At 63.8% G+C, this 230,686-nt stretch carries 208 protein-coding genes, 2 tRNA genes and 2 pseudogenes (1 of these 212 cut by a window edge); 127 read left to right on the plus strand and 85 right to left on the minus strand.

Features of this window, described 5'->3' with window-relative positions:
- From D9M09_RS19925 to D9M09_RS19945, 5 genes are all read right to left on the minus strand, one after another.
- Positions 1–1,247 carry the 5' portion of a TonB-dependent receptor domain-containing protein gene (locus tag D9M09_RS19925; RefSeq protein WP_121670212.1) on the minus strand. It extends 1,009 nt beyond the left edge of the window, so 1,247 of the gene's 2,256 nt are visible here — the first part of the coding sequence; the start codon lies at positions 1,245–1,247; the stop codon falls past the left edge of the window.
- Between the two features lie 50 nt (positions 1,248–1,297).
- The gene (locus D9M09_RS19930) at positions 1,298–2,071 is read right to left on the minus strand and encodes an energy transducer TonB family protein (RefSeq protein WP_162995755.1); all 774 of its coding nucleotides are present in this window, start codon (positions 2,069–2,071) and stop codon (positions 1,298–1,300) included.
- Positions 2,068–2,493, minus strand: a complete 426-nt coding sequence (exbD, locus tag D9M09_RS19935; protein ID WP_070291781.1) for a TonB system transport protein ExbD — start codon at positions 2,491–2,493, stop codon at positions 2,068–2,070. Before exbD ends, D9M09_RS19930 begins: the two co-directional genes overlap by 4 nt.
- A 3-nt stretch (positions 2,494–2,496) precedes the next feature.
- Complete coding sequence (gene exbB, locus D9M09_RS19940; RefSeq protein WP_121670214.1) at positions 2,497–3,252, minus strand: tonB-system energizer ExbB; 756 nt, start codon at positions 3,250–3,252, stop codon at positions 2,497–2,499.
- Positions 3,253–3,393: 141 nt separating this feature from the next.
- Positions 3,394–4,302, minus strand: coding sequence for a ChaN family lipoprotein (locus D9M09_RS19945; protein ID WP_121670215.1), 909 nt, complete (start codon positions 4,300–4,302; stop codon positions 3,394–3,396).
- Between the two features lie 188 nt (positions 4,303–4,490).
- On the opposite strand from D9M09_RS19945, the gene D9M09_RS19950 reads away from it, so the two are divergent.
- On the plus strand, positions 4,491–5,900 hold the full coding sequence (locus tag D9M09_RS19950) for an FAD-binding oxidoreductase (RefSeq protein WP_240453428.1): 1,410 nt from the start codon (positions 4,491–4,493) through the stop codon (positions 5,898–5,900).
- Positions 5,901–5,970: 70 nt separating this feature from the next.
- On the opposite strand, the gene D9M09_RS19955 is transcribed toward D9M09_RS19950, so the two are convergent.
- From D9M09_RS19955 to D9M09_RS19970, 4 genes are all read right to left on the minus strand, one after another.
- A complete protein-coding gene (locus D9M09_RS19955) occupies positions 5,971–6,444 on the minus strand; it encodes a GNAT family N-acetyltransferase (RefSeq protein ID WP_071650199.1) in 474 nt (157 codons plus the stop codon).
- A gap of 39 nt (positions 6,445–6,483) precedes the next feature.
- Complete coding sequence (locus D9M09_RS19960; RefSeq protein WP_121670216.1) at positions 6,484–9,639, minus strand: error-prone DNA polymerase; 3,156 nt, start codon at positions 9,637–9,639, stop codon at positions 6,484–6,486.
- 165 nt (positions 9,640–9,804) lie between these two features.
- Complete coding sequence (locus D9M09_RS19965; protein ID WP_070291776.1) at positions 9,805–10,155, minus strand: transcriptional regulator; 351 nt, start codon at positions 10,153–10,155, stop codon at positions 9,805–9,807.
- A complete protein-coding gene (locus D9M09_RS19970) occupies positions 10,152–10,517 on the minus strand; it encodes a toxin-antitoxin system TumE family protein (RefSeq protein ID WP_121670217.1) in 366 nt (121 codons plus the stop codon). The genes D9M09_RS19965 and D9M09_RS19970 overlap by 4 nt, the downstream gene beginning before the upstream one ends.
- 142 nt (positions 10,518–10,659) lie before the next feature.
- On the opposite strand from D9M09_RS19970, the gene D9M09_RS19975 reads away from it, so the two are divergent.
- Together D9M09_RS19975 and D9M09_RS19980 are read left to right on the plus strand one after the other, a co-directional pair.
- On the plus strand, positions 10,660–11,445 hold the full coding sequence (locus tag D9M09_RS19975; RefSeq protein ID WP_121670218.1) for a PhzF family phenazine biosynthesis protein: 786 nt from the start codon (positions 10,660–10,662) through the stop codon (positions 11,443–11,445).
- Between the two features lie 177 nt (positions 11,446–11,622).
- On the plus strand, positions 11,623–14,025 hold the full coding sequence (locus D9M09_RS19980) for a TonB-dependent receptor plug domain-containing protein (protein WP_121670219.1): 2,403 nt from the start codon (positions 11,623–11,625) through the stop codon (positions 14,023–14,025).
- Between the two features lie 118 nt (positions 14,026–14,143).
- Here D9M09_RS19980 and D9M09_RS19985 read toward each other — a convergent pair whose 3' ends face one another.
- Positions 14,144–14,539, minus strand: a complete 396-nt coding sequence (locus D9M09_RS19985; RefSeq protein ID WP_121670220.1) for a VOC family protein — start codon at positions 14,537–14,539, stop codon at positions 14,144–14,146.
- Between the two features lie 257 nt (positions 14,540–14,796).
- On the opposite strand from D9M09_RS19985, the gene D9M09_RS19990 reads away from it, so the two are divergent.
- Both D9M09_RS19990 and D9M09_RS19995 read left to right on the plus strand, forming a co-directional pair.
- Entirely contained in the window at positions 14,797–16,995 is a 2,199-nt protein-coding gene (locus D9M09_RS19990) for an OsmC domain/YcaO domain-containing protein (RefSeq protein ID WP_121671165.1), read from the plus strand.
- Positions 16,996–17,010: 15 nt separating this feature from the next.
- Positions 17,011–17,610, plus strand: a complete 600-nt coding sequence (locus D9M09_RS19995; RefSeq protein WP_121670221.1) for a 2-hydroxychromene-2-carboxylate isomerase — start codon at positions 17,011–17,013, stop codon at positions 17,608–17,610.
- Between the two features lie 2 nt (positions 17,611–17,612).
- Here the strand turns inward: D9M09_RS19995 and coaD are convergent, their stop codons facing one another.
- The 5 genes from coaD to D9M09_RS20020 form a co-directional block, all read right to left on the minus strand.
- On the minus strand, positions 17,613–18,761 hold the full coding sequence (gene coaD / locus D9M09_RS20000; RefSeq protein WP_121670222.1) for a pantetheine-phosphate adenylyltransferase: 1,149 nt from the start codon (positions 18,759–18,761) through the stop codon (positions 17,613–17,615).
- A gap of 96 nt (positions 18,762–18,857) precedes the next feature.
- Positions 18,858–20,189, minus strand: coding sequence for an ATP-binding protein (locus tag D9M09_RS20005; RefSeq protein WP_121670223.1), 1,332 nt, complete (start codon positions 20,187–20,189; stop codon positions 18,858–18,860).
- 2 nt (positions 20,190–20,191) lie between these two features.
- A complete protein-coding gene (locus D9M09_RS20010) occupies positions 20,192–20,851 on the minus strand; it encodes a response regulator (protein ID WP_034750756.1) in 660 nt (219 codons plus the stop codon).
- Between the two features lie 73 nt (positions 20,852–20,924).
- The gene (locus tag D9M09_RS20015) at positions 20,925–22,442 is read right to left on the minus strand and encodes a Do family serine endopeptidase (protein ID WP_070221472.1); all 1,518 of its coding nucleotides are present in this window, start codon (positions 22,440–22,442) and stop codon (positions 20,925–20,927) included.
- A gap of 247 nt (positions 22,443–22,689) precedes the next feature.
- Positions 22,690–23,154, minus strand: a complete 465-nt coding sequence (locus D9M09_RS20020) for an Hsp20 family protein (RefSeq protein ID WP_121670224.1) — start codon at positions 23,152–23,154, stop codon at positions 22,690–22,692.
- A 208-nt stretch (positions 23,155–23,362) separates the two neighbouring features.
- On the opposite strand from D9M09_RS20020, the gene D9M09_RS20025 reads away from it, so the two are divergent.
- From D9M09_RS20025 to D9M09_RS20035, 3 genes are all read left to right on the plus strand, one after another.
- A complete protein-coding gene (locus D9M09_RS20025) occupies positions 23,363–25,246 on the plus strand; it encodes a M61 family metallopeptidase (protein ID WP_121670225.1) in 1,884 nt (627 codons plus the stop codon).
- A 70-nt stretch (positions 25,247–25,316) separates the two neighbouring features.
- Positions 25,317–25,667: a hypothetical protein gene (locus D9M09_RS20030; RefSeq protein ID WP_121671166.1), complete on the plus strand. Its 351-nt coding sequence runs from the start codon at positions 25,317–25,319 to the stop codon at positions 25,665–25,667.
- 83 nt (positions 25,668–25,750) lie between these two features.
- Positions 25,751–26,545 carry a hypothetical protein gene (locus D9M09_RS20035; protein ID WP_121670226.1) on the plus strand — a complete coding sequence of 265 codons (795 nt, stop codon included), beginning with the start codon at positions 25,751–25,753 and terminating at the stop codon, positions 26,543–26,545.
- On the opposite strand, the gene D9M09_RS20040 is transcribed toward D9M09_RS20035, so the two are convergent.
- The 4 genes from D9M09_RS20040 to imuA form a co-directional block, all read right to left on the minus strand.
- Positions 26,535–27,308: an alpha/beta hydrolase family protein gene (locus D9M09_RS20040; protein ID WP_121670227.1), complete on the minus strand. Its 774-nt coding sequence runs from the start codon at positions 27,306–27,308 to the stop codon at positions 26,535–26,537. The two genes, D9M09_RS20035 and D9M09_RS20040, sit on opposite strands and share 11 nt — an antisense overlap.
- 70 nt (positions 27,309–27,378) lie before the next feature.
- Positions 27,379–28,083 carry a glutathione S-transferase N-terminal domain-containing protein gene (locus D9M09_RS20045; RefSeq protein ID WP_121670228.1) on the minus strand — a complete coding sequence of 235 codons (705 nt, stop codon included), beginning with the start codon at positions 28,081–28,083 and terminating at the stop codon, positions 27,379–27,381.
- 81 nt (positions 28,084–28,164) lie between these two features.
- Positions 28,165–29,652 (minus strand): Y-family DNA polymerase, encoded by a 1,488-nt coding sequence (locus D9M09_RS20050; protein WP_121670229.1) that lies wholly within the window; start codon positions 29,650–29,652, stop codon positions 28,165–28,167.
- Positions 29,582–30,292, minus strand: coding sequence for a translesion DNA synthesis-associated protein ImuA (gene imuA / locus D9M09_RS20055; protein WP_070221460.1), 711 nt, complete (start codon positions 30,290–30,292; stop codon positions 29,582–29,584). Before imuA ends, D9M09_RS20050 begins: the two co-directional genes overlap by 71 nt.
- A gap of 206 nt (positions 30,293–30,498) precedes the next feature.
- Between imuA and D9M09_RS20060 the strand changes: the two genes are divergently transcribed.
- Positions 30,499–31,764, plus strand: coding sequence for a putative Na+/H+ antiporter (locus tag D9M09_RS20060; protein WP_070221461.1), 1,266 nt, complete (start codon positions 30,499–30,501; stop codon positions 31,762–31,764).
- Positions 31,765–31,815: 51 nt separating this feature from the next.
- Here the strand turns inward: D9M09_RS20060 and D9M09_RS20065 are convergent, their stop codons facing one another.
- The 3 genes from D9M09_RS20065 to D9M09_RS20075 form a co-directional block, all read right to left on the minus strand.
- Complete coding sequence (locus D9M09_RS20065; protein ID WP_121670230.1) at positions 31,816–33,849, minus strand: GNAT family N-acetyltransferase; 2,034 nt, start codon at positions 33,847–33,849, stop codon at positions 31,816–31,818.
- Positions 33,850–33,927: 78 nt separating this feature from the next.
- On the minus strand, positions 33,928–35,142 hold the full coding sequence (locus tag D9M09_RS20070) for an MFS transporter (protein WP_121670231.1): 1,215 nt from the start codon (positions 35,140–35,142) through the stop codon (positions 33,928–33,930).
- Between the two features lie 288 nt (positions 35,143–35,430).
- Positions 35,431–36,618, minus strand: coding sequence for an extracellular catalytic domain type 1 short-chain-length polyhydroxyalkanoate depolymerase (locus D9M09_RS20075; RefSeq protein WP_121670232.1), 1,188 nt, complete (start codon positions 36,616–36,618; stop codon positions 35,431–35,433).
- 412 nt (positions 36,619–37,030) lie between these two features.
- Here D9M09_RS20075 and D9M09_RS20080 point away from each other — a divergent pair, with 412 nt between their 5' ends.
- Positions 37,031–37,615, plus strand: coding sequence for a PRC-barrel domain-containing protein (locus tag D9M09_RS20080; protein WP_070221465.1), 585 nt, complete (start codon positions 37,031–37,033; stop codon positions 37,613–37,615).
- A 241-nt stretch (positions 37,616–37,856) separates the two neighbouring features.
- Here the strand turns inward: D9M09_RS20080 and D9M09_RS30105 are convergent.
- Together D9M09_RS30105 and hrpA are read right to left on the minus strand one after the other, a co-directional pair.
- Positions 37,857–37,937 (minus strand): annotated as a pseudogene (locus tag D9M09_RS30105) (DUF3418 domain-containing protein); the annotation flags it as partial.
- 174 nt (positions 37,938–38,111) lie between these two features.
- The gene (hrpA, locus tag D9M09_RS20090) at positions 38,112–42,317 is read right to left on the minus strand and encodes an ATP-dependent RNA helicase HrpA (protein WP_205602272.1); all 4,206 of its coding nucleotides are present in this window, start codon (positions 42,315–42,317) and stop codon (positions 38,112–38,114) included.
- Between the two features lie 56 nt (positions 42,318–42,373).
- Between hrpA and argA the strand changes: the two genes are divergently transcribed.
- Positions 42,374–43,684 (plus strand): amino-acid N-acetyltransferase, encoded by a 1,311-nt coding sequence (gene argA, locus D9M09_RS20095; protein WP_046685875.1) that lies wholly within the window; start codon positions 42,374–42,376, stop codon positions 43,682–43,684.
- 44 nt (positions 43,685–43,728) lie between these two features.
- Here the strand turns inward: argA and kdsA are convergent, their stop codons facing one another.
- The gene (gene kdsA, locus D9M09_RS20100; RefSeq protein WP_034750794.1) at positions 43,729–44,574 is read right to left on the minus strand and encodes a 3-deoxy-8-phosphooctulonate synthase; all 846 of its coding nucleotides are present in this window, start codon (positions 44,572–44,574) and stop codon (positions 43,729–43,731) included.
- Positions 44,575–44,793: 219 nt separating this feature from the next.
- Here kdsA and D9M09_RS20105 point away from each other — a divergent pair, with 219 nt between their 5' ends.
- Together D9M09_RS20105 and D9M09_RS20110 are read left to right on the plus strand one after the other, a co-directional pair.
- Positions 44,794–45,066, plus strand: a complete 273-nt coding sequence (locus D9M09_RS20105; RefSeq protein ID WP_034750797.1) for an oxidative damage protection protein — start codon at positions 44,794–44,796, stop codon at positions 45,064–45,066.
- 171 nt (positions 45,067–45,237) lie between these two features.
- Positions 45,238–45,801 (plus strand): DUF6622 family protein, encoded by a 564-nt coding sequence (locus D9M09_RS20110; RefSeq protein ID WP_240453429.1) that lies wholly within the window; start codon positions 45,238–45,240, stop codon positions 45,799–45,801.
- Between the two features lie 20 nt (positions 45,802–45,821).
- Here the strand turns inward: D9M09_RS20110 and rpiA are convergent, their stop codons facing one another.
- Positions 45,822–46,499, minus strand: a complete 678-nt coding sequence (rpiA, locus tag D9M09_RS20115) for a ribose-5-phosphate isomerase RpiA (protein WP_070289159.1) — start codon at positions 46,497–46,499, stop codon at positions 45,822–45,824.
- A 208-nt stretch (positions 46,500–46,707) separates the two neighbouring features.
- Here rpiA and D9M09_RS20120 point away from each other — a divergent pair, with 208 nt between their 5' ends.
- From D9M09_RS20120 to D9M09_RS20225, 23 genes and pseudogenes are all read left to right on the plus strand, one after another.
- Positions 46,708–47,076, plus strand: coding sequence for a response regulator (locus D9M09_RS20120; protein ID WP_070222443.1), 369 nt, complete (start codon positions 46,708–46,710; stop codon positions 47,074–47,076).
- 2 nt (positions 47,077–47,078) lie between these two features.
- Positions 47,079–47,705: a chemotaxis protein CheC gene (locus D9M09_RS20125; protein ID WP_070222465.1), complete on the plus strand. Its 627-nt coding sequence runs from the start codon at positions 47,079–47,081 to the stop codon at positions 47,703–47,705.
- Positions 47,706–47,710: 5 nt separating this feature from the next.
- The gene (locus tag D9M09_RS20130) at positions 47,711–48,670 is read left to right on the plus strand and encodes a GGDEF domain-containing protein (protein ID WP_070289169.1); all 960 of its coding nucleotides are present in this window, start codon (positions 47,711–47,713) and stop codon (positions 48,668–48,670) included.
- 149 nt (positions 48,671–48,819) lie between these two features.
- Positions 48,820–50,487 carry a sensor histidine kinase gene (locus tag D9M09_RS20135; protein ID WP_139142972.1) on the plus strand — a complete coding sequence of 556 codons (1,668 nt, stop codon included), beginning with the start codon at positions 48,820–48,822 and terminating at the stop codon, positions 50,485–50,487.
- Complete coding sequence (locus D9M09_RS20140) at positions 50,484–51,185, plus strand: response regulator (protein WP_070222441.1); 702 nt, start codon at positions 50,484–50,486, stop codon at positions 51,183–51,185. The genes D9M09_RS20135 and D9M09_RS20140 overlap by 4 nt, the downstream gene beginning before the upstream one ends.
- Before the next feature lie 252 nt (positions 51,186–51,437).
- Positions 51,438–51,584: a hypothetical protein gene (locus D9M09_RS29170; protein ID WP_157814672.1), complete on the plus strand. Its 147-nt coding sequence runs from the start codon at positions 51,438–51,440 to the stop codon at positions 51,582–51,584.
- 75 nt (positions 51,585–51,659) lie between these two features.
- Positions 51,660–51,833 (plus strand): Flp family type IVb pilin, encoded by a 174-nt coding sequence (locus tag D9M09_RS20145; RefSeq protein WP_070222439.1) that lies wholly within the window; start codon positions 51,660–51,662, stop codon positions 51,831–51,833.
- 94 nt (positions 51,834–51,927) lie between these two features.
- On the plus strand, positions 51,928–52,101 hold the full coding sequence (locus tag D9M09_RS20150; RefSeq protein WP_071654391.1) for a Flp family type IVb pilin: 174 nt from the start codon (positions 51,928–51,930) through the stop codon (positions 52,099–52,101).
- Positions 52,098–53,168, plus strand: coding sequence for a phosphatase PAP2 family protein (locus D9M09_RS20155; RefSeq protein ID WP_121670234.1), 1,071 nt, complete (start codon positions 52,098–52,100; stop codon positions 53,166–53,168). The genes D9M09_RS20150 and D9M09_RS20155 overlap by 4 nt, the downstream gene beginning before the upstream one ends.
- Positions 53,165–53,752 (plus strand): A24 family peptidase, encoded by a 588-nt coding sequence (locus D9M09_RS20160; RefSeq protein ID WP_205602273.1) that lies wholly within the window; start codon positions 53,165–53,167, stop codon positions 53,750–53,752. The genes D9M09_RS20155 and D9M09_RS20160 overlap by 4 nt, the downstream gene beginning before the upstream one ends.
- 40 nt (positions 53,753–53,792) lie before the next feature.
- Positions 53,793–54,413 (plus strand): methyltransferase family protein, encoded by a 621-nt coding sequence (locus tag D9M09_RS20165; RefSeq protein ID WP_070222435.1) that lies wholly within the window; start codon positions 53,793–53,795, stop codon positions 54,411–54,413.
- A 33-nt stretch (positions 54,414–54,446) separates the two neighbouring features.
- The gene (locus D9M09_RS20170) at positions 54,447–55,793 is read left to right on the plus strand and encodes an ATP-binding protein (RefSeq protein ID WP_205602274.1); all 1,347 of its coding nucleotides are present in this window, start codon (positions 54,447–54,449) and stop codon (positions 55,791–55,793) included.
- Positions 55,790–56,638: a Flp pilus assembly protein CpaB gene (cpaB, locus tag D9M09_RS20175; RefSeq protein WP_058049598.1), complete on the plus strand. Its 849-nt coding sequence runs from the start codon at positions 55,790–55,792 to the stop codon at positions 56,636–56,638. Before D9M09_RS20170 ends, cpaB begins: the two co-directional genes overlap by 4 nt.
- A 280-nt stretch (positions 56,639–56,918) precedes the next feature.
- Positions 56,919–58,261 (plus strand): annotated as a pseudogene (locus D9M09_RS20180) (type II and III secretion system protein family protein).
- Positions 58,262–58,270: 9 nt separating this feature from the next.
- Positions 58,271–58,555, plus strand: coding sequence for a hypothetical protein (locus D9M09_RS20185; protein ID WP_070222427.1), 285 nt, complete (start codon positions 58,271–58,273; stop codon positions 58,553–58,555).
- Between the two features lie 46 nt (positions 58,556–58,601).
- Positions 58,602–60,152 carry a TadE/TadG family type IV pilus assembly protein gene (locus D9M09_RS20190; RefSeq protein WP_121670235.1) on the plus strand — a complete coding sequence of 517 codons (1,551 nt, stop codon included), beginning with the start codon at positions 58,602–58,604 and terminating at the stop codon, positions 60,150–60,152.
- Between the two features lie 7 nt (positions 60,153–60,159).
- Positions 60,160–60,627, plus strand: coding sequence for a TadE/TadG family type IV pilus assembly protein (locus D9M09_RS20195; RefSeq protein ID WP_070289154.1), 468 nt, complete (start codon positions 60,160–60,162; stop codon positions 60,625–60,627).
- 10 nt (positions 60,628–60,637) lie between these two features.
- Entirely contained in the window at positions 60,638–61,156 is a 519-nt protein-coding gene (locus tag D9M09_RS20200) for a TadE/TadG family type IV pilus assembly protein (RefSeq protein WP_121670236.1), read from the plus strand.
- Positions 61,157–61,192: 36 nt separating this feature from the next.
- A complete protein-coding gene (locus tag D9M09_RS20205) occupies positions 61,193–62,344 on the plus strand; it encodes an AAA family ATPase (protein ID WP_070222419.1) in 1,152 nt (383 codons plus the stop codon).
- 53 nt (positions 62,345–62,397) lie between these two features.
- The gene (locus D9M09_RS20210) at positions 62,398–63,765 is read left to right on the plus strand and encodes a CpaF family protein (protein ID WP_070222417.1); all 1,368 of its coding nucleotides are present in this window, start codon (positions 62,398–62,400) and stop codon (positions 63,763–63,765) included.
- A 10-nt stretch (positions 63,766–63,775) separates the two neighbouring features.
- Positions 63,776–64,750: a type II secretion system F family protein gene (locus tag D9M09_RS20215; RefSeq protein WP_070222415.1), complete on the plus strand. Its 975-nt coding sequence runs from the start codon at positions 63,776–63,778 to the stop codon at positions 64,748–64,750.
- Positions 64,751–64,769: 19 nt separating this feature from the next.
- Entirely contained in the window at positions 64,770–65,717 is a 948-nt protein-coding gene (locus D9M09_RS20220) for a type II secretion system F family protein (RefSeq protein ID WP_099408935.1), read from the plus strand.
- 13 nt (positions 65,718–65,730) lie between these two features.
- The gene (locus D9M09_RS20225) at positions 65,731–66,765 is read left to right on the plus strand and encodes a LytR C-terminal domain-containing protein (protein ID WP_121670237.1); all 1,035 of its coding nucleotides are present in this window, start codon (positions 65,731–65,733) and stop codon (positions 66,763–66,765) included.
- 8 nt (positions 66,766–66,773) lie between these two features.
- On the opposite strand, the gene D9M09_RS20230 is transcribed toward D9M09_RS20225, so the two are convergent.
- The 3 genes from D9M09_RS20230 to edd all read right to left on the minus strand — a co-directional run bounded on the left by D9M09_RS20230 (position 66,774) and on the right by edd (position 69,895).
- A complete protein-coding gene (locus D9M09_RS20230; protein WP_121670238.1) occupies positions 66,774–67,286 on the minus strand; it encodes a type IV secretion protein Rhs in 513 nt (170 codons plus the stop codon).
- Between the two features lie 62 nt (positions 67,287–67,348).
- Positions 67,349–67,978, minus strand: coding sequence for a bifunctional 4-hydroxy-2-oxoglutarate aldolase/2-dehydro-3-deoxy-phosphogluconate aldolase (gene eda, locus D9M09_RS20235; protein ID WP_099379039.1), 630 nt, complete (start codon positions 67,976–67,978; stop codon positions 67,349–67,351).
- Positions 67,979–67,981: 3 nt separating this feature from the next.
- Positions 67,982–69,895 (minus strand): phosphogluconate dehydratase, encoded by a 1,914-nt coding sequence (gene edd, locus D9M09_RS20240; protein WP_121670239.1) that lies wholly within the window; start codon positions 69,893–69,895, stop codon positions 67,982–67,984.
- Between the two features lie 337 nt (positions 69,896–70,232).
- Between edd and pgi the strand changes: the two genes are divergently transcribed.
- Positions 70,233–71,897, plus strand: a complete 1,665-nt coding sequence (pgi, locus tag D9M09_RS20245) for a glucose-6-phosphate isomerase (protein WP_070222459.1) — start codon at positions 70,233–70,235, stop codon at positions 71,895–71,897.
- 14 nt (positions 71,898–71,911) lie between these two features.
- Positions 71,912–72,808, plus strand: a complete 897-nt coding sequence (locus tag D9M09_RS20250) for an SMP-30/gluconolactonase/LRE family protein (protein ID WP_070289148.1) — start codon at positions 71,912–71,914, stop codon at positions 72,806–72,808.
- A gap of 128 nt (positions 72,809–72,936) precedes the next feature.
- On the opposite strand, the gene D9M09_RS20255 is transcribed toward D9M09_RS20250, so the two are convergent.
- Positions 72,937–73,890 carry a chemotaxis protein gene (locus D9M09_RS20255; RefSeq protein WP_070222400.1) on the minus strand — a complete coding sequence of 318 codons (954 nt, stop codon included), beginning with the start codon at positions 73,888–73,890 and terminating at the stop codon, positions 72,937–72,939.
- Positions 73,891–74,062: 172 nt separating this feature from the next.
- Between D9M09_RS20255 and D9M09_RS29175 the strand changes: the two genes are divergently transcribed.
- The 4 genes from D9M09_RS29175 (at position 74,063) to tal (ending at position 77,976) form a co-directional block, all read left to right on the plus strand.
- Positions 74,063–74,356 (plus strand): hypothetical protein, encoded by a 294-nt coding sequence (locus D9M09_RS29175; protein WP_162995756.1) that lies wholly within the window; start codon positions 74,063–74,065, stop codon positions 74,354–74,356.
- Positions 74,357–74,452: 96 nt separating this feature from the next.
- On the plus strand, positions 74,453–75,925 hold the full coding sequence (gene zwf / locus D9M09_RS20260) for a glucose-6-phosphate dehydrogenase (protein WP_046685898.1): 1,473 nt from the start codon (positions 74,453–74,455) through the stop codon (positions 75,923–75,925).
- Between the two features lie 130 nt (positions 75,926–76,055).
- Positions 76,056–76,910, plus strand: coding sequence for an SIS domain-containing protein (locus D9M09_RS20265; protein WP_034750862.1), 855 nt, complete (start codon positions 76,056–76,058; stop codon positions 76,908–76,910).
- 130 nt (positions 76,911–77,040) lie between these two features.
- Positions 77,041–77,976 (plus strand): transaldolase, encoded by a 936-nt coding sequence (gene tal, locus D9M09_RS20270; RefSeq protein ID WP_070312027.1) that lies wholly within the window; start codon positions 77,041–77,043, stop codon positions 77,974–77,976.
- 154 nt (positions 77,977–78,130) lie between these two features.
- Here the strand turns inward: tal and D9M09_RS20275 are convergent, their stop codons facing one another.
- The gene (locus D9M09_RS20275; RefSeq protein ID WP_121670240.1) at positions 78,131–78,982 is read right to left on the minus strand and encodes a hypothetical protein; all 852 of its coding nucleotides are present in this window, start codon (positions 78,980–78,982) and stop codon (positions 78,131–78,133) included.
- A 205-nt stretch (positions 78,983–79,187) separates the two neighbouring features.
- On the opposite strand from D9M09_RS20275, the gene D9M09_RS20280 reads away from it, so the two are divergent.
- The 3 genes from D9M09_RS20280 (at position 79,188) to D9M09_RS20290 (ending at position 83,458) form a co-directional block, all read left to right on the plus strand.
- Positions 79,188–80,261 (plus strand): patatin-like phospholipase family protein, encoded by a 1,074-nt coding sequence (locus tag D9M09_RS20280; RefSeq protein ID WP_121670241.1) that lies wholly within the window; start codon positions 79,188–79,190, stop codon positions 80,259–80,261.
- Between the two features lie 122 nt (positions 80,262–80,383).
- Positions 80,384–82,117 carry a methyl-accepting chemotaxis protein gene (locus D9M09_RS20285; RefSeq protein ID WP_121670242.1) on the plus strand — a complete coding sequence of 578 codons (1,734 nt, stop codon included), beginning with the start codon at positions 80,384–80,386 and terminating at the stop codon, positions 82,115–82,117.
- 192 nt (positions 82,118–82,309) lie between these two features.
- The gene (locus D9M09_RS20290; RefSeq protein WP_162995757.1) at positions 82,310–83,458 is read left to right on the plus strand and encodes a tetratricopeptide repeat protein; all 1,149 of its coding nucleotides are present in this window, start codon (positions 82,310–82,312) and stop codon (positions 83,456–83,458) included.
- On the opposite strand, the gene hemW is transcribed toward D9M09_RS20290, so the two are convergent.
- The 3 genes from hemW to rph all read right to left on the minus strand — a co-directional run bounded on the left by hemW (position 83,455) and on the right by rph (position 86,177).
- Positions 83,455–84,729, minus strand: a complete 1,275-nt coding sequence (gene hemW / locus D9M09_RS20295) for a radical SAM family heme chaperone HemW (RefSeq protein WP_121670244.1) — start codon at positions 84,727–84,729, stop codon at positions 83,455–83,457. The genes D9M09_RS20290 and hemW overlap by 4 nt on opposite strands.
- On the minus strand, positions 84,726–85,310 hold the full coding sequence (gene rdgB, locus D9M09_RS20300) for an RdgB/HAM1 family non-canonical purine NTP pyrophosphatase (protein ID WP_070222390.1): 585 nt from the start codon (positions 85,308–85,310) through the stop codon (positions 84,726–84,728). Before rdgB ends, hemW begins: the two co-directional genes overlap by 4 nt.
- 138 nt (positions 85,311–85,448) lie before the next feature.
- The gene (gene rph, locus D9M09_RS20305; protein ID WP_046685905.1) at positions 85,449–86,177 is read right to left on the minus strand and encodes a ribonuclease PH; all 729 of its coding nucleotides are present in this window, start codon (positions 86,175–86,177) and stop codon (positions 85,449–85,451) included.
- A gap of 302 nt (positions 86,178–86,479) precedes the next feature.
- Between rph and D9M09_RS20310 the strand changes: the two genes are divergently transcribed.
- On the plus strand, positions 86,480–87,370 hold the full coding sequence (locus tag D9M09_RS20310; RefSeq protein ID WP_070222388.1) for a YicC/YloC family endoribonuclease: 891 nt from the start codon (positions 86,480–86,482) through the stop codon (positions 87,368–87,370).
- Positions 87,371–87,373: 3 nt separating this feature from the next.
- Complete coding sequence (locus D9M09_RS20315) at positions 87,374–87,700, plus strand: hypothetical protein (protein ID WP_070222386.1); 327 nt, start codon at positions 87,374–87,376, stop codon at positions 87,698–87,700.
- Positions 87,701–87,715: 15 nt separating this feature from the next.
- On the opposite strand, the gene D9M09_RS20320 is transcribed toward D9M09_RS20315, so the two are convergent.
- Positions 87,716–88,126, minus strand: coding sequence for a DoxX family protein (locus D9M09_RS20320; RefSeq protein WP_071650226.1), 411 nt, complete (start codon positions 88,124–88,126; stop codon positions 87,716–87,718).
- Positions 88,127–88,325: 199 nt separating this feature from the next.
- Between D9M09_RS20320 and gmk the strand changes: the two genes are divergently transcribed.
- The 3 genes from gmk to D9M09_RS20335 all read left to right on the plus strand — a co-directional run bounded on the left by gmk (position 88,326) and on the right by D9M09_RS20335 (position 91,591).
- On the plus strand, positions 88,326–88,964 hold the full coding sequence (gene gmk / locus D9M09_RS20325) for a guanylate kinase (RefSeq protein ID WP_099408925.1): 639 nt from the start codon (positions 88,326–88,328) through the stop codon (positions 88,962–88,964).
- A 58-nt stretch (positions 88,965–89,022) separates the two neighbouring features.
- On the plus strand, positions 89,023–89,226 hold the full coding sequence (gene rpoZ, locus D9M09_RS20330; RefSeq protein ID WP_010400723.1) for a DNA-directed RNA polymerase subunit omega: 204 nt from the start codon (positions 89,023–89,025) through the stop codon (positions 89,224–89,226).
- Between the two features lie 82 nt (positions 89,227–89,308).
- Complete coding sequence (locus D9M09_RS20335) at positions 89,309–91,591, plus strand: RelA/SpoT family protein (RefSeq protein ID WP_121670245.1); 2,283 nt, start codon at positions 89,309–89,311, stop codon at positions 91,589–91,591.
- A gap of 61 nt (positions 91,592–91,652) precedes the next feature.
- Here the strand turns inward: D9M09_RS20335 and D9M09_RS20340 are convergent, their stop codons facing one another.
- Together D9M09_RS20340 and greB are read right to left on the minus strand one after the other, a co-directional pair.
- Positions 91,653–92,297: a transposase gene (locus D9M09_RS20340; protein ID WP_071653818.1), complete on the minus strand. Its 645-nt coding sequence runs from the start codon at positions 92,295–92,297 to the stop codon at positions 91,653–91,655.
- A 71-nt stretch (positions 92,298–92,368) separates the two neighbouring features.
- Positions 92,369–92,935: a transcription elongation factor GreB gene (gene greB, locus D9M09_RS20345; protein ID WP_070222382.1), complete on the minus strand. Its 567-nt coding sequence runs from the start codon at positions 92,933–92,935 to the stop codon at positions 92,369–92,371.
- A gap of 115 nt (positions 92,936–93,050) precedes the next feature.
- Here greB and D9M09_RS20350 point away from each other — a divergent pair, with 115 nt between their 5' ends.
- From D9M09_RS20350 to D9M09_RS20405, 12 genes are all read left to right on the plus strand, one after another.
- Positions 93,051–93,638 carry a hypothetical protein gene (locus tag D9M09_RS20350; protein ID WP_070222380.1) on the plus strand — a complete coding sequence of 196 codons (588 nt, stop codon included), beginning with the start codon at positions 93,051–93,053 and terminating at the stop codon, positions 93,636–93,638.
- 17 nt (positions 93,639–93,655) lie between these two features.
- Positions 93,656–95,158: a sensor histidine kinase gene (locus D9M09_RS20355; protein ID WP_240453430.1), complete on the plus strand. Its 1,503-nt coding sequence runs from the start codon at positions 93,656–93,658 to the stop codon at positions 95,156–95,158.
- 30 nt (positions 95,159–95,188) lie between these two features.
- Positions 95,189–95,836 (plus strand): response regulator, encoded by a 648-nt coding sequence (locus tag D9M09_RS20360; RefSeq protein WP_034753998.1) that lies wholly within the window; start codon positions 95,189–95,191, stop codon positions 95,834–95,836.
- Positions 95,837–96,037: 201 nt separating this feature from the next.
- Positions 96,038–97,609, plus strand: coding sequence for a diguanylate cyclase (locus D9M09_RS20365; protein ID WP_070222378.1), 1,572 nt, complete (start codon positions 96,038–96,040; stop codon positions 97,607–97,609).
- 342 nt (positions 97,610–97,951) lie between these two features.
- Positions 97,952–99,463: a flagellin gene (locus tag D9M09_RS20370; protein ID WP_070312021.1), complete on the plus strand. Its 1,512-nt coding sequence runs from the start codon at positions 97,952–97,954 to the stop codon at positions 99,461–99,463.
- Positions 99,464–99,547: 84 nt separating this feature from the next.
- On the plus strand, positions 99,548–99,919 hold the full coding sequence (locus tag D9M09_RS20375) for a flagellar protein FlaG (protein ID WP_121670246.1): 372 nt from the start codon (positions 99,548–99,550) through the stop codon (positions 99,917–99,919).
- Between the two features lie 231 nt (positions 99,920–100,150).
- The gene (gene fliD, locus D9M09_RS20380) at positions 100,151–102,832 is read left to right on the plus strand and encodes a flagellar filament capping protein FliD (protein WP_240453431.1); all 2,682 of its coding nucleotides are present in this window, start codon (positions 100,151–100,153) and stop codon (positions 102,830–102,832) included.
- 22 nt (positions 102,833–102,854) lie between these two features.
- Positions 102,855–103,301 (plus strand): flagellar export chaperone FliS, encoded by a 447-nt coding sequence (fliS, locus tag D9M09_RS20385; protein ID WP_070222372.1) that lies wholly within the window; start codon positions 102,855–102,857, stop codon positions 103,299–103,301.
- A 3-nt stretch (positions 103,302–103,304) separates the two neighbouring features.
- The gene (locus D9M09_RS20390) at positions 103,305–103,631 is read left to right on the plus strand and encodes a flagellar protein FliT (protein WP_121670247.1); all 327 of its coding nucleotides are present in this window, start codon (positions 103,305–103,307) and stop codon (positions 103,629–103,631) included.
- Between the two features lie 26 nt (positions 103,632–103,657).
- A complete protein-coding gene (locus tag D9M09_RS20395) occupies positions 103,658–104,836 on the plus strand; it encodes a flagellar hook-length control protein FliK (RefSeq protein ID WP_121670248.1) in 1,179 nt (392 codons plus the stop codon).
- Complete coding sequence (locus D9M09_RS20400) at positions 104,829–105,155, plus strand: EscU/YscU/HrcU family type III secretion system export apparatus switch protein (protein WP_035821344.1); 327 nt, start codon at positions 104,829–104,831, stop codon at positions 105,153–105,155. Before D9M09_RS20395 ends, D9M09_RS20400 begins: the two co-directional genes overlap by 8 nt.
- A gap of 25 nt (positions 105,156–105,180) precedes the next feature.
- Positions 105,181–105,927 carry a flagellar brake protein gene (locus tag D9M09_RS20405; RefSeq protein WP_121670249.1) on the plus strand — a complete coding sequence of 249 codons (747 nt, stop codon included), beginning with the start codon at positions 105,181–105,183 and terminating at the stop codon, positions 105,925–105,927.
- A gap of 145 nt (positions 105,928–106,072) precedes the next feature.
- Here D9M09_RS20405 and fliE read toward each other — a convergent pair whose 3' ends face one another.
- Positions 106,073–106,375: a flagellar hook-basal body complex protein FliE gene (fliE, locus tag D9M09_RS20410; protein ID WP_230502628.1), complete on the minus strand. Its 303-nt coding sequence runs from the start codon at positions 106,373–106,375 to the stop codon at positions 106,073–106,075.
- 328 nt (positions 106,376–106,703) lie between these two features.
- On the opposite strand from fliE, the gene fliF reads away from it, so the two are divergent.
- From fliF to fliR, 13 genes are all read left to right on the plus strand, one after another.
- The gene (gene fliF / locus D9M09_RS20415) at positions 106,704–108,419 is read left to right on the plus strand and encodes a flagellar basal-body MS-ring/collar protein FliF (RefSeq protein ID WP_070289137.1); all 1,716 of its coding nucleotides are present in this window, start codon (positions 106,704–106,706) and stop codon (positions 108,417–108,419) included.
- Positions 108,412–109,410 carry a flagellar motor switch protein FliG gene (gene fliG / locus D9M09_RS20420; RefSeq protein ID WP_034754023.1) on the plus strand — a complete coding sequence of 333 codons (999 nt, stop codon included), beginning with the start codon at positions 108,412–108,414 and terminating at the stop codon, positions 109,408–109,410. Before fliF ends, fliG begins: the two co-directional genes overlap by 8 nt.
- Before the next feature lie 43 nt (positions 109,411–109,453).
- Positions 109,454–110,155, plus strand: a complete 702-nt coding sequence (locus D9M09_RS20425; protein WP_121671169.1) for a flagellar assembly protein FliH — start codon at positions 109,454–109,456, stop codon at positions 110,153–110,155.
- 89 nt (positions 110,156–110,244) lie between these two features.
- Entirely contained in the window at positions 110,245–111,561 is a 1,317-nt protein-coding gene (gene fliI / locus D9M09_RS20430) for a flagellar protein export ATPase FliI (protein ID WP_227742184.1), read from the plus strand.
- Between the two features lie 32 nt (positions 111,562–111,593).
- Positions 111,594–112,034, plus strand: coding sequence for a flagellar export protein FliJ (gene fliJ / locus D9M09_RS20435; protein WP_070220122.1), 441 nt, complete (start codon positions 111,594–111,596; stop codon positions 112,032–112,034).
- A 19-nt stretch (positions 112,035–112,053) separates the two neighbouring features.
- Entirely contained in the window at positions 112,054–113,346 is a 1,293-nt protein-coding gene (locus D9M09_RS20440) for a flagellar hook-length control protein FliK (RefSeq protein ID WP_240453432.1), read from the plus strand.
- Between the two features lie 186 nt (positions 113,347–113,532).
- Entirely contained in the window at positions 113,533–114,045 is a 513-nt protein-coding gene (fliL, locus tag D9M09_RS20445; protein WP_070220126.1) for a flagellar basal body-associated protein FliL, read from the plus strand.
- A gap of 6 nt (positions 114,046–114,051) precedes the next feature.
- Entirely contained in the window at positions 114,052–115,038 is a 987-nt protein-coding gene (gene fliM / locus D9M09_RS20450; protein ID WP_070220128.1) for a flagellar motor switch protein FliM, read from the plus strand.
- 50 nt (positions 115,039–115,088) lie between these two features.
- Entirely contained in the window at positions 115,089–115,523 is a 435-nt protein-coding gene (fliN, locus tag D9M09_RS20455) for a flagellar motor switch protein FliN (protein ID WP_070220130.1), read from the plus strand.
- Complete coding sequence (fliO, locus tag D9M09_RS20460; RefSeq protein ID WP_121670250.1) at positions 115,520–116,098, plus strand: flagellar biosynthetic protein FliO; 579 nt, start codon at positions 115,520–115,522, stop codon at positions 116,096–116,098. The genes fliN and fliO overlap by 4 nt, the downstream gene beginning before the upstream one ends.
- Before the next feature lie 7 nt (positions 116,099–116,105).
- Positions 116,106–116,864, plus strand: coding sequence for a flagellar type III secretion system pore protein FliP (gene fliP, locus D9M09_RS20465; protein WP_373631560.1), 759 nt, complete (start codon positions 116,106–116,108; stop codon positions 116,862–116,864).
- 10 nt (positions 116,865–116,874) lie between these two features.
- Positions 116,875–117,144 carry a flagellar biosynthesis protein FliQ gene (gene fliQ / locus D9M09_RS20470; protein ID WP_034754044.1) on the plus strand — a complete coding sequence of 90 codons (270 nt, stop codon included), beginning with the start codon at positions 116,875–116,877 and terminating at the stop codon, positions 117,142–117,144.
- Between the two features lie 16 nt (positions 117,145–117,160).
- The gene (fliR, locus tag D9M09_RS20475; RefSeq protein WP_070289132.1) at positions 117,161–118,021 is read left to right on the plus strand and encodes a flagellar biosynthetic protein FliR; all 861 of its coding nucleotides are present in this window, start codon (positions 117,161–117,163) and stop codon (positions 118,019–118,021) included.
- On the opposite strand, the gene D9M09_RS20480 is transcribed toward fliR, so the two are convergent.
- Entirely contained in the window at positions 118,022–118,675 is a 654-nt protein-coding gene (locus tag D9M09_RS20480) for a LysE/ArgO family amino acid transporter (protein WP_070289131.1), read from the minus strand.
- Positions 118,676–118,748: 73 nt separating this feature from the next.
- On the opposite strand from D9M09_RS20480, the gene D9M09_RS20485 reads away from it, so the two are divergent.
- Positions 118,749–119,651, plus strand: coding sequence for a LysR family transcriptional regulator ArgP (locus D9M09_RS20485; protein WP_121670251.1), 903 nt, complete (start codon positions 118,749–118,751; stop codon positions 119,649–119,651).
- 9 nt (positions 119,652–119,660) lie between these two features.
- Here D9M09_RS20485 and D9M09_RS20490 read toward each other — a convergent pair whose 3' ends face one another.
- The 13 genes from D9M09_RS20490 to flgB all read right to left on the minus strand — a co-directional run bounded on the left by D9M09_RS20490 (position 119,661) and on the right by flgB (position 132,692).
- A complete protein-coding gene (locus D9M09_RS20490; protein WP_121670252.1) occupies positions 119,661–120,920 on the minus strand; it encodes an MFS transporter in 1,260 nt (419 codons plus the stop codon).
- A 48-nt stretch (positions 120,921–120,968) separates the two neighbouring features.
- Complete coding sequence (locus tag D9M09_RS20495; protein WP_121670253.1) at positions 120,969–121,412, minus strand: MarR family winged helix-turn-helix transcriptional regulator; 444 nt, start codon at positions 121,410–121,412, stop codon at positions 120,969–120,971.
- A gap of 168 nt (positions 121,413–121,580) precedes the next feature.
- Positions 121,581–122,822 carry a flagellar hook-associated protein FlgL gene (gene flgL / locus D9M09_RS20500; protein WP_070220145.1) on the minus strand — a complete coding sequence of 414 codons (1,242 nt, stop codon included), beginning with the start codon at positions 122,820–122,822 and terminating at the stop codon, positions 121,581–121,583.
- A gap of 51 nt (positions 122,823–122,873) precedes the next feature.
- The gene (gene flgK, locus D9M09_RS20505) at positions 122,874–124,841 is read right to left on the minus strand and encodes a flagellar hook-associated protein FlgK (protein WP_070220147.1); all 1,968 of its coding nucleotides are present in this window, start codon (positions 124,839–124,841) and stop codon (positions 122,874–122,876) included.
- Between the two features lie 88 nt (positions 124,842–124,929).
- Complete coding sequence (gene flgJ / locus D9M09_RS20510) at positions 124,930–125,856, minus strand: flagellar assembly peptidoglycan hydrolase FlgJ (protein WP_070220149.1); 927 nt, start codon at positions 125,854–125,856, stop codon at positions 124,930–124,932.
- Between the two features lie 10 nt (positions 125,857–125,866).
- Complete coding sequence (locus D9M09_RS20515; RefSeq protein WP_070220151.1) at positions 125,867–126,982, minus strand: flagellar basal body P-ring protein FlgI; 1,116 nt, start codon at positions 126,980–126,982, stop codon at positions 125,867–125,869.
- Positions 126,983–126,984: 2 nt separating this feature from the next.
- A complete protein-coding gene (locus D9M09_RS20520) occupies positions 126,985–127,635 on the minus strand; it encodes a flagellar basal body L-ring protein FlgH (RefSeq protein WP_070220153.1) in 651 nt (216 codons plus the stop codon).
- Between the two features lie 50 nt (positions 127,636–127,685).
- Complete coding sequence (gene flgG, locus D9M09_RS20525; RefSeq protein WP_070220155.1) at positions 127,686–128,468, minus strand: flagellar basal-body rod protein FlgG; 783 nt, start codon at positions 128,466–128,468, stop codon at positions 127,686–127,688.
- Between the two features lie 232 nt (positions 128,469–128,700).
- Entirely contained in the window at positions 128,701–129,444 is a 744-nt protein-coding gene (locus tag D9M09_RS20530; protein WP_034787153.1) for a flagellar basal body rod protein FlgF, read from the minus strand.
- 75 nt (positions 129,445–129,519) lie between these two features.
- Positions 129,520–131,067, minus strand: coding sequence for a flagellar hook protein FlgE (locus D9M09_RS20535; RefSeq protein ID WP_070220157.1), 1,548 nt, complete (start codon positions 131,065–131,067; stop codon positions 129,520–129,522).
- 54 nt (positions 131,068–131,121) lie between these two features.
- Positions 131,122–131,820: a flagellar hook assembly protein FlgD gene (locus D9M09_RS20540; protein WP_070220159.1), complete on the minus strand. Its 699-nt coding sequence runs from the start codon at positions 131,818–131,820 to the stop codon at positions 131,122–131,124.
- A gap of 15 nt (positions 131,821–131,835) precedes the next feature.
- The gene (flgC, locus tag D9M09_RS20545) at positions 131,836–132,237 is read right to left on the minus strand and encodes a flagellar basal body rod protein FlgC (protein ID WP_034754081.1); all 402 of its coding nucleotides are present in this window, start codon (positions 132,235–132,237) and stop codon (positions 131,836–131,838) included.
- Positions 132,238–132,239: 2 nt separating this feature from the next.
- Positions 132,240–132,692, minus strand: coding sequence for a flagellar basal body rod protein FlgB (flgB, locus tag D9M09_RS20550; protein ID WP_070220161.1), 453 nt, complete (start codon positions 132,690–132,692; stop codon positions 132,240–132,242).
- 190 nt (positions 132,693–132,882) lie between these two features.
- Here flgB and flgA point away from each other — a divergent pair, with 190 nt between their 5' ends.
- The 4 genes from flgA to D9M09_RS29385 all read left to right on the plus strand — a co-directional run bounded on the left by flgA (position 132,883) and on the right by D9M09_RS29385 (position 135,465).
- Positions 132,883–133,578, plus strand: a complete 696-nt coding sequence (gene flgA / locus D9M09_RS20555) for a flagellar basal body P-ring formation chaperone FlgA (protein ID WP_121670254.1) — start codon at positions 132,883–132,885, stop codon at positions 133,576–133,578.
- Positions 133,579–133,689: 111 nt separating this feature from the next.
- Positions 133,690–133,998 (plus strand): flagellar biosynthesis anti-sigma factor FlgM, encoded by a 309-nt coding sequence (gene flgM / locus D9M09_RS20560; protein WP_034754089.1) that lies wholly within the window; start codon positions 133,690–133,692, stop codon positions 133,996–133,998.
- Positions 133,999–134,006: 8 nt separating this feature from the next.
- Entirely contained in the window at positions 134,007–134,474 is a 468-nt protein-coding gene (locus D9M09_RS20565) for a flagella synthesis protein FlgN (RefSeq protein WP_070220165.1), read from the plus strand.
- A gap of 427 nt (positions 134,475–134,901) precedes the next feature.
- Positions 134,902–135,465 (plus strand): FxDxF family PEP-CTERM protein, encoded by a 564-nt coding sequence (locus D9M09_RS29385; RefSeq protein WP_070220166.1) that lies wholly within the window; start codon positions 134,902–134,904, stop codon positions 135,463–135,465.
- Between the two features lie 149 nt (positions 135,466–135,614).
- On the opposite strand, the gene D9M09_RS20575 is transcribed toward D9M09_RS29385, so the two are convergent.
- From D9M09_RS20575 to D9M09_RS20625, 11 genes are all read right to left on the minus strand, one after another.
- On the minus strand, positions 135,615–136,472 hold the full coding sequence (locus tag D9M09_RS20575; protein ID WP_121670255.1) for a hypothetical protein: 858 nt from the start codon (positions 136,470–136,472) through the stop codon (positions 135,615–135,617).
- A 71-nt stretch (positions 136,473–136,543) separates the two neighbouring features.
- Positions 136,544–136,906, minus strand: coding sequence for a translation initiation factor Sui1 (locus tag D9M09_RS20580; RefSeq protein WP_070220168.1), 363 nt, complete (start codon positions 136,904–136,906; stop codon positions 136,544–136,546).
- A gap of 62 nt (positions 136,907–136,968) precedes the next feature.
- Positions 136,969–137,757 carry a flagellar motor protein MotD gene (gene motD / locus D9M09_RS20585; protein ID WP_070220198.1) on the minus strand — a complete coding sequence of 263 codons (789 nt, stop codon included), beginning with the start codon at positions 137,755–137,757 and terminating at the stop codon, positions 136,969–136,971.
- A 16-nt stretch (positions 137,758–137,773) separates the two neighbouring features.
- The gene (locus tag D9M09_RS20590; RefSeq protein ID WP_046685945.1) at positions 137,774–138,520 is read right to left on the minus strand and encodes a flagellar motor protein; all 747 of its coding nucleotides are present in this window, start codon (positions 138,518–138,520) and stop codon (positions 137,774–137,776) included.
- Positions 138,502–139,233, minus strand: coding sequence for an RNA polymerase sigma factor FliA (locus tag D9M09_RS20595; RefSeq protein ID WP_010400804.1), 732 nt, complete (start codon positions 139,231–139,233; stop codon positions 138,502–138,504). Before D9M09_RS20595 ends, D9M09_RS20590 begins: the two co-directional genes overlap by 19 nt.
- 45 nt (positions 139,234–139,278) lie before the next feature.
- The gene (locus tag D9M09_RS20600; RefSeq protein ID WP_070220170.1) at positions 139,279–140,142 is read right to left on the minus strand and encodes a MinD/ParA family ATP-binding protein; all 864 of its coding nucleotides are present in this window, start codon (positions 140,140–140,142) and stop codon (positions 139,279–139,281) included.
- Positions 140,135–141,463 (minus strand): flagellar biosynthesis protein FlhF, encoded by a 1,329-nt coding sequence (gene flhF / locus D9M09_RS20605; protein WP_070220172.1) that lies wholly within the window; start codon positions 141,461–141,463, stop codon positions 140,135–140,137. The genes D9M09_RS20600 and flhF overlap by 8 nt, the downstream gene beginning before the upstream one ends.
- Positions 141,464–141,775: 312 nt before the next feature.
- Entirely contained in the window at positions 141,776–143,872 is a 2,097-nt protein-coding gene (gene flhA / locus D9M09_RS20610; RefSeq protein WP_070312135.1) for a flagellar biosynthesis protein FlhA, read from the minus strand.
- A complete protein-coding gene (flhB, locus tag D9M09_RS20615) occupies positions 143,869–145,062 on the minus strand; it encodes a flagellar biosynthesis protein FlhB (RefSeq protein WP_070312136.1) in 1,194 nt (397 codons plus the stop codon). Before flhB ends, flhA begins: the two co-directional genes overlap by 4 nt.
- 139 nt (positions 145,063–145,201) lie before the next feature.
- The gene (locus D9M09_RS20620) at positions 145,202–146,200 is read right to left on the minus strand and encodes a fumarylacetoacetate hydrolase family protein (protein WP_070312137.1); all 999 of its coding nucleotides are present in this window, start codon (positions 146,198–146,200) and stop codon (positions 145,202–145,204) included.
- An 88-nt stretch (positions 146,201–146,288) separates the two neighbouring features.
- Complete coding sequence (locus D9M09_RS20625) at positions 146,289–146,999, minus strand: pseudouridine synthase (protein WP_070312176.1); 711 nt, start codon at positions 146,997–146,999, stop codon at positions 146,289–146,291.
- Positions 147,000–147,244: 245 nt separating this feature from the next.
- On the opposite strand from D9M09_RS20625, the gene D9M09_RS20630 reads away from it, so the two are divergent.
- Entirely contained in the window at positions 147,245–147,619 is a 375-nt protein-coding gene (locus D9M09_RS20630; protein WP_121670256.1) for a hypothetical protein, read from the plus strand.
- Between the two features lie 377 nt (positions 147,620–147,996).
- On the opposite strand, the gene D9M09_RS20635 is transcribed toward D9M09_RS20630, so the two are convergent.
- The 4 genes from D9M09_RS20635 to D9M09_RS20650 form a co-directional block, all read right to left on the minus strand.
- Positions 147,997–148,998 (minus strand): S49 family peptidase, encoded by a 1,002-nt coding sequence (locus D9M09_RS20635; protein ID WP_070220183.1) that lies wholly within the window; start codon positions 148,996–148,998, stop codon positions 147,997–147,999.
- A 41-nt stretch (positions 148,999–149,039) separates the two neighbouring features.
- The gene (locus tag D9M09_RS20640; protein ID WP_205602276.1) at positions 149,040–149,417 is read right to left on the minus strand and encodes a Rieske (2Fe-2S) protein; all 378 of its coding nucleotides are present in this window, start codon (positions 149,415–149,417) and stop codon (positions 149,040–149,042) included.
- Entirely contained in the window at positions 149,414–150,073 is a 660-nt protein-coding gene (locus tag D9M09_RS20645) for an HAD-IA family hydrolase (RefSeq protein ID WP_070289164.1), read from the minus strand. The genes D9M09_RS20640 and D9M09_RS20645 overlap by 4 nt, the downstream gene beginning before the upstream one ends.
- Before the next feature lie 105 nt (positions 150,074–150,178).
- Complete coding sequence (locus D9M09_RS20650) at positions 150,179–151,174, minus strand: RluA family pseudouridine synthase (RefSeq protein ID WP_070220186.1); 996 nt, start codon at positions 151,172–151,174, stop codon at positions 150,179–150,181.
- 691 nt (positions 151,175–151,865) lie between these two features.
- Here D9M09_RS20650 and D9M09_RS20655 point away from each other — a divergent pair.
- The 13 genes from D9M09_RS20655 (at position 151,866) to D9M09_RS20720 (ending at position 175,790) form a co-directional block, all read left to right on the plus strand.
- On the plus strand, positions 151,866–155,024 hold the full coding sequence (locus D9M09_RS20655) for an Rne/Rng family ribonuclease (protein WP_121670257.1): 3,159 nt from the start codon (positions 151,866–151,868) through the stop codon (positions 155,022–155,024).
- A gap of 88 nt (positions 155,025–155,112) precedes the next feature.
- Positions 155,113–156,453: a chromate efflux transporter gene (gene chrA / locus D9M09_RS20660; protein ID WP_121670258.1), complete on the plus strand. Its 1,341-nt coding sequence runs from the start codon at positions 155,113–155,115 to the stop codon at positions 156,451–156,453.
- A gap of 499 nt (positions 156,454–156,952) precedes the next feature.
- On the plus strand, positions 156,953–158,452 hold the full coding sequence (locus D9M09_RS20665) for a TolC family protein (RefSeq protein ID WP_070220192.1): 1,500 nt from the start codon (positions 156,953–156,955) through the stop codon (positions 158,450–158,452).
- Positions 158,449–159,231, plus strand: coding sequence for an efflux RND transporter periplasmic adaptor subunit (locus D9M09_RS20670; protein WP_227742020.1), 783 nt, complete (start codon positions 158,449–158,451; stop codon positions 159,229–159,231). The genes D9M09_RS20665 and D9M09_RS20670 overlap by 4 nt, the downstream gene beginning before the upstream one ends.
- Before the next feature lie 34 nt (positions 159,232–159,265).
- Positions 159,266–160,114: a phage tail protein gene (locus D9M09_RS20675; RefSeq protein WP_070220194.1), complete on the plus strand. Its 849-nt coding sequence runs from the start codon at positions 159,266–159,268 to the stop codon at positions 160,112–160,114.
- A 65-nt stretch (positions 160,115–160,179) separates the two neighbouring features.
- The gene (locus D9M09_RS20680; protein WP_121670259.1) at positions 160,180–161,193 is read left to right on the plus strand and encodes a tetratricopeptide repeat protein; all 1,014 of its coding nucleotides are present in this window, start codon (positions 160,180–160,182) and stop codon (positions 161,191–161,193) included.
- Between the two features lies 1 nt (position 161,194).
- Positions 161,195–167,164 (plus strand): Ig-like domain-containing protein, encoded by a 5,970-nt coding sequence (locus D9M09_RS29995; protein WP_121670260.1) that lies wholly within the window; start codon positions 161,195–161,197, stop codon positions 167,162–167,164.
- Positions 167,161–168,528 carry an efflux RND transporter periplasmic adaptor subunit gene (locus D9M09_RS20690; RefSeq protein WP_070289116.1) on the plus strand — a complete coding sequence of 456 codons (1,368 nt, stop codon included), beginning with the start codon at positions 167,161–167,163 and terminating at the stop codon, positions 168,526–168,528. The genes D9M09_RS29995 and D9M09_RS20690 overlap by 4 nt, the downstream gene beginning before the upstream one ends.
- Positions 168,529–168,539: 11 nt before the next feature.
- Positions 168,540–170,639: an HlyD family efflux transporter periplasmic adaptor subunit gene (locus tag D9M09_RS20695; protein WP_205602277.1), complete on the plus strand. Its 2,100-nt coding sequence runs from the start codon at positions 168,540–168,542 to the stop codon at positions 170,637–170,639.
- Between the two features lie 99 nt (positions 170,640–170,738).
- Positions 170,739–171,860 carry a GTP 3',8-cyclase MoaA gene (gene moaA, locus D9M09_RS20700; RefSeq protein WP_121670261.1) on the plus strand — a complete coding sequence of 374 codons (1,122 nt, stop codon included), beginning with the start codon at positions 170,739–170,741 and terminating at the stop codon, positions 171,858–171,860.
- Positions 171,861–171,922: 62 nt separating this feature from the next.
- Positions 171,923–173,770, plus strand: a complete 1,848-nt coding sequence (moeA, locus tag D9M09_RS20705) for a molybdopterin molybdotransferase MoeA (RefSeq protein ID WP_240453433.1) — start codon at positions 171,923–171,925, stop codon at positions 173,768–173,770.
- A gap of 262 nt (positions 173,771–174,032) precedes the next feature.
- Positions 174,033–174,947: an MHFG family PEP-CTERM protein gene (locus tag D9M09_RS29180; protein ID WP_162995758.1), complete on the plus strand. Its 915-nt coding sequence runs from the start codon at positions 174,033–174,035 to the stop codon at positions 174,945–174,947.
- Positions 174,948–175,004: 57 nt separating this feature from the next.
- Entirely contained in the window at positions 175,005–175,790 is a 786-nt protein-coding gene (locus D9M09_RS20720; RefSeq protein WP_121670265.1) for a hypothetical protein, read from the plus strand.
- Between the two features lie 27 nt (positions 175,791–175,817).
- On the opposite strand, the gene rmuC is transcribed toward D9M09_RS20720, so the two are convergent.
- The gene (rmuC, locus tag D9M09_RS20725) at positions 175,818–177,179 is read right to left on the minus strand and encodes a DNA recombination protein RmuC (protein ID WP_070224552.1); all 1,362 of its coding nucleotides are present in this window, start codon (positions 177,177–177,179) and stop codon (positions 175,818–175,820) included.
- 4 nt (positions 177,180–177,183) lie between these two features.
- Positions 177,184–177,579, minus strand: coding sequence for a group II truncated hemoglobin (locus D9M09_RS20730; protein WP_070224562.1), 396 nt, complete (start codon positions 177,577–177,579; stop codon positions 177,184–177,186).
- Between the two features lie 132 nt (positions 177,580–177,711).
- Between D9M09_RS20730 and D9M09_RS20735 the strand changes: the two genes are divergently transcribed.
- From D9M09_RS20735 to D9M09_RS20745, 3 genes are read left to right on the plus strand one after another with little or no spacing between them, the layout of a single operon-like run.
- Positions 177,712–178,980, plus strand: coding sequence for an MFS transporter (locus tag D9M09_RS20735; RefSeq protein ID WP_121670266.1), 1,269 nt, complete (start codon positions 177,712–177,714; stop codon positions 178,978–178,980).
- 12 nt (positions 178,981–178,992) lie between these two features.
- Positions 178,993–179,340 (plus strand): GIY-YIG nuclease family protein, encoded by a 348-nt coding sequence (locus D9M09_RS20740; protein ID WP_070224550.1) that lies wholly within the window; start codon positions 178,993–178,995, stop codon positions 179,338–179,340.
- A 57-nt stretch (positions 179,341–179,397) separates the two neighbouring features.
- Positions 179,398–179,865, plus strand: coding sequence for a MarR family winged helix-turn-helix transcriptional regulator (locus tag D9M09_RS20745; RefSeq protein ID WP_205602278.1), 468 nt, complete (start codon positions 179,398–179,400; stop codon positions 179,863–179,865).
- 6 nt (positions 179,866–179,871) lie between these two features.
- On the opposite strand, the gene cqsA is transcribed toward D9M09_RS20745, so the two are convergent.
- On the minus strand, positions 179,872–181,116 hold the full coding sequence (gene cqsA / locus D9M09_RS20750) for an alpha-hydroxyketone-type quorum-sensing autoinducer synthase (protein ID WP_070224548.1): 1,245 nt from the start codon (positions 181,114–181,116) through the stop codon (positions 179,872–179,874).
- Positions 181,117–181,281: 165 nt separating this feature from the next.
- Here cqsA and D9M09_RS20755 point away from each other — a divergent pair, with 165 nt between their 5' ends.
- A complete protein-coding gene (locus D9M09_RS20755) occupies positions 181,282–182,601 on the plus strand; it encodes a sensor histidine kinase (protein WP_070224547.1) in 1,320 nt (439 codons plus the stop codon).
- 3 nt (positions 182,602–182,604) lie between these two features.
- Positions 182,605–183,612, plus strand: coding sequence for a response regulator (locus D9M09_RS20760; RefSeq protein WP_121670267.1), 1,008 nt, complete (start codon positions 182,605–182,607; stop codon positions 183,610–183,612).
- Here the strand turns inward: D9M09_RS20760 and D9M09_RS20765 are convergent.
- On the minus strand, positions 183,609–186,140 hold the full coding sequence (locus D9M09_RS20765; RefSeq protein WP_121670268.1) for an ABC transporter permease: 2,532 nt from the start codon (positions 186,138–186,140) through the stop codon (positions 183,609–183,611). The genes D9M09_RS20760 and D9M09_RS20765 overlap by 4 nt on opposite strands.
- 36 nt (positions 186,141–186,176) lie before the next feature.
- Positions 186,177–187,208 (minus strand): adenosine deaminase, encoded by a 1,032-nt coding sequence (locus D9M09_RS20770; protein ID WP_070224544.1) that lies wholly within the window; start codon positions 187,206–187,208, stop codon positions 186,177–186,179.
- 570 nt (positions 187,209–187,778) lie between these two features.
- On the opposite strand from D9M09_RS20770, the gene D9M09_RS20775 reads away from it, so the two are divergent.
- The 14 genes from D9M09_RS20775 to D9M09_RS20845 all read left to right on the plus strand — a co-directional run bounded on the left by D9M09_RS20775 (position 187,779) and on the right by D9M09_RS20845 (position 204,782).
- Positions 187,779–189,701, plus strand: coding sequence for a PrkA family serine protein kinase (locus D9M09_RS20775; RefSeq protein WP_034754154.1), 1,923 nt, complete (start codon positions 187,779–187,781; stop codon positions 189,699–189,701).
- Positions 189,702–189,773: 72 nt separating this feature from the next.
- A complete protein-coding gene (locus D9M09_RS20780) occupies positions 189,774–191,042 on the plus strand; it encodes a YeaH/YhbH family protein (protein WP_070224543.1) in 1,269 nt (422 codons plus the stop codon).
- Entirely contained in the window at positions 191,042–192,643 is a 1,602-nt protein-coding gene (locus tag D9M09_RS20785; protein WP_121671175.1) for a SpoVR family protein, read from the plus strand. The genes D9M09_RS20780 and D9M09_RS20785 overlap by 1 nt, the downstream gene beginning before the upstream one ends.
- Before the next feature lie 539 nt (positions 192,644–193,182).
- Positions 193,183–193,839, plus strand: coding sequence for an energy transducer TonB (locus D9M09_RS20790; RefSeq protein WP_034754161.1), 657 nt, complete (start codon positions 193,183–193,185; stop codon positions 193,837–193,839).
- A gap of 86 nt (positions 193,840–193,925) precedes the next feature.
- Complete coding sequence (locus D9M09_RS20800; RefSeq protein WP_166448878.1) at positions 193,926–194,858, plus strand: MotA/TolQ/ExbB proton channel family protein; 933 nt, start codon at positions 193,926–193,928, stop codon at positions 194,856–194,858.
- Positions 194,859–194,863: 5 nt separating this feature from the next.
- Complete coding sequence (locus D9M09_RS20805; protein WP_034754165.1) at positions 194,864–195,292, plus strand: ExbD/TolR family protein; 429 nt, start codon at positions 194,864–194,866, stop codon at positions 195,290–195,292.
- 105 nt (positions 195,293–195,397) lie between these two features.
- Positions 195,398–195,829 (plus strand): ExbD/TolR family protein, encoded by a 432-nt coding sequence (locus D9M09_RS20810; protein ID WP_176741207.1) that lies wholly within the window; start codon positions 195,398–195,400, stop codon positions 195,827–195,829.
- 78 nt (positions 195,830–195,907) lie between these two features.
- Positions 195,908–197,119 (plus strand): hypothetical protein, encoded by a 1,212-nt coding sequence (locus D9M09_RS20815; protein ID WP_121670270.1) that lies wholly within the window; start codon positions 195,908–195,910, stop codon positions 197,117–197,119.
- Between the two features lie 189 nt (positions 197,120–197,308).
- On the plus strand, positions 197,309–198,280 hold the full coding sequence (locus D9M09_RS20820) for a bifunctional riboflavin kinase/FAD synthetase (RefSeq protein WP_121670271.1): 972 nt from the start codon (positions 197,309–197,311) through the stop codon (positions 198,278–198,280).
- A gap of 67 nt (positions 198,281–198,347) precedes the next feature.
- The gene (ileS, locus tag D9M09_RS20825) at positions 198,348–201,248 is read left to right on the plus strand and encodes an isoleucine--tRNA ligase (RefSeq protein ID WP_121670272.1); all 2,901 of its coding nucleotides are present in this window, start codon (positions 198,348–198,350) and stop codon (positions 201,246–201,248) included.
- 195 nt (positions 201,249–201,443) lie between these two features.
- Positions 201,444–201,953 (plus strand): signal peptidase II, encoded by a 510-nt coding sequence (gene lspA, locus D9M09_RS20830; protein ID WP_070224538.1) that lies wholly within the window; start codon positions 201,444–201,446, stop codon positions 201,951–201,953.
- Between the two features lie 17 nt (positions 201,954–201,970).
- Positions 201,971–203,191 (plus strand): bifunctional phosphopantothenoylcysteine decarboxylase/phosphopantothenate--cysteine ligase CoaBC, encoded by a 1,221-nt coding sequence (gene coaBC, locus D9M09_RS20835; protein WP_121670273.1) that lies wholly within the window; start codon positions 201,971–201,973, stop codon positions 203,189–203,191.
- 25 nt (positions 203,192–203,216) lie between these two features.
- Positions 203,217–203,666, plus strand: a complete 450-nt coding sequence (gene dut, locus D9M09_RS20840; protein WP_121670274.1) for a dUTP diphosphatase — start codon at positions 203,217–203,219, stop codon at positions 203,664–203,666.
- 12 nt (positions 203,667–203,678) lie between these two features.
- Positions 203,679–204,782 carry a M48 family metallopeptidase gene (locus D9M09_RS20845; protein WP_070312172.1) on the plus strand — a complete coding sequence of 368 codons (1,104 nt, stop codon included), beginning with the start codon at positions 203,679–203,681 and terminating at the stop codon, positions 204,780–204,782.
- Positions 204,783–204,813: 31 nt separating this feature from the next.
- Here D9M09_RS20845 and D9M09_RS29185 read toward each other — a convergent pair whose 3' ends face one another.
- Positions 204,814–204,954, minus strand: a complete 141-nt coding sequence (locus D9M09_RS29185; protein WP_162995759.1) for a hypothetical protein — start codon at positions 204,952–204,954, stop codon at positions 204,814–204,816.
- 98 nt (positions 204,955–205,052) lie between these two features.
- Here D9M09_RS29185 and D9M09_RS20850 point away from each other — a divergent pair, with 98 nt between their 5' ends.
- The 5 genes from D9M09_RS20850 (at position 205,053) to D9M09_RS20870 (ending at position 208,811) form a co-directional block, all read left to right on the plus strand.
- Positions 205,053–206,060 carry an XdhC family protein gene (locus D9M09_RS20850; RefSeq protein ID WP_121670275.1) on the plus strand — a complete coding sequence of 336 codons (1,008 nt, stop codon included), beginning with the start codon at positions 205,053–205,055 and terminating at the stop codon, positions 206,058–206,060.
- Positions 206,061–206,126: 66 nt separating this feature from the next.
- The gene (locus D9M09_RS20855) at positions 206,127–207,044 is read left to right on the plus strand and encodes a DNA-3-methyladenine glycosylase 2 (RefSeq protein WP_121670276.1); all 918 of its coding nucleotides are present in this window, start codon (positions 206,127–206,129) and stop codon (positions 207,042–207,044) included.
- Positions 207,045–207,102: 58 nt separating this feature from the next.
- Positions 207,103–207,474 (plus strand): COG4315 family predicted lipoprotein, encoded by a 372-nt coding sequence (locus D9M09_RS20860; protein WP_121670277.1) that lies wholly within the window; start codon positions 207,103–207,105, stop codon positions 207,472–207,474.
- Between the two features lie 21 nt (positions 207,475–207,495).
- Positions 207,496–208,017 carry an RNA polymerase sigma factor gene (locus tag D9M09_RS20865; RefSeq protein WP_121670278.1) on the plus strand — a complete coding sequence of 174 codons (522 nt, stop codon included), beginning with the start codon at positions 207,496–207,498 and terminating at the stop codon, positions 208,015–208,017.
- On the plus strand, positions 208,014–208,811 hold the full coding sequence (locus D9M09_RS20870) for an anti-sigma factor family protein (protein WP_121670279.1): 798 nt from the start codon (positions 208,014–208,016) through the stop codon (positions 208,809–208,811). Before D9M09_RS20865 ends, D9M09_RS20870 begins: the two co-directional genes overlap by 4 nt.
- On the opposite strand, the gene D9M09_RS20875 is transcribed toward D9M09_RS20870, so the two are convergent.
- On the minus strand, positions 208,808–210,034 hold the full coding sequence (locus D9M09_RS20875) for an MFS transporter (RefSeq protein WP_121670280.1): 1,227 nt from the start codon (positions 210,032–210,034) through the stop codon (positions 208,808–208,810). The genes D9M09_RS20870 and D9M09_RS20875 overlap by 4 nt on opposite strands.
- Positions 210,035–210,144: 110 nt before the next feature.
- Here D9M09_RS20875 and D9M09_RS20880 point away from each other — a divergent pair, with 110 nt between their 5' ends.
- Positions 210,145–210,945, plus strand: coding sequence for a helix-turn-helix transcriptional regulator (locus tag D9M09_RS20880; protein WP_121670281.1), 801 nt, complete (start codon positions 210,145–210,147; stop codon positions 210,943–210,945).
- 47 nt (positions 210,946–210,992) lie between these two features.
- Here the strand turns inward: D9M09_RS20880 and D9M09_RS20885 are convergent.
- Both D9M09_RS20885 and D9M09_RS20890 read right to left on the minus strand, forming a co-directional pair.
- Positions 210,993–211,069, minus strand: a tRNA-Met gene (locus D9M09_RS20885).
- 143 nt (positions 211,070–211,212) lie between these two features.
- Positions 211,213–211,289 (minus strand) — tRNA-Met (locus D9M09_RS20890).
- Positions 211,290–211,498: 209 nt separating this feature from the next.
- Between D9M09_RS20890 and D9M09_RS20895 the strand changes: the two genes are divergently transcribed.
- The 3 genes from D9M09_RS20895 (at position 211,499) to D9M09_RS20905 (ending at position 213,619) form a co-directional block, all read left to right on the plus strand.
- On the plus strand, positions 211,499–212,077 hold the full coding sequence (locus D9M09_RS20895; RefSeq protein WP_034747557.1) for an NUDIX hydrolase: 579 nt from the start codon (positions 211,499–211,501) through the stop codon (positions 212,075–212,077).
- A 30-nt stretch (positions 212,078–212,107) separates the two neighbouring features.
- Positions 212,108–212,824 (plus strand): leucyl/phenylalanyl-tRNA--protein transferase, encoded by a 717-nt coding sequence (gene aat / locus D9M09_RS20900; RefSeq protein WP_121670282.1) that lies wholly within the window; start codon positions 212,108–212,110, stop codon positions 212,822–212,824.
- Positions 212,825–212,896: 72 nt separating this feature from the next.
- Positions 212,897–213,619: an arginyltransferase gene (locus D9M09_RS20905; RefSeq protein WP_070224525.1), complete on the plus strand. Its 723-nt coding sequence runs from the start codon at positions 212,897–212,899 to the stop codon at positions 213,617–213,619.
- A gap of 351 nt (positions 213,620–213,970) precedes the next feature.
- Here the strand turns inward: D9M09_RS20905 and D9M09_RS20910 are convergent, their stop codons facing one another.
- Complete coding sequence (locus D9M09_RS20910) at positions 213,971–217,294, minus strand: S41 family peptidase (RefSeq protein WP_121670283.1); 3,324 nt, start codon at positions 217,292–217,294, stop codon at positions 213,971–213,973.
- A 203-nt stretch (positions 217,295–217,497) separates the two neighbouring features.
- Here D9M09_RS20910 and D9M09_RS20915 point away from each other — a divergent pair, with 203 nt between their 5' ends.
- The 3 genes from D9M09_RS20915 (at position 217,498) to D9M09_RS20925 (ending at position 222,311) form a co-directional block, all read left to right on the plus strand.
- Entirely contained in the window at positions 217,498–218,547 is a 1,050-nt protein-coding gene (locus D9M09_RS20915) for a quinone-dependent dihydroorotate dehydrogenase (RefSeq protein WP_121670284.1), read from the plus strand.
- On the plus strand, positions 218,547–219,593 hold the full coding sequence (locus tag D9M09_RS20920) for an aldo/keto reductase (protein WP_121671176.1): 1,047 nt from the start codon (positions 218,547–218,549) through the stop codon (positions 219,591–219,593). Before D9M09_RS20915 ends, D9M09_RS20920 begins: the two co-directional genes overlap by 1 nt.
- A 294-nt stretch (positions 219,594–219,887) precedes the next feature.
- On the plus strand, positions 219,888–222,311 hold the full coding sequence (locus D9M09_RS20925; RefSeq protein ID WP_121671177.1) for a TonB-dependent receptor plug domain-containing protein: 2,424 nt from the start codon (positions 219,888–219,890) through the stop codon (positions 222,309–222,311).
- A gap of 84 nt (positions 222,312–222,395) precedes the next feature.
- Here D9M09_RS20925 and D9M09_RS29785 read toward each other — a convergent pair whose 3' ends face one another.
- The gene (locus D9M09_RS29785) at positions 222,396–222,953 is read right to left on the minus strand and encodes a PEP-CTERM sorting domain-containing protein (protein WP_240453434.1); all 558 of its coding nucleotides are present in this window, start codon (positions 222,951–222,953) and stop codon (positions 222,396–222,398) included.
- Between the two features lie 338 nt (positions 222,954–223,291).
- On the opposite strand from D9M09_RS29785, the gene D9M09_RS29790 reads away from it, so the two are divergent.
- Entirely contained in the window at positions 223,292–223,903 is a 612-nt protein-coding gene (locus D9M09_RS29790; RefSeq protein ID WP_121670285.1) for an immunity protein Imm33 domain-containing protein, read from the plus strand.
- Positions 223,900–224,253, plus strand: coding sequence for an MmcQ/YjbR family DNA-binding protein (locus tag D9M09_RS20940; protein ID WP_121670286.1), 354 nt, complete (start codon positions 223,900–223,902; stop codon positions 224,251–224,253). Before D9M09_RS29790 ends, D9M09_RS20940 begins: the two co-directional genes overlap by 4 nt.
- On the opposite strand, the gene D9M09_RS20945 is transcribed toward D9M09_RS20940, so the two are convergent.
- From D9M09_RS20945 to D9M09_RS20975, 7 genes are all read right to left on the minus strand, one after another.
- The gene (locus D9M09_RS20945) at positions 224,250–225,182 is read right to left on the minus strand and encodes a CysB family HTH-type transcriptional regulator (RefSeq protein WP_070224514.1); all 933 of its coding nucleotides are present in this window, start codon (positions 225,180–225,182) and stop codon (positions 224,250–224,252) included. The genes D9M09_RS20940 and D9M09_RS20945 overlap by 4 nt on opposite strands.
- Positions 225,183–225,195: 13 nt before the next feature.
- A complete protein-coding gene (locus tag D9M09_RS20950; protein ID WP_034747519.1) occupies positions 225,196–226,266 on the minus strand; it encodes a sulfate/molybdate ABC transporter ATP-binding protein in 1,071 nt (356 codons plus the stop codon).
- A gap of 1 nt (position 226,267) precedes the next feature.
- A complete protein-coding gene (gene cysW / locus D9M09_RS20955; protein ID WP_070312828.1) occupies positions 226,268–227,194 on the minus strand; it encodes a sulfate ABC transporter permease subunit CysW in 927 nt (308 codons plus the stop codon).
- Complete coding sequence (gene cysT / locus D9M09_RS20960) at positions 227,191–228,000, minus strand: sulfate ABC transporter permease subunit CysT (protein ID WP_070224513.1); 810 nt, start codon at positions 227,998–228,000, stop codon at positions 227,191–227,193. The genes cysW and cysT overlap by 4 nt, the downstream gene beginning before the upstream one ends.
- Before the next feature lie 324 nt (positions 228,001–228,324).
- On the minus strand, positions 228,325–228,963 hold the full coding sequence (locus D9M09_RS20965) for a peroxiredoxin (protein WP_070224512.1): 639 nt from the start codon (positions 228,961–228,963) through the stop codon (positions 228,325–228,327).
- 43 nt (positions 228,964–229,006) lie between these two features.
- Entirely contained in the window at positions 229,007–229,573 is a 567-nt protein-coding gene (locus tag D9M09_RS20970) for an RBBP9/YdeN family alpha/beta hydrolase (protein ID WP_121670287.1), read from the minus strand.
- 44 nt (positions 229,574–229,617) lie between these two features.
- Positions 229,618–230,622, minus strand: coding sequence for a sulfate ABC transporter substrate-binding protein (locus D9M09_RS20975; protein ID WP_121670288.1), 1,005 nt, complete (start codon positions 230,620–230,622; stop codon positions 229,618–229,620).
- Positions 230,623–230,686 lie beyond the last annotated feature (64 nt).

Here is a 230,686-nt window from a genome sequence, read left to right on the forward strand (position 1 = left end):
TTGACCTGAACCATGCCACGGTTGTATTGCAGGCCCGCGTACAGACTGCTGATCTTTTGCACGCCCTCGGGGCCGAAGGTATTGTTTTCAATCGATTGCTGGTTCGCATCCGGGTTGTCCGGATCGTCGACGAGGCTTTCCACGTGCTTGCTGTACTTGTTGCGCATCAGCTTGCCGCCCACCGTCACCAGCGCATCGCCGCCGGCCAGCTTGAAGCTGCTGGTGTTGTTGATGTCGATGGCATCGGCGCGGTTGGCCGCATTCGTGTTGATGAAATTGGTCAACGCTTCAGGCATATATTTCTGGTTACCACGGCTGCTGCTGGCCACCACATTGAGGTCGATCAATTCCGAAAACGGCGTGTAGTGATATTTGACGTAGTAGTCATTGCTGCGGATATCGCGGCGCGTAAACGTGCTGCGGTAGTCGCGCGCCGACAGCTCCAGGGCGTGGAAGTCGCTCAATGTGAGATCCAGCTTGAGCAGCTGCGACTTGGGCTTTTGCTTGTAATAGCGGTTGTAGCCGAAACCGAATTCCTCGCTGTTGACGCCTTTCGCATTCTTGTAATTGTTGCCGATAACACTCGCGCTGGTGGCCGCCATGAAGCCTACGCTGCCGCCATCGAAGGCAGGGTTTTTCATGGCCACGGCCAGCATGGCGCTGCGTCCGACACCGTTGTTCCCTGTCGACATCTTCGTGCGCGCGCCCACCTTTTCGCCGGCGAAGACCACGTCATCGACGCCGATGGTGCGGAAGTTGGCGCTGCCGGCCAGTGCATTGACGCCATCGCCGCCGACCACATTGCCGCGTGACACGTCCACGCCGATGATGAAGTTCGGGTCGATCAGGGCGCCGAACTGGCTGCTGGGCACGCCGCCGTGCGACACGGACGACGGTGCGCTGCCATAGTAATTCTGGCTCACGCCATCGACCATCATGTTGACGCGGCCCAGGCCCGACAAGCCGCGGATGTTGACGCTGACGGCGCCCTGCGCCGGATCGATCTGGGTAAACGTGCCCGGCATGCTGCGCACGATCTGGTCCACGGGTTGCAAGCGCGTGTCCGCGCCGCGTGCGCTGACGGCGCCCGGTTTTTCCAGCGCCTGCTGTTCCGCCGGAACCGTTTCACCCGATACATTCAGCGGCGAAAACACCACCTTGCCGTCGCTACTTTCTTGCGCCCATGTCTGCTGCGCCAGCAACGCCATGCAGACGCCCACGGCTCGTGTCATTGTCTTGATATGCATACACCCTCGATTTGTTATGGTTGGATTTTTAATGAATACAATCGGCATCCTCATGCCTTGTCCTGCCCTGGCTCCAGCTTGAACGAGACGGGCAAGGTGACGGTCACCGTGCCCTGGTGTAAGACCTTGTCGGGCGGCGCCGGCAGCGGCTGCGCGCGCTGCAGCACTTGCAGCGCTTCGCGGTCGAGCAGCACCGTGCCCGATGAAGTGACCAGTTCGCTGGCCAGCAGCTTGCCGTCGCGGTCCACCTGGAAGCGTACCCAGGCGGCGCCGGCCCGCTTGCGCTGGCGCGCGTCGCCCGGATAGCGTTTGAAATGGGCCAGGTGGCTGAGCACCCGGCTTTGCCAGCTGGCGGGCGCAGCGCTGGCGGGCGGCGTGTCGCTGTCGAACGGCGCCGCCTGCGGACCGCGCACCGAACTTGGCGCCGGCGTGGCGCTGCTGCTGGCCTGGGCTTGCATGGACGCTTCCCTGGCGGCATCCTTGCCGGGATCTGGCGACGGACTGGCTTCTGCCTTCGCTTTTTTTTCGGCCGCGACGATTTGCGGCGCGGCGGCGCGCGCCAGCACGGGCAGCGCTTGCTGCCTGGTCGTACTCTTTTTCGGTTGGGCTGCGCTGGACGCGGCCGACTGGCGCGCCCCTGCCGCTGCCGCCTGTTGCGTCTCCGGCGACATCGCTTGCGCGGCAAATACGACCATCACGCTGGCGGGCGGCTGCGCGGGCGCGACAGCGACGGGCTGCCAGGCCATCCACAGCAGCAGCGACAGTGCGGTAGCTGCCACCAGCGACGTGGCGATGCCCCAGCTCAATACCGGACGGGGATTCACCCGCCCTCCCGGCCCACCAGGCCCACTTTCAGATAGCCGGCCTGGCGCAGGGCATCCATCACGCCCAGCACGTCTTCATACGCGGCTTGCTTGTCAGCCTGGAAGAACAGCGTGCGCTGGCGGTCGCCGCCCGTCTGTGCATCGAGCAGGCTGCCCAGCTGCCCGCGCGCCACGGGCGACTCGCCCAGGTACAGGCTGTGGTCGGCTTTCAGGGAAACGAACACCGGTTTTTCGGGACGCGGCTCGGGCTTGGCCGTGGCGGCCGGCAAGTCGATCTTCAGGTCGACGGTGGCCAGCGGCGAGACCACCATGAAGATGATCAAGAGCACCAGCATCACGTCGATGAAGGGCGTGACATTGATCTCACTCAATTCCGGCATGTCGGCCGTGTCGTCGTCCTGCGATGGGAAAAGGCTGGCCATGGCTCAGGCCTGCTGGCGCAGGTCGAGGTCGCGGCTCAGCATCAGCAGCACTTGCGCGGAAGCGGCCCGCAGCTGCGCCTTGTACTGATTGATGCCACGGCTCAAGACGTTGTAGATGACGACGGCGGGTATCGCCGCCACCAGGCCCAGCGCTGTCGCCAGCAAGGCTTCCGCGATACCGGGCGCGACGGTCGCCAGGTTCGTGCTCTGGCTGACGGCGATGCCGATAAAACTGTTCATGATGCCCCACACGGTGCCGAACAGGCCGACGAACGGTGCCACGGCGCCTATGCTCGCCAGTAAACCGATGCCTTGCGTCATGCTGCGTACCTTGTGTGCGATCAATTGCTCCTGGCGAAACCCGGCACGCTCCTTCAGGGCCGCCGCCGGCGCGCTGGCATGCGACAGACTCAGTTCCTGCTGCACCTCGGCCAGCAGCTGCTGCGCCAGCGAATTGCTGCCTGCGCCCTCCACTTTGGCGGCCGCGTCCGGCAAGGACGTTGCCGTCTTCAGCATGGCGACGGCTTGCGCCGCCGCGCGCCGCGCTTGCAGCAAGCTGGCGCCCTTCACCAGCAAGACCACCCAGGTGGCCAGCGCGGCGAGCAGCAAGCCGATGAGCACGCTTTTGACGATCTGGTCGGCGGCGAAGAACATGCCCAGCGGCGACATATCGTGCGGCAAGGCGGACGCTTGCGCCGTGGCATGGAACAGGGAAAGAAACACGCCGCCGGCGGCGGCTTTGATACAGAGGATACGCATGGGAGCTTCAACAGGTAACAGGCATGGCTGCGCCAACGGCGCGCACGCGCATGCAAAAAAATCGGAAAAACTACCTGGCTGCTGCGAAGAAGCTTGCTGGGGAGGAGTGCCGGGCTGAACGCCCGGCGGAGTTACAACGAATTACTTGGCGCTGGCGACGGCGGGTGCCGCCACCGGCGTGTACCACACAAAATCCGCCTGCGGCGCCAGCACCGTGGCGCCCTGCTGGGCGAGCACCAGCACCAGCGGCGCGGGGCCGCCCGTCAAGTCCTGTACATGCAGCGGCACGCCCAGGTCCTTGTGCGCATGGTAGGCGCCGGCGATCAGCACGGCGGGCGCGGGCGCGGCCAGCAGGCGCTCGGCCATGCGGCGGTCGCGCTGCTGCTGCACCGACAGCATGGCGGCCAGGCGCGGCGCATCGATCTGGTTGTCGTGCATGACGCGGATGATGTCTTTGAGTTTGTCATGCACCTTGCCATCATTGGCCAGATTCGAATGCTTGCCCTGCACGGCCGGCTGGTCGACAAACAGTTGCTTGATCTCGCTGCGGTCCAGGTTGGCCGACCAGACGGGATACGGCGCGCGCATCACGGTCATGACCAGGTCGCCATATTGCGCCCACTTCCAGCCCGGCTGCCAGGCCAGCAGCTCGGCCACGTGTTCGGGGCGCACGACGGGGTCCGTCTGCAGCCACGGCTTGACCTTGTCCACCTTCGCTTGCTGGTCCGGGTTCAGCATTTCCAGCAGCACGCTGCCTTGCGGACGCTGGCCCTGCAATTGCTGCAGCAGCCACTGCTCGATCTTGTGGTGGCTGAGCTGGTCATGCTGCTCGCCCACGATGACCCTCGGGGCGGCGGCCAGCTGGGCCAGCAATTGCTCGGCAGTCAAGCGCTGGCCGCTGCGCAGGTCGACGATCTCGCCCAGCTGGCGCACGTCTTGCACAGTAGCGGATGCCGCAGTCGTGGTACTCAGCGGAGCGACGCTGCTGCAGGCGCTCAGCGCCAGCACGCAGACGGGCAGGATGGCGGCGAGGGACAGGGGGAATTTCATGGCATGGCCTTTCGGGTGGAAGCATGCATTGCAAAATAACTACTGGCGGGCATTTTAATAGAAATGATTCTCATTTACAACCAATGCACGGCACGCCATGCGGATTTTTTTACAAGCGGCAAAAAATTAACTGGCGCTTCAGTGAAATCCCCGGGCGCGGAGTAGAATAAAAAAAACGGAGGACTTGCGTGAATCAAACTGACCAGTTGGCGGTACTGAAAAAACCGCTGCCCGAATCCCTTGCTGCCGTACTTTCCCTGATCTTTGCCGACCGCTTTTCCATGACGCAAGCCATGCGCGCACACCATGGCCGCGACGAGTCGAGCTATCCCCCCATGCTGCCCGATGCCGTCATCTTCGCCCATTCCACCGAGGAAGTGGCGGCCGCCGTCAAGCTGTGCAGCGCGCACGACGTGCCCGTCATCGCCTACGGCAGCGGCACCTCGCTCGAAGGCCATGTGCTGGCCCTGCATGGCGGCGTGACGATTGATCTGTCGCAAATGAATCACATGGTCGCCGTGCACAATGAAGACTTGACGGCCACCGTGCAGGCGGGCGTGACACGCAAGCAGCTGAACGAGGACATCCGCGACACGGGCCTGTTCTTCCCCATCGACCCGGGCGCGAATGCGTCGCTGGGCGGCATGGCGGCCACGCGCGCCTCGGGCACGAACGCCGTGCGCTACGGCACCATGCGCGAAAACGTGCTGGCCCTGACGGTGGTCACGGCCGACGGGCGCATCATCAAGACGGGGACCAGGGCGAAAAAATCGTCGGCCGGCTACGACCTGACGCGTTTATTTGTCGGCAGCGAAGGGACCCTGGGCATCATCACGGAAGTGACGGTAAAACTGTATCCGCTGCCCGAAGCGATCTCGGCCGCAGTGTGCTCGTTCCCCGGTACGGGCGAGGCCGTCAGCGCCGTGATCCAGACCATCCAGATGGGTATTCCTGTGGCACGGGTCGAGTTTCTCGATGAAAATGGCGTCAAGGCCATCAACGCCTACGACAAGATGGCCTTGCCGGAAAAGCCGCTGCTGCTGTTTGAATTCCACGGCACGCCGGCCAGTGTGGCCGAGCAGGCGCAGCTGGTGCAAGCCATCACGGCGGAACATGGCGCCAGCGATTTCGAGTGGGCCAGCCGACCCGAAGAGCGCTCGCGCCTGTGGGCCGCTCGCCACAACGCGTACTTCGCCCTGCTGCAGATGCGGCCGGGCAGCCGCGCCATTTCCACCGACTGCTGCGTGCCGATTTCGCGCCTGGCCGAATGCATCCTCGCCACCAAGGCCGATTGCGAGGCGCAGGGCCTCGTCTATGCCATCATCGGCCACGTGGGCGACGGCAATTTCCACGTGCAGATGCTGGTCGACCCCGACGACCCGGCCGACATCGCGCGCGCCGAAAAGGTCAACAGCGACATGGTCACGCGCGCCATCGGCATGGACGGCACGTGCACGGGCGAGCATGGCGTGGGCATGCACAAGATGGCTTTCCTCGTGGAAGAACATGGCGAGGGCGCCATCGACACCATGCGCGCCCTCAAGCACGCGCTCGATCCGAAGAACATCATGAATCCAGGCAAGATCGTGCGCTGGTAAAGAAGCGCCATAAGCCTGCAAGCAAAAAATGGGGTCAGACCCGCCGGGTCTGACCCCAGCCTTGGCCATTTTACAACTCCATGCGCATCGGCACGAAAGCGATGCCGCCCGTTTCCACCTTCGGCCCCGTGGCGACAAAGCCCAGGCTTTGATACAGGGGCAAGGCGTAGGCCGAGGAATTGACGGTAAAGGCCGTCACATCGCCCTTGGCCAGCGACGCGTCGCGGGCTGCCTGCCACAGGCGGCGCGCCATGCCGCGCCGGTGCAGGGCGCGCGGCACGAACATGTGGAACAGATGCGTGTTGTCGCGCATGGCCACCACGCCGGCCAGTACGCCGTCGATATGCGCGAGCTGGTAGGCGTAATTGGGCAGCGACAGATAGCCTTCGATGGCGGGCTGGCGGCAGTTCTCGATGAACTTTTCCGCCCCCGCGCCGTCCGGGTGCAGGGTCAAAAAGGGCATCAAGTCGTCGATCAGGGCGACGATGGCGGGCGCGTCGGCGACCAGGGCGGGACGCAGTGTCGGTTCGGGGAGTGTCGTCATATTCAAATAATGCCATGCCCTCCTCCCCGCCGGCAACTCTCAGCAAAAATCGCGGCTGCTGGTCCGCAAGCGCCCCAGCAAGTGCGACATATCGACCAGGTGCTTGGCCACCAGGTTGCGCACGATGCCTTCCCTTTGCCAAACACCGTACACGCCCAGCAGCGGCGCGCTCAGCACTTCACGCCGCTGGCTTGCCACCAGGTCGGGCCAGACGATGACGTTGACCGTGCCCGTCTCGTCTTCCAGGGTCATGAAGATGACGCCCTTGGCCGTGCCCGGACGCTGGCGCACGGTGACGATGCCGCAGGCGCGCGCCACTTGCCCGCTCGTGTACGTCATCAGCGTGGACGCCGGCATGAAGCGCTGTTCCAGCAATTGTTTGCGCAGCAGCGCCAGCGGGTGGCGGCCCAGGGTCAGGCCTTGCGCGCGGTAGTCGCTGACGATGCTCTCGCCTTCCGTCGGCGCGGCCAGCACGGGCAAATCTTCCTCTTGCGTGGTATCGCGCAGCAAGTCCCTGTCGGGCACGGCGCCGGCCGCCTGCCACAGCGCTTCGCGCCGGTGCCCGGCCAGCGCATGCAGCGCGTTGCCGGCAGCGAGCACCTGCAAGTCATGGCGATCCAGGCCGCCACGCCGGGCCAGGTCGGCCACATCGGCGAAGACGGCGATGGCGCGCGCATCCTCGATGCGTTGGGCAGCCTGCGCGCGCATGCCGAACAGGCTGTTCAAGCCCAGGCGCACGGCCGGTGCATCACGTTGCGCGCCCTGCCCTGCCGGCGCTTCCAGCGCCGCCTCCCAGCCGCTGACAGCCACATCGACGGGCAGCACCTGTACGCCATGGCGGTGCGCATCCTGCACCAGTTGCGAAGGGCTGTAAAAACCCATGGGCTGGCTGTTGAGCAAGGCGCACAGGAAGACGGCCGGTTCGTGGCATTTCAGCCAGGAACTGGCGTAGGTCAGCAGCGCGAAACTGGCCGCGTGCGACTCCGGAAAACCGTATTCGCCAAAGCCCTCGATCTGGCTGAAGATGGCTTCCGCAAACTTGCGTTCATAATCATTTTTGACCATCGTTTCGACGATGCGTTCCTTGTAATTGTTCATGCCGCCCTTGCGTTTCCAGGCCGCCATGGCGCGCCGTAGCTGGTCCGCTTCGCCGGGCGTGAAATCGGCCGCGATGATGGCCACCTGCATCACCTGTTCCTGGAAAATCGGGATGCCCAGGGTGCGTCCCAGCGCCTTGTCCAGGCCCTTCGGATACTCGACCGGCTCTTTCTGCTGGCGCCGCTGCAGATAAGGATGCACCATGCCGCCCTGGATGGGCCCGGGGCGCACGAGCGCCACCTCGATGACGAGGTCGTAGAATTCTCGGGGACGCAGCCGGGGCAGCATGCTCATCTGCGCGCGCGACTCGATCTGGAATACGCCGATGGTGTCCGCCTGGCACATCATGTCGTAGGTGGCGGGGTCTTCGGCGGGAATATCCTGCAGGCGGAATTCCTCGCCGCGCCGCCCGCTCACCAGTTCCAGGGCGCGGCGCAGGGCCGACAGCATGCCCAGCGCCAGCACGTCGACCTTCATCAAGCCCAGCTCTTCCAGGTCGTTCTTGTCCCACTCGATGACGCTGCGCTCGGCCATGCTGGCGTTTTCGATCGGCACCAGGCGCGACAATTTTCCTTGCGCGATGACAAAGCCGCCCGGATGCTGCGACAAATGGCGGGGAAAGCCCAGCAGCTGCTGCGCCAGGCCCGCCCATTGCTGCGACAATTCTGCCTCCGGGTCCAGCCCGCATTCGGCCAGGCGCTCCAGCAGATCGCGCTTGCCGTCGAACCAGCGATGCGCCTTGGCCACCTTTTCCACGATGGCCAGATCGATCCCCAGCGCCCGCCCGCTGTCGCGCAAGGCGCTCTTCGGCCGGTAGCTGATCACCACGGCCGCCAGCGCGGCCCGTTCGCGCCCATATTTGCCGTAGATATATTGGATGACCTCTTCGCGCCGCTGGTGCTCGAAATCGACGTCGATATCGGGCGGCTCGTTGCGCTCGCGCGACATGAAGCGCCCGACCAGGCAATTGCCGCGCGCGGGGTCCACTTCCGTAATGTGCAGGCAATAGCAGACGGCCGAATTGGCGGCCGAACCCCGGCCCTGGCACAGGATGTTTTGCGAGCGCGCAAAGCGCACGATGTCGTAGACGGTCAAAAAATACGCTTCGTAGGAAAGATCCCGGATCAGCTCCAGCTCCTGTTCGATCTGCTCCTGCACGTTGGCTGGAATACCGAGAGGAAAGCGCAGCAGCGCGCCCGCATACGTTTCTTCGCGCAGATACGTCGCCGGCGTGTGGCCGTGCGGCACCAGCTCGACGGGATAGTCATAGCGCAGGCTGTCGAGCGAAAACGTGCACTGACCCGCAATGTGCACGGTTTCCGCCAGTACTTGCGGCGGATACACATTGGCCAGGCGCAAGCGCGCGCGCAGATGCTGTTCCGCATTTTGCGCCAACGCATAGCCGCACTCGCCCACGGGTTTGCCCACGCGGATCGCGCACAGGGTGTCGAGCAAGGGCTTGCGCGACCGCACGTGCATGCACACATGGCCGACGGCTGCCACGGACAAGCCCAGCGCCTGCGCCACCTCCTGCACGGCGCTGCGGTGCGCGTCATCCTGCGCCCGCTGCAGCAGGTTCAGGCCGATCCAGCTGCGCTCGCGGCCAAAGGTGGACGCCATCCACTCACCCTGCGCGCGCATGGTTTCCGCCTCGGCCGCATAGCCGGGCAGCAAGATCATCAAACAGCCGGGCAAGCCCCGCAAATGGGCAAACTCCGCCGATGGCGCGGTGAAATCATCGGGCGTCAGCAGATAGCGCCCCTTGGCCACCCGCGTGCGCGCCATGGTGATCAATTCCGACAAGTTGCCGTAACCATCGATATCGCGCACCAGGGCCAGCAGGGACGGCCCCGGACTGCCGTCGGCCTGCGTCAAATGGAAATGCGCGCCGATAATCAGGTGAAAACCGGCCCGCTTGGCCACCGCATGGGCGCGCACGACGCCGGCCAGCGAACACTCGTCAGTAATGGCCAGCGCCTTGTAACCGAGCTGCACGGAGCGCGCCACCAGCTCTTCCGCATGCGAGGCCCCATGCAGGAAGCTGAAATTGCTCAGGCAGTACAACTCAGCATACTCGGGTAAGACGGCGCCCCACATGATCTACCTCAATACTGTATATAAACACAGTATATTATACTCATCTGGAATCAAGTAGCCGGCTCCAGTCGGATAGTGTTCATTTTGATAGGCACACGGAGCGTCTGCCGGCCGGCACTTGGCTTTGGCCTGTCGCATGACGGACCAAATTGATAGTCCGGCAAATCAGTTAGCAACTATGCGAAACTCCGTCGCTGTGGCTACGGGACGAACTTGATTTCGCTCCCGTTTCAATTCCACGATGCCGTAATTGGACATTGTTTTCAATGTGCGCGACAGGTTGCTCGGTTTACGGCCCGTTGTTTCAGCCAATGCAGAGATGGATTCCGGTTGTGTTTCCAGAATCACGTGCAACAACGCCCGGTTTTCGTCGCTCAAGACTTCCGCCAGCGATTTGATCGAAGTGAACCAGACCTTGGGCTCATCCGCCTTCGGTTTATATATGCCGCGAGCGATGGCGAGCACGCGTTCGCGGATTTTCTCTTGCGGCATGATGCCAATAAAAATCGGTTTCATTGCTTTTTTACCTCCAGCAAAACGCGGTCCACGTCAGCAAAGAAATCACTGATCAGATGCTGCGCATCCTTGAATTCGTATGGCACTCCCTGATCTGACGGATGCCGGTGTTTATGGTCAAAAGCCACGATACGTCCCGCATATTTGAATTTCTTTGGCGGCTTTACCATGTGCGCATTGTCGTAACCGAGGATGCGTTTGCCATACGGTTCGTGCAGCGTCAGCGAGTAGCGTATGCCGTGAGGAATCTCATCCGACACTTCCGTCCGCCTGGCTTCTATCTTGATCCAATAACCGCCATCCTGGTCGAGGATGGAGCCATCCAGGTCCAGCAATGTATCAATGGCAGGATCGGTCCGCATGCGGAAAGTATATCATCTGTTGATATGTCACTTCCACGAAAGCCTCAATAACTGCAGCCTTTGACTCCATCCGGCCAAGACATCGAGAAGCTTTGCACTTATTTTCGTTTATGCTGATGTTTTATCTTGCCCATCGTCCGCCATGATCGTTCACTTATTAAAATGTTTCGGTGCCGCCCCCGGTGGCGGCAATGCGGCGCTGGTCGTGGAAAACGACGGCAGCAGCGAAACGGCGCGCCAGACCTTCGCCCGCGAACGGCAAGTGAGCGCCTGCGTCTTCATCGACCGGCAGGCCGATGGCGCCGTCGTGCTCGACTATTTTTATCCGCACACGCGCAGCCCCCTGTGCCTGCACGCCACCCTGGCGGCCGCGCATGTGCTGCTGACGGCGCCCGGCGCGCCGGCGGCGCTGACGGTGAGCACGGCCATGCGCGGGCAAGCCTTGCAGCTGGTGCGCCGCGCGGAAGGGATATTCATCGGCTTGACATCGCAGCCGGCACCGGCCGTCATGCTGGAAAAATATGTGCCGTCCGAACTCATGGGCCAGCACATGCACTTGCTGTCGCCGCCCGTGATCGCCTCCGCCGGCAGCCCGAAACTGCTGCTGGAAGTGGCCGACCGCACCACCCTGCGCGCACTGCGGCCTAACCTGGAACTGATCGCCGACTGGAGCGCCTTACATCAGGTCAGCGGCTGCTATGCGTATTGCCGCACGGGCGAGCATGAATATGAAGGGCGCAACTTCAACCACCGCGATCCGGCGCTGGAAGACAGCGCCACGGGCGTGGCGGCGGGCGCGCTGTCAGCGCACCGACAACAGTCGCTGCGCCTGCATCAGGGCTACGTGACGCAGCAGCCGTGTCTGATCGAGGTGCAATACAGCACGCAGGCAATCTGGGTGGGTGGCATGGTGCAGCGCAGCACCTGAACGGGGCATCACGCACCAGTACAAGGCAAGCCGGGTAGCGGCCAAAAGAGAATCAACCAGGAAACAACAGTTACAGCAAATTTGTAATAACAAAACAAAGTATCGCTGGTGAATGCTGAAATGATGGCACTAGAATCAAGTCACGAATCTTGCTCATCAGCCACTTGGAGACACTGCGTGCCGACCCTCACCACCTTGCGTAAAGCCATCCTCATCAGCCTGTACGGCAGCGCCGCCCTGGCCGCCTTCAGTCCCGCCGCCATGGCCCAGTCCACGGAAGCGGCCGCCACGGACGGTCCCGTGCAAACGGTCAGTGTGGTCGGCTCGCGCCGGGTCGCCAGCTCCGCCACCGATACCATGGTGCCGGTCGATATCATTCCGATTTCCAAGGTGGCCGAGCAAGGCGGCCAGTTTGACCTGGCGCAATCGCTGCAATACATCTCGCCCTCGTTCAACTCCACGCGCCAGACGGGCGCCGACGGGGCCGACCTGATCGATTCGGCCGCCCTGCGCGGCCTCGGTTCCGACCAGACCCTGGTGCTGGTAAATGGCAAGCGGCGCCACACGACGGCCCTGGTCAACCTGTTTGGCGCGCGCAACCGCGGCAACACGGGCACGGACATGAATGCGATTCCTTTGCTGGCGATCAAGAACGTGCAAGTGCTGCGCGACGGTGCCGCCGCCCAGTACGGCTCGGACGCCATTGCCGGCGTAATCGACATCGAACTGAAGAAAAGCCTGGGCTGCGAAGCGGTGGCCGGCTACAGCCAGTATTCCGCAGGCGACGGCAAGAATTACATGACGTCCGCCTACTGCGGCATCGCGCTGGGCGACAAGGGCACGCTGGCCATCACGGGCGAATACCTGGACCGGGGCCGCTCGAACCGGGCCGACGCGGACAGCATGCGCATCATCGGCGACACCAAGTCCAAGAACAAGACCCTGTACGTCAATGGCGACTACGCCACCAGCGGCACGGGCAAGCTGTACTTCACGGCCGGCGCGCAGACGCGCGACGCGTCCAGCGCCGCGTTCGGCCGGGGCGGCATCGGCAGTGACGACATCCCTGCGCGCAATTCGGCCGCCATGTACCCGGACGGTTTCGTACCGTTCATTAACGGCAAGATCGACGACCAGTACGCCACCATCGGCCACCGCAGCCAGATCGGCGAATGGCATGCGGACTTTTCGCAAACCTATGGCTACAACAAGATGCGCTACGACATCAGCCATACCCTGAACGCCTCGATCGCCAACCTCGACCTGATGAACGGCGGCAAGGGCGTCAGCGCCAGCAACTTTGACGCGGGCGGCTTCTCGTTCCAGCAGCTGACCAGCAACGCCGATTTCAGCCGCTACTACGATACGGTGATGAGCGGCATGAACGTGGCCTTCGGCGCCGAGTACCGCAGCGAGGAATACAAGATCATGGCCGGCGAACCGGGCTCCTACATCGACGCCGACGGCGTGGGCGTGGGCGGCAACGGCCGTAGCCAGGGCTTTCCCGGCTTCCAGCCCGGCGATGCCACCAAGGCCAGACGCCACAGCATCGCCGCGTATGGCGACGTGGAACTGGACTGGACGGAACGTCTGAAAACCCAGGCCGCCCTGCGCTACGAAAAATTCAGCGATTTCGGTTCCACCGTGACGGGCAAGCTGGCCGCCAGCTACAAAGTGGCGCCCAACGTGCTGCTGCGCGGCTCGGCCAGCACGGGCTTCCGCGCGCCATCGCTGCAGCAAGTGTATTTCTCGTCCACCTTTACCGACTTCGTCAGCGGCGTCGCCACCGACGTGGTGCTGGCGCCCAATGGCGGCGCCGTCGCCAACGCGGCCGGCATTCCCAAGCTGAAAGAGGAAAAATCCACCAGCTTTACGTTTGGCGCTACCTGGACGCCGACGCAGGCCATTTCCGTGACGGCCGACTTGTACAATATCAAGATCAAGGACCGCATCGTGCTGTCGGGCCGCTTCAATGCCGGTAACTATCCTGACCTGGCCGCGCGCCTGGCCCTGCTGGGCGTGATGGAAGCGCAATTTTTCGTCAATTCCGTCGACACGCGCACGCGCGGGCTGGACCTGACGGCCTCGCACAAGGGAGAATTCGCCGGCAACCGCCTGAACACCTTCCTGGCCTTGAATTTGAGCAAAACGGAAGTGACGAAAGTCAAGACGCCCGCCTCGCTGACGGGCTTTGAAGACGTGCTGCTGTCCGAGCGCGAACGCCTGTTCATCGAACAGGGCGGCCCCCGTTCGAAAGCCACCCTGGGCTTCGACTACATCACGGGCAAGCTGGAGTCGGACCTGCGCATCATTTATTTTGGCCCGCAAACCCTGGGCACCTTCAGCGGCACGGCCGAGGGCGTACCGAACGCCCGCTACGCGGCCAAGACCTCGGCCGACCTGAGCTTCACCTACAGCATCAACAAAAATACCAAGCTGACCTTTGGCGGCAACAACATCTTCAACGTCAAGCCCACCACGCAAAACGCAGACGAGACGGACAACGGCTTCAAATACGACAGCGTGCAGTTCGGCCTGAACGGCGCCTCGTATTTCGGCCGGCTGTGGGTGAAGTTCTAATCACCGTGTCCACCTGAAGAAACAGCGGCTGCGCCGGCATGGGCAGCCGCTGTTTTTTTGCATCAACTCCCGGTCGGCAGTCGCTGGACGAGGGATGGCTCCCTCTCGTCTAGGCAATTCAGACCGGACAGTTCAACATCCACTGCACCCCGAACCGGTCGGTCAATTTACCGAAATAATCGCCCCAAATCTGTACGGCGAGCGGTGTCGTGACCACACCTTGATCCGCCAACTTGTCAAACAACTGTTTTGTTAACTGCCTGTCCTTCATCTGCAAAATATGCGCAGACCCTCGCATTGGCTCCGCATCATCATTATCCGAAGCAAAGAACAACACGCCTGGTCCCTCAAACCGTGCATGCATGATTTTCCCGCGCATGGCTTCATGCGGGACCGGCATGCCATCGACGCCAAATCGCAAGACATCGGTAATCGTGCCCAGCCCGCATTGCGTGTAGAACCCCAGTGCTTCTTCGCACATCGTGGTAAAGAATAGATAGTTAGATAATTGCATCAGCTCATCCTTGAAATAGTGCAGGCAAAGCGAAAGTAAAAAGGCGGTGAACCGCAGGGGATTCAGTGGCGGTCAACACCCCCGGTACTGCTCCCATGGAGGATAGCCACTTATCGAACCGAAAAACTCATGTATTGTCACGACAACAGGGGGGGGAACCGCTCCCGGCCAGCGCTGCCGCGGTGAACAATCTTTGTCCCGCGGCGGAAAGCAAGGATAATAGCGCCTAACTCATAAGCACAGTATTGGATTACCTCATGGAAATTAAAGTCAACTTTCTCGACAAGCTGCGTCTCGAAGCCAAGTTCGACGATTTTACGGTCATCGCCGACCAGCCCATCCGCTACAAGGGCGATGGCTCGGCGCCTGGCCCGTTCGATTACTTTTTGGCATCGTCGGCACTGTGCGCCGCGTACTTCGTAAAGTTGTATTGCGATACGCGCAATATTTCCACGGAAAATATCCGTCTGTCGCAAAACAATATCGTCGATCCGGAAAACCGTTACCAGCAGATTTTCAAGATCCAGGTCGAGCTGCCGGCCGATATCTCGGCCAAGGACCGCCAGGGCATCCTGCGCTCGATCGACCGTTGCACGGTGAAAAAAGTGGTGCAGACGGGTCCCGAGTTCGTCATTGAAGAAGTCGAGAACCTGGATGCCGATGCCCAGGCCTTGCTGGCCCTGAATCCCGCCCCGGGCGCGAGTACCTATATCGTCGGCAAGGATTTGCCGCTGGAACAGACCATCGCCAATATGTCGGGCCTGCTGGCGGGCCTGGGCATCAAGATCGAAATCGCCTCGTGGCGCAACATCATTCCGAACGTGTGGTCGCTGCATATCCGCGATGCGCATTCGCCCATGTGCTTTACCAACGGCAAGGGCGCGACCAAGGAAAGCGCGCTGGCGTCGGCCCTGGGCGAGTATATCGAGCGCCTCAGCAACAACCATTTCTACGCGGGGTCGTTCTGGGGCAACGACATCGCCAACGCGGATTTTGTCCATTACCCGAACGAGCGCTGGTTCAAGCCGGGCCGCAAGGATGCGCTGCCGAAGGAAATCCTCGATGCGTACACCCTGGGCATCTACGACCCCGATGGCGAACTGCGCGGCTCGCACCTGATCGACACCAATTCCGGCAATGCCGAGCGCGGCATCTGCTCGCTGCCATACGTGCGCCATTCCGACGGCGAGGTCGTGTATTTCCCGTCGAACCTGATCGAAAATCTATATGTCAGCAATGGCATGAGCGCCGGCAATACTTTGGTCGAAGCCCAGGTGCAATGTCTGTCGGAAATTTTCGAACGGGCCGTCAAGCGCGAAATCATCGAAGGTGAGATCGCCCTGCCCGACGTGCCGCAGGAAGTGCTGGCGAAATATCCGGGCATCCTGGCCGGTATCCAGGGGCTGGAAGAACAGGGTTTCCCCGTGCTGGTGAAAGATGCGTCGCTGGGCGGCGTGTACCCGGTGATGTGCGTCACTCTGATGAACCCGCGCACGGGCGGCGTGTTTGCCTCGTTCGGCGCGCACCCGAGCCTGGAAGTGGCGCTCGAGCGCAGCCTGACGGAATTGCTGCAGGGCCGCAGTTTCGAAGGCTTGAACGACTTGCCGCAGCCGACGTTTGCCAGCGAAGCCGTCACCGAGCCGAACAACTTCGTCGAACACTTCATCGATTCGAGCGGCATCGTCTCGTGGCGCTTTTTCAGCGCCAAGGCCGATTACGATTTTGTCGAGTGGGATTTTTCCGGCCACGGCGAAAACTCGAATGCCGAGGAAGCGGCGACCCTGTTCGCCATCCTCGCCGACATGGGCAAGGAAGTGTACACGGCCGTGTATGACCAGCTGGGCGCCACCGCCTGCCGCATCCTCGTGCCCGGTTATTCCGAGGTGTATCCGGTCGAAGATTTGATCTGGGACAACACCAACAAGGCGCTGCTGTTCCGCGCCGACATCCTGAACCTGCATCAGCTGGACGATGCCAGCCTGGAAGACTTGCTCGACCGGCTGGAAAACAGCGAACTCGACGAGTACGGCGACATCGCCACCCTGATCGGCATCGAGTTTGACGAAAACACGGTGTGGGGCCAGCTGACGACCCTGGAATTGAAGCTGCTGATTCATCTCGCCTTGCAGCAATTCGAGGAAGCAAAAGAGCTGGTGGAAACCTTCCTGCAGTACAACGACAACACGCTCGAACGCAAACTGTTCTATCAAGCCTTGAACGTGGTGCTGGAAGTGGAACTCGATGACGAACTGGAGCTGGACGATTACGTGGTCAATTTCCGCCGCATGTTTGGCAAGGAACGCATGGATGCGGTGCTGGGCTCGGTGGACGGCAGCGTGCGCTTCTTCGGCCTGACCCCGACCAGCATGCAGCTGGAAGGCCTCGACAGGCACCAGCGCCTGATCGACAGCTTCAAGAAACTGCACACGGCGCGCGCCAGGGCGGCTGCCGCCTGACCCAGGAGCGATACCATGGCCGCACTGGAATTCTGGTTCGATTTCGGCAGCAACTACAGCTACCTGAGCGCCATGCGCATCGACGCGCTGGCGCGTGAAAAGCAGGTCCATGTGATCTGGAAACCCTTCCTGCTGGGCGTCGTCTTCAAGGCGCTGGGCTGGGAGACGTCGCCCTTCGTCCTGCAAAAAATCAAGGGCGACTACACGTGGCGCGACATGGCGCGCCAGTGCGAAAAGTACGGCTTGCCATGGCAGCAGCCGGGCGTCTTCCCCCGCACGGCCCTGCTGCCCATGCGCGTGGCGCTGATCGGCGCGGACCAGGGGTGGATTGCGCCCTTTGCGCGCCGCATGATGACGATGAATTTTGCCGCGGACCGCGATATCGACAACATCGCGGCCGTCAGCGAGGCCCTGGAGGAACTGGGCCTCGATGCACGCGCCATCCTGGCGCTGGCTTTGACACAGGACAACAAGCTGCGGCTGCGCCGCCAGACTGAGCAGGCACAAGCGCTGAAGCTGTTCGGCGCCCCCAGTTTCCTCAGCGGCGGCGAACTCTTCTGGGGCAACGACCGGCTCGACGATGCGCTGGCGCATGCGGCAGCCAGCCGCCGTTAAACTCAGCCGCCCGCCAGCGCTGCGATCTCTTTCTGCATGTTGTCAATCGCCCGCTCGTTGTACTGGTCAGCGAAATACGCATCGCCAAACAGCTGGCCCGCCTGCGCCTTGCCGCACAGATGCTGCAGCGCCAGGCTCCGCTGCTCGTTGAAACGCGCGGGGTCCACGTGCGCGTATTCGCGGCCGATGGCTTGCGTGTAGGCCTGGTACACCTCGTCATCCTGCCCCAGGATGGCCAGGTCGGCGCTGAGCATGGCGTCTTTCAACGCGTGGCTGATGCCGGGGCCCTGGAAATGGTCGGTGGCGCGTATCAATTGCGCTACATCCTGATTATCGCCCGCATCGAGGCCGCTGGCCAGCCACAGCTGGGCACTCGCCTCTTCGCTCGAATACAGGGTATCGTCGTCGTGGCTGTAGACGGCATCGTGGAACCAGAACGCCTTCTTGACCAGCGCGCTGTCGCGCTTGGGCGCATAGGTGTTGTCGGCCCACACGCGGATTTCGGACAGGCCGTGCACCAGATGGTCGAGGTTGTGATAGTGGCGGTCCGCGCCGCCATACGCCTGCGGTCCCGTCAGGTGCGCGAACCAGTGGTCCGCCAGCGCGATGTCGGCCTGCGAGGCGGTCGCGTAGTGCCACAGCGCTTCCCACTCCTTGCGCAGGCAGTCGAGTATCCACGCCTGGTAGGCCGGACCGGGAACGAATTTCTTCATAGTCCAGTTCCAGCCGACAGGCCCTTCCAGCGCCTTGACGAAGCTGGAACTGACGGAACCGAGGTCGCGCGGCGGCATGACGAAGATGGTCTTGGCGCCCTGCAGCACATCCACGTTCGTTTGCTGGATCAGGTTTTCATAGTCGAAATCGGCCGTCGTGCGGATGCCGCGGATCAGGTAGTCGCAGCCGTGCTTTTTCGCCGCGCGCGCCGTGTAGTCGCCCTTGACGATGACCACCTGCACATTGTCCCAGCCGCACTCGCGCGCGCTCTGCTCGATGATGCGCTTGCGGTCTTCGGCGGGAAATTGGGGACGCTTGGCGGGGTTTTGCGACAGGAACACGATCACCTCGTCGGCGAGCGAACGCGCTTCACCGATCACCCACATGTGGCCGTTGGTGATGGGGTCGAGGGTTCCTGAAAATCCGATTCTCTGCATGCTGCGCTCCGTGGTCTGGTTCTGCTTGTTTCGCAGACAATATAGGGCCACGGCGCGCGCGTCAATGCAACATGCCAAAGATGACGATTAAAACGCTCATTTCACGGCTTGCGGGAATTCCACGCGCACGCACAGGCCGCCCAGGCGCTCGGATTTGTCGAGCACCAGACGCGCGCCATGGCGCTCGGCGATGGCCTTGATGATGGCCAGGCCCAGGCCGCTGCCGTTGGCGTCCGTGCCGGGCACGCGGTAGAAGCGGCTGAAGACGCGCTCGCGCTCGTCGGGCGGGATGCCGGGGCCGCTGTCTTCCACCGATAACGTCACGCCGACGGGGCTGGCGCGCAGGTCGATGTCGACGGTGCCGCCCTGCGGCGTGTACTTGATGGCGTTGTCGACCAGGTTGCGCAGCATGATGTTGAGCGCATCGGCCTGGCCGGCCACCTTGGCCGGGTCCATGTGGTGCAGGCCCAGGTCGATCTTGCGCGCCTGCGCGATGCCGGCCATGTCGCCCAGCGCGCGCTTGACGACGTCGTTCAAGTCCACCGCCTGCAGCTGGTCGCCGCTGGCGGCGCTCGCTTCCTGGCGCGCCAGTACCAGCAGCTGCTCGACCAGGCGCGTGGCCCGCTCGATGCCGGCGCTCACGCGGCTGATCGCCAGGCTGCGCTTTTCCTGCGATTCGGCCCGCTCCAGGCTCAATACCTGCAGTTTCAATGCCGCCAGCGGCGTGCGCAATTCATGCGCGGCGTCGGCGACGAAATGCTGCTGCGCGTCGAACGCCGTTTTGACGCGGCCGAACAAAAGATTGAGCTCATGCACCAGGGGCCGTACTTCGTCGGGCAAGCCCGCTTCCGAAACGGGTGACAGATCGTCCGCCTGGCGCGCCGCCACCTGCTTGCGCACGCGCGAGACGGGCGCCAGCGAACCGCTGACGACCCACCAGACGACGAGCATCAGGATAGGCGCCATCAGGGCAATCGGCCCCACCGTGCGCAGCGCAAGGCTGCCGGCCATGCGCTTGCGCACGGCCATGTCCTGGGCGATCTGCACGGTCTGGGAACTGGTTTGCACGGAAAAGATGCGGTAGGTGGTGCCGTTGGCTTTCACGTTCGAAAAGCCCAGCACGGCGCGCTGCGGCAGTTCCGCGCGCGTGATCGAACGGAACACCTGCACGCCGTCCGGCGTCCATACCTGCACCACCATATCGTTGTTGACGGGGTCGGCCGGCAAGGCTTGCGCGTGGTTGGCCAGCGGCGCGCCGGAGCGCAGCGACAGGGCCATCTGCTGCATGTGGTAATCGAAAATCTGGTCGGCATCGTACAGGGCGCTGCGGTAGGCGATCGAGGCCTGCGCCAGGGCCGCCATGATGATGGCCGCCAGCAAAAACCACAGCAGGCGGCCGCGCAGCGAGTGCGTCACCGTGACCTTCATCCTCATGCCTTGGGCACCATGTAGCCGAGGCCGCGCACGTTCTGGATCAAGTCGCTGCCCAGCTTCTTGCGCAAGCCGTGGATATACACTTCCACGGCATTGCTGTTGACTTCATCTTTCCAGCTGTACAGCTTTTCTTCCAGCTGCGCGCGCGACAGCACGATGCCGGGACGCGCGATCAACGCTTCCAGCACGGCCCATTCGCGCGCCGACAGGTTGACGGGATGGCCCTCGGCGATCACTTCGCGCGTCAGCGGATTGATGGAGACGCCCTGGTGCTCGAAGACCGGTTCCGGCCGCCCCGAGGCGCGCCGCAGCAGGGCGCGGATGCGCGCCAGCAGTTCGTCGAGGTCGTACGGTTTTAATACGTAATCGTCGGCGCCCGCGTCGAGGCCGGCGATGCGCTGCTCGATGGCATCGCGCGCCGTGGCGACCAGCACCGGCGTGTCGAGCTTGCGCAAGCGCATCGAGCGCAGCACGTCGAGACCGTCCTTGCGGGGCAAGCCCAGGTCCAGCAGCACCAGGTCATAGGTCTGCGTCTGCAGGGCCGTATCGGCCATGTCGCCATCCTTGACCCAGTCCACCGCGTAATGCTCGGCGCGCAGCAAGTCGAGCACCACCTCGCCGATCATCGTGTCGTCTTCTACCAGCAATAGCCGCATGGCCGCTCCTTTTTTATTTATTTGCCCCATAGCGGAAGGCTGGGGTCAGACCCGGCGGGTCTGACCCCGGTATTTACCCCAGCCGCACGGGAATGAAGATCTTATCGGGGCCGCGCTGTATCAGCAAGGCCACCGACTTGGCGGATTTTTCCACCACGTCGCGCACCTGCTCGACCGTGTTGACGGGACGGCCATTGACCGACAATAGCACGTCGCCCGGCTGCACTCCGGCATTCGCGGCGGCACCGCCCGCGTCTTCCACCAGCAGGCCGGCGCTGATGCCCGCCTCGCGTTTTTCATCCGATTGTAACGGACGCAGGGCCAGGCCCAGCTTTACCTTGCCGGCGGCGCTGTCGCTCTTGGCCACTTCGGCCACCTTGTCGGCCGCATTGCCCAGGGTTGCCGTCAGGCTGACGATCTTGCCGTCACGCCAGACATCCATGGTGATCTTGTCGCCTGGCAAGGACGTGCCCACCAGCGCCGGCAAGTCGGCCGAGCCGATGATGCGCTGGCCATTCACCTTGCGCACGACGTCGCCCGATTTCAGGCCCGCCTTGTCGGCCGGGCTGCCCCGCTCGACGTTGGCCACCAGCGCGCCTTCCGGCGTGGCCAGCTTGAACGAGTCGGCAAAGCCCTGGTTGACTTCCTGCACCGTCACGCCCAGCTTGGCATGGCTGGCCTTGCCCGTGGCGACGATCTGGTCCTTGATGCGGCCGGCCAGGTCGATCGGGATGGCGAACGACAAGCCCTGGAAGCCGCCCGTCTGGCTGTAGATCTGCGAATTGATGCCGACCACTTCGCCGCGCGTATTGAACAGCGGACCGCCCGAGTTGCCGGGGTTGACCGCCACGTCCGTCTGGATGAACGGCACATTGCTGTCGTCGGGCAGGGAACGGCCCTTGGCGCTGACGACGCCGGCCGTCACCGTGCTGTCGAAACCGTATGGCGAACCGATGGCCAGTACCCACTCGCCCACTTTCAGGTCGCTCGAATGGCCGAGCGGCACGACGGGCAGGTTATTGGCATCGATCTTCAGCACGGCGATATCCGTCTTCGGGTCCGTGCCCAGCACCTTGGCGCGGAATTCGCGGCGGTCGTTGAGCTTGACGGTCACTTCGCGCGCATCGCGCACCACGTGGGCATTCGTCATGATGACGCCGTCGGGGCTGACGATGAAACCGGAACCGAGGCCATGCGTGGGCACGTCGCGCCCGCCCCGCTGCCCGCCTTGCGGACCCTGGAATCGGCGGAAAAATTCGAAGAAGGGGTCGTTGCCGAAATCGTCGTTGCCGGCCTGGGCCGATGGGTCGTAGGCCACCTTGGTGCTGCCCGTGACGCTGATATTGACGACGGCCGGGCTGTTGCGCGCGGCGATCTGGCTAAAGTCGGGCAAGGCCACCAGCGGCGCGCTGGCGGCGGGCGCCACGGCCGCAGCCACGGGGGCGGCGGGGGCGCCAGCGGCGGCCGCATTCGCGCCGGCATTGTTCTGATGCACTACCATGGCGCCGCCGGCGCCCAGCACACCGATCGCGGCCAGCGCGGCTACGGTGCGTTTGATTTTCAGGGATGCGGTATTCGTTTGCTGTTCCATGAATTGCTCCTCATTCAATGAGATTTTGATGTATGCAATAGTGGGCCACGAGTCTTAGGCGGTGCTTAACATTTTTCTATTTGGAAACAGGCATTTGCGCCTTTAAGCAGGGTTTAATCTTGCGTGCCGCGTGACAATCAATGGAAGCCCGAATGGGCTCCGGACGTGACACTGGCCGGATCAACCGGCCAGTATTTTACTGCATGGGAGAAGCTAGCCCGGGCGCCCTAGGGGCGCCGCGATCAGATCAGGCTGCCTGGCGCTGTTCCAGCACACTGACGGTATCGCTGCCGGTGCCGCTGCCGATCTCGATCTTGCGCGGTTTCAGCGCTTCCGGCACTTCGCGCACGAGGTCGATGGTCAGCATGCCGTTTTCAAACGTGGCGCCCGTGACCTTCACGTGGTTGGCCAGCTGGAAACGCTGTTCGAAATCGCGGGCAGCGATGCCGCGGTGCAAGAACGTGCGCTCGACGCCATCTTTCTGCTTGCGGCCCGTGACGTGCAGCGAGTCGCGTTCGGTGATGATGTCGATCTCTTCGCGCGAGAAGCCGGCCAATGCCATCACGATACGGTATTTATCTTCCGACACCAGTTCGATGTTGTAGGGCGGATAGCTCGGTTGCGCATCGGCGCGCTGTTCGTTGAGCAGCTGTGCCAGGCGGTCAAAGCCGATGGCGGAACGGTACAGGGGAGCAAGGTCAAAAGTACGCATGATAAATATCCTTTTCAAATGAAGCGATAAGAGGGGCGGACCTCACCATGAGCATCCGCCTGTTACCGATATACGGCCTCTCCAGTCCCTTTCAAGGCCTTGAAATTGGCGTAAAACGCCCCAGACGGCCTCAAATTTGTAAGAAATTTTTACAGAATGCTAGACTCGCCCTTTGTCCTCCCCGCCGCCCCGTCCCATGCCCCGCTCCATGCCCTATTCCCGTGCCGTCCTGTCCCTGTCCTTCTCGCTTCTCGTTTCCACTGCGGCCCAGGCCGCCTCGCCCACTGCTCCCCCCATCGTGCTGCAGGTGGACGCCAGCAATGTGGCGCAGCAACTGTTCAGCATCCGCGCAAGCATTCCCGCCGCGCCCGGCAAGCTGACCTTGCTGTATCCGCAATGGGTACCGGGCAACCACGGCCCCAGCGGCCCGCTGAACCAGCTGGCCGGCCTGCGCCTGTCCGCCAACGGCGCGCCCCTGGAGTGGCGGCGCGACCCCGTCAATATGTTCGCTTTTCACCTCGACGTGCCGGCCGGCGCCACGGCCGTGGAAGCGCAATACCAGCTACTCTCGCCCGTCGACACGAGCCAGGGCCGCATCACCATGACAAGCGCCATGCTGGGCGTGCAATGGCATGCGATGACCCTGTATCCGGCGGGCCGCGCCGCGCGCGACATTCTCGTGCAACCGAGCCTGACCCTGCCGGCCGGCTGGGAATTTGCCAGCGCCCTGGAAGTGCGCGCGCGGGCGGCCACGCCGGCCAGCCAGCAAGTCGATTTCGAGCCGCTGGACCTTGACACCCTGGTCGACTCGCCCGTCTTTGCCGGCCGCCATGTCGAGCGCATCGACCTCGACCCGGGTGCCAAGGTGCCCGTGCTGCTGAATGTGATGGCCGACAGCGCCGACAGCCTGGAAGCGTCGCCGCAGCAAGTCGAGCAACACCGGGCCATGCTGCAGCAAGCCTACAAATTGTTCGGCGCGCGCCACTACCGCCACTATGATTTCCTGCTGGCCTTGAGCGACGAGTTCGGCGGCATCGGCCGCGAACACCTGCAGTCGAGCGAAAACGGCGTCAAGCCCGGCTATTTCAGCGAGTGGGACAAGAACGAGGCGGGCCGCGTTCTGCTGCCGCACGAGCTGGTGCACTCGTGGAACGGCAAGTTCCGCCGTCCCGCCGGTCAGGACACGCCGGATTTCAACACGCCGCTGCAAAACAGCCTGCTGTGGGTCTACGAAGGCCAGACGCAATATTGGGGCAATGTGCTGGCGGCCCGTTCCGGCCTGGTGGCGCCAGCCAACATGCGCGACCTGTTCGCCGCCACGGCAGCCCATTACGACGTGATGCCCGGGCGCAGCTGGCGCACCATGCAGGATACGACGAACGATCCCATCATCAATGGCCGGCGTCCCATAGCCTGGAGCAGCTGGCAGCGCGACGAGGATTACTATATGGAAGGCGCGCTGATCTGGCTCGACGTCGACACCACCATCCGCGCACTGTCCCACGAGCGCCGCTCGCTGGACGACTTCGCCCGCAGTTTCTTTGGCATGCAGGATGGCAGCACCACGCCCCTGCCCTACACCTTCGAGGATGTGGTGGCGGCCCTGAACGCCGTGCAGCCGCACGACTGGGCCGCCTTCCTGCGCACGCGCCTGGAGAGCCACGGCCCCGGCGCACCGCTCGATGGCCTGGCCCGCGCCGGCTGGAAACTCGTCTACCGCGACACGCCGACGCCCTTCCTGAAAGCGAATGAAGAGCGCAGCAAGAGCACGGACCTGAGCTATTCGCTGGGTTTGACGATCGACAAGGATGGCAAGCTGGGCAAGCTGCTGTGGGACGGCCCCGCCTTCCAGGCAGGTTTGTCCGGCAACACGACCTTGCTCGCCGTGAATGGCACGGCTTACACGCCCAAGCTGCTGAAGGCGGCCATCCAGGCGGCCAAGGCCAGCCCGCAGCCGATCAACTTGCTGGTCAAAAAGGGCAAGCAATTCCAGACGGTAGCGCTCGACTACCACGGCGGCTTGCGCTACCCGCAACTGGAACGCATCGCCGGCACGCGCGACCGCCTGTCGGCCATCCTGCAGGCGCGCTGAGGCGGAGATTGCCCGGCGATTTTGCGCCGCGCCCCCTATGCGGGGCCGGCTTTTGGTGTATGCTGGCGGCATGAACAATGACACCGACATCCAGCTCAGCGGCCCCTTCAAGGCCACCGACGGCTCCGGCCGTGCCCATGACATCAAGGCCATCCGCATCTTCGACGAAGGCTACGGCATCATCGACGTCTACGTCGATTTCGCTGCCCCGCTCGAAGCGGGCGCCTACAAGGACAAGACCCTGGTCGGCCACATCCTGACCCGCCTGCGCAGCCTCGGCTACGTAGGCCCCGACTTCGGCCACGGCGACCTGGGCTTGCAAGACAAGAAACTGATCGTCCTGGAAGCGCCGGAAGAGTTTTCCGCCTTTGCGGCAAGCAAGGGCTGGAAGGACTTATCAGCAGAGTTTGACGAAGACTGATTTTTTAACATATAAACAACCTCTACGCCGCGCCAGCTTCTGCTGCTGCGGCGTTTTTCATCGTCCCCTTGCTTCCTCCACCCATGCTCCTGCTCTTTCTGCGCACCTGCGCCCTGCCCTTCCTGCTCTGCATGCTGGCCGGATGCCAGCAATCCGATCTGATCAAGGACTTTGAACAAAAAGTCCCTTTGCAGGACCAGCAGCTGGCGCGGCATTACAGCGATCTGCTGCGTGAAAAACAGCTGGACTATGTGCGCATGGCAACCGAGCCGGGTAACAACGGCGATCAGATCCGCCAGGCGCTGCCCGCCTTGAGCGCCGCCTTCCCGGCAGGCGAGCCCCAGTACGTCAAGGTGGTGGGCTACCAGCGCATTGAACAGCGCGATATGCCGCAATTGCTGCGTATCAGCTTCGAATATGCCTATCCGGAAAAATGGATCGTCAGCACCATCGTGCTGAGAAAATATGGCACTGACGCCACCATCATGGGCTTGAGCGTGGTGCCGCAGACGGCATCGCTGGAACAGCAGGCGACCTTCACGCTGCGCGGCAAATCGCTGCGCCACTACGTGGTGCTCGGCGCTGCCATCCTCTCCCCCATGCTGATTTTGTCTGCCCTCGTGTTATGCCTGCGCAGCAAGCTGACCGTGAGAAAATGGCCCTGGTTGCTGTTCATCAGCATCGGCTTCGGCCAGCTGTCGCTCAACTGGGCGACGGGACAGTATTTATTCCTGCCCATCGCCATCCAGCTGTTTGGCGTTGCCGCCGGCACCAGCGCCTACCAGCCCTGGACATTCATCGTCTCCTTGCCGCTGGGCGCCATCGTGTTTCTGCTTGTCAGAAAAAAACTGGCCGCGCCTGCAAGCCTCATGGCGTAGGCGCAGCCTGCAGATAGCGCACGCTCCACGCGGCGATGACATTGGCGACATAGGCCGCATCATTGCGTCCCGTCAATAAGTGGTCGGCGTCGTCGAGCGAGACGAAGCTTTTCGGGTGCTTCGCGGCCGTGAAAATATCCATCGCATTTGACAGGCTTACCGTCGTGTCGTTCGGCGCGTGCATCACCAGCAGGGCGCGGCGCAGGCCGGCGATGTGCTCCTTTAAACTGTGGCTGCCAGCATCGTCGACGAATTGCTGGCGGATGCGGAAAGGCCGCCCTTCCAGCTGCACCAGCGCTTCGCCTTCGGCGGCGATTCGCTCCAGATGCTCGCTGAACATGCGCGTCACGTAGGCGGGCGTGCTCGGCGCGGCCAGGGTGGCAATGGCCGTCGCTTCCGGCACGTGCGCGGCAGCGGCCAGCACGGCGGCGCCGCCCAGGCTGTGGCCGATCAGCAATTGCGGCGCAGCATGTTTTGCCCGCAGGAAATCGGCGGCCGCGACCAGGTCGTCCACGTTCGACGAGAAATTCGTGGCGGCAAACTCGCCTTCGCTGGCGCCCAGTCCCGTGAAGTCGAAGCGCAGCACGGCGATGCCGTGTTCCGTCAAGCCTTGCGCGATGCGCCGCGCGGCCAGCACGTCCTTGCCGCAGGTAAAACAGTGGGCGAACAGCGCGTACGCGCGGATGGCGCCGTCGGGCGCGTCGAGGCGCGCCGCCAGCACATGGCCGTGCGCGCCGGGAAAATCTTGCCGGGTGGATTTCATTGTCTCAGATCAAAGCTGCCGCGCAGGGCGGCCGATGGCGCATTGTAGCGCCGCCCGGCCGCCGCCTGTTTTAACCACGCTTGGGAATATCCACGCCCCTGGCAACGGCTGGCCTGGCCAGGAACGCATCCAGCGCACGCCGCACGTTCGGGAAATTATCAAAACCGACCAGGTCGCCCGCGCCATAGAAACCCACCAGGCAGCGCACCCACGGGAAGATGGCAATGTCGGCAATCGTGTACTGACTGCCCATGATCCAGTCGCGGCCCTGCAGGCGCTGCTCGAGCACGCCCAGCAAACGCTTCGCTTCGCCCAGGTAGCGTTCGAGCGGACGCTTGTCTTCGTATTCCTTGCCGGCGAATTTGTGGAAGAAGCCCACCTGGCCGAACATGGGGCCGATACCGCCCATCTGGAACATCAGCCATTGGATGGTTTCATAGCGCAGGCCCGCGTCCTGCGGCAGGAACTTGCCCGTCTTTTCCGCCAGGTACAGCAGGATGGCGCCCGACTCGAACAGGGCCAGCGGCTTGCCGTCGGGACCGTCCGGGTCGAGGATGGCGGGAATCTTGTTGTTCGGATTGAGGGACAGGAAGGCGGGCGACAGCTGGTCGTTTTGCTCGAAGCTGACCAGGTGCGGCTCGTACGCCAGGCCCAGCTCTTCCAGCAGGATCGAGACCTTGATGCCGTTCGGCGTGGGCAGCGAGTACAGCTGCAGGCGCTCGGGATGCCGGGCAGGCCATTTTTGGGTGATGGGGAAGTCGGAAAGCGGTGTCATGGATATCCTTCATTTCAATTAAAGACGCGACGCAAGAAAGCAAGTATAGCCAAGCATGGCCGTTTCAGCAGGACAGCCCTTTCATCCAAACAAGCCATGCAAAAACCAGCGCGGCGCGGCGTCTTCTCCGCTGCCGGCGATGCGTTCGCGGTAGACCCAGTAGTGGGCGTGGTCGAGGCCTTCCGCAATGAAATAATCGCGCGCCTGCGACTGGCCCCACCAGCCCGCTTCGATGCGCTCGGCAACGGACACCATTTTCAAGGGCGAGCCATAGAAGGGCCGGTGCTCGCGCATCAACAGGGCAATGGGCTGGGCCAGCAGCCAGCCGGGACGGGGCATGCCGGACAAGCCGGGCGGCAAGTCGGGTGGCGCGTTCTTGCCACTGCCCCTGGCCGGCAGCGGCAGCCACTGGTTGGCCGCCTCGGGGCGGTAATCGGCGCGCGGTGCGGCCTGCAAGACATTGTCTGTACCCAGGCGCGCCACCAGCAATTCCAGCAGGCGCTGACGCTCCTGCGGCGTACCGCCCGGCTCGGGGAACAGGGTCTCGCTGGGCGGCGCCATCGCTTGCACCTGCAGCGCTTCCAGGCTCAGGCCGATCACGGGCGCCTCCAGCACCAGTTGCGCCAGGCGTTCCTTGAGCAAACGCACCAGATGCTCGTCGCGCCAGACGGCTTCGCCCAGCGCCAGGTCAATGACGGTGGGCGGGCGCGCCACCCTGCCCCGCTCGTGCGCCAGCAGCAGCTGTATGCGCTCGACGGCAAATTGCCGCGCGCACAGCCAGCCCGTCATTTGCTGCAGCAGGCGGCGCGCGCCGAACAGCAGCGCGTCGGCGTGCTCCACGCGGTCGAACAGTTCCAGGCTGGCGCGGAACGTGGGCGGCGCTTCGAGCCAGACGAACAGTTCCGTGCTGTGGCCATGCGCGTCGTCGAGCATGTCCAGCAAGGCCCCGCCGCAGCGGCGCTGCAAGCCGGGCCGGGGCAAGTGGCGCAACTGCCCCAGGGTGCGGCAGCCGATGCCCTCGAACCAGTCGAGCCAGGGGCGCGCGGGCGGCAGCAAGGCGCACGGCAAGCCATCGAGCCGGCGCACCAGGCTGGCCATGCTCAAGGTCCGGCCCCGGCGCGTACTGGCGCGCGCCAGCAGCCAGGCACCGCGTGCCGTGGGAGCGCACGACAGCTGGGCCGTGTAGCCGAGCGCGCGCAAGCTGGCCGCAATGTGCCGGCACAGGGCGCGCACGCCGCCGAACAGGCGCAGGCTGGCGCCCGCGTCGACGAGCAGGGTCGCTTCCTCGCCCTGCGCCACCAGCGGCGAATATTGCAGCAGCGCCAGCGCCACCGCCTGCAGGGCCTGCACTTCCAGCTCGGGCGAGCGCTCGTGCAAACGCGCCTGCGGTGCCAGCATCAGCGCGCCCGCCCGGCGCATGCCGGGCCGGATGCCGGCCGCCAAGGCCAGCGGCGACAGGGCCATCACTTGCTCCTGCTCCAGCACCACGCCGAGGTGGTCAGCCGACCAGCGCGGGCAAAATACTTCGAGCGGGAGCCGGGGCAGGCACAGGCCGATCCAGAGTCGCATGGCGCAGCAATAATGAAGGAGGTTGCAGGGGCAGGAACAACGGCGCGTCGCGCTGCGGTCCCCGGCGCTTGATGAAGCCGATCTCGATGCCGCCGGCGGCCGGGCGCACGGACAGGCGCAGCGGCGCGGGCGACGCATCCTGCGCGCCGTGCAGGGGGCGCAGCATGCAGAACAGGGTGTTGCCCGACTGCGCCGCCAGGTGCAGCCGGCGCAGGCTGTCGGCGCGCACGTGCGATTGCCAGAACAGCAGGGCGCCGCACGTGCCGCTGCGCAAGATGTTCTCGGCCGCCCACAGGGCATCCTTGCTGCCGGCGCTTTTGAGCCACAGCAATTGCGACGGCGCCAGCCCCTGCGCGGCCAGGGCCAGCGCCTGCGGCGGATGGGGCGGCTGCAGCAGCACGATGGGCAAGCCCGGCAGCTGCGCCAGCGCGGGCGCCAGCAGCCGCAATTCGCCGCTGCCCGGCTGCTGCACCAGCAGATCGATAAGGCTGCCGCTGGGCCAGCCGCCGCCGGGCAGCTGCGCCGACAGGGCGGCAAAGCCCGTATCCAGGCAGCGCGCGGCGCCCTGGCCCAGCTGCGACGCACGCCACAGGGACGGGTGCAAGGCTTCCGGCGACGCCATCAATTGGGAATGTTGCATAATTGAATATCAAGATGAATACTGTATGCATATACAGTACTATCCGGACCCGCTTTTGGCAAGGCTTATCTGCGCAGCGCCTGCCCGCAGGCCGCTCCGCCATGTCCGAAAAACCCCGTTTCTGGCATCGATTGCTGTACCATAAGCACTCTCCTTACCGCTCGGCAATGCACCGGGCGGCTTCCTCCGTCCATAAGGAAACGCATTTGACCACCATCCAACTCATCAGCGCCATCGTCTTCGGCCTTGCGCTCATCCACACCTTCGCCGCCAAATCGTTTGAAACATTATCGCGGCGCCACCCCCGCCATGCGGGCTTGCTGCATCTGCTGGGCGAAGTGGAAGTCGTGTTCGGCTTCTGGGCCTTCATCCTGATCATCATCATGGCCTTTGTCTCGGGCAGCGATGCGGCCATCGAGTACGCCGAGTCGCGCCATTACACGGAACCGCTGTTCGTCTTCGTCGTCATGGTCGTGGCCGCCTCGCGCCCCGTGCTCGACGCCGTGCAGCGCTTGTTGAAAGGCGTGGCGCGCGTGATGCCGCTGCGCACGGAACTGGCCCTCGTCTGGCTGGGCCTGGCGCTCGTGCCCCTGACGGGCTCCCTGATCACGGAACCGGCCGCCATGACCCTGGCCGCGCTGATGCTGGCGCCGCAAATCTTCCGCCCGGGCATCCCTGAATGGCTGAAATACGGCGCATTGGGCGTGCTGTTCGTCAACGTTTCCATCGGCGGCACCCTCACCTCGTATGCGGCACCACCCGTGCTGATGGTGGCCACCACATGGAACTGGGACAGCGCCTTCATGGCCACCCATTTCGGCTGGAAAGCCGCCATCGCCGTGCTGGTCAACGCCACGGGCGTGAGCATTTTGCTGCGCAAATATCTGCACAGCAATACCTCCGACATCAAGCCGAAAGCCGGTGAAGTCGAAGCGCCGAAAGTGCCGCTGGCCGTCAGCCTCGTGCACATGATCGTGCTGGCCGGCGTCGTGACCCTGGCGCATCATCCCGTGCTGTTCATCGGCCTGTTCCTGTTCTTCCTCGGCTTCGTGCAGGCGTATGAGCGCTATCAAAGCCCGCTGATCCTGAAAGAGGGTTTATTGGTCGGCTTCTTCCTCGGCGGCCTGGTGGTACTGGGCGGCATGCAGCAATGGTGGCTGCAACCGATCGTCTCGAGTCTGAAGCCGCTGGCCCTGTTCTTCGGCGCCCTGGGCTTGACGGCAATTACCGACAATGCAGCCCTCACCTACCTCGGTTCGCTGATCGTCGGCATGACGGACGAAGCGAAATACATGCTGATGGCCGGCGCCGTGGCCGGCGGCGGCCTGACCGTCATCGCCAATGCGCCGAACCCGGCCGGCGTGGCCCTGCTGCGCCGCGGCTTCAAGGATGAATCGATCGGCGCCGTCGGCCTGCTGGCCGGCGCCCTGCTGCCGACGGCCGTGGCGGGCCTGGCCTTCCTGGCCTTGTAGGCACCCTCGCGGGGCGGCTGCCGGCCGCCCCTGCTCTCCCTCAGTTTCCCCTCAGTTTCCTTCATACACGAGGAAATGCAGCCGGTCATAGAACAGGCTGTAGGCATAGTCGAACGTGCCCACGCTGCGAAAACCCTTGTGCAGATACACTTGCAGCGCTTCGCTCTTTTCCCACACCGTCAGGGTGATGCGCGCGCAGCCCTTGCGGCTGGCCAGGTCGCGGATCTCATGGAACATCTGCCTGAATAAACCCTGGCCCCGGTATTTCTCGTCGATGGCCAGGCTGCTGACGAAACAGTCGTCGGCGCGCGCATGCGCGAGCACGAAGGCGTCATACGCATCGTCGAGCGCCTTCATGTCATCGCGGTAATATGACACGGCGCCGCAGGCCTGGAACTCGTCCATCGTCGCGGCCGTGAAAAAGCCGATGAAGCGCTCGTCCTCGTCATGCAGGCCGTGGATGTGCGCCAGATACGGATCGATGTTCTGCCGCCGCTGCAATTCGACGAACTGCAGATTGAGTTTATTGCCGAACGAGCAGTATTCCAGATAGCTGGTGGCAAACAGCAGTTTGGCCATGCGGTTCTTCGCCTCGTCGCCCAGCAGTTCACCTGCCACCAGCTTGAGCGGCGCATGCGACAGCAAGCCCGCCTGCGCCTCGTCACCTGGCGGGGCGGCCTCGCTGACGGCCGGCATGCGGCTGCCGTGGCGGCCGACGGTGGGGCGCCAGAAATTGCCGGCGGCAATATGCTGAGAACGGTGGGCCAGCAGGTAGCGGCAAAAAACGTCATTTACGCGATCGAGCTGCGGATCGCTTGAGAGCACCGAGTAATAGTGGAAGTGATCGATGTCCGCCCGCAGCTGGGCCGCATACGCCATGCGCGGCACTTCCTCGATGTCGAACACGTCGACGATGTCGGGCAGGCGCAAAGGATCATCGAGTTGCCAGTCGATCTCGTCGAGCCGCGCCACGCAGCGCGCATACGCGCGCCGCTCTTCGTCGCTCAAGGGGATGTGCATGCCGGTAATGATATCGTCCAGCAAGCGCATGCCGCGGATGCCGCCCGCCACCGCTTCGCGCACGCCGTCATACAGCACGCAATAGCGCTGGTAGAACTCGGCATGGCTGAGCAGGGTCACGCCCAGATTTTTCTTCCATTCCGCATAGAACTGGCCGAACAGCTGCGCCTCGAATTGCGGACAGGAACGGGGAACCTGCGCATCGATGCCCGCATAGGCGAGGTTCACATTACGCTGGATCACGCGCAACGCGGCGTCGTTTTTCTTGGCGATCAGCATGCCCGTTTCATCGAGAAACAGATTCATCCAGCTGACATGCCGGCGCTCTTCGCTGTCATCACTCTTGCGTTGGAAATAGTCGGGCACTTCCGGCTTCATCAGGAAAATCGTCGCCGGATTGTGCGGGATCGTATCGACGTCCATGTACATGCCGCCGTATTCGCACATGATGAGGATGCGGAAATAATCGGACAGGGTGGCGAAGTAGCGCTGCGTATGCAGGGTGTCGAGGATGTCGAAGCGGGCCGGTGCGAAATCGAGCGCCAGCGCGCGCAGCGAGTTGATGTGCAGGGTCGTGCCGCCGATGGCGTAGCGGCCTATCGTGTAACGCCCGGCGCCGCCCGTGGGGCTGAAGCGTTCGTCATTGCGCAGCTGCTGCGCATCCCACACCCACAGGATGGAGACATACGGCGCGCCGCCGTTGTGCCGTACTTCTTCCAGCGCCGCGCCCCACTGCCCGATCGCGTCAAATGCGATGGCCGGCAACGGCCCGCCCATCCAGATGCGGTGCAGGTAGCGCTCGTCGTCACCGAGGGCGCGCGTGGGGATGCAGCTGAGCGAAGAACAGCTTGCCGCATTGAAATGGTTGAAGTTCAGACCGACGAAGCTGCGCAGGGCGGCGATGCCCGCCTGGTGTTCCGCGGCCAGTTGTTCCAGATCATTGCCAGGGGGCCGCACATCGGCCAGAGTGATGTAATCGAGCTTCAGCCGGTTGATGCGGAACTCGTATTCCAGGTTGAAAATCTTTGCTTGATCGTGTTTTGAGGCCAGGTCATCTATTTTCATGGGCGCACCATTTTCCGCAGGAGAGTGTCAATAAACTTCGCAGGGGGTAAAACAAGGTCGAGAACATGCGCTGCGCCATCAGTGCCGGGCCAGCCGCACCTCGCTTTCCCGGCGCTCCGCCATGCCCCGCGTAAACAACAGCAGGCAGGCGGCGATGACCACGATGACGGGAATATTCAGCAGCGCATACGTCTCGAGCGCATAGCCGAAGCGCTGGCACAGCACGTTGTACAGCTGCAGCCAGGCGGACAGATAAATGCAGTACAGCAAGCTCATGGCGGCCGTCGTCAATGTCATCGACTCCTTGCTGGCCGTGATCGCGCTGCGGAGCAAGGCGCCGTTGAACAGGCCAAAGCCGATGGAATAGACAAACATGCAGGCCGCAAACACATCGACGTGATGGCGGCCCGCGCCGGCGCCCAGCATGCCGGCCGCCGCGATCAGCCCTCCCATGCGCAGCAGATGGACGAGCGGAAAATCCTGGCGCAGGCGCTGGATGGCGATGCTGCTGAGGACGAAGCCCGACAGAATCACGCATTGCAGCGCGATATAGGTGGCGTAGGAGGCGCCCATTTCCTGCAGCACGAAGATGGGCGAGAAACCGATCCAGGCCGTCAGGGGCACGGTGGCCAGGCCGGCCGTGAACATGCCGAACATGAAGCGCCCGTTGCTGAAAATGGCGGCATAGCTTCGCACGATGACGGCAAGGTCCAGGCGCGTGACCGTGGGCGCCGTGCGCGGCATGGTCTTGAACAGGCCCAGCAGGGACAACAGCGCCAGCAGGCCCGAGAGGAAAAACACGTAGCGCCAGTCCAGCCGGCTGATGATGGCGCTGCCGAGGATGGGACCGGCCAGGGGCGCAAGGATGGTGGTACTCGACAGAATACTGCTGAGCTTGACGGCGGCCATGTCGTCGAACAGCTCGTGGATCATGGCATAGCCGACGAAGATGAAACAGCAGCCCATGCCCTGGATGAAGCGCACGGCGAGAAATTGCTCGATCGAGGCGGTCAATGGCACGGCCAAGGTGGCCAGCAGGAACAAGGCATTGCCGGTCAACACCAGCTTGCGCTTGCCGATGCAGTCGGCCAATGGCCCCAGGAAAATCTGCAGGGAACTGCCGCCCAGCAGATACAGGCTCAGGGACAGGGGGACAAACTTTTTCTCCGCCTGGAACTCGTCGACGATGCCCAGCATCGCCGGCATGATCATGTCGTTCGACAGATAGATATTCAGTTCAAAGACGAGAAAAAACGCAAAAAACCACAGCAACTGCTTGGACTTGATGGACATGGCGCGTTCCGTAACGTGGGTGGCTGCCGTCAGTGCATGCCAGCCGTCAGGGCATGGGACGGCGGACACATCTCACACTGAAAACGTGTACCAATTGTATACCAATTAGTATTTTTAACGCTTATTTTTGTGATTTTTAAATACCGCAGCAATACCACTTACGATAATTCCATGGCATTGCGGGAGTGGCGCCTGCCCTGAAAAGGGCGCGCCAGCATGCCGGCGCGTTGGCGCGGGCATGCCGGGAAGGGAAAAACGATGCGTACCAGTGGGCGCGCGGGGGGCCGCTTACCGGCGGCGGTGGCCGGCGAAGAAATCGAGCAGCATCTTGCTGGCGTCGGGCTTGGCCTTGTCGTTGAACGGCAGGCTGGCGTCGCCGCCGCTCCACGCGTGCTCGAGGTGCTCGATCTGCGCCACGCGCAGCAGCACCTGCTTGCCCACCTGATAGTCGTGCAGCGCATAGGCATGGGCCGGATTGCGCCCGCCCGCAGCGCCGCCGGGCAGGCGCTGCGCCGTTACCAGCGTGTCGGCGGGCATGCGGTTCACGCGCACGCTCTGGCGTACCAGCTGCGTCTGGTTAATGGGACGCACCACCTTGTCGGACAGCCCTTGCAGCAGGATGGTGGGCAGGCGGGGGAACGCGGGCTGGCGCGCCAGCACTTCATCGATGGCCGCATCGGCGCGGGCACTGGCGCCATGCTGCATCACGCCCAGCGCGCCGATCAGGTTATGGCCGGCGCCAAACACAGGGCCCGAATGCAGGCCCAGCGCGGCGAACAGATGCGGGTGATTCAGGGCCACGATATGCGCCATGCCGGCGCCGGCGGAAATGCCGCAGATATAAATGCGCGCGCGGTCGATCGCATAGCGGGCCGCCACCTGCTCGATGGCACCGACGATCAGGCGCACGTCGCCGCCGCCCTCCTGCGTCAGCTTGTCGTACCACTTCCAGCAGCGGCGCGCATGCGCGCGCAGCGATTGCTGCGGATACAGCACGGCATAGCCCTTGCGCTCGGCCAGGCGGTTCATGCGCGTGCCGTCGGCAAACTGCGTGGCGCTCTGCTCGCAGCCGTGCAGCATCACCAGCAGCGGCCGGCCACGGCTGCGCATGGCGGCGCTCGGCGCTTTTTCGGGCAGGTACAGGAAATATGGCAGGCGCCGTCCGGGCAACTGCCCCAGTTCCGCCAACGGCGCGTAGTGGGCGGCCAGCCACTTGCCCGGCGGGGGCGCCGTTCGCTTGCGCACGCGCGGTGGCGACAGGGGCGTGGCAAACGGCGCCAGCGAGGGCACGGCGTCGCTGGCGGGCCTGGCGCGCGGCGTCGGCCTGGTCTTGGCCACAGGCTTGCTGCGGGGCTTGGCCCTGGGCTTGGCAGGCACGGGCCCGAACAGCACCTTGGCCAGCTTGGTTGCCGTGCGCTGCTGTGCCTTACCGGCGCGCAATAGCCCGCGCAGCCATTTGGTGGCGGGCTTTACCATGGCGCTCGGCGCGCGTGTCTTGGTGGAGCGTACCGCAAGTTCATCCCTCTGCATCGTTGCATCGTCAGCATGTGCGGCCTCCTCCGTAGAACGCATAGAGTACCGCAATTGGCCGACCACACCGTACGTTTGCACACGGATAAAAGTGCCGCTAAGTAATCCTCAGGAAATTATTGTGAATTTATGACGAACAGAACCGGATGCTATGCAAGGCGCCCACTGCAACGCAGTGCGAGCACTGCTAGCAGTGGGCAAGCCTCGTCGGCCACCTTGCAGAGCGCCGGTTATGGAAGTCAGAAATCATAATAATTTATTGGGCGTTACTTAACACCATTGAGGCAGATCAAACGCGAACAGGTGCGTAAGCTTAATCTGCATGTTCGATCAGCATTTCACCAGAGGAGAGAACACCATGAGCTATCTGGACCGCGACATCCTGGGCATGTACCGCAACCACGACGGCCCGGGGCCAGCCCTGATGGGGGCCGACACCCTGATCGGGGACGAAGTCTACAATCACAACGACGAGGAGCTGGGTGACATCAAGGAAATCATGCTCGACATGCGCACCGGCCAGATCGCCTATGCCGTGCTGTCGTTCGGCGGTATCCTGGGCATGGGCGACAAATTGTTTGCCGTGCCCTGGGAACGCCTGACCCTGGACACCGTCAACAAGCGCTTCCTGCTCAACGTGGATAAAGACCTGCTGAAAAATGCTCCCGGCTTCGACAAGAACAACTGGCCCGACATGGGCAGCGATGCCTGGAACCAGCAGATGGAAGCGTTCTATGGCAGCGGCACGCGCTACAGCAGCGGCGCCATGGCCGGCAGCCGCATGCCATCGGGCAGCGACCTGCGCGGTGGCGCCAGCCTGCAATCGGGCAGCGAAGGCAGCCTGTCCGGCAGCTCCATGAGCGGCAGCCGCGCCGGCACCAGCAGCCAGAGCGGCTCGCGCTCATCGCTCAGCGACGATGATCTCAATAAAGATAGAACGTAGATCGGGCAGGTCGCACAGGTCGCACTGGTCGGGTAGGTCGGGTAGGTCGGGTAGGTCGGATTAGCGGCGCAGCCGCGTAATCCGACACCACCAGCGACACCGTTAACACCCATCGAAACCCATCAACACCCGTCGACACCATTGACACCATCGACACCCGTTGACACCATTGACACCACCCCATCGCCCAGGCCAACGATGACGTCGGATTACGCGCGCCCTGCGGACGCGCTAATCCGACCTACCGCTGCATCGATTCCCATACCTTCTGCAAACGCTTGGCAGACACGGGCATCGGCGTGCGCAATTCCCGTGCGAACAGTCGGGCAGGTCAGGTAGGTCGGATTAGCGGCGCAGCCGCGTAATCCGACACCACCAGCGACACCGTTAACACCCATCGACACCCATTGACACCATTGACACCATCAACACCACTCCATCGCCCGGGCCAACGATGAGTCAGATTACGCGCGCCCTGCGGACGCGCTAATCCGACCTACCGCTGCATCGATTCCCACACCTTCTGCAAACGCTTGGCAGACACGGGCATCGGCGTGCGCAATTCCTGCGCAAACAGCGACACGCGCAGCTCTTCCAGCATCCAGCGGAACTCGACCAGTTTCGGATCCGTGTTCTTGCCGGCCTGGCGGTCCTTGGCCTGGCGCAAGTACGGCGCGGCGGCCGATTGCCATTCGGCCATCAACTTGGTGTCGCGTGCGGGGTCGGCGCGCAGTTTTTCCAGGCGTACATTGATCGCTTTTAAGTAGCGGGGGAAATGCGCGAGCTGCGTGTATTCGTTTTCCGTCAGGAAACGTTTATGCACGAGTCCCTGCAGCTGCGCCTGGATATCGGTGGCCGCCGCTGCGGGAATATTTTGCAGCCGCTTCGGCAAGCCGTGGAATTCCGTCAGCACTTGCGACAGCAAACGGGCGATTTCATTGACCAGCAAGACCAGGCGCGACTTGCCTTCCGCCTGTCGCTTGGCAAACGAGGCGGCGTCCAGCGGCAGCGGATCTTGCAAGCAAGCAATGTCGAGCGCCTTGTTGATGATTTGCTCGCGCAACTCTTCCTGCGAACCCAGGGCCATGAATTGCATGCCCATCTGCTGCAAGCCGGGGATGCTTTTCTCGACGTACTTGATCTGCTCCTTCATTTGCAGCGCAAATAAACGGCGCAAACCGACCTTGTGCGTACGCGCGGCCACGGTCGGGTCGTCAAACACTTCCAGGTCGCAATGCATGCCCTTGTCGACGAGGGCAGGGAAACCGATCAAAGTCAGCTTGCCCTGCACGATTTCGAGCAGCTCCGGCAATTCGCCGAAGGTCCAGGCCGTCAAACCCATGTGCTGCGAGACGGTGGCGTTCGGAGGCGCCGGCGCGGCGGCGGATGCGCCCTTGCCTGCTGCGACTGTAGCGCCCTGTGCCTGCAGCCGCGACGCCACTTGCGCGCCGGCCACCTTGGCACCGGGCGTGCCCGTGCCGGAGACGCCCGACACTTCTGCCAGCTTCTGGAAACTCTGGCGCGCCTGGCCGCCGAATTCCGCCTGCAGGGTGGCCAGGTTGCGGCCCATGTCCAGCTGGCGGCCATGCTCGTCGATCACCTTGAAATTCATGAAGTGATGGGCCGGCAGGGTTTCCGGCTTGAAGTCCGTCGTCAGCACATTGATCGTGATCTGCGTGCGGATGTCGAGGATGATGGCATCGATCAAATCACCGCGGCCAAACACGCCCGCCTCATGCACGCGCTCGCAGAATTTCGCCGCGTAATCGGGCAGCGGCACGCAGTGGCGGCGCAGCTTTTGCGGCAAGGATTTTAATAGCAGATGCACTTTTTCCTTCAGCATGCCCGGCACCAGCCATTCGCAGCGCTCGCGCGGCAACTGGTTCAGCGCATACAGGGGCACGCTCAAGGTCACGCCATCGCGCACGCTGCCCGGCTCGAAGTGGTACGTGAGGCCCATTTCCAGTCCCGTCACGGACATGGTTTTCGGGAACAGGTCCGTCGTCACGCCGGCCGCTTCGTGGCGCATCAGCTCTTCGCGGTTCAGGTACAGCAGCTTCTGGTTCTCGCGCGTGGCTTCCTTGTGCCACTTCTCGAAACCGGCGCCATTGCACACGTCCGCCGGCAGCAGCTTGTCGTAGAAGGCGGCGATCAGTTCATCGTCGACCAGCACGTCCAGCCGGCGCGATTTGTGCTCGAGGTTTTCGATATCCTTGATCAGCTTGTGGTTGTGCGCAAAGAATGGCGCGCGCGTGTCGAAGTCGCCGCCAACGAGGGCGTCGCGGATGAAAATCTCGCGCGCTTCCGGCAAGTTGAAGTTGCCGTAGTTGATGCGCCGCTGGCTGTACACCACCAGCCCATATAAAGTCGCCCGTTCGGACGCCGTCACTTGCGCCGAACGTTTTTCCCAGCGCGGCTCGCCCCACGATTTCTTCAGCAGGTGCTCGCCCACTTTTTCCAGCCACTCGGGCTGGATCTGCGCCACGCAGCGCGCGTACAGCCGCGTCGTGTCGACCAGTTCGGCCGCCATGATCCACTTGCCCGGCTTTTTCAGCAGCGAAGAACCGGGCCAGATATGGAACTTGATGCCGCGCGCGCCCATATACCCGGCGCCCGGCTCGTCCTCGCCTTTGAAACCGATATTGCCCAGCAAACCGGTCAGCAAGGCCATGTGCAGATTGTCGTAGGTGGCGGGCGCTTCGTTCAGGCGCCAGCCCTGCTCCTTGACGATGGTCAGCAGCTGCGAGTGCACGTCGCGCCATTCGCGCAAGCGCATCTGCGACAGGAAATTCGTGCGGCAATTGTCCTGCAGCTGGCGGTTGGTTTTCTTGTGCTCGATGGCGGACTCGAACCAGCGCCAGATCTTCAGGTAGCTGAGGAACTCCGACTTTTCATCGGCGAATTTCTTGTGCGCTTCGTCGGCCGCCTGCTGGTGTTCCATCGGGCGGTCGCGCGGGTCCTGCACCGACAACGCGGAGGCGACGATCAGCACTTCCGTCAAACACGCGTTATCGAGCGCGGCCAAAATCATGCGTCCCACGCGCGGGTCCAGCGGCAGCTTGGCCAGCTTGTTGCCCAGCGCCGTCAGTTTATTGACTTCATCGACAGCACCGAGTTCCTGCAGCAGCTGGTAACCGTCGGCGATGGCGCGCGCCAGCGGCGGCTCGATGAAGGGGAAGGTTTCCACGTCCGTCAGGTGCAGCGACTTCATGCGCAGGATGACGGCGGCCAGCGAGGAGCGCAGGATTTCCGGCTCCGTGAATTTCGGCCGCAGCAGATAATCCTGCTCTTCGTACAAACGGATGCACACGCCGTCGGCCACGCGGCCGCAACGGCCGGCGCGCTGGTTGGCGGCCGACTGGGCGATCGGTTCGACCTGCAGCTGTTCGACCTTGTTGCGGTAGCTGTAGCGTTTCACGCGCGCCAGGCCCGCGTCGACCACGTAGCGGATGCCGGGCACCGTCAGCGAGGTTTCCGCCACGTTGGTGGCCAGCACGATGCGGCGCGCATTGCTGGTCTTGAAGACGCGTTCCTGCTCCTCGGCCGACAGGCGGGCGAACAGCGGCAAAATCTCCACATGCGGCGGATGGTGCTTGCGCAGCGCTTCGGCGCAGTCGCGGATTTCGCGCTCGCCGGGCAGGAACACCAGCACGTCGCCCGAGCCGATGCGGCACAGCTCTTCCACGCCATCGACGACGGCATCCATCAAGTCGCGCTTTTCGCGCGCAGCGGCGGTGCGCTGGCCCGGCTTGTCGGCATTGCTGCCTGCGCCAGGCATGGCCACCTGCTCGCGTTCCACGGGACGGTAGCGCACTTCCACCTGGTACAGACGGCCCGACACTTCGATCACGGGTGCCGGTTTTTCCGGCGTGCCGAAATGGCGCGAGAAGCGCTCGGCATCGATGGTGGCCGAGGTGATGATGATCTTCAGGTCGGGCCGGCGCGGCAGCAGCTGCTTTAAATAACCAAGCAGGAAGTCGATGTTCAGGCTGCGTTCGTGCGCTTCATCGATGATGATGGTGTCGTAGTTTTTCAACAAGGGGTCGGTCTGCGTCTCGGCCAGCAGAATGCCGTCCGTCATCAGCTTGACGGACGCGCCACGGCTCAGGGTGTCGTTAAAGCGCACCTTGAAACCCACGGTTTCGCCCAAGGGCGTGCCCAGTTCCTGCGCGATGCGCTTGGCCGTCGACGAGGCGGCGATCCGGCGCGGCTGCGTGTGGCCGATCATGCCCTTCTGTCCGCGTCCCAGTTCCAGGCAAATCTTCGGCAACTGCGTCGTCTTGCCGGAACCCGTCTCGCCCGAGACGATGATGACCTGGTTTTCCGTCAAGGCCTTGGCGATTTCTTCGCGCCGGCCCGAGACGGGCAAGTCTTCCGGATACGTAATCGGTGGCAGCGGGTTGCGGAAGGCCTTTTCCGCCTCGCGCGCGGCGCGGGCCGCGTCACGGCTCTCGCGGCTGGCCTGGTCATCGCGCGGCGCCTGCCCCTCGCGCGGCGGACGCGACGCGCGCTGCTGCTGTTGCTGTCGCTGTTGCTGTTGCTCTTTCTGCTGTTCCGCGCGTGGCGGCTGCTGCCTTTGCTGGCTCACGGGCGGGCGTGATCGGCCTTGCGCAGGCGTGGCGGCAGGCGTGGCAACACCCCCGCTGGCGGGCACATTTGCAACGTTGGAAGGAGGGGAAGACTTATTGCTGGCTGAAGACATTGTTTTTTACAGGTATTTTAAGCGCGCACATCGCGCAGCGAATTATAATGCGCTTAATGGAAAACCCTACCCAATTCGTCCAATGGCTGCGCTCCGTCGCGCCCTACATCCACGCCTTTCGCGGCAAGACCTTCGTGGTCGCCTTCCCCGGTGAACTCGTCAGCGCCGGGGCGCTGCAGGTGCTGGCCCATGATTTGTCCCTGCTGCATGCGCTGGACATCAATGTCACCGTCGTCTACGGCTCGCGGCCGCAGGTGGCCGAACAACTGGCCTTGCGTAACGTCGAAGGCCGCTTCCACAACGGCGTGCGCATCACGGATATCGCCGCGCTGGAATGCGCAAAGGAAGCGGCCGGCGAGCTGCGCCTCGATATCGAGGCCGCGTTCAGCCAGGGCTTGCCGAACACGCCCATGTCGCATGCGGCCATCCGTATCATTTCCGGCAACTTCATCACGGCGCGCCCGCTGGGCGTGATCGATGGCGTGGACCTGGAACTGACGGGCATCACGCGCAAGGTCGATGCAGAAACCATCCATTCCATCCTTGGTTCGGACGGCCTGGTGCTGCTCTCGCCCCTGGGCTTCTCGCCCACGGGCGAAGCGTTTAATCTCACCATGGAAGACGTGGCGTGCAGCGCCGCCATCGCCCTGCACGCGGACAAGCTGATCTTTATTACCGAAACGCCGATGATGGAAGACGCCACGGGCGTGGAAATCCGCGAACTGTCGTCGCACCAGGCCGAAGCCGTGCTGATGGCCGGCTTCCTGCCCGACGCCACGGCGTTCTACCTGAAGCATTGCGTCAAGGCTTGCCACAACGGCGTCGAGCGTTCGCATATCGTGCCGTTCTCGATGGACGGTTCCGCCCTGCTGGAATTGTTTACCCATGATGGCGTGGGCACGATGATCAGCCATGAAAACCTGGAAAGCCTGCGCCAGGCCACCATCGAAGACGTGGGCGGCATCATCAAACTGATCGAACCGCTGGAAGCGGACGGCACTTTGGTGAAGCGGGGCCGCGAGCTGATCGAGCGCGAAATCGATTATTTCTCCGTCATCGAGCATGACGGCGTGATCTTCGGCTGCGCCGCCCTGTACCCGTTCCCCGCGCAAAAGATGGCGGAAATGGCATGTTTGACGGTCAACCCGGAAGTGCAAGCCCAGGGCGACGGCGAGCGCATCCTGAAACACATGGAAAACCGCGCGCGCGCCGCCGGCCTGAACAAACTGTTCGTGCTGACCACGCGCACCTCGCACTGGTTCAAGAAGCGGGGCTTCGTGCCGGCCACCGTCGACGATTTGCCGAAGGACCGCCAGCATATGTATAACTGGCAGCGCAAGTCGCAGGTGTTGATCAAGACACTGTAAAACTGAAAAAGCCCGGCATGCCGGGCTTTTTCACATTGGGATCGTTATTTGATATTCAGCGGCGCAAACGACTTGACCAGATCGTCGAGCGCCTTCAACTGCGCCAGGAACGGCTCCAGCTGGTCCAGCGGCAAGGCGCTGGGGCCGTCGCAGCGGGCATTGTCCGGGTCCGGATGGGCTTCCAGGAACAGGCCGGCGATGCCGACGGCCAGGCCGGCGCGGGCCAGGTCGGCCACCTGCTGGCGGCGGCCGCCCGAAGCGGCGCCGCCGGGATCGCGCTGCTGCAGGGCGTGCGTGACGTCGAAGATGATGGGCAGGTCGTCGCAGGTCTTTTTCATGACGCCAAAACCCAGCATGTCGACCACCAGATTGTCGTAGCCGAGGCAAGTGCCGCGGTCGCACAGGATCAACTGATCGTTGCCCGCTTCCTTGAATTTCTCGACGATATTGGCCATCTGGCCTGGGCTGAGGAATTGCGGCTTCTTGATGTTGATCACTTTACCCGTTTTCGCCAGCGCCACGACGAGGTCCGTCTGACGCGCCAGGAAGGCGGGCAGTTGCAGCACGTCGACCACTTCGGCCACCTGCTGCGCCTGCCATGGCTCATGCACGTCGGTAATCACGGGTACGCCGAACGCCGCCTTGACGTCCTGGAAGATGCGCATGCCTTCTTCCAGGCCCGGTCCCCGGTAGGAATGGATCGAGGAACGGTTGGCCTTGTCGAAGCTGGCCTTGAACACATAGGGAATGCCCAGTTTTTGCGTGACGCGCACATATTCTTCGCAGGCGCGCATGGCAAGATCACGCGATTCGAGCACGTTGATGCCGCCAAACAGCGCGAAGCTGCCGGTATTGCTGACATCGATGCCATGGACTTTCACTGAGGTCATAGGGATTCCATATTGGTTAATTGTTACTACTTGCTTGGAAGAGGCGCAGCCAGCGGCTGGCGCGATAAGGCATCTTACTAGCTAGGGCGGCGCAGATCAAATTTGATCCAGCGCAAGGGCGCGGCAAACGGCGTGTCGCCAGGCCGCGACGGCCCCGCGAGGGCAGGCGCAAAGTGCCTTATAATCACGCTTTATCTCTACACTGATTCAGGAGCACAGATGGCCCGCACGATCCACTGCATCAAACTCAACAAGGAAGCCGAAGGACTGGATTTCCCGCCGTACCCGGGCGAACTGGGCAAGAAGATTTACGAATCCGTGTCGAAGGAAGCATGGGCCGCCTGGCTCAAGCACCAGACTATGCTGGTCAATGAAAACCGTTTGAACCTGGCCGACGCGCGCGCCCGCAAATACCTGGCCACGCAGATGGAAAAGCATTTCTTCGGCGATGGCGCCGATGCCGCCATGGGCTACGTGCCGCCAACGGAATAAGTTTTATCGCTTGCCCGTGGCCGCCGCGTCACGGGCAGTTTCACCTGCGTTTCACGCCCTCCTCCGCCGTTTCACGGCACCGCCTCCCCGTTTCGTCGCACACCGCTCGCCGCCCATGCCGCCCGCTGGCACAGTACATCCATCGACAACCTCACTCCAAAGGCGGACACCATGTTGCAGCACATCTTCAGCCACACTCCCCTCTACGTCTGGGCCATCCTGGGCTTCCTCGTCTACCGGGGCGTGCTGGCCAGCCGCGCACGCGAAGTGACCTTGCGCAAGCTGTGCATCATTCCCCTGGTCATGCTGGCCCTGTCGCTGAGCGGCGTGCAGGGCAGTTTCGGCCTGGCCGGCGTGGCGCCGTTCGCCTGGGCCGCCGGCGCCCTGGCCGGCGCGGCGCTGGCATGGACGCTGAGCGATGCGCGCAAGATCGTCGCCATACCCGAGCGGGCCAGCGTGCAGCGTCCCGGCAGCTGGGTGCCGTTGATGCTGATGATGAGTATCTTTTGCATGAAGTATGCGGTGGCCGTGACCCTGGCCATCGCGCCGGCCTACGCCCATGCGACCGGCTTCATCGTGCCCGTCTGCCTCGCCTACGGCTGCTTCAGCGGCATCTTCCTCGGCGGCTTGCTGCGCACCGTGGCCGTGTACCGGGCGGTGCAAACGGAAGGCTGGGGTCAGACCCGGCGGGGGAATACGCCCCAGTGGGGCGCATTCCGATCACGTAGTGACTGACCCCGGATTTCTGCTGCATATCAGTACGCCAAGGTACGCACGCCTTCCGGCATGCCCAGCAGGCAGACATTCGCGCCGCGCACAGCGAACAGGCCGACGGCGATGACGCCGACGATCTGGTTGATCTGCTGTTCCAGCGCCACCGGGTCGGCGATCTGCAAGCCCAGCACGTCGATGATCTCGCCGCCGTTGTCGGTGATGAAGGCTTCCGTGCTGCCAGGCTTCAGGCGCAAGCGGGGCGTGCCGCCCAGCGCGGCCAGCTGGCGCGAGACGGCGGCGCGCGCCATCGGCACCACTTCCACCGGCAGCGGGAAGGCACCGAGGGTCTCGACGAGCTTGGAGCCGTCGGCGATGCAGACGAACTGTTTCGCGACGGACGCGACGATCTTTTCGCGCGTCAATGCCGCGCCGCCGCCCTTGATCATGGCGCCGCTGGCCGTGATTTCATCGGCGCCATCGATGTAGACGGCGATCGACTCGACGTCGTTCAGGTCGAAGACGGGAATGCCATGACCGGCCAGGCGCGCGGCCGTCGCTTCGGACGACGCGACCGTCCCCTTGATGCGGTCCTTGATCTTGGCCAGTTCATCGATGAAAAAGTTGGCGGTGGAACCGGTGCCGACACCGATGATTTCACCGTCCACCACATAGTTAATGGCGGCGCGGGCTACGGCTTGCTTCAATTCGTCTTGGGTCATGGCAAAAAAAGGCTAAAGTGAGGAATGCCGCTATTTTAACGGATTGCCGGCCCGGCCAGCCGGCCATGATGACGGACCTGGCGACGGGATACAACAGGCAAGTGGAAAAGACTTGCCCCAAGGCAATTGCCCAGCCAATTACTCTCTATGCCCTCTAAAATATGCGAAAATGGAACGATTGACCGATATGACGTTTCAGGAATAGCACATGAATCACAGTAAGCAGGTACTTGTTGTCGATGACAGCCGGGTTTCACGTCTGATGTCGCATCAGTTCATCCTCAGCAAACATGCCGACTGGCAAGTGATTGAGGCGGCGACGGGTGAGGAAGCCCTGGAAAAAGTCAAGACTGTCAGCCCTGTTCTGATATTACTGGATGTCAACATGCCCGGCATGGGCGGTGTGGCGGCGGCGGAACAATTGCGCGCGCTGTGCCCCCAAACGCACATCGTTCTCGTCACGGCGAACGTGCAAAACGCCATCCGCAACCGCGCCATCGAACTTCGTGTCGGCTTCATGGAAAAACCGATCACGGAAACCCGCATCCACCAGCTGATCGAGTCACTGGGACTGTGAGCATGGTCAATCTCTCCGAACTGGAAAACGATGCCCTCGTGGAGATATTCAACATCGGGGTGGGCCATGCGGCCGCCGCGATGAGCGAGATCGTCAATGAAGAGGTCACCATGTCGGTGCCGTCGATCACTTTCCTGAACCGTGCCGATGCGGCTGCCCTGCTGGGCAGCAAGAAGGATGGCGAACGCATCTGCGGCGTCAGCCAGCATTACGATGGCGCCTTCGCCACCGAAGCCATCCTGATGTTCCCGGAAGATAAAAGCCTGGAAATCGTGCGCCTGATGGTGGGCGACGCCATGCCGCTGCAGGAACTGACGGAGATGGAACAGGAAGCGATGAGCGAAATCGGCAACATCATCCTCAATTCCTGCGTAGGGACTTTGGCCAACCTGTTCGACAGCGAACTGCATGGCTCGCTGCCCCTGTACCACGTGGGCACCAGCGCGGAAATCCTGTCTTCGTTCGGCGGCCACGATGACGAGGCCGTCGTACTGATGCTGCATATCGACTTCGTGCTGTCCAAGCACCAGATCCACGGTTATGTGGCATTCGTGCTCGACCTGTCCGCCCTGCACGACCTGAAGCAGCAGGTCAGCCACTATCTGGCCAAGGTCCTGGGACAGGCGTGACGATCATGCCCGATGCCTTACACCGACTCGCCCTGCTCGAGAGCATACTCGGCGCCGTCAACCTGGGCGCCATCGTGCTCGACGAGCAGCACCGCATCGTGCTGTGGAACCACTGGATGGCGCGCCACTCGGCATGCCAGGCCGACGCCGTGCTGGGCCAGGATTTCTTCACCGTCTATCCGGAACTGCGCCACAAGCGCATCGATTCGGCCATCACCCAGGCCCTGCGCGACAATTTCCAGTCGCTGCTGTCGCAAACCCTGCACAAGGCGCCGTTTCCCCTGTACACGCATGGCGCGGCCGAAGGCCGGGAGCGCATGCAGCAGGCGATCGCCGTCACGCCGATCAATTTGCCCGATTCGCCGCGCCACTGCCTGATCCAGATCAATGATGTCACCATCGCCGTGGGCCGCGAAAAGCTGCTGCGCGAACAGACCATGGTCTTGCGTTCGCAAACCTTTGCCGATGGCTTGACGGGCATCGCCAACCGCCGCCACTTCGACGTGGCGATCGAGAAGGAAATGCGGCGCGCCATGCGCACGGGCAGCCCCCTGTCGCTGCTGATGATCGATATCGATCACTTCAAGGACTACAACGACCATTACGGCCACCAGCAAGGTGATGATTGCCTGATCCGCGTCGCGGCCGAACTGGCCGCCATCCTGCAGCGCCCCACAGACTTGCTGGCGCGCTATGGCGGCGAGGAATTTGCCGCCATCCTGCCCGACACGGACGCGGCGCAGGCGCTGCGCATGGCCGAGGTAATCCGCCAGCACGCGGCCGGACTGCGCATTCCGCATGCCAAGACGGGCAATGAGGTCAAGCACATCACGGTCAGCATCGGCATCGCCACCCAGCACCCGCAGCAGCAGCCGACCATCTCCGCCCTGATCGGCGCCGCCGACCGCGCCCTGTACCTGGCCAAGGGCGCCGGGCGCAACCGCGTGATGGTGCAGCCGCTGTAAAAAAAGCAACGCAGGGCAAAGGATTCCAGTAGACATCTTTATGGCGTGTGCGTAGACTCGTCATTGATTGCAGCAACAATAACAAGAATTTATCTGTGGTATCTATCCCTGCGCATGGCTCACCATGCGGGACACGGCCAGGAGCGCTTGTGAATCTCGATCCTCCCCTCAGATCCGGCTTGCCGGGTGCCGGCATGGATACGACCATGGTCAACGGCATGCGCCTGCTGCTGTCGAGCGCCACCTTGCTGACCCTGTTCATCGACCCCGAAAGCGCCGGCAAGCTGAGCAAGATTACCTGGCTGATCTTTTCCGCCTACACCATGCACAGCCTGCTGCTCTATGTGCTGGCCGTGCTGGGCTTCAGCCTGCCCCAGGACATCTTGCTGTACTGGCTCGACGTGGCCTGGTATGCGCTGATCGTGTTTTCCACCAGCAGCCACAACAATTTATTCTTCCTGTTTTTTTTCTTTGCCATCCTGACCTCGTCGTTCCAGCGGGGCTTCGAGGAAGGCGCGCGCGTGACCCTGGCCTCGGCCGGCCTGTTCGCCGCCACGGCCCTGTTCGGCGAATCGGATGCGGAGCTGTCGCGCCTGCTGCTGCGTACCACCTTCCTGCTGGCGCTCGGCTACATGATCGCCTACTGGGGCGGTTCGGCCATCACGCAGCGCAGCCACCTGGCGCTGCTGCGCGATGTCAGCCAGCTGTCCAATCCGCGCTTTGGCGTCGACCAGACCATTACCTCCGTGCTGGAAAAAACCCGCAGTTATTTCAACGGCCGCAGCTGCCTGCTGATCATGCAGGACAAGGGCACGCGGGTCTGGTCGCTGCGCAGCGTGCTGCAAACGGCAACGGGCGTCGTGCACACCAGCTCGCTCCTCAGCGATGACGCCGCCAGTCCCCTGCTCGCTTTCCCGCACGATAAAATCGCCTTGTACAACCAGCCCGCCGGCCGCTGGCTGCCGTGGACAGGCGGCGCGCGCATGCTCGATCCCGACAGCGGACGCTGGCTGCGGCACGACGACGCGGCAGGCGACCGCCTGGCCGAGCTGCTCGAAGCGCACGCCTTCATCAGCGCACCGCTGCCCCTGCGCAATGGCAAGGGCCGCATCTTCATCGTCTCCGCCACCAGCATGAGCAAGACGGACGCCCTGTTTCTCAGTCATATCGGCGCGCAGGCGTTTCCCGTCATTGAAAACATCGACCTGCTCGACCGCCTGGCGTCGCAGGCGGCCTCGCGCGAGCGCGAAAAGATCGCCCGCGACCTGCATGACACGGCCGTGCAGCCGTATATCGGCCTGCGCCACGGCCTGGCCGCCCTGCGCAACGAAGCCACGCCCGGCAACCCGCTGCTGCCCGAACTGGAAAAACTGATCATCATGTCGGGCCAGGTGATCGCCGACCTGCGCAGCTACGCGCGCACGTTCAAGAACGGCCAGGTGCAAAGCGAGCCGGAACTGCTGGTCGCGCTGCGCCGCCAGGCCACGCAGATCCGCGAATTCTATGGCATCGACATCGCCCTGCAAATCGAAGGCGACCTGCACATCAACGACCGCCTGGCGGCCGAGGTGTTCCAGATCGTCAACGAAGGCATGAGCAATATCCGCAAGCATACGTCGGCGCGCCACGGCGCCGTCAAGCTGACCTGCGTGCAGGGCGCGCTGCACATCAGCATCGACAACGAATGCGCGGCCGCGCACGTCCCCGATTTTCTGCCCGACTCGCTGGCCGAACGGGCAGCCGCCCTGGGTGGCACGGCCCGCGTCACGCATGGCATGCTGGGCAACACCTCCGTGCAGATCGAGATCCCCATATGAACGACTTACGCTACACGCCCCCGGCCAGCCATGTCATCAGCGTCATGCTGGTGGACGATCACAAGACCATGCTGTGGGGCCTGGAGCGGCTGATCGGCGGCGAGCACTCGGGCATGCGCGTGGTCGCCACGGCGTCCGACAGCGCCGAGGCGCTGGAGCAGGCGAAGGCGCTGCAACCGGATGTGATCGTGCTGGACCTGGACCTGGGCGGCATCAGCTCGCTGGCCATCCTGCCCGCGCTGGCGCAGTGCGGCAGCACGCGCGTGCTGGTGCTGACGGCCAGCCACGACCAGGCCGTCCTGGACCAGACGGTGCTGAAAGGCGCGCGCGGCATCGTCAGCAAGGATGCGCCGGCGGAGATGGTGCTGAAGGCCATCGAAAAGGTATACCAGGGCGAGCTGTGGCTGGAACACGCGATGCTGGGACGCATGCTGACGCAGCTGACCCAGCCCGGCGGCGGCTCGGCGCAAGCCATCGCCATCGCCAGCCTGACCCTCAAGGAAAGAAAGATCATCGCCGCGCTGGTGCACGGCAGCGGCACGCCGGCCAAGCTGCTGGCGGACCAGCTGTTCATCTCCGAACACACCCTGCGCAACCACCTGACGTCGATCTACCGCAAGCTGGGCGTATACAACCGCCTGGAACTGTACGCCTACGCCACCAAGCACCAGCTGGGCCAATTGCCGCCCGGCGCCTGACGCCGCTGTCCCCCGGCACGGCCACTGCCCGGCCGCGCACTCCCTCCGCCGCCCCCTTCGCCAGCCACCGGCGCTGCCTGCGCCCGCGCGCCCGCGCGCCAGACTCGACCATGACAATTGTCACGAAAAAAACAAGCAATTCCTCCTTGCAATAAAAGGATGTTCTTCTGATGTAGATCAAGGTGCCAACTTCTATAGTGGATTTACCGGAGTGCAAATCACCGCGCGGCCCACCACGACACGGAGCACAGCATGCGCCTTGACAAGTTTCTTCCGACAGCCCTGATCACCTATTTGCAGGGCAAGGAAAAGGCTGCGTTCTACCGCTATGCCCTGGTGGCGGCCCTCATGGCGGTGGTGTGCATCATCGGACTGCTCGCACTGGGCGAAAGCCCATGAGAGCGTAGCAACAGGAAGCAACACCGCCATGCCGTTTTACCCACCGTCGTAGCTTAACCACCACCAGGAGTTGTCATGAACCTCATCAAAAACTTTATCCGCGAAGAAGATGGCGTCACCGCAATCGAATATGGCCTGATCGCCGCCCTGATCGCCGTGGTGATCATCGCCGCCATCACCATCGTCGGCACGCAGCTGAAAAAAACCTTCAGCACCATCGGCACCAAGCTGACCACCGCCAATGCCTGACGCGGTGCCGTCCGGGCCGGCCCAGCGCCAGCCCGGACTACGCTTCCCCATATTTCCGGCACGCCCACCTTGATACCGCCTAGCGAGGCCCATCGTGAAATCTCTCTTCAGCCGTTTATCCGACGAGTCCGCCGTTACAGCGATCGAATACGCGTTGCTGGCGGGCCTGATCGCGGCAGTGCTGGTGGTCACGATCACCGTGCTGGGCGACCAGGTCAAGCTGCTGTTTGTCTACGTCAAGGACCAAGTGGTCCTGGCCCTGTCATGAACACCCTGCGCGCCTCGCTGCGCACCCACCGCGCCCTGCTGCTGATCGTGCTGCTGTACGCCGCCGCCGCGACCTTGCTGGCCGGCGGCCTGCCCAGCGCATCGGAGATCCTCAACGTGCTGGCCGGCTTCTTCGTGGCCATCCTCACGGGTCCCGTCTTCATCCTGTGCGGTTACACCATCCACGTCATGGTGATGAAACGCCCGCACCGCCTGTGCCACTATCTGTACCACGATCTGCGCCGCTACCTGAGCAACGAACGACTGCTGCACGCGCTGCCAGCCATGCTGCTGATTCCCGTCTTCGCCTCCAGCTTCACCGTCTTCAAGGGCGCCATTCCGCGCCTGCATCCCTACACCTGGGATGCCACCCTGTCCGCCTGGGACATGGCGCTGCATGGCGGCATGGCCCCATGGGAAAGGCTGCAGCCGCTGCTGGGCCACCCGCTCGTCACGGGCTTGCTCAACTTCAGCTACCACTTCTGGTTCTTCCTGTTCTACGCCATCCTGTACTGGCTGATCCTCGACACGCGCCGCCCGCTGCTGCGCATGCAGTTCCTGCTCAGCTTTGCGCTGACCTGGATCGCCCTGGGCAGCATCCTGGCCGTGCTGTTTGCCTCGGTCGGTCCCTGCTACTACGGCCACCTGCACGCCAGCGATCCGTATGCGCCGCTGATGGCCTACCTGCATGACGCCAACCAGCACGTTCCCGTCTGGGCCCTGCAGGTGCAGGAGATGCTGTGGCAAGGCTATCAAAGCAAGGGCGCGAACGGCGAACTGGGGATCTCCGCCATGCCCAGCATGCATGTGGCCACCGCCGTGCTGATGGCCATCATGGGCTGGAAGGTCAGCCGCGCCGCAGGGATCGCCCTGTCCGCCTTCGCCGTGCTGATCCTGCTCGGCTCCATCCACCTGGGCTGGCACTATGCGCTCGACGGCTATGTGGGTGCGGCCGGCGCGGCGCTGGTGTGGCGCCTGGTGGGACGGCTGCTGGGCAGCCAGGCCGCGGCACCGGCCATGCACATGGCCACGGCGCCCTGCATGAGCAAGGAAGGACTGACGTCATGAACGCCCACCTGCCCATGCTGCTGTGCCTGGCCGTGCTGGCCACCCTGCTCGCCAGCGCCCTGTGGCACGACCTGCGCACGCGCCGCATCCCGAACCGGCTGGTGTTGTGGGGCACGCTGGCGGGCTTGATCCTGAACAGCTTCGTGCCGCCAGGTAGCGGCCTGTTCGACGCCTCCTTCGGCGGCCTGGGACTGCTGCAGGCGCTGGCCGGCGCCGCCGCCGGACTGGCCCTGCTGCTGCCCATGTATCTGCTGCGCGCCCTGGGCGCCGGCGACGTCAAGCTGATGGCCATGTGCGGCGCCTTCCTCGGTCCCGACGCCGTGCTCGAAGCGGCCCTGCTGACCTTCCTGTGCGGCGGCGTGCTGGCCCTGGCCGCCGCGCTGGCCGGCCAGCGCCTGCGCCAGGTGCTGAAAAACACCTATCACATGATGCTGGGCGCGCTGCTGCACAGCCTGGCCGGCGGTGCCGCCACGATCGCCGAGCCGCCGCCGGCCACCGGCAAGCTGGCCTACGCCTTCGCCATTGCCAGCGGCACCGGCTTGCAGGTCTTCCTGCAATACACCCACCTGTGGAGCCTGCGCTGAAACGCGCCGCTCCGACGACCAGCCACCATAGGACCCGACCATGGACACCCTCGCCACCCTCTGCCACTCCCGCCACGCCAGCCTGTTCACCAGCATCGCCATGGCTTGCCTGTGGACGTTCTTTGCCAGCGCCCACGTGGTGGGATTCCTGCACAGCGGCGACTGGAGCTATCTGCTGTTCTGCGCCGCCGAAACCCTGGCCGCCCTGTTCTTCATCGTGCGTTCGGCCCCCGTCAGCGTCTCCACCGATGCGGGCGACTGGCTGCTGGCCATCGGCGCCACCTTCGCGCCCTTCCTTCTGTCCCCCGCCGACATGGCCATCTGGCCCGGCGCGCGCTACCTGCTGGCCGTCGGCAGCCTGCTGCAAATCGCCGGCCTGCTGTCGCTGAACCGCAGCTTCGGCCTGGTGGCGGCGCAGCGCGAGATCAAGACGGGCGGTGTCTACCGCGTGATACGACATCCGCTGTATGCCAGCTACCTGATTTCCCTGAGCGGCTACCTGCTGGCCAACACTTCGCCCGCCAACACCGTCATCTATGTCGCGACGATGGGCATGATGGTGATGCGCCTGCTGCGCGAAGAGCGTTTCCTGTCCGCCGACGTGCGCTACCGCGTCTACATGCGCCAGGTGAAGTACCGCCTGCTGCCCTTCATCTTCTGATATCCGGCCATCCGAACAAGAGGAGTATCCATCATGCCTGACACCTATCCAGAACGCAGCGACGGCGGCGGCGTCGAACCGGCGGCCAAGCGCGCGCCACGCACGGTCGAGGAAACGGGATTGCCCTTCCTGTTCCTGGTCGAACTGCTGGTCAAGATACTCTTCCTGCGCGGCCAGATCGGCCTGCCCGCCCTGTCGACGCACGTGAAACTGGGCGCCGGCGTGCTCGAACCGCTGCTCACCTTCATGCGCGCCGAAAAGCTGTGCGAAGCGCGCCGCAACGGCGGCAGCGGCACCGACGCCGACCTGTATTACCTGCTGGGCGACCAGGGCCGCCTGCGCGCCGCCGAATACATGCGCCGCAACGCCTACAGCGGTCCCGCCCCCGTCACCCTGGCCGATTACAGCAACCAGGTGCTGGCGCAAAGCGTGGCCGACATGCATGTCACGCGCGACGACGTGCAGCGCGAATTTCGCGACGTGGTGGCCAGTTCGGCCGTGCTCGACCAGCTGGGCGCAGCGATGAATTCCGGACGCGCCCTGTTCTTTCACGGCCCCGCCGGCAGCGGCAAGAGCTACCTGGCCGAGCGCCTGAACGGCTTGCTCAGCGGCGCCATCGCCCTGCCCCATGCCGTGATGGTCGACGGCGAAGTGCTGCCCTTCCTCGACCCCATGCTGCACACCCTGTCAAGCAAAGGCCGCGTGCCATCCGACCCGCGCTGGGTGCGCGCCGAACGCCCCGCCGTGCTGACGGGCGGCGAGCTGACGCTCGACATGCTGGACCTGCAATTCGACCAGGGCACCCGCCTGTACCAGGCGCCGCCGCACCTGAAGGCCAACAACGGCATCTTCATCATCGACGACCTGGGCCGCCAGCGCTGCTCGCCCGTGGAACTGATGAACCGCTGGATCGTGCCGATGGCGCGCCACATCGATTACCTGTCGCTGCACACGGGCTACAAATTCCCCGTGCCCTTCGACGTCATCGTCGTGTTCTCGTCGAACCTGGCGCCGCAGCAGCTGGCCGACGATTCCTTCCTGCGCCGCATCGGCTACAAGATCCATGTGGGTCCCCTGAGCGCCTACCACTACCTGGCCGTGTTCCGCAGCACCTGCGCCCAGCTGGGCATCAATTTCGACGAAGCCTCCTACACCTACCTGCTGCACCTGCATAGCCTCTACAAGCGGCCCTTGCTCGCCTGCTATCCGCGCGACATCCTCGCGCAGGTCTGCGACCAGGCGCGTTATGAAGACCACCCGGCGCAACTGTCTCCGGAAGTCCTGTTCTGGGCATGGCAAAACTATTTCGGCAGCGATAACGACCTCGCAAGCACACACACCGGACCGGCAGCGGTCCAGCACAAAGGGGAAGCAAAATGAGAAACGCACGCGCTCTGACGATGATGGCCATTGCGGTCATCCTGGCGTTCGCCGCGGTCATCGTGGCCGCGCGCTGGATCAATGCCCAAGCCTCGGGCAACATCAACAAGGTGGCCGTGGCCCAGGTCGACATCAGCCTGGGGGCGCGTCTCACGCCCGACATGGTGCGCATGGTCGACTGGCCATCGAACGCGCTGCCGCCCGGTGCCATCAACGATCCGAAACTGCTGGAAACGCGCGTCACGCGCACCAGCATCCAGCACGGCGAACCGATCATGGAAGGCAAGCTGGCGCCTCCCGGCACGCAAGGGGGCCTGTCGGCCGTCGTCGCCGAGGGCAAGCGCGCCATGACCGTGCGCGTCAACGACGTGGTGGGCGTGGCCGGCTTCGCCCTGCCCGGCAACTTCGTCGACATCCTCGTCAACACCCAGGGCGAAGGGGCCCGCAAGACGCCGGACCGCGATCCGAACATTTCCAAGATCGTGCTCGAACGCATCCTCGTGCTGGCCATCGCCCAGGAATCGAGCCGCGACGACACCAAGCCCAAGGTGGTCAACGCCGTGACCCTGGAGCTGACGCCGGACCAGGCTGAAAAACTCGACCTGGCGCGCAGCGTGGGCACCCTGTCGCTGGTGCTGCGCAACCAGATCGAGGACAAGCCCGTCAACACGGAAGGCGCCACCAAGTCCAGCTTGCTCGATGAAAAGGTCGCCATGGCCGCCCCCGCCGCCATGGTGCAAGCCAAGCCGCTGCCACGCCGCCGTCCCGCCGCCGCACCCGCGCCTCAGGCCGGTCCACGCGTCGATGTCATCAAGGGGCTGGAACGCAGCTCCCAACAATTCTAACCTGCACCAGAGGAGTCACGCCATGAGCACATATTGCACAGCAAGCGGAAGCCGGGTACTGAGCCTGGCGCTTGCCCTCGCCATGATCGGCGCCCTGGCGCCCCAGGCACGCGGCGAACCCGTCGCCGCTGCCGCCACCGCCGCCGGCACCGACACGGGCGCCGCCAGGAGCAGCCGGGCCGCCGCCCGGCCCAGGGCCACGCCGCCGCAAAGCGAATCGCGCGCCGGCCGCACCGAGATGGCGCCGCAAATGAGCCTGGCCGAAGGCAAGTCGACCCTGATGCGCCTGCCGTTCGCCGCCAGCCGCATGTCCGTCGGCGACCCGCGCATCGCCGACGTCATCCTGCTCAATCCCAACGAGGTGTACCTGCTGGGGCGTTCCGTCGGCACCACCAACCTGATCCTGTGGAACAAGAGCAATGACGCCACCATCATCGACCTGGCCGTCGGCATCGACAGCAGCAGCCTGCAGGCACGCATGGCCGAACTGCTGCCGAACGAAAAAATCCACGTCACGGTGGCGGGCGACACCCTGATCCTGTCGGGCATGGTCAGCGACGTCGTCAAGGCCGACCAGGCCCTGTCGCTGGCCAACGCCTATGTACAGCGCAGCGCCCGCAGCGGCGCGGCCAGCTCCGGCGCCGCGCCAGCCGCAGGCGCGGGCGCCGCCGCTGCCGCTCCCGCCGCCACGCCCGATGCGGCCGCACCGCGCGTGATCAACCTGCTGTCGATCGCCGCGCCGCAGCAGGTGATGCTGGAAGTGAAGGTGGCCGAAGTGTCGAAGGTGCTGGTCGACCAGCTGGGCGCCAGTCTGGGCATCAACAAGACCATCGGCAGCTGGTCGTATTCGCTGCTGTCCAGCCTTCTCAGCAACAATCCCAGCGGCTTGAGCGGCGCCAGCAAGAACAACTTCTTCAACCTCGACGCGCAAAAACGCGATGGTCTGATCAAGGTGCTGGCCGAACCGAACATCATGGCCATCAGCGGCCAGGAGGCCAGCTTCCTGGCCGGCGGCAAAATCTTCATCCCCGTCAGCCAGAGCAACAATAACGGCGTGCCCACCATCACCCTGGAAGAGAAGGAATTCGGCGTGGCCGTGAAATTCACGCCCACCGTGCTCGATGGGGGCGCATCAACCTGAAGGTGGCGCCGGAAGTGTCGGACCTGAACAAGGACGGCATCGGCATCACCGCCACCGGCATCTCGGCCACGGCCATCCTGCCCTCGTTCACGACGCGGCGCGCCACCACCACGGTGCAGCTGTTCGACGGCCAGAGCTTCGCCATCGGCGGCCTGATCAAGAACAACGTGACCAGCAATATCAAGGCCCTGCCAGGCCTGGGCGAAGTGCCCGTGCTGGGCGCCCTGTTCCGCAGCACGGACTTCCAGACGGACCGTTCGGAACTGGTCTTCATCATCACGCCGCACCTGGTCAAGCCGCTGCCAGCCGACTACAAGCTGCCCACCGACGGCTACATCCAGCCGACGCGCGGCGACATGTTCATGCAGGGAAAAATGGAAGGCAGCGCGCCCACTCCTGCTGCCGCCCCCGCAGCGCCGGCAGCGCCCATGCAGCCGCAAGCGGCCGCGCCCCAGTCCGCCGCCGGCTTCGACCTCAAATAGGAGAACACCATGAAAACCGCACATTGCCTGCCTTGCGCCACCCTGCTGTCGCTATTGCTGTTAGCCGGCTGCGCCGCCACCACCACGCCCGTGCTCGATTCGCACTTCGGCGAATCGGTGGCCCTGCTCAAGGCGCAGCAGATCATGTATCCGGACGCCTACCGCAACATGGACCCCGTCAGCGGCATCGACGGCAAGGCCGGCGCGAGCGCCTACCAGCGCTACCAGAAATCGTTCGCCGCGCCGGAACCGCAGCCGAATGTCTTCACCATCGGCGTGGGCGGACGCCAGTAGGCGCCAGTTTCGCGACGCACTCCCCCCAGGCCACCAGGAGACAGCCATGAAGACCGCATTTCGCAGGCACGACAAGCAGCAGGGCGCGATCGCCATCGTGCTGGGGCTGACCCTGGTGGTGCTGTTCGCCATGGGCGGCCTGGTGCTGGACCTGGGCCACCTGTACATCGCCAAGACGGAACTGCAGAACGGCGCCGACAGCGCCGCCCTGGCGGGCGCCGTGGAACTCAATCAAAGCGCCGCCGGCATCGACAACGCGCAGACGAAGGCCATCGCCATCGCGCAAAAGAACCGCTACGATTTTTCCACCGCGCTGACCATCACGGCCGCCAACATCAGCTTCGGCCCCAGCCCGGACGGTCCCTGGTCGTCCGGCGCCAGCGCCCGCACCAGCCCGCAGGGCCAGACCTTCATCCGCGTCGACACGGGCAGCAAGACCTTCGCCACCTACCTGATGGGCATCGCCGGCATCGCCAGCACCAGCACCTCGGGCGTGGCCGTGGCGGGGCGCTTCGTCAACGACGTCACGCCGATCGGCGTGTGCGCCGTCGATCCGGCCAACAAGACGGCGCAATACACGTATCCGGCCGCGCCGGCCGGCACGGGCCTGACGGAGCTGGTGGAATTCGGCTTTCGCCGCGGCGTCACCTACAACCTGTTCGGCCTCAATCCGCTGGGCGGGCCGTCCGATCCCTACCTGATCAACCCCGTCGACGCGCCGCCCGGCAGCTGCAGCGCCTCGCACGCGAGCGCCGCCTCCACCGCGCCATTCATGTGCACGGGCAGCAGCGCCGTCATCACCAGCGGCACGGGCCAGGTCTACACGAACACGGGGCTGACGGCTTCGCTGGCCGCCTCGCTCAATTCGCGCTTCGACGACTACGGCGGGCCATCCGTGTGCGACCCCGCGACGGCGCCGCCCGACACCAACATCAAGGAATATCCGTGCGTGGGCGCCGCGTCGCCCTGCGCCGCCGCTGCCGCCAACTCGCCGCCCACCGGCTGGATGCAGCCGGGCGCCAGCACCTTGCCCAGCCAGCAGCCGGTCAGCCTGGCCGGCAACAAACCGAATTACCAGCTGCCGTCAGCCGGTCCCGTCCCGGCACCGTCGGCCACGTTCGCGCAGTTCGCCGGCTACGGCGTGCTGTGGTCCTACGGCCCCGCCTACCAAAGCAATGGCGCCACCCCGGCCAAGGCCGGCACGGCCTACAGCGTCGCGGACGGCAACGCCAACCCCATGTACAGCACGGCCAAGGCGAATTACTTCGACACGGCCAGCTACCCCGTCAGCGCCGGCGCCGGCTTTCCTGCCAGTACGCCGCCTGCGCCATACAACCAGACCAGCGGCCCCACGTTCCAGGCGCCATCGGTGGCCCATCCGGGCCAGCGCAACCGCCGCATCCTCAACGTGGTGCTGGTCGACTGCCGCACGGCGCCCGTCGGGCCGGCTTCGTGCGGCACCATGAACGCGGTCGGTATCGGCAAATTCTTCATGACGATGAAAGCCGATTTCAGCGGCGGCACCAAGCGCCTCGACGTCGAGTTCGCGGGCCTGATCGAGCCCGTGCCGAATTCCGAAATCAAACTCTACAAGTGAGGCGGCCATGCGCATCCACCTTTCCCCTCTCAGCCAGCGCGGCGGCGCCGCCGTCGAATTCGGCATCGTGCTGGCACTGCTGATCACCCTGCTGGCCGGCATCTTCGGCTTCGGCCGCGCTTTCTGGTACTACGACGCGCTGAACAAGGCCACGCGCGACGCGGCGCGCAACATGTCCGTCAAGGCCAAGGCCGGCATCGCCTCGCAGGGCGTGCCGGCGGCCAGACAGACGGTGGCCGATGCGGCCGTCAGCGCCGGCATCAGCGACTTCACCACGGCCAACGTGACGGTCACCTGCCTGGACGCGGCATTCAACGACAGCAGTTGCACCGACGGCACGGCGCCGGGCGGCATCCGCGTCGAAGTCGTCAACTACACGCTGTCGGTGGGCCAGTACCTGCCCTTCGTGATCGGCGCAGCCAGCACCTATGCCACGCCGCTCGCACCGCGCACCACCATGCGCTACATGCTGTAAGGAGAACGCCATGCGCCACCGCCTTTCATCGTCTCCTCCAGCCGGGCTCCAGCGCGGCGCCGCCGCCGTCGAATTCGCCCTGGTGTCGCTGCTGTTTTTCACCCTGCTGTTCGGCATCCTGGAATTCGGCCGCATGCTGTACCTGTACAACACGGTGCAGGAAGTGAGCCGCCGCGCCGCGCGCGAAGCGGTGGTGCGCTGGATCGACCAGACCGACGCCGTCAAGACCCTGGCCCTGTTCGGCGGCACGGCCCTGCCGGCCGCGCCCGAACTGACGGCTGCCAACATCACCATCCGCTACCTGAACAAGAGCGGCGCCGAAGTGACCTTGCCGCCGACTGACCCGGGCGACAACCTGTCGGCCTGCGGCGACATCACGCGCACGGCCAGCTGCATCGACAGCGTGCGCGTATCGATCGACAACGTCAGCTACACGCCGATGGTCAGCCTGTTCGGCTTTCTGAATATCGCCGTGCCAGCCTCGGTGGTGGTCATGCACGCCGAAAGCCTGGGCTTCCAGATCAACTGAACGCCTTTACCGAATGCCTTTACCGGGGAGTACCAAGTGAATATCGTCATCGTCTCGAAGAATGAAGCCCAGCTCAAGCGGCTGACCCGTTTGCTGCGCGAACGCAGCGCGGCCGACCGCGTCTCGCTGCTGGCGAGCATACCGGATGTGTTCGACAACGGCGTCACGCCGGACTTGCTGCTGCTGGAGCAGGAGCAGACGGGCGAGGCGGAGCTGGAACGGCTCGAACTGCTGGGCGGGCGCCATCCGAACCTGGCCATCATCGTGCAATGTCCGCAGCAAAGTCCGCAATTCCTGCTGCGCTCGATGCGCGCCGGCGTGCGCGAAGTGCTGCAGCCCGACGACGACGCGGCCCTGTGCGCCGCCTTGCGCCGCATCGAGGACAAGCTGCAGAAACAGGTCACGCGCAAGGGCCAGGTGCTGGCCTTCGTCTCGTGCAAGGGCGGCAGCGGCGCCACCTTCATCGCCGCCAACCTCGGCTACGCGCTGGCCGCCGGCGAACAGCGCAAGGTGGCGCTGTTCGACCTGAACCTGCAGTTCGGCGACGCCGCCCTGTTCGTCTCGGACCACAAGCCGGCCACCACCCTGTCGCAGCTGTCGCAGCAGATCGTGCGCCTCGATGCGTCGCTGCTCAGCGCCAGCATGATCCAGATCACGCCCGCCTACAGCGTGCTGGCCGCCGCCGACGACCCGGCCCATGCGGCCGACGTCGAGGCCGATCATATCGACCGGCTGCTGACCCTGGCGCGCAGCCAGTACGACTACATCCTGCTCGACGTGGGACGCGGACTCGACCCCGTCAGCGTGCGCGCGCTGGACCGGGCCGACCTGATCTTCCCCGTGCTGCAGGCAACCTTGCCGTATGTGCGCGACGGCAAGCGCCTGCTCGACGTGTTCCGCGGCCTCGGCTACCGCGAAGACAAGGTCCGCCTGATCCTGAACCGCTATGCCAGCAGCGACAGCATCCGCGTGGCCGACCTGGAAGCGGCGTATGGCAAGCACGTCTACAAATCCATCCCCAACCACTATGAAGCGGTGGCGGCCTCCGTCAGCCAGGGCGTGCCCATCCTCAAGCTGACGCCGCACAACGCCGTCTCGCGCGCCCTGCAGGAACTGGCCGCCAGCCTGGCAGGCGAAACCCCGCCCGCCGCGCAAAGCTGGGTTTCGCGGCTGCTCGCGCGCGCCTGAGGCTCCAGCCTGATCCTCGAGCCTGATACCGCCCCACTCACCGGAGACCGACCATGACTGCCGAAAAACTCACCCTGCGGGACCGCCTGGGCTATGCCCAGGATGACGCCAGCCTGAATGACGATGCCGCGCACCAGGGCGCAGCGAGCCACAGCTACCAGCAGCTCAAGCACCGCACCCACCAGGCGCTGCTCGACCGCGTCGACCTGGAGGGCATGCAGCGCCTGTCGCGCGAGCAGATCCGCGAAGAGCTGAAAATCCTCGTCAGCGACGTGCTCACGGAAGACAATGTGGTGATCAACGAGCTGGAACGGCGCTCGCTGATCCGCGACATCCAGGACGAGGTGCTCGGCTTCGGCCCGCTCGAACCGCTGCTGGCCGATCCCGGCGTGTCCGACATCCTCGTCAACACCTATCGGCAGGTGTATGTCGAGCGCCATGGCCGCCTGGAGCTGAGCGACGTCTGCTTCACCGACGACGCCCACCTGATGAAGATCATCGACAAGATCGTCTCGCGCGTGGGCCGGCGCATCGATGAATCGAGCCCCATGGTCGATGCGCGCCTGCCCGACGGTTCGCGCGTGAACGCCATCATCCCGCCGCTGGCCATCGACGGCCCCGTGATGTCGATCCGGCGCTTCTCGGCCCAGCCGTTGCGCCTGGCCGACCTGCTGCTCAAGCACAGCCTGACGGAGGAAATGAGCACCACCCTGCAGGCGCTGGGCAAGGCCAAGGTCAACATCCTGATCTCGGGCGGCACGGGCAGCGGCAAGACCACCATGCTCAATGCGATTTCCGGTTTCATCAGCACGGCCGAACGCATCGTCACCATCGAGGACGCGGCCGAACTGCAGATGCAGCAGCCGCACGTGGTACGCCTGGAAACGCGGCCCGCGAACATCGAGGGCAAGGGCGAGGTAACGCAAAGGGCGCTGGTGCGCAACGCACTGCGCATGCGCCCCGACCGCATCATCCTGGGCGAGGTGCGCGGCGCCGAGGCGCTCGACATGCTGGGCGCCATGAACACGGGCCATGAAGGCTCGATGGCCACCATCCACGCGAACACCCCGCGCGACGCGCTGACGCGGCTGGAAAACATGATCAGCATGGCTTCCGCGGCCCTGCCCGTGAAAGCCATGCGCCAGCAGATCAGTTCGGCCATCAGCGTGGTGGTGCAGGTGTCGCGCCTGACGGACGGCAAGCGCAAGGTCACGTCGATCCAGGAAATCACAGGCATGGAGGGCGAGATGATCACCATGCAGGAAATCTTCACCTTCCGCCAGACGGGCATCGGCGAGGACGGCACGGTGCAGGGGCATTTCCATGCCAGCGGCGTGCGGCCGCGCTTCCTGGAACGCCTGCGCGCCTTCGGCATCAGCCTGCCGGAAACCCTGTTCGATCCCGCCCGCCAGTACCATTAAGGGGAGCATCATGGACTATCTCTATTACGTATTCGCCATCCTCACCTTCATCGCCGTGGTACTGCTGATCGAGGGCGTGTACCTGGCATGGAACACCTCGCGCGGCCCGGAAGCGGAAAGGGTCGCGCGCCGCCTGCGCATCATGTCGGCCGGCGCGCATGGCGACACGGGCAGTTCGATGATCAAGAAGCGCCTGCTGAGCGACACCCCGGCCCTGCAGCGCGTGCTGCTCAGCGTGCCCCGCGTGCATGCGCTCGACCGCCTGCTGGAGCAGTCGGGCCTGAGCTGGAGCGTGGCAAGCTTCGCCGGCGTGATGCTGGCCTCGGCCGGCGCCGCATTTTTGCTGCTCATCTACCTCAGTGTGCCGTGGCTGCTGCTCCTGCCGCTGGTGGCGGGCGCGGCCCTGCTGCCGCTGCTGGTGGTCTTGCGCGCCAAGGCCAAGCGCCTGCAGCGCATCGAGCAGCAACTGCCCGATGCGCTGGATCTGATGGCGCGCGCCCTGCGCGCCGGCCATGCCTTCCCCACGGCCCTGAAAATGGTCGGCGATGAAATGAACGCGCCGCTGGCCGTGGAATTTCGCGCCACCTTCGACGAAGTCAATTTCGGCATCGCCATGCAGGACGCCCTGATGAACCTGGCCACGCGCGTGCCCAGCACGGACTTGCGCTACTTCGTCATCGCCGTGCTGATCCAGCGCGAAACGGGCGGCAACCTGGCCGAACTGCTCGACAGCATCAGCCGCATCATCCGCGAGCGCATCAAGCTGCTGGGACAGGTGCGCGTGCTGTCGGCCGAAGGCAAGCTGTCGGCCTGGATCCTGTCGCTGCTGCCCTTCGGTGCGGCGGCCATGATCCACCTGACCAATCCGCAGTTCCTGGAAATGCTGTTCGTCGACCCGGGCGGACGCAAGATGCTCGCCGGCGCCCTGGTGATGATGGTGTGCGGCATCCTGGTCATGCGCAATATCATCCGCATCCGCGTCTGAGCCCGCAAGGAGAACCCTCATGAATCCCGTGCATATCGCCTTTCTCGCCCTGCTCTTCATTGCCGTCTTCGGCACCGTGCTGGTGGCCATGCGCAGCTTTGCGCCCGATCCCTTGCGCCAGCGCATGGACAACGCCACCGGCAAGAGCGCGGCGGCGCCCGGCGCATCGGCGCCCAGCCCCTGGCTGGCGCGCATGGTGCGCCTGAGCGGCCCCCTGGCCAAACTGTCGCTGCCCGACCAGGGCTGGGAAGGCTCGGTGATGCGCCGGCGCTTCATGAATGCCGGCCTGCGCCAGGCGTCGGCGCCCATCCTGTTCTTTTCCGCCAAGACCATGCTGGCCATCGGCCTGCCCCTGCTGCTGTTCCTGGGACTGAGCGCCTCGGGCAGCCAGGTGGCGGGCAAGGCGCTGCTGTTCTGGCTGCTCATCGTGGCCGCCATCGGCTACTACCTGCCCAATATCGTGCTGGCACAAATGATCAAGCGGCGCCAGCGCGATATCTTCGAAAGCTTTCCCGATGCGCTGGACCTGATGACGGTGTGCGTGGAAGCAGGCCTGGCCATGGATGCGGCGCTGGCCCGGGTGGCGGCCGAGATCGCCCTGAAAAGCGCCGTGCTGGCCGAGGAATTGCATCTGGTGATGCTGGAACTGCGCGCCGGCAACACCAAGGAGCGGGCGCTGCGCAACCTGGCCCTGCGCACGGGCGTCGAGGATGTCGACGCGCTGGTGGCCATGCTGATCCAGGCCGAGCGCTTCGGCACCAGCATCGCCGCGTCGCTGCGCGTGCAGTCGGACCAGCTGCGCACCAAGCGCCGCCAGATGGCCGAGGAAGAAGCGGCGAAGATCGCCCTCAAGCTGCTGTTCCCGCTGATCTTTTTCATCTTCCCTTCGCTGCTGGTCGTCCTGATGGGGCCAGCCTTCCTGCAAATTTACCGCGTGCTCCTGCCCAGCATGGGCAGCGGCAGCTGACCGGAGAACCGCCATGTCACAGCACACCACCCTGATGCTCATGCTCGCCTGCGCCGGCCTGCTGCCCGCCTGCGGCCACCTGCCCGGTCCCGCCAGCCAGCACAGCCAGGCCAATCACGCCGCCCCGCCCCAGGCGCGCAGCATTGACAGCCCCGCCGCCCGCAGCGCCGCGTTCTGCAAGCTGGGCAAGCGCATGCAGGAACTGGGCGATCCGCGCGCGGCGATGGCCGCCTACCGCGAAGCGCTGCTGCTTGAGCCCGACTCGGCCGATGCACGCAATGGCGCCGCCGTGCTGCACGCGCAGCTGGGCCAGCTGGACACGGCGCGCACCATGCTGCAGGCGCTGGCGCAAGAAGCGCCGACGGCCCGGACCTACAACAACCTCGGCTACGTGCTGTACCTGCAGGGCGATTACGCCCAGGCGGCCAGCGTGCTGCGCCAGTCGCTGCAGCTCGACAATGGCCAGCAGCCGGCGCGCGCCAACCTGGATCTCACCATCGCGGCGCTGGCGCGCAGCATAGCGACGGTCGATGCGGCCGATGCCACCGCGGACGCCGTCGCGCCCGATCTGGCGCCGGCGCCCAAGCCGGCGGCACCGGCCAGCCGCCTGCAGCTGACGCAGTCGCAGCCGAATATCTTCACGCTGAGCTGGCGCGACACGCCCGTGGCGCCACGCGCCGCGCCGGCCGACGTGCCCGCCCTGGCGAAGCAGGCGGCGCCGCTGCCACGGCTGGAAGTCATCAACGGCAATGGAGAAACGGGGATGGCGGCGCGCATGCGCGGCATGCTGGGCGGCATGGGCATCAGCGTGCTGCGGCTGGGCAACCAGCGGCCTTACGGCATCCAGGCCAGCAGCATCGTCTACCGTCCCGGGCACGCCGAGGCAGCGGCCGCCCTGGCCCTGGCCTTGGGCGGCATGCCGCAGCTGCAAGCGGCCGGCGACAGCGGCATCGGCGCGGGCGCCGACCTGCGTTTATTGCTGGGCAAGGATGCGGCGGCCAGCCTGCGCGCGCCGGACGTGCGCCTGGCATCGAACGCGACACCGTGACGCAGGCATCAGCGCGGCAGCAGGCGGCGGTCGGCGGGGTTGATCAGGAAGCCCTGCAGGATATCCTGCAGCTGCGGCAGTTTCGCCACGTAGGCGGGAATGCCCAGCTGGCGCGCGCCGAAGTAGTGGGCGATGATGTCGCCCTGCTGCTCCATGTTGAAGTCGGACAGGACGCCGCCCGCCTGCGCATCGTAGCGGTAGGCCCGTTGCCCGATGTAGCCGCCGCGCAGCGCCAGCAGCACGCCATGCAGCAGCACGCCGTAGCCGAGCTGGTACTGCCACACGTGCACCATCTCGTGGATGAAGAACAGCTTGCCGCTGTTGCCTTCGCGGGAAAAATCGTCGCGGTACTGGGCCGGCATGAAGTGCAGGCTGCCGCGCGGCGTCATCGCCGTGTTCTGGTCCTGCAGGCCGAACGGTAGAAAGGAGCCGCGCACGACGCGCACGCGCGCGTAGTCGACGGCGCCCTGGAAGACGCTGCGGGCCATGGCGGTTTCGCCGATGGTGAGGGGGCGGCGCAAGACTCGCATAAGAAGAAGAGAAGAAAGCGCGGCAAGCGTAAAGCCTGCCGCGCCGGTACCGCTTAAACCGAACGAAGGCCGCTGGCCGCCTTGGCGATTTCCGTGATGCGGTCCCAGTTGCCGGCCGCGATCGCGTCTTTCGGCGTCAGCCACGAGCCGCCCACGCAGGCGACGTTCTTGCACGCCAGGAACTGCGACGCCGTCTCTTGCGAGATGCCGCCCGTCGGGCAGAACGTGATGTCCGGCAGCGGGCCGTAAATCGCGTTGAGCATGCCGATGCCGCCCGCCGGCACGGCCGGGAACAGTTTCAGCTGCTGGAAACCGTTTTCACGCGCCGCCATCACTTCGCCTGGCGTCATCACGCCTGGCAGCAATGGCAAGCCGCTGCTTTTCGCCGCCGCCACCAGGGCCGACGTCAGGCCCGGCGACACGCCGAAGACGGCACCCGCATCACGTGCCTGCACGAATTCCTCGGGACGGGTCAGGGTGCCCACGCCGACGATGGCGCCCGGCACGGCCGACATGGCACGGATCGCTTCCAGGCCGTGCTTGGTGCGCAGGGTCACTTCCAGCACGCGGATGCCGCCCGCCACCAGCGCGCGCGCCAGCGGTACGGCGTGTTCAGGATCGTCGATCGCAATCACGGGGATCACGCTCGAGGTGCGCATAATTTCCAGTAGTGTCATGGTCATCTCTTATTTCCTAGCCAAAAAGTCTTCATCGGAACCCGGTACGGTATCGCCGACATTGTCGGCGTCGTGCAAGGCGACGGTGGTGGGAATCGGCGACGGCAGGCCGAAGGTGGTGGCACCCTCTTCCGCCGCGCTGACGGTGGAACGGAACATGGAAAACAGCTCGCGGCCCATGCCGACGTGGTTCGGCGACAGGTCGGCCGTGACCAGCGCACGCGCGTGCCAGACGTCGGCCGGCACCAGCGCCTCCAGTACGCCCGTAAAGGCGTCGAGGCGGATGATGTCGCCGTCGCGCACGAGGCCCAGGGGGCCGCCGGCGAGGATTTCAGGCGAGACGTGGATGGCGGCCGGCACCTTGCCCGACGCGCCCGACATGCGGCCATCGGTGACCAGCGCCACGTGGCGGCCCGCATCCTGCAGGTTGGCCAGCGCCGGGGTCAGCGCATGCAGTTCCGGCATGCCGTTGGCGCGCGGCCCCTGGAAGCGCAGCACGGCGACGAAATCGCGGTCCAGCGTGCCGGCCTTGTAGGCGGCCATGAAGTCTTCCTGCGAATTGAATACCAGGGCAGGCGCTTCGACCGTGCGGTGCTGCGGCTTGACGGCCGACACCTTCATCACGGCGCGGCCCAGGTTGCCCGCCACCAGGACCATGCCGCCGTCCGGCGCGAAAGGATTGCTGGCCGGGCGCAGCACGTTTTCGTCGGCGCTGGCGGCCGGCGCATCTTTCCAGAAGACCTTGCCGTCTTCGCCGAGGAACGGCTCCATGCAGTGCGCGCGCAAGCCGTGGCCCAGGATGGTGTTGACGTCTTCGTGCAGCAAGCCCGCGTCCAGCAATTCGCGGATCAGATAACCGGTACCGCCGGCAGCGTGAAAATGGTTCACGTCGGCGTCGCCGTTCGGGTAGATGCGCGTGAGCATCGGCACGATGGCCGACAGTTCATTGAAATCGTTCCAGTCGATGACGATGCCGGCCGCCTTGGCGATCGCCACCAGGTGCAGGGTGTGATTGGTCGAGCCGCCCGTGGCCAGCAAGCCCACGACGGCGTTGACGATACATTTCTCGTCGACGATATGGCCGACTGGCAAGTAGCTGCCGCTTTGCGCCGTGATGACGGCCGCGCGCTGGGCGGCGGCCTTGGTCAGCGCATCGCGCAGCGGCGTGTTCGGCGTGATGAAGGCGGCGCCCGGCAAATGCAGGCCCATCACTTCCATCAGCATCTGGTTGCTGTTCGCCGTGCCGTAGAAGGTACAGGTGCCGGCGCCATGGTAGGCTTTCGACTCGCCTTCAAGCAAGTCTTCGCGCGTGGCCTTGCCTTGCGCATACAGCTGGCGCACCTTGGCTTTTTCCTGGTTCGACAGGCCCGACGTCATCGGACCGGCCGGCACGAAGACGGCCGGCAAGTGGCCGAAGTGCAGCGCGCCGATCAAGAGGCCCGGCACGATCTTGTCGCACACGCCCAGGTACAGGGCCGCGTCGAACATATTGTGCGACAGCGCCACGGCCGTCGACATGGCGATGGTGTCGCGCGAAAACAGCGACAGTTCCATGCCCGGCTGGCCTTGCGTCACGCCATCGCACATGGCGGGCACGCCGCCGGCGAACTGGGCGACGGCGCCCACTTCGCGCACGGCTTGCTTGATGATCTGCGGGAAGCCTTCGAAGGGCTGGTGCGCCGACAGCATGTCGTTGTACGAGGACACGATGGCCACGGACGGCTTCTTGTACTCCTTCAGCGACAGCTTGTCGTTGGCGGGAAAGGCGGCAAAGCCGTGCGCCAGGTTGGTGCACGACAGGGCGCCGCGCTGCACGCCCTGGATGCGGGCCGCATCCAGATGCGCCAGATAGGCGCCGCGCGATGGCCGGCTGCGCGCGATGATGCGCGCTGTTACGGATTCGACTACTGGATGCAGCGCCATATGGATTTCCTTAAAAATGAGTATTTCGTGAAATTTTACTACAAAACGGTGAAGAAGAAGCACTCTTGCATGGGCCGACCACACAAATAAGCCACGGATTGCGGCGTATCAAGGCAAGCCCGGCAAATATCGCGTATCGGCAGCTGTCAACATAGCTCTTATATGGCACGGGTGCAATCGCTAAAAAAAGCACAACAAAAATCGGCTTCACGTCACAAACTGTAGTGAAATTACGTTTTTCTGATGTATTATTCTCATACCAATGCCGGACCCGCTGTTCGCCACCACGAACGCGCCGCGCTCCTTTCAACCGAGACAAGCACCCAAGCCGACCGCCATGCGCCAGCCAGCACCTACTCCTGCCATCACCGCCACCGCCAGTTTCCAGTCCCTGCAAGCGCATAGCGCCAGCCTGCGCGAAGTGCATCTGCGCCAGCTGTTCGCCGCCGACCCCGCACGTTTCTCGACGATGACGGTCGATGCGGCCGGCCTGCTGCTCGATTACTCGAAGAACCGGGTCGACGCCACCGCCATGGCGCTGCTGATGGACCTGGCCCGCGAGCGCGGCGTGGAAGCGCAGCGCGAAGCCATGTTCACCGGCGAGAAAATCAATCTTACCGAACATCGGGCCGTTCTGCATACCGCCTTGCGCGCGCCGCGCGGCACCAGGCTGATGGTCGATGGACAGGATATCGATGCTGACGTGCAAGATGTACTGCAGCGCGTCAAGGCATTTACGGACAAGGTCCGCAATGGCAGCTGGCTCGGCTACACAGGCAAACCGATTTGCGACATCGTTAATATCGGCATCGGCGGCTCGGACCTGGGCCCGAAAATGGCGTGCCTGGCGCTGCGCTCGTATGCCAACCCGGGGCTGGAAATGCACTTTGTTTCCAACGTCGACGGTCACGACATGGAAGCGACCCTGTCGAAAGTCGATCCGGAAACCACCCTGTTCATTGTTGCCTCGAAAACCTTTGTTACCGCTGAAACCATGCTCAACGCCAACACGGCGCGCGCCTGGTTCCTGCTCGAAGGCGAAGAAAAGGATCTGGCGCAACACTTCGTGGCTGTCTCGACCAACACGCAAGCCATCGTCGACTTCGGCATTTCGCCGGACAATATGTTCCCGTTCTGGGACTGGGTCGGCGGCCGTTATTCCGTCTGGTCCTCGATCGGCCTGGCCGTGGCCCTGTCCGTCGGTTTTGAATATTTCAGCGATTTCCTCGCCGGTGCGCATGCGATGGATCAGCATTTCCGCCAGGCGCCCCTCGAAGACAACATGCCCGTCGTGCTGGCCATGGTCGGCTTCTGGAACCGTCAGTTCCTCGATTGCGGCTCCGTTTCCATCGCACCGTATCACCAGGACCTGAGCCGCTTCGCCGCCTACCTGCAACAGCTGGACATGGAAAGCAACGGCAAGCGCGTCACCAAGGATGGCGTACCCGTCGATGTGCCGACCGGCCCCGTCATCTGGGGCGATTGCGGCACGAATGCCCAGCACGCGTATTTTCAGCTGCTGCACCAGGGCACGGACATCACCCCCATCGACTTCATCGCCGCCCTGCGCGCCACGCACGATTTGCCGGGCCACCACGATGCCCTGCTGGCGAACTGCTTCGCCCAGTCGGAAGCCTTCATGACAGGCAAGACGGCCGAGGAAGTGCGCCTTGACCTGCAGGCGCAGGGCTTGCCGGAAAGCGAAATCGAAGCGCTGGTGCCGCACAAGACTTTCCCCGGCAACCGCCCCAGCAACACCATTTTGATGGACCAACTGACCCCGACCACCCTGGGCGCCCTGATCGCCTTGTACGAACACAAGACCTTCGTGCAGGGCGTCTTGTGGAACGTCAACAGTTTCGACCAGTGGGGGGTGGAACTGGGCAAGGTGCTGGCCAAGAAAATCCAGGCCGAACTGACGGGCGAAGCCCGTCCCGACCACCACGACAGCTCGACCAATGGCTTGATTGCCCTGGCGAAAGCCGCCAAGGCGGCGTATTAACTTAATTGAGGTTTATGAATATTTACGAAATCAAAGTAGTCAGCGACAAGGCCATGCAAGTGGGCGAATGCCCGCTCTGGCATGGCAAGGAAGCGGCCCTGTACTGGGTCGACATCGATGGCCGCGCCGTGCACCGGCTGCACCCGGCCAGTGGCAAGCATGCGCAGTGGACCATGCCGACAGAACCGTCGGCGCTGGCCATCAACGCCGGCGGCGGCCTGATCGTCGCCCTGCGCAGCGGCTTTGCCCACCTCGACACGAAGACGGGCAGCCTGGCGCACATCGCGCCGGCGCCGTTCGACATGACCACCACGCGCTTCAACGACGGCAAGGTTGACCCGGCCGGCCGTTTCTGGGTCGGCACGATTTTCGAGCCGCGCAACACTGACGCAGCGGAAATGTTCGTGCTGGAAAAGGGACAAGTACGCAAGGTCTGGTCGGGCGGCATGACCGTGTCGAACGGCCTGGGCTTCAGTCCCGACGGGCGCACCATGTATCACTCGGATACCACCACGCACCGCATCGACCGTTTCGACTTCGATGCGGCCACGGGAGCCATTTCCGCGCCACAACCGTTCCAGCGCTTTTCCATGGACAAGAAAGCGTTCGATTACGGCGGGCGTCCCGATGGCGCGGCCGTCGACAGCGAAGGCAATTACTGGTCGGCCATGTTTGAAGGCGGCAAGATCTTGCGCTTCGCCCCCGATGGCCATTTGCTGGGCGAAATTACCGTGCCCGTGCGCTGCCCCACCATGGTGACGTTCGGCGGCCCCGACCTGCGCACCCTGTACATCACCAGCGCCAGCCACAACCGCTCGGCAGCAGAAATCGCCGACTACCCGTTGACGGGTCACGTGCTGTCCGTGCGCGTGGACGTGGCGGGCCAGCCGGAAACGCCTTACCAGGCGTAACACGGTCAGGTATGAAAAAGCGCCGGCACCCGCGAGGGTCCGGCGCTTTTTTAACGCTCACGTAGGTCGGATTAGCGGGGCAAGGCCCCGCGTAATCCGACAACAGTGTTGGCCATGGTGCCGTCGGATTACCGCGACAGCACCTTGCGGATCGTCTCGGCCAATTCAGCCGCGACGAACTTGGCCACATAACCGTCGGCGCCCACGCCCTTGACGTGGTCTTCGTTGGTCGAGCCCGTCAGCGACGAGTGGATCACCACGGGAATGTTGGAGAAGCGGCCATCGTTCTTGATGTTGCGCGTCAGGGTAAAGCCGTCCATTTCCGGCATTTCCAGGTCGGTCAGCACCAGCGCGACCTTGTCTTTCGCCGTCTTGCCTTCCGTGGCCGCCTGGGCCGAGATCGCTTGCAGGCGCTCCCACGCTTCCTTGCCCGTCTTGGTCATGATGAAAGGCACGCCCATCGCTTCGAGGCCCTTTTCGATCAACGAGCGGGCCAGCGAGGAATCGTCGGCCGCGAGAATCACGGCGCCGGCCGGCAAGCGCACTTGCGGGCCGATGCTGTTTTCGTCCACGTCCGGGTCGCCCGACGGCAGCACGTTGCGCAGGATTTGCTCCACGTCCAGCACTTGCGCCAGGCGGGTCTTGTCCGTGTCGCCATCGAGGCGGGCGATGCTGGTGACGAGGCCGCCGCCGACGCTCGATTCGGCCGACAAGACCTGATTCCACTCGAGGCGCACGATTTCATCGACCTCTTCCACGGCAAACGCCTGTGTCGAGCGGGCAAATTCCGTCACCATCAGGATCTTCAAGCCGCTGCTCTTGCAACCGACCGCCATCGGCAAGTCGATCACGGGAACGATCTGACCACGGATATTGACCACGCCCAGCATGTGCGGGTGCGAACCAGCCACCGCCGTGATGGCCGGCATTTCCATGATTTCACGGACTTTGAACACATTGATGCCGAACAGTTCGCGGCTGGCCGAGTGATCACTGGTCCCCAGCTTGAACAGGAACAGTTCGAATTTGTTATTGCCTGTCAGGCTGGTGCGTTCATCGACATCTTGCTGCATTGAATTCATTGTGTCCCCTTGAGCCGTCTTGTAAAGTTAAGTCGCCCGCCCCTGATGCTGCGGACAGTGCGGACTGCACGTCGCATGGACGCCGGACGGCGGGTTTGGGGCATGGCCGGCGCTAACGGTGCAGTGTATATCGTACAACTTCATACAACCAATAGTTGCTATCGATTCGAGCTTGAATTATACGTTTTTTTACTTTCTTCAAAGCTACTTTACGCTGCCAACGGCGATCCTGACAGCATTTCTTGATTTCCTTGTTGCTACAGCGCAAATGATGACGGAGAGAATCGAAAATTTCCCTGGCAACCATGGTTGCTTTGCAAAGCCGATAACCAGCATGACGCTGCGCCGGCGCCGGCGAACGGCATATAATGGCCATGCCGGCATCGCAGGCAGGCATACCGGGCAAAATGGCGACGGCAGCGGATGGAATGTAGTAAAATTTCTTGCAATTGCCTGTTCTACGTAGTAAATTTACACCATCGATTATAGTAGCGACAGACTGGCACTTCCGGTCGGCTTTCTCCCCGCTCCGGCCCTTTTACTTTTGCGACGACACTCACTTATGGCACTTACCGATTTTGACCTGGTCCTGTTTGGCGGCAGCGGCGATTTAGCAATGCGCAAGTTGTTGCCTGCAATGTATGCGCGCGACGTCGCGAACGATTTGCCGCCGACGGCGCGCATCATCTGTGTGGGCCGCCAGGACAGCGGCCAGGATGCCTTCCTGAAAATGGTGGAGACCAATTCGCGTCCCCACATCAAGGCCAGCACCCTGAACGCCGCCACCTGGAGCAAGTTCTGCGCACGCATCGTGTACGTGTCGCTCAACGCCAGCGATGCGGCCACGTACGCGCCGCTGGTCGAAGCGCTGCGCGGCGACGCCGACCTGACGCGCGTGTACTACCTGGCGACGCCGCCGCATCTGTTTGCCTTGATCTGCGACAACCTGGAAGACAACGGTCTGGTCACGCCGAATTCGCGCGTGGTGCTGGAAAAGCCGCTGGGCCGCGACCTGGCCAGCGCCAAGCAGATCAATGCCGAAGTGGGCAAGGTCTTCCAGGAATCGCAGATCTACCGTATCGACCATTACCTGGGCAAGGAAACCGTGCAGAACTTGCTGGCCCTGCGCTTCGGCAACATCCTGTTCGAACCGCTGTGGCGCCGCGAATGGATTTCCGACGTGCAGATCACCATCGCCGAAAAGCTGGGCGTGGGCAACCGCATGGGTTACTACGACACCTCGGGCGCGCTGCGCGACATGCTGCAAAACCACTTGCTGCAACTGCTGTGCATCGTCGCCATGGAACCGCCGACCTCGATCGCGCCGGACGCCGTGCGCGATGAAAAGCTACAAGTGCTGCGCTCGCTGAAAAAATTCACACCGACCACCCTGGCGCAAAACATCGTGCGCGGCCAGTACCGCGCCGGCCACGTCGACGGCGCCACCGTGCCGAGCTACCGCGACGAGCCCGATGCGCCGGAACATTCGCGCACCGAAACCTTCGTCGCGCTGAAGGCGGAAATCGACACCTGGCGCTGGGCCGGCGTGCCGTTCTACCTGCGCACGGGCAAGCGCATGGCCGACAGCCTGGCCGAGATCGTCGTGCGCTTCAAGCAAATTCCGCATTCGATCTTCAACCAGCCGACGTCGAGCTTCCAGCCGAACTGCCTGGTGATCCGTTTGCAGCCGGACGAAGGCTTGCGCATGAACCTGATGGCGAAAACCCCGGGCGACGGCATGCGCTTGAAACCGGCGGAACTGGAACTCGATTTCCGCGAATCGTTCAAGACCCCACGCATGGACGCCTACGAGCGTTTGCTGCTCGACGTCCTGCGCGGCCAGCTGACCCTGTTCATGCGCGGCGACGAACTGGAAGCGGCCTGGGAATGGGTCGAGCCGATTCTCGACAGCTGGGAACAGAACGACAGCGCGCCGATTCCGTACACGGCCGGCACCTGGGGCCCCGCGGCCGCCAGCGCCCTGATCGGCCGCGACGGCTTGCAGTGGCGTGAAGAGGCCTTGCCAGAGGACTGAAGCCGTTAAGATTTGGCTTAACCCTGAACGGCGAAATACTGGGGTCGGACCCTGAGGGTCCGACCCCGGAACTTTGCTTTTGGGGTGAAAAGGACGCAAACTTACGGCATTACTGCCAGAAGATCAATCAATGCTACTCGATTCCATCCGCACCCAGCTCGATTCGCTCTCCAAGTCGGAGAAAAAGGTCGCGCTGGCCGTGCTAGACCAGCCCAACCAGACGGTCAGCCAGAACATCACGGCGCTGGCGAAAAGCGCGCAGGTGTCGGAACCGACCGTGGTGCGCTTTTGCCGCACCCTGGGCTATGACGGCTGGCATGAATTCAAGCTGAAACTGGCGCAGGGCCTGGCGCTGGCCATGCCGGGCGCGAACGAGCAGCCGGCGCAGGACGATCTGGCCGCCGACCTGGTGAATAAAATCTGCAGCCGCTCGATCAATACCCTGCTCGACCTGCGCAACAACCTGAATCCGGAAGCGATCCAGCGCGCGCTCGACATCCTGTCGCGCGCCAGCAAGATCGAATTCTATGGCCAGGGCACGTCGGGCATCGTGGCGGCCGACGCGCAGCACAAGTTCTTCCGCTCGGGCGTACCGACGGTGGCCTACAGCGACCCGAACATCCACAGCATCGCGGCGGCCCTGCTGCGCGGCGGCGACTGCCTGGTGGCCATCTCGCAGCGCGGCAACAGCCCCGCCCTGGTGCGCTCCGTGAAACTGGCGCGCCGCGGCGGCGCCGACGTCGTCGTGCTGGCCCCATCGGGCACGCCGCTGGCCGACCTGGCCACCGTGCTGATCCCGATCGACCTGGTCTTCAACACCGACCCCTACACGCCCATTTCGGCGCGCCTGGCCTACCTGGTCGTGATCGACGTGCTGGCCGTGGGCCTGGCCCTGCAACGGGGACCGGAATTCCGCAAGAAGATGCAGAATGCGCAAAAGGCGCTGCAGGAATTCGACATGCAGTTTGATTCGTTTATCGGCTAAAAAGCGGCAATCCGGGGCCAGACCCGCCGGGTCCGACCCCGGCACTTTAGCCCTTGGGTTAAAAGCGCCGCCACCGTCCCGCATTCGGTACAATACCCTGGCAAGCCCATTCACTCTTTCCTGTGCAGCCATGAACCAACTCGAACAACTGAAGCAATTTACTACCGTGGTGGCCGACACCGGCGACTTCCAATCGATCCAGGCCTACACGCCGCGCGATGCGACGACGAATCCGTCGTTGATCCTGAAGGCCGTGCAGAAGGATGAATACAAGCCGCTGCTGGAAAAGGCCGTGCGCGACCATCCGAACGCCTCGACCACCGAGATCATCGACCGCCTGCTGATCGCCTTTGGCGTGGAAATCCTGCAAACCATCCCCGGCCGCGTCTCCACCGAGGTCGATGCGCGCCTGTCGTTTGACACGCAGGGCACGGTGGCCAAGGGCCGCGACCTGATCGCCCTGTATTCGAACGCGGGCATTGCCCGCGAGCGCGTGCTGATCAAGATCGCCTCCACCTGGGAAGGCATCCGCGCCGCCGCCATCCTGGAAAAGGAAGGCATCCGCTGCAACATGACCCTGCTGTTCTCGCTGGCCCAGGCGATTGCCTGCGCCGAAGCGGGCGCCCAGCTCATTTCCCCGTTCGTCGGCCGCATCTACGACTGGTACAAGAAATCGACGGGCATCGACTACATGGGCGCGGAAGACCCGGGCGTGCAATCGGTGCGCCGCATCTACAATTACTACCGCAAGTTCGGCTACAAGACCGAGGTGATGGGCGCGAGCTTCCGCAACACCTCGCAAATCCTCGAACTGGCCGGCTGCGACCTGCTCACCATCAGCCCCGACCTGCTGCAAAAGCTGGCCGACAGCGATGCGCCGGTGGAACGCAAGCTGAGCGCCGAAGCGGCGCCATCGACCAACATCGTGCAAATGTCGCTGAACGAAGAAGCCTTCCGCTTCATGATGAATGAAGACGCGATGGCGACGGAAAAACTGGCCGAAGGCATCCGCGCCTTCTGCGTCGATTCCGGCAAGCTGAAACAGATGATCGCGGCGCTGCGGTAATCGCATCATTACGACGGGCGAAAAAAAGCGGCGCCGTGCATTGCACGGACGCCGCTTTTTTTATTCTAGTCGTCCTCGTTGGCCTCAGGGCGACTGACGGCACCATTGCGAGCGGCCGCAAATCACGACGCGCAGCAGGTGCCGTCAGGCGTCATCAAGAGCAACGGAAGGTGGCCACGCCCTGGTAGTTGGCGCCATTCGCCAGCTGCGCCTTGTAGGCGGCGATCAGCAGATAGCGGCCAGCGCCGCCGTCGCCCAGCATCAGCTGCGCGCCCGTGCCATTCGACAGGTAGCCACCGGTGATGCTGCTCGACGCGGCCGACGCCATGGTCGTCGAAGCCGATACCTTGCCCGTGCTGCCGCCGGCGCTGGCGTCGATGGCCAGCACGACCTTGGCGCCCGAGGCATCGAAGGACATGCTGGCAGTGCCGCTGGCCGTGCCGAAGTTGGCGGTCGACGAGACGCTGCTGCCGCCCGTATAGCTAGGCGCCGTGAACGTGCCCGCATCGCAGGTGAAGGTGCCGGTCGCTGGCAGCGCGGCGAGCACGTTATAGGCGACGTAATGCCCACTGGCATTGTTGCCGCTCAACGTAGTGGCGCCCGTACTATTGCTGAACGCGCCCTTGAACCAGCGTCCCTGCGCAAAGGCCGCGTCGCCGCTGATTTCGCGCGTCACGGCCGGGTTGCCGGTGAAGACGATGCCGCTGATCGTGCTCAGGGCGCCGGAGGCATCCTGTACCAGCGGGCTGGCCTTGCCACTGCTCTGCAAGCCGATCGACGTAAAGATGTAGCGGCTGTTGTCGCCATTGGCGAAACGGGCGCTGACGGCACCCGTGTTTTCGCCGGTGGCCGTTGGCACGACGGGAACGACGGGCGCCACCGGATCGGCAGGCTTGGCCGTATTCACGACAGCCGTCGTGTCGGATGGGGAAGACGAACCGCCGCCACCGCAAGCGGCGAGCGAAGCGGCGATCAGGGTCAGAACAAAAGCGTGATTCAGTTGCATATGATTCCAATAAAAAAAAGCAAGGCATAAGGAATCCTTGGCACATGCCAAAAATTCAACGTCCAATATTATGCAACATTTCTCAATAGAATAGTTGCCTTAAAGAAATTTATTAATACTAACAATGTGACTATACCGAGCGCGTCTGTGCCGTGTCGCCGCGCTGGCGGTAAAATACCTGGCTACAGGCCGCCAGCGACTACTCATGCAATCACCGATCACCATCCGCCTGGGCCGCCGCGCCCGGGCGCGCATCGCCGAAAACGGGGTGCGCGCCAGCGACATCGCCATCATTCCCGCCGCTGCGGGCGGGCCGAAAGGCTTGATCCTGCACCAGCTCGATTGCTGGCTGTTCGGCGACTTCCTGCCGCAGGCACCGCGCCCGCGCCAGTTCGTCGGCGCCTCGATCGGCGCCTGGCGCATGGCCGCCGCCGTGTTCCCCGACCCGGTGGCCGCGCAGCGGCGCCTGGTGCGCGAATACGTGGGCCAGCGCTATCCCGACAAACCCGATGCGGCGCACGTGAGCCGCACGTGCCGCGCCCTGCTCGACGCCGTCCTCGACGGCCAGGATGCGCAACTGCTGCGGCATGAGCGCCATAGCCTGTCGGTGCTGGCCGTGCGCGGCATCGGCGCGCTGGCGCAGCCTGGCAAATGGCGCGACCGGCGCGGCTTCCTGCTGGCGGCCGCCGGCAACGCCGTGGCGCGCGCGCGTCTGGCCGCCTCGCTGGAACGCACCGTGTTCCATGCCGGACCGGACGGCGCCAGCTGGCTGCGCTCGCGCTTCGACGCCTTTCATTCGCATTTCGTGCCGCTGGCGCAGGACAACCTGCGCGACGCGCTGCTCGCTTCCGGCTCCATCCCGCTGGTGCTCGACGCGGTCACGGACATCGCCGGCGCGCCGCCAGGGCGCTACTGGGACGGCGGCCTGGTCGACTATCATTTGCACCTGCCCTACCAGCGCGAACCGGACCTGGTGCTGTACCCGCATTTTGCCGACCATATCGTGCCGGGCTGGCTGGACAAGACCATGCCCTGGCGCCGCGCGCGCCGCGGCGATGGCGCACTCGACAACATGATCCTCGTCTCGCCCTCGCCCGCCTTCGTGGCCAGCCTGCCCAACGGCAAATTGCCGGACCGGCGCGACTTCCCCCATTACGGCCAGGACCACGCGGCGCGCATGCGCGACTGGCGCCGCGCCATCGCGGAAAGCGAGCGCATGGCGGCCGCCTTCGCCCGCTGGGCCGAGCAGCCGGACTTGCGCCAGGCGGGCGATCTGTAGCACGGGCGTGGCTGCAACAGGCGCAAAGACAAGCGCGCTTTTCCCTCGCCTCTTGGTCACTTATCAGTGCATACTATGTCGCACAGGCAACCTTTAATCTCTCTGCGACAGGAGTTCCAACCATGCACGCCCTCTCCCACCTTCGTATCGGCACGCGCCTGGCTGCAGGCTTCGCGCTGGTGCTGCTGCTGTCCGTGATCTCCACCTCGTACGCGCTGTACAGCGCCAGCGTGAATGCCGAAGCGACGCGGCAAATGATGGAAAAGCCGCTGGCCAAGGAACGCCTCGTATCGGACTGGTACGTACTGATTTACTCGGCCATCGCGCGCACTTCGATGATCGCCAGGAGCACGGATGAAACCCTGTCGAACGTGTTTGCCGACACCATCGCCGACAGCACCAAGCAGGGCGGCGAGCTGCTGAAGCAAATCGAAACCCTGCTCGTCAGCGACGAGGAAAAGGCCATTTTCAAGGCGTCCATTGCCGAACGCGTCAAGTACCAGGACGCCAAGACCCTGGTGATGAATGCGCGCAAGGGCGGCAATGCGGCGCAGGCGGAAAGCGTCTACCGCGACAGCTTCGCGCCGGCCGCCGCCAAGTACCAGAACAACGTCAAGGCCCTGCTGTCGCAGCAGCGCCAGGCCATCGACGCCACGGCGCACGCGATCGAGGCGGCCAACGGGCGCAGCTTCACCCTGCTGCTGACCTTGTGCGCGCTGGTGGTGGCGCTGGGCAGCGTCTGCGCCTGGCTGATCACGCGCTCGATCACGCAGCCGTTGAAGGCCGCCGTGAAGGTGGCCGAAACGGTGGCCGACGGCGACTTGCGCACGCATTTCGGCACGCCTGCCAGCGATGAAATCGGCGACCTGATGCGCGCGCTGCACGGCATGAACGAGGCGCTGCGCAAGGTGGTGTCGGAAGTGCAGACGGGCACCAATGCGATCGCCACGGCGTCGGGCGAAATCGCCGCCGGCAACCAGGATCTGTCGGCGCGCACGGAACAGCAGGCCAGTTCGCTGGAAGAGACGGCGTCATCGATGGAAGAATTGACCAGCACCGTCAAGCAGAATGCGGACAACGCGCGCCAGGCCAACCAGATGGCGGTGGCCGCCTCCAGCGTGGCCGAACGGGGCGGCGGCATCGTCAGCCAGGTGGTCGACACCATGGGAGCCATCGATACGGCCTCGACGAAAATCGTCGACATCATCGGCGTCATCGACGGCATCGCCTTCCAGACGAATATCCTGGCCCTGAACGCGGCCGTCGAAGCGGCGCGCGCCGGCGAGCAGGGGCGCGGCTTTGCCGTCGTCGCCACGGAAGTGCGCAGCCTGGCGCAGCGCTCGGCCGCCGCGGCGCGCGAAATCAAGACCCTGATCGGCGACTCGGTGGAACAGGTCAACAACGGCACGCGGCTGGTGCAGCAGGCCGGCAGCACCATGGGCGAAGTGGTCGACAGCGTGCGCAGGGTCACCGACATCATGGCCGAGATCACTGCCGCCAGCGCAGAGCAAAGCATGGGCATCGACCAGGTCAACCAGGCCATCGCGCAGATGGACCAGGTGACGCAGCAAAATGCGGCGCTGGTGGAAGAAGCGGCGGCGGCAGCCGAAAGCATGCAGGACCAGGCGGCGCGCCTGGCGCAGGTGGCGGCCGGCTTCCAGCTCGAGCACGTGGCCACGGCGGCGCCGGTGCGCGCCGCGCGGCCGGCCAGGGCCGCCATCGCCACCACGCAAAAACTCGCGCCACGCCCGCCCCAGGCCAGGGCCGGCAAACCCGCAGCACCCAAGGCGGCCGGCATCGCGGCGCGCAAAACGCCATCGCACATCGCTGGCGAGCAGGACTGGGAGGAGTTTTAAGCCCGCGGTTTTAAGTCCGGCGTTAAACCCGCTTTCCAGCACCGTGCAGGCGGCGGCAAGGCGCTTGAAACCATTTGACAGCGGCGCCAGGCGCGCCGATACTGGTTTCAGGTGGGACTGGCGCGCCACCGCGACATGAGACAGCCGGCGCCTCCAGGGAGAGACCATGCGCCCCTATCTTGTTTTCGCCTCTTGCTTCAAGCGCCTGGGCGCCGCCCTGCTCTGCGGCGCTTTGGCGGCCTGCAGCGTAGCACCGCCAGCCAGCCTGCCCCCATCTTCAACGACGGCGATTTCGCGCCGGCCGCCGCCATCGACGCCAGCCAGGTCTTTGCCATCGACGAAACCATGCGCCAGTATGTGCGCACGCAAGTGCGGCGCGAAGCGCGCAACAAGAATGACCGCGCGGCCCTGTATGACGCCCTGTACGACAAGAGCAGGCTGAAACTCGAGTACGATGCGGCCATGACCCGCAATGCGCGCGAAACGTTCGCCGCGCGTCAGGGCAACTGCCTGTCGCTGGTGATCATGACGGCGGCGCTGGCACATGAAATGGGCTTGCAGGTGCGCTACCAGGAAGTGCTCGGCGAAGAAAGCTGGAGCCGCAGCGGCGACATGTATTTTGTCGCCGGCCACGTCAACCTGGTACTGGGCCAGCGGCTGGACGACAAATCCGGCAGGTACGATGCCAAGGGCATGATGGTGATCGATTTCCTGCCGTCCGCGGAGATAGGCGGCTACCGCACGCGAGAACTCGACGAAGCGACCGTGCTCGCCATGTACATGAACAACCGCGCCGCCGAAACCATGAGCGAGGGCCAGCTGAATCAGGCATACTGGTGGGCCAGGGCAGCGCTGCTGCAAGACCCCTCGTTCAGCGGCGCCTACAACACCCTGGGCGTGATCCAGTTCCGCCATGGCGACCTGGCGCAAGCGCGGCGCACTTTCGCCCATGCGCTGACGCGCACGCCGGACAACACGGTGCTGCTGTCGAACCTGGCGCAGGTGCTGGAAGCGTCCGGCCTGCCCGAAGAAGCGCTGCCGCTGCGCCGGCGCCTGCTGGCGCTGCAGCCGCAGCCGCCTTTCCACTACTTCAACCTGGGCAAGGCGGCCATGCAGCAAAACGATTACGTGCGGGCGATACAGCTGTTTTCACGTGAAATCGCGCGCGACCCGTACTACCACGAATTTCACTTCTGGCTGGCGCAAGCCTATGCGCGCCTGGGCCAGATGGAGCAGGCCGGCAAGCAGCTGGAACTGGCGATGAACAACAGCACCACGCGCAGCGACCATACTCTGTATGCGGCCAAGCTGCAGCGCCTGCGCGCCGTCACCACGCATTAATCCTCCAGGAACATCTGCTGCAGGTCATTCAGGAAGCACAATCCCCGTTCCGTCGGACGGATGACCTGGTGGTCGCGGTACAGCAAGCCTTTCGCTTCGGCCGCATTGAGCGGCTGCTCGATGGCGTTGAGGGCCAGGCCCGTACGCTCGGCGAACAAGTTCGGCGCAAAGCCCTGCGTCAGGCGCAGGGTATTCAACATGAATTCGAAGCCCATTTCCTCGCGCGCCAGTTCGCGCTCTTCCTGCACCGGATTACCGGCCAGTACCGCGTCCATGTAGGCGCGCGGCTGCTTGTAGCGGGCCTGGCGCAGCACGCGGTGCGGGAACGAAATCTTCGAGTGCGCGCCCGCGCCGATGCCGAGATAGTCGCCAAATTCCCAGTAATTGCGGTTGTGGCGTGCCTGGCGGCCCGGCTGCGCATAGGCCGACACTTCATAGCGGCCATAGCCGGCCTGTGCGGCGCGCGCGGCCACCATATCGGCGATATCGGCGCTCTCGTCGTCGTCCGGCAGCGCGGGCGGATACTTGGCGAACAGGGTGTTCGGTTCCAGGGTCAGGTGGTACAGCGACAGGTGCGGCGGCGCGAACGACAGCGCCGTCTCCAGGTCCTGCCGCGCTTCGTCCAGCGTCTGCGTGGGCAGCGCGTACATCAGGTCGAGGTTGAAATTGTCGAAGTTGGCATGCGCGATCTCCACCGCGCGGCGCGCCTCGTTGTCGTCATGGATGCGCCCCAGCGCCTGCAGATGGCGGCCATTGAAGCTCTGGATGCCGACCGACAGCCGGTTGATGCCGCTGGCCCGGTAAGACTTGAATTTTTCCGCTTCAAAGGTGCCCGGATTGGCTTCCATGGTGATTTCGCAATCGGGCTCCAATGGCAGCAGGGTGCGCACGTCCGACATCAGCCGGTCCAGGCCCGCCGCCGACATCAGGCTGGGCGTGCCGCCGCCGATGAAGATGGTGTGGATCTTGCGGCCCCAGATCAGCGGCAGCGCCATCTCCAGGTCCAGCCGCAGCGCGGCCAGGTATTCGGCTTCCGGCAAGTCGCCGCGCACCTCGTGCGAATTGAAGTCGCAATACGGGCATTTTTTCACGCACCACGGAAAGTGAATGTACAGCGACAGCGGCGGCAGGGCCGTCAGGTTCAGCGCGCCCGGCTGCAGGTACTTCAGGGCCGCCCCGGCCGCGCCGGAAATGCCTTCCTGCGGCACGGGCCTGGCTGCCGACTTGGCGGCCGATTGGGCAACGGCGCCCACCAGTTTGATCGGGATCATCGCAGCTTTTCCACCAGCGCGCGCAGGGCCTGGCCGCGGTGCGACAGCGCGTTCTTTTCATCGGACGTCAGTTCGGCCGCGCACTTGCCCAGCGCGGGAATGAAGAAATGCGGATCGTAGCCGAAGCCGCCGTTGCCGCGTGGCGTGGCGATCATCTCGCCGTTCCAGCGGCCGTCGGCGATCACGGGCTGCGGGTCGTCCGCATGGCGCACATACACCAGCACGCAGTAGTAATACGCGGACTTGTCGGCATGCGCCTCGAGGTCGGCGATCAGCCTGGCGCTGTTGGCCGCATCCGATTTCGGCTCGCCCGCATATCGGGCCGAGTACACGCCGGGCGCGCCGCCGAGCGCATTGACGCACACACCCGAATCGTCTGCCAGCGCCGGCAAGCCCGTCAGGCGAGATGCGTGGCGCGCCTTTTGCAGGGCGTTTTCAACGAAGGTGTGGAACGGTTCGTCGCTTTCCGGCACATCGTATTCGCCCTGGGCGTGGACGGAAAAACCGATGGTCGAGAGCAGCTCGTTGAATTCCTTGAGCTTGCCGGCGTTGTTGGAGGCGAGGATGAGGCGTTGGGTCATGTCAGTAGTCCGGTTGAAGTGCCGACATTGTAAACCTTTTGCGCTCCCCTCACCCTGGCCCGCCGCTGCCGAAAAAAACGGCAGGTGCGGGCTTTTTGCCCGGCGCAGCGGGCGAAGACATGTAAATCTATGTAAAGATTACATGCCGAGAGCTTGCTTTTGCAGGGCGATCAGGTCGGCGATGCCGCCCTGCGCCAGGTCCAGCAGGCGGTTCATGCCGGCGCGGTCGAAGGCGGCGCCTTCGGCCGTGCCCTGCACTTCGATGAAGTGGCCCGCTTCCGTCATCACCACATTCATGTCCGTGTCGCAGCCCGAGTCTTCCACGTAGTCGAGGTCCAGCACCGGCATGCCCTGGTAGACGCCCACCGAGATGGCGGCGACGAAGCTTTTCACGGGGATGGCGGCGATCGCGCCGCGCGCCTGCAGCTGGGAAAACGCGTCATACGCGGCCACCATGGCACCCGTGATCGAGGCCGTGCGCGTGCCGCCGTCGGCCTGGATCACGTCGCAATCGAGGTGCAGGGTGCGTTCGCCGAACGCCTGCAAATCGAAGGCGGCGCGCAGCGAGCGGCCGATCAGGCGCTGGATTTCCTGCGTGCGGCCCGACTGCTTGCCGCGCGCCGCTTCGCGGTCCATGCGCGTGTGCGTCGAGCGCGGCAGCATGCCGTACTCGGCCGTCAACCAGCCCTGGCCCTTGCCCTTCAGGAAGCCCGGCACCTTGTCTTCGATGCTGGCTGTACAGATGACCTTGGTGTCGCCGCACTCGATCAGCACCGACCCTTCGGCATGTTTGGTGTACTGGCGGGTGATGCGGATGGCGCGCAGCGCATCGACGGCGCGGCCGCTCGGGCGGGATTCGAATGTCATGGGGATGTCCTGTGTGATTGGGGTTGCGGCAGCGATTCTACCACCGCGCGCGCGCCCATTTGCAGCCATGCAACAGCGCAGGGCGCAATGGCGGGCGGCGCACACATGATCCCTACAATCCTGCCCCGCCAAACACAATTTTCTTTACAATGCCGTAAAACGCACACTATTCAGCAATTTTCAGGCCATCGGGCACTTCGGTCCTGTTTCGCGGCGCGGGCAGTATTGCCTGCGCTGGCTGATTAAGTGTATAAGTGACTGTATACAAGATCAAATCGGGGAATCCTTTGAGCATTTCAAGCATGACAGGCTACGCGGTTGCCACCAGCGAAGGTGCTGCAGGCACACTGACAATTGAAATCAAGAGCGTCAACTCACGCTTTCTCGACCTGCAATTCCGGATCAACGACGATCTGCGGGCCCTGGAACCTGACTTGCGCGCCGCCGTCATGTCCGCCATCACGCGCGGCAAAGTCGAGGTACGCCTGAGCTTTGGCCGCAAGGCTGCGACCGCCGGCACGCAGGCGCTGAACGTGCCCCTGCTGACCGAACTGGCGCGCCTGCAAAACGAAGTGGGCCAGCATTTTGTCTCCGCCCCCGTCATGACGGTGGCAGAACTGCTGCGCTGGCCTGGCGTCATCGAAGAAGCGCAAGTGGGACAGGAGTCCCTGCAGGCGGACGTGGGCGCGCTGACCAAGCGCACCGTGGCCGCCTTCGTCGACAGCCGCAAGCGCGAAGGCGCGGCGCTCGAAGCGGTGCTGGTGTCGCGCATCGAAGCGATGGAAGCCATCGTCAAGCGCATCACGCCCTTGATTCCGCAAGTGGTGGCGGCCTTCCAGCAAAAAGCCATCGAGCGCATGCAGGATGCGCTGGGCCTGGCCAGCCAGGGCTCGAATTCGGCCCTGTCGCGCCAGGACGCCATGGAACGCATCCGCCAGGAAGTGATCTTGTACGGCATCCGCATCGATGTGTCCGAAGAACTGGCGCGCCTGTCGGCCCACCTGGGTGAAACGCGCCACATCCTCACCAAGGGCGGGCAAGTGGGCAAGCGCCTCGACTTCATGATGCAGGAACTCAACCGCGAAGCCAATACGCTGGGCGCCAAGGCCTCCGTCAAGGAACTGGCCGACGCCTCGATGGACTTGAAGCTGCTGATCGAGCAGATGCGCGAACAGGTGCAGAACCTGGAATAAGCCATGACCGCACCACGCATCCTGACGCTCGCCAGCGTCACCCTGGCGCTGCTGGCGGCAGGCGCGCAAGCGCAACCTGCGCAGCAGCCGTCGCCGTATGCGGTTGAAGGCTGCGCCTCCGGGTGTTTCGCTCTCAAGGAACGCGGCGCCGCCATCTACACGGGCGCCGACGCCGCCTCCTACCGCATCTGCTCGCGCAGCAACCTGGGCGCGGAAGTCTCGGTCGACAGCGCCATCGTGCGCATCAGCAACCGCGACTGCACCGATGTGAATGGCCGGGCCATCGTGCTCAATAGCGGCGAAATCGCCCTGGGCCGGCTGCCCCGCTGAACCAGGGCATGCAACTTACGCCAGGCGCGCTCCGGTGCGCGCCCTGTCGCTGGCGGCGATGACGACGCAGGCGACAAACAGTACGATGCTGTACTCCACGCCGCCGGCGCCATGCTCGCCCACGAACCAGCCCTTCGCCGCATGCACGATGACGATGCCGCCAAGACAGATCACCATCAGGCCGGCCGCCGCCCAGCGCATGTATTTGCCGGCGATCAGCAAACTGCCGCAAACGATCTCGACGATGGTAATCGCCCACACGACAGCCAGGCCATAGATAAATCCCTTGTCTTCCAGAAAACCGGCAAAGCGGGGAATGGTGCCGTTGGCGATGCGCGTGATGGCGTGCGCCATGAACATCACGGCGATGGCCACGCGCAGCAACAGCATGGCCTGGGCAATACTGAGAAACGGGAAATTTTTCATGCGCACATCCTGTCGATAAAGAAAAAATATTCCAAATTAGATAACTATTTCTTCAGGATAACAAGCAAAATATGTGCAGGCGCGGCGGCCAGGCGCATCGCAGGGCTGGCTCGCCGCCTTGCCTCTTGGTAAAATACCGAATTGGGCGGCGCCCATGCAAGCGCACACGCCGCCATCACACGCAAATGGAAAGATCCGCATGAGCCACCCTACCGCCTTCTCCGGCAGCCTGTTCGTGGTCGCCGCGCCATCGGGCGCCGGCAAATCGACACTGGTCAATGCATTGCTGGCGCAAGAGCCCGGCATCAAATTGTCGATCTCGACCACCACGCGCCCCCCGCGTCCGGGCGAGCAGCATGGCCGCGAGTACTATTTCACGACGGCGGAAGACTTTGTCGCGCGCGCCGACCAGGGCGAATTCCTGGAATGGGCGGAAGTGCACGGCAATTACTACGGCACCTCGCGCATCATGGTGGAACAGCAAATGGCCGCCGGCACCGATATCCTGCTGGAAATCGACTGGCAGGGCGCGCGCCAGGTGCGCAAGCAATTTCCCCGCGCGGCCGGCATTTTCATCCTGCCGCCATCGATCGATGCGCTGGAAGAACGCCTGAACAAGCGCGGCCAGGACGAGCCGCACGTGATCACGCGCCGCCTGCTGGCGGCCGGCGGCGAAATCGCACACGCTCCCGAGTTCGAGTATGTTATTATCAATGAAGAGTTTACGGTCGCTTTGTCCGAACTGAGCGCGATCGTGAGAGCGGCCCGTTGCCGGTTTGCGCAACAAGCGGCCCGCAACGCATCGCTATTCGCCCAGCTGGGCCTGCACGCAGAGTAAAAACGCTGCAACGGCACGCCAGTTCACACAGCACCACGCAAAAATTTTAGGAGTTACTATGGCCCGTATCACAATCGAAGATTGCCTGAAGCAAATCCCTAACCGTTTCCAGCTGACCCTGGCTGCGACCTATCGCGCACGTCAGTTGTTACAAGGCCACACCCCAAAGGTGGAAGCCAAGGACAAGCCTACCGTCGTCGCACTGCGTGAAATCGCTGCCGGTAAAGTCGGCATCGAAATGCTGAAAAAGGTCCCGATGTAAGTGGGAACCCGCGTGCCGGAACAGTGCTGACCCCTGGTTCTACCGTATTCTTTATTCACACTGTGAAGCAACGCGACGTTTTATGAGTCTGACCCCAGCCGACACGACTTCCGCAGCACTGCCGCCCCTGGCCTCGCGCCAGGCGGCAAAATCGCAGGGCGCTTCCGCGCCCGGCGCCGGCACGTCCGGCAGCAACACCACCGCAGCACCGCCAGCGCCCGCCCTCGGCGTGGCTTCCGTCAGCCACCTGGCCGACAAGCTGGCCGAATACCTGTCTCCCGCCGACCTGAAAAAAGTCAAGGAAGCCTACCGTTTCTCCGACGAAATGCACCTGGGCCAGATGCGCCGCTCGGGCGAGCCGTATATCTCGCATCCGATCGCCGTCGCCGAAATCTGCGCCGACTGGAAGCTCGACGCGCAAGCCATCATGGCCGCCCTGCTGCATGACGTCATGGAAGACCAGGACGTCAAGAAGGAAGAATTGATCGAGCGCTTCGGCGCTCCGGTGGCGCACCTGGTCGACGGCCTGTCTAAGCTGGAAAAGATCGAATTCCAGAGCCAGATCGAAGCGCAGGCGGAAAACTTCCGCAAGATGCTGCTGGCCATGGCGTCCGACGTGCGCGTGATCCTGATCAAGCTGGCCGACCGCCTGCACAATATGCGCACCCTGGACTTCATGACGGCGGCGAAAAAACGCCGCATCGCCAGCGAGACCATGGAAGTGTACGTGCCGATCGCGCACCGTCTCGGCCTGAACAACATCTACCACGAGCTGCAGGACCTGTCGTTCTCGCACCTGTATCCGATGCGCTACCGCACCCTGGCGAAAGCCGTCAAGGCGGCGCGCGGCAACCGGCGCGAGGTGGTCAACAAGATCATGGAAGCGGTGAAAAGCACCTTGTCCATGGCCGAGCTCGAAGCCGACGTCACGGGCCGCGAAAAGACCCTGTACGACATCTATAAAAAGATGCGCAGCAAGCATTTGTCGTTCTCGCAAGTGCTGGACGTGTACGGTTTCCGCGTGGTGGTGGGCAGCTTTGCCGACTGTTACGTGACCCTGGGCACCCTGCACAGCCTGTACAAGCCCATGCCGGGCAAGTTCAAGGATTACATCGCGATCCGCAAGCTGAACGGCTACCAGTCGCTGCATACGACCGTCATCGGCCCGTACGGCACGCCCGTCGAATTCCAGATCCGCACGCAGGAAATGCATCGCACGGCTGAATCGGGCGTGGCGGCGCACTGGCTGTACAAGAGCGGCGAATCGAACCCGTCCGACCTGCAGCAGCGCACCCATGCGTGGCTGCAATCGCTGCTCGACATCCAGCAGCAGACGGGCGACTCGGCCGAATTCCTTGAACACGTCAAGGTCGACCTGTTCCCCGATTCCGTCTACGTGTTTACGCCGAAGTCGAAGATCATCGCCCTGCCGCGCGGCGCCACGGCCATCGACTTCGCCTACTCGATCCACACGGGCATCGGCGACCAGACCGTGGCCGTCAAGATCAACAACGAAACCTCGCCCTTGCGCACCGAGCTGCACAATGGCGACATCGTGGAAATCATCACCGATTCCTCGTCGCGCCCCAGCCCGACGTGGCTGTCGTTCGTGCGCACCGGCAAGGCCCGTTCGGCCATCCGCCACCACTTGCGCACGATCAACCTGCCCGAATCGATCGCCCTGGGCCAGCAACTGCTGTCACAGGCGCTGCACACCCTGAACATCGACGCCGACCTGCAAGCGCCATTGGTCGAACGCCTGCTCAACGAATCGAGCGCCAATTCCATGGACGAGCTGTACGCGGACATCGGCATCGGCAAGCGCATGGCCACCCTGGTGGCGCGCCACATCTTCGGCTTGATCGGCGGCGAAGCGGCCAGCATGCCCGTGGAACACAACAGCGGCAGCGAACTGGACCCCGTCACCATCTGCGGCAGCGAAGGCGTGTCCGTGCAACTGGCGCCCTGCTGCCTGCCGATTCCCGGCGACCAGATCATCGGCCAGCTGCGCCGCGACCAGGGCTTGCTCGTGCACACGAGCGACTGCTCGCAAGCGAAACGCCAGCGCGCCAAGGAACCGGACCGCTGGATCGCCGTGCGCTGGGGAACCGAACTGAACCGCCGCTTCGACTGCCGCATCAAGGTCTTGATCAACAGCGAACGGGGCATCCTCGCCCGCGTGGCCGCCGAAATCGGCGAGTCCGACGCCAACATCATCTATGTCGGCATGGACGAAGACAAGGACAACGTGCTCGACCAGCTGCGCTTCACCGTGCAGGTCAAGGACAGGGTCCACCTGGCCGCCCTGCTGCGCAATGTGCGCAGAGTGGCCGGCGTGAACCGCATCTTGCGCGAGCGTAACTGATTCACGCGGCAAAAAGCTGGGGTCAGACCCGCCGGGTCTGACCCCGGATCTCCGCTGCGGGCTACCGGTTCAGTTCCGCAACGCGTCGTAAAAACGCCTGATCCCCCACCGCAAATTCAGCATTGACTGCTTCTCGCAGTTGTCCGATGCAGCGATCGCCTAATTCATCCTGAAATAACGATTGGTATGTCTTTTGCCGCTCAAGCACATCACATCCAAGTTGCATATATAAAGAATGCGGAGACAGCAGATCATCATGCACGCCCTGCGCATTGCTTCGATAACTGGACCAGCAATATTGACCAGGCAATGCCACGATACCGGCCCTGACAGGGTTAAGTTCGATATAGCGCTGGCAAATCAATAAATAACGCTCGCCCTGTACCAAGCAAGATTTGTAGCGGCCCTCCCACAAACTGCCGGTGCGGCCATAACGCCAGTTGAAATACTGCACATAACGCTGGTTCAGCATTTTCATCAGCAACGACAGGGACGTTGTGCTTTGCGTGGAAAGCAATAGATGCACATGATTATTCATCAGCACATACGCATGCAGATGGCATGGTGCAAGCGCCAAACAACTGTGCAGATAATCCAGATAACGCTGCTTGTCTTGCCCATCAAGAAAGCAGGCTTGGCGATTCACGCCACGTTGCACCACATGTAAGGGAACGCCGGGCAAGACGAGCCGAAGGCGACGGGGCATGGCAACTCCTGATACCAACTGAATGGTCAGTGTGCCAGCGCGCGCCTCTGGCGTCCTGCGTCACCGCAAGCTTACCCCTCCCCCGGCGCCGGATACGTCACTTCCAGCAACTCCAGTTCCTGCTCGCCCAGCGGCGTGTTGAGGGTGATCACGTCGCCTTCGCGCGCCTTGGTGATGGTGCGGGCCATGGGCGAGACCCAGCTGATCTTGCCGTTCAGGGGGTCGAATTCGTCGATGCCGACGATGGTGATGGTGTGCGTTTCGCCGTCGCTGGTGCGGTAGGTTACCGTGGCGCCGAAAAACACCTGGTCGTTACCATGGTGCACGCTGGGATCGACGATGGCGGCCAGGTCCATGCGTTTGGTGAGGAAGCGGATGCGGCGGTCGATTTCGCGCAGCCGGCGCTTGCCATAGATATAGTCGCCATTTTCCGAACGGTCGCCATTCGACGCCGCCCAATGGACGATGCGCACCACTTCCGGACGGTCGACGTCGATCAGCTGCAGCAGCTCTTCCTTGATGCGCTGGTAGCCGGCCGGCGTGATGTAGTTCTTGGCGCCGGCGGGAATGGCCAGCGCCAGCGCGACCGCTTCTTCATCGTCGTCGTTGTCCGATTCTTTTACAAAGGCTTTATTCATCCGCCTATTGTAGCCCCGCCAGGAAGCCATGGGCACACGGGATGCGGGCGCAGGCGGGCTTTTTTGACGTATCATCGTGGCAATCGCGGCAAACGTGGGCCGCACACGGAGACGGATGAAAAAAATCTACAGAGTCAGGCGCTGGCTGTTCGCGCCGCTGGTCTACCTGGCCGCCATCTGCCTGCTGATCGAGGAATGGCTATGGGCGACGGGCGCGCGCATCATGCAGGTGGTGTCGCAATTTCCGCCCCTGCATGCGCTTGAAGCGTGGATCAAGCGCCTGCCGCCGTACTGGGCGCTGGCCATCTTCGTGCTGCCGGCCGTGCTGCTGTTTCCCGTCAAGCTACTGGCCCTGCTGGCGATCGCGCGCGGCCATGCGTTTTCCGGCATCGGCGTGATCGTCATCGCCAAGCTGGGCGGCGCGGCCGCCGTCGCGCGCCTGTATTCGCTGACGCGCCCTACCCTGCTCAGTTTGCCGTGGTTTGCGCGCTGGCATGGCCTCTTCATGGAAACCAAGGACCGCTGGATCGCCCGGCTGCGCGCCACGCGCCCGTGGCGCCGTGTCAGCCGCCTGTCGGCCGCGCTGGGCCGCGCCCGCCGCGCCTGGTGGCAGCGCTTGCGCAAGGGCACGCCAGGGCGTCATAATTCCCGCCCAGCCAGGGTGCTGCGCCGCTTTGCCGCCTTCTGGCGCGCCCGCCGCTGATGAAGAAAGGCAACTCCATGCACGACACTCCCCGGCTGGCCCCCGCCCTGCGCGCGGCGGCGCCGGAAATCTACCTGTACGACGCGGCCAGCTTGCAATTGCTGGACGCCAACGATGCCGCCTGCGACAACTTGCAGTATGCACGCAAGGAATTGCTGGCGATGACGCCCTTCACGCTGGCGCCGCAGCTCGACGCGCAGCAGCTGGCCGCCGTGCTGGCCACCCTGGACGACAGCATCGGCGCGCAAGCCAGGCTGCACGTGCAGCAGCGGCGCCGCGATGGCAGCCTGTATTCGCTCAGCCTGCACCTGTCGCGCGCCCAGCGCCAGGGGCGCCCCCTGCTGCTGGCCGAGGGCGAAGACTTGCGCACGCCGCAGGCGACGGCCGCCGCCCTGGCGCAGGTGCAGTCGCGCTTCAACGCCATCGTCTCGAATACGCCGGGCCTCGTGTACCAGTTCTGCCTGCATGCGGATGGACGGGCGTCCTTTGCCTACCTGAGCGAAGGCTGCCAGGCCCTGCTGGGCCTGAGCCCGGCGCTGCTGCACGCGCGCCCGGAACTGTTTTACCAGTTGATCCTGGCCGACGACCGCGCTTCGTATCTGGAATCGATGCAAGCCTCAAAAAGCGCCTTGTGGAGCTGGAACTGGGAAGGCCGGATCTGGATCGATGCCTGGAAGGACGTCAAATGGATCAACCTGCGCTCGACGCCGCGCGCGCTGGCCGACGGCACGGTGCAGTGGGAAGGCATCATGACGAATATCACGGAAAGCCGGCTGGAACAGATCGAAGTGCGCCAGTCGCGCGCGCGCCTGGCCGAGCTGACGGCGCATATCGACAAGGTCAAGGAACACGAACGCACGCGCCTGGCGCGCGAATTGCACGATGACCTGGGCGGCAATTTGACGGCGATCAAGATGGCGCTGGCCATGCTGGCGCGCCGCCTGCCGCCGGACGACCCGCTGCTGCAGGAAAAGGCCGACTATGTCGATGCCCTGGTCGACCGCAGCATCGATGCCGTGCACCGCATTTCGCTGGACTTGCGCCCGTCCATGCTGGACCTGGGCCTGGTCGCCGCGCTGGACTGGCAGGTCAAGGAATTCGCGCGCCAGGCCGGCATCGAGTGCCAGTTCATTTCCAACCGCCAGCACATCGAACTGGAGCTGGACCAGGCGACCAGCCTGTTCCGCATCGCCCAGGAGGCGCTGACGAATATCGCCAAGCATGCGCAGGCGAGCAAGGTCAGCGTGCGCCTGGCCAGGCAGCGCCAGCATATCAGCCTGACCATCGCCGACAATGGCGTCGGCATGCGCCTGTCCGACCGCGCCAAGCCGCAGTCGTTCGGCATCCGCGGCATGGCCGAACGGGCCAGCGCGCTGGGCGGCAGCCTGAGCCTGATGGATGGGCCGGACGGCGGCACCATCCTGAGCATAAAAATCCGTCTGACCACCCCGCGAGAGGCGATAATAGCGGCTGCAGCCAGTGCGCCCGCGCACAGCGGGCCGCCGCCAGACGCGGCCTAGTGGGTGAATTAGATAGGAAACAATGCAGTCATGAAAGAAAAAGCCACCATCCGGGTATTCATCGCCGACGATCACGCGATCGTGCGCGAAGGCTTGAAGCAAATCCTCGCCGACACGAAAGACATCATCGTGGCCGGCGAAGCTGAAAATGGCCACGACGCCATCAAACTGTTCCGCGGCTCGAAATGCCAGGTGTTGTTGCTTGACATCTCCCTGCCCGACCGCAGCGGCATCGAGGTACTCAAGCAGATCAAAAAGGAAAAACCGGAACTGGCCGTGCTGATGCTGTCCATGCACCGCGAAGACCAGTACGCCATCCGTTCGCTCAAGGCGGGCGCGGCTGGCTACCTGACGAAACAGAGCGCGCCGCGCGAGCTGGTCACGGCCATCCGGCAAGTGGCGCAAGGGTTGAAATACATCAGCGCCTCGCTGGCGCAGGAACTGGCCAACACGGTGGGCGAAGACCACGAAACGGCCTTGCACGACACCTTGTCGGACCGCGAGTACCAGACGCTGGTCATGATTGCCTCGGGCAAGGCGGTGGGCGCCATCGCCGAAGAGCTCAAATTGTCCGTGAAAACCGTCAGCGAATACCGCGCCCGCTTGCTGGTCAAGATGAAGCTCAAGAATAGCGCGGAACTGACGCATTACGCCATCCGCAACCAGCTGGTGGATTGACGGCAAAGCAGCATGCCCGCTGGCATCGGGCGAATTGACAGGACTTCTCCTTGCTTCTCGCACAATAAGTTCTTTGCCAACTCGCATATCATGAGGATAATGAGAAATATCTAAAAAGGCTGTGCCTACATGTCCAGTAAATTGCCATCCTCACCAGCAGGCGCTCCCGCTGGCGCCACGAATACCGCCGCCGCTGCGGCGATGAACCCGGCCGATATCGCCCGCGAAGCGTTTCGCCGCCTGGCCACGCGCCGCATCGCCCCCACGCCGAGCGCCTACCGCGACATCTACAATGAAATCGCGGGCATCAGCGAAGCGGCCGAGACGCCGGCTACGCCGGGAGCCGTACTGGCCGCCAGCGCACCCACGGAGAGCGGCGCGGAAAACGTCCTCACGCAATTCGCCGCCAAGATGAGCGAATCGGCGGGCGAACTGGGCGACTTTGGCAAGCGTTTCCAGCGCGCCCTGAAAGCGCGCGACTGGGATGGCTATGCACGTACCCTGGCGCAACTGGCCGAGAAACAGGTCAAGAAAAGCGGCGGCATCGAATTGCCGCCCCTGCCGGACGGCGAACAGACGCGCACCCTGCGTGAATTGCTCAGCCGCACCCTGGGCTTTGCCGTCGCCACCTTGCTGACGGGCACGCCCGCGCTGGTGGAAGAGGCAGAGTCCCTGGGCGCGGCCATCAAGCTGGCCCACACGGAAGAAGCGCTGAACGAAGCGGCCCTGCGCCTGAAACAGCTGTGCTACCAGATCGAACTGAAAAGCGGCGACACGGCCGAGCAGCAGGAATTGTTGCTGCGCCTGTTCAAGCTGCTGCTCGACAACGTCAGCCAGCTGCTCGACGACGACAGCTGGCTGCGCGGCCAGGTCGACGCCGTGCAGAACCTGATCGCCGGTCCGCTCGACCAGCGCGCGCTGGAAGACGCCACGCGCAGCCTGAAGGAAGTCATCTACAAGCAAAGCCAGCTCAAGCACAGCCTGTCCGACGTCAAGCTGACGGTCAAGAACATGATGATGACCTTCATCGACCGCCTGGGGCAAGTGGCGGCCAGCACGGGCGACTTCCACGAAAAGATCGGCGGCTATTCGGAAAAGATCAGCCAGGCGGAAAATATCAGCGAGTTGAACAGCGTTCTCGACGAAGTCTTGCGCGAAACGCGCATGGTGCAGAACGAGGCCTTGCGCGCGCGCGACAAGATGGTGCTGGCGCGCCAGGAAGTGCAGGATGCGGAACAGCGTATCCACACGCTGGAAGCGAAGCTCCAGCATATGAGCGAACTGGTGCGGGAAGACCAGCTGACGGGCAGCCTGAACCGTCGCGGCCTGGACGACGTGTTCGAGCGCGAGACGGCCCGCTCGGACCGCCGCGGCACGCCGCTGTGCATCGCCATGCTGGACCTGGACGACTTCAAGCGCCTGAACGACACCTATGGCCACCTGGCCGGCGACGCCGCGCTGAAACACCTGGTGAAAATCGTCAAGGAAACCCTGCGCTCGATGGACGTCATCGCCCGCTTCGGCGGCGAGGAATTCCTCATCCTGCTGCCGGAAACCACGGTCGAAGCGGCCTCATCGACGATGACGCGGCTGCAACGCGAGCTGACCCGGCATTTCTTCCTGCACGACAACGAAAAAGTCCTGATCACCTTCTCCGCCGGCGTGGCCCTGCGCCTGCCCAACGAAGACCAGGCCGAACTCGTCAAACGCGCCGACCGCGCCATGTACCAGGCCAAGCAGACGGGCAAGAATCGGGTGGTGGTGGCGGATTGACGCCCGCCCGCTTCGCCACATGCCGTCCCGCCACTCGGCCGGACGGCATTTTTCATGGCATAAACAACAACACCCCTCACCCCCTGCAGCATGCCGCCAGCGTCCGCGCGATATGAAAATAAAACTATTTTTACCCTCAAGTTTTCTCAAACGCCGTCGTTTAGCGCGCGGCCAGCAGCAAACTGAAGGGCTAAAAATTAAAATTTAAAGCACTTTCCGCTATAAATTTTCCCGCAGAGCAACCGTTACCCTAAACAACAGCGGCTTGATTGTCCCGGAACAGCGGGGCAGGCCAAAGTGAACGGCACTTAGCACAATGTAGTATCTGTTTGGAGAATTAACATGGCTGCAGTAATTAATACCAACATTGCCTCCCTGAACTCACAGCGCAACCTGTCGACGTCGCAATCGGCCTTGACCACCTCGCTGCAACGTCTGTCTTCCGGTATGCGCATCAACAGCGCCAAGGATGACGCTGCTGGTCTGGCGATTTCCGACCGCATGACGTCGCAAATCCGCGGCATGACGCAGGCAACCCGCAATGCAAACGACGGCGTCTCGCTGGCTCAAACGGCCGAGGGTGCACTGTCGAGCTCGGGCGACATCCTGCAACGTATCCGCGAACTGGCAGTTCAATCGTCGAACGCCACCAACTCGTCGAGCGACCGTCAGGCTCTGCAAACCGAGGTTGGTCAACTGGGTTCGGAATTGAACCGCATCGCTCAAACCACTTCGTTCAACGGCCAGGCGCTGCTGGACGGCACCATGGGCACGGCCAACTTCCAGGTCGGCGCGGACGCGAATCAGCTGATTTCGGCCAGCGGCGCAAACTTCCTGACCAATACCTACGGCAACAACCGTATTGAGAATGATGCTGTTGCAGTCAAAGCAACGTCAACCAACGTTGCCGATGCAAAAGCCATCACCATCAACGGCAAGCTCGGTTCCGCCACCTACACTACGGCTACCGCTGCCGTAGGTCCTCCAGCTGTCCTGTCGGACACGGCTAAATCGATCGCTGCTGGCATCAACCAGAAAACCAGCGCTACCGGTGTCACCGCTACGGCAAAAACGGAAACCAACCTGGCCCTGGCCGCCGAATCGTACTCGTTCCAGATCGCATCGGACAACGATCCAGCCCAGACTCCTGTCACCGTGTCCTTCGCAGTGGGCGGCAGCGCAAGCAGCGCCACCGACTTCGCAGCAGGCATCAACGCCATCAATGCCCAATCGGCAAAGACCGGCGTGACGGCTCAGTACGACACGAAAAACGGCGGTATTAAGCTGAGCAATGCCAATGGCGCTGACATCAAGCTCACCAACGGCGCTACTGCGAACACCAAGTTCGATGTCGCAAGCTACAAGCTCGACGGCACCAAGACCACAGCGGTCGATAACAAAGGCGCTGCAGGTGTCGCTGTTGCAAACGGCACCGTGACGTTCGACTCGGACAGCAGCTTCTCCGTCACCGATGCCGGTTCCGGTCTGGGTCTGGGTGCGACTGGTGCAGGCGCCGGCAACCAAGGTTCGTCACTGAAGTCCGTCGCGTCGATCGACATCACGACGTTCGATGGCGCTCAGCTGGCCTTGAAAATCGCCGATGCAGCCTTGTCGACGGTCAATGGCCAACGTGCTCAGTACGGTGCATTGCAATCGCGCTTCGCTTCGGCGATCTCGAACCTGCAATCGACCACGGAAAACCTGTCGGCATCGCGCAGCCGCATCGTCGATACGGACTTTGCGTCGGAAACGGCCAACATGACCCGCGGCCAGATCCTGCAACAAGCTGGTACGGCCATGCTGGCGCAAGCGAACTCGCTGCCAAACGGCGTCCTGAGTCTGCTGCGCGGCTAATCTCCGATTAGCCAGGCAACAGCGTAGGACTCTGATTCCCCTGCCGGATTTTTTCGGCAGGGGAATTTTCACTAGGAGAGCACCATGACTATCGATACGATAGCGGCCGCCTCCGCGGCCAGGATAGACAAGAGTTACACCGCGACGGATACGTCGGCGGCGCGCCCGGCAACGCCACGCACGACGACGGAAAACGACGCAGCTGCACCACAACAAGTCAGCAAAGAACCCAGCCGCGAGCAGTTGAACAAGGCGGTATCGGAGCTGAACCAGTCATCGCAAATAAAAACGCAAGGCATTGAATTTTCCATCGACGAGGACAGCCAACGCACAGTGGTCAAGGTCATCGACCAGGAAACCAAAGAAGTGCTGCGCCAGATTCCCACCCGGGAAGCGCTGGAGCTGGCCAAGACGTTCGATTCGGCCAAGGGTTCCCTGATTAGCCAAAGCGCATAAGATGATGGCATTGTCCACGGAAGCGCAGCATCGTGGCAGCACGCATCAGCAGTTTACCGGGGCCAGGTAGCCTGACTACCGGGCCTCGTATTTTATTGCAAATACAGCAATATTCCCTTTTTTCCTCCCGCCTTTTTGTTTCGCCTGAAAACAGCGCGGTAATTCCCCCTCTCAAGTCCTGATTGATTCTGCCGATAACAGCTTATATTAGCGTTTTCCTAGGAGCATTCCGTGGCCATCACCCCTACAATTTCATCCGTTGGCATCGCCGCCGGCGCCAGCGGCCTGGACGTGAACGCCATCATCGACAAGCTGATGGCGGCCGAAGCCGTGCCACTGAATACCTTTGACAAGAAAACAGCGTCCTACCAGGCCAAGCTCAGCGCGCTGGGAACGCTCAGCGGTTCCGTCAGCAGTTTTCAGAGTTCGCTGTCGGCACTGACCAACTCGAATAACTTCCGCGCCGTCAGCGCCACGCCATCGGACCCGCTGGTGTTGTCGGCCAGCGCTGGCGCCAAGGCAGTGGCCGGCAGCTACAACATTAATGTTTCCCAGCTGGCCCAGGCGCAGACACTGACGTCCGGCGGCATGGCCAGCAAACTGTCGACCATCGGCAGCGGCGCCAAGACCACGGTGTCCTTCCAGCTTGGCGCACTCGCCGGCGGCACATTTGGTGTAACAGGCACGGCACTGGGCGGCAGCACCCTGCTCACGGGCGTCAGCAACGGCTCGCTGATTATCAATGGCACGGCCATCCCGACCGATGCCAGCACCAAGAGCGCGCGTGCGCTGGCCGACGCCATCAACGCCAAGAGCAGCACCACAGGCGTGACGGCCACTGCCCAGCCGACGGCCAGCAGCGCCAGCATGTTCACCGGTTTCGGCAACATTGCCACCGGCGCGGATGGCACGTATTCACTGTCGGTTGGCGGCATCGAGATCGTTACGCAAGGCAACGGCGTTGCCGCAGGCAGCGGCATCACGGCCGCCTCGCTCGATACGACACTGGCGGGCCCGAATCCCGTCTCAAACGCGCTGGCCGCCGCGAATATCACCGTCACAGGCACGGCAGCCGGCGGCAATCTGCAATTTACGCGCGCCGATGGTTCCAATATCAATATCGAGGAAGTGGTCACGGGCAGCACCATGGGCGGCATCGGCCATGCCTCCAATGCCGCCAACAACGGTTCGAACGTGACGATTGCCAGTTCGATCACCCTGGCTTCGGGCAATGCCAGCCCCATCACCATCGCCGGCAGCAATCCAGCGGCAGCCGGACTGACGGCAGGTTCGGGCGGCGCCTATATGAATACGGGCTTCACGCAGGATGGCACGCAAGCCACTGGTTCGGTGGTGATCGACTCCACCAACAACACCTTGCAGGGCATACGCGACGCCATCAACAACGCCAGTCTCGGCGTGACCGCCAGCATCGTTTCCGATGGCAGCGACAAGCCGTATCACCTGGTGCTCAGCTCGACAAAGACGGGCGCCAATTCAGCCATGAAGATCACACTCAGCGGCAGTGATGGCCAGCCCGCCGACAGCGCCTTGAGCGGTTTGCTGGCCTACGATGTGGCTGGCGCACAAAACTTGAAACAGAACAGCGCGGCCCAGAACACCATGTTCAGCGTCAACGGCATCGCCATCACCAGCAGTTCGAACAGCGTCGATACGGCGATCGAAGGCGTCACCTTGGGCATTACCAAAATTGGCACGTCCAGCCTGTCGGTGGCCAAAGATACAACAACGGTCAAAACCAGCATCACCGCCTTCGTCAAGGCCTACAACGATCTGAACACCGCGATCGGCAAAATGACGGCGTATAACCCCGATACCAAGACCGGCGGGGTTCTGCTCGGCGACTCCACCGTGCAATCGATCCAGACCCAGTTGCGTCGGCAGCTGGGCGTGCCGATTACAGGCCTGGGCAGCAGCATGAACACCTTGAGCCAGGTGGGTATCTCCTTTCAGAAGGATGGCAACCTGACTCTGGATACAAGCAAACTCGACAAGGCGATCAGCGCGAACTTCAGCGACATCGCCGGCCTGTTCTCGGCCATCGGCAAGGCCAGCGACAGCAACGTCGCGTTTACCAGCTCGACCGCGGCCACCAAGCCCGGGACCTATGACCTGACCATCACCACGATGGCCAGCCAGGGTTCGCTCACATCGGATGCTGCCATACCGGCCAGCACCACGATTGCCAGCGATACCACCTGGAATGTCACCGTGAACGATACGGAACCCTCGGCCGCGAAGAACACGGCCAAGGTGACGATACCGGCTGGCACTTATACCCCCACGCAACTGGCATCACTGGTGCAGTCATCAATCAACGGCATCAAAGCTTTCTCGGACAATGGCACCACGGTTTCCGCCGCGATCGATGGCACCGGCAAACTGGTCCTTTCCTCAAGTCGCTATGGTTCCGTCTCCAACCTCGCCGTGAGCAGCGACACCGGGACTGGCATTGGAACCCTGTTTGGCGCAGCCAAACCCGTCAAAGGCACCGACGTGGCCGGTACGCTGGGCGGGCAACCGGTCGTCGGCTCGGGCCAGACCCTGACGGGCGCCCCGGGCTCGCCAGCCGAAGGCTTGAAAATTGAAGTCACCGGAGGCGTCATCGGCTCGCGCGGCACGGTCAGCTTTTCGCAAGGGTATGCCTACCAATTGAACAACCTGGCGACTTCCTTCCTGGGCACGGATGGCATGATCACCGGACGCACGAACGGCATCAATGAAACCCTGAAGTCAGTGGCGGCGCAGCGCGACAAATTCAGCGCAAAATTGACCGAAATCGAAGCACGCTACCGCGCCCAATACACGCGCCTCGACGTTACGCTAAGCAAATTGCAGTCCACGCAAACTTATTTGACCCAGCAGTTGGCTTCCATCGCCGCCAACCGTTAAGCGCTATCATCAGGAGAAATATATGTTTGGAACCCAACAACGCGGCGTCAACGCCTATGCCAAGGTCGGCCTGGAAACGGGCATCGGCTCGGCCTCGCCGCACAAGCTGATCGTCATGCTGTACGACGGCGCCCTGGTGGCCGTGCTCAGCGCGCAGATGCACATGAATTCAGGCAACATCCCGGAAAAGGGCAAATCCATCTCGAAAGCCATCCAGATCATCGACAATGGCTTGCGCGCCAGCCTGGACAAGGAAGTGGGCGGCCAGATCGCCGAAGGCCTCGACGCCCTGTATGAATACATGAGCGCGCGTCTGCTGGCGGCCAACATCCGCAACGATCTTGGCATGCTGGAAGAAGTACAGCGCCTGCTGACCGACCTGCGCGAAACCTGGAACGCCATCGGCGCCACGCCGGCCGCCATTCCCGGCGCCGATTTGAAACGTATGCCCAGCCTTGCGAGCGCCTGATCCATGATGACCCACCAAGAAGTCCTGACCACCTACGAAGCCATGCAGACCCTGACGGGCCGGATGGTGACCGCCGCCACCAACGCCGACTGGGACGAGCTCGAAGCGCTGGAACAGCGCATCAGCGCGCATGTGGCCGCGCTGAAGGCGAATGAAGAAAAAGTCGTGCTGGAGACCGCCGGCCGCCAGCGCAAGGTCGCCCTGATCAAGCAGATCCTGGAAGACGACCGCAAGATCCGCGACCTGACCATGCCGTGGATGGCGCAATTGTCCAAGCTGATCAACAGCACGGGCACCGAGCGGCGCCTGGCCAACGCCTACGGCGTCTAAACGCCCACGGGGCAAGGCGAGCTATCATGTTGCCGAAGATGGATGCGATCGGCATGACGCCCCTGACCCCGGTCAAGCCCACGCGGGCTGCCGATGCCGTCGCCGACCCGCGCCAGGCCGAGTTCCAGCGCTCGCTGCAGGGACTGATCGGCAAATCCATGCAGGGACAGGTGCTGGCCCGCATGGGCGACGGCAGCTTTCTCGTGCGCGTGGCCGGTACGCCAGCCCGCATGCAGCTGCCCGCGGGCGCCCAGGCGGGCACGGAAATCCCGCTGACCTTGATTGGCATCAATCCCCGCCCTTCTTTTCAAATCGGCAATAACCGCGACCAGCCCGCCAGCGCCCTGCTGACATATGCGGACGCGGAAGCCGAGCCCGAGGCTGCCGACCTGCGCGGCCCCCAGGCCGGCGCCGCCCAGGCCGGCACGCGCGCCAGCAGCACGGCCGCCACCCTGCTCAGCCGCGCACCGCTGACGCCGGCCAATCTGCTGCCCACCCTGGCCGGCGACACGCCGGCGCCGGAGCTGAGCACCACCGCGCGCGCCATCAGCACAGTGCTCAGCCAGGCGGAAAGCGTGCCCGGCGCGCCCCTGTCCCTGGTCGGCAAGACGCCGCTGATGGCCACGCCAAACGCCGCCCCGGCCCAGGTGGCCCAGGAACTGCAGGATGCCGTCGGCAGCAGCGGCCTGTTCTATGAATCGCATGTGGCCGAATGGGCCGAGGGCAAGCGGCCGCTGGCCTCGCTGTTGCTGGAACCGCAAATGCAGAAGGCGGCACAGGGCGACGTCGTCAGGACGGGCACCGACCTGGCATCGGCGCAACTGATCAATTTGCAGCTGCATACGCACGAACAGGCGCGCGTGCAATGGCAGGGCGAAGCCTGGCCCGGGCAGAAGATGCAATGGGATATCAGCCGCGATGCGCCGGAAGGACAGCAGCACGAGAGCCGTGACGCCGACGAGGAAGCGACGGCCTGGCGCAGCAATGTGCGCTTCCAGTTCCCCCTGCTGGGCGACCTGGCCGCGCACGTGGTGTTGCAGGGCGGCAGCGTGGCCATCCAGCTGCAAGCGGGCAGCGAAGGCAGCGCCGATACCTTGCGCCAGCATGCGGCGCGGCTGGAAGCGTCGCTGGCCGCAGCCGGATGGCCATTGTCATCGTTGACGATCGCCGGCAAGCCGCAGGCGGCTGGAGAAGACGATGCTTGACGACACCAAGCGCAAGGTGCCGCAGACAGCCGTTGCCCTCGCTTACCAGAGCGGCACGCCGGCGCCCAAGGTGGTGGCCAAGGGCAGCGGCCTGATCGCGGACCAGATCATCAGCACGGCGCGCGAACATGGCGTCTTCGTGCATGAGTCGAAGGAATTGGTGGCGCTGCTGATGGATGTCGACCTGGACCGCCAGATTCCGCCCGGCCTGTATCGGGCGATTGCGGAACTGCTGGCCTGGTTATATCATATTGAATCTGCGAATGGCGGGCCGATTCCGCCGCCGCCCGACACCAGCGTCAACCTCACCGATACATAGACAGGCATCAATGCAAGCACATATTATGGATTCCGGTCTCGAAAACTGGCATGATTTTGAAGTGGAATCGCGGCGGGAAATCATTGCCTTGCTGCGCAGCATCAGCGAAAAGAACCAGCTGATCCGCATGCTGATCCACGGTGAGTCCGATGTGTGCGTCACGTCCATCCTGGAAGTCGATGCCGACCACAACACCGTCATCCTCGACCGTTCCGTGAACGCCGACCAGAACCGGCGCATGGTGGCCGCCACCGGCATTTCGTTTGAAACCTCGCTCGACAAGATCCGCATCCTGTTTGCCAGCGCCCTGGTGGAAGAGTGCAACCATGGCGGCACGCCCGCCCTGAAAATTGCCATTCCTGAAACACTGATCCGCCTGCAGCGGCGCGAGTATTACCGCATGACGACGCCCGTGAGCAATCCCGTGCGCGTCTCGATTCCCCTGCCGCCCTCGCTGGGCGGCGCCGACACCCTGTTTCCGCTGGCCGACATCAGCTGCGGCGGCATCGCCATCCTCGACAATAAACTGATGCTGGGCGAAACCATCGGCAGGGACTATCCCGGTTGCCGCATCGACCTGCCCGATGTCGGCATCGTCACCGCGACTTTGCAAATTCGCAATTCGCTGGACATGACCCTGCTCAACAATAAGCTGAACCGCCGCCTCGGCTGCCAGTTCGTCGACCTGCCGCGCAGCATGCTGGCGCACGTGCAGCGCTATATCACGCGCCTTGAACGAGAACGCAATGCGCGCATGGCGGGGCTGGGTTAATTCAATCCAGAGTCAAAGCTTAACGTTTCGCAAAAGCGTAGCGAGCGGCGATGATTTGCGGCCGAGACGCGCAGCTGTGCTGTAGCACAGCGAGCATCGCAGGCCGCAAAGCGCGCCGCGCAGTAGCTTTGGCTTTGGCGATACGTTAAACTTGCATATTCATGATCTCATGATATGCAGCAACTAATTTATTCCTTACCTGCACCGTCGCCTGGAATTCGATGCTCGACTTTTGCATCGATACCATCACGTCCGACAGGCTGACCTTTTCGTCACCCATGGTAAAGCGCTGGCCCAGCGCCGACGAAGCCTGTTGCGCGCCGCTCACGGAATCCAGTGCGCTCTTGAAGGCATCGGCAAAATTCACCTTCGCCGCCGGCATCTCGGTCTGGATCGCCGGTATTTTCGCCTCCGGCCGCGTGGCCGCCGACTTCAGTTGCGCGATCATCGCCTCGATCCTGCTGCTATCGATACCGCCTGTTTTCACTTCGCCTCCCGATTCTGGTGTGCTTCATAACTGTTCCATGCCTGTTGCACCCAGAGAACAAAACCCTGGCTTGCAAGGCAACGACGGGTACAATAACTTCCGTCACATGTTGCCAGGGTTCCACAATACCAGCGCCAACGCCAGCCGCTCGGCCGAGCAGGCGGCAAAAGCGCCTTCTATTTGGACGATTGAAGCGCGTGACAGTGGCGGATAATTCTGCATATCGCCCCCTCCTCCAGTGGAAGCGGCCCCCACTCACTACCCAACATACGCGCCCCGGAAGGCAATCATGGCTGTAGCCGAAGAAATCGATGTGAACCGCATACCACCGGAACCGGCGCCTGGCCGCTCGCCCGTGGAGTCCGTGCAAGCTTTCGCCAAGACGCCGATGGGCAAGAATTTCCTGCGCGGTCTGGGCGTGGCGGCACTGGTTGCCATCGGCGTGGCCCTGTACATGTGGAACCAGCCGCCCGAGTACAAGGTCCTGTTTTCCAACTACACGGACCGCGACGGCGGCGCCATCACCGCTTCGCTGGACCAGCTGGGCATCAAGCACAAGTTTTCCGAAGGCGGCGGCGCCATTCTCGTGCCGTCCGAGCAAGTCCATGACGCGCGCCTGAAACTGGCCGCGCAAGGCTTGCCGAAGGGCGGCAACGTGGGCTTCGAGCTGATGGAAAACCAGAAGCTCGGTGTCTCGCAATTCCTCGAACAGGTCAATTTCCAGCGCGCGCTCGAAGGCGAGCTGGCAAAATCGATCGAATCCGTGTCCGCCGTCGATACGGCGCGTGTCCACCTGGCGCTGCCCAAACCGTCCGTTTTCGTGCGCGAACAGCAAAAACCGACGGCTTCCGTGCTGCTGAACCTGCACCCGGGCCGCGGCCTGGACCAGCTGCAGGTGAGCGCCATCGTGCACCTGGTGGCGTCGAGCGTGCCCGAATTGCTGCCAATCAATGTCACTGTGGTCGACCAGGCCGGCACCCTGCTGTCGAACCAGGAAAAGGACAAGGACCGCGCCAACGGCATCAAGAGCCTGGACCCGAACCAGCTGAAATACGTGCAGCAATTGCAGCAAAGCGTGATCAAGCAGGTCGAATCGATCTTGCTGCCCATCGTCGGCGAAGGCAATGTGCGCGCCGAAGCGACGGCCGATGTCGATTTCTCGCAAAGCGAACAGGCGGCCGAAACCTACAAGCCGAACTCGCCGCCGGAAGCGTCCACCATCCGCAGCCAGCAAACGAGCGAATCGACGGGCGCCGGCAATGCCAACCCGTCCGGCGTGCCGGGCGCGCTGTCGAACCAGCCGCCAGGCGTGGCGACGGCGCCATTGACGGCCGAGGCGCCGGGCGCCCCGGCTGGCGCGCCGACGGCGCCGACACAGAAGGAATCGACGACCAATTATGAAGTCGACAAGACCGTGCGCTACGAGCAGAAATCCATGGGCGGCCTGCGCCGCCTGTCGGTGGCCGTCGTCGTCAACTACCGCCGCAGCTTCGACAAGGATGGCAAGGTCACGGTCAAGCCGATTTCCCCTGCCGAAATGGTCCAGATCAACAATCTGGTCAAGGAAGCGATGGGCTACAACAAGGAGCGCGGCGACAGCTTCAGCGTGGCCAACTCGCCGTTCGACGGCATCGACCGCGCGCCGGAAGGCAAGCTCGAGTGGTGGCGCGACCCGGCCAACTTGCCGCTGGCCAAGGAACTGGCGAAATTCCTCATCACGGCCCTGATCCTGCTGTACATCTTCATCAAGATCGTGCGCCCGATGCTGCGCCCCGTGATGCGCAAGATCGACGATTTCGGCGCCCCGCCGCCCGTCATCGAGCCGGAACTGGCCAAGGAGGGCGAAGAAAACGAAGTCCTGCTCAGCGAAGCGGAGCTGGAAGAACTGGAAGAAGATACGGCGCGCGGTTATCGCGAAAACCTGGCGATGGCCAGAAAACTGGCGCAGGAAGACCCGCGCGTGGTGGCCAACGTAATCAAAGCATGGATAGGCAATAATGACTGAGACAACGGGACTGCAAAAAGCATCGATCCTGATGCTGGCACTGGGCGAGAGCGAAGCGGCCGAGGTCATGAAATTCCTCGGCCCGCGCGAAGTGCTGAAACTGGGCGCCGCCATGGCCACCATGAAGGGCATCGCGCACGAGCAGGTGGTCGAGGTGCTCGGCGACTTCCGCGCGCAGACGGAACTCAATTCCACCGTCGGCCTCGATTCGGACGAATATATCCGGCAAGTGCTGACCAAGGCGCTGGGCGACGACAAGGCGTCCGTGCTGCTGTCGCGCATCCTGGGCGGCAAGGATGCCTCCGGCATCGAATCGCTGAAATGGATGGACTCGCAATCCGTGTCCGAGCTGATCCGCAACGAACACCCGCAGATCATCGCCACCATCCTCGTCCACCTGGAACGCGACCAGGCCTGCGAAATCCTCGGCCACTTCACGGACCGCCTGCGCAACGACGTGGTCTTGCGCATCGCCACCCTGGACGGCGTGCAGCCGGCCGCCTTGCGCGAACTCAACGATGTGCTGACAAAACTGCTGTCGGGTAACGAAAACATCAAGAAATCGTCGCTGGGCGGCGTGCGCGCGGCAGCCGAAATCCTGAACTTCATGAGCGGCGAGCAGGAAGGCTCCGTCATGGACAATATCAAGAACTACGACAACGACATGGCGCAAAAGATCATGGACGAAATGTTCGTGTTCGACAACGTGATCGATATCGACGACCGCGGCATCCAGCTGCTGCTGCGCGAAGTGCAGTCGGAAATGCTGATCATCGCCCTGAAGGGCGCCTCGCAGGAACTGCGCGACAAGATCTTCAAGAACATGTCGCAGCGCGCCGGCGAGATGATGCGCGAAGACCTCGAATCGAAAGGCCCCGTGCGCCTGTCGGAAGTGGAATCGCAGCAGAAACAGATCCTGCAGATCGTGCGCCGCCTGGCGGACGAGGGACAGATTGTCTTAGGCGGAAAAGGCGAGGATTCGTTTGTCTAATTTGATTCCCAAAGAGCAGCAAACCGCGTACCAGCGCTGGGAAATGACCTCGTTTGGCGACGAGCGCCCCAGCGTGGTGGCGGCGCGCAAGCTGCTCGAACCCGATCCCGAACCGGAATTCGATCCTTTTGCCGAGCTGCACGAGGAAGAGCCGGCCCCGCCGCTCGAATACCCGACGCAGGAAGAAATCGACGCCATCCGCGAGGAAGCGCGCGCCACGGCCTTCGAGGAAGGCCGCGCTGCCGGCTATGCGGAAGGCCACGCGGCCGGGCATGCCGACGGCCATGCCGAATCGTATGCACAAGGCAAGGCTGCCTCGGCCGTGGAACTGGCGCACCTGCAAACCATCGCCGTCGACTTCGGCACGGCCGTGCACCAGGCCGACGAACTGATCGCCAACGACGTGATGGAACTGGCCCTGCAGCTGGCCAAGGGCATGCTCAAGACCGCCTTGCCCGTGCGCCCCGAACTGATGCTGCCGATGGTGCGCGAAGCCATCGAATACTTGCCTGTGCTGCAACAACCGGCCTTGCTGATGCTCAATCCGGAAGACGCGCAAGTAGTACGCGACGGTATCGGCGATGAACTCGACAAAGGTGGCTGGCGCGTCATCGAAGATCCGTCCGTGGAACGCGGCGGTTGCAAGATCGACACGGCCAGCAACCAGATCGACGCGCAGGCATCCACCCGCTGGCAGCGCCTGACGCATGCGCTGGGCAAAGACCTGGACTGGCTGGCGCCGTGAGCGAGCCCGTCAAAGGCCCCACTGCCCATGCGGCGCGCTGGCGCGCCTACCTGAGCGATTGTTCGGCCGTGGTCGGCTTTGTCGAACCGATGCAAATTTCAGGCCGCGTCACGCGCGTGGCCGGCCTGGTGATGGAAGCGGTGGGCCTGCGCCTGGCCGTCGGCGCCGCCTGTACCGTGCCGCTGCCCAATGGCGGCCGGGTCGAGGCGGAAGTGGTGGGTTTTGAAGGCGACCGCCTGTTTTTGATGCCGCAAAGCGACGTCGAGGGCATCGTGCCCGGCACGCGCGTGTTTTCCGTCGAGCCGGCCATCCCCCGCCCCGGCAGCGTGGCGCACCCGCGCCGCCGCCCCAGCGACCGCGCGCGCCACCTGCCCGTGGGGCCGCAACTGCTGGGCCGCGTGCTCGACGGCGCGGGCCGTCCGCTTGACCAGCTGGGCCCGCTGCACACGACCGACAGCGCCCCCATCAACGTACGCCCCGCCAATCCCCTGGGCCGCGCGCCCATCGTCGATACGCTCGACGTGGGCGTGCGCTCGATCAACGCGATGCTGACCGTGGGCCGCGGCCAGCGCATGGGCCTGTTCGCCGGTTCCGGCGTCGGCAAGAGCGTGCTGCTGGGCATGATGGCCCGCTACACGGAGGCGGACGTGATCGTCGTCGGCCTGATCGGCGAACGGGGCCGCGAAGTAAAGGAATTCATCGAGCAAATCCTCGGCCCCGAAGGCCTGGCCCGTTCCGTCGTCGTGGCCGCGCCGGCCGACACGCCGCCGCTGATGCGCCTGCAAGGGGCCGCGTATGCGACGGCGATTGCCGAACATTTCCGCGATCAGGGGCAAAATGTGCTGTTGATCATGGATTCGCTGACCCGCTACGCCATGGCGCAGCGCGAAATCGCCCTGGCCATCGGCGAGCCGCCCGCCACCAAGGGCTATCCGCCATCCGTCTTCGCCAAGCTGCCCGTGCTGGTGGAACGGGCCGGCAATGGCGAGGAAGGCGGCGGCTCGATCACGGCCTTCTACACCGTGCTGACCGAGGGCGACGACCAGCAGGACCCGATCGCCGACTCGGCGCGCGCCATTCTGGACGGGCATATCGTGCTCAACCGCCGCCTGGCCGAAGCGGGCCATTATCCGGCCATCGACATCGAGCAATCGATTTCGCGCGCCGCCCACTCGATCACCACGCACGAGCACCAGCAGCAGGCGCGCAAGCTGAAACAGCTGTATTCGCGCTACGAGCGCAGCCGCGACCTGATCAGCGTGGGCGCCTACAGCGCCGGCACCGACCCCGTGCTGGACCAGGCCATCGCCCTGCATGAAAAGATCGAGGCGTTTTTGCAACAGCAAATCACGGAGCGGGTCAGCATGGATGAGAGCTTGGGGCAACTTACCGCTCTATTCGACTGATTAGGACTTGCATAGCGGGAATATAATCAGCCATGGCTTCTCCTTCCCAACTTGCTACCCTGATCGACCTTGCCCAGCGCGAAACGGACGATTGCGCCAAGCGCCTGGGCGCGGCCCTGAAAGCGCTCGACGATTGCCGCCAGAAGCTCGACATGCTGTCCGGCTACCGCGACGACTATGCCAAGCGCTTCGAGGCGAGCATGAGCAACGGCATCACGCCCATGGCTTACCGCAACTTCCAGGCCTTCATGGTCAAGCTCGACAGCGCCATCCTGGGCCAGCAGCAAGTGGTCGAGCATGCGCAGACGCGCAGCGAGAATGAAAAGATGCGCTGGCAACTGGCCGAACGCAAGCGCATGTCGTACACCACTCTGAACAACCGGGCGCAGGAACAGGCGCTGAAGCTGGAAAACAAGCGCGACCAGAAAGCAATGGATGAGCACGCGGCGAGACAAGCCTATTACAAACGCTAAGCAACACTGAGGCAGCATCATGCAAACCCAGCCAACACCGATTTCCCAGATCATCTCGCCAAACGCCACGCCCGGTGCCGCCAACCGCAGCCAGCCGTCCACCAGCGGCGCGGCGGGCGACTTCCAGCGCACCCTGAACCGCCAGATCGAGCAACGCCAGGCCAGCCGTAATATGGCGCAAGCGCCAGCGCCGGCGCCGGCACGTCCCGCCAGCCCTGCGGCTGCGCCAGCACCCGCGACGCCGGCGCCCGCCAATGAAGCGAAGCCGGCGCAAGCGGGCACCGAACAGGCGGCCAGCAGCGAACAGCCGCCCGCACCAGCTACCGAGGCGGCGCCCCCCGCCAACGGCGACAATGACAGCGCCACGGCAGAGGCCAGCGTGCCCGCCGTTCCCGCGACGACAGTCACGCCGCCAGCCGACCCGGCCGCCGAGATGCTGGCCCTCGTGGGCAGCATCCAGCTGGCCATCCAACCGCCGGCGCCAGCCGCCAACGCCGTGCCGGAACTGCCGGCGCGCGCCAGCGTCAAGGCCGACGGCAAGGGCCTGGCAACCGGTCCATTGCTGGCAGCGGGCCAGGGCAGCGGCAAGGCCGCCGCCACCGTCATCGCGCAAGCGGACAGCGGCGACTTTGCCGACAGCCTGGGCCAGGCCCAGGGCAAGGCGGCCGCCACACCAGGCGCCGGCGTGCCGGCAGGCAAGGCCGAGCCGGGCAAGCTGGCCGTCGACGCCCAGCTGGCGGCCACCGCCAAGGCGGGCGCCGCCGTAGCCGAACCCATCTTCAAGGAAACGCCTGCCGACCTGAGCCGCCTTGCGGCCCAGTTGCAGCCGGGCGCGCTGCAGCAGGCCGCGGCCGCCGTGGCCGTGCCGGCCGACAAGCTGACGGGCCGGGTCGGCTCGCCGGCCTGGGACCAGCAACTGGGGCAGAAAGTCGTGTGGATGGCGGCCGGCGGCGACCAGAGCGCCACCCTGACCCTGAATCCGCCCGATCTGGGGCCCGTGCAGGTGGTCCTGACGGTCACCAATGATCAGGCCGATGCCGCCTTCATGTCGGCCCAGCCGGAAGTACGCCAGGCGCTGGAAGCGGCCATGCCGCGCCTGCGCGAAATGATGAGCGAAGCGGGCATCGCCTTCGGCAGCGCCACCGTCTCGGCCGGCACGCCGGAACAGCAAAACCATGGCGAGCGCGCCGCCTCGGGCGAACGCCGTGGCAATGGTCAGGGTGGCGGCACCTCCGGCGGCGAGATCGCCATCGCGCCGGCAGCTGGCGGCCGCAGCCGACCCAGCCTGAGTGCCGTGGATACCTTTGCCTGACGACAATTCGTCGTCCGCAGGCCACAGGCGCGCGCCTCGGCATAACTTTTCGTATAAAAACAGCGAGTTGAGGGCGCTTCCGCCCTCTTTTCACTGCATCCTTCTGCGCAGAATTTGCCGATAATGACATAATGGCGTCGTGATCCACTTCCATGCACCCGAGTACCATTGAAAGCAAATCCAAAAATGAAAGCAGATCCGAAAGCAGATGCAGGCCTGGCCCCCGCCGGCGCCTCGAAAAAGAAGCTTCTGATCATCGTGCTGGCCTCGGTGCTGGTGGCCGGCGGCATCGGCGGCGGTGCCGCCTGGTACTTCTTGCATGGCAAGGCCGATAAAGAAGAAGCGGCGCCGAGCAAGAAAAAACACGCCGCTTCCAAGGCAGGTCCGCCCGTTTTCGTCCCCGTCGATGCCTTCACCGTCAACTTGCAGCCGGAAAATGGCGAGCAATATCTGCAGATCGCGTTTACCCTGCAGGTGGGCAGTCCGGAAGAAATGGATAGCATCAAGCTGAACATGCCGAAAGTGCGCAGCCGCTTGTTGCTGCTGCTGTCCGGCAAGAAGGCGTCCGAACTCAATACCGTGGAAGGCAAGCAGCAGCTGGCGGCCGAAATCATCAATCAGGTGAACCAGCCGTTCGAGGACAAAGGGCCGGAGCAGGACGTGACGGACGTATTATTTACCGCATTCATCATTCAATAAGCAGCCATGGCCGATAATTTCCTCTCCCAGGAAGAAGTCGATGCCCTTCTGAAGGGCGTCAACGGAGACCAGGACGACGCGCAGACGCCGGAAGATGTCACGGGAGTTCGTACCTACAACCTGGCAACCCAGGAGCGCATCGTGCGCGGCCGGATGCCGACGTTGGAAATTATCAACGAGCGTTTCGCCCGGCTGCTGCGCGTGGGCCTGTTCAACTTCCTGCGCCGCAGCGCCGAAGTGTCGGTCGGCTCCGTGCGCGTCTCGAAGTACAGCGAGTTCATCCGTAATCTGGTGGTGCCGACCAATCTGAACCTGGTGCACATGAAGCCGCTGCGCGGCACGGCCCTGATGGTCTTCGATCCGGGCCTCGTCTTCCTGCTGGTCGACAACCTGTTCGGCGGCGACGGACGCTTCCATACCCGCGTCGAAGGGCGCGACTTTACGCAGACGGAGCAGCGCATCATCCTGCGCATCCTCGATATCGTCTTCGAAGCCTATACCAAGTCGTGGGAGCCGGTCTTCCCCGTCGAATTCGAATATATCCGTTCAGAAATGAACACGCAGTTCGCCAACATCGCCACGCCGAACGAGGTGGTGGTGGCGTCCACGTTTACGGTGGAACTGGGCTCCGTTTCCGGACAAATCCACTTCTGCATGCCGTATTCGATGATCGAGCCGATCCGCGATTCGCTGACCTCGAGCCTGCAGGGCGAGGCGCTGGAAGTGGACAAGCGCTGGATCCGCCTGATGACGCAGCAGATCCAGATCGCCGAAGTCGAGCTGGTGGCCTCGCTGGGCACGGCGCGCGTGTCGTTCGACGAGATTTTGAACATGAAGGTGGGCGACATCATCCCCCTGAATATTCCCGAACTGATCGCCGCCACCGTCGACGGCGTGCCCGTGATGGATTGCACGTATGGCGTGTTGAACGGACAATATGCGCTGAAAGTCGAAAAGTTGCTGGCGAATGCCGACAATATGAATAACCATTAAGAAATACCCGGATCGCGCTGCGGTCCGTATCTGTACAACAGGAGAAACACATGTCTGACAACCAAGACGACCAAAGCGCGGAAGACGATTGGGGCGCGGCCATTGCCGAGCAGGCCAAGGCGGAAGCCGAAGCGCTGCAGAACCAGGCCGCCACTACGGCCAGCGCGGCGAGCGCCGCCGTGTTCAAGGACTTTTCCAAGCAGGCATCGAAGTCGGAAACGCACAACGATATCGATTTCATCCTCGATATTCCCGTGCAGCTGACGGTCGAACTGGGCCGCACCAAGATCGCCATCAAGAACCTGCTGCAACTGGCGCAGGGTTCCGTGGTCGAGCTCGACGGCCTGGCCGGCGAACCGATGGACGTGCTGGTCAACGGCTGCCTGATCGCCCAGGGCGAAGTGGTGGTGGTCAATGACAAGTTCGGCATCCGCCTGACCGACATCATCACGCCTTCCGAACGCATCCGAAAATTGAATAAATGAAGCCTGGCCTGTTGATTTCCACCGTGCTGCCGCTCCTGGCGGCATGCAGCATTGCCCACGCGGAACCGGCAGCCGCGTCGGCGCCGGCGGCCAGCGCCGCCAGCGCTTCCGTCGCGGCAGCAAGCGTGACACCGCCCGTTGCCGCAGCAACGGTGCCGGCCACCTCGCCTGCCGCCGCCCTGCCCGCCATGCCGGCGGGTGCGCCCATGACGATGGCGCCGACAAGCTCGGCCGGCAGCCTGCTGCAAACCATCTTCGCGCTGATGTTCGTGCTGGCCCTGCTGATCGGCCTGGCCTGGTTCATGAAACGCTATGGCCCCAAGGTCATGGGCGGCAACAACAAGATGCGCGTCGTCAGCTCGCTCAACCTGGGCGGACGCGAACGCATCGTCCTCGTCGAAGTGGCCGACCAGTGGATCGTCGTCGGCGCCTCGCCCGGCAGGATCAACGCGCTGGCCACCATGCCGCGCCAGGAAGGCGAGTTGCCGCAACTGGCGACGGCGCAAAACGGCCCTGCGGCCGCCAATTTTTCCGAGTGGCTGAAACAGACCATCGAAAAACGCAATGGGAAATAAGCAGCAGATGGCGTGGTCCACCTTGAAGACTCCCCTGACCTGGCTGCTGGCGGCCGCCGCTCTGGCCTTGCCGCTGTGGGCGCTGGCCGAACCGGGCATCCCGGCCTTCAACAGCACGCCGGCGCCGGGCGGCGGCCAGAATTACTCGCTGCCGGTGCAGACGCTCATCCTGATGACGTCGCTCACCTTCCTGCCGGCGGCCCTCTTGATGATGACCTGCTTTACGCGCATCATCATCGTGTTGTCCCTGCTGCGCCAGGCCATCGGCACGCAATCGGCGCCGCCGAACCAGGTGCTGGTGGGGCTGGCCCTGTTTTTGACCCTGTTCGTCATGGGCCCCGTGTTCGACAAGATCTATACGGATGCGTATCAACCGTATCAGGAAAACAAGATCAGCATGCAGCAGGCGATGGACAAGGGCGTCGATCCCCTGAAAACCTTCATGCTCAAGCAGACGCGCCAGGCCGACCTGGCCCTGTTCGCCAAGATGTCGCGCTCGGCGGCCCTGCAAGGCCCGGAAGACGTGCCGCTGCGCATCCTCGTGCCCGCCTTCGTCACCAGCGAACTGAAGACGGCGTTCCAGATCGGCTTTGCCATCTTCATCCCGTTTCTGATCATCGACATGGTGGTCGCCAGCGTGCTGATGTCGATGGGGATGATGATGATGTCGCCGGCGACGATCTCGCTGCCGTTCAAGCTGATGCTGTTCGTGCTCGTCGACGGCTGGCAGTTGCTGCTGGGCTCGCTGTCCCAGAGTTTTTACTAGGGGAAGTACGATGACACCCGAAAGCGTCATGACCTTGGGCCGCCATGCGATGGAAATCACCCTGATGGTGGCCGCGCCCATGCTGCTCGTCGCCCTCATCATCGGCTTGATCGTCAGTATCTTCCAGGCGGCCACGCAGATCAACGAGGCGACCCTGTCCTTCATCCCCAAGCTGGTCGGCATCTTCGTCGCCATCGTCGTGGCCGGCCCTTGGATGCTGTCCGTCATGCTCGACTACATGCGCCAGGTGTTCACGGGCATCCCGAACCTGGTCGGCTAGTGCAGCGATTGTTGCCATGCTGACCCTGTCGAGCATCGAACTGAACACGTGGATCGCAGCACTGCTGTGGCCGCTTAGCCGCATCCTCGGCCTGATCGCGGCCGCCCCCCTGTTCGGCAACGCGGCCGTGCCGGCCACCGTGAAGGTGACCCTGGGCGCGCTGCTGGCCATGATCATCGCCCCCACCGTGCCGGCCTTGCCTGCCATCAACCCGATGTCCCTGCCCGGCCTGCTGATCCTCACGCAAGAGATGCTGGTCGGGCTGGCCATGGGCTTTTCCATCCGCATCGTGTTTTCCGCCATCGAAATGGCCGGTGAACTCAGCAGTCTGACCATGGGCCTGGGCTTCGCCTCGTTCTTCGATCCGCAAACCAAGGGCAGGTCGTCCGCCATCAGCCAGTTCCTCGTCATGCTGGCCACCTTGATGTTTTTGACCGTCAACGGCCATCTGGTCTTGCTGGCGGCGCTGGCGGAAAGCTTCGTCAGCCTGCCGATTTCATCGAGTCCCATCAGCGGCGGCGGTTTCCAGCAATTGGCGGCCTGGGGCGGGGAAATCTTCCGTTCCGGCCTGCAAATTTCGCTGCCCATCATCGCCGCCCTGCTGCTGACCAACGTGGCGCTGGGCATCTTGACGCGGGCCGCGCCGCAGCTGAACATTTTCGGTATCGGTTTCCCCGTCACCCTGGGCGTGGGCTTGCTGGTGATCGGCATGGTCCTGCCCTATCTGGCCACGCCGTTCCAGAACATGTTCCTGCGCGGCATAGAAACGGCGCGCTTGCTGCCGCGCGGCTTTGCCACGCGCGACCGGCCGCCGCCGCCGGCGCCGCCGCATCCCCTGCGCCCGGCAGCGCCGACGCCGCTGCCGCCCGCGCGCTGATCAGGGCTGCCAGCCCAGCGCGTGGCGCAACAGCAGCGCCGACAACACGAACATGGTCACGCCGATCAAGCCATCGAGCACTTGCCAGGCCCGGGGCCGCGCAAACCACGGCGCCAGCCAGCGCGCGCCATAGCCCAACGATGCAAACCACAGCAGGCTGGCCGCGCTGGCGCCGGCGATGAAGCAGCCACGCAGCGCGCCCGGTTGCTGGGCGCCGATGCTTCCCACCAGCAAGACCGTATCGAGATAGACATGGGGATTGAGCAAGGTAAATGCGGCCGCCTGGGCCAGGATGGCGCCCAGCGCCAGCCCGGCACCGCCTTCGGCCGCGCGCAGCTGCTGCGGCCGGCGCGCGCGCCGCAGCGCTTGCCAACCGTAGACGGCCAGGAAAACGGCGCCGCCCAATGCCAGCGCGCTGGCCAGCAAGGGGCGCTGCCCCAGCGCATGGGCCATGCCCAACACGCCGGCGGCAATCAGGGCCGCGTCGGCCAGCGCGCAAAACAGCACGATGGCGCCCACATGTTCGCGGCGCAAGCCTTGCCGCAAGACAAAGGCATTTTGCGAGCCGATGGCAACGATGAGTCCCAGGCCCAGGGTCAAGCCCTGGAGAAAGACGGAAAAAACGAGTGGGGTGGTGGCGGTCGAAAGTGTCATGCAGCGATCTTGCCAGCCGCACACAATGAAGGCAAACTACCTTTACTGCAGTAAGTTAAGGAAAACTTCATTCATGCTCGATTATGCCGCCCTCGCCGCCCTGGCCGCCGTCCTCCGCGAAGGCAGTTTCGAGCGCGCCGCACGCGCCTTGCACGTGACGCCATCGGCCATTTCGCAGCGCATCCGCCTGCTGGAAGAGCGCGTCGGCTGCGCGCTGGTGATACGCGACCAGCCCTGCCGCGCCACGGAAACGGGCCGGCGCCTGTGCCAGCACGTGGACCAGGTGCAGCTGCTCGAACAGGATTTGCAGGGCACCTTGCCGGCGCTGGCGCAGACAGCACTGGGCGTGTCGCGCGCCAGCGTGCCCGTCGCCGTGAATGCCGACAGCCTGGCCACCTGGCTGACGCCCGCCATCGCCGCCTTTGCGGCCGGGCACCCGGTGCTGCTGCAAGTGGCCGTCGACGACCAGGACCATACGGCCGAATGGCTGCGCAGCGGCGCCGTGCTGGCCGCCGTCAGCGCCACGGCCCGGCCCGCATCGGGCTGCAACAGCCGCCCGCTGGGCGCCATGCGCTACCTGGCCGCCGCCAGTCCCGCCTTCCTGCAGCGCTATTTTGCCCACGGCGTCGGCGCCGCCAGCCTGGCGCTGGCACCCAGCCTCGTCTTCAATGCCAAGGACGAACTGCAGGCGCGCTGGGTGCGGCGCCTGTGCCACCGGCACGTGGAACTGCCGCGCCATGCCCTGCCTTCGTCGCATGCCTTCGTCACGGCCGCCCTGGCCGGCATGGGCTGGGGCTTGCACCCGCAGGCGCTGATCCAGCCGCATATTGACAATGGCAGCCTGGTCGAACTGCTGCCGGATACCCCGCTCGATGTCGCCCTGTACTGGCATACGGCGCGCGCCGCCTCCGGCCTGCTCGACGGCTTGAGCGCAGCCATCGTGGCCGCCGCCCGCACGGCCCTGCTGCCGCCCTGACGGGCCGCCTCAATGCTGGTCGCTGCTGAATGCGAAGCGCCGGCGCCGCAGGTCGACGTTCAGGCGCAACTGGTGATGTTTGACCAGGTAGCGCACGCCGACGACGGCGGCCGCCAGGCCCGACAGGGCGGCGATGCCCAGCGCCCAGCGCGGGCCGAAGGTGTCGGCCACCCAGCCCACGATGGGCGCGCCCAGCGGCGTGCCGCCTGCCGAGATCGCCAAAAGGATGGCCATCACGCGGCCCCGCATGGCGGGCGCCGTCGACAGTTGCACGCTGCTGTTGACGCTGGTGGTAAACGTTTGCGCGGCGATGCCGATGACCACCAGCATCATGCCGAACAGCCAGTAATTGGGCATCACGGCGGCCAGCGCGCAGGCCAGCCCGAACAGCGCGGCCGCCCCCAGCAGCAGGGCCAGCGTCGGCTGGCCGCGCCCCGCCGCCAGCAGGGCGCCGGCCACGGAGCCGCATGCCATCACGGAGCTGAGCACGCCATACTGGCCGGCGCCCGCATGGAAGGCCGTCACGGACATGGTCGAGAGGAAAATCGGGAAGTTCAGGCCGAAGGTGCCGATCAGAAACAGCATCAGCAGGATGGCCATCAGGTCGGGCCGCTGGCGCACGTAGCGGAAACCCTCGCCGAGGCTGGCGCGCGTGGCCTTGACGCGCGGCGCATGGCGCAGCAGTTCTACGCGCAGCAGCAACAGCGAACCGATCACGGCGGCAAAACTGACGGCGTTGATGATGAAGACCCAGCCGCTGCCGACGCTGCTGATCAGCAAGCCGGCGACGGCAGGACCCAGCATGCGCGCCGCATTGAACGAGGTGGAGTTAAGCGCCACGGCGTTCGTCAGATCTTCCTCGCCGACGATTTCAGCCACGAAAGTCTGGCGCACGGGCGAATCGAAGGCCGTCACGCAGCCCAGCAGGAAAGCAAACACATACACATGCCACAGTTCTACCAGGCCGCTGATGCACAATATCCCGAGTCCCAGCGCCAGCAAGCCCATGGCCGCCTGCGTGCACAGCAGCAATTTCCTGCGGTCGAGCAGGTCGGCCGCCATGCCCGTCAGGGGCAGCAACAGCAGTTGCGGGCCGAATTGCAAGGCCATGACGATGCCGACGGCGCTGGCATTGTGCTGCGTCAATTCGCTCAGCACCAGCCAATCCTGCGCCGTGCGCTGCATCCACGTGCCGATATTCGACACGAGGGCGCCGCCGGCCCAGATACGGTAATTGGGAATGCGTAGCGAACGGAATGTGTTGTTCATCTGGGCGTGCGGGCTCCTTGCCGGGGTCGTGGTGAAAAATTCAGCGGATCACTCCGCCAAGCGTTTGAGTAAGGCCACCGCCTTGTCGAGCTCGGTGACTTCGGCCGGCGTGAGCCGGGTTTCGATGGTGCGCGCCAGCCAGTCTTCGCGTGCGGCGCGGCTCGCCGCGATCCAGGCGCGGCAGCTGTCCGTCAGGGTCAATAGCGTCTGCCGACCATCGAGCGGGTCGGGCGACCCCGTCACCATCCGCGCTTGCGTCAAGGCTTGCACGGTGGCGGCCATGGACTGGGGCCGCATGCCTTCGGCGCGCGCCAGGCTGCTGGCGGTGGCGGGGCCGTCGCGCTCGAGACGGCTGAGCACGGACGCCTGCGACATGCTGACGTCCCCCAGGTACGCCTCTTCGCGCAGGCGGCGGCGCAATTTGCCGACCAGGATGCGCAATTCGCCGGCCAGTTGCAGAACTTGTTCGTGGTCTTCTTGCGCGGTGGTCATGGTGGCCGTGTGGTGTATCAACGGACTCCACTATAACATATATGCAGTTAGACTGCACAGTTTGCCTGCATATATTGCCAGAACAGCCAGATTCCGCGCGCAAAAAAGCCGGGGCGGGAGATGCACTCCCTGCCCCGGCTTGCCGGCCCATCCCGCGATGCCGGTGCGTCAGCTGATGTAATTGAACAGCGACAAGCCCGAGATCGAAGTGAACGATTTTTGCGCCGCCTGCAGGGTCACTTGCTGCTGGCTGAAGGTGGAAATGGCTTTCACCATGTCCAGGTCTTGCAGGTCCGACAAGGTGGTGGCGTACTGGATGTCGAGATCGTCGCCGGCGCTGTCGAGGTAATCGAGTTCCTTCATGCGGGAACCGACATCGGCGCGCACGGACAGCACATTGTCATAGGCCGTGTCGAGGATGTTGTGCGCGGCGTTCAAGCCGTTCGTCAGGCGCGCCTGGCCCGCATCGCCGCTGCCAGGCTGGCGCAGCACGCCGATCAGGTTTTTCACGGTGGTAAACAACGATTCCTTGGCGCTCGGCTCCAGGGTAAAGCTGTCCAGGTCGGCCGGCTTGCCCGTGATGTTCACTTGCTGGCCGTCGAAGGTGATGGCGTCGCCCGCCTTGTAGGGGATGGGCACGGCAGGATTGGGCACCGTCTGGCCCAGGGTGGCGTCGGTGACGGTATAGGTGGTGACGGCGTCCGTTCCCGTGCCCGTGACCTTGAAGTCGATCGAGTACTTGTGCCCCGTCAATGCCGACGGGTCCGTCACCGTGCCGCCCGAAATCACGCCCGAGCCGCCGCGCGTGAAGTTGGCGGTAGCGGCGGCCGTCGTGAACTTGCCGTTGCCCGTCAGGTTGTTTTCAAACACGGTGGCGCCGGAATCGCTGGTGGCCAGGTAGCGCGCCGAACCCACCTGCAATTCGCGCTGTCCCTGGTCGCCCACATAGCTGGCGCCCGTCGGCGTCTGGCTGAATGGCTGGGTCGTGGATTTGTAGCCGGAAAACAGGTAGCCGCCCGCGCCGTCGGCCGTATTCGCGATGCCCAGCAAGTCGGTCAGCCGGCCTTCCAGCTCCCTCGCCAGGGTATCGCGGTCGACATCCTTCAGGGAAGGGTTACCGGCCTTGAGCACCAGGTCCTTCACGTCGGCGATCAGCGAGGTGGTGCTGGCCAGCGCCAGCTCTTCCTGCGACAGGAAGTTCTTCGCATTCGAACGGTTCGTCACGAACTGGGTGTTGATCGATTGCGACTGCGTCACTTCCAGCGCGCGCGCCGAGGCGATCGGATCGTCGGCCGGCGTCAGGTTGCGGCGGTTCGACGACAGCTGCATCTGCGTACGGTTCAAGGCGCCCTGCAGATTGTTCAGCTGCGAGCTGCCCTGGTCATAAATCATTCGTGTGCTGATGCGCATGATGCTGCCCTTCCAGAAAGCCGCCGCGCGCTATGTCGCGGCAAAAATTGATTAACGTCCCAGGCCGATGACGACGTCGAACAGGGTGCTGGCGATCTGCATGACCTTGCCGCACGCCTGGTAGGACTGCTGGTAACGCAGCAGGTTGGCCGCCTCTTCATCGAGGTTGACGCCGGAAACGGCCTGCTGCTGGGTGCTGACCTGCTGCAGCAAGGCCAGGCTGGCCAGGCCGCTCACCTGCACTTCGCGCGTCTTGTTGCCCACGAAGCTGACGGTTTGCGCATACGAACCCTGGAACGTGGCATTGCCGCCATCGAGGATATTCTTCGTCTGCAAGCCCGCCAGCAGCGCGGCATTGCGGTTGTCGCCCACGCCGCCCGTATTGGGCTTGATGACGAAGGTATCGCCCTGCGCCGGCGTGCCCGTCATGCTGACATTGATGCCGCCAAAGCTGAAGTTGTCGCCTTCCGTGTAGGGGATGTTCGCCGTGCCGGCCGGATAGGTCGTGGTCGCGCCATTCAAGCCCTTGACCGTCACCGCCTGGCCCGCCGGGAAACCCGTCAGCGAGGTGGTCGCCTTGTCATACGTCAAGGTCAGTGGACCGGTCAGGGCATTGCCCGGCGTCAGGTAGGCCTTGTCGACGGAGCCGGCGCTGAGCTTGCCGGAACCCGTATTGGCCACCGGCGCCGAGGTGGCGATCGGCGCGGCGGCCGCGATCTTGTTGCGGTCGGTGATCAGCACGTTCAAGCCGGCCGCGCCATTCGCCGTGGGTTTGATGACGTAGTTGTCGCCTTGGGCGGCCGTGCCCGAGATCGAGAAATCGACGCCGTCGATGGTTTGCGGCCCCGTTTGCGGATACGGATTGATGATGGTGTGCGTGCCGTCGGATTCGCGCGTTACCACATAGTTGCTGCCGTCGTATTTCAGGCTGTAATCGCTGGCCGTCAGCTTGGTCGGGTCGCTGACCTTGGCCGACAGCACCGTGGTGCTGCTGGCGTTGTTGCCGCGGTCGGCACCGATCACGGGGTCGGGTATCTTGAAAAAATCGCCGCCCATGGCGCCATTCAAGTCCTGGCCCAGCTTGTGCTGGTCGTTGAAGGTGCTGGCCAGCGCGATGGCGACCTTGCCCAGCGAGTTCTGGACATTGTCCAGCGTACCGCTGCGAAATTCCAGCAAGCCGCCCAGCGAACCGCCGGTCAGGGAACTGTCCGGCAGCACGGTGACGGTGCTGCCCGTGACATAGCCCACCTCGATGCGGTTCGGGTCCGTCCGCGAAGGCGTGGCCGCCAGTTCGAAGCTGCGGTCCGCCACCACCAGGGGCTGGCCGGCGCCGATGGAAATGGTCACGGTATTGTTGGCGGCGGGCTGCACCGTCGCCTTCACATATTTGTTCAATTCCGTGATCAGCTGGTCGCGCTGGTCCAGCAGATCGTTGGGCTGGTTGCTGGCATCGACCGACAACTGGGAAATCGACTTGTTCAGCTCGGCGAGCTGCTTGGCATAGGTATTGATCACCGTCACATTCGACGTGATCTGCGAATTGACGCCGTCACCGATCTCCGTCAGGCGCGCGCTCAGACCCTGAAAGCGCGAAGCGAGCGAGCCGGCGCTCGACAGCAGCGCCTGGCGCGACGCGACCGACGAGGGATTCGAGCTGAAATCCTGCACGCCCTTGAAGAAATCCTGCATGGCGGGCGACAGACCGGCCGTGGGATCGGCCAGCAGATTGTCGATCTGGCTGATCTGCGTGTAATACGTGTCGAGCGCACTGGTCGCGCTTTGCGCGGAATTGACCTGAGTGGCCATGAAGCTGTCGTACTGGCGCTTGATCTGCGACACTTCCGTGCCCGTGCCGACAAAGCCATAGCCGGCATAGTTGGACTGCGACGTCTGCTGCAGCACCACCTGGCGGCTGTAGCCGGCCACGTTGGCGTTGGTGATGTTATGCCCGGTCGTCGACAGGCCCACCTGCGCTGCAAGCAAACCGCTCTTACCGATGCTGAGTAGATTCGAAGTCATGGTGTCTTATTGGTTACCGTCAAATGTATTTACGGCAGCCGCGGCGAAAACTTGAAGCGCGCGGCTTGCGCAGGGGACAGGCGGGGAATTAGCCGACCAACGAATTTTTAATGATTTTTGTCAATTTGGCAGCGTAATTCGGGTCCGTCGCGTAGCCGGCCTTTTGCAAGCCCTGGGCAAACGTGCTGGCGTCGCCCGCGCTGGCCAGCACTTTTTCGTAGCGCTTGTTGTTGGTAATCAACTGCGCATAATCCTTGAAGCTGTCCGCGTAGCTGTCGTAGGCGCGGAATTTTTCCACCTTGCGCTGCGCCTTGCCATTTACATATTCCGTGGTGACGGCTTCCGTGACCTTGCCCTTCCAGTCGCTCGACGCCTTGATGCCGAACAGGTTGTGGCTGCTGCTGCCGTCGCGGCTGATGATTTCGCGCTTGCCCCAGCCCGTTTCCAGCGCCGCCTGGCCCAGCATGAACTTGGCCGGGATGCCGGTGGCGCGGCTCGCCTCTTCCGCATGCACGCCCAGCTTTTCCTGGAAGGCGCGCACGTGCGGCGCCTGCGTGGCGTTGGCCTTGTCGCTCAGGGTCTTGCCGGTGCCGGCGGCGCTGCCTGCACCCTCGGTCAGCGCGCCCTGCTGCTGGCGGAACGCGGCCAGGGCCTGCGCCATGCTCGACGAACGGGGCGACGGCGCTTCGGCGCCGTCGGCGGCCAGCGCCTGGTTCGACGACGACAATTGACGGATCAGCACGTCCGCCAGGCCCGTGCCCCGCTTGGCCAGGTTCTGGCTCGTCTGCTGGTCCAGCATCGAGGTGTACATCTTGCTCTGCTGGCTATCCATGATGCCGTCCTGCGGCGTGGCCTCGCGCATGCTTTTCATCATCATGTTGATGAACATGGCTTCGAATTGCGTGGCCGCCTCTTTCAGGGCGGCGGGGTCCTTCGCCTTGGCGGACTGGCGCAGGCCATCCATGCCCTTGACGTCATAGGCGGCGGTATTGCTGAGGTCGGTTTGGCTGATCATGGCGTGTCCATCAAATGATTTCGAGTTCGGCGCGCAGCGAACCTGCCGCCTTCATCGCCTGCAGGATGGCCAGCAAGTCTTGCGGCGAGGCGCCAATGGCATTCAAGGCCTTGACCACGTCGGACAGCGAAGCGCCGCCCTTGACCAGCATCACCTTGCCCGGTTCCTTCTTGATATCGATCTGCGCCGTCTGCGTGACCACCGTGCGTCCGCCCGACAGCGGCGCCGGCTGGCTCACCTGCGGCTCGACATTGATGGTGACGGACAGGTTGCCATGCGAAATGGCGCACGTTTCCAGCGTCACGGACTGGTTCATCACGACGGAACCGGTGCGCGCATTCATGATGACCTTGGCCGCCAGGCGGGCCGGATTGACTTCGATGCTTTCCAGCTGGCCCAGGAAGGACACGCGCTGGTCGCTGCCGCCCGGCGACTGCACCTGGATCACGCGCCCGTCCAGCGCGGCGGCCGTGCCGGCGCCGTAGCGGCTGTTGATGGCGTCGACCACGCGGCTGGCCGTGGCGAAATCGGTGGCGTTCAATTCCAGGCGTATCGTATTGTTGGCGCCCAGCACCGAAGGCACGGTGCGCTCGACCGTGGCGCCGCCCGAAATGCGGCCCACGCTCAGGTGATTGATGACGACGGAGCTGCCGGCCGCCTGCGCGCCCACGCCGCCCACCAGCACGTTGCCCTGCGCCATGCCGTACACCTGGCCGTCGGCGCCCTTCAATGGCGTCATCAACAAAGTGCCGCCGCGCAAACTTTTCGCATTGCCCATCGACGAGACCGTCACGTCGAGCAGCTGGCCCGGCTGGGCAAACGCGGGCAAGGCCGTCGTCACCATCACGGCGGCCACGTTTTTCAGCTGCAAACTGGTGCCTTGTGGCAAGTTAATGCCCTGCTGCTGCAGCATCGCCGCCACGCTCTGGATGGTGAATGGCGTTTGCGTGGTCTGGTCGCCGCTGCCGTCGAGGCCGACGACGAGGCCATAGCCCATCAGCTGATTCTGGCGCACGCCGGCGATGCTGGCCAGGTCCTTGATGCGCTCGGCCTGCGCCACGGGCGCCAGCAGGGAGATGGCCAGGCCGAAAACAGCGGCAAAGCGGGGGAAAGTAAAAGTGGCCATGATCAGAACGGCAGCAGGCTGAGGAAGAAGCGCGACGCCATCGAGGCCATTTCGGCGCGGTCGATCTGGCTGTTGGTGCGGTATTCGACGCGCGCGTCGGCCACCTGGGTCGATGGCACGACGTTGCCCGTGCCGATGGTATCGGGATTGACCATGCCCGAGAAGCGGATGAATTCCGTGCCCTTGTTCATGGCGATCTGTTTCTCGCCGGCCACGATCAGGTTACCGTTCGGCAGCACTTCAATCACCGTCACGCCGATCGTGCCGGAAAAGGTGTTGCTGGCGGACTGGTTGTCGCCGTCCGCAAACTTGGTGGCGCCATTCGCCGAGACGGTGCCGCCCAGACGGCCCTGCAGCATGCCTGGCGTGGAAAAGCCCACGCTGCCCGACTTGTTGCCGGAACTGGCGCCCGCCTTGACGGCGTTCGTGCGCTCGGTAATGGCGATCGTCATGGTGTCGCCCACGTGGCGCGCGCGGCGGTCTTCGAAGGCGGGACGGTAGGTCGACGGCTGGTAGATGGAGCCGTTGCTGACGACCACGGGTTCGGGCATCGGCGCGCGCGTGGTGGTCGGGTACTGCACGATCGAGGTGGGCGTGATGGCGCAGCCGGACAGCAGGACTGCGGACAACAGGGCGATGATGGGGTATTGCATGACGAACCTCCGCTGCCATCCGGCGGCGGATGGCATGACGACTATGAAAATTAAAGTTGCGACAATTTCTGCAGCATTTGATCGGACGTGGTGATGGCCTTGCTGTTGATCTCGTAAGCGCGCTGCGTCTGGATCATGTTGACCATTTCCTCGGCCACGTTGACGTTCGACGTTTCGATATAGCCCTGCATCAGCACGCCGGCGCCGTTGGTGCCCGGGGTGTTGGTCTGCGCCACGCCGGAGGCGCCCGTTTCCATGTACAGGTTTTCGCCCTTCGATTCCAGGCCGGCCGGATTGACGAAGGTGGTCAGCTGCAGCGAGCCGATTTGCGATGGTGCAACAGTGTCGGGCAAGGTGACGGAGACGGTGCCGTCGCGCGCCACGGTCAGGCTCAGCGCATTGGTCGGCACGGTGATGGCGGGCTGGATGACGAAACCTTCGGAAGTGACGAGCTGGCCGTTGGCATCGGTCTGGAAGGAGCCGTCACGCGTGTAGGCGGTGGCGCCGTCCGGCAGCAGCACCTGGAAAAAGCCCGTGCCGTTGACCATCACATCGCGTGAATTGCCCGACGCCTGGGGATTGCCCTGCGTATGGATGCGTTCGGTAGCCACGGTGCGTACGCCCGTGCCGATCTGCAGGCCCGATGGCAGTTGGGTCTGCTGCGACGATTGCGCGCCCGGCTGGCGCACATTTTGATACAGCAAGTCTTCAAACACGGCGCGCGACTTCTTGAAGCCCGTGGTGCTGACGTTGGCCAGGTTATTGGCGATCACGTCCATCTGCGTCTGCTGCGCTTCCAGGCCGGTCTTGGCTATCCAAAGGGAACGAATCATGATTTTTCTCCAATAACGGCGCTAAGTAATTCTCGGGAAATTAGTGTGAATTTATGACAAACAGAACCGGATGCTATGCAAGGCGATCGCTGCGACGCAGTGCGAGCACTGCTAGCAGCGAGCAACGCCGCAGAGCGTCGGTTATGGAAGTCAGAAATCACAATAATTTATTGGGGGTTACTTAATCAGCCCTGTAGACTATTTCTATGTGACCATTATGCCGTGGTCCCCATCAATTCAAAGCGAGGATCTGGGTGGCTTTCGCCGCGTTATTCTCGGCATTCTTCAACAAGCTCATTTGCGTTTCGAACTGGCGCGCCAGAGCGATCATGCTGACCATGGAGTCGACAGGGCTGACATTGCTGCCCTCCAGGGCACCGGTGGTCAGCTTGACTGCCTGGTCGGCCTGCGCCACCGTGCCATCCTTCAGACGGAACAGGCCGTCGTCGCCGCGCACCAGTTGCTGCTCGGGCGGGTTGACCAGCTTGATGCGCCCCAGCACCGTCGACGGGCCTGGCGGCACGTCCGTGGATATCGTGCCCACCGTACCGTCGCTGGCGATGGCCACCGTCACGCCGGGCGGAATGGCCATGGGGCCCGTATCGCCCTGCACCATCAGGCCCGACTGCGTCTGCAGCATGCCGTTTTCATTGAGCTTCAGGGCGCCGTTGCGCGTGTAGGCTTCGGAACCATCGGCCGACTGCACCGCGATCCAGCCGCCGTTTTCCACGGCCACGTCGAGCGCGCGGCCCGTGTGCTGCATCGGGCCTTGCGTGAAGTCGGAACCGACCGTCGAATCGACGACGAAGGCGCGCGTCGGCATCATGCCATCGGCCACCACGGGCACGGCGCGAAACGAGTCGAGCTGAGCGCGGAAACCCGTGCTGGTGGCGTTCGCCAGGTTGTTCGCCGTGGTCGCCTGCTTGTCCAGGATGTGCTTGGCGCCGGAGCCGGCGGTGTAGATGAGACGGTCCATTTTTTATTTCTCCTGTTGCCTTCAACCCAAGGCAGAAAGCTGGGGTCAGACCCGGCGGGTCTGACCCCGGTACTATTAACGCAGGTTGACGAGTGTTTGCATGACGGAATCCTGCGTCTTGATGGTCTGCGCATTCGCCTGGTAGGCGCGCTGGGCCGTGATCATGTTGACCAGTTCCGCCGTCAGGTCCACGTTCGACACTTCCACGGCCGAGGCGCGCAAGTCGCCCAGGCCGCCCGAGCTCGGCTCGCCCGTCATCGGGCTGCCCGAGGTCGAGCTTTCCGCCCAGGCATTGTTGCCCAGCGGCTCAAGGCCATTCGGATTGGAAAACTTGGTCAGTACCACCTGGCCCAGGTCGCGCGTCTTGCCGTTGTTGTACTGGCCCTGGATCACGCCATCGGAACCCACGACGAAACGGTCCAGCTGGCCAGCCGCATAGCCATCGGCCACGGTGCGCTTTTCGCTGGTGGACGAACTGAGCTGGGTCGAATTGGTGAAGTCGACCTTGATCGCCAGATTCGCGTTCGCGCCCGTGGCGGGGAAGACGGGCAGGTTGACCGTCACCGGCAGGGTTTGCGGCGGCGTCAGGGCCAGCATGGCGGCCTTGTCCAGGCTCCCGACGCTGTTGAACACCAGCGACGCCGACTTCACGGCGGGCACTTCCGTCACCGCGGAGATCCTGCTGTCGATCTGGTCCGGCGTGAGGCTGGAATTGACGCCGTTGGGCACGGCGCTGCCATAGGTGGCGCTGATGGCGGCAAGCTGGGCCGGGCTGGCGCCGGCCGCGGCGGCGGCGGTGCGTATGGCGACACCGGCCGCATTGCCATAGGCAACGGCGGCGGCCGTGATATTGGCGGGCACCAACGGCACGGCCGTGACGGCGGCCTGATAGGCGGCGCGCGCGGCCAGCGAGGCGGCATCGGTTTGCGCCGCGGCGACCACTTTCGCGCTGGTGATTTCCTTGCCGTCAGTGGCCGTGTAGACATCCCAGGTATTGGTGCCCGTCTTGACGTAGAAATTGGACATGGTGTGGGAGTTGCCCAGCGAATCGTAGACGGGCACGGGGAATTGCTTGGTCCACGACTTTTGCTCGCCCACGGTGAACGGCACCACGGTCGGCATGGCCGAATTGGAATCGAGGTTGACCTGGGTATCGACCTTGGTGGTCGCCTGCGGCGCCATGTCGGACGGGTCGATCTGCAGCGGCACGGTGGCGCCGGCCAGGATCTTGCCGTTCACATCGGCCGGATAACCCGTCAGCTGGGCTTTCTGGGCATTGACGATGAAACCGTTCTTGTCGACCTGGAACTGGCCGTTGCGCGAGTACTGGATGGCGCCGTTCACGCTGGTGCGGAAGAAACCGCCGCCGTTGATGGCGATGTCGAGCGGATTGGACGAACTTTCCAGGTTGCCCTGGTTGAACAACTGCGCCACCTGCGACACGGACACGCCGATACCGGGCTGGTTGCCGCCCACGCCATACAGCGAGTTGGCATAGATGTCGGCGAACTGCGCCTGCGATTGCTTGAAACCCACGGTGGCCGAGTTGGCGATGTTGTTACCGATGACGTCCAGCGATTTGGCGGCGCCGTTCAAGCCGCTCAGGCCTTGTTGGAAAGACATTGTGTTCTCCTGGTAGAAAATAGGGGTAGAGGGTCTACGCTACAAATGAGCGGCTTACAAAATCTGTTTCACATCGGCCATGGTGATACTGCCCACGCCCGGCACATTCAACTTCACGCCGCCGGCGCCCGTCGACACGCTGGCGACCGAACCGAACATCAGCGCCGCCGCATCGGTCAGCTTGGCGCCGCCCCGCTTGGCTTCCACCGAGAACGTATAGGCGCCGTCAGGCAGCACGATGTTCTTGCCGTCCTTGTCGAGCTCGGCCGTGGAGCCGTTCCAGCCCAGCGGCAAGGTACCCGCATCCTGCGGGCCCAGGTCGATGGAATGGACTTCCTTGCCCGTACTGTTGTAGATGGTGACCTTGACGCTGTCGGCCGGCGTCGCCAGGTCCACGCCCAGCAGGGCCGCGCTCTTGCTCAGGTTAATGCTCTTGCCTGCAGTCAAGACGCCGTGGCCGATGATATTGGCCGCCTGCATGGATTCGGCTTGCTGGTAGCTGGTCTTGAGCGTTTCCAGCGTGGTATTGAGCTTGTTGACGCCCGTCACCGTGGACAGCTGGGCCAACTGGCTGGTCAGCTGCGCATTGTCCAGCGGGTTCATCGGATCCTGGTTTTGCAGCTGGGTCACCAGCAGGGTCAGGAATTTGTTCGTTTCTTCCTCGACGCTGCCCTTCGCGGCCGTGGTCTTCTTCGGATTCATCGTCGCCATCAGGTCGGTGGTGACGGTTTTGCTCGTATCGATGGTTGCCATAATGGTCAGTCAGCCTTATTGGCCGATGGTGAGGGTTTTCAGGAGCAGCGACTTGGCCGCGTTCATGGTTTCCACGTTGGTCTGGTACGAGCGCGAGGCCGACAGCATGTTGACCATCTCGTCGACCGTATTCACGTTGGGCATGGTGACGTAGCCCTTCTCGTCGGCCAGCGGATTCTTCGGGTCGTAGACCAGCTTCATCGGCGACGGATCTTCGATCACCTTCTGCACCTTGACGGCCGTGGCGCCATTGGCCATGGGCACGGCTTCGAACACCACCTGCTTGGCGCGGTAGGCTTCGCCCGTGGCGCTGGTGGCGCTGTCGGCATTGGCCAGGTTGCTGGCCACCGTGTTCAGGCGCTGCGCCTGGGCGCTCATGGCCGAACCGGAAACATTGAAAATATTAAATAGCGACATGATTATTGTCCTCCCTGGATGGCCGTCAGCATGCCCTTGATCTGCGAGTTGAGGAACGTTACGGCCGCCTCGTAGCGGATGGCGTTATCGGCAAAGGCATTGCGCTCGAGGTCCATGTCAACCGTATTGCCATCGACGGCGCCCTGGGCCGGCGCGCGGTACAGCAGCGGCGTGCCGTCGGCCAGGGTCTCGACCTTGCCGCCCGTGCTGCCACCCACGGCGGCGGCGACGCCCTTGCCCGGCATATGCTGCGGCGCCGTGCCCTTCAGGGCCGGCTGCACGCCATCCTTGCGTGCCATCGCTCCCTTCAGCGCGCTGGCGAAATCGACGTCGCGTGCCTTGTAGTTGGGCGTGTCGGCATTGGCGATATTCGAGGCGAGCAATTCCTGGCGCGTCGAGCGCAGGCTCAGCGCCGTCTCGTTGAAGCGCATGTAATCGTCGAGTTTCCCTATCATGTCAGGCTCCGGAAAGATCTGCCACTGGCGCCTGAGATGGCGGAAGGATGGCGGTATAGTGATGACAGGAAACATAGTACGGCGCCCGCCGGCAAGACCATCGCTGGATCAGACCGTGCTTTTACCCCTTAATCGTCGCTTCAAACGGGGCGGCGCGCACTATCATGGCACTATTCCAGAGGCCTACACCATGAAAACACCGCTTGCTTTCTTCTTCGCTCTTGCCGCCCTGCCACTGCTGGCGCAGGCGCAAAACGCCGGCCGGCAGACGCCGGAAGCGCTGCGCAACAGCGTGGAACAATTCCTGCAAGTGCAAAGCAACGGCTTGCCGGGCAAGGTGACGGTCACCGTCGGCGCCGTCGATCCGCGCCTGAACCTGGCCGCCTGCCCCGCGCCGCAAGCCTTCATGGCGCCAGGCGCGCGCGCCTGGGGCAAGACGACCGTGGGCGTGCGCTGCACGGCCCCCTCCAACTGGACCATCTATCTGCAGGCGAACGTGGCCGTCGTGGGCGACTATGTGGCCAGCGCCGTGCCGCTGGCGCAAGGGCAAGCCATCGATGCCAGCCAGCTGGTGACGATGCAGGGCGACCTGGCAGCATTGCCGGCAGGCATCGCCACAGACATGGCCCAGGTCGTGGGCGCCAGCACGAATATTTCCTTGCCGCCAGGCACGCCGATGCGCCTCGACACCCTGCGCCGCAAGCCGGTGGTGATACAGGGCCAGCTGGTGCGCGTCGTTTCCAGCGGCAACGGTTTCCAAGTGGCATCAGAAGGACGCGCCATCAGCAGCGCCGGCGACGGTCAGACGGTACAGGTGCGCACGCAGAGCGGCCAGCAGATCAGCGGCGTGGCGCGGGCTGGCGGCATGGTGGAGGTCGCCTTTTAAACTCGGATGGACAGCGATATTGTGGTCTGGCGCACTAAAGTTTCGGAAGAAGGTGCCGATAAAGACACATATCCCGGAGTTTTTTGACTTCGACCAGACGAGGATCACGCTGTGAAAATTACCGATAACACCATTAAAAGCAATCCCGGCCTGCCGGTGGCGCCCGCGAATACCTCGGGCGCCCGGAATGCCGAGAAAGCCCAGGCAACACCGACAACGTCGGACAATGTACGCCTGTCGCCGCAAGGACAGGCATTAGCGGCCAGTGCAACTGCCGGCAGCGGCGCCGTGTTCGACACGAAGAAAGTCGAACGCATCAAGCTGGCGATCGCCGACGGCCAGTTCCAGGTCAACTCTGAAAAAGTGGCGGACGGTCTCCTCGACACGGTCAAGGACTTGCTGCACTCACGAAATAGATAGGTTACCTCATGCAATCAGTGACTCCGTTTTCCAGCCTGCGCGACGAGCAACAGCTCATGACCACATTGCTGGCATTGATGAAAGAAGAACAGCGGCATCTGGTTGCGGCTGACATCGATGCAATCACGGAGCTCACGGCCCGCAAGACGGCGCTCGTCGGACAATTGAGCCAGCTGGCGGCGCAACGCCACCAGGCGCTGGCGGCGGCCGGCTTCACGGCCGCCGAAGCGGGCATGGAAGACTGGCTGGTCAGCACCAGCGACGCCGAGGCGGCGCCCCTGTGGAAAGCCCTGCTCGAGACGACGCGCGAAGCGAAGGAACAGAACCGGCTGAACAGCCTGCTGGTCAACAAACACATGCTGCACACGCAAGGCGCCCTGAACGCCATGCGCCCCACTGCCCAAAGCGGCAATTTCTACGGCCCCAGCGGCCAACCGATGGCAAACACGGCCAGCCGGCGCGTCGTCATCGGCTAAGCGCCTCCCGTCTTCCCCCAGCGCAGGCAACAATAGCGACAGGCACAGCAATAAGCCATTGCTGCACGCCTGACGCCGTCCCGAACAGCGGCCCCATATCACGACCATCCTGCACATCACCGCCGCGCCGCCCCTCCAGGGAGGCTGCGGCGGAGCCGGCATGCCCGCACTCCCGCCACAACGCCGCACGCAGAAACAACAGCGCCCCCCCTTCACGCCCACACATTTGAGCACGCTCAAACTTGAGGGGAATGATGACTATATGCTAATCCCTAGCATACGCCGCACCAATACATGGTGGGACTTTCCTCGCCGACACGAACATCATTCCCGCAGGCATAGCTAATCCATTGCACGCGTCCGGCTTGCGCTTTTGCGCTACGCCATGACGCACACCACTTCAACTGCAAGTACACAGGAGCATGATATGAACTCTCTCTCAGTAACCAAGGCTGGCGCGGCGCTGCTGCTCGGCTGCACCCTGCTGGCGCCAGCCGCGCAGGCCGAGACGCAAGCCGTGTTCTACAACCATCTCGTATCGACGGCCGTGGTGGCCACGCCGCTGCTGGCGCAAGACACCTTGTTCGTCGACACCTTCACGACAGAGCGCGGCTCGCTGCTGCAAACGACCACGTTTACGGTCGGCAGCGGCGTGCAATCGTTCACGGGCAACGCCGCCTGGCTGGTCACGGGCGCCAGCGAATTCGGTCCCCGCCTGACTGGCGTCAACATCGACTTGTTCGACTCCAGCAACAACCTGGTGCAATCGGATACGTTCACGGGCGTACTGGGCAGCTTCGCCCATTCCACCTTCAACGGCCTGCTGGGACCTGGCACCTATACCCTGGTAGCAAGCGGCCTCGGCGTGCGTGATTCCGTGCTGGACATTTCCATCACTACGGCCGTGCCCGAACCGGAAACCTACGGCATGCTGCTGGCGGGACTGGGGCTGATCGGGTATAGCGTACGGCGCCGCAAGACGGCTGCCTGACCCGCACCCGGCGCCTGCAAGCACTGCCGTAGCTGGCAGACCTGGCGCCGGTGCGGCGATGCCATGCACGGACTGGCCTATGCACGGACCGGCTTATGCACGGGCCAGCCTGTGCAGGGGCCAGCCTGTGCAGGGGCTGGTCTACGCACTCAACCGTGCGTGGGCCGGTCCGTATGCTGACGGAATTTCGCGGCGATGCCATTCGCCTTGATCAGGGCGGCGGCCTGCTGCTCGGGTGTCAACTCGTTTTGCAGCCAGTGCCAGTAGCTGTCCTGGTAGGGATTCGTGGTGCCGGGCGTGAGGATGTCGTCGTAGACCATGCGCAGGGCCAGCAGGTAGCCATACGCTTGCGGCGCGTCTTTCTGCACCACATCGCCATCGCGCAGGTAGGCCATCATCAGGGTCGACACGCTGGTCAGTTCCGCCTCATCCGCCTGCGCCGTCAGCTGGGCGATGGCTTGCCGCTTCCATGCCTGCACCAGCGGATCATCGGGACGGTTGCGCAGCGCGCTGCGGTCGCCGAACGGACCTTCCGACAGGAACAGGGTAGCCGCGCCCGGTACGCCGCCTTGCGCGGCAGTGGCCAGGTAGCCGAGGCGGTCCTCGCGCTGGCGCTGCGTCAGACCCGCGCACAGCTGCTGCTGGGCGGTTTTTTCTTCCACCGTCATCTCGCGCCCCAACTCGAATTCCATCCCCGGCAAGCGGTTTTCGCGCTGGAAGACGATGCAGTCGTCGATCAGGTTGTAGGCCGCATACGCGTCCTCCGGCTTGCCGCTGGCGCCCAGGCGTTCGAGCCGCTGTGCCAGGGACACGACAACGGGCGCGGCATCGGCGACCGGGGTGGCGTCGATATTCAAATACGACGCCAGGCTGCGTCCCGCCGGCGCGCTGGCGGCAGCGGTGGCGCCAGCGTCCGGCGCGCCGCCATCGGGTGCGGGCCAGTACACGAGCGCCAGCACTGCCGCGATGGCAGCGGCGATGGCAATACCGGTCAGTTTGCTGTTCATATGAGGTCGCGCATAAAAGGAAATGCACGTTACCACAGGCGAACGGCAGCTGGCCGCACGCCTCCGCACGCTCAGCCGCCGGCCTTTTTCGGCTGGTGGCCCAGCTTGGCCAGCGCCGCCATCACCGTTTCGACATGGTCGCCCTGCACTTCGATCACGCCATCCTTGACCGTGCCGCCCGAGCCGCATTGCGTGCGCAGCTGCTTGCCCAGCAGGGCCAGCGCGATGGCGTCCAGCGCCAAGCCCTTGACCACGGTCACGCTCTTGCCGCCGCGGCCCTTGGTCTGGCGCGACACGCGCACCACGCCATCGCCCGCCGGCGCCGTCCTGGCTTGCGCCTTGCACGCGCATTGCGCCAGCGGCTGGCGGCAGGCGGGACACATGCGGCCCGTTTCAGTGGAATAGACGAGACCGCCCAGGGAGCTGCTTTTCATGATGGAGAGATAATAGGTAGAAATAAAGGAAAGATGGCCGCGCTTGTAGCAAGCGGCGGCGTTCAGTTGGCGGGAACCGGTGCCGGCGCCACAGGCGCCGTCGGCACTTCCGTCACCGTTTCCGGGATTCCCGAGAGGATCGTCACGGCGACCCGGCGGTTGCGCGCGCGCCCTTCCGGGGTTTCGTTGGGCGCCACGGGGATATTGTCGGCGTGGCCCACCGCCGTCAGGCGCGACGCCTGCACGCCGCTGGCGATGAACAGGCGCACCACGGCGCTGGCGCGCGCGGCCGACAATTCCCAGTTCGAGGCAAAATTGGAATTGCTGATCGGCTGCACATCCGTATGCCCTTCCACCTGCACGTCGTGCGTATCATCCTTGAGCAGCACGGCGACGGCGCGCAGGGCCTGGTCCGATTCCGCCGTCAGGCGCGCCGCGCCCGGGTCGAACAGCACGCTGGCATTGATTTCCACGCTCACGCCGCGGCTCGTCTGCGTGACGCGCACCTTGCCTTCCTTGACCAGCGGCGCCAGGGTGGACGTCAAGTCCTGCGCCAGGCGCGTCATGTGTTCGCGCTCGCGGCGGATGGCTTCCGTGCGGCGTTTCAGGGCGGGGTTCGGCAACGGGATCGCCTGCGGCGCTTCCATGATGATGGGCGGCGCGCCCTTTTCCAGGCTGAAGGCCTGGCCGATGGCGTTCTGGAAGACGCGGTACTTGCCTTCGTTGACTTGCGAAATCGCGTACATCACGACGAAGAACGCGAACAGCAAAGTGATGAAGTCGGCATACGAGATCAGCCAGCGGTCCTGGTTGTCCGGTTCCTCGTCATACTTCCTGCGCGCGCGCCGCATCATGGTCAGTGCTCGCTCAGTGCTCGTGAAGCAGGCTGGACACGCGCTCTTCGATGATGCGCGTGTGGTCGCCCGTGGCGATGTCGTACAGCACGGCGGCCGTGATTTCATACTGCAGCACGCGGCGCGAGACGATGGCCTTGAGTTTATTGGCCACCGGCAGGAACAGCAGGTTGGCCAGGCCAACGCCGTAGATGGTGGAGACAAACGCCACTGCGATGCCGCTGCCCAGTTTGCTCGGGTCGGTGAGGTTTTCCATCACGTGGATCAGGCCCAGCACGGCGCCCAGGATGCCGATGGTGGGAGAATAGCCGGCCGCCGATTCCCACACCTTGACGGCCTGGCGCTCGGCCATTTCGTAGGCGGAAATTTCCACGTCGAGCAGCTGGCGCAGCTTGTCGGGCGCGATGCCGTCGACGATCATGCGCAAGCCCTTGGCGTTGAAGCGGTCGGCCGTGTTTTCCATCAGGCGCTCGAGCGCCAGCGGGCCGTCGCGGCGCGCCGTCAGGCTCCATTGACCGATGTCGCGCGCCAGCGCGGCGCGCGTGTCGGCGGGCGGCAGGAAGACCCAGCGCAGCATTTCCAGGCCGCGGACAAAAGTGCGCAACCGCGTTTGCAGCAGCACGGCGCCGAAGGTGCCGATGATGACGATGGCAAAGGCGGCCGGCTGCAGCAGGGAGGCCATCTTGCCGCCTTCCAGTGCCTGGCCGACCAGCAGGCCCGCCAGCGCCAGCGCCAGCCCGATTACGCTGGACCAGTCCACGCCTGCTCCCTCAAGGTTGCGCGCAGGCGCGCGACGGCCTGGGTATGCAGCTGCGAGACGCGCGATTCGGATACGCCCATCACCGCGCCGATCTCCTTCAGGTTCAGCTCTTCTTCGTAATACAGGCCCATGAGTATTTTCTCGCGTGGTGGCAGCGCGTCGATGGCATCGATCACGGATTGCCGGAAATCGGTATCGAGCAGGGAACGCAAGGGGTCGCTGTCCTCGTCCACGCAGTGGCGGTCGAGGAAGCTGTCATTGCCGTCCGGGTCATGAAAGTCTTCGTAATACACGAGCTGGTGGCCGCCGCCGTCGCCCAGCATTTCCTGGTAGTCGGCCAGCGACATCTTGAGCAGCTTCGCCACTTCCGATTCCGTCGGCGGATGGCCGAGGCGCTGCTGCAAGGTGCTCATCGCCTCCTCGATCTTGCGCATGTTCTGGCGCATGCTGCGCGGCAGCCAGTCGCTGGTGCGCAATTCGTCGAGCATGGCGCCGCGGATGCGCAGCACGGCATAGGTCTCGAACTGCGCGCCATGCGTCTCTTCATAGCGGCTAATGGCATCGAGCAGGCCGATCATGCCGGCCTGGATCAGGTCATCGACCTCGACCGAAGGCGGCAATTTCGCCTTCATATGGTGCGCCAGACGCTTCACCAGCGGAATGTGCTCCGTCAGCAAATAGTCCTTGTTCGATTTCCCTTTGACCGTGTACATAGGCTGCTTATTGTTTTCTCATCTTATCTGGTGCTGCGGTTCGATTCAGGCGCTGAACTGGTGCGGGCTCCCCGTCTGGTACAAGGTGCCGCCAAGCACCGGCGCCGCCGAACGGGCCAGCCGCTCGGCCAGTCCGCGAAACGCCACCGAGGCGCCCGCCAGCGGAAACGCATCGACCACGCTGCGGCCCAGGCGCGCCGCGCGGTGCAGATATTCATCGGCAGGCACCGAACCCATCGAGGTCAGCTTCACGGCCAGGTAGCGGCTCGCCGCCTGTGCCATATTATCGTATACCACTTTTGCCTCGGATTCGGAAGCGCCCGTGACGAGAATGCCGAACGGACGGCGTCCCAGTTCCTGGCTCAGGCGCTTGATCAGGCAGTACGCCGCCTTGATCGAAGTGGCGCTGGTCGACACTTGCACGACGATATCCGACGAGGCCATCAAGGGCACGGGGAAGCAATCGCCCTCGTCGGCCACGACGCCGTCGACCAGCACGATGCCGCTCTGGCGCGCCAGCACCTCGAAAGTCTTGCCCAGGCGGCGCAATTCGTCCTCGCCCGCATAGTCCATGCTGTCCATCAGGTGGTTGCGCGCGCCCAGGCTGGCCACGCCGAAGCCTTGCGGCACCTGGTGGATGACCTGGTTCAGGCCGCACTGCTGGCGCGCCACGTCGCGCAGGCTGGCGCCGTGCGCCAGTCCCAGCCGTGCAGCCACGCCATCGCTGCCGCCGCTGGCGTCAAGCAGCAGCACGTCATTGCCGCCATAGGCGAGCGAAGCGCCCAGGTTGACCAGCATGGCGCCCTTGTCGTCCTGCGGCGTGGCCGAGAGGAACGTCATGACGCGCGGCTGCGGGCCGGCCAGCATGCGGCGCAAGCCCTCGGCCTGGTCGAAATCGAAATTAGCCAAGGTGCACCCCGCGCGCTTCATTGTTGCGGGCGGCCGCCTGCGCCATCAGGAGCGGCAGTTCGGCGTCGGAAAACTGCGTGGCCGCCGAGTCGCGCTTGAGCTTGAAGGCGCGGTCGATCAGGTAGCCGCGGTCGGCCAGGTACAGGTCTTCCGGCACGCGCTGGCCGTTCGACACATAAAACAGGTTCAGCTTCTGGCGGATCACCACGTCGAGCACGTTGCCGATCGACGCCGCTTCATCGAGCTTGGTCATGATGCAGCCGGCCAGGCCGCTGCCCTGGTAGGCGCGCACCACTTCGTTCAGGGTTTCCTGCGTCGCCGTCGAGTTCAGGCACAGCAAACGCTTCACGTCGGCGCCGGCGCCCGACAGCATGGCCACCTGCTCCGTCACCATCTGGTCGCGCTGGCTCACGCCCACGGTATCGATCAGCACCGTGTGCTTGTTCTTGAGTTCCTTCAGGGCGATGCGCAAGTCCGCTTCGTCCTTCACCGAATGCACCATCACGCCGAGGATCTTGCCGTAGATGCGCAGCTGTTCGTGCGCGCCGATACGGTAGGCGTCCGTGGTGATCAGGGCCAGCTTTTCCGGGCCGTGGCGCATCACGCAGCGGGCAGCCAGCTTGGCCGTGCTGGTGGTCTTGCCGACACCGGTCGGGCCGACCAGCGCGAACACGCCGCCCTGCTCCAGCATGGCGTCTTCATTGGCGACCGTGTTCAGGTTGCGGCTCAGGACGGTCTTGATCCAGCGCATGCTTTGCGCACCGTCGAGGCCGGCGGGCAGCTTGTCGATCAGGTAGCGCGCCAGGCTGGCCGAGAAGCCGGCCGCCAGCATTTCGCGCAGCACGACGGCTTTTTGCGGCTCGCGCTGCTGCGTCGAACCCCACGAGATTTCCGCCAGCTGGGTTTCCATCATGCCGCGCATGGCGCGGATTTCATTCATCATGCCGCTCATCTCGGCGGCGGCGTTTTCCTTGACGTGCGCCAGCGCGCTGGCCATCATCTGCTGCATGCGGGCCATGTCCACTGGCTCGCCGGCTGCCTGGCGCGGCGCGGCAGGACGCGGTGCGGCCGGGCGCTGGGCCGGGGCGGCCGGACGCTGCGGCGTGGCGAACTGGGTCTGCAACTGGGGACGGGGCTGGGCCATTTCGGACGCGGCCGGCGGCGACGCCAGCGAAGCGGCATCGTCATTGGCCAGCGCGAGGATTTCCACCACGCCATCGGTCTGGCGGTTCGACAGGATCACGGCGTCGGGACCCAATGCTTCGCGCACCTTGCGCAGCGCATCGCGCGACGAGGCGCCCGTAAATTTCTTCACATTCATGACCGGCCTCCCAAGGCGGGGGTGGCGCAATATTGGCTGAACTGTGTGACCATCATCGACTCCTGTTGCTTGGGTGCTGTCTTCCACATGGACACAGATCACCCGGACAGTTTCTATTATTAGCGATGCTTGCAGGAAATGATCGAAGGAACAGGACGGGAAAGTACCCGTTATTCAGTTTGCCGGCAGGAAATTGATGTTTATTTGACCAAAAGCAAGGGCCGAGAAGCTGGGGTCAGCCCCCCACTAACGCTAACGCAAAGCTCCGCGCTAACGCTGGAGGGGGTCTGACCCCGGTACTAATACTGTCAACTACTGCGCGCCCACCAGGCTGGTGACGCGGATCGTCTTGGTTTCCGGCACTTCCGCATGCGACAGCACTTTGAGCTGCGGCAAGGCGCGGCGCAGGAAGCGCGACAGCAGGGCACGCAGCGGCGCCGGCACCAGCAACACGGGCGTCAGGCCCAGCGCTTCCTGCTGCTGCGCGGCCAGGCCCGCCTGGTGGGCGATGGTATCGGCCAGGCCCGGCTCGATGCCGGCGCCGTCGCCGCCATTGCCCATCGCCTGCATCAGCAGGCGCTCCAGGCGGCTGTCGAGGGTCATCACGGACAACTCGGCCGCGCCGGGGAACAGCTGCTGCACGATGGCGCGGCCCAGCGAGACGCGCACCAGCGCCGTCAGGTCGTTCGGGTCTTGCGTATGGACCGTATGCTCGGCCAAGGTTTCGATGATGGTGCGCATGTCGCGGATGTGCACGCCCTCGGCCAGCAGGTTCTGCAGCACTTTCTGCAGGGTCGACAGCGACAGCATCTTCGGCACCAGGTCTTCCACCAGGCGCGGCGCATCCTTGCCCAGGTGGTCGAGCAGCGACTGCACTTCCGCGCGGCCCAGCAGCTCGGAAGCATGCGAGGTGATCAGGTGATTCAAGTGCGTGGCCACCACGGTGCCCGCATCGACGACCGTATAGCCCATCGATTGGGCCTGGTCGCGCAGGCTGGCGTCGATCCAGGTGGCAGGCAAGCCGAACGCGGGGTCGCTCGTGGCCAGGCCCGGCAAGGTGCCGCTGGCCATGCCGGGATTGATCGCCAGGAACTGGCCGTTGAACGCTTCGCCCACGCCCACTTCCACGCCCTTGAGGGTGATGCGGTAGGCGGACGGCTTCAATTCCAGGTTGTCGCGGATATGCACGGGCGGCGCCAGAAAGCCCACTTCCTGGGCAAATTTCTTGCGGATGCCTTTGATGCGCTTGAGCAATTCGCCGCCCTGCGTCTTGTCGACCAGGGGGATCAAACGGTAGCCCACTTCCAGGCCCAGGGTGTCGACGGGCATGATGTCTTGCCAGCTGGCTTCTTCCTGCTCGGGCGCCACCGTGGCTGGCGGCGCTTCGGCCGGCTTTTCGGCCGCCGCTTTTTCCTGCGTGCGTTTCTTGCTGATCAAATAGGCGGAGCCGGCCAGCAATGACGCCAGCAGGATGAAGACCATGTTCGGCATGCCGGGGATCAGGCCCATGCCGCCGATGATGCCGGCAGTAATGTACAGCACTTGCGGTTTCGCAAACAATTGCCCCACCAGCTGGGTGCCGATGTCCTGTTCGCTGGCCACGCGCGAGACGACGATACCGGCCGCCGTGGAAATGATCAGCGAAGGAATCTGCGCCACCAGGCCGTCACCGATGGCCAGCAGGGTGTAGTTCTTGAGTGCATCGGCAAAGCCCATGTCATGCTGCAGCAAGCCCACCAGCAGGCCGCCGACGATATTGATGACGGTCACCATGATGCCGGCGATGGCGTCGCCGCGCACGTATTTGCTGGCGCCGTCCATGGCGCCGTAGAATTCCGCTTCCTGCGCCACTTCCGTGCGGCGGCGGCGCGCTTCGTCTTCGCCGATCAGGCCGGCGTTCAGGTCGGCATCGATGGCCATCTGCTTACCCGGCATGGCGTCCAGCGCGAAGCGGGCACCCACCTCGGCGATACGGCCCGCACCCTTGGTCACGACGGTAAAGTTGATGATCGTCAAAATAATGAAGACCACAATACCGACCGTGTAGTTGCCGCCAATCAAGAAGTGACCGAACGCTTCGATCACTTTACCGGCCGCGTCAGCGCCCGTATGGCCTTCCGTCAGCACGACGCGCGTGGACGCCACGTTCAGCGACAGGCGCAGCATGGTCGACACGAGCAGGATGGTCGGGAACGCCATGAAGTCGAGCGGCTTGACCGTGTACAGCGCCGTCAGCAGCACGATGATGGACAGCGCGATATTAAAGCTGAAGAAAATGTCGAGGATGAAGGCAGGCAGCGGCAACACCATCATCGCCAGCAGCATGATGATGATGATCGGTGCGGCGACACCCTTGCTGGCGCTGCCTTTCAATCCGCTGAGCCAGGCTGGCATGGTCAGGCCGTTCATGGTGTGCTTCCTTTATTCTTGTCTGCCGCGTCTGCTGCGGGTTTGGTCTGCGATGCGGGGTCGAGCGGGTCGAGCTCGGGCGGCACGTCGAGTTTTTTCGGCTTGTCGGGGCGCTCGCCATGGCCGCTGCCGTAGCTGCGCAGCTGGAACACGTAGGCCAGTACTTCGGCCACGGCGCCGTACAGCGCCTCGGGAATCTCGTCGCCGATGTCCGTGTGCTTGTACAGCGCGCGCGCCAGGGCGGGCGCTTCCAGGATGGCGACCTTGTGTTCGCCCGCCAGTTCGCGGATCTTCGCCGCCACTTCGTCGATGCCCTTGGCCACCACCTGCGGCGCGCCGCGCGAATTCTCGCCATACTTCAAGGCCACCGCGTAGTGGGTAGGATTGGTCACCACCACGTCGGCCGTCGGCACGTCGGCCATCATGCGGCGGCGCGACATTTCATGCTGCATCTGGCGTATCTTCGCCTTGATCTGCGGATTGCCGTCCGACTCCTTCGCCTCTTGCTTGACTTCCTGCAAGGACATTTTCATCTTGTTGGCGTAATGCCACATCTGGTACGGACCATCGATGGCGGCGATCAGGCCCAGCGCGCCGACGATCAGCAGGAAGGCCGTGATCAGCAGGCTGATCAGATGGGCCGAACCGGCGCGCAGGGATTCCACCGACAGGCCCAGCACGGCATCCTTTTGATGCTGCATCACCATCCAGGCGACGACGCCGACGACGAGGGTCTTGGCGATGGCCTTGAGCAGCTCCACCAGCGCATTCTTCGAAAACATATTGCCCAGGCCGCGAATCGGGTTGAGCTTGCCAAAATTGGGGGTGAACGCCTTGGAACTGAACAGCCAGCCGCCCACCAGCACGGGCGACGCGAGGGCGACGAGCATGATGGCCGCGGCGTACGGCAGGCAGGTCAGCAGAACGGAACCCACGTCGTAGCCGATGCGCAACATCATCGCGTCGGGATTGAGGATTTGCTCCCGGTCCAGGGTCAGCCCGGAAACCATGACAGCCGTCAGCCGCCGCACGATGGCGTCGCCGGCAAACCACAGACAGCAGCCGGACGCCATCAGCACCGTAAACGTGGCCACTTCACGCGATCGCGGAACGTCGCCTTCCTCACGCGCCTGCTCGAGGCGCTTCGGTGACGCGGCTTCGGTCTTTTCTGCGTCGCTGTCTTCCGACATCAATCAACTCCGGTGAAGTCCTGCAGCCTGGCTAGGCGCAATACGGACTGGGCATGACGCATTATCGGTTCAAGCGGGCGCGCGCCATCGGCGGAACAGGGGGGCAAATCCCCTGTATTTCCTTTACTCTCCGGTAACCTTAGCGGGACTTGCGCGCCTCGGCCTGTTTCACCGTCTGCTCGATGGCGCCAAACAGCGACTTGCCGTCATCGCCCAGCATTTCCAAACGAACAACATCACCAAACAGCAAGTACGGCGTGCTGGCGACACCATCGGCGATCATCTCCTGATTACGTCGCTCAACGATGCTGGAAAATCCCTTCTTGATCTCCTTGTTGGCGACGCCGCCCGCGCTGACCACACTGCCGGCGCGCGCGTTGCGCGTCTGGCACAGATGGGCGAGCAATTGCGGGTAATTGAACGCCATGTCGGCGCCCGCGTGGGGCTGGCCTGTCAACTTGCCGTTCAGGCTGCAACGCAAGGCGTAATGCACCTTGCCGCCGCGCCAGGCGTCGCCCAGTTCGTCCGGCGTGACGGCGACGGGCGAGCACGCCATGGCCGGCTTCGCCTGCAGGAAGCCGTAGCCGCTCGCCTGTTCGTCGGGCGCCAGGTTGCGCAAGGTGATGTCGTTGACCAGCATCAACAGCTTGATGTTCAGGTGCGCCTGGTCCGGCGTCGAGCCCATGGCCACGTCGTCCGTGATGGCGGCGATGCCCGCTTCATAATCGATGCCCCACTGCTCGTGCGCCAGGATGATGTCGTCGTGGGCGCCGAGGAAATCGTCGCTGGCGCCCTGGTACAGTCGCGGCGCCTCGCGCAGATTCGCGGGCACTTCAGTTCCCGCCGCCTTGCAGGCCCGCTCGATCTGCTGCAGATAAGAAGCGCCGGCCACGCGCAAACTGCTGCGCGGCAAAGGCGCTATGCAGTTGGCGGGATCGAACTCGAAGGCGCGATGGCCGCGGCCGCTATTGATGGTCTGGTACAACAAGTCCAGCTGGGGCGCGATGAAACTCCAGTCGTCGAGCGCCTTTTGCAGGGTCGAGGCGATGCCGTCGGCCAGATGGGCCGTTTTCAGGTCGCGCGAAACGACAGCCAGCTGGCCATCGCGCGTGCCATCGTTCAGGGTTGCTAATTTCATGTAGGGAAAACTTCGTCAAATGCAGGCAATTGAAGGCTAAAGACGCCAAAAAGCCGGGACATTCCCGGCTTTGACGGTCAGAAGAGTTTTACGCGAGGAGAGCGATCTGCTCGGGCGTCAGGTAGCACCACTCGCCTTCCGCGATGCCCAGCGATTCCAGGGTCAGGCTGCCGATGGCGGAACGGTGCAGCGCGCTGCAATGGTTGCCGGCGGCGGCCAGCATGCGCTTGACCTGGTGGTATTTGCCTTGCTCGAGCACGATTTCCAGCTGGTGCTCGCCGCGCTTGACGCAGACGAGGGCCGCCAGCGGGGCCGGTTCGTCGTGCAATTGCACGCCAGCCAGCAGCAGAGCCACCAGCTCATCGGTCACGGGCTCTTGCGTCGTGGCCTGGTAAATTTTCGGAACGTGACGCTTCGGCGACGATTGTGCATGGATAAAGGGTCCATCGTCGGACATCAGCAGCATGCCCGTCGTATCGTGGTCGAGCCGGCCGACGGGCTGGACTTCGCGCCAGGTAAACTGTTCCGGCAGCAGGGTCAGCACGCCGGGATGATGGCTGGGTTTGCGCGAGCATTCGAAGTTGGCGGGCTTGTTCAGCGCCAAGTACAGGTGGGCGCGGTACACCCACTCTTCTTCGAACACGTGCAGCACCAGGCCGTCGGTCTCGACGGTGGTGCGGTAACTGGTCTGGGTGACGCCATCGATGACGACATCGCCATCTTCGATAAGGGAACGGCAATATTTACGGGTGCCAAAACCCTGCGATTGCAGGATGCGGTCTAGGGATAATTTACTCATGGGCGTGACTTTACCAGAAGCGGCTGGCAGCGTGAAGCGGCCCTGTACCAGGCCGCCGAGGTCGCACCAGCCTTGCGCAGGCACAGATGAGCTGAAGTGCAAGGTGAGATTTCGATATAAATGGTCAATTCCTTTGAGAAATATCAAGCGCTTGGAATATCGCATTGATAGACTGAAACTTCGTTAGGAATCCGCCTAACGAGCTTTAGGAATAATAACCAGGCAACGACTCACAAGGACATAGTATGAAGCATACCGATACCATCGCCTTAGAAGGCAGCATCGCCGACATGCGCCAGCGCATCGCTACGGAACAGGCGGCCATGCACAAGGTCAGACTCGGCGTGGCGCGCTGGAGCAACACCCCTGCGCAGCAGGACGGGAACGCAACGCCGTCGCCAGCAAGCCAGACGCACTGGCATGCCGAGGCCCAATGCCATTTCATGTGCTGGCTGGAGCTGGGCGGTTTTGCGCAAACGAATGCGGAAACCGAGAACGTGCCGACGCCCGCCATGGCGGCGGACACGCCGCCTGACATCAGTTCCGGCGCCAACGCCATCGCGACGCCGGCCCGGCAGGCAAGTAGCGTGCCCGCGCACTGCAACGGCTGCGCCGTCTGAAACCGGCCCATTCAACCAGCCATGCCCTGCCCTCGCATGCCTGCCTTGCCAGCACGCCCAGACACCACATCCGGCAACACCGGTCCATCCGGCACGAACGAGGAACAAAAGGAAACGGCGGCATTGCGCCGCCGTTCCCAAGCCCCATCGGGACTTTAGTGAGGAATGTAAATTCACTCAAAACCACATCTGCGATGCGGCGAGTAGTTCCAAGACTTGCCAATCAAGTTAGTACTGACAACATAGTTGATATATCGCCCCTCCTTGAAAAGAACTACGCTTTCACTATAGCCCAAGCAGCCCCATTTTCAAGCCAATTTACCACCTTATTGAAAATCATTCTCGACTGGCTTGCCTGCCAGCCAAGTGTGATGTCCTCAGCGCAACGCCGGTTGTGACTGCTGCACGGCCGCCTTCATGGCGCCCGCGCCCATGGCGGCGCCAAACTTTTTGAGCACGCGCTCCGGCAAGCCTTCATGTTGCGTGTAGTCGACGATGTCTTCCGCCTTGACGACGTCGCGCGCCACGCTGTCGACCGTGCCGAAATCGTCGGCCAGGCCCATTTCCACGGCTTTCGCCCCCGTCCAGTACAGGCCCGAGAAGGTATCGGCCGTTTCCTTCAGGCGCTTGCCCCGTCCCGCCCGCACCACCTCGATGAATTGCTGGTGGATTTCATTGAGCATGCCTTGCGCATACGCCTTGTGCTTTTCCGTCAGGGGGCTGAACGGGTCCATGAAGCCCTTGTTCTCGCCCGCCGTCAGCAGGCGGCGCTCGACGCCCACCTTTTCCATCACGCCCGTAAAGCCGAAGCCATCCATCAGCACGCCGATCGAGCCGACCACGCTGGCCTTGTTGACGTAGATGCGGTCGGCGGCGGCCGCGATGTAATAGCCGCCCGAGGCACACATTTCATCGACCACCACATACAAGGGCTTGTCCGGATAGCCCTTGCGCAAGCGCTGCATCTCGTCGACGATCATGCCGGCCTGCACGGGACTGCCGCCCGGACTATTAATATGCAGCACCACGGCCACCGAGCCGCTATCGGAAAACGCCTTGTCCAGCGCGGGAATGACGACGGCGGCCGAACCGCTGCCTTCGGACTCGATGGCGCCGCTGATGTCGATCAGGGCCGTGTGGCGGCCCAGGGTTTCGCTGTCGTCGGCCGTGTTGTAGTCATAAAACACCCACAGCGCGAACAGCACGATCAGCAGCCCGAAGACCTTGAAAAAGATGCTCCAGCGGCGGTGCGCGCGCTGCTCTTGCAACGTGGCAAATACCAGCTTTTCCAGCACGTCGCGCTCCCAGTTGCCCGCAGGGGCGCCGTGGCCGGCGGCTGGCGCGCTGCTGTCCAGCTTGTCATTCGTGTTTTCGCTCATGGTTCACTTTGTTTAAATTGCAATAATGCCTGCACGGGGCTTCAGGCCGGCAGCGGCTGGACATACTCGTCGGGCTGCCAGTACAGCTGCCCGTCGCGCTCGGTCACGTGTATCGGACGCAAGCGGCCGCCCTTGCACGGGCCGCCAGCACACAAGCCGCTCTCCGGCACATAGATGGCGCCATGCGTCGAACACATCAGGTACAAGCCGCTGGACTCGAAAAACTCGCCTTCGGCCCAGTCCAGTTCGATCGGTACGTGGGCACAGCGGTTCAGGTAGCCATACGCCTTGCCGCCGTGGCGCACGACAAAGCCCGTGGTCGTTTCGCCGCCGGCCGCGACGGGAAAGCGCACGCCCTTGCCGCCATCGGCCACGGCGCCTGCCGCACAAATCAACACTTCCGTCACATCAGTCATCATGCGTGCTCGCTCAGCCATTGGTGCAGGTCGGCCACCGTGGCGGCCGAATACAGGGGGTGGCAAGCTTGCAACTGCGCCACCGGATGCGCACCATACTCTACGGCAATACCGGCCGCACCCGCATTGCTTGCCATCAACAAATCATGGCTGGTGTCGCCGATCATCACGGTACGGCGCATATCCTGCCCCAGTTCGCGCGTCAGTTCCTGCAGCATGGCCGGATGGGGCTTGGAAAACGTTTCATCGGCGCAGCGCGTCGCATCGAACAGCGACAGCAGCTTGACGGCATTCAAGGAGCGGTTCAGGCCGACACGGCTCTTGCCCGTGGCGACGGCGAGAAAGTACGCTTGCTGCGAGAGTTCCAGCAGCATCTCGTGTACGCCGGGAAACAGGGTCAGCTCATGGTCGCGCGACAGATAGTGATAGCGGTAGCGCTCGGCCATGCGCGCATGGTATTTCGGCTCCACGTCGGGCATCACCAGCTGCATCGCTTCCTGCAAACCCAGGCCGATCACATGCGAGGCCAGCAACTCGGTGGGAATGGGCAAGCCCAGGTCTTTGGCCGATGCCTGGATGCACTTGACGATGGTCGAGGTACTGTCTATCAGGGTACCGTCCCAATCGAAGACGATCAGATCAAATTGCTTTCTTGCCATGTTTCCCGACGGCATAGCCGCCGGCTCCTTGAGAATGAATGATGGCGACTGACTACCTTGTGAGTAGTGTCGCGCGCACGCGGTAGATCGTTAAGTAACTCCCAATTATCGTGCGGCAACGGCCAATGGTTTGCCCAAGCTTACCAAGAAACGCTCGCATTCGGCAGCCAGCGGCGCGTTCAGGGTCATCGTCTTGCCCGTTTCAGGGTGTGTAAACGTGATCTGGTGCGCGTGCAGGAACATGCGCTTCAGGGCGCCGCGCGTGCTGTCGGCTTTCAACAGGGCACGGTTGAGGGCAAAGTCGCCATATTTATCGTCGCCGGCGATGGGGAAACCGGACGACGACAGGTGCACGCGGATCTGGTGCGTGCGTCCCGTCTTCAATTCCGCTTCCAGCAAGGCGAAGTTGTGATATTTATGCAACAGTGAAAACACCGTGTGCGACGCCAGGCCATCGGCCTGCACGGCCACCCGGCGCTCGCCTTCGGCCGTCGTATATTTATGCAGCGGCAACTTGATATGCTGGCGCGCATTCTTCCAGTCGCCGGCCACCAGCACCAGGTAGCGCTTGTCGGTAAGGCCGTCGCGCATCTGCTCGTGCAGGTTGGTCAGCGCCGTGCGTTTCTTTGCCAGCAACAGCAAGCCGGACGTGTCGCGGTCCAGGCGGTGCACCAGTTCCAGGAACTTGGCGTCGGGGCGCGAGGCGCGCAATTGCTCGATCACGCCGAACGATACGCCCGAGCCGCCATGCACGGCCACGCCGGCCGGCTTGTCGATGACGAGCAGCTGCGCATCTTCGAAGATGATCTTGAATTCGGCGGCCGGCGCGCCCGTGGGCGCCTTTTCGGCCACGCGCACGGGTGGAATGCGCACCACGTCGCCGGCGGCGAGGCGGTACAGCTGATCGATACGGCCTTTATTCACGCGCACCTCTCCCGATCGCAAGATCCGGTAGATGTGGCTTTTAGGCACTCCCTTGCACACTCTTAATAAGTAGTTGTCGATGCGCTGGCCTGCTTCTTCCTCGGCGATCGTTACGAATTGGGCTTGCGGCTGAACCGGGGGTGTTGAAGGGGGAACAACATCATTTTGACTCTTCATTTACTATGTCTTCCCAGAAATCTCTCTAAGTCCTTCATTTTGAATATATAATTGTTTTTGCTGCGGCCCTGGCTGCTGCGAGTGTAAGAATAAAAGCACATTTTACACAGGGGCGTCTCCACCGGCCTCGCCAAATTGCAAATTCGGTGGAAAAAAATGTATATGCACCATCCCTGCGCGAATCAAGGTTGCACCGTAGTTGTAATCGGATAACGCGTGGAGATGCTGAAGTGAGTGTGGGATTATAAGGATAAGTACCCGTTAGCGCGACTTATCGAGTCGGGCTCGCGGGTTGATGAAGTTGATAACGCTTGCCGTTTTCGCCAAACCCGTATGCGGTCACCTGAGGTTGTCGATGAATAGGCTGAGGCCAAGCCTCGCCATCGCGATCCCTGTAATGAGCCGGCTTACGATTTGGCTCTGAATTTGCTGACCACTTGCATTCTCTGCCCCCGATGCAGTTCATTCTCATCCGGGCTGTTACAGATGAGTTGCAAGTGTCCCGTGCACTCGGCATGACGATTGACCTCACCGCGCCTGTTGCGGCCGTAACGTATACCTCGTACGCGTTGTTGCTCCGCACGCCTGGGCATTTCCCCCGCCAGCACTCCCGTTCTCGCATATATCCCTGTACTTCGCCGCTTCCCCGGAAGCGGCTTTGAGATGGCCTACGGGTCGCGGAGTTATAAAAATGAAACGCATGTTGTTTAATGCCACGCAGCAAGAAGAACTGCGCGTAGCGATTGTCGACGGACAAAAACTGATCGACATCGATATCGAGACAGCCGGGCGCGAACAGCGCAAATCCAACATCTACAAGGGCGTGATCACGCGCATCGAGCCATCGCTCGAAGCGTGCTTCGTCAGCTATGGCGAAGACCGCCACGGCTTCCTGCCTTTCAAGGAAGTTGCCCGCACGTATTTCCGCGAAGGCGTCGACGTCCGTAACGCCTCCGTCAAGGAAGCGCTGCGCGAAGGCCAGGAAATCATGGTGCAAGTGGAAAAGGAAGAGCGCGGCAACAAGGGCGCCGCCCTGACCTCGTTCGTCTCGCTGGCCGGCCGTTACCTGGTATTGATGCCGAACAACCCGCGTGGCGGTGGCGTATCGCGCCGCGTGGAAGGGGAAGAGCGCCAGGAATTGCGCGAAACCATGGATAAACTGGACTTGCCTGCTGGCATGTCCGTGATCGCCCGCACCGCCGGCATCGGCCGCAACGTCGATGAACTGCAGTGGGACTTGAATTACCTGATGCAACTGTGGCGCGCCATCGAAGGCGCCGGCAAGTCGGCCAACGGCGCGTTCCTGATCTACCAGGAATCGTCGCTCGTCATCCGCGCCATCCGCGACTACTTCCAGCCCGACATCGGCGAGATCCTGATCGACACCGACGAGATCTACGACCAGGCGCACCAGTTCATGAGCCACGTGATGCCCGACATGGTGCACCGCGTAAAGCGCTACAGCGACGACGTGCCGCTGTTCTCGCGCTTCCAGATCGAACATCAAATTGAAACGGCCTACAGCCGCACCGTGCCGCTGCCATCGGGCGGCGCCATCGTCATCGACCACACGGAAGCACTGGTCTCCGTCGACGTCAACTCGGCCCGCGCCACGCGCGGCTCGGACATCGAGACGACCGCCTTCAACACCAACTGCGAAGCGGCCGAAGAAGTGGCCCGCCAGCTGCGTTTGCGCGATTTGGGCGGCTTGATCGTCATCGACTTCATCGACATGGAAGTGGCGAAAAATCAACGCGAAGTGGAACAGCGCCTCAAGGATGCGCTGCACCATGACCGTGCCCGTGTACAAATGGGCAAGATTTCCCGCTTCGGCCTGATGGAACTGTCGCGCCAGCGCCTGCGCCCTTCGCTGTCCGAAGGCTCGCACGTGACGTGCCCGCGCTGCTCCGGCACCGGCCACATCCGCGACACGGAATCGTCCGCCCTGCAGGTGCTGCGCATCATCCAGGAAGAGGCGATGAAGGAAAACTCGGCCACCATCCACGTGCAGGTGCCCGTGGACGTGGGCGCCTTCCTGCTGAACGAAAAGCGCGGCGAAGTGCTGAAGATCGAGAACCGTCACCGCATCGCCGTGATCCTGATCCCGAACAAGCATCTGGAAACGCCGCACTACAAGCTCGAACGCATCAAGCACGACGATCCGCGTCTGGAAGACAGCCAGGCCAGCTACAACCTGGCCGAAAGCGCTGAAACCGATATGGCGTACAGCAAGCGTCAGAAGGAAGAAGCCAAGCCGCGCCAGGAAGCCGTCGTCAAGACGATCACCCCTGACCAGCCGGCACCGCTGGTCGAGCGCAAGCCCGTCGAAGCAAAACCGGCCCCGGTGGCCGCGCCTGCCGCGCCGCAAGGCCTGATCGCCAAGATCATCAGCTTCTTCACCGGCGCCCCGGCACCGGTGGCGCCAGCACCCGCCCCTGTCGCACCGGCCAAGCCGGCCGGCACGGACCGTGGCGACCGCAACAGCCGTGGCCCGCGTGGCCGTGGTCGTAACGGCAAGCCTGGCCGCGAAGAGCGCGAACCTGGCCAGGGCCGCCCAGCCCAGGACGACGCGGCGAAAGAAGCGGAAGCACTGGAAAAGGCGGCCCGTCCGCCACGCCCGCCGCGTCCGCCACGCGAACCGCGCGAAGCGCGCGAGAACGGCGATACGGCAGCGGCACCACGCGAACGGGGCGAGCGTCCTGAGCGCGCGGAACGTCCGGAACGCGCAGAGCGCCCGGAACGCGCCGAGCGTCCGCCACGCCAGCCACGCGAAGGCCGCGAACCACGCGCCGACAAGGCTGTTGTTGCTGAAGTGAAAGCTGAAGAACTGGCCCTGGTTGGCGCCAGCGCCAGCGCGGTGAATGTCGTCGTGGCGTCGAACGGCCCGGACGCTGATGCAGCACCAACGAGCTTGCTGAAAGCGCCGGCAAATGCCGGCCCTGAAGGCGAAGAGACGGAAACCGACGTGGAAGGCGAAGAACCGCGCCGCCGCCGCCGTCGTGGTGGCCGCAACCGCAACCGCCGCGACCGCGAAACGGGCGAGCTGATCGAATCGGCAAACGGCGAAAACGAAGGCCAGGACACGCCAGTGATCAGCTTTACGGTCGCTCCTGCGCCGGAAGCCGCAACGGATGCTGCGCCGGTCGCCGTCGTGGCTGCCGCCGCGGTCGTCGCCGTCGCTGCGCCGGTGGAAGCTGCCGTCGTGGAAGTGGCCGAAGTGGTGGAAGTGGTAGAAGTGGCCAAGGTGGTGGACATCGCCAAGGTCGAAGAAGCCGCTCCTGCCGCTGAAGCCGCGCCAGTTGCTGCACCGGTCGTAGCGCAAGCCCCTGTCGAAGTGGCTGCAGCGCAAGCTGAACCAGCCGCTGCCGAGCCAGCGCCAGCTGCCGAGTACAGCTTTGCCGAGAAAGCGGAAGCTGCACCGGCGCCAGCGCCTGCTCCAGCGGAAGTCATCGTCGAAGCGGCACCGGTCGAGGAAACGGTTGCTGTCGTGGAAACCGTCGTCGTGGCTGAAGAAGTTCCAGCAGCAGCGCCAGTCGCCGAAGCGGCGCCGGCCGTGGCGCAAGCCGCACCGGTAGTTGCCGAAGCTGCACCTGCACCTGCTCCTGCTCCTGCGCCTGTCGCTGCTCCAGCTTCCGCACCGGCTCCATCGCCGGTGCCTGCGCCGCTGGACCTGGACGCAGTGCTCGGTTCGGCCGGCCTGACCCTGGCTGCCACCGATCCGGAAAAACTGCGCCTGGCGCAGGAAGCGGCCGCCAAGGCAGTCGCTCCCGTGCGCAAGCCGCGCGAACGCAAGCCATTGCCGCCGCAATCGGATGAGCCGTTGATCCAGGTCAACACGCAACGTCCATAAGCGCGCCGGGTTCGCCCAGCCGCCAATGATGAAAGGGGGAGCTCAGGCTTCCCCTTTTTTACGTCCCCACCTTTGCCAGCCAGCCGCCATGCACGAGAACGCCAACCTTCCCCCTCCCGCCCCCGTCAGCCTGCGCAGCGCCTTCTGGTACTGGCTCAAGCTGGGCTGCGTCAGCTTTGGCGGCCCGGCCGGCCAGATCGCCATGATGCATGCGGAACTGGTGGAAAAGCGGCGCTGGATTTCGGAGCAGCGTTTCCTGCACGCCCTCAATTACTGCATGCTGCTGCCGGGGCCGGAAGCGACCCAGCTGGCCATCTACATCGGCTGGCTGATGCACCGCACGCGCGGCGCCCTGGTGGCGGGCCTGCTGTTTTTGCTGCCCTCGCTGCTGGTGCTGATCGCCCTGTCATGGCTCTACATGGCGTATGGCAACGTGGGCGCCATCGCCGGCATCCTGTACGGCATCAAGCCGGCCGTCGTCGCCATCGTGCTGGCGGCCGCCTGGCGCCTGGGCCGGCGCACCTTGCGCAGTCCCAGCCTGATCGCCATCGCGGCGGCGGCATTTGTCGCCATCGCCGCGCTACGGCTGCCATTTCCGCTGATCGTGCTCGCCGCCGCCCTGCTGGGCATGGCGGGCGGCCGCTGGCTGCCGGGCCATTTTCATGCCAGCGGTACCTCGCATGGCGGTGCGGCCCGCTACGGCGCCGCCCTGATCGATGACGACACGCCCACGCCGGACCACGCGCGCTTCCGCTGGCCGCGCCTGCTTGGCACGGCCGCCGTGGGCCTAGGGCTGGCCTTCTTCGCCTGGCTGGGCCTGGCGCTGGCGAGCGGGGCGGACCAGCCGCTGGCGCAGATGGGCGTGTTTTTCAGCAAGGCCGCCCTGCTCACGTTCGGCGGCGCGTACGCCGTGCTGCCCTATCTGGTGCAGGGCGCCGCCGACCACTACCACTGGATCACGAGCGCACAGATGATGGATGGCCTGGCCCTGGGCGAAACGACGCCCGGCCCCCTGATCATGATCGTCGCCTTCATCGGTTTCGTCGGCGGCTGGAGCCATGCCGTGACGGGAGAACAGCTGTGGCTGGCGGGCATATGCGGCGCGTTCGTCGCCAGTTGGTTTACTTTCCTGCCCTCGTTTATCTTCATTTTGGCCGGTGCGCCCCTGGTGGAAGCGTCGCGCGGCAATTTGCGCCTGAGCGCGCCGTTGACGGCCATCTCGGCGGCCGTGGTGGGCGTCATCGCCAGCCTGGCCCTGTTCTTTGGCCGCCATGTGTTCTGGCAAGCAAATCCGCTGCCCCACTGGGATTGGCTGGCGATGATCATCGCGCTGGCAGCCGGCGTGGCGCTGATCAGGTTTCAAGTGGGAACCATCAAATTGCTGCTGGTCTGCGCCGCCATCGGCCTGTCGCGTGCCTGGCTGGCTTGAACACGGAAGCGTCGCGCCAGACAATCATCGCATCCCGCCGGCATCACCAGAATCTCCACCAACAAGCGCGGAGGATATTATTTCCTTATTATTAATAATCAGGATTTGATGCAGGTTAATTTAATTGGCGGCATATATATACCATTAATAAATAGAATATTTATTTCAGCAATTTAGTATCTCTCCATTCTCACGCCAGCAACCAGACCTGGACCCGGCAGGCATGGCGCCACGCTCTGCGCGGCTGCGCCCGACCTGCGAGCACAGCCGCACCGTGATCGATTTGTCATCCCCCCGACATATCATTCTCAAATAAATAAATGTGGCATATATGCAACAAATGAAAAATTGATTATTTGAATGAGTGCGACGTCATATACTTACTCGAAAGCAAATTACTGTTTCACCGTCATTAACCCGGCAGTTTCCTCGAGAATATCCATTAATGCGCGCTCAACAATTACATCATCCCATGCCCACTTCCGCGATCAGGACACTCATGCTCGGCTGCGCCAGCTTATGGCTGCTGAGCGCTTGCTCGACACTCGACGTCGGCACGGCCAAGCTTTCCACGGCAGAGGTCCGCGCCACGCTGCAGGACGACAAGGCGGCCCTGGCGCGCGACGTGGAGGCGCTGAACGGCCCCCTGACCCTCGATGGCGCCATCGCCCGCGCCATCAAATACAACGCCGAACGCCGCTACAAGGCCATGGAGGAAGCCGTTGCCATGGGCACCTTCGAGGCAGGGCAGTTCGACATGCTGCCCAAGCTGATCGCCTCGGCCGGCTACCGCGACCGCAACAATGACCTGATCACGCGCAGCGTCGATTCCGTCACGGGCGCGCCGTCGCTGGCCAATCCCTACATCTCGTCCAGCCGCCAGGTGCTGAGCACGGAACTGGGCATTTCCTGGAGCCTGCTCGATTTCGGCCAGAGCTACTACGCGGCGCGGCAGAATGCGGACCGCGTGATGATCGCCGGCGAGCGCCGCCGCAAGGCCCTGCACAACCTGATACTCGACGTGCGCACCGCCTACTGGCGCGTGGTGGCGGCGCAGAAGCTGGTGCCCCTGCTGCGCAGCACCATCGCCGAATCGGAAGCGGCCCTGAAGGATGCGCGCACGGCGGAGAGCGACCGCATCCGTTCGCCACTGGAACCGTTGCGCTACCAGCGCCAGCTGCTGGAAAACCTGCGCCTGCTGGAAACCATCGAACAGGAACTGTCGACGGCGCGCGTGGAACTGGCGGCCCTGACCGCCCTGCCGCTGAGCAGCGGCTATAGCGTGGTCGAAGCGGGCGGCGACGTCAATACGGCCTGGCTGAACCAGCCGATCGAAAAAATGGAAGAAGTGGCGCTGCTGCGCAATCCCGACCTGCGCGAAGGCATCTACAACGCCCGCATCGCCCAGCAGGAAACCCGGCGCACCATGCTCAAGCTGTTCCCCGGCCTGTCATTCAACTATGGCGTCAAGCACAGCAACGACGATTACCTGATCCACCAGAACTGGAACGAGGCCGGTGCGCAGATCTCGTTCAACCTGCTGGGCCTGTTATCGGCGCCGGCGCAGATGCGCCTGGCCGACGCGGGCGTGAGCCTGGCCAACCAGCGCCGCATGGCCATGCAGATGGCTGTGCTGAGCCAGCTTCATATTGCTCGTCAGCAATACGCCAACACGGCCCGCCAGTATGAGCGCGCCGACGCCATCGCCGAAGTGGACGGGCGTATCGCCCAGCACATCGCCAACCAGGCCGAGGCGCAGAAACAGTCGGCGCTGGACCGCATTTCGCAGCAAAGCACGGCCGTCCTGTCGCAGCTGCGCCGCTACCAGGCACTGTCGAACGCGCAGGCCGCCGCATCGCGCCTGCAAGCGACCCTGGGCATGGAACCGGTGGTCAACGGCTCGTCCGACATGCCGCTGGCCGAACTGACGGCGGCCGTCGCGCAATCGCTGCAGACCTGGAACCAGGCACAGCTGCCATCACCTGAGGACCGTCCATGAAGTTGGTCGCACCCGCAATACGCATGACCCTGGCCGGCGCGCTGGCCCTGACCTTGCAGCACACCGCGCTGGCCGCCGCGCCGCAGCCGGCCAGCGCCGGCGCCACGCTGGAAACGCGGGAAATCCGCGCCCAGCTGGCGCCGCGCCGCTACACCACCCTGGCCGCCGAGATCGGCGCCAAGATCAACCGCCTGCCGCTGCCGGAAGGCGCGGCCTTCAAGCAGGGACAGTTGCTGGTGCAGTTCGACTGCGTGCTGCAGCAGGCGCAGCTGGCCAAGGCGGAAGCGGCGCGGATGGCGGCCGAGACCAACTGGCAGGGCAACCAGAAACTCGCCGACCTCAATTCCGTGGGCAAGGTCGAACTCGACATTTCCAGGGCCGAAGCGCTCAAGGCGCAGGCCGAAGTGGCCGCCAACCGGGCATTGCTGGGCAAATGCCAGATCGTCGCGCCGTTCGCCGGCCGCATCGCCGAGCAGAAGGCGCGCGAACAGCAGTACGTGCAGCCGGGCCAGGCCCTGCTGGAAATTCTGGACGACAGCACCCTGGTGCTGGAATTCATCATTCCATCTCGCTGGATGAGCTGGGTGCGCAACGGCACGCCCTTCCAGGTCAGCATCGACGAAACGGGCAAGAGCTATCCGGCCAAGGTGCAGCGCATTGGCGCCCGCGTCGACCCCGTCAGCCAGTCCGTCAAGCTGAGCGCCGTCATCGACGGGCGCTTCGGCGAACTGGTGGCCGGCATGAGCGGCAAGGTGCTGATGCAGCCGCCGGCAAAATGATTTTTTCACCCTGCTTAGACCAAAAGGAGAGCCCATGAAATCTCGTCCGCACCGCGTCGCCCGCTGCCTGACGCTCGCTGCCGTCGCCGCAGCCGCAGCCAGCTGGAGCACAGCCAGCTATGCCTGCCCCGCCGAACCCTATGTTTCCAGCATCTGCGTGATGGCCTGGACCCGCAATGACCTGTACGGCTACTTGCCGGCCAACGGCCAGTCCCTCAACGTCAACCAGAATGCCGCGCTGTACTCGCTGCTGGGCACGACCTATGGCGGCAGCGGCAACACCACCTTCAACCTGCCGGACCTGCGCGGCCGCACCGTGATCGGTGCCGGCACCGTCGACGCCAACACCAGCTACACGGTGGGCCAGAAGGTAGGCACCGTCAGCGCCACCCTGACCATGGCCAATCTGCCGGCCCATGCGCATACCTTGCCGGCGGTCGACTTGAGCAAGGTCAGCGGCTCGGTCAACCTGGCTCAGACGACCGGCACGCCCACCACCATTTCGATGGCGCCCGTCACCTACACCGCCAATACCAGTGCGCTGACACTGACGCTGAAAGCCAGCAGCGCCGCGGGTGCGTCGGCCACGCCGCTGGCCGGCGGCGTGCCGGGAGCGGTAAATACCCCGGTGGCGAAGCTGTATAACACCAGCGCACCCGACGTGGTCATGGGCGGCGGCTCCCTGGGCGGCAGCATTACCGTCACCTCCGCCGGCTCGCCTGCCATTACGCTGGCCGGTACCGCCCCGGTGACGCTGAACGGCTCCCTGCCGGCAGCCGTCAGCGGCCCTGCAGGCACGGGCGCCGCGTTCAGCATCATGCAGCCGTCCATGGCCATGTATTACTACATCGCCTCCGTCGGCATCTACCCGCAGTCGAACTGACGGACCTCGCCACCTAACCTTGTGTTGCGCGGCCGCCTCCGAGCGGAGCGGCCGCCGAAATCATCATGCAGCCATACCGCCTCTTTCAAGTCTTGCTGTCCCTGACGCTGCTGGCGGCGCCGGGCGCGCGCGCCGGGCGGCCGGCCGACCATGCCCTGCCGCTGCAAGCCGCATATGCCTTGCTGGCCAAGGGCGACTATGCCAACGCCTACCCGGCCTTCCTGCGCCACGCGGAGAACAATCCCCTCGCCCAGTTCACCCTGGCCCAGTTCCACCAGAATGGCTGGGGCCGGCCAGCCGACCCCGACGCCGCCTGCGCGTGGTTCGGCAAGGCCGCCCAGGGCAAGATACCGACGGCCCTGCATTTCGCCGGCGACTGCCTGATGCGCACTCCGGACGCGCCAGGCAATGCCGCCGCCGCGCTGACCAGCTACCTGGCCGCCGCCGCGAACGGCCACCTCATTTCACTGTGCTCGGCCAGCGAATTCTATGTCCGCGGCCGCTACGTCGCCCGGGACGTGCCGCACGGCCTGGCGCTGTGCGCCCAGGCGGCGCAGGCCGGTTCGCCGCCGGCCATGCTGAAACTGGCCAATTACCTGCGCAACGACCGCGACGTGCCGCACGACGCGGCCATGGCGCGCCACTGGTACCGCATGGCGGCGGAACGCCAGGTCGACGAGGCGCGCTACCAGCTGGCCATCATGCAAGCGCAGGGAGAAGGCGGCGAAGCCGAGGGCGAGGCGGCGCTGCTTGCCCTGGAAGAACTGGCGAGCAAGGGCTACGTCCCCGCCTACCTGCCCACGGCGACGCTGTACGCCCATCTGCCGCCCGACGCCGATACGGGCGCGCCCGGCGCCGCCAACCTGGCCAAGACCTATCTGTGGGCCAGCGCCGCCCGCAGCCGCCTGAGCGACCCCGCCCTGCAAGACCAGGCGCGGCAGCTGCAAGACCAGGTGCTGGCCATCATGCCGCCCGAATGGCGGCCGGCGCTCGACCGCAAGATCGACGCCCACCTCGCCCAATTCGCCGCCCCGGGCACGCCGCTCAAGCGCGCCCGTCACGTATCACCAGGAGCCTGACATGAACCATCCCCTCTTCCCTGCCGCGGCAACGACTTCCGTACGCCGTCCGCTGCGCCGCGCCTCGCAACTGCTGCCGCTGGAGCAGCGCTTCATGTTCGACGGCGCCGTAGCCGACGCCGCCCACGCGGCGCAGGCGCACGAAAGCGCGCCGCCGCTGCCGCCAGCCGTCACGGTGCGCGCGGCCGAGCCGGCCAAGGACCAGGGCAAGAAGGAAGTGGTGCTGATCGACACCTCGGTGGCCAACTACAAGAGCCTGGAGGCGGGCGTGCGCGCCGGCGTCGGCATCGTCGAATTCGACGGCAGCCGTGACGGCCTGGCGCAGATCGCGCAATGGGCGGCCAGCCAGAGCGGAATCGACGCGATCCACATCCTGTCGCATGGATCCGAAGGCACCATCAATCTCGGCACCGCGCGCCTGACCGATGCCTCCCTGTCGTCGGCTGCCGTCCAATCGGAACTGGCGCAGCTGGGCCAGGCCCTGAGCGCCGACGGCGACTTGCTGCTGTATGGCTGCGATGTCGCCGCCGGCGGCCATAACGCGCTGATCGCAGACCTGGCGCGCATCACGGGCGCCGATGTCGCGGCGTCGCGCGACGCCACCGGCGCGGCAGCCATCGGCGGCAACTGGACGCTCGAAGCGCATGCCGGCAAGATCGACACCAAAGCGCTGGACATCGCCGACTACCAGGGCCTGCTCACACAGGTCAGCTTCTCCGGCAGCGACGCCGACTACAGCTCGACCACCGTGGTCAAACAGGTTAACGGCCAAAACGTCACGTTTTACGGCGGCGCCAGCGCCGGCGGCCTGGGCATTGACGGCACCTATGGCACCGACGGGCTGTATGCCTACCAGGGGCCCACCAATGAAGTCAGGCTGACGGTCACCATCGCTTCCGGCTACACCTTCGACATCAGCTCGTTCGATGTCGGCGTCCTGACCGGCTCGCTGACGATCAACTTAACGTATGGCAACAACACCACAGACACGCTCACCGTGAACTCGCTGGCCAACGGCTGGCAGACCCTGCTCAATTCCGGCCTGAGCAAACCGATCAACGACGTCAAGCAGGTGGTGTTCAGTTCCGGCGATTTCGGTCTGTTCCAGAATTTCGACATCACCGACGTCAAGGCTATTTCGCACCCGCCCACGGTCACGGTCAGCAGCGCCAGCCTGTCGGACGACACCGGCACCAGCGGCAGCGACTTCATCACCAAGACCGCCGCGCAAATCATCAGCGGCACGCTGTCGACCACGCTGAGCACGGGCGAAAAGGTCCAGGTGTCATATGACAACGGCAGCAGCTGGAGCGACGCGACCACCTACACGATCGGCTCCAGCAGCTGGAGCACCGTCACCACGCTGGCCGGCAGCAGCACCTTCCAGGCCCGGGTCACCAACGCCGACGGCTCCAGCACCGCCTACACGCACAGCTACACGCTCGACACCACGGCGCCGACCACGTCCTTCACCGGCATCTCCTTGTCGGACGACACCGGCATCAACAGTACCGACTTCATCACCAAGACGCCAGGCCAGACCATCACCGCCACGCTCAGCGGCGCGCCGGCCGGCACCGACGTGGTCTGGGGGTCGCTGGACGGCGGCAGCAGCTGGACCAACATCACGAGCAAGGTGTCCGGCACCACGCTGACCTGGAACGGCGCCACCCTGGGCGCAGGCAGCAACGCCATCATGTTCAAGGTGACCGACGCGGCGGGCAACGACAGTTCGCTGAGCTTCCAGAACTACACGCTCGATACCACCGCGCCCACCACCAGCGTGGCCACGGTCAGCTTTTCGGCCGATACCGGCACGTCGCCGACCGACTTCATCACCAAAACGGCGGCGCAGACCATCAGCGGCACCCTGTCGGCCAACCTGGCCAGCGGCGAGAGCGTGCTCGTCTCGCTCGACAACGGCACCACCTGGGCCGCCGCCAGCGCCACCGTGGGCCAGAACACCTGGTCGCTGGCCCGCACGCTCAGCGCCAGCAGCACGCTGAAGGTCAAGGTCAGCGACACGGCCGGCAACGACGGCGCCGTGCTGTCGCAAGCCTATACCTTCGACACCGGTTCGCCGACGATCACCTTCAACGGCCTGGCGCTGTCGGCCGACACGGGCTCCAGCGCCAGCGACTTCATCACCAAGATCGCGGCGCAGACCATCGGCGCCACCCTGAGCACCACCTTGGCCGCCGGCGACATCGTCTACGGCTCGCTGGACAACGGCGGCAGCTGGACCGACATCACCAGCAAGGTCAGCGGCACGAGCCTGAGCTGGAACGGCGTCACCTTGGCCGGCAGCGACACGCTGCAGCTGAAGGTCGTCGACGCCGCCGGCAACACCGGCAGCGTCAAGACCCAGGCCTACATGTTCGATACCAGCACGCCGGCCACGCCCGGCACACCGGTGCTGGCCACGGCCAGCGACACCGGCGTGCAGAACAACGACAGCATCACCAGCGACACCACGCCGACGCTGAGCGGCACGGCCGAGAACGGCAGCACCGTCACCGTGTTCGACGGCGCCACGCTGCTGGGCACCGTCACCGCCGGCGCCGGCGGCTGGACGCTGACCACCGGCGCGCTGGCCCAAGGCTCCCACATCATCACGGTCGTGTCCACCGACACCGCCGGCAACGCCTCGGCCGCCTCGGCCGCGCTGACGATCGCGGTCGACACCACCGCCCCGGCCGTCGCCACGGTGGCGGTGCCGGCCAACGGCACCTACTACAGCGGCGGCGCGCTGGACTTCACGGTCAACTTCGACGAGGCCGTCCTTGTCGACACCACCGGCGGCACGCCGCGCATCGCCCTCGTGGTCGGCGCCACTACCCGCTACGCCGACTACGTGTCCGGCTCCGGCACCAGCGCGCTGCTGTTCCGCTACACCGTGCCCAGCGGCGACATCGACGCCAACGGCATCACGGTCGGCGCACTGTCGACCCACGGCGGCACGCTGCGCGACACGGCAGGCAACGACGCCGTGGTCACGCTCAACAGCGTCGGCAGCACGGCCGGCGTCAATGTCGACGGCAGCAACCCCAGCGTCACCGGCGTCGGCGCCAGCACCGCCGACGGCGCCTACGGCGCCGGCCAGACCATCACCATCACGGTCGACTTCTCCACCGCGGTCAACGTCGACACCACGGGCGGCACGCCGACCCTGGCGCTCGACGGCGGCGGCCAGGCCACCTATGCCGGCGGCTCGGGCACCAGCACGCTGACGTTCAGCTACACGGTCGGCGCCGGCCAGAACAGCGCCGATCTCGACTACAGCTCGAGCGCCGCGCTGGTGCTCAACGGCGCCACCATCGTCGATGCCGGCGGCGCCAACCAGCCGGCCGACGTCACGCTGGCCACGCCGGGCACGGCCGGCTCGCTGGGCGCCAACAAGGACCTCGTCATCGACTCCGCCGCGCCGACCAACACCGTGGCCAACGCCACCTTCTCGGCCGACACCGGCACTTCCGGCACCGACTTCATCACCAAGACCGCGGCCCAGACCATCAGCGGCACGCTGGCGGCCAACCTGGCGGCCGGCGAGAACGTCTACGTCTCGCTCGACAACGGCGGCAGCTGGAACCTGGCCACGGCCAGCACCGGCACCAACACCTGGTCGCTGGCCGGCCAGACGCTGTCGGGCAGCGGTACCCTGAAAGTGCGCGTCACCGACGCCGCCGGCAACAACGGCACCGCCTACGCGCAAGCCTATGTGCTCGACACCATGGCGCCGACCGCCAGCTTCAGCGGCATCGCGCTGTCGGCCGACACCGGCGCCAGCAGCACCGACCTGATCACCAACACCGCGGCGCAAACCATCAGCGCCACCCTCAGCGGCGCGCCGGCCGCCGGCGACATCGTCTACGGCTCGCTCGACAACGGCGCCACCTGGACCGACATCACCAGCAAGGTGTCCGGCACGACGCTGACCTGGACCGGCGTCACCCTGGCCGCCAGCGACACCTTGAAGCTGCGCGTCACCGACGCGGCCGGCAACAATGGCGCTGCCACCAGCACGGCCTACGTGCTCGACACAAGCGCCCCCGCCACCAGCGTGGCTGGCATCGCCTTGTCCGCCGACAGCGGCGCCTCGTCCAGCGATTTCATCACCAACGTGGCGGCGCAAACCGTCAGCGGCACCCTGTCAGCCAACCTGGCCAGCGGCGAGCGCGTGCTCGTCTCGCTCGACAACGGCGCCACCTGGGCCACCGCCGCCGCCACCATCGGCCAGAACACCTGGTCGCTGGCCGGCCAGACCCTGACCTCCAGCAACACCCTGCTGGTCAAGGTGGCCGATACGGCCGGCAACGACAGCGTCACGGCGAGCCAGGCGTATATCTATGACACGGCAGCTGGCGTGCCCACCGTGGCCACCTTGGCGACGATGAGCACCACGCCCGTGCTGAGCGGCTCGGCGACGCTGTCGGCGGGCGAAACCATGACCGTCTCCGTCGGCGGCGCCACCTATGCCGTCGTTCCCGCGGCGGGCGCCTGGAGCCTGGACCTGGCCACCGCCGTACCGCTCAGCGGCACGCTGACGCTGGCCCTGAACCAGCGCTACGAGGTGGTGGCGAGCGTCACCGACCTGGCCGGCAACGTCGCCAGCGACAGCAGCAATGGCGAACTCACCATCGGCACGCTCCTGACCCCGCCCACGACCGGCGTCACCGGCACCACGCTGTCGGCCGACACGGGCGCCAGCGACAGCGACTTCATCACCAACGTGGCCGCGCAAACGATCAGCGGCACGCTGTCCGCGCCGCTGGCCGCCGGCCAGCGCGTCGAAGTCTCGCTCGACGGCGGCGCCAGCTGGCGCAGCGCGGCGGCTACCGGCGGCGCGACGGCGTGGTCGATCAATGTCACGCTGGGCGGCAGCGGCACCCTCATGGCGCGCGTCAGCAACGACGCCGGCAACGGTCCCGCCTTCTCGCAAGCGTATGTGCTCGACACCGTCGCCCCCGTCGCCACGGCCACCTCGGCCACGCTATCGGGCGAGAATGTGCTTGGCGGCAACCTCTCGGCGCCGCTGGCGGCGGGCGAATCGGTACTCGTCTCGCGCGATGGCGGCGCCAGCTGGCAGGTGGCTGGCGTGGCCGGCAACAGCTGGTCGCTGGCCGGCGTCGTCGCCGGCCAGGTGCAAGTGGTGGTGCGCGATACGGCCGGCAACAACGGCGCCATCCTGACGGCGCAAGTGAGCGTACCGGTGACGCCGCCCGTCGTGGTGCCGCCCGTGGTGGTGCCGCCCGTGCGCGTGCTGCCGGAAGCCCCCGCGCCGGCGGACAAGGTTGCCGAAAAGGCCCCCGCCAGCGCTGCCGCCGGAGCCCTTCCCGGCGTGCTGGCGCCGGACACGCTGGCGCTGTTCAGCCCGAGCAGCGGCGCCAACGGCGGCCGTGCGGCCGACGTTGCCAGGAACCCGCTGGCCCCCGTCAGCATCGCCGCGCTGACCAATCCCGCCATGCTGCTGACGGCCTTCACGCCGACCGGCTTGCCGGAACTGCCGTCGCGCAGCGATGCGCTGCTCTCGCAGGTGCCGATCGGCGACAAGGCGTTCAACAGCGGCGAACGCATCGCGGTGCAACTGGCGCCCGACACCTTCGTGCAGTCCGGCGGCGGCACGCCGTTCCAGCTCAGCGCGCAGCAGACCGACGGCAGGCCCCTGCCTGCCTGGCTCAGGTTCGACAGCCGCGCGGCGCGCTTCGAGGGAACGGCGCCGCCGGGCTTCGAAGGCACGCTGCACTTCACGGTCACGGCGCGCGACGCCCAGGGACGCGTCGCCGTGCAAACCTTCAAGATCGTCATCACCAGGGATGGCCAGGTCATCAAGACCTCGGCGCGCGACGCCGGCCCGGCCGACCCCGTGGGACGTCCCGGCCTGAGCGCGCAACTGGGCGCCGTGCACGGCGCGGGCGCCGAGCGCCTGGCGGCGTTGTCGCGTAGCGCGGCGGCGGCGAAAGCGCATGCATGAACGACGCGGTGGCATTTGATCCCCTGCTGACCTTGCTCGAACTGGCCCAGCGCGCACGCGCCGCGGCCAGCGCCAATGAACTGGCTTTCCTGCTGGTGAACGACAGCCGCGCGCTGGCGCCGTACCGCCAGGCGGCGCTGTGGTTCGACGCCGGCGGCGTGCACACCCTGTCCGGCGTGGTGGAAGTGGAAGCCAACGCCCCGTATGCCCAGTGGCTCGGGCAGCTGTGCCGGGCGCTGGCAGAGCGCCATGCGGACGCCGCGCCGCTGGCCGTCGAGGCCGCGCAACTGCCGCCCGCCATCGCCGCCGCCTGGGACGAATGGCTGCCCGTGGCCGTCACCTGGGTGCCGCTGCGCGCCACGGGCCGCGCCGGCGGGCAGGCGGGCCTGCTGCTGGCCGGCGACGCGCCGTTGCAGCCCGGGCAGCTGGCCCTGCTCACCGAATGGGCCGATATCTGGCAGCATGCGTGGCGCGCCAGGCAAGGTCCGGCGCGCTGGTCGCCGGCGGCGCTGCCGGCGCGGCTGCGCCTGTGGTGGCAGGGCGATGGACAAGGCCAGCGCTGGCGCCGCCGGCTGGGCGCCGCGCTGGCAGTGCTGGCGGTGCTGCTGTTTCCCGTGCGCCTGACGGTACTGGCGCCGGGCGAGCTGGTGGCGGCCAATCCGGCCACCATCCGCGCGCCCCTCGATGGCGTGATCGCCGAATTTTCCGTGCGCCCGAATCAGGTCGTGCGCGCCGGCCAGCCCCTGTTCTCGTTCGACCAGGCGCCCATCGGCAGCCGCCTCGACGTCGCGCGCGAAGGGCTGGCCACGGCGCAGGCCGAGTACCGGCAGACGGCGCAGATGATACTCAACGACCCGCGCGCCAAGACGCAGCTGGCCGCGCTGCTGGGCAAGATCGCCGAGAAGCAGGCGCAGGCAGCGTTCCTGGAGGGCCAGGCGCAGCGCTCGCGCGTGCTGGCGCCGCATGCCGGTATCGCCCTGTTCGACGACCCGTCGGAATGGATAGGCCGGCCCGTGCAGACGGGAGAACGCATCATGCAGGTGGCGGCCGCCGACGACGTGGAGATCGAAGCGTGGGTGCCGATCGGCGACGCCATTCCGCTGGCCGAGCGGGCCCCGCTCAAGCTGTACCTGGCCGCCGCGCCGCTGACGCCGCTCGAAGCGTATGTGCGCTACATGAGCCACCGCGCCACCGCGCGCCCCGACGGCAGCTATGCCTACCGCGTGCGCGCCAGGCTGGACGGCGCCACCGGCCAGCGCATCGGCCTGAAGGGCACGGCCAAGCTGGGCGGCGAACGCGTGCCGCTGCTCTACTGGATACTGCGACGGCCGCTGGCCAGCATCCGCCAGTTCATCGCCCTGTAGAACGGAACCGCATGCACGCCTTACCCTTGCTGCGCCAGGAGCTGTCCATCCATGCCGGTCCACGCCTGCCCGACGGCCAGCCCAGCTGGACCTTGCACGACCCCGTGCGCAACCTGTTCTTCCAGCTCGACTGGCCCAGCTTCGAGATGCTGCGCCGCTGGGAGGACAACGACGCCCAGGCCCTCATCGACGACATCAACCAGAGCACCACCCTGCAACTCGACGGCGGCGCCATCGAGCGCCTGCTCGACTTCCTGCGCGAGCAGCAGCTGCTGCAGCCGCGCCGGGGCAGCGCGGCGGCGATGGCGGCCACGCGCCAGCGCCAGCGCGGCAGCTGGCAGCAATGGCTGCTGCATAACTACCTGTTTTTCCGCATCCCGCTGGTGCGTCCGGACCGCTGGCTGGACTGGCTCGCGCCGCGCCTCGGGTGGCTGTTTTCGCCCGCCTTCCGCTGGCTGACGCTGGCCGCCGGCCTGCTGGGAGTGGCCGGCGCCTACCGCGACTGGGAACGCTTTTCTGCCACCCTGCTCGACACGCTGAGCTGGCATGGTGCCCTGCTGTACGGCGCCGCCATCACCTTCGCCAAAGTCTGCCATGAGATGGGCCACGCGCTGACGGCCAAGCGCTACGGCTGCCGCGTGCCGACCATGGGCCTGGCCTTCCTGGTGATGTGGCCCGTGGCGTACACGGACACCAACGAAGTGTGGAAGCTGGCGCGCCGCGAGCAGCGCCTGGCTGTGGCGGGCGCCGGCATCATGACGGAACTGATGATCGCCGCCTGGGCCACGCTGGCCTGGACCTGGCTGCCCGATGGCGGCCCCAAGCAGGTCGCCTTCCTGCTTTCGACCACCACCTGGATCACCACCGTGGCCATCAATGCCAGTCCCTTCATGCGCTTTGACGGCTACTTCCTGCTGTCCGATTACCTGGGCCTGCCCAACCTGCACAGCCGCGCATTCGCGCTGGCCCGCTGGGACTTGCGCGAACGCCTGTTCGCGCTGAACGAGCCGGCGCCGGAATCGTTTCCGCCGCGCCGGCGCGCCGGCCTGATCCTGTTCGCCTGGGTCGTATGGATCTACCGGCTGGTGCTGTTTCTGGGCATCGCCGCACTCGTGTACCACTTCTTCATCAAGGCCGTCGGCATCCTGCTGTTCCTCGTCGAGATCTGCTGGTTTGTCGCGCTGCCGCTGTGGCGCGAACTGCAGGTGTGGCGCTCGCGCCGCGAAGCCCTGCGGCACAGCCGCCGCGCCTGGCGCAGCGCCGGCCTGGCCGCGCTGCTGCCGCTGCTGCTGATGCTGCCGTGGCCGGACCGGGTGCTGACCTCCGGCGTGCTGCAGCCGCAGGCGCGCCTGGCGCTGTACGCGCCCGCGCACGCGGCGCTTGAAGCGCTGCCGGTGGCCAATGGCCAGCGCGTCGCCGCCGGCCAGCCCCTGCTGCGCCTGTCATCGCCCGAACTGGCGCTGCGCGAAGGCGAGACGGGCGCGCGCCAGGACTTGCTGGCATGGCAATCGGCGGCGGCGGGCCTGGACGCCGCCAGCCGCAAGGACTGGCAAGTGCTGAACGACCAGCTGGCCTACGCCAGCGCCGAGCATGCGACGGTGGGCGCGGACTTGCAGCGCTACCGGCCGCTGGCGCCGTTCGCGGGCGTGCTGGTCGACGTCGATCCCGACCTGCGGCCCGGTGAATGGCTCAAAGGGCAGGAATATCTGGGTTCGCTGGTGGGCGCCGGGCGCTGGCAGGTGGTGGCCTACGTCGACCAGGATGCCGTACGGCGCATCGCGCGCGGCGACCGTGCCCTGTTCCTCGCCGACGGCCTGGCCGGCCCCTCCCTGCGCCTGACCGTGGCCAGCATCGACCGCGATGCCAGCCGCACCCTGAACGAGCCGGAACTGGCGGCGCTGTTCGGCGGCGACGTGCTGGTGCGCGAAAAGAACGGCGTGCTGTATCCCGAACAGGCCGTGTACCGGGTGCTGCTCGATGCGGACGCCGAACTGCCGGCCAGCAGCCCTGCCTGGCGCGGCAGGGTCGCCATCGCCGGGGAATGGGAAGCGCCGGCATGGCGTTTCCTGCGCGCGGCCGCGGGCGTGGCGCGCCGCGAAGCGGGTTTCTAGCCGGCCGCCGACGACCGCGCCCCGATCGTGGTATGGTTAGCGAATCAGGCGGCCCTTATGCGGCGCCGGAATTAGAAAAACAGCAAGATTATTAGGCTCATGTCAGAAAAAATCATCATGATGACGGAGCGGCGACGGACCGCTCCGGCCATCCCGGCCGCCCTGGAAGCGCCAACAGGCCTGCTGAACGATCAACTGGGCCGGCCCCTGCACGACTTGCGCATCTCGATCACCGACCGTTGCAATTTCCGTTGCGTGTACTGCATGCCCAAGGACGTGTTCGACAAGAACCACGTGTATCTGCCGCATACGGATTTGCTGTCGTTCGAGGAAATCACGCGCATCGCGCGCCTGTTCGTCGCACATGGCGTGGAAAAGATCCGCCTGACGGGCGGCGAGCCGCTGCTGCGCAAGAATATCGAAAAGCTCATCGCCATGCTGGCCGCACTGCGCACGCCGTCGGGCCAGCCGCTGGACCTGACCTTGACGACCAACGGTTCCTTGCTGGCCAGAAAGGCGCAAGCCCTGAAGGATGCGGGCCTGAACCGCGTCACCGTGTCGCTCGATTCGCTCGACGACGCCACCTTCAAGCGCATGAACGACGTCGATTTCGCCGTGGCCGACGTGCTGCAAGGCATCGATGCCGCGCATGCGGCGGGCCTGGGACCGATCAAGATCAACATGGTCGTCAAGGCCGGCATGAACGAGCAGGAAATCGTGCCCATGGCGCGCCACTTCAAGGGCACGCCCTACATCTTGCGCTTCATCGAATACATGGACGTGGGCGCCTCGAACGGCTGGAACTTGCAGGAAGTCATTCCGTCCGCCGAAGTCGTGCAGCGCATCAGCGCGCACATGCCCTTGCTGCCCATCGACCCGAACTACACGGGCGAGACGGCGGCGCGCTGGCGCTACGCCGATGGCGGCGGCGAAATCGGCCTCATTTCCAGCGTCACGCAAGCGTTCTGCGCCGACTGCAGCCGCGCCCGCCTCTCGACCGAAGGCAAGCTGTACACGTGTCTGTTCGCCAGCAGCGGCCACGACTTGCGCAGCCTGCTGCGCGGCGGCCACAGCGACGCGGAAATTTCCTCGGCCGTGGCGCAGCTGTGGCGCGGCCGCGGCGACCGCTATTCGCAATTGCGCACCAGCCAGACGGATTTGACGGGCGGCGCGCTTGAGCACGGTAAAAAGAAAGTGGAAATGTCGTACATCGGCGGCTGAATCGGGCGCGGCGCACGCCCGCCGCTGCTACCATGGCGCATGCACCCATTTTCCTACCTGACATGATCAACAAACACGACATTACCGGCCTGATCCTGGCCGGCGGCCTGGGCACGCGCATGGGCCAGCGCGACAAGGGCATGCTGCACCTGCATGGCCAGCCCCTGGCGCGCCACGTGCTGCAGCGCCTGGCGCCGCAAGTGGGCCAGCTGGCCGTCAGCGTCCACGCCGATGCCGGCGAGTACGCGCGCTTCGGCGTGCCCGTGTGGCCGGACGCGCTGCCTGGCCAGCTGGGTCCGCTGGCAGGTTTACACAGCGGCATGCAGCACGCCGGCACGCCCTACCTGCTCACCGTGCCGTGCGATTCACCCCTGCTGCCGCCCGACCTGGCCGCGCGCCTGGCCGCCGGCCTGGTCGAGAACGATGCCGACCTGGCCATCGCCGTCACCGAGGAAACCGATCCGGCGACGGGATCGGCCGTGCGCCGGCCGCACCCCGTCTTCTGTCTCGTCAAGACTGCCGCCCTGCCCCAGCTCGATGCCTACCTGCGCGGCGGCGAACGCCGCATGCGCACCTGGCACGGCCCCTTGAAGCTGGCCGAAGTGCTGTTCGAGGATGGCGCCGCGTTTGGCAACATCAATACGCCGGACGAGCTGGCCGCCTTGCAGGCGCGGGGCTTGAGCGTGCCGATGGCGCAAGCCATCCTGGCCGACACCGTCGCGCCCGTGGCCGGGATCGAGGAATTGCCGCTGCCGCAGGCGTTCGAGCGCATGCTGGCGGCCGACATCATCTCGCCCATCAGCGTGCCCGCGCACGACAATTCCGCCATGGATGGCTATGCGCTGCACGGTGCCGACCTGGGCGGCGACACGCCAGTAACTTTGGCCGTGGTCGACACCATCCTGGCGGGCCGTCCCGGCACGGTCAAAGTGGGGCGCGGCCAATGCGCGCGCATCATGACGGGCGCCGTCATGCCCGACGGCTGCGACAGCGTGGTGCCGCAGGAACTGGTGCTGCAAGTCAATGAAACCAGCATCACGCTGGCGCCGGACTGCATCCGCCCCGGCGACAACCGCCGTTTCAAGGGCGAGGACTTGATGCAGGGCCAGCCGGCCTTGCTGCAAGGCAAGATACTCGGGCCGGCCGAACTGGGCTTGCTGGCCTCGCTGGGCATCGCCACCGTCCCCGTGCGCCGCCGCCTGCGCGTGGCCTTCTTTTCCACGGGCGACGAATTGCGCTCGATCGGCGAGCCGCTGGCCGCGGGCTGCATCTACGACAGCAACCGCTACACCCTGCTGGGCATGCTGACCCGCCTCGGCTGCGAGGTGCTCGACATGGGCATCGTCAAGGACAATCCGCAGGCGCTGGAAGCGGCCCTGCGCGGCGCCTGCGCCAAGGCCGACGTCATCATCACCTCGGGCGGCGTGTCCAGCGGCGCGGCCGATTTTACGCGCGAGATCCTGGCCCGCCTCGGCGACGTGGCTTTCTGGCAAATCAACATGCGCCCGGGCCGCCCCATGGCCTTTGGCCGGATTGCCAGCGAGGGCGACACGGCCTTGCTGCTGGGCCTGCCCGGCAACCCCGTGGCCGTGATGGCGGCGTTTTATTTCCTCGCCCGCCCCACCCTGCTGCGCCTGATGGGCGCCGACGCGGACACGGCCAGCCTGCCCCTGCTGCAGGTGGCGGCGCAGGCACCGATCCGCAAGAAACGGGGCCGCACGGAATACCAGCGCGGCATCGTCGAGCGCGGCGCGGACGGGCGCCAGCACGTGCGCGTGACGGGCGCGCAAGGCTCGGGCATCCTGCGCTCGATGACGCAAGCCAATTGCATGATCGTGCTGCATGAGGCGCAAGGCCACGTGGCGGCAGGCGACCTCGTCGATATTGTGCTGTTCCATGGCCTGATGTAAGCAACTGCCCCTCCCCCTCTCCTTGACGGCCCGCCCTGCGCGGGCCGTTTGCATTTCCCCTTCGCAATCAATTTTCTCCTGCGCGGCACACCTGCGCCTGCCGAGATAAAAATATTAATCATTTCTTGTCAAAATAAATCAATAAACACAACACTAATTGTAATAATTTTATTTATTAGTTGATATTGAAGTTTCTTCGGTGATAACATTCGAACTCAAGCAAAAGTTCAATTTTGATATTGTTTTCACGAGGAAACTAACAATGAAACACGGCCCATGGTTGGCGAGCACCTGCATGCTGGGTGCGGCAGTCCTATTCGGCATGTTGTCTCTGGCTCCCCTGCCCGCGTATGCGAAAGGCGTGGCCCGCGCCGACGTGCTGGACAACTGCAACTGGAACCGTCCCGGCGTCGACCCGTTCATGGGTGACGTGGTGGCGGCCGTGGACCGCTATACGGATATCGCGCCGCCAGTGCGCGAACAATTGAAGGCGCGCATGCGCGCGCGCCAGTACGATGAGATCGTGGTGATCAGCCGCGACGCCATCCGCGGCAAGGGCAATTACAACGCGCGCATCAGCGACATGCATTTCGGCCCCGGCCGCGTCTGCCGCAACGTCACGCGTGCGGGCTGGAACGAGCAGATGCAGGAACGGGGCCTCGTGTATTGCGTGCAGGGCCAGTGCATCCTGGTGCCGACGATTTGCCGCAACGTCAGCCGCATCACGCAGGCGCCCGCGTCGGCGCCGCCGGCGGCCGGTGGTGCCGCTCCCGGCGGTGCAGCACCCGCTGCCGCCGCGCCCGCCGCCCCGGAAACGGCAGGCGTGCCCCTGATCGACAATCCCGACGCCTTGCGCGGCGGCTCGTTCACGGGCGGCGCCATGCCGCCCGAGGTGGCCAGCATTCCTTTCCTGCCCTTCGATTATGTGCGTACCGCCGGCGGCATCACGCCGCCTGCCGGCATGGGCGGCGGCGGCGGGGGTGGAGGCGGCCTGCCGCCGGACCGGGGCAGCAGCATCATCGTGCCGCCCACCGTGATCATCCCTAGCTTGCCACCGACGGTGCCGACCGTCTTGCCGGCCGTGCCGGAACCGCAAACCTGGGGCATGCTGCTGGCGGGACTGGCGCTGACGGCCTTCGCCGCCAGAAAACGCCGGGCCGGCAAGCATGCCGCCTGATGCGTAGCCAGCCGGGTGCGGACTTGTTACTATGATGCATTCCAGACAAGGACCGCCATGCCCGATATCGATAGCCGCTTAGCACGTCTCATTGCGCTGCGCGCGGAAGGCCGGCATGCGCAAGCGCTGCCGCTGCTGCAACAGCTGTTCGCCGACGCCGGACGAGTCGTGAATTCGGCAAGGTCGAGCTATTTCATCCCCATGCTGGAGTGGAAGTTTTTGGCCGAGGCCTACGCGCCGGCGTACACCGCGCTGCAGGTGGAGCGTGACGCGCAAATACGGCTGCTGCTGTCAGGCGAGCACGTTTTCGGACGCCACGACAGTAGCGTGCCGCCGGCAAGCAACGCGTTCGGGCGCGCATCGCGTTTTTCTCTTATCGTCGAAATGAACGAGACGCTGGGCGATGTCCGCTCCACCGCCGACCTGTTCGCCCGGCTGGACGTCAGCGCCCCGGAACTGGCGCGCCGGCACGCCTGGCAAGCGCTGCCGGCCGTCGTCGAAGTGGGCAATTTTGCGCTGGCGGAGCGCTACCGCTGCCCCGCACCGCTGGCACACCTCGAGACTGTCAATACTCTGGCCGCCAGCCAGCCCCTGCTTCCTGCGCCGGGCACGGCACCGCGCCTGGCGGCGGAGTTGATGAATCTGGTGAAAGACGTGCGGATCGCCACTGCCGTACTGCGCGGCCAGGGACAGGCCGCCGAGGCCGACGCGCTGTGCGCCGCCTTGCTGGCCGGCCTGGCGAATGACGCCATGCGCACGCTGGCGCAGCGCGAGCTCGATGCGCCCGGCAGCATCACCGCTGCCATCGTCAAGCGCCAGATGGATGAGGAACAACAGGCCTAGCCGGCCGCCGCGGCGAACAGGGCGGCGCTATTCGCCGTCCGCCTTACCCAGCAGCAAGGCGGCCGCCTCGCCCGGCAAGGCTTCCACGGATTTCAATTTGCGCGCCATCTGCCGGCTGCGCACTTCCGCGCTTTCGATATTCTTCGCCGCCTTTTCCAGGGTCAGCCGGGTTTGCGACAGCACGTCGCCGAACTTGCCGAACTCCGTCTTGACGGCGCCCAGCACTTGCCACACTTCGGACGAGCGCTTTTCCAGCGCCAGGGTGCGGAAACCCATCTGCAGACTGTTGAGCAAGGCCGTCAGGGTGGATGGCCCGGCAATGCTGACCCGGTGCACGCGCTGCAATTCGTCGGCCAGGCCCGGGCGGCGCAGCACTTCCGCATACAGGCCTTCCGTGGGCAGGAAGAGGATGGCGAAATCCGTCGTCAGCGGCGGCGCCAGGTATTTCTCGGCGATGGTTTTCGCTTCGCCCCGCACGGCCCGCTCCAGTTCGCGGCCGGCCAGGGCCACGGCGTCCGCATCGGCCCGCTCGGCCGCCTCGACCAGGCGCTCATACTGTTCCTTGGGAAATTTCGCATCGATGGGCATCCACACGGGCGGACCGCCATCGACCATGCCCGGCAACTTCAGGGCAAATTCCACGCGCGCGCCGCTGCCCGGCAACGTTTCCACGTTCTTCGCGTACTGGTCGACAGTAAGTACCTGCTCCAGCAGCATTTCCAGCTGCACTTCGCCCCAGGTGCCGCGCGTCTTGACGTTGGTGAGCACCCGCTTCAAATCGCCCACGCCGAGCGCCAGCTGCTGCATTTCGCCGAGACCCTGGTGGACTTTTTCCAGCCGCTCCGACACTTGCTGGAACGAGGCGGAAAGCCGCGTTTCCAGGGTGGCGTGCAGTTTCTCGTCGACCGTCTTGCGCATTTCTTCCAGCCGCGCGCCATTGTCGGCCTGCAAGTCGCGGATCTTGTTCTCCAGGGTGGCGCGCACTTCCAGCATGCGCTGCGCATTCGATTCCGTCAGCTGGGCCAGGGTCTGATTGGTGCTCTCGGCAAAGCGCGCCAGGCTTTGCGCCTGTTCTTCGCGCCCGACTTTCCCCTGCGCCTGCATCTGCGTGCGCAGGCTGTCGAGCTGCTGCAGGGTCGCCGCCTGGAATTGCGCCAGGCCGGCGGCCAGGTCTTGCCGCGTGGCTTGCGCCGATGCCTGCAGCTGCAGCCGCACTTCGCGCTCGACCCGGTCGATGCGTTCCAGGCTTTGCTGCTGGTGCTGCTGCACCAGCGCCAGGGTGGTGGCGCCATCGCCGGCCGCGCCACGGGGGCGCAGCAGCAACAAGAGCAACAGGACGATGGCGGCGATGGCGGCGCCCAGCAGGCTGTAGAACTCGATTGGGCTCATGGGATCAGTCAGCTTTGTTGCGCATCCAGTCGGCCGTCTGATAGAACGATTCCATCAGGCGCACGCGCAAGGATTCTTCGATGCCCGTGTCTTCCATGGCCCAGGCCATGGCGCGCAGCCACTGGTCGCGCTCGCTGGTGCCGATGGCATACGGCAAGTGACGGGCGCGCAGGCGCGGGTGGCCGAATTTCTCGATATACAAATCCGGGCCGCCCATCCAGCCCGTCAGGAAGAAATACAGCTTGTCGCGCGAGCCGTCCGTCGAGGGCGGATGCATGACGCGGATGCCGGCGAACTCGGCTTCGAGTTCCATCAAGTCATAAAAACGGTCGACCATTTCACGCAGCACGGGGGCGCCGCCGATGGTCTCGTACAGGGTGGGGGCAGTGGTATCAGTCATGGCCGCCATGATAGCGCAAGCATCGGCGCTCCATGCAGCGCCAGCGCTCCCTGCCGCAATAAATGGCAATATACTTGACTACTCAAGCTTTTATCAACTACCATGCAATTTTAAAACAGGAACAAGACGAATATGCCAACCGCCACCGACACTGATTTGCTGCGCAATACCAACTTCCGCTGGCTGCTGGGCGGCGGACTCATCTCCATGCTGGGCGACCAGTTCAGCATGCTGGCCCTGCCCTGGCTGGTGCTGAGCCTGACGGGAGATAGCCTCAGCCTCGGCATCGCCGTGGCCCTGATGGGGGCGCCGCGCGCCGTGCTCATCTTGCTGGGCGGCACCATCGCCGACCGTTATTCGCCCCGGCGCGTGCTGCTGCTGAGCAAATATGCGAACGCCGCCATCCTGCTGGCACTGGCGGGACTGCTGGTGCTGGACCTGGCCAGCCTGGCGCTCGCGTATGCGGCCGCGCTGGCGCTGGGCGTCGCGTCCGCCTTCGGCATTCCGGCCGGCACGGCCATCCTGCCGCAAGCCGTGCCTGCACCTACGTTACAGAAAGCCAATGGCTTGCAGATGGGTGTGCGCCAGTTGTCCTTGCTGGCCGGTCCGTTACTGGCGGCGCTCGTGCTGGGTGCCCACGGTAACGGGCAGCACACCTCCATGGCGGCGCTGGCCGCCGCCTTCGCCATCGATGCGCTGACGTTTGTGTTTTCCGCGTGGACCTTGCGCCAAGTCAAGCTACGGCCCCTGGCTGCGGCTGCGGCGCCGCAAGGCATGTGGCGCGACATGGCGGCGGGCCTGGCCATGGTGTGGCGCGACTTGCCCCTGCGCAGCTGTTATGCCTACTGGGCCGTGGTGGCATTCTTCGTCATGGGTCCGCTGCAAGTCGCCTTGCCCGTGCTGGCCAGCGAACGCCTGCACGGCGCCGCGGCGCTGGGCATGCTGATGGGCGCGCACGGCGCCGGCACCTTGGCCGGCATGCTGGCGTCCAGCCTGGGCAGCGCCTGGCTGCGCCGCCATTTCGGCGCCACCCTGCTGGCCGCCGACGCCGTCGTGGCTTGCCTGTTGATGGCGCTGGGACAAATCGGCGCGGCCTGGCACGGCGCGGCCCTGCTGGCCGTCACGGGAGTGCTGGGCGGCTATGTGCAGGTGGCCATCTTTACGTGGATACAGCAGCGCGTGGCGCCCGCCATGCTGGGCCGGGCGATGGCTGTGTTCATGGGCATCTTCCTGGGACTGGCGCCCCTGTCGGCGGCGGCCACGGGTGCGCTGCTGCGCCACGTGAGCGTTGGCGAGCTGTTCTGCGTCGGCGGCGCTCTGCTGCTGGCCGCCGCCATCGCCGCCGCCCTGTTCACGGATATTGCCCACATCGCAAGCACCGATTACGTCACCCAAGCTTAAGGAAATCACAACATGGATAAAACACAGCAAGCAGCCTTGAAAGCAGCTTACCGGCAACAAGCGCCCGCGCTGGGCATCATCGCGCTGCGCCACCTGCCCAGCGGATGCACCCTGCTCGAACGCAGCCGCAACGCGCCCGGCGCGCTGAACCGCCACCGCTTCGAACTGAACCTGGGCAAGCACCGCAACGCCCGCCTGCAGGCGGACTGGCGGCGCGACGGTGCGGCGGCTTTCCGCTTCGACATCATCGACACCGTCGATCAATCCGCCGATCCCGCCTTCGATGCGGACGCCGAACTGGACGCCCTGCTGGCGCTGCACCAGGCGCAGCTGCTGGAACAGGGACAAGCACGCTATTGAGCGGCCATGCTTTACACTTGCGCACTCACGCACTGCGCAGCAAATGAAAAGGATGTCATGACCGAACACACTCTCCCGATGCCGGACGGCGGCGGCGCGCTGGACTTTTGCCTGCGCCTGGCGCGCGCCCAGGCGCTCATCGTGCGCCGCTTCGACAGCATCCTGGGCAATCTGCACGGCCTGAGCTTCAGCGATTACCAATTGCTGTACCACTTGCAGCGGGCGCCCGGCGGACGCCTGCGCCGCATCGACCTGGCCGAGCGCCTGGCGCTGACGGCATCCGGCATCACGCGCTCGCTGATGCCGCTGGAAAAAATCGGCCTGGTGGCGCGCCAGGCCGATGCACGCGATGCGCGCGTCGGCTACGCCGCCATCACCGAGGCGGGACTGGCATTGCTGGCGCACGCGAATACGACGGCGCAGGCGCTGGGACAGGAATTGCTGGGCAATGCCAGCGCGGACCAGCTGGCGCCCCTGTCCATGCTGCTGGGCACGATCGCCGGCAACCAGCCCGCCAACGGCTGACGCGCGCTACACCAGCGCCAGCTTGCGCAGGCGCCGCGTCGAGGGCCAGCGCGCCATGCCCGTCTCGTCGCGGATGGCGGCGCAGGCGGCCAGCACTCTTGCGCACTCGTCCTCGCGCAAACCCGCATTCAGGGTCAGGCGCACCAGCGAACGGTTCTTCGGCGTGGCTGGCGCACAGAAGACGGCGCCGTAGATGCCGTGCCGTTCCAGCGCCTTGCGCAGGATCAAGGTATCGGGTTCGCTGCCCGCTTCCAGCGCGATGATCTGCTCGGTGCCGTCGCTGACGTTGTAGCCGAGATCCGTCAACCCCTGGCGCAGCTGCACGCTGTGGCGGTGCAGCGCGGCGCGGCGGCCATCGGCGGCGCGGATGAAGTCGAGCGCCGCATCGAACCACGCCAGCTCGTGTTCGAGCAGGCAGGAACTGAAGATGGCTGGCCGCGAAGCGGACAAAAAATATCCCTTAAAACGGGCCGAACAGGTAATCAGCCCGGCCCGGCCCGCGAACGCCTTGGCCAGCGACGCCGTGCGGAAATGCACGCGCTCGGCCAGGCCCAGCTCCGCCACCAGCCCCGCGCCCTGCGGGCCGTGCGTGCCCAGCGAGTGCGACTCGTCGACGATCAGCATGCTGCCGCTGCGTTCGGCAATTTCCACCATGTCCAGCAGCGGCGCCACGCTGCCGTTGGTGCTGTACAGCGCATCGACGATGATGATGCCGGGGCCATGCTTGTCGAGCTGGCGCTGCAGGTGGGCGCCATCGTTGTGCAGGAAGGCGACGGGCACGGCTTGCGCCGATTGCACGCCTTCCCACAACGACGCATGCGCCTGCATGTCCAGATACACGGGAATGCCAGGTCCGGCCAGGCTTTGCAGCAAGCCCACGTTGGCGGCCCAGCCCGACTGCGCCAGCACGCACGCCTCGCTGCCGAGAAAATCCGCCAGCTTGTGTTCCAGCCGGTGCTGGCGGCTGCCTTCCTGCAGGAACACGGACGACATCAGCATGGCGCCGCCGCCCTGCAAGACGCGCGCCTGGGCCGCCAGCAGCGCCGCCTCGCCGGCGATGTTCAGGTAATCATTACCTGCCAGCATGACCGCACCGGCCGGCACGGCTTGCCATTCATGCAGGTGTTCGCCGCCGAGCAGCTTCTCGATGCGCTCGACATAGTGCTCATCCATGCGCGCGCGCACGAAGGCGGGCATCCGTTGCTCGGCATGGATGGCGCGGGACGACAGAGGGGAAAGGGCGTGTGACATAGGGACTCCTGATTGGTTGCGGTGGGAACTACCGCGTCCAACATGCGCGAGTCATCCGGCAAGAGTTTGATACAGCTCAACAGTTGTGCCGATATTGTGCTGATACAGAGGGAACCCGCCGATCATGTTGCATTGATAAGCCTCAACGAACACGCCCCCCTGATCATGATGCATGCGCAGTCCCCTTCCGGAAAACGGTGGCAAGGCAAGCTGCTCCAGCCTTTCCTGCATTTCCACGACGCCATCGAACACACGCCCGTGCGGCGTGCGCAGGTGCGCACCCTGGCGCTCATCGGTGCACTGGGCATGCCCCTGTACTACGCGCTGTGGCATTACTTCTTTCCGCAAGAATACGAATCGCCGCTGCTGCGCACGGTGGCGGCGCTGCTGTTCCTGCCCGCGCTGTGGCCCGGCCGCTTCAGCAATACCTGGTTCAGCGTCTACCTGTTCCTGGGGCTGACCTTCGAACTGCCGTTTTTCTTTACATATATGTTCCTGATGAACCACGCCTCGACGCTGTGGATGCATTCACTGCTGGTGGCGCTGGTCGTGCTGTTTCACTTCGATACGCGCATCGCCGTGCTGGCCTACCTGGGCGGCACCCTGCTGGCTTGCCTGGCGTTTGCCGTGGCCGGCGATCCCGCCTTCCTGCTCAGCCGCGACGTCTTGCAGCAATTGCCCGTGCACTGGTTCACGATTGCCGTGCTGTCCGTCGTCAAGGTGGGCCGCAACGTGGGCGCGCAGGAGAAACTGGCCGGGCTGGCGGCCGGCCTGGGCAGCGTGGCGCACGAATTGCGCACGCCCCTCGTCAGCGTCGAGGCAAACGTGCGCGGCCTGCAGCGCGGCCTGCAGCAAAACCTGCAAGGGCAGCCGCCGGACGAGGCCAGCCGGGAAGCGCTGGCGCGCATCCAGTTCGAAGTGCGCCATATGCACCACATGATCGATCTGTTCCTGCTCAGCGCCAGCGCCGTCAACCGCAAGCTCGAAGCCAACGAGGCGGTGGCCATGCACGACAGCGTGACGGCCGTGCTGCGCCGCTACCCATTTACCAGCACGGCCCAGCGCGACATCGTCAAGGTCGACGTGCGCGCCGATTTCACGTTTCCCGGCCAGTCCGAGCTGTGCGTGGTCATCCTGCTGAACCTGCTGCGCAATGCCTTGAAAAGCATCCACCGCGCCGGCAAGGGAAGAGTGCGCATCATCATCGATGGCGCCCATCCCGTGCCGCGCCTGCTGTTCATCGATACGGGCTGCGGCATCGCGGCCAGCCGCTTGCCGCTGATCTTCGACCGCTTCTATTCGTATCCCTCGCATAACGGCAGCGGCATCGGCCTGGCCCTGTGCCGGCAAATCATGCAAGCCTGGCAGGCGCGCATCCGCTGCGTCGCGCGCGAAGGCGCCTACGCCATCTTCGTGCTGGAATTTCCCCAGCCCCTGCCCGTGCCCACGCACAACCGTTTTCCATCCATCCACCGCGCGAGGTGACGCATGCAACTGCCCGTCTACACCCATCCGACCCTGACCGTATTGATCGACGACAGCGATTCCTTCCTGAAAAGCCTGGCGTTCCAGCTCGATCCCGGCCTGGCGCGCAAGACTTTCCACGACACGAGCAGCGCGCTGCACTGGCTGCGCCAGAGTACGCAGCCGGGCGAGACGCCGCTGCACGTCAATTTCGACACGCAAAACCTGCCGCCCGACCAGTGCAACGTGGCGCTCGACATCGAACGCATCTGGCGCATCAGCGGCCAGGCGCAGCGCTTTGCCGTGCCGTCCGTGCTGGTGGTCGATTATTCGATGCCGCAGATGAATGGCCTGGAATTCTGCCAGGCCGTGCGCGACTTGCCGTGCAAGAAGATTCTATTTACGGGCGCGGCCGATGAAAAGGTGGCCGTGACGGCCTTCAACCGGGGCTTGATCGACCGCTACATCAAGAAGAGCGACGACGATGCGCTCGACATCCTGGAACAGGAAATCGTTGCCCTGCAGCGCGAATTCTTTCTGCAGCAATCGGAAACCGTGCGCGATCTGCTGATGCTGCACGACTACAGTTTCCTGCAAGACGAGGCGCTGGCCGCCGTCGTGCACGAGCTGTGCCAGCGCCACGGCTTCGTCGAGTTTTATATTTTCCCCAATCCCAGCGGCATCCTGTTCTTCACGCGCGACGGCCACGCCAAGCTGATGATCATCGAGACGGAACGCAGCCTGCACACGCAGTATGAAATGGCGCGCGACAGCGACGCGCCCGATTCATTGCTGCAGGCCCTGCTGGAAATGCGCGTGATTCCCTACTTTTCCGATGCCAACAGCGACGGCATGTACGCGGCGCAGATAGGCGAGAACTGGTTTCGCTACTGCGCCGCGCCCACCATCTGCCTGGGCGGCGTGACGTATTTCTGGGCCCTGTTCGACGTGCCGACGCACCAGCTGGGGCAGCCGGTGATGTCCTACGCGCAATTTCTGCGCGCAGGCGCGGGCGACGGCGTCATTGTTTAGCCTTCCCTTAAGGTCTGCAGCGGCGGATGTTTCAAGACATTGCGCAAACCCAGCCAGCCGCCGGCGATCGCGCACAGGGCGCCGGCCAGCAGGCCGAAGGCCCACACGCCCGGCGCGAAGCTCCAGGCGAACTTGAACTGGTACGTCGCCAGGGCCCAGCCCATGGCCGCCGCGCCCGATGCGGCCAGCAGGCCGGCCAGCGCGCCGACGAGGGAAAACTCGATCAGCTGCGCCTGTGCCAGCTGGCGCCGCGTGGCGCCCAAGGCGCGCAGCAGTCCCGCTTCGCGCGTGCGCTCGTCCTGCGAGCCCATCAAGGCCGCATACAGCACCAGCAAGCCCGAGGCCAAGGTAAAGGCAAACAGGAATTCGACGGCCGTCACCACCTGGTCCAGCACGCCCTGGATTTGTTTCAGCACGCCGCCCACGTCGACCACCGTCAAATTCGGATAGTCGCGCAGCAGGGCGTTGCCCAAGTCCGCCTGCGCAGGCGGCAGGTGGAAGGCCGTGATCCACGTCTGCGGCGTGTCCGCCATGGCGGCCGGATTGATGATGACAAAGAAATTGACGCGCATCGAGCCCCATTCCAGCTTGCGCAAGCTGGTAATGGCCGCTTCGACGCTCTGACCGGCAATGTCGAAGCGCAGCTTGTCGCCCAGCTTCAGCTTCAATGTCTTGGCGATGCCCTCCTCCACCGACGCTTCCGCCGGCGCGCCGGGCTTGTCGCTGAACCACTTGCCGGCCACGAGCTTGTTTTCTTCCTGCATGGCGGCCATCGTCGACAGATTGAATTCGCGGTCGGCCAGGCCCTTGGCGCGGTCGTCCTCGTACGTGGCTTCCGTGATGGCGTTGCCGTTCACGGCCACCAGGCGCCCGCGTATCATCGGATACAAAGGCGCATTGGCCACGCCCGCCTGCGCCAGGCGCGCGGCGATCGGGTCCTTCTGCTCGGGCAGGATATTGATCATGAAACGGTTCGGCGCATCGGGCGGCGTGGCGTGGCGCCAGGCCACCATCAGGTCGCCGCGCACCACGGTCAGCAGCAGCAAGGCCATCAGGCCCAGGGCCAGCGACACCACCTGGATGACGGTGGCGCCCGGGCGGCGCTGCAATGACGTGACGGCAAAGCGCCAGCCCTGATGCTTGAAGGCGCCGCGCAGGCTTTTCAGCGACTTGATGCCCAGCCAGCCGGCCAGGGCGAACAGGGCGAAGCCTCCCAGAAAACCGGCCGCCGTCAGCAAGGCCAGTTTCACGTCGCCCGCCTGCCACAACAGCAGCACGACGAAGGCGGCAATGCCGAGGCCGTAGGTGGCCAGGGCCAGCGCCTGCGGTGGCTCCTGTTCGCGGCGGATCACCCGGTTATGCGGCACATTGCGCAACTGCAAAATCGGCGGCAGGGCAAAGCCCAGCAACAGCAGCATGCCGGTTGCCACGCCCTGCAGCGCGGGCAGCAGGGACACGGGCGGCAAGTCGCTCTGCACGAGCTTGCCCAACAGCTCCAGCAGCACCAGGTGGCCGCCGAAGCCCACCATCACGCCGATCACGCTGCCCACCAGGCCCACCAATAAAAATTCGATCACGTACATGGCCGTGACCTGGTTTTGCGTCAGGCCCAGGCAGCGCAGCATGGCGCAGGCGTCGAGGTGCCGCAGCATGAATCGGCGCGCCGCCATGGCCACGGCGACGGCCGCCAGCATGGCCGACAGCAGGCCGACGAGGGACAGAAAACGGTCGGCGCGGTCCAGGGTCGATTGCATCTGCGGGCTGCCCGATTCCAGCGATTCGATGCGCACGCCTTTGATGGACTGCGCCTTGATCTGGCTCTCCAGCGAGGTTTGATATTGCGCAAGCTCGGCCGCCTTGGCGGGCGGCGCCGACAGCAGCAGCCGGTACGACACGCGCGAGCCGTTCTGCACCAGCGCCGTGGCGGCCAAGTCGCTCAAGGGCAGCATCACCCTCGGGGCGAAATTGAGGAACGATGCGCCGCGGTCCGGTTCGCTGGCGATCAGTTGCGTGACGGTAAAGGCCTTGTCGCCCAGGGTCAGGGTGTCGCCCAGCTTCGCGTTCAGGCTGGACAGGATAGCCGCATCGACCCACACGGTGCCGGGCGCAGGCACCTGGCTGGTCGCCTGGCCCACGGCATCCTGCGCTTCGCTGGCGTTGGTCGTGATTTTCAGCTTGCCGCGCTGCGGGTAGCCGGGCGAGACGGCCTTGATGGACGCCAGTTGCGACAGCGATCGCTCGCCCTCGCCCGCCTGCGCCATGCTGGGGAACGTCACCGTGTCGGCCAGGATAAAACCGCGCTTCTGCGCTTCGGCGCGCCAGGCCGCATTGACGGGCTGGTCGGCGCTGATGACGAGGTCGGCCCCCAGCAGCTGGTGCGCGTCGCGGTTCAGGCCCGCGCGCAGGCGGTCGACGAAGAAGCCGACGGCCGACAGGGCCGCCACGGCGACGATCAGCGCGACGAGCAGGAAACGCAGTTGCCCGGCGCGCCAGTCGCGGCCGGTCATTTTCAGGGAGAGGCGGAACATGGGCGGCGGGTCTTTATGCGAGTTGGTTGTGATGCGTTATTGCGCGATGCCGTGAGCGGCGGCGTGCTGCGCGAAATACGCATCGACGGTGGCAAGAAACGCGTCTTTTTGCGCCTGCGGCAGGAAGGCGGCGATGAAACCGTTGCGCGCCAGGCGTTGCGCGTGGGACAGGCCCAGCGGCAAGGCATCGAAGATGGCGTCGAAGTTATCGTTCATGTAGCCGCCGAAGTAGGCGGGATCGTCCGAGTTCACCGTCACCAGCAGGCCCGCGTCGAGCAATTGCACCAGGTTATGGTCATGCATCTGGTCGAACACGCGCAGCTTGGTGTTCGACAGGGGGCAGACGGTGAGCGCGATCTGTTCGCGCGCCAGGCGGGCCGTCAGTTCCGCGTCTTCCAGGCAGCGCACGCCATGGTCGATGCGTTCGACTTTCAAGTCGTCGAGCGCCGTGCGGATGTAGGCTGGCGGGCCTTCCTCGCCCGCGTGGGCCACCAAGTGCAGGCCCAGCTCGCGGCAACGGGCAAACACGCGCGAGAATTTCTCGGGCGGATTGCCCACTTCCGACGAATCGAGGCCGATGCCGATGAACTTGTCGCGGTGCGGCAGCGCGTCTTCCAGGGTCTCGAACGCCTCTGCCTCGCTCAGATGGCGCAGGAAGCACAGGATCAGGGCCGCGCTGACGGGGCTGTCCTGGCAGGCGCGGTGGATGCCATTGATCACGTCGGCCATCGGCACGCCGCGCGCCGTGTGCGTCTGCGGGTCGAAGAAGATTTCCGTGTGCAAGACGTTATCGGCTTCGGCGCGGCGCAGGTAGGCTTGCGTCATGTCATAGAAATCCTGCTCTTTCAAGAGCACGCTTGCGCCAGCGTAATAAATGTCGAGAAAAGACTGTAAATCCGTAAAAGCATAGGCGCTGCGCAAGTGTTCCACAGATTCATAGCCCAGCGGCACGCCATTGCGCTCGGCCAGTGCGAAAATCAGTTCTGGCTCCAGCGAGCCTTCGATATGGATATGCAATTCGGCTTTCGGCATGCCGCGGACGATCGCGCGCAATTGGGGGTTCATCATGGGTGTTCCTTATAGGGTGGCGATAAAAATGCTGGCACGCGCGCGCGGCGCGCAGGGCCATCAGACATGCAGGCATCTTAGCGCAAGATGGCCGGCCTCACCGGCGCCCGGCCGCCGTGGCGCCGGCAACGGCAGCGCCACGGCACGCACCGGCACGCGCTGGCGAATTGTCGTATGATGATTTAAAAGGGACAAAAAGGTTCATTGAAATCGATGGAAAATTTGATGGTTTATCCAATTAAATCAACAATTTACAAACAAGTATTAAGGATATGCTGACATATCTTTTGACTTCCTGATCCTTTAGAGCAATAATAAATTTCATGGGGTAATGGTAGGTGCAACAAGCGCTATCAACAGTGAAAAAAAAGCCGGCTGGCCACGTCAGCGCACGGCATCAAGCGCCAGTTTTTTGGTCCGGGCAATCCGGACTCGCAAAGACAGCCGGGCTTGAAACAACAATAAAAATCGGTACGAGGTACAGGAAAAGTTCAGACGGCAAGCCCAGGCGAGTGCCAGGCGGGCGGCCATGGTGACTGGCAGTTCAGGTTTACATTAAAGGACATTGACATGACCATTTTTGATAACTATGCAGCACGCTACGAGCGCACCCGCGAAGAGGAAATGTCGCTCACCGAGTACCTGGCCCTGTGCAAGAAGGACAAGCTGACGTATGCCAGCGCGCCCGAACGCATGCTGGCCGCCATCGGCGAGCCGCAGCTGGTCGACACGCGCAACGACACGCGCCTGTCGCGCATCTTCGCCAACAAGGTGATCAAGATCTATCCCGCCTTCCGCGAGTTCTACGGCACCGAGGAAGTCATTGAGCAAGTCGTCTCGTATTTCCGCCACGCGGCGCAAGGCCTGGAAGAACGCAAGCAGATCCTGTACTTGCTGGGGCCCGTCGGCGGCGGCAAGTCGTCGATCGCGGAAAAACTCAAGTCGCTGATGGAACACGTGCCCTTCTATTGCCTGAAAGGGTCGCCCGTCAACGAATCGCCGCTGGGCCTGTTCAACGAGGAAGAGGACGGCACCATCCTCGAAGAGGATTACGGCATCCCGCGCCGCTACCTGCGCAACATCCCCAGCCCGTGGGCCGTGAAACGCCTGCATGAATACAATGGCGATATCAACCAGTTCCGCGTCGTCAAGCGCTACCCGTCCGTGCTCAAGCAAATTGCCATCTCGAAAACGGAGCCGGGCGACGAAAACAACCAGGATATTTCCTCGCTGGTGGGCAAGGTCGACATCCGCAAGCTGGAAGACTATGCGCAGGACGACCCCGATGCCTACAGCTATTCGGGCGGCCTGTGCCTGGCCAACCAGGGCTTGATGGAATTCGTGGAAATGTTCAAGGCGCCGATCAAGGTGCTGCATCCGCTGCTGACGGCCACGCAGGAAGGCAACTACAAGGGCACGGAAGGCTTTGGCGCGATACCGTTCGACGGCATCATCCTCGCCCACTCGAACGAGTCGGAATGGAAGACCTTTAAAAACAACCGCAACAACGAGGCGTTTCTTGACCGTATCTATATAGTCAAGGTGCCGTACTGCCTGCGCGTCTCCGACGAAATCAAGATCTACGACAAGCTGGTGGCCAATTCCTCGCTGGTGAAAGCCCCGTGCGCGCCCGGCACCCTGCGCATGATGGCGCAGTTCGCCATCCTGTCGCGCCTGAAAGACCCGGAAAACTCGAGCATTTTCTCGAAGATGCTCGTCTACGATGGCGAAAACCTCAAGGATACGGACCCGAAAGCCAAGTCCATGCACGAATATGTCGATTACGCGGGCGTGGACGAGGGCATGAACGGGCTGTCGACGCGCTTTGCCTTCAAGATCCTGTCGAAAGTGTTCAACTTTGACAATTCCGAAGTGGCCGCCAATCCCGTGCACTTATTATATGTACTGGAACAGCAGGTAGAGCGCGAGCAGTTCGCGCCGGAACTCGAGCAGCGCTACTTCTCCTATATTAAAGAGCACCTGGCGCAGCGCTACGTGGAATTCATCGGCAAGGAGATCCAGACGGCGTACCTGGAAAGCTATTCGGAATACGGGCAGAATATTTTCGACCGCTATGTGACGTTCGCCGATTTCTGGATACAGGACCAGGAATACCGCGATCCGGACACGGGCGAAAGCTTCGACCGCGAATCGCTGAACAATGAGCTGGAAAAGATCGAGAAGCCGGCGGGTATTTCCAATCCGAAGGATTTCCGCAACGAAATCGTCAACTTCGGGCTGCGTGCGCGGGCCTCGAACGGCGGCAAGAATCCCGCCTGGACCAGTTATGAAAAGTTCCGCACGGTGATCGAAAAGAAAATGTTTTCGAATACGGAGGAATTGCTGCCCGTGATTTCCTTCAATGCCAAGGCCAGCGCCGACGATGCCAACAAGCACGCCGACTTCGTGGCCCGCATGGTGGAAAAAGGCTATACGGCCAAACAGGTACGCCTGTTATGCGAATGGTACTTGCGAGTACGCAAGTCATCCTAGCGCGGACAGCGGAGGCGCGCTCCGGCCTGACGACCGGCGGGGCGCGCAAGACGAGAAGCAAGGAGGCACCCTTTGACATACCTTATCGACAGGCGCTTGCAAAGCAAGAATAAATCCGCCGTCAACCGCGAGCGTTTCCTGCGGCGTTACAAGGGCCAGATCAAGGATGCCGTGGGGCGCGCCATCAAGGGGCGCTCGATCACGGACGTCGAGAATGGCGAGAAGGTCAGCATCCCCGTCAAGGACGTGGGCGAACCGTCGTTTGGCCACGCGCATGGCGGCGTATGGGAAGTGGTCAATCCCGGCAATAAGGAATACCTGAAGGGCGACCAGATCGCCCGGCCGAAAGGCGGCGGTGGCGGCGGGCGGGGCAAGGCGGGCAATAGCGACGAGACGACGGAAGACGATTTCATCTTCGAATTGTCGCGCGAAGAATTCATGAATTATTTCTTCGAAGACTTGGAATTGCCGCACATGGTGAAAACCCAGCTGACGGCCACCACGGAATTCAAGAACCAGCGCGCCGGCTACAATATGTCGGGCACCCCATCGAACATCCACGTGCTGCGCTCCCTGCGCGGCGCGCTGGGCCGGCGCATCGCCGTCGGCGGCGGCGCCCGCAAGCAGCTGGCGCAGGCCGAGGAAGACCTGGCCGTCCTGCTGCACGAAGGCGCGCCCGACAGCGACCCGCTCGTCACGGAACTGCGCCGCCTGATCCACCACCTGCACACGCGCCTGCTGGCGATTCCCTTCATCGACCCGTTCGACTTGCGCTACAGCAACCGCATCAAGGTGCCCAAGCCGATGACGCAGGCCGTCATGTTCTGCATCATGGACGTCTCCGGCTCCATGGACGAATCGCGCAAGGACACGGCCAAGCGCTTCTTCATCCTGTTATATCTGTTCCTCAAGCGCGTCTACGACAAGATCGAGGTGGTCTTCATCCGCCACCATACGGCGGCGGCGGAGGTCGACGAGCATGAATTCTTCAATTCGCGCGAGTCCGGCGGCACCGTCGTGTCGTCCGCGCTGCACTTGCTCAACACCATCATCGACGAACGCTATGGCGCCGGGCAATGGAACAGCTATGTCGCGCAGGCGTCCGACGGCGACAACTGGGACAACGATTCCATGCTGTGCCGCCAGTTGCTGATCAATACCATCATGCCCAAGGTGCAGTACTACACCTATGTCGAGATCACCGACGGCCCGCAGCAAAACCTGTGGGAGCAATATGCGGGCGTGCTCGACCATCACGCCCATTTCGCCATGCAAAAGATCGTCACGCCGGCCGATATCTACCCGGTCTTCCGCGAACTGTTCAAGAAACAGGTGAAATGATGAGTGCAGCCTTTGACCGCGCCAGCAATACTCCGGGCGAACCGTTCGTGCGCCTGCGCCACCCGAACGCCCTGCCCGAGCAGTCAGAATGGACGTTCGAGCTGATCGAGCAAATCCACGAGGAAATCCGCCGCGTAGCGAAACAGTTTGGCCTCGACACCTATCCGAACCAGCTGGAAATCATTACGGCCGAACAGATGATGGATGCCTACACCTCGGTCGGCATGCCCGTCTCCTACAACCATTGGTCTTTCGGCAAGCATTTTCTTTCTACCGAGAAAAGCTACAAGCGGGGCCAGATGGGCCTGGCCTACGAGATCGTCATCAACTCCAATCCGTGCATCGCCTATTTAATGGAGGAAAACAGCCTGACCATGCAGTCGCTGGTGATCGCGCATGCGGCCTACGGCCATAACTCCTTTTTTAAAGGCAATTACCTGTTCCGCGCCTGGACGGATGCGGACGCCATCATCGACTATATGGTGTTTGCCAAGAATTACATCGCCGAATGCGAGCAGCGCCATGGCGTCGATGCCGTGGAATTGCTGCTCGACTCGTGCCACGCCATCCAGAACTATGGCGTGGACCGCTACAAGCGCCCGGCGAAACTGTCGATGGCGAAGGAATATGCGCGCCAGAAAGAGCGCGAAGCCTATGTGCAGTCGCAGATCAACCAGCTGTGGCGCACCCTGCCCCGGCGCGACGAGGACGACGACGAGGACGACCAGCGCAAGGCCGCGCCCCGCTTTCCGCCCGAACCCGAGGAAAACCTGCTGTACTTTATCGAGAAGTACGCGCCGCTGCTGGAACCGTGGCAGCGCGAGATGGTGCGCATCGTGCGCAAGATTTCCCAGTATTTCTATCCGCAGCGGCAAACCCAGGTCATGAACGAAGGCTGGGCCACCTTCTGGCATTACACGATATTGAACCAGCTCTACGACGAAGGTGTGGTGGGCGATGGCTTCATGATGGAATTTTTGAAAAGCCATACCAACGTGGTCTACCAGCCGCCCATCGACAGCCCGTATTACAGCGGCATCAACCCGTATGCGCTGGGTTTTGCCATGATGAGCGACATCCGCCGCATCTGCGAGCACCCGACGGACGAAGACCGCGCCTGGTTCCCCGACATGGCCGGCAGCGACTGGCGCAAGAGCCTGGACTTTGCCATGCGCAATTTCAAGGATGAAAGCTTCATCGCCCAGTATTTATCGCCGCGGCTGATCCGCGAATTCCATTTCTTTGCCGTCCTCGACGACGACAAGAATGAAAAGCTGGCCATTTCCGCCATCCACGACGATGCCGGCTACCGCTACGTGCGCCAGCAGCTGGCCGAACAGTACAACCTGGGCAACCGCGAGCCGAACATCCAGGTGTGGTCCGTCAATACGCGCGACGACCGCGCATTGACCTTGCGCCACACGCAATTCCAGCGCCGCCCGCTGAACCAGCAGGCGGCCGAGGTGCTCAAGCACGTGGCGCGGCTGTGGGGCTTTGATGTCCACCTCGATACGGTCGACCCGCAGGGCGTCGTCCTGGGCACTCTGAATTGCCGGCGGGAAAAGCGCAACCGGCGCGACGACCCTGCCGTCCGGCCATGAAATGATTTATTGATAATAATCAATGGCAAGAATATAAGCGTTTCCTATGCCTACATAGGAATTCCGTATGGCCTGGCGGCGTCAAAAGGGCCGCCGGGACCGCCTTTTTTGACCTGGATAAAGTCCCTTCCGCACCCGTTTGGTGCGCGCGCGCCGCTAAGTGGTCTGGTTCCGAGCTAAAACATTTCCAAAAGGAAAGATTTTCCTCCAAATTTAGCGGTTTCCATATTGAATATCACGAAATATAATTCCGCCAGATGGGCACATCGGAGAACTTAGCAGTGGTAGCCCAAAACGGCTGTAAAAAACCGATAAGACCGCCTTTTTTTATGTCCGAAAGCGTGCAAAGATGACATAAGCAAGTACGTTTTCAGGGCGCAAAAGCGCTAAAAATTTAACCGGTTTTAGGCGTTAAAAATCTGTGTAAAATAAAGAATTCGTATGTATAATTCGGCGACGTCCCGGATACGGCTGGAGCTTTGTGTCGTCATTTTGGGGTTCAGTTGCAAGACAAGAGATGGTATTTGGAGAAAGCAGGCATGAATTTTTCGAACGAGAAAAGTCCCAAGAACTACACAGGCATCACTATCGTTGTCCTGCTGCACGTTCTCGCGGCTTACGGGATCGTGACGGGCTTGGGCAAGCGGTTGGTCACCAAAATGATGGAACCGGTTGAAACCAAGATTATCGAGGAAGTCAAACCGCCTCCACCGAAGGATCTTCCACCGCCACCACCGCCGCCAGAAATGAAAGCGCCACCGCCGCCATTCATTCCGCCAGTCGAGGTGAACGTGCAGCAGCCGCCACCACAGCAGAACGTGATTGCAAATACGACTGCCGTGAAGCCAGCCACGAATGTATTGGCACCGCCAGCACCGCCTGCACAGCCTGCGCCAACTCCTGGACCAGCCAAATCGGTGCGTACGCCGGCCGTGGTTGACTTCAGTGTCTGCGAAAAGCCGGCTTATCCAAAGTCGTCGCAGCGCAATGAGGAAACCGGTGTGGTGACACTGTCGTTCCTGATCGGTGTAGACGGCAAGGTCGCTGATTCGAAGATCGTGAAGTCCAGCGGCTTCAGAGACCTGGACAAAGCCGCAGTGCAAGGTATTAGCCGCTGTACATTTAAGCCGGCAACAGTTGACGGCAAGCCGGAACAAGGCTGGCAGCAAATGCAATACGTTTGGTCGCTGGATTAAAACCCGAGGCAGTTATCCCCTGTCTCACACTATGATTTCGTTGTCATTACGTTCAGCGATCTGTTATTTTTAATTTTGGAGGAAGCATGTTTAAGAATACCCGTTTGTCCGCATTTTTTGCCGCGGTTCTGTTGTCCGTTACCGCTACTACCGCTCTGGTAGCAGCTCCGGCATTCGCTGACGCGCCAGCATCGGCTGCCGCTTCGGCTCCAGCGGCAGACGCTGCAGCAGCACCAGCACCAGCTGCTGACGCAGCCGCTCCAGCAGCAGACGCAGCAGCTCCAGCCGCTGACGCAGCAGCTCCAGCCAAAACCGAAGAAGTCCACAACCCGTTCGGCCTGCAAGCAGTGTGGGACGGCGGCTTCGTGCCACGCGCCACCCTGATCATCCTGGCCATCATGTCGATCGGCAGCTGGTACATCATCATCACCAAGCTGATGGATCAAATGAAGATCTTCAAGCAAGCGAAAGAAACCGCTGCCAAATTCTGGAAAGCTCCTTCGATCGCTGCTGGTTCGGCAACCCTGACCGAAGGCTCGCCATTCCGCTTCATCGCTGAATCGGGCACCAAGGCAACGGCTCACCATGACGGCGCCCTGCTGGAACAAATCGACCTGTCGACATGGGTGACGATGTCGATCCAGCGCGCTTCGGACAAAGTCCAGTCGCGTCTGCAAGATGGCCTGTCGTTCCTGGCAACCGTTGGTTCGACCGCACCGTTTATCGGTCTGTTCGGTACCGTTTGGGGTATTTATGGCGCGCTGACCAACATCGGCATGACCGGTAACGCGTCGATCGATAAAGTTGCAGGTCCAGTTGGTGAAGCACTGATCATGACCGCTTTCGGTCTGCTGGTCGCCGTTCCTGCCGTTCTGGGTTACAACTGGCTGGTGCGTCGTAACAAAACCGCAATGGAAGACGTACGCTCGTTCAGCGCCGACGTTCACTCGGTACTGATCTCCGGCGCAATGTCGACCAGCGAAGCTGGCCGTGCTGCCGGCGCTAAAAAGATCGGATAAGAATCATGTCGATGTCCGTCGGCTCCGACAGCGGAGATGAAGATCAAGTAATGTCAGAAATCAACACGACGCCGCTCGTCGACATCATGTTGGTTTTGCTGATCATTTTCTTGATCACCAGTCCGGTTGTCCTCAAATTGCAGAAAATCGATCTGCCGATCGAGGCCAACCAAGCCCTTCAAAGCAAGCCAGAAAACGTCAACATCGTTGTCAACAAGGATGGCGAGATTTATCTGGGCCAGAAGAAACTGAAAGATACGAGCGAACTGTTCGATTATCTGAAAGTTGAAGCAGTGAAAGTACCGCAGCCGGAAGTACACGTTCGTGGCGACCAAGAAACACGCTACGAATCGATCGGCCGGGTTATTTACACGACCCAACGTGCCGGGATCCAGAAGGTCGGCTTCATCACCGAACCACCTGACAAGGGCTGATAGCGACTGGCGGCGGCGTCCCGGCAACACGGGGACTCCACTGCCGGAAGCTGACCGGGCGGCAGTTTCGCCCGGTGCTTCGTTGGACTTCTTAAAGGAAACACTATGAGTATGAATGTCGGTTCGGGAAGCGCTCCAGGCGCGGATCCGGAACCAATGATGGAACTGAACATGACGCCCCTCATCGACGTGATGCTGGTGCTGATTATCATGTTGATCATCACGATTCCTAAGCAAAACCACTCGGTGAACTTGAACATGCCGGTCGGCACCCCGCCGCCACCGACAACCGAACCAGTGGTCGTCACGATCGATGTCGATTTTGACGGTACGATCTTGTGGGACAATCAGGTCGTTCCTGACCGCGCTTCGCTGGAAGCCAAGCTGAGCAACGTTGCTGCGCAAGCAGACCAGCCGGAAGTGCATCTGCGTCCGAACAAGCTGGTGGAATACAAAGTCGTCGCCGGTGTGATGGCGTCGGCGCAGCGTCTGGGCGTGACCAAAATCGGTCTGGTCGGCAACGAGCAATTCCAGTAAGCTGCAGCAATCAGGTTCTCTTTACATCCGAATAGGCAGGACTTCCTGCCTATTCGCTTTTTACTGAAAGACTTTCTTATGTCCAAGTTTCGTCTCGCTCATCTCGGCCTCGTCATGGCCGCTATCGGTTTTACCGCAGCAACTCCCGTAATCGGCCTGGGCTCGCTGGCATACGCCGCGGACACCGTGCGTGCCGAAGTGGGCAAGCCACTGCAAGAAGCGCAAAAACTCGCTAGCAGCGGCAAAAACAAGGAAGCGCTGGCCAAGCTGCGCGAAGCTGACAGCGTCGGCGGCAAGACCGCCTTTGAAAGCTACCAGATCGAGCGCGTGCGCGCCTCGGCCGCTGCCGCCGCCGGCGACAACGGCACCGCCATCAAGGCTTTTGAAGCCGTCATCAATTCCGGCCGCCTGAGCGCCGCCGAAGCTCCCAAATTCACGCAAGCGCTGGCAGGCATGTACTACCGCGCCAAGGATTGGCCGAATACCATCACCTGGATCAAACGTTCGCTGAAAGACCGCGAAGATCCACAGATGCGCGAACTGCTGATCCAGACCTACTACGTCAGCGGCAACTACGCCGAAGCGGCGAAAGAACTGCAAGCGCGCGGCGGCAACTCGGAAGCGAGCCTGCAAATGCTGGCCAACATCCAGTTGAAGCAAAACGACAAGGCCGGCTATGTGTCGACCCTGGAAAAACTGGCGTCGAGCTATCCGAAAACCAGCTACTGGGCCGACCTGCTGAACCGCGTTTCCGGCAAGCCTGGCTTCTCGCAACGCCTGGGCCTGGACGTCCAGCGCCTGCGCCTGGCCAACGGCCTGTTCACCAAGCCTTCCGAATACATGGAAATCAGCCAGTTGGCCTTGCAAGCAGGCAATCCTGGCGAAGCGCTGAGCATCATCGAGCAGGGCTACAAAAAAGGCGTGCTGGGCACCGGCGCCGATGCCGCCCGTCACCAGCGCCTGAAAGACCTGGCCCTGAAGACCCAGGCTGACCTGAAGGCCAACGCCGCCAAGTCGGAAGCGGAATACGTCAAGAACAAGGACGCCGACAGCTTGAGCAAGCTGGGCTTCGCCCTGGTCTACGATGGCCAGGCAGAAAAAGGCCTGGGCCTGATGAATGACGCCGTGAAGATGGGTACCGCCAAGTATCCCGAAGAAGCCAAGCTGCACCTGGGCATCGCCTACATCCACGCCGGCAAGAAAGCCAACGCATCGACCGCGCTGAAAGCCGTCAAGGGCACGGACGGCGCGGCTGACCTGGCCCGCTACTGGGCCTTGATGAATAAATAAGATAATATCCCCAGGATATTGTCGGGCAGCTAGTCAATTGCCCATCACTAAAGCGTTGCCGGCACCCTTGCCGGCAACGCTTTTTATCATTTCAGCAGGGAAATTACCCGTGCGGCCGCCCTGCCGGGTGTGCATCCCTGAAACAGTCCGTATAATCCCCCTTTTGGCACAGTTTTTCATCAGATTCCTATGAAGGTATTCCGCGGACTTCCCAATGCCCAGGCACGAGCGCCTTGCGCTCTGACCATCGGCAATTTTGACGGTGTCCACATCGGCCATCAGGCCTTGCTGGCGCGCGTGCGCGAAGCTGCCACTGAACTCGGCATCGAAGCGGCCGTGATGACGTTCGAACCGCACCCGCGCGAATTCTTCGCGCAACGCGCAGGCGACCTGACGAAGGCGCCGCAGCGCATCGCCAACCTGCGCGACAAGCTGCAGTCGCTGGATGACGCCGGCATCGACCGGGTCGTCGTCGAGCACTTCAGCGCCCAGTTCGCCGCCCTGACGCCGCAGGAATTCACGGAAAAAGTCCTCGTCGACGGCCTGCACGTGAAATGGCTGATGGTCGGCGACGACTTTTGCTATGGTGCCCGGCGCGCCGGCGACGTCGCCATGCTGCAGGAAGCGGGCCGCGAATACGGTTTCCACGTAGAAACTTTACCGACGGTGATGAATGGCAGCACGCGCATCTCCTCGTCGGCCGTGCGCCTGGCCCTGGCCGCCGGCGATTTCCCGCTGGCCACGCAGCTACTGGGCCATCCGTACGCCATATCCGGCCACGTCATCCACGGCCAGAAGCTGGGCCGCACCCTCGGTTTCCCCACCCTGAACCTGCGCGTGGCGCACCGCCCCGCCCTGTCCGGCATCTTCATCGTGCAAGTACACGGCCTGGGACCACTACCGCTGCCCGCCGTGGCCAGCCTCGGCGTGCGCCCCACCGTCGACGACAGCGGCCGCGTCTTGCTGGAAGTGCATCTGTTTGATTTCAATCAATCCTGCTACGGCAAGCTGGTACGCGTGGAATTCCTGCAAAAGCTGCGCGACGAAGAAAAGTACGACGACTTGCCCACCCTGACGGCCGCCATCGAGCGCGACTCGAACCAGGCGCGCGCCTATTTTGAACAGCGCAGCGGCGCCATTACCGCCACCGACCGAATTTGACGCCGGCCAACTCCGTCGCCTGGCGGCTCCTGCCGCCGCAAACCATTCAATATCATTAAAGAAGACTATGTCCGATCAAAACAAGCCAGCCACGCCCAAGCAAAACAAGAAGCCTGAAAGCAAATACCCGGTCAACATGACGGAAACCCCATTCCCGATGCGCGGCGACATGGCCAAGCGCGAGCCGCAATGGGTACAGCAATGGCAAGACAAGAAGATTTACGAGCGCGTGCGCAAGGCTGCCGCCGGGCGTCCGAAATTCATCCTGCATGACGGCCCGCCGTACGCGAATGGCGACATCCACCTGGGCCACGCCGTCAACAAGATCCTGAAGGACATGGTCGTCAAGTCGCGCTCGCTGGCCGGCTTCGACGCGCCGTATGTACCGGGCTGGGATTGCCACGGCATGCCGATCGAGATCCAGATCGAAAAACTGCACGGCAAGAACCTGCCGACGGCTGAAGTGCTGGAAAAGGCCCGCGCCTACGCCAACGTGCAGGTCGAGCGCCAGAAGAAGGACTTTATTCGCCTGGGCGTGCTGGGCGAATGGGACAACCCGTATCTGACCATGGCGCACGGCAATGAAGCCGACGAACTGCGCGCGCTGGGCAAGCTGCTGGAAAAAGGCTATGTCTACCGCGGCCTGAAACCGGTCAACTGGTGTTTTGACTGCCAGTCGGCGCTGGCGGAAGCTGAAATCGAATACGAAAACAAACGCGACCCGGCCATCGATGTCGGCTTCAAGTTCGCCCAATTCGACAAGCTGGCCAAGGCTTTCAATCTGCCGACACTGCCGACCGAAAATGGCTTCGTCGTCATCTGGACGACGACCCCGTGGACCATCCCGTCGAACCAGGCACTGAACGTCCATCCTGAATTGACATACGCACTGGTCGAAACCTCGCGCGACGGCAAGCCCTTGCTGCTGATCCTGGCGCAAGACCTGGTCGAATCGAGCCTGGCGCGCTTCAAGCTCGAAGGCACGACGATCGCCACCTGCGACGGAGCCGCGCTGGAAGGCATCAGCTTCCGCCATCCGCTGCACGCGTCGCACGCTTTCTACGACCGCCTGTCGCCGATGTACCTGGCCGATTACGTGACCGCCGAAAGCGGCACGGGCGTGGTGCACTCGGCGCCCGCGTATGGCGTGGACGACTTCATCTCGTGCAAGGCGCACGGCATGAAGGACGACGACATCATCAAGCCCGTCATGGGCGACGGCAATTACGTTTCGACGCTGCCCCTGTTCGGCGGCATGAGCATCTGGGACGCTTCGAAGCCGATCTGCGCCGCCCTGAAAGAAGCGGGCGCCCTGTTCGAAGTCAAGATGTTCGACCACAGCTACATGCATTGCTGGCGTCACAAAAAGCCTGTGATCTACCGCGCCACCTCGCAGTGGTTCGCCGGCATGGACGTGACGCCGAAGGACGGCGGCGCCACCCTGCGCGAGACGGCCTTGAAAGGCATCGCCGACACCGAGTTCTTCCCGGACTGGGGCCAGGCGCGCCTGCACGGCATGATCGCCAACCGTCCCGACTGGACCCTGTCGCGCCAGCGCCAGTGGGGCGTGCCGATGGCCTTCATCGTGCACAAGGAAACGGGCGACCTGCATCCGCGCACGCCGGAACTGCTGGAGCAAGTGGCCAAGCTGATCGAAAAGAACGGCATCGAGGCATGGCAGGCGCTGGACCTGAAAGACCTGATCGGCGACGAAGCGGCCATCTACGCCAAGAACAAGGATACCCTGGACGTGTGGTTCGATTCCGGCGCCACGCACCAGACGGTGCTGGGCGGCCCGCAAGGCCACGGTTCGCACTCGACGCAGCTGCAATTCCCGGCCGACCTGTACCTGGAAGGCTCGGACCAGCATCGCGGCTGGTTCCACTCGTCGCTGCTCGTGTCGTCGATGCTGAACGGCCGTCCGCCGTACAAGGCCCTGCTGACGCACGGCTTCACGGTCGACGGCGAAGGCAAGAAGATGTCGAAGTCGCTGGGCAACACGCTGGCGCCGCAAAAGATTTCGGACACCCTGGGCGCGGACATCCTGCGCCTGTGGATCGCTTCGACCGACTACACGGGCGAGCTGTCGATCTCCGATGAAATCCTCAAACGCGTGACGGAATCGTACCGCCGCATCCGCAACACCCTGCGCTTCCTGCTGGCGAACACATCGGACTTCAATCCGGCCACGGACGCCGTGCCGGTGGCGGAGATGTTCGAAATCGACCGCTATGCGCTGGCCAACATGGCATCGCTGCAGCAGCAGATCGAGAACAACTATGCGCGCTACGAGTTCCACCCCGTCGTGTCGAAGCTGCAGACGTACTGCTCGGAAGACCTGGGCGGCTTCTACCTGGACATCCTGAAGGACCGTCTGTACACCTCCGGTTTAACGTCGCACGCGCGCCGTTCGGCGCAGACGGCCCTGTGGCACATCACGCAAAGCCTGCTGCGCCTGATGGCCCCGGCCCTGTCGTTCACGGCCGAAGAAGCATGGGCAGTCTTCGCCGGCGCGGATGCATATGCCGCCAGCGATGAAACCATCTTCACGCAAACCTGGTGGCAGCTGCCGGAAGTGTCGGACGCGGCCGACCTGCTGGAGAAATACACGGCCCTGCGCGCCGTGCGCACGGACGTCACCAAACAGCTGGAAGACTTGCGCACCTCGGGCGCCATCGGTTCCTCGCTGCAGGCAGAACTGACGATCAAGGCCGCGCCGATGAAGTACAAGCTGTTGACCACCCTGGGCGACGACTTGAAGTTCGTCTTCATCACCTCGCAGGCCACGGTGGCCGAAGTGCTTGAGGAAGCGGCCGAGGAAGTGGTCGTGGCAGCGTCGACGGCGCCGAAATGCGAGCGCTGCTGGCACTACCGCGCGGACGTGGGCACGGACGCCGCGCATGCTACCCTGTGCGGCCGCTGCGTCAGCAACCTGTTTGGCGCGGGCGAGAAACGCCGCTTCGCCTAACAACGTCGTCAAAATCTACTGCGCGTCGCGATTTGCGGCCTGCGATGCTCGCTGTACTAAAGTACAGCTGCGCGTCTCGGGCCAACGGGGGCGCCGAGCCTCGCTGCCGCTCGCTACGATTTTGCCCGTCGTTGTATGCTATGAGTCCAACCGCCGCCTGCTGCCAGGCGGCGGCTTTATCTTCCCTGGAAAAATATGGCCACTAAAAACCGTTTTTCATCGAAATCGTCCTCCTCGGCGTCGCTCGTGCCCTGGCTGGGCATCGCCGCCATCGTCATCCTGTTCGACCAGATCACCAAGATCACGATCCTGAAGACCTTCCGCTACGCGCAAGAGATGGTCATCACCTCGTATTTCAACCTGGTGCTCGCGTATAACAAGGGCGCCGCGTTCAGCTTCCTGTCCGACCAGGGCGGCTGGCAGCGCTATTTCTTCACCGGCATCGCCCTGGCGGCCGCCATCTACATCATCTATCTGCTGAAAAAGCACGCCGGCCAGCGCATGTTCTGCTGGGCCCTGGCGCTGATCCTCGGCGGCGCGCTGGGCAACGCCATCGACCGCCTGGTGTACGGTCACGTGGTCGATTTCCTCGACTTCCACTGGAAAAGCTGGGGCCATTTCCCCGCTTTCAATATCGCCGACAGCGCCATCTGCATCGGCGCGGCCCTGTTCATCATCGATGAACTGCGCCGGGTAAACAAATAAACACGCGGGAGAACGGCATGGAATTGTCCGGCAAAAAAATCGTCCTGGGACTTTCGGGCGGCGTCGCCTGCTACAAGGCGGCGGAACTGTGCCGCGCGCTGACGAAGGCCGGCGCCTCGGTGCAGGTGGTCATGACGGATGCCGCCAGCCACTTCATCACGGCCGTGACCATGCAGGCGCTGTCCGGCCACCCCGTGCACACGAGCCAGTGGGATGCGCGCATAGACAACAACATGGCGCATATCGATTTGACGCGCCACGCGGACGCCATCCTGATCGCGCCGTGCTCGGCCGATTTTCTGCGTAAACTCGCCCATGGCGTGTGCGACGACCTGCTGTCGACCCTGTGCCTGGCCCGTCCCTCCCACCTGCCCTTGCTCGTGGCGCCGGCCATGAACGTGGAAATGTGGCAGAACCCCGCCACGCAGCGCAATGTGCAGCAGCTGCGCGACGACGGCATCACCCTGTTCGGCCCGGCCGCCGGCGAACAGGCGTGCGGCGAAGTTGGCCTGGGCCGCATGCTGGAGCCGGAACAGCTCTTGACGGAGCTGATCGCCGCCTTCCAGCCGAAAGTCCTGGCGGGCAAGCGCGTGCTGGTCACGGCCGGCCCCACGTTTGAAGCCATCGACCCCGTGCGCGGCATCACCAATCTGTCCTCGGGCAAGATGGGCTATGCGGTGGCGCGCGCGGCGCGCGAAGCGGGCGCCGAGGTGCTGCTCATTTCCGGCCCGACGGCCCTGGACGCGCCATTCGGCGTGCGCCGCATCGACGTGCAAAGCGCGCAGCAGATGCATGATGCGGTACTGGCCCACGTCGACGGCCAGCATGTCTTCGTCGCCGTGGCCGCTGTGGCAGACTGGCGCGTGGCCAACGCCAGCGACCAGAAGATGAAAAAGCAGGCCGACGGCTCCGTGCCCGAACTGCAGTTCGTGCAAAATCCCGACATCCTGGCCACCGTGGCGGCGCGCACCAACCTGGCCGGCTATCCGTACTGCGTGGGCTTTGCCGCCGAATCGGAAAACCTCGTGGAATTCGGCTCGGTCAAGCGCGAGAAAAAAGGCATTCCCCTGCTGGTCGGCAATATCGGCCAGAACACGTTTGGCCAGGACGACAACACCATCATCCTGTTCGACGAGGAAGGCCATACCGTGCTGCCGCGCGCCTCGAAACTGAACCTGGCGCGCCAGCTGATTTCGGAAATCTCGAAGCGGATCGCCAGGAATTCACTGCTCAAATAATCACTTTCTAAACGACTTAGCTTCAATGAAAAATATCGACATCAAGATCCTCGACGCCCGCATGCAAGAACTGCTGCCGGCCTACGCCACGCCGGGCAGCGCGGGACTCGACCTGCGCGCCTGCATAACCGAGCCCATCACCATCGAAGCCGGCCAGACCGTGCTCATTCCCACCGGCCTGGCCATCCACATCGGCGACCCGTCGTATGCGGCCATGATTTTGCCGCGCAGCGGCATGGGCCACAAAAACGGCATCGTATTGGGGAATCTGGTAGGCTTGATCGACTCCGATTACCAGGGCCAGCTGATGGTATCGACCTGGAACCGGGGCCAGAGCGCATTCACGCTCAATCCCATGGAACGCCTGGCGCAGCTGATTATCGTGCCGGTGCTGCAAGTGGGCTTTAACGTCGTCGAGGAATTCGGCGACAGCGAACGCGGTGTTGGCGGTTTCGGCAGCACCGGCAAACATTAAGGATTGACACTTATGCCAGGTTTCCGCCATCTGATCCCAGCCCCAACCTCGCTGCGCCGACTGGCCACTCCCCTCCTGTTGGCCGGCGCGGCCATTCTGGCCGGCTGCACCACGCCGGCGACGAATGTCAGCGGCCCGTTCAACGTCGTGCCGGCGCCCGATGCGCCCGCACCGACGGCGCAGCAAAAGGCGGCGCAGGAAGAACTGGTGAAGATGGTGGCGCTGCAGGACCGCCTGTCGAAAGTGTCGGCGCCCCTGCTGATCAATAATGCGGACCTGTGCAAGACGTATGCGCGCAACCTGCTGGGCTTCACGGCGCAGAACAAGTATTCCTACCCCGGCATCTATGCCGACGCGGCGCAGGCGGCCCTCGGCTACGGCGAGCAGATGCAGGTGTCCGGCGTCTTGCCGGGCAGCGGCGCCGCGCGCGCCGGCTTGCGCAAGGGCGACGGCTTGCTGGCCGCCGAAGGCAAGCCGCTGCCGGCCGGCCCGAAAGCGGAAGGCCCGTTCGGCGCCATCGTCGGCCCGCTGGCCTCGAAAAGCGCGAGCCTGAACATGACCATCGCCCGCGACGGCCAGCAGCAAGACCTCAAAATTCCCGTCACGCGCGCCTGCGCCTTCCGCGTCGCCCTGGGCAATGCGGACAATATCAACGCGTATTCGGACGGTTCGCGCATCATGCTCACGCGCGGCATGGTCAATGCGGCGCAAAACGATGAAGGCATCGCCTTCGTCATCGCCCGCGAAATGGCGCACAACATCCTCGACCACGCGCGCAGCCAGCGCACGGCGGGTACGGCCGGCAGCATCATCGACAGCCTGGGCGCCGTGCAGCCCGACGTGTCGATGCTGACGGGCGCCGCCGGCATCAAGGCCATGCCGCAGGAACTCGACGTGCAAGCCGACACCCTGGCCATCTATCTGCTGGCGCGCGCCGGCTACAATGTCGACAACGCGGCCCGCTTCTGGCAGCGCCTGGCCACGCAAGTGCCGGCCACGGTCGCCAACGGCTACACGGCCCTGCACCCGGGCACCAACTCGCGCATGGCGGCGATCAACCGCGCCGTCACTGACGTGCGCGCCAAGCAGGCGGCGAAGAAACCGCTCAAGCCTTAAACGCCAAAGGCGCCTGATGCAGCAGGTTTGCTCAGGCGCCCGGGAAGTTCGGGAAGTAGGTGCCCATGACCCAGGTCAGAGCGCCGCAAAATACCACCGCCAGGAACAGGGCGATGAGCAGTTTGCCAAACTTGGGGATGCCGTCATCTTGCGTCTTTTGGTCGTTCGACATGAAAACTCTCCGCAGGCTGTTGGAGAGCGTAGTATAGCCACAATATTGAAGAATATTCCATACTTTGCCGCCTGCCTGCGGCTTTCCTTCCGCGCCTCATGGACAGCATCGACCTTGAAGTTCTGAAAACCAGCGCCGCCTGGCTCGCCGCCGGGCACCGCTGCGAACTCGTCACCGTCATCAAGACCTGGGGCTCCAGCCCCCGTCCCGTGGGCGCCACCCTGGCCATCTGCGACGACGGCACGGTGGTCGGCTCCGTCTCCGGCGGCTGCATCGAGGATGACTTGATCGACACCGTGCGCGTGCACGGCATCGTGCGCACCTTGCCGGAAATCGTCAGCTACGGCATCAGCGCCGACGAGGCGCACCGCTTCGGCCTGCCCTGCGGCGGCACCATCGAACTGGCCATCGAGCCGCTGCACGCGGACAGCAAGGTGGCCGAACTGCTGGCACGCCTGGAAGCGCATGAACTCGTCGAGCGCCGCCTCGACCTGCACAGCGGCGCCGTCACCCTGCAGCGCGCCACGCCGGGCGCCGTGCTGGCCCTGGAAGGCGCGGTGCTCACCACGCAGCACGGCCCGCGCTGGCGATTGCTGATCATCGGCGCCAGCCAGCTGTCGCGCTTCGTGGCGCAGATCGCCACGGCCATGGATTACCACGTCATCGTCTGCGACCCGCGCGAGGAATACCGGGGCGGCTGGAACGTACCGGGCGTGCCCCTGCTGCACGCCATGCCGGACGACCTGGTGCTGGAATTAAAACTCGACAGCCGCAGCGCCGTCGTCGCCCTCACGCACGACCCCAAGCTCGACGACCTGGCCCTGATGGAAGCATTGAAATCGCCGGCTTTTTATGTCGGCGCCATCGGCTCGCGCGCGAATAACGCCAAGCGCCGCGAACGGCTGCTGCAGTTCGACGTCAGCGCCGAGCAGCTGGCGCGCCTGCATGGCCCCATCGGCCTGTACATCGGCAGCAAGACGCCGGCCGAAATCGCCATTTCCATCCTGGCCGAACTGACGGCCGTGAAAAATGGCGTGCCCGACGCGCTGCAGATCCATCACGCGGCGGCCCTGAGTCCGCCCACCACCGATATCTGCGCCCGCTAAGGACCGCAGCAAGAAACGCGGTGCGCCGGCGGCGCGCCCCTGCTACCTTCACTGAATTTGGCCACCATGACCCTGCTGCACTGGACCCTCCCCCTGCCCGCCGGCTACCGCCGCGACGACGTCATCGCCTTTCACAGCCGCGATACGGAAGCCGTGGCGGAACAGGTCACCGCGACGGGCCTGCGCAAGGGCATCCTGCTTGCCGGCGTGCCCGTCGTGCTGGACGTGGCGTTCGCGGACGCCGCGGCCGTCTGCCGCGCCGAGATCGACGGCAGCGCCAGTGACGCCCTGCACACGGCGCTGCATGGCGCCCTGCTCAACATCCTCGGCCTGCGCATCGACCCGCAACCCTTCGCGCAGCTGGCCGCCGCCGATCCGCTGCTGGCGCCGTTGATCCGGCTTAACCCGGGATTGCGCATCGTGCAATCGGCCAGCCCGTTCGAGGCGCTGACCTGGGCCATCATCGGCCAGCAGATCAACCTGCCGTTCGCCATTTCCCTGCGCCGCACCTTCATTCTGCAGGCGGGGCGCCGGCATGGCAGCGGCTTGTGGTGCTACCCGGAGGCGCGCGACGTGGCGCGGCTGGACATCGAGGATTTGACCAGCCGCAAATTCTCGCGCGCCAAGGCGGAAACCGTGCTGCGCCTGGCGCATCTCGTCGATGACGGGGAATTGTCGCTGGAACTGCCGCCCTCCGGCGACGTGGCGGCCATTTCGCAGGCGCTGCTGGCCGTCAAGGGCATCGGCCCGTGGACCGTCAATTACGCGCTGCTGCGCGGCTACGGCTATGCCAACTGCTCGCTGCACGGCGACGTGGCGATCCGCGCCGCCCTGCAAAAGCTGCTCGGAGAGGAAACGAAACCGGACATGGCGCGCACGGAGCAGTGGCTGCGCCAGTACGCGCCGCACCGCACCATGGCGGCCGCCCACCTGTGGGCCAGCCTGCATGCGCCGGCAAAAAATATGTCAAACGAGCGGGAATAAACGGCGGGCGGCACGCGTCTATCCCTTGCAAGCCCCCCAAAACCTCAAGGAGATCATCATGCGCTTTACTACTTTTGCCGCCACCGCCCTTTTCACCGCCTTGTCCGCCCCCCTCGCCTTCGCCGCCGACGTCATGCCCGCCAACGGCATGCTGGTCAACGCCAGCGGCATGACCGTGTATGTGTTCGACAAGGATGTCGCCGACAGCGGCAAGAGCGCCTGCAGCGGCGGCTGCCTGGTCGCGTGGCCCGCCGTCATCGCCACCAACGCGGCGCCCGCCGCCCCGTATGGCAGCATCAAGCGCGAAGACAACGGCGCCATGCAGCTGACCTACAAGGGCAAGCCCCTGTACCTGTACAAGGAAGACAAGAAGCCGGGCGACGTGGCCGGCGACAATTTCAAGAACGTGTGGCACGTCGTCAAGCCCTAAGCAGCCCTGCCCGCCGCCACGATGACCACGCAAGAGGATAGCCGTCAGCTGCAAGCGTGCCTGCCCGGCCTGCGCCGCTATGCGCGCGCGCTGGCGGGCGCCCTGCACGCGGACGACCTGGTGCAGGACACCGTGGAGCGGGCGTGGCGCAAGCTGGACCAGCGCGTCGGCGAGATGCGGCCCTGGCTCTTCTCCATCATGCATAACCTGCACGTGGACCAGTTGCGCCGCCCCGGCCTGGCGCTGCAGGAGCTCGACGACGATACCGTGCTGCCCGCGCCTGAGCACGCGCCCGGGCAAGCCATCGCCATCGGCGAGATGGATGCGGCGCTGGCCCGTTTGCCGCTGGGGCAGCGCGAAGTGATCCTGCTCGTCGCGCTCGAACAGATGCCGTACGAGCAGGTGGCGGCCACCCTGGACCTTCCCGTCGGCACCGTGATGTCGCGTTTGTCGCGCGGGCGCGACAAGCTGCGCACCCTGCTCGACGGCCGCCCTGCCGGCAGCCAGGGCAGCGGCCCACCCACCCTGAAAGTCGTGAAATGACAACGCAAGCCATCAGCGAAGCGCAATTGCACGCCCTGGCCGACGGCGTCCTGCCCGAAGACCAGCGCGCGGCCGTCGACGCCCACCTGCACGCGCATCCCGGGGATGCCGCCAAGGTCGATGCGTGGCGCGAGCAGAACCGGCAATTGCGCGCCCTGTTCGATCCCGTGCTGGACGAAGCCGTGCCGCCTGCCCTGCTGCAGGCGGCGGCCCCGCCGGCGGCGAACGGCGCCTGGCGCCGCCCCGCCATGCAGGCGGCAGCTGCCGTCGTGCTGGTGCTCGCGGGCGGCGCGGGCGGCTGGCTGATGCGCGGCGATGGCGGCGATGCCGCCGACATGCGGAGCGCCAGCGCCAGCCCGATCTCCCTGGCGCGCAGCGCCGCCATCGCCCATGCCGTCTACACGCCGGAAGTACGCCACCCCGTCGAGGTGGGCGCGGAACAGGAGGCGCACCTGGTGCAATGGCTGTCGAAACGCCTGGGCAGCAAATTGCAGCCGCCTGCGCTGTCGCCGCTCGGCTATCACCTGATCGGCGGGCGTTTGCTGCCCGGCGATGGCGACGGCCCCGTGGCGCAATTCATGTATGAAGATGGCAAAGGTCAGCGCCTGACCCTGTACGTGGCAAAAGAACGGGCCGGCAAGCAGGAAACGGCCTTCCGCTACACGCAGGAAAAGGACTTGAGCGTGTTTTACTGGATCGACGGCCAGCTCGGTTATGCCCTCTCGGCGAGCCTGCCCAAACAGGAACTGGGCAAGATCGCCGACGCCGTGTACGCGCAGCTGGAAAGTCACTAAACAGACTCTTCCATTTTCCGGAATTCTGCAATCCATTTCACGCCGCACCATTGCAGCAGCAACGCTGCGGCGGCGACCAGGGCGGCGCAGGCCGCCAGCAGCCACACGGGCCAGTCCAGCAGGAGCAGTACCCCGCCTGCGGCGGCGCCGATGGCACTGCCCAGGTACAGCGCCGATTCGTTGAGAGCGATGGCCAGGTTGCCGTCGCCCTGCCGCGCGCGCACGGCCAGCAGCCGCTGGTTCTGCGGCACTTGCAGGGCCCAGCCGGCCGCGCCCCACAGCACGATGGGCGCCAGCATCAGCCACGCCGACCAGCCGGCCGCCAGCGGCAGCGCGCACAAGGCCAGCGCCAGCAACAGCAGGATGAGCCAAGTCAGTCTCGGCGCCGCCACCTTGTCCGCCCATGGCCCGACCAATACGCTGCCCGCGATGCCGCCCACGCCCCACGCCCACAGGAAGGGCGTGGCGGATATCGCGGCGCCGTGCGCGGACCACGCCAGCAGCGGCGCAATGAACGTGTACATGCCCAGGCTGGCGATGGCCGCCAGCAGCGACACGAGCAAAATGGCCAGCACCTGCCCATCGGCCAGCAAGGCCAGCTTGCGGCGCAGCGAGGTCGCCGGTACTTCCGGCAGCGCGGGCAGCTTCCACAGCAAGCCCGCCAGCGCCAGCGCACCGAGGAAAGCCACCAGCCACAGGGCCGCCGTCCAGCCCAGCTGCTGCGCCAGCAGCAAGCTCAATGGCACGCCCAGCACCGTGCCGCCCGCCATGCCGCCCATGATCAAGGCTATGGCCTTGCCCCGCTGCCGCGGCGCCGACACGCCAGCCGCCGCCGCGATGCCCAGCGCCAGATACACGCCGGCGCCGATACCGGCCACGGCCCGCCATGCCAGCAGACTGGAAAATCCTGGCGCCAGCGCGCTGGCCCCGTTCGCCAGCACGAACACGCCCAGGGCGGTCAACAGTCCTGAGCGCTGCGCGCGCGCCGGCAGCAAGGCCACGGCCAGCGGCGAGCCGAGACCATAGGCCAGCGTAAACGCCGTTACCAGCTGCGCGGCCATCGCCACGGACACGGAAAAGGCGCCGGCGATCATCGGCATCAGGCCCGCCGTCACATACGACGCCATGCCCAGCGCGAACGCGCCCACGGCGATCAGGTAGACGGTGGCGGGCAGCGCGGCGGCGGCAGGCGCGGCGGCACGGGAGGAAGAATAGTCAGACATGGACACGCTTTCTGGAAGAAAGCAGGCATTCTGGAATACAATATAAACAATTACAATTTAACTGTTTATGCTATTACTGATAGCAACAGCCTCACCGGAAAGACCGCACCATGCGCACCTTGCAACGCACCCGCCACGAACTGGCCGCCTACCTGCAGGCGCGCCGCGCGCGGCTGTCGCCCGAGGACGTGGGTTTGCCCGGCGGCGGGCGGCGCAGGACGCCGGGCTTGCGCCGCGAAGAAGTGGCGGCACTGGCCGGCGTGGGACTGACCTGGTACACCTGGCTGGAGCAGGGGCGCGACATCGGCGTCTCGAGCGCCTTTCTCGACAAGCTGGCCGAAGTGCTGAAACTCGATGCGGCGGAACGGCGCCACCTGTTCCTGCTGGCGCATGCGCGCCCGCCCGCCGAGGAAGGCAAGACGTTTTGCGTGGTGCCGCCGCCCGTGCGCCGCCTGATGCACGAGCTGGCGCATCCGGCCTATGTGCTCAACCTGCGCTGGGACGTGCTGGCGTTCAATGCGGGCGCGGACGCCCTGTTCGGCTTCGGCACGCATGTGCCGGCGCGCCGCAATCTGCTGTGGCTGTTGTTTACCGACCCGCTGCTGCGCTCCCGTTTCGCCGGCTGGGAAGAGCAGGCGCCGCTGATGCTGTCGAGCTTTCGCCGCGACTATGCACGCGCCACGCAGGAAGCGGACATCCACGCGCTGGTGGAGGAACTGGAAAAGGTCTCGCCCGAGTTCAAGCAGTGGTGGCGCCGCCACGACGTGCATGCGCCGTGCGCCGGCGTGCGCCAGCTGGACGTCTGCGGCGAGCAGCTCGCGTATGAACACACTTCGCTGACCATCGATGCTGACCGCCACTTGCGGCTGGTCGTGTATGCGCGCCAGCTGGCAGACGACATCGCGCCGTAGAACGAAAAAACCGCTGGCCCTCTTGCGAGGAACCAGCGGCTTCGAATTGGTTGCGGGGACAGGATTTGAACCTGTGACCTTCGGGTTATGAGCCCGACGAGCTGCCAGACTGCTCCACCCCGCACTCGAATTATATACCAGATTGTTGCGCGGCGTAAAGGGCATGATTTGACAATGTCATGCCTGCCCCAGATGCCGGAGTGTGCCGTTGGCCAGCAATGGAAAAAGCCGCTGATTCTCTTGCAAGAATCAGCGGCTTTCATATATTGGTTGCGGGGACAGGATTTGAACCTGTGACCTTCGGGTTATGAGCCCGACGAGCTGCCAGACTGCTCCACCCCGCACTCGAATTATAAGGGCAAGCGGGTGACTTAGGCAATAGCTATCTCAACTTCGGCTGTAATAGAGCTATTAAATTAAAATGCGTTAAAAAAGGTCGGCCAACTAGCAGCTGGCATTGTGTCCGCCCGTCACGCCACACAGCGCGCAATCGGTGTACAGTAAGCGTTACACTATCGTCTTGTCCGATGCCATCCCTACTCCAAGCCTGCCCATGAAATTCTGCTCCGAATGCGCCCACCCTGTCAGCCTGTCCATTCCGGAAGGCGACAACCGTCCGCGCTATGTCTGCGCCAACTGCGACGCCATCCATTACCAGAACCCGAAAATGGTGGTCGGCTCGATTCCCGTCTGGGAAGAGGATGGCCAGCTGCAGGTCTTGCTGTGCAAGCGGGCCATCGAGCCGCGCCTGGGCTACTGGACCCTGCCGGCCGGCTTCATGGAAAACGACGAAACGACGTCCGACGCGGCCGAGCGCGAAACGGTGGAGGAAGCGGGCGCGAATATCGAGCTGGGTCCCCTGTTTTCGCTGCTCAACGTGCAGCGCGTGCACCAGGTGCACCTGTTCTACCTGGCGCGCCTGCGCGACCTCGATTTCGCGCCCGGCATCGAAAGCCTGGACGTGCAGCTGTTTACGGAAGCGCAAATTCCGTGGGATGACTTGGCCTTCCCCACCATCCGCGCCACCCTGGAACTGTTCTTTGCCGACCGCGTGAAGATCCGCGAAGGCGGCAGCTATGGTGTGCATACGGGCGACATCACGCGCCCGATGGCGCGCGCGGATGCCGAGTAAGCCCCCATCACCCGCCATTTTTGACGCCGCATGATTCCCTGGCTCGACATCCACACACCGTTCCCCGACGTCTCGCGCGCCCTCACCGACGAGGCGCCCGGCCTGCTGGCGGCCGGCGCCGATCTGTCGCCCGCGCGCCTGCTCGACGCCTACCGGCGCGGCATCTTCCCCTGGTTTTCCGAGGGCCAGCCCATTCTGTGGTGGAGCACGGACCCGCGCATGGTGCTGATGACGGACGACTTCAAGGTCTCCGACAGCCTGGCCAAGGCGATCCGCAAGGTCGAGCGCAGCGCCGCCACGGACGGGCGCTGGCAGCTGCGCTTCGACGGCGATTTCGACGCCGTCATGCGCGCCTGCGCGGCGCCGCGCAAGGATGGCCCGGGCACCTGGATTTCCGACGAGATCATCGCCGGCTACACGGGCTTGCACAAGCTGGGCTACGCCCACTCGTCCGAGCTGTGGCTGGACGGCGAACTGGTGGGCGGCGCGTATGGCGTGTCGATCGGACGCATGTTCTATGGCGAATCGATGTTCGCCCGCGTCTCGGATGGATCGAAGATCGCGCTGGCCCACCTCGTGCGCTTTTTGCAGGCCCGCGGCGTGACCATGATTGACTGCCAGCAAGAAACGAAACACCTGGCCTCGCTGGGCGCGGCGCCCATTTCGCGCGCCCGCTTCCTGGCCCATGTGAGGAGCGCCATTGAAGCAGCGCAAATCACCGATTGGCATGCTGCGCCACCGGCGTAAAAAAGCTATGATAGCTCCAGGCACACCGCCAGGCACATTTCCATTGCTGCGGACAGACCAGACAGGATCAGCATGACGCACCTGAACGAACTACCGTTTGCCACCCTGCAGTTCTACACGACGGCACCGTATCCGTGCAGCTACCTGGACGACCGCCAGGCCCGCTCGCAGGTGGCCACGCCTTCGCACCTGATCAACAGCGACGTGTATTCGGAACTGGTGCGCAACGGCTTTCGCCGCAGCGGTATTTTCACCTACCGCCCGTATTGCGATGGCTGCCAGGCCTGCATCCCCGTGCGCGTGGTGACGCAATCGTTCACGCCCAACCGCAACCAGCGCCGCGCCTGGAACCGCCACGCCAACCTGCAGGCGGGCGTGGCCACTTTGTCCTTCCTCGACGAGCACTACGAACTGTATCTGCGCTACCAGAGCACGCGCCACGCGGGCGGCGGCATGGACCAGGACAGCCGCGACCAGTACGCGCAATTCCTGCTCCAAAGCCGGGTCAACACGCGCCTGGTGGAGTTCCGCGAGCCTGACGGCACCCTGCGCATGGTCAGCATCATCGACGTGCTGGCCGATGGCCTGTCGTCCGTCTACACGTTTTTCGATCCCGACGTGCCCGGCGCCTCGTACGGCACCTACAACGTGCTGTGGCAAATCGCCCAGGCGCGCGAACTGAACCTGCCTTACATCTACCTGGGCTACTGGATAGAACAAAGCCCGAAGATGGCGTATAAAATCAACTTCAAGCCGCTGGAAGCGCGGATCAAGGGACAGTGGGTGATCATGTAAGGTAGGTCGGATTAGCGCGCAAGTGCGTAATCCGACGCTGCAAAGCCAACAATGGTGTCGGATTACGCTGCGCTAATCCGACCTACCGGCGAACAATCGCGAGGGTCTGACCCATGCACTTCAGGCTTCTTACTTGCTTTTATCCGGAAACGCCGGACGTGGGCCGCACGGGCGGGTTCTTCGCCAGCGCTGGAAGCGCGTCAAGGGACAGCGGGCGATCATGTAAGGTAGGTCGGATTAGCGCGCAAGCGCGTAATCCGACGCTGCAAAGCCAACAATGGTGTCGGATTACGCTGCGCTAATCCGACCTACCGGCGAACAATCGCGAGGGTCTGACCCCTGCACTTCAGCTTACTTGCTCTTGTCCGGAAACGCCGGACGCGCAGGCCGCACGGGCGGCTTTTTCGCCAGTTCGGCCTGGATCACCTCGATCGCCTTTTCCAGCTGCGGATCGCGGCCGGCGATGACGTCGGCCGGCGTTTGCTCGACTTCGATATCGGGCGGCACGCCTTCGTTTTCCACGCCCCAGCCATTTTCGCGCGTCCAGAACGCCAGGTTCGGCGCCGTGATCGTGCCGCCATCCATCAGCACGGGGAAGCCGAGGATGCCCACCAGGCCGCCCCACGTTGCCTTGCCGATCAGCGGACCCATGTTATTTTTGCGGAACATCCACGGCAGCAGATCGCCGCCCGAGCCGGCCGTCTCGTCGATCAGCATGGCGCGCGGTCCCTGGATCGAGGCGGACGGCGTCTTCATGTCGGCGCCGTAGCGCATGGTCCACCAGGCGATTTCCTTCTTCTGCAGGATCTCGATGTAGTAATCGGCCACGCTGCCGCCACCGTTAAAGCGCTCGTCGACGATGATGGCCTGCCTGTCCGCCTGCGGGAAGAAATAGCGCTTGAAGTAGGTGTGGCCCAGCCCCGCCGTATTGGGCACGTACACGTACGCCACCTTGCCGTTGGTGGCCGCATTGACCTTGCGCATATTGCCCTCGATCCAGTCGCGGTTGCGCAAGGCATCCTCGGCCGGCACGGGCACCACGGTGATCGTGCGCGCGCCCTTGCCGTCGGCTGACGGCCCCACGGTCAGGTCGATGGCCTTGCCTGCCGTGTTCTCGAAGGCGCTGTACAGGTTGGTCGGCGGCAACAAAGGGCGGCTGTCGACGGCCAGCAGGTATTCGCCCGCCTTGACGTTCAGGCCCGGCTCCGTCAGCGGCGCGCGCAGGGCCGGATTCCAGTTCAAGCCGCCATACACCTTCTTGAAGCGGTAATGGCCGTCGCTCACTTCATAGTCGGCGCCCAGCAAGCCCCCCGGCACCTTCTTCGCCTCGATAAAGTCGTCGCCGCCGCCACCACGGTGGTGGCCCACGGCCAGTTCGCTGCACATCCACTGGATCAGGCGGTTCAGGTCCGCGCGGCTCGACAGCTCGGGCAGGAACACGGCGTACTTGTCGCGCATGGCCTTCCAGTCCACGCCATGCATGCCCGGGTCATAGAAGTAATCGCGGTTGATGCGCCACACTTCATTGAAAATCTGCGTCCACTCGGCGCGCGGATCGGCTTTCACTTCGATGGCTTCGACCTTGATCTTGCCTTCGCCCGGCGCCAGCAGCTTGCCCGTGGCGGAGCCCATGGCCCAGTTGTCCTTGTGGCGGTACAGCAGCTTCTTGCCGTCGGCCGACACTTCGAAGTCGTCCGCTTCCGCCACCACGGTTTCCGCCTTGCGCTCCTTCAAATCGAAGCGCTGCACGGCCTTCTTGCCGTCGCTTTCGCGCAACAGGAAGATCTGCCCCGCGGCGCCGGCCGTCAGGCTGGAGAACTGCGCGGCCGGCAGCGGCAGGTCGACGATGCGCGTGGCGATGCCGTCGAAATCGATGCTGATCGGCGCCACGGGCGCCACCGCCACTTTCGGGTCGTCGCGGCCCGTCTTCGGATCGGTCTTCGCTTCGCTCTTCGCGTCGTTTTTCGACTCGGCTTCGGCCTTCGCCGACTCCTTCCGGCTCTCCGCGCCGGCGGCCTTTTCCTCGTCGCTTTCCTTGATCAAGGGCGACGGCAAGTCGCGCCGCAGCACGGCCATCCACACGGTGCGCGTCACCAGGTTGTCTTCGTTCTGCTGCGAGAACCAGTTGTTGCTGGGGCCTGCGTTGGTCGACGCGAAGAAGTACAGGTATTTGCCGCTCTTGTCGAACACGGGCTGGGCCACGTCGGACAGGCCATCGGTCACGGGCATGGACTTGTTCTGCTCAACGGAATAGATGTAGGCGCTGCGCGTGTAGGTGGGCGAATTGAGCGTGTAGGCCAGCCAGCGCGAATCGGGCGCCCACGCGGCGCGCATGCTCTTGTCCACGCCATACATCGGCTCCGTGGCGATTTTTTGCAGCTTGCCGTTGCCGACGTCGATCACGTACATGCTCCAGCCATTGTCGGCAAACGCGATTTTCCTGCTGTCGGGCGACCAGACGGCGTTGTCATAGAAGCCGCTGCCATTGAGCTTGAACTTGCGCACGGCGCCCTTGCCGTCCTGCGCCCGCACGTGCAGCTCGTATTCGCCCGACTCGTCCGAGAAATACGCGACCGAGCGGCCATCGGGCGACCAGATCGGCGTGCGCTCGTGGGCGCCGGCCGTCTGCGTCAGGTTGCGCACGTCGCCCTTGTCGGCGGGGATAGTGACGATCTCGCCCCGGTACTCGAAGGCGATGCGCGCGCCCGACGGCGAAATCGACGCGTCGCGGATGTATTTCGCGTTCTTCACCCAGCGGGGCCGCGCCTGCCCCAGGTCGCTGGCCACGCCGATGGTGAGCTTGTGCGCCTGGCCGCTGGCGATGTCGAAAGAGTGCAGATACCCGGCCTGCTCGTAGACGATGGTGCCGTTCGCGGCCGACGCGTTGAGCACGGGGAAATCCGCGTGCCGCGTCAGCTGGCGCACGGCTTTCGTCTTGACGTCATACGCAAACAGGTTGAATTCGCCGTTGCGGTCCGAGCGGAAGTACACGCTGTCGCCTATCCATATCGGGTCGACGTCGTTCGAGCGCGTGGTCGGCTGGGGGATTTTTTCGATCGACTTGTCGCTGGACGAAAACAGCCACAGCCAGGAATTGGTGCCGCCCCGGTAGCGCTTCCACTGCTTGAAGGCCGGCATCAGGGGGTTGTAGGCGATGCGCTTGCCATCGGGCGAATACGTGGCACGCGAGGCATTCGGGATTTCCAGCTGCGTTTCCACGCCGCCCGCCACGGGCACCGTAAACAGCTTCTGGAAGCGGTTGTTGAAGGCGGCGCGGGGCGAGGTGAACATCACGGCCTGGCCATCGGGCGTGAACGATTGCGCCAGATCAACACCGGGGTGGAAAGTCAGGCGCCGCGGCACGCCGCCCGCCGCCGCGATCACATACACGTCGACATTGCCGTCGATGTTCGCGCTGTACGCGATCAGGCTGCCGTCGGGCGAAAAGACGGGATTCGATTTGTCGCCCAGGTCCGACGTCAAGCGCCGCGCGCCGCCGCCGTCCAAGTTGGACAGCCACAGGTCGCCCGCGTAGATGAAGGCGATGTGGCGGCTGGAGACGGCCGGTTCGCTCAGCATGCGGGTGTCTTGCGTATTGGGCAGGGCCAGGGCCGGGTGGCTTAGCAGCAGTGCGCTGGCGGCCGCGATGGCGGTCAGGATGCGTGTCTTTTTCAATCGATGTCTCGCTTATGAAGTAAAGGGAACAGGGAAGAAACAGGAAAGTCCAGGGCCCGATGCAGATTATCAAGGGATCAATATTGCATCAGACCAACAAGAACTATACACCCGGCCGCCGCGCGGAACACGGTAAAATACGGCACTTATTTCGCGCGCCGCCAGCCCTTCCCGGCGGCCCGCACACCTACTCAAAGCGCCCCATGTCTGAAAAATTCCTGTACTCCCTCGCCCGCCCGCTGCTGTTTTCGATGGATGCCGAAGCGGCCCACCATTTCACCCTGCCCGCCCTGAAACGCGCCAGCGCGCTGGGCCTGACGAAGCTGGCCGGCAAACCGGCCGCTGATCCGCGCACGGTGATGGGCATCACCTTCCCGAACCCCGTCGGTCTGGCCGCCGGCCTGGACAAGGATGGCGCCTACATCGACGCACTGGCCGACCTGGGTTTCGGCTCGATCGAAGTGGGCACCGTCACGCCGCGCGCGCAGGCGGGCAATCCGAAACCGCGCATGTTCCGCCTGCCGCAGGCGCAGGGCATCATCAACCGCATGGGTTTCAATAATGGCGGCGTGGACGCCTTTGTGGCCAATGTGCAGGCGTCGAAGTTTTACCAGAACCGCGCCGGCGTGCTGGGCCTGAACATCGGCAAGAACGCCGACACGCCCATCGAGCGCGCGGCCGACGACTATCTGCTGTGCCTGGAAAAAGTCTACCCCTACGCCAGCTATGTGACGGTGAATATCTCGTCGCCGAACACCAAGAATTTGCGCCAGCTGCAGGGTGCGTCGGAACTCGACGCCCTGCTGTCGCAACTGAAGGATGCCCAGGCGCGCCTGGCGGACAAGCACAAGCGCTACGTGCCGCTGGCCCTGAAGATCGCGCCGGACATGGATGGCGAACAGGTGAAAAGCATCGCCGAGTCGCTCACGCGCCACCAGATCGACGGCGTCATCGCCACCAATACGACCCTGTCGCGCAGTGCCGTTGAAGGCATGCAGCACGGCGCCGAAGCGGGCGGCCTGTCGGGCGCGCCCGTGTTCGAGCTGTCGAACAATGTGATCCGTTTGCTGAAGGCGGAACTGGGCGACGCCCTGCCCATCATCGGCGTGGGCGGCATCATGCAGGGCAAGGATGCTTTGGCCAAGTTCGAATCGGGCGCGCAGCTGGTGCAGCTGTACAGCGGCCTGATCTACGCCGGTCCCGCCCTGATCAAGGATTGCGCGCGCGCGCTGCGCGGCAAACAGGCGAAATGATCGCCAAGGTCAAGCTGGGCGCCAGCAGCCTGGAAGTGAGCACAATCTGCCTGGGCACGATGACCTTCGGCGAGCAGAACAGCGAAGCCGAAGCCCACAGCCAGCTCGATTACGCGCTCGAACGGGGCATCAACTTCGTCGACACGGCGGAGATGTATCCGGTGATGGCCAGTGCGCAAACGCAGGGCAGCACGGAACGCTACATCGGCAGCTGGCTGAAGAAAAGCGGCAGGCGCAGTCAGATCGTCCTGGCCAGCAAGGTGGCCGGGCCGAACTCGCGCATGCACTGGATACGCAAGGGCAAGACGGATCACGACGCGGTCAACATCCGCGCTGCCGTCGAAGACAGCCTGCGCCGGCTGCAGACGGAGCATATTGACCTGTATCAATTGCACTGGCCCAGCCGCAACCTGCCCATCTTCGGCGCCAGCGTGTACAACCCGCGCAAGGAACACGCGTCGGTCGCCATCGAAGAGACACTGGCCGTGCTGGGCAAGCTGGTCGAGGAAGGCAAGATCGGCCACATCGGCGTGTCGAATGAATCGTCGTGGGGCGTGTGCGAATACATCAAGCAGGCCGAGCTGAAAGGCTTGCCGCGCATCGTTTCGATCCAGAACCTGTACAACCTGACGGCGCGCCATTTCGAGACGAGCCTGCTCGACGAAACCTGCCACCGCGAGAACGTCAGCTTGCTGGCCTACAGCCCGCTGGCGTTCGGCCAGCTGACAGCGAAGTACCTCGACAATCCACAAGCCAGGGGCCGCCTGACGCGCTTCCCGGCCGGCTGGAGTCCCCGCTACGTGCGCCCCGCCACCATCGAGGCGGCCCGGCAATATGCGGCGCTGGCCCGCGCGCACGGCCTGACGCCGGCGCAGCTGGCACTCGCGTGGTGCTACTCGCGCTGGTTCGTCGCGTCGACCATCATCGGCGCCACCAGCGTGGCGCAGTTGCAGCAAAATATCGATGCGCATCACCTCACCTTGTCGCCGGAACTGGTGGCGGCCGTCGACGCCATCCACGCCAGTCTGCCCAATCCGGGACAGTAAGGCCCGCCGTCTGGCGGCGCATGCCGTCGCCAGGCTCCCCACGCTCATCGCAGATAGTCGTATTTATACAACAGCCGGCAATTTACTGCTGTGCAGCATTGCGGCCTTGCCGTGCCCGGTCGTATGCTGGAAACGAGGCCATATGCGCTACGCGCACCATGTTGACGTCTTTCAGATATTTATTGCATATCGATAGACAGAACGATTCGTAAGCACGCCGCGTGCCCACTGTTAATCTGATTGCATCACCGGACCGCCATGGTCCGCGCAACCACAACCGAAGAGATATCGTCGATGAGTTCAAGCAACGCCCGCTCCCAACTTCCCGCCCTCCCCGTAAAAACCGTGATCGCCGCCAGCCTGGTCGCCTGCTTCAGCCTGCCAATGCAGGCGCAGGCGCAGCAAGAGCTGCCGGCCGAAGGCGAATTGCAATCGGTGGTGGTCACCGGCACCTTCGCCAAGAACCGCCGCACCATCGATTCCGAATCGCCGATCGACATCCTGACCTCGCGCGACCTGCAAAGCACGGGTTCGGGCGAGCTGGCCACCGTGCTGGCGCGCCTGCTGCCATCGCTGAACTTTGCCCGCGCCACGGGCGCCGACGCCAGCGACGCCGTGCGTCCGGCGCAATTGCGCGGCCTGTCGCCCGACCAGACCCTGGTACTGGTGAACGGCAAGCGCCGCTATACCTCGGCCGTCGTCAACGTCAACGGCTCGCTGGGCCGCGGCTCTGCGCCTGTCGACCTGAACGCCATTCCCCTGGCCGCCATCGACCACGTGGAAGTGCTGCGCGATGGCGCGGCGGCCCAGTACGGCTCCGACGCGATTGCCGGCGTGATCAACATCATCCTGAAAAAAGGCGCGGCCGGCGGCGATATCGAAGTGGGTTATGGGCAGACGCAGGAACGCGACGGCAAGCAAAAATCCATCAAGGGTTCGGCCGGCTTCGCCCTGGGCGAGGACGGCTGGGTGCGCGTCTCGGCCGAAGTGGCGGAACGCGACCCGACCAACCGCGCCGGTGCCGATTTCCGCAACCCGCTGGAACCGCGCTACGGCAAGGTCAACCAGCGCTATGGCGACCCGGAAAGCAAGCCGGCAACGATTTTCCTCAACAGCGAATACCACATCAGCGACAACCTCGACTGGTATGCCTTCGGCAACTACGGCAAGCGCGACACGTCGGCCGCCGCCACCTGGCGCACGGCGCTGATCACGGACCCGAATAATTCGAAGCAGTTTGTCCAGCGCACGCCGCTCTTCCCGGAAGGCTTTTTGCCATTGCAAAACAGCACCCTGACGGACCAGTCCCTGGTGACGGGCTTGCGCGGCGAAGCGGCCGGCTGGCGCTGGGATGCCAGCCTCAATTACGGCAGCAACAAGTTCGAGCTGGACCTGGACAATACGGTCAACCAGTCGTTGGGCGCCAACAGCCCCACGCATTTCTATGCGGGCTCGCTGAAAAACGAACAGACCGTATTCAACCTCGATGCGGCGCGCGAATTTCCTGTCTCTTTCTTTACGGGTCCGCTGACGGTGGCCGTGGGCGCCGAAGCGCGCCATGAAAAATACAGCATCGGCGCCGGCGATGAAGCATCGTACACGGGCGGTGGTTCGCAAGGCTTTGCCGGCTTCCGTCCTGTCAACGCGGGCAGCCACTCGCGCCACAACGAGTCGGTCTATGTGAACCTGGAAGCGGAAGCGACGAAGAAACTGTCGGGCGGCGTGGCCCTGCGCCATGAGCGCTACAGCGATTTCGGCAGCACCACCTCGGCCAAGGGTTCGGCCCGTTATGCGTTCACGGACGCGCTGTCCCTGCGCGGCACCGTGTCGAGCGGCTTCCGCGCGCCGTCGCTGGCGCAGCAGTACTACACCATCACCACCACCAATTTCCAGGTCGTCAACGGCGTCAACACGCCGATCGAGACGGGCACCTTCGCCGTCAACACGCCGCAGGCGCGCGCTCTGGGCGCACAGGATCTGAAACCGGAAAAGGCACGCAACTACAGCCTGGGCCTGCAGTTCCAGCCAACCCGCAACTTCACCACGACGGTGGACGCCTACCGCATCGACATCGACAACCGCATCCTGTTCTCGGCCAATCTGGTCCTCAACAATGCATTGAAAAACGTCCTGGCCGCACAAGGCACGCCTGTGGGCTCGGGACGCTATTTCACCAACGCCGTCGATACGCGCACGGAAGGCGTCGACATCGTCAGCACCTACCGCATCGACCTGCAGGACAAGGACCGCCTCGACCTCACCGTGGCGTACAACCACAACAAGAGCACGGTACAGAAAATCGCCGGCAATCCGGACATCCTGACGGCCAACAACCTGAAACTGATCGACCGCCAGAGCATCGACCGCATCACGGTGGCCTCGCCGAAGGACAAGTTCAGCCTGGCCGCCGACTACGGCTTCGGCATCTGGAATGCGCACGGCGTCGTGACCCGCTACGGCAGCTTCACCGTGCCGCAGAACGACGTCAAGCTGGACCAGACGTATGACCCGCAATGGGTGCTGGACGTGTCCGGTTCCGTGAAACTGGGCAAGAACTGGCGCCTGGTGGCCGGCATCGACAACGTCACCAACCGCTATCCGGCGCAAGTGACGAGCGCGGGCAACCTGAACGTCAACGGTACCCAGCCCTACAGCATCTTCGCGCCGAACGGTTTCAACGGCCGCTATTACTACGCCAAGGCTGGCTATAGCTGGTAAATACCGCTCCGCCATGCAAAAAGCCCGCGCATCTTCCGATGCGCGGGCTTTTTTTCATGTCTTGCGCCCGCAGGCGCTGCAGGCTCAGGCGCGGCGGCGGCGCGCGGCAAAACCGACCAGGCCCAGGCCCAGCATCAACATGCCGTAGGTCGCTGGCTCAGGCACGGCCGAGACGGAACTGTAGGCGCGGAAATTGCTCAGGCCGCGCGGCAGGTTGTTGATGGTGATAAGCGTATTGGCGGCCAGCGGCGCGTCCCAGTGGAACAGCAGTTCGCCACGGCCATAGTGCACGGCCAGGTAGTCAAAGCTGGACTTGACGGTGAACGAACCGGACTTACCGCTTTCCAGGTCGCCCTGGGCGGCAAAGACCAGGGAACCGGTGCCGCTGGATGGCAGACCAAACTTGCTGCTGACCAAGCTCTGGATGGCGGCCGCGCTTTGCGGGCCAGACGGGTTGGCGCCGTCAAACACCCAGACCGAGTCCGCTGCCACGCTGCCGTAGGTGACGGTCTTGCCGCCCACCAGGAAGCCGCTCATGGCGGGATCGGTGATTTCCACCCAGTTCGCCGCCTGGGCCAATGGCGCCAGGCAAGCCGAGACAGCAAGGCAGAGACCCAGCACAGCATGTTTAGTCGTGTTCATAATTTCCCCTATTGATAAATTTCAAAAAACACAATATTGATTATATTTTTGTTATATTTTTTTGCGATTGAGCAAAAGATATCATTCAGGAAATCAAAATGCAATAAAAGAAACAAATTTTACCATTGGCATTTTTAATCGATCTCACCAGTTTCTTGCCGAGTCCGGCTATCAAGGGGCTTGCCACCCTCCTTGCCATGACCAGGCGCTGGTCTGGGAAGCAGGATTGTTGTAGATCGGCACATGCCAAGCGGCAATGGCAAGCCTGCAGGTATGCGTGGTCATCCTGACACGCAATCGGCTACCATGGGGTTTACTCTTCTTGATGACGGATAACCATGCCCAGCTGGCACCTGGCCGACGCCGCCGAACTGGCGGCGCGCCATCCCTACACCTTCTATAAATCGCCGCCCGAAGCCATCGCCCAGGTGCGCCCCGGCGAGGTGGTCAAGCTGATCTTCGCCTTCCACAGCGACGATCCGCAGGCGCCGGGCGCCGAGCGCATGTGGGTGCTGGTCGACACGGTCGAGTCGCATGGGCACTTTACGGGCAAGCTCGACAACATGCCCGGCTACATCGCCGATTTGCGCGCCAAAGACCCCATCGCCTTCGCGGCGCGCCATATCATCAATACCCAGCACGACGATGACGATAACCTCGTCAACCGCTACGCGGGCCTGTGCTTCGTCACGAAACGCGTGCTGGAAGACGGCGCGCCCGTCGGCTACCTGTACCGCGAAGCGCCGGACAACGACGACGACAGCGGCTGGCGCTTCACGGCCAACGACGAGAGCGACGACTACATCAACGACAGCGCCAACGTGGCCCTCGTGTCGCTGGGCGCCGTGCTCAGCGTGGACGACCGTTTTATTGCGCTGCTGGACGCCCCTGCCGGCGCGGCCTATGCCTTCGACCGCAACACGCAACAATTCATGGCGGTGGACGAATGACAACAGATGAACTGAAGGAATTTTGCGCGGCCCTGCCCGGCGCGCAAGCCGTGCTGCACGGTGCGCCGTCGAACATCCTCGTGTATGAAGTGAGCGGCAAGAAGTTTGCCTATTTTAAGACCAGTGCACCGGAACAGTGGCGTTTCAGCCTGCGCGCCAGCGCCGGGCGTTTCATTGAACTGACGGACATGCCGGGCGTCAAACCGGCCCGCTACATGGGCCGCTTTCACTGGGTAACCATCGTCGATGTGGCGCGCTTCCCCACCGATTACCTGGCGGAACTGGTGCAGGATAGCTACGCGCGCGCCGTGGCCAGCCTGACGCGCGCGCAAAAGGCGGCCATCGCCTAGAGGGCTTCCTCGCCCGCCATGGCGCGGTCGATGTCTTCGCGCGTCAGGTCCGGCGCCAGCTGCAGGATGAACTCGTAGGCGTAGGCACGCAGGTAGGCGCCTCGGCGCACGGCCAGGCGCGTCGTGTTGGTGGCGAACAGATGCGACGCTTCCACCGCCCGCAACCCTTTGTCGCGGCCATGGTCGAAGGCCATCGAGGCGACGATGCCCACGCCCAGGCCCAGCGCCACGTATTGCTTGATGACATCCGAATCCATGGCCGTCAAAATGATGTCGGTCGTCACGCCCGCCTTGGCGAACGCATCGTCGATATGGCCGCGTCCCGTGAACCCCTTGTCGTAGGTAATCAACGGATATTTCGCCAGGTCTTCCAGGCGGATCGGCGAGTGCTCGAGCAGCGGGTGGCCGTCCGGCACGACGATCAGATGGCTCCAGCGGTAGCACGGGAACGACACGAGGTCGGGGAACTGGCTCAAGCCCTCCGTGGCGATGCCGATATCGGTCTTGCCCGACAGCACCCATTCCGCGATATGCTCGGGCGCGCTTTGCTGCAGCGCGATGCGCACATCGGGGAAGGCGGCGCGAAAGCCCTGCACCACTTTCGGCAACGCATAGCGCGCCTGCGTGTGCGTGGCCGCCACCGATAACGTTCCGCTGGTCTGGCCGCTGTATTCGAGGCTGGCCTGCTGCAGGTTTTCCGCCTCGATCAGGAGGCGGTCGACGATCTTCAAAATGCCCTTGCCCGGCTCCGTCAAGCCCGTCAAGCGCTTGCCGTTGCGCTCGAAAATCACCACGCCCAGCTCATCTTCCAGTTCGCGGATCTGCCGGCTCACGCCCGGCTGCGACGTGAACAGCGCATTCGCCACTTCCGTCAGGTTATAGCCGCGGCGGGCCGCTTCGCGGATCGAACGCAGTTGTTGAAAGTTCATATATTTTCAGCCTTTAGGTTCTTGTTGGTTCAACGAACACGTGGAGGCGTTTCGGGCGGACTACCAAGGTTTCGCCTTCCTTCAGCTGCAAATGAGTAAAACGCTCGTTCGACATCACCGCTTCAATCAGCTCGCTGTTATCGACGCGCTGCAAGTCCAGCTGGGCCAGCGGGCCGATCGCATGGGCGCGGCTCAACTTCACCACGATGCCTTCGGCGCCCTGCGTGTAACGGTCGATTTCCAGGTCGTGCGGACGCACATAGGCCGTGCCCTTGCTGTCACTCACGCCCGCATAATCGGGCACCTCGAAGCTGGCGTCGCCCGTCGCCATCACGCCGTCATGCACGCGGCCGTGGAACAGGTTGACGTTGCCGAGGAAGCCGTAGACAAACGGCGAGGCCGGGTGGTTATAGACTTGCTCTGGGGAACCGAGTTGCTCGACGGTCCCCTTGTTCATCAGCACGACCTGGTCGGCCACTTCCAGCGCCTCTTCCTGGTCATGCGTCACAAAAATGCTGGTCACGTGCAAGTCGTCGTGCAGGCGGCGCAGCCAGCGGCGCAATTCCTTGCGCACCTTGGCGTCGAGCGCGCCGAACGGCTCGTCGAGCAGCAGCACGCGCGGTTCGACAGCGAGGGCGCGCGCCAGGGCAATGCGCTGGCGTTGCCCACCCGACAATTGCGGCGGATAGCGGTCGGCCAGCCAGTCCAGCTGCACCAGCTCCAGCAAATCTTTCACTTTACGGCGGATCTGGTCTTCCGACGGGCGCTCGCTGCGCGATTTCACGCGTAAACCGAACGCCACGTTTTCGAACACCGTCATGTGCTTGAACAGCGCGTAATGCTGGAACACGAAGCCGACCTGCCGCTCGCGCACGTGGCGGTTCGACGCGTCTTCCGCATCGAGCAGCACCTGGCCGCTATCCGGATGTTCCAGGCCGGCAATGATGCGCAGCAAGGTGGTCTTGCCGCAACCCGACGGGCCCAGCAGGGCCGTCAATTCGCCGGCGGGAAAGTCCAGCGAGATATTGTCGAGGGCGACGAAATCGCCGAAGCGCTTGTGGATGTTTTTAACTGCGATGGTCATATCAGTGCTCCGTAGAACGTAAGGCGGAATCGTCGGCGTCGCTCTCGTTCAAACGCCACTCAATAAAGGCTTTCAGGGCCAGGGTCACCAGGGCCAGCAGGGCCAGCAGCGAGGCGACGGCAAACGCGGCGGCGAAGTTGTACTCGTTGTACAGAATCTCCACCTGCAGCGGCATGGTGTTCGTTTCGCCGCGGATATGGCCGGAGACCACGGACACGGCGCCGAACTCGCCCATGGCGCGGGCGTTACACAGGATCACGCCATACAGCAGGCCCCACTTGATATTCGGCAAGGTGACTCTGCGGAAAGTGTTCCAGCCCGAGGCGCCCAGCACGATGGCGGCCTCTTCCTCTTCGCTGCCCTGCGACTGCATCAGCGGGATCAGTTCGCGCGCCACGAACGGGAAGGTGATGAAGATGGTGGCCAGCACGATGCCGGGCACGGCAAACAAAATCTTGATGTCGTGCGCCTGCAGCCACGGGCCGAACCAGCCCTGGGCGCCGAACATCAGCACATAGATCAGGCCGGAAATCACGGGCGAGACGGAAAACGGCAAGTCGATCAGGGTCAGCAAAATGCTCTTGCCGCGGAAGTCGAACTTGGCGATGCACCAGGAAGCGGCCACGCCGAATACCAGGTTCAGCGGCACGGCGATGGCGGCCGTGATCAGGGTCAACTTGATGGCGGAAATGGCGTCCGGATCGATGATGGCGGCGATATACGCTTCCCAGCCCTTCTTGAACGCTTCCGCAAACACGGCCACCAGGGGCACGATCAGGAAAGCCGTCAGGAACAGCAAGGCGATGCTGATCAATACCGTGCGCACCCACAAGGGTTCCAGCACGACGGGACCGACATTCGGTTCGAAGCGGCGCGCTGTCGGCCGCGCAGTGTCCACGCCAGCGGCGGCAGTCGTATTCGTACTCATGATTTCTTCGCCTTTCCGCGCGTCCATGCTTGCAGCAGGTTAATCGTCAACAACAGCAGGAAAGACACCACCAGCATCACCACGGCGATGGCCGTGGCGCCTGCGTAATCGTATTGCTCCAGCTTGGTAATAATGAACAGCGGCGTGATTTCCGACACCATCGGCATGTTGCCGGCGATAAAGATCACGGAACCGTACTCGCCCGTGGCTCGGGCAAAGGCCAAGGCAAAGCCCGTCAGCAACGATGGCAGAATCGTGGGGAAGATAACGCGGATGAATGTTTGCAGGGAATTGGCGCCCAGGCTGGCGGCCGCTTCTTCGAGTTCCTTTTCCGCGTCTTCCAGCACCGGTTGCACGGTACGCACGACGAAGGGCAAGCCGATGAAGGTCAGCGCCACCACCACGCCCAGCGGCGTGAACGCCACCTTGATGCCCAGCACGCCTTCGATGAACTGGCCGAACCAGCCGTTCGACGAATACAGGGCCGTCAGGGTGATGCCGGCCACGGCCGTCGGCAAGGCGAAGGGCAAGTCGACCAGGGCGTCGATGATGCGCTTGCCGGGGAATTTATAGCGCACCAGCACCCAGGCCAGGATGCCGCCAAACACCACGTTCAGCAGGGCGGCGATCAGCGAGGCGCCAAACGTCAAGCGGTACGACGCCATCACGCGCTCGGACGTGACGGCGCTGAAGAAGGCGTCCCATGTCATGGTGAAGGTTTTCAGGAACACCGAGGACAAGGGAATGAGGACGATCAAGGCCAGGTAAAAGAGCGTGAAGCCCAGTGACAGCTTAAACCCCGGCATGACCCGAAACGGCGCTCCGCGCGCCTTGGGCGGCGCTAGTGTTGCTTCAGACATGGAAACCCCTTCTTATTACATTTTTGAGTTATAGGGCGCAATAATCACATGCAATCGTTATAAAAAGAACTAACCATTTCTCATTTGCTTAGATGGATTTTGCATACTTGCCGGCAGAATCCATAGGCGAAAAAAAACGCACCGGACAGGTGCGTTTTTTGTGGAAACAAGAGTGCCGAATAAAACGTTCAGGGCTAGGCGCGTTGCCGAAGACAGTACGAATGTACGGCGAGGCAATGCAACAACGCCATGGACGTTTTTTCGGTGCTCTTACTTGTTGGGCTGCGGCGTGAGGCGCAGATATGGCTTGGCGGCCGTAAAGCCCTTCGGATATTTCTGCTTGATCACGTCCGGGTCTTGCACGGTCAGTGGAATGATGACGTCGTCGCCATCGTTCCAGTTGCCGGGCGTGGCTACCGTGTAGCCGTCCGTCAATTGCAGGGCATCGATGACGCGCAGGATTTCATTGAAGTTGCGGCCCGTGCTGAGCGGATACGTGAGGATCAGCCGTACTTTCTTGTTCGGGTCGATGATGAAGACGGAGCGCACGGTGGCCGTGACGGACTGTTCCGGGTGAATCATGTCGTACAGCACCGACACTTTCTTGTCGACGTCGGCGATGATGGGGAAGCCCACCACCGTGTTTTGCGTCTCTTCGATATCCTTGATCCAGCTCTTGTGCGACTCGGCCGCGTCCACGGACAGGGCGATGGCTTTCACGTTGCGCTTGTCGAATTCCGGCTTGAGCTTGGCCGTCAGGCCCAGTTCCGTCGTGCACACGGGGGTAAAGTCGGCCGGGTGGGAAAACAGCACCACCCAGGAATTGCCCGCCCACTCGTGGAATTTGAGCGGACCGATCGAGCTGTCTTGTTCAAAATCAGGGGCGACATCGCCCAGGCGTAAAGTCATCGTGATCTCCTTCAGAAGTTGTGTGGCGAAGATGTTCGTCGTATCAGGCTGCCTGACGGTGGCGCTTGTCGCTTTGTGCCAGATCAAACAGTGTTTGCAGCTGCGCTTGGCCGTAGACCCAGTCGCCAAGGCGCGATTCGGCGTTGATATGGCCCAACGCACCGCCATCAATATACTTGCAATTCCAGCGCCGCGCCCACTGCGCCGCGTGTTCGGCCGTCATCCACGGGTCCGTCTGGCTGGCGATCAGGATGCCGGGGCAAGGCAGCCGCTTTTGCGGCAATGCCTTCGCCACGCCAAACTTGTCGGGGTCGGCCGGCCCCACCAGCAGCACGCCGGCCACGCCCTGCGGGTCGCGCGCCAGGCTGTGCGCCGTCGTCAGGCAGCCGAAGCTGTGGGCGACGATCAGGGTGGGGCGCGCATCCTGCCACCGCACCTGGTCCAGGCGCGCAGACCAGGTCGCCAGGTCGGGTTCATTCCAGTCGTCCTGCTCGACCCGCTCGAATTGCGGATACAGGCGCTGCCAGCGGCTCTGCCAGTGCTCAGGACCGCTGTTATGCAATCCCGGCACGATCAGTACCCGGTAATCGGAAAAGCTGCGCAGCGCCATGATGGATCCTTTTAGTAACGGTCTGGCAATCGTGCCATCCGGTATTACTTAGGCTGGTAGATCTGGTCGAAGATGCCGCCGTCGGCAAAGTGCGCCTTCTGTGCCGCCGTCCAGCCGCCGGCCACCTGCTCGATAGTGAACAGGTTGACCTTGGCGAACTGCGACGCGTATTTCTTTGCCGCCTTGTCCGTTGCCGGACGGTAGTAATTCTTGGCGATGATGTCTTGCGCCTCGTCCGTGTACAGGTAGTTCAGGTAAGCCTCGGCCACTTTGCGCGTGCCATGCTTGTCGGCAAACTTGTCGACGACGGCCACGGGCGGCTCGGCCAGGATGCTGACGGACGGCGTGATAATGTCGAACTTGGTCGGGCCCAGTTCCTTGACGGCGAGATACGCCTCGTTTTCCCAGGCGATCAGCACGTCGCCGATACCGCGTTCGACGAAGGTGGTGGTGGCGCCGCGCGCGCCGGAATCGAGCACGGGCACGTTTTTATACAGTTTGCCGAGGAAATCCTTGGCCTTCGCTTCGCTGCCGCCCGGCTGGCGCGAGGCATAGCCCCAGGCTGCCAAGTGGTTCCAGCGAGCGCCGCCCGAGGTTTTCGGATTCGGCGTGATGACGGACACGCCCGGCTTGATCAGGTCGTTCCAATCCTTGATGCCTTTCGGGTTGCCCTTGCGCACCAGGAAGACGATGGTCGAGGTGTAAGGCGAGCTGTTGTGCGCCAGGCGCTTTTGCCAGTCGGCGGCCAGCAGCTTGTGCTCGGCCAGCGCGTCGATGTCATAGGCCAGGGCCAACGTCACCACGTCCGCTTCCAGGCCGTCGATGACGGCGCGCGCCTGCTTGCCGGAGCCGCCGTGCGATTGCTTGATCTTGACGTTGTCGCCCGTCTTGCCTTTCCACTCCTTGGCAAATGCCGTATTCACATCCTGGTACAGCTCGCGCGTCGGGTCGTACGACACGTTGAGCAGGGTGATATCGGCAGCCTGCGCCGTTTGCAGAATGGCAAACGCGCTGATGGCGGCGGCAATGATGATTTTTTTCGACAGCATCTAAGATCCCCGTATGGTTGAACTTTCAGAGCCACCAGATTACGGCGCCGCAGCCGCAAAGAGA

Source organism: Janthinobacterium agaricidamnosum, from assembly GCF_003667705.1.
Lineage (GTDB): Bacteria > Pseudomonadota > Gammaproteobacteria > Burkholderiales > Burkholderiaceae_D > Janthinobacterium.

Bases quoted from the DNA above. Each gene is read 5' to 3' on its own strand.
- exbD (WP_070291781.1), bottom strand. From the start codon at position 2,493: ATGGCCAGCCTTTTCCCATCGCAGGACGACGACACGGCCGACATGCCG.
- exbB (WP_121670214.1), bottom strand. From the start codon at position 3,252: ATGCGTATCCTCTGTATCAAAGCCGCCGCCGGCGGCGTGTTTCTTTCC.
- D9M09_RS19945 (WP_121670215.1), bottom strand. From the start codon at position 4,302: ATGAAATTCCCCCTGTCCCTCGCCGCCATCCTGCCCGTCTGCGTGCTG.
- D9M09_RS19955 (WP_071650199.1), bottom strand. From the start codon at position 6,444: ATGACGACACTCCCCGAACCGACACTGCGTCCCGCCCTGGTCGCCGAC.
- D9M09_RS19960 (WP_121670216.1), bottom strand. From the start codon at position 9,639: ATGTGGGGCGCCGTCTTACCCGAGTATGCTGAGTTGTACTGCCTGAGC.
- D9M09_RS19965 (WP_070291776.1), bottom strand. From the start codon at position 10,155: ATGAAACCGATTTTTATTGGCATCATGCCGCAAGAGAAAATCCGCGAA.
- D9M09_RS19970 (WP_121670217.1), bottom strand. From the start codon at position 10,517: ATGCGGACCGATCCTGCCATTGATACATTGCTGGACCTGGATGGCTCC.
- D9M09_RS19975 (WP_121670218.1), top strand. From the start codon at position 10,660: ATGATCGTTCACTTATTAAAATGTTTCGGTGCCGCCCCCGGTGGCGGC.
- D9M09_RS19985 (WP_121670220.1), bottom strand. From the start codon at position 14,539: ATGCAATTATCTAACTATCTATTCTTTACCACGATGTGCGAAGAAGCA.
- D9M09_RS19990 (WP_121671165.1), top strand. From the start codon at position 14,797: ATGGAAATTAAAGTCAACTTTCTCGACAAGCTGCGTCTCGAAGCCAAG.
- D9M09_RS19995 (WP_121670221.1), top strand. From the start codon at position 17,011: ATGGCCGCACTGGAATTCTGGTTCGATTTCGGCAGCAACTACAGCTAC.
- coaD (WP_121670222.1), bottom strand. From the start codon at position 18,761: ATGCAGAGAATCGGATTTTCAGGAACCCTCGACCCCATCACCAACGGC.
- D9M09_RS20005 (WP_121670223.1), bottom strand. From the start codon at position 20,189: ATGAAGGTCACGGTGACGCACTCGCTGCGCGGCCGCCTGCTGTGGTTT.
- D9M09_RS20010 (WP_034750756.1), bottom strand. From the start codon at position 20,851: ATGCGGCTATTGCTGGTAGAAGACGACACGATGATCGGCGAGGTGGTG.
- D9M09_RS20015 (WP_070221472.1), bottom strand. From the start codon at position 22,442: ATGGAACAGCAAACGAATACCGCATCCCTGAAAATCAAACGCACCGTA.
- D9M09_RS20020 (WP_121670224.1), bottom strand. From the start codon at position 23,154: ATGCGTACTTTTGACCTTGCTCCCCTGTACCGTTCCGCCATCGGCTTT.
- D9M09_RS20025 (WP_121670225.1), top strand. From the start codon at position 23,363: ATGCCCTATTCCCGTGCCGTCCTGTCCCTGTCCTTCTCGCTTCTCGTT.
- D9M09_RS20030 (WP_121671166.1), top strand. From the start codon at position 25,317: ATGAACAATGACACCGACATCCAGCTCAGCGGCCCCTTCAAGGCCACC.
- D9M09_RS20035 (WP_121670226.1), top strand. From the start codon at position 25,751: ATGCTCCTGCTCTTTCTGCGCACCTGCGCCCTGCCCTTCCTGCTCTGC.
- D9M09_RS20040 (WP_121670227.1), bottom strand. From the start codon at position 27,308: ATGAAATCCACCCGGCAAGATTTTCCCGGCGCGCACGGCCATGTGCTG.
- D9M09_RS20045 (WP_121670228.1), bottom strand. From the start codon at position 28,083: ATGACACCGCTTTCCGACTTCCCCATCACCCAAAAATGGCCTGCCCGG.
- D9M09_RS20050 (WP_121670229.1), bottom strand. From the start codon at position 29,652: ATGCGACTCTGGATCGGCCTGTGCCTGCCCCGGCTCCCGCTCGAAGTA.
- imuA (WP_070221460.1), bottom strand. From the start codon at position 30,292: ATGCAACATTCCCAATTGATGGCGTCGCCGGAAGCCTTGCACCCGTCC.
- D9M09_RS20065 (WP_121670230.1), bottom strand. From the start codon at position 33,849: ATGAAAATAGATGACCTGGCCTCAAAACACGATCAAGCAAAGATTTTC.
- D9M09_RS20070 (WP_121670231.1), bottom strand. From the start codon at position 35,142: ATGTCCATCAAGTCCAAGCAGTTGCTGTGGTTTTTTGCGTTTTTTCTC.
- D9M09_RS20075 (WP_121670232.1), bottom strand. From the start codon at position 36,618: ATGGTAAAGCCCGCCACCAAATGGCTGCGCGGGCTATTGCGCGCCGGT.
- D9M09_RS20080 (WP_070221465.1), top strand. From the start codon at position 37,031: ATGAGCTATCTGGACCGCGACATCCTGGGCATGTACCGCAACCACGAC.
- hrpA (WP_205602272.1), bottom strand. From the start codon at position 42,317: ATGTCTTCAGCCAGCAATAAGTCTTCCCCTCCTTCCAACGTTGCAAAT.
- argA (WP_046685875.1), top strand. From the start codon at position 42,374: ATGGAAAACCCTACCCAATTCGTCCAATGGCTGCGCTCCGTCGCGCCC.
- kdsA (WP_034750794.1), bottom strand. From the start codon at position 44,574: ATGACCTCAGTGAAAGTCCATGGCATCGATGTCAGCAATACCGGCAGC.
- D9M09_RS20105 (WP_034750797.1), top strand. From the start codon at position 44,794: ATGGCCCGCACGATCCACTGCATCAAACTCAACAAGGAAGCCGAAGGA.
- D9M09_RS20110 (WP_240453429.1), top strand. From the start codon at position 45,238: ATGTTGCAGCACATCTTCAGCCACACTCCCCTCTACGTCTGGGCCATC.
- rpiA (WP_070289159.1), bottom strand. From the start codon at position 46,499: ATGACCCAAGACGAATTGAAGCAAGCCGTAGCCCGCGCCGCCATTAAC.
- D9M09_RS20120 (WP_070222443.1), top strand. From the start codon at position 46,708: ATGAATCACAGTAAGCAGGTACTTGTTGTCGATGACAGCCGGGTTTCA.
- D9M09_RS20125 (WP_070222465.1), top strand. From the start codon at position 47,079: ATGGTCAATCTCTCCGAACTGGAAAACGATGCCCTCGTGGAGATATTC.
- D9M09_RS20130 (WP_070289169.1), top strand. From the start codon at position 47,711: ATGCCCGATGCCTTACACCGACTCGCCCTGCTCGAGAGCATACTCGGC.
- D9M09_RS20140 (WP_070222441.1), top strand. From the start codon at position 50,484: ATGAACGACTTACGCTACACGCCCCCGGCCAGCCATGTCATCAGCGTC.
- D9M09_RS29170 (WP_157814672.1), top strand. From the start codon at position 51,438: ATGCGCCTTGACAAGTTTCTTCCGACAGCCCTGATCACCTATTTGCAG.
- D9M09_RS20145 (WP_070222439.1), top strand. From the start codon at position 51,660: ATGAACCTCATCAAAAACTTTATCCGCGAAGAAGATGGCGTCACCGCA.
- D9M09_RS20155 (WP_121670234.1), top strand. From the start codon at position 52,098: ATGAACACCCTGCGCGCCTCGCTGCGCACCCACCGCGCCCTGCTGCTG.
- D9M09_RS20160 (WP_205602273.1), top strand. From the start codon at position 53,165: ATGAACGCCCACCTGCCCATGCTGCTGTGCCTGGCCGTGCTGGCCACC.
- D9M09_RS20165 (WP_070222435.1), top strand. From the start codon at position 53,793: ATGGACACCCTCGCCACCCTCTGCCACTCCCGCCACGCCAGCCTGTTC.
- D9M09_RS20170 (WP_205602274.1), top strand. From the start codon at position 54,447: ATGCCTGACACCTATCCAGAACGCAGCGACGGCGGCGGCGTCGAACCG.
- cpaB (WP_058049598.1), top strand. From the start codon at position 55,790: ATGAGAAACGCACGCGCTCTGACGATGATGGCCATTGCGGTCATCCTG.
- D9M09_RS20185 (WP_070222427.1), top strand. From the start codon at position 58,271: ATGAAAACCGCACATTGCCTGCCTTGCGCCACCCTGCTGTCGCTATTG.
- D9M09_RS20190 (WP_121670235.1), top strand. From the start codon at position 58,602: ATGAAGACCGCATTTCGCAGGCACGACAAGCAGCAGGGCGCGATCGCC.
- D9M09_RS20195 (WP_070289154.1), top strand. From the start codon at position 60,160: ATGCGCATCCACCTTTCCCCTCTCAGCCAGCGCGGCGGCGCCGCCGTC.
- D9M09_RS20200 (WP_121670236.1), top strand. From the start codon at position 60,638: ATGCGCCACCGCCTTTCATCGTCTCCTCCAGCCGGGCTCCAGCGCGGC.
- D9M09_RS20210 (WP_070222417.1), top strand. From the start codon at position 62,398: ATGACTGCCGAAAAACTCACCCTGCGGGACCGCCTGGGCTATGCCCAG.
- D9M09_RS20215 (WP_070222415.1), top strand. From the start codon at position 63,776: ATGGACTATCTCTATTACGTATTCGCCATCCTCACCTTCATCGCCGTG.
- D9M09_RS20220 (WP_099408935.1), top strand. From the start codon at position 64,770: ATGAATCCCGTGCATATCGCCTTTCTCGCCCTGCTCTTCATTGCCGTC.
- D9M09_RS20225 (WP_121670237.1), top strand. From the start codon at position 65,731: ATGTCACAGCACACCACCCTGATGCTCATGCTCGCCTGCGCCGGCCTG.
- eda (WP_099379039.1), bottom strand. From the start codon at position 67,978: ATGACCATGACACTACTGGAAATTATGCGCACCTCGAGCGTGATCCCC.
- edd (WP_121670239.1), bottom strand. From the start codon at position 69,895: ATGGCGCTGCATCCAGTAGTCGAATCCGTAACAGCGCGCATCATCGCG.
- pgi (WP_070222459.1), top strand. From the start codon at position 70,233: ATGCGCCAGCCAGCACCTACTCCTGCCATCACCGCCACCGCCAGTTTC.
- D9M09_RS20250 (WP_070289148.1), top strand. From the start codon at position 71,912: ATGAATATTTACGAAATCAAAGTAGTCAGCGACAAGGCCATGCAAGTG.
- D9M09_RS20255 (WP_070222400.1), bottom strand. From the start codon at position 73,890: ATGAATTCAATGCAGCAAGATGTCGATGAACGCACCAGCCTGACAGGC.
- zwf (WP_046685898.1), top strand. From the start codon at position 74,453: ATGGCACTTACCGATTTTGACCTGGTCCTGTTTGGCGGCAGCGGCGAT.
- D9M09_RS20265 (WP_034750862.1), top strand. From the start codon at position 76,056: ATGCTACTCGATTCCATCCGCACCCAGCTCGATTCGCTCTCCAAGTCG.
- tal (WP_070312027.1), top strand. From the start codon at position 77,041: ATGAACCAACTCGAACAACTGAAGCAATTTACTACCGTGGTGGCCGAC.
- D9M09_RS20275 (WP_121670240.1), bottom strand. From the start codon at position 78,982: ATGCAACTGAATCACGCTTTTGTTCTGACCCTGATCGCCGCTTCGCTC.
- D9M09_RS20280 (WP_121670241.1), top strand. From the start codon at position 79,188: ATGCAATCACCGATCACCATCCGCCTGGGCCGCCGCGCCCGGGCGCGC.
- D9M09_RS20285 (WP_121670242.1), top strand. From the start codon at position 80,384: ATGCACGCCCTCTCCCACCTTCGTATCGGCACGCGCCTGGCTGCAGGC.
- hemW (WP_121670244.1), bottom strand. From the start codon at position 84,729: ATGATCCCGATCAAACTGGTGGGCGCCGTTGCCCAATCGGCCGCCAAG.
- rdgB (WP_070222390.1), bottom strand. From the start codon at position 85,310: ATGACCCAACGCCTCATCCTCGCCTCCAACAACGCCGGCAAGCTCAAG.
- rph (WP_046685905.1), bottom strand. From the start codon at position 86,177: ATGACATTCGAATCCCGCCCGAGCGGCCGCGCCGTCGATGCGCTGCGC.
- D9M09_RS20310 (WP_070222388.1), top strand. From the start codon at position 86,480: ATGACAGGCTACGCGGTTGCCACCAGCGAAGGTGCTGCAGGCACACTG.
- D9M09_RS20315 (WP_070222386.1), top strand. From the start codon at position 87,374: ATGACCGCACCACGCATCCTGACGCTCGCCAGCGTCACCCTGGCGCTG.
- D9M09_RS20320 (WP_071650226.1), bottom strand. From the start codon at position 88,126: ATGAAAAATTTCCCGTTTCTCAGTATTGCCCAGGCCATGCTGTTGCTG.
- gmk (WP_099408925.1), top strand. From the start codon at position 88,326: ATGAGCCACCCTACCGCCTTCTCCGGCAGCCTGTTCGTGGTCGCCGCG.
- rpoZ (WP_010400723.1), top strand. From the start codon at position 89,023: ATGGCCCGTATCACAATCGAAGATTGCCTGAAGCAAATCCCTAACCGT.
- D9M09_RS20335 (WP_121670245.1), top strand. From the start codon at position 89,309: ATGAGTCTGACCCCAGCCGACACGACTTCCGCAGCACTGCCGCCCCTG.
- D9M09_RS20340 (WP_071653818.1), bottom strand. From the start codon at position 92,297: ATGCCCCGTCGCCTTCGGCTCGTCTTGCCCGGCGTTCCCTTACATGTG.
- greB (WP_070222382.1), bottom strand. From the start codon at position 92,935: ATGAATAAAGCCTTTGTAAAAGAATCGGACAACGACGACGATGAAGAA.
- D9M09_RS20350 (WP_070222380.1), top strand. From the start codon at position 93,051: ATGAAAAAAATCTACAGAGTCAGGCGCTGGCTGTTCGCGCCGCTGGTC.
- D9M09_RS20355 (WP_240453430.1), top strand. From the start codon at position 93,656: ATGCACGACACTCCCCGGCTGGCCCCCGCCCTGCGCGCGGCGGCGCCG.
- D9M09_RS20360 (WP_034753998.1), top strand. From the start codon at position 95,189: ATGAAAGAAAAAGCCACCATCCGGGTATTCATCGCCGACGATCACGCG.
- D9M09_RS20365 (WP_070222378.1), top strand. From the start codon at position 96,038: ATGAACCCGGCCGATATCGCCCGCGAAGCGTTTCGCCGCCTGGCCACG.
- D9M09_RS20370 (WP_070312021.1), top strand. From the start codon at position 97,952: ATGGCTGCAGTAATTAATACCAACATTGCCTCCCTGAACTCACAGCGC.
- D9M09_RS20375 (WP_121670246.1), top strand. From the start codon at position 99,548: ATGACTATCGATACGATAGCGGCCGCCTCCGCGGCCAGGATAGACAAG.
- fliS (WP_070222372.1), top strand. From the start codon at position 102,855: ATGTTTGGAACCCAACAACGCGGCGTCAACGCCTATGCCAAGGTCGGC.
- D9M09_RS20390 (WP_121670247.1), top strand. From the start codon at position 103,305: ATGATGACCCACCAAGAAGTCCTGACCACCTACGAAGCCATGCAGACC.
- D9M09_RS20395 (WP_121670248.1), top strand. From the start codon at position 103,658: ATGTTGCCGAAGATGGATGCGATCGGCATGACGCCCCTGACCCCGGTC.
- D9M09_RS20400 (WP_035821344.1), top strand. From the start codon at position 104,829: ATGCTTGACGACACCAAGCGCAAGGTGCCGCAGACAGCCGTTGCCCTC.
- D9M09_RS20405 (WP_121670249.1), top strand. From the start codon at position 105,181: ATGGATTCCGGTCTCGAAAACTGGCATGATTTTGAAGTGGAATCGCGG.
- fliE (WP_230502628.1), bottom strand. From the start codon at position 106,375: ATGATCGCGCAACTGAAGTCGGCGGCCACGCGGCCGGAGGCGAAAATA.
- fliF (WP_070289137.1), top strand. From the start codon at position 106,704: ATGGCTGTAGCCGAAGAAATCGATGTGAACCGCATACCACCGGAACCG.
- fliG (WP_034754023.1), top strand. From the start codon at position 108,412: ATGACTGAGACAACGGGACTGCAAAAAGCATCGATCCTGATGCTGGCA.
- D9M09_RS20425 (WP_121671169.1), top strand. From the start codon at position 109,454: ATGACCTCGTTTGGCGACGAGCGCCCCAGCGTGGTGGCGGCGCGCAAG.
- fliI (WP_227742184.1), top strand. From the start codon at position 110,245: ATGCAAATTTCAGGCCGCGTCACGCGCGTGGCCGGCCTGGTGATGGAA.
- fliJ (WP_070220122.1), top strand. From the start codon at position 111,594: ATGGCTTCTCCTTCCCAACTTGCTACCCTGATCGACCTTGCCCAGCGC.
- D9M09_RS20440 (WP_240453432.1), top strand. From the start codon at position 112,054: ATGCAAACCCAGCCAACACCGATTTCCCAGATCATCTCGCCAAACGCC.
- fliL (WP_070220126.1), top strand. From the start codon at position 113,533: ATGAAAGCAGATCCGAAAGCAGATGCAGGCCTGGCCCCCGCCGGCGCC.
- fliM (WP_070220128.1), top strand. From the start codon at position 114,052: ATGGCCGATAATTTCCTCTCCCAGGAAGAAGTCGATGCCCTTCTGAAG.
- fliN (WP_070220130.1), top strand. From the start codon at position 115,089: ATGTCTGACAACCAAGACGACCAAAGCGCGGAAGACGATTGGGGCGCG.
- fliO (WP_121670250.1), top strand. From the start codon at position 115,520: ATGAAGCCTGGCCTGTTGATTTCCACCGTGCTGCCGCTCCTGGCGGCA.
- fliP (WP_373631560.1), top strand. From the start codon at position 116,106: ATGGCGTGGTCCACCTTGAAGACTCCCCTGACCTGGCTGCTGGCGGCC.
- fliQ (WP_034754044.1), top strand. From the start codon at position 116,875: ATGACACCCGAAAGCGTCATGACCTTGGGCCGCCATGCGATGGAAATC.
- fliR (WP_070289132.1), top strand. From the start codon at position 117,161: ATGCTGACCCTGTCGAGCATCGAACTGAACACGTGGATCGCAGCACTG.
- D9M09_RS20480 (WP_070289131.1), bottom strand. From the start codon at position 118,675: ATGACACTTTCGACCGCCACCACCCCACTCGTTTTTTCCGTCTTTCTC.
- D9M09_RS20485 (WP_121670251.1), top strand. From the start codon at position 118,749: ATGCTCGATTATGCCGCCCTCGCCGCCCTGGCCGCCGTCCTCCGCGAA.
- D9M09_RS20490 (WP_121670252.1), bottom strand. From the start codon at position 120,920: ATGAACAACACATTCCGTTCGCTACGCATTCCCAATTACCGTATCTGG.
- D9M09_RS20495 (WP_121670253.1), bottom strand. From the start codon at position 121,412: ATGACCACCGCGCAAGAAGACCACGAACAAGTTCTGCAACTGGCCGGC.
- flgL (WP_070220145.1), bottom strand. From the start codon at position 122,822: ATGCGCATCAGCACACGAATGATTTATGACCAGGGCAGCTCGCAGCTG.
- flgK (WP_070220147.1), bottom strand. From the start codon at position 124,841: ATGACTTCGAATCTACTCAGCATCGGTAAGAGCGGTTTGCTTGCAGCG.
- flgJ (WP_070220149.1), bottom strand. From the start codon at position 125,856: ATGATCAGCCAAACCGACCTCAGCAATACCGCCGCCTATGACGTCAAG.
- D9M09_RS20515 (WP_070220151.1), bottom strand. From the start codon at position 126,982: ATGGCCACTTTTACTTTCCCCCGCTTTGCCGCTGTTTTCGGCCTGGCC.
- D9M09_RS20520 (WP_070220153.1), bottom strand. From the start codon at position 127,635: ATGCAATACCCCATCATCGCCCTGTTGTCCGCAGTCCTGCTGTCCGGC.
- flgG (WP_070220155.1), bottom strand. From the start codon at position 128,468: ATGATTCGTTCCCTTTGGATAGCCAAGACCGGCCTGGAAGCGCAGCAG.
- D9M09_RS20530 (WP_034787153.1), bottom strand. From the start codon at position 129,444: ATGGACCGTCTCATCTACACCGCCGGCTCCGGCGCCAAGCACATCCTG.
- D9M09_RS20535 (WP_070220157.1), bottom strand. From the start codon at position 131,067: ATGTCTTTCCAACAAGGCCTGAGCGGCTTGAACGGCGCCGCCAAATCG.
- D9M09_RS20540 (WP_070220159.1), bottom strand. From the start codon at position 131,820: ATGGCAACCATCGATACGAGCAAAACCGTCACCACCGACCTGATGGCG.
- flgC (WP_034754081.1), bottom strand. From the start codon at position 132,237: ATGTCGCTATTTAATATTTTCAATGTTTCCGGTTCGGCCATGAGCGCC.
- flgB (WP_070220161.1), bottom strand. From the start codon at position 132,692: ATGATAGGGAAACTCGACGATTACATGCGCTTCAACGAGACGGCGCTG.
- flgA (WP_121670254.1), top strand. From the start codon at position 132,883: ATGAAAACACCGCTTGCTTTCTTCTTCGCTCTTGCCGCCCTGCCACTG.
- D9M09_RS20565 (WP_070220165.1), top strand. From the start codon at position 134,007: ATGCAATCAGTGACTCCGTTTTCCAGCCTGCGCGACGAGCAACAGCTC.
- D9M09_RS29385 (WP_070220166.1), top strand. From the start codon at position 134,902: ATGAACTCTCTCTCAGTAACCAAGGCTGGCGCGGCGCTGCTGCTCGGC.
- D9M09_RS20575 (WP_121670255.1), bottom strand. From the start codon at position 136,472: ATGAACAGCAAACTGACCGGTATTGCCATCGCCGCTGCCATCGCGGCA.
- D9M09_RS20580 (WP_070220168.1), bottom strand. From the start codon at position 136,906: ATGAAAAGCAGCTCCCTGGGCGGTCTCGTCTATTCCACTGAAACGGGC.
- motD (WP_070220198.1), bottom strand. From the start codon at position 137,757: ATGCGGCGCGCGCGCAGGAAGTATGACGAGGAACCGGACAACCAGGAC.
- D9M09_RS20595 (WP_010400804.1), bottom strand. From the start codon at position 139,233: ATGTACACGGTCAAAGGGAAATCGAACAAGGACTATTTGCTGACGGAG.
- flhF (WP_070220172.1), bottom strand. From the start codon at position 141,463: ATGAATGTGAAGAAATTTACGGGCGCCTCGTCGCGCGATGCGCTGCGC.
- flhA (WP_070312135.1), bottom strand. From the start codon at position 143,872: ATGAACGGCCTGACCATGCCAGCCTGGCTCAGCGGATTGAAAGGCAGC.
- flhB (WP_070312136.1), bottom strand. From the start codon at position 145,062: ATGTCGGAAGACAGCGACGCAGAAAAGACCGAAGCCGCGTCACCGAAG.
- D9M09_RS20620 (WP_070312137.1), bottom strand. From the start codon at position 146,200: ATGAAATTAGCAACCCTGAACGATGGCACGCGCGATGGCCAGCTGGCT.
- D9M09_RS20625 (WP_070312176.1), bottom strand. From the start codon at position 146,999: ATGAGTAAATTATCCCTAGACCGCATCCTGCAATCGCAGGGTTTTGGC.
- D9M09_RS20630 (WP_121670256.1), top strand. From the start codon at position 147,245: ATGAAGCATACCGATACCATCGCCTTAGAAGGCAGCATCGCCGACATG.
- D9M09_RS20635 (WP_070220183.1), bottom strand. From the start codon at position 148,998: ATGAGCGAAAACACGAATGACAAGCTGGACAGCAGCGCGCCAGCCGCC.
- D9M09_RS20640 (WP_205602276.1), bottom strand. From the start codon at position 149,417: ATGATGACTGATGTGACGGAAGTGTTGATTTGTGCGGCAGGCGCCGTG.
- D9M09_RS20645 (WP_070289164.1), bottom strand. From the start codon at position 150,073: ATGGCAAGAAAGCAATTTGATCTGATCGTCTTCGATTGGGACGGTACC.
- D9M09_RS20650 (WP_070220186.1), bottom strand. From the start codon at position 151,174: ATGAAGAGTCAAAATGATGTTGTTCCCCCTTCAACACCCCCGGTTCAG.
- D9M09_RS20655 (WP_121670257.1), top strand. From the start codon at position 151,866: ATGAAACGCATGTTGTTTAATGCCACGCAGCAAGAAGAACTGCGCGTA.
- chrA (WP_121670258.1), top strand. From the start codon at position 155,113: ATGCACGAGAACGCCAACCTTCCCCCTCCCGCCCCCGTCAGCCTGCGC.
- D9M09_RS20665 (WP_070220192.1), top strand. From the start codon at position 156,953: ATGCTCGGCTGCGCCAGCTTATGGCTGCTGAGCGCTTGCTCGACACTC.
- D9M09_RS20670 (WP_227742020.1), top strand. From the start codon at position 158,449: ATGAAGTTGGTCGCACCCGCAATACGCATGACCCTGGCCGGCGCGCTG.
- D9M09_RS20675 (WP_070220194.1), top strand. From the start codon at position 159,266: ATGAAATCTCGTCCGCACCGCGTCGCCCGCTGCCTGACGCTCGCTGCC.
- D9M09_RS20680 (WP_121670259.1), top strand. From the start codon at position 160,180: ATGCAGCCATACCGCCTCTTTCAAGTCTTGCTGTCCCTGACGCTGCTG.
- D9M09_RS29995 (WP_121670260.1), top strand. From the start codon at position 161,195: ATGAACCATCCCCTCTTCCCTGCCGCGGCAACGACTTCCGTACGCCGT.
- D9M09_RS20690 (WP_070289116.1), top strand. From the start codon at position 167,161: ATGAACGACGCGGTGGCATTTGATCCCCTGCTGACCTTGCTCGAACTG.
- D9M09_RS20695 (WP_205602277.1), top strand. From the start codon at position 168,540: ATGCACGCCTTACCCTTGCTGCGCCAGGAGCTGTCCATCCATGCCGGT.
- moaA (WP_121670261.1), top strand. From the start codon at position 170,739: ATGTCAGAAAAAATCATCATGATGACGGAGCGGCGACGGACCGCTCCG.
- moeA (WP_240453433.1), top strand. From the start codon at position 171,923: ATGATCAACAAACACGACATTACCGGCCTGATCCTGGCCGGCGGCCTG.
- D9M09_RS29180 (WP_162995758.1), top strand. From the start codon at position 174,033: ATGAAACACGGCCCATGGTTGGCGAGCACCTGCATGCTGGGTGCGGCA.
- D9M09_RS20720 (WP_121670265.1), top strand. From the start codon at position 175,005: ATGCCCGATATCGATAGCCGCTTAGCACGTCTCATTGCGCTGCGCGCG.
- rmuC (WP_070224552.1), bottom strand. From the start codon at position 177,179: ATGAGCCCAATCGAGTTCTACAGCCTGCTGGGCGCCGCCATCGCCGCC.
- D9M09_RS20730 (WP_070224562.1), bottom strand. From the start codon at position 177,579: ATGACTGATACCACTGCCCCCACCCTGTACGAGACCATCGGCGGCGCC.
- D9M09_RS20735 (WP_121670266.1), top strand. From the start codon at position 177,712: ATGCCAACCGCCACCGACACTGATTTGCTGCGCAATACCAACTTCCGC.
- D9M09_RS20740 (WP_070224550.1), top strand. From the start codon at position 178,993: ATGGATAAAACACAGCAAGCAGCCTTGAAAGCAGCTTACCGGCAACAA.
- D9M09_RS20745 (WP_205602278.1), top strand. From the start codon at position 179,398: ATGACCGAACACACTCTCCCGATGCCGGACGGCGGCGGCGCGCTGGAC.
- cqsA (WP_070224548.1), bottom strand. From the start codon at position 181,116: ATGTCACACGCCCTTTCCCCTCTGTCGTCCCGCGCCATCCATGCCGAG.
- D9M09_RS20755 (WP_070224547.1), top strand. From the start codon at position 181,282: ATGATGCATGCGCAGTCCCCTTCCGGAAAACGGTGGCAAGGCAAGCTG.
- D9M09_RS20760 (WP_121670267.1), top strand. From the start codon at position 182,605: ATGCAACTGCCCGTCTACACCCATCCGACCCTGACCGTATTGATCGAC.
- D9M09_RS20765 (WP_121670268.1), bottom strand. From the start codon at position 186,140: ATGTTCCGCCTCTCCCTGAAAATGACCGGCCGCGACTGGCGCGCCGGG.
- D9M09_RS20770 (WP_070224544.1), bottom strand. From the start codon at position 187,208: ATGATGAACCCCCAATTGCGCGCGATCGTCCGCGGCATGCCGAAAGCC.
- D9M09_RS20775 (WP_034754154.1), top strand. From the start codon at position 187,779: ATGACCATTTTTGATAACTATGCAGCACGCTACGAGCGCACCCGCGAA.
- D9M09_RS20785 (WP_121671175.1), top strand. From the start codon at position 191,042: ATGAGTGCAGCCTTTGACCGCGCCAGCAATACTCCGGGCGAACCGTTC.
- D9M09_RS20790 (WP_034754161.1), top strand. From the start codon at position 193,183: ATGAATTTTTCGAACGAGAAAAGTCCCAAGAACTACACAGGCATCACT.
- D9M09_RS20800 (WP_166448878.1), top strand. From the start codon at position 193,926: ATGTTTAAGAATACCCGTTTGTCCGCATTTTTTGCCGCGGTTCTGTTG.
- D9M09_RS20805 (WP_034754165.1), top strand. From the start codon at position 194,864: ATGTCGATGTCCGTCGGCTCCGACAGCGGAGATGAAGATCAAGTAATG.
- D9M09_RS20810 (WP_176741207.1), top strand. From the start codon at position 195,398: ATGAGTATGAATGTCGGTTCGGGAAGCGCTCCAGGCGCGGATCCGGAA.
- D9M09_RS20815 (WP_121670270.1), top strand. From the start codon at position 195,908: ATGTCCAAGTTTCGTCTCGCTCATCTCGGCCTCGTCATGGCCGCTATC.
- D9M09_RS20820 (WP_121670271.1), top strand. From the start codon at position 197,309: ATGAAGGTATTCCGCGGACTTCCCAATGCCCAGGCACGAGCGCCTTGC.
- ileS (WP_121670272.1), top strand. From the start codon at position 198,348: ATGTCCGATCAAAACAAGCCAGCCACGCCCAAGCAAAACAAGAAGCCT.
- lspA (WP_070224538.1), top strand. From the start codon at position 201,444: ATGGCCACTAAAAACCGTTTTTCATCGAAATCGTCCTCCTCGGCGTCG.
- coaBC (WP_121670273.1), top strand. From the start codon at position 201,971: ATGGAATTGTCCGGCAAAAAAATCGTCCTGGGACTTTCGGGCGGCGTC.
- dut (WP_121670274.1), top strand. From the start codon at position 203,217: ATGAAAAATATCGACATCAAGATCCTCGACGCCCGCATGCAAGAACTG.
- D9M09_RS20845 (WP_070312172.1), top strand. From the start codon at position 203,679: ATGCCAGGTTTCCGCCATCTGATCCCAGCCCCAACCTCGCTGCGCCGA.
- D9M09_RS29185 (WP_162995759.1), bottom strand. From the start codon at position 204,954: ATGTCGAACGACCAAAAGACGCAAGATGACGGCATCCCCAAGTTTGGC.
- D9M09_RS20850 (WP_121670275.1), top strand. From the start codon at position 205,053: ATGGACAGCATCGACCTTGAAGTTCTGAAAACCAGCGCCGCCTGGCTC.
- D9M09_RS20855 (WP_121670276.1), top strand. From the start codon at position 206,127: ATGACCCTGCTGCACTGGACCCTCCCCCTGCCCGCCGGCTACCGCCGC.
- D9M09_RS20860 (WP_121670277.1), top strand. From the start codon at position 207,103: ATGCGCTTTACTACTTTTGCCGCCACCGCCCTTTTCACCGCCTTGTCC.
- D9M09_RS20865 (WP_121670278.1), top strand. From the start codon at position 207,496: ATGACCACGCAAGAGGATAGCCGTCAGCTGCAAGCGTGCCTGCCCGGC.
- D9M09_RS20870 (WP_121670279.1), top strand. From the start codon at position 208,014: ATGACAACGCAAGCCATCAGCGAAGCGCAATTGCACGCCCTGGCCGAC.
- D9M09_RS20875 (WP_121670280.1), bottom strand. From the start codon at position 210,034: ATGTCTGACTATTCTTCCTCCCGTGCCGCCGCGCCTGCCGCCGCCGCG.
- D9M09_RS20880 (WP_121670281.1), top strand. From the start codon at position 210,145: ATGCGCACCTTGCAACGCACCCGCCACGAACTGGCCGCCTACCTGCAG.
- D9M09_RS20895 (WP_034747557.1), top strand. From the start codon at position 211,499: ATGAAATTCTGCTCCGAATGCGCCCACCCTGTCAGCCTGTCCATTCCG.
- aat (WP_121670282.1), top strand. From the start codon at position 212,108: ATGATTCCCTGGCTCGACATCCACACACCGTTCCCCGACGTCTCGCGC.
- D9M09_RS20905 (WP_070224525.1), top strand. From the start codon at position 212,897: ATGACGCACCTGAACGAACTACCGTTTGCCACCCTGCAGTTCTACACG.
- D9M09_RS20915 (WP_121670284.1), top strand. From the start codon at position 217,498: ATGTCTGAAAAATTCCTGTACTCCCTCGCCCGCCCGCTGCTGTTTTCG.
- D9M09_RS20925 (WP_121671177.1), top strand. From the start codon at position 219,888: ATGAGTTCAAGCAACGCCCGCTCCCAACTTCCCGCCCTCCCCGTAAAA.
- D9M09_RS29785 (WP_240453434.1), bottom strand. From the start codon at position 222,953: ATGAACACGACTAAACATGCTGTGCTGGGTCTCTGCCTTGCTGTCTCG.
- D9M09_RS29790 (WP_121670285.1), top strand. From the start codon at position 223,292: ATGCCCAGCTGGCACCTGGCCGACGCCGCCGAACTGGCGGCGCGCCAT.
- D9M09_RS20940 (WP_121670286.1), top strand. From the start codon at position 223,900: ATGACAACAGATGAACTGAAGGAATTTTGCGCGGCCCTGCCCGGCGCG.
- D9M09_RS20945 (WP_070224514.1), bottom strand. From the start codon at position 225,182: ATGAACTTTCAACAACTGCGTTCGATCCGCGAAGCGGCCCGCCGCGGC.
- D9M09_RS20950 (WP_034747519.1), bottom strand. From the start codon at position 226,266: ATGACCATCGCAGTTAAAAACATCCACAAGCGCTTCGGCGATTTCGTC.
- cysW (WP_070312828.1), bottom strand. From the start codon at position 227,194: ATGAGTACGAATACGACTGCCGCCGCTGGCGTGGACACTGCGCGGCCG.
- cysT (WP_070224513.1), bottom strand. From the start codon at position 228,000: ATGCCGGGGTTTAAGCTGTCACTGGGCTTCACGCTCTTTTACCTGGCC.
- D9M09_RS20965 (WP_070224512.1), bottom strand. From the start codon at position 228,963: ATGACTTTACGCCTGGGCGATGTCGCCCCTGATTTTGAACAAGACAGC.
- D9M09_RS20970 (WP_121670287.1), bottom strand. From the start codon at position 229,573: ATGGCGCTGCGCAGCTTTTCCGATTACCGGGTACTGATCGTGCCGGGA.
- D9M09_RS20975 (WP_121670288.1), bottom strand. From the start codon at position 230,622: ATGCTGTCGAAAAAAATCATCATTGCCGCCGCCATCAGCGCGTTTGCC.